This window comes from Erythrobacter sp. BLCC-B19 (assembly GCF_028621955.1).
Classification (GTDB): Bacteria; Pseudomonadota; Alphaproteobacteria; order Sphingomonadales; family Sphingomonadaceae; genus Erythrobacter.
This window is the reverse complement of record NZ_CP117516.1, coordinates 2659107-2881744: the sequence shown is the minus strand read 5'-3', so window position 1 is coordinate 2881744 and position 222638 is coordinate 2659107. Positions and strand designations below refer to the sequence as shown.

Genomic DNA, 222638 nt, shown 5'->3' with positions numbered 1-222638 from the left:
CAGGGGCGGACATCGTGCTCGAACAGGCCAAGGTCTTCGCCACCACCGCCGAAGCGGTCGCCGACTGCGCCCATGTTCACGCCACCACGGTGAGAAAGCGTGGCGTGACCAAGCCGGTGATCGGTGCGGACGAGGCCGGGCGGCAGGTGCACACCATGCCCGGCCGTCACGCGATCATCTTCGGGCCGGAACGCTCCGGGCTGGAGACCGAGGACGTCGCACTCGCCCGCAATATCCTCACCATTCCGATCAACCCTGAGTTCGCCTCGCTTAACCTTGCGCAGGCGGTGATCCTCGTGGCCTATGAATGGTCGCGGATCGGGCGCGAGCTGGGTGAGACAGGTGAGGCGCTGGTGCAGCCGACGCGGGAAGACACCCTCCCCCCCGCCCCGCAGGAAGAGCTCGACGCGATGATCGCGCATTTCGAGCGCTTGCTCGAGGCGCAGGACTTCTTCCGTCCGCCGTCCCGCGCCGAGGCGACGCGGCGCACCTTGCGCGGATTGCTGACCAAACCGGGCTGGAACCACCTTGAGGTGCGCACCATGCGCGGCGTTCTGAGCGCGCTGGAGCGCCGACCGCGCGATTGAAGTCGTTGGTCGAATGGCGTTGGACGGCTGACGATCGCTGGGTAAGGTCGCGCTCCTCCCCCTGTTCCAACCAAGTGAGATTGCTGATGAATGTCCCCCGTCGCTTGACGCTGGCCGTGGCCGGCGCCCTGGTGCTTGCGCCCTTTGCCGCCGCCGCGCAGTCGGAAGCGCAGCCTGAAGAAACCCCGCCTGCAACCGAAGCCGAGGCGCCCAAGCCGCAGAGCGAGGACGACAAGGACACCACTGCCGAGGAAAGCAAGCGGATCTGCAAGTCCGTCCGCGCCGACCCGTCAAGCCGGCGCAAGACGCGGGTGTGCCGCACGATGGAAGAATGGCGCGAAATGAACGTCCCGATGTGATCGGGGCTGCGCGCTGGACCTGGCCTCGGGCGCGTCTCCTGTGGTGCAGGCTTGACGCGCCCGCCAATCCTGCTAAGCGCGCGCCTTCGCAAATGGGCCCTGCACCCCGGTGAAGCAGGCGCCGCATCCGCCCAAGGGCGCGATGGAGCGATGCCGGGTTTGATCGCTGCCCAAAGGGGGCGGCGCAGCACATTGAAGGAAGACTTATGTCGAAGCGCAAGAGCGCCAAGTACAAGCTTGACCGCCGGATGGGCGAGAACATCTGGGGTCGCCCGAATTCCCCGGTGAACAAGCGTTCCTACGGCCCCGGCCAGCACGGTCAGCGCCGCAAGGGCAAGATGAGCGACTATGGCCTGCAGCTGCGCGCCAAGCAGAAGCTCAAGGGCTATTACGGCGACGTGACCGAAAAGCAGTTCAAGCGCACCTATGCCGAAGCTTCGCGCATGAAGGGCGACACCAGCCAGAACCTGATCGGCCTGCTCGAACAGCGTCTGGACATGGTTGTCTACCGCGCCAAGTTCGCGCCGACGATCTTCGCCGCCCGTCAGCTGGTCAGCCACGGCCACATCCACGTCAACGGCCAGAAGTGCAACATTGCCTCGCGCCGTGTGGTGGTGGGCGATGTCATCAGCCTCGGCAGCAAGGCCAAGGAAATGGCGCTGGTGATCGAAGCGCAGGGTCTCGCCGAGCGTGACATCCCCGACTACGTCATGCCCGACGGCACCGACAAGGTGACCTTCACCCGCGTGCCGAAGCTGGACGAAGTGCCCTACCCGGTGACGATGGAACCGAACCTGGTGGTCGAATTCTACTCGCGCTGATCCCTCGGGACGAGCGACACACAAAAAGGGCGGCCTTCGCGGGCCGCCCTTTTTCGTTGATGCTGCATCGTGCGGCGGTCAGTCGCGGATCCGGTCCCACTCGCCGAATTCATAGGCGATCGAGCCTTCGACGAGGCGCTCCCAGATGTCCGCGATCACATCGGCAGGGATGCCGCGGGCCTGGGCCTCGGCGACGGCGGCGGCGATGACGCTGGCCTTGCGCGCCTCGTCACGCACGGCATCGCGCGATGCCTTGATGCGTGCGGCGGCGCGCATATAGCCGAAGCGCTTGGCCAGCAGCGCGACCAGCTCGGCATCAAGCGCATCGACACCTTCGCGCACCTCGACCATGGTCTCGCAGTCTTCAGGCAATTTGGGCATCAGGCGGAACTTCCAAGGTAATCGCGCCGGAACGCGGCGGCAAATTCGGCAAATGTGCCTGCCGCAATGGCAGTCCGCATCCCTCCCATCAAGGCCTGATAGAAGCTGAGATTGTGCTCGGTCACCAGCATCGCGCCCAGCATCTCGCCGGACTTCACCAGATGGTGGATATAGGCGCGGGAATAGGTGGTGCAGACCGGGCACTGGCAGCGATCGTCCAATGGCCCGGTGTCCTCGGCAAAGCGGGCGTTCCTGAGGTTGAGCGGGCCATTCCAGGTGAAGGCCTGACCATTGCGGCCCGAGCGGGTCGGCAGCACGCAATCAAACATATCAATCCCGCGCTCGACCGCGCCGACCAGATCATCGGGCTTGCCCACGCCCATCAGATAGCGCGGACGATCCACCGGGAGCATATCGGGTGCATAATCGAGCACGCCGAACATCGCCTCCTGCCCCTCGCCCACCGCCAGCCCGCCGACGGCATAGCCATCGAAACCCACGTCGATCAGCTTGTCGGCGCTGATCCGGCGCAGGTCTTCGTGGAGCGCGCCCTGCTGGATGCCGAACAGGGCGGCTCGGGCCGCGTGTTCCTCGCCGACATCGAAGCCTTCGCGGCTCCGCCTCGCCCAGCGCATCGAGAGTTCCATGCTGGCGGCGATTTCATCGCGCGGTCGGTCGGCGCGGGGGCATTCGTCGAAGGCCATCACGATGTCGGAGCCGAGCAGGCGCTGGATTTCCATCGAGCGCTCAGGCGTGAGCATGTGCTTGCTACCATCGAGGTGGCTGCGAAACTCGACGCCTTGTTCGGTCAGCTTGCGCAGCTCGCTGAGGCTCATCACCTGATAGCCGCCGGAATCGGTCAGGATCGGTCGCTGCCAGTTCATGAACTTGTGCAGTCCGCCGAGCCGCGCGACGCGCTCTGCGCCGGGGCGCAGCATCAGGTGATAGGTGTTGCCGAGGATGATGTCGGCGCCGGTCTGGCGCACCGCTTCGGGCTTCATCGCCTTGACGGTGGCCGCCGTGCCGACCGGCATGAAGGCGGGCGTGCGGATTTCCCCGCGCTGCATGGCGATGGTGCCGGTGCGGGCCTTGCCATCCGTGGCGTGGAGGGTGAACTGGAAACGAGGGGGCGTCATTGCGCCAGCGCCCCTAGCGGGCCTGCGGCACTCTGTCACGCGTGCAGCAAAAAGGGGCAGGAGACGTGCCTCTTGTCTCCTGCCCCTCAAGATTCAGCTGCTTTGGCCGGGCTTAGAACCCGAACAGCACGCCCACGGTCGCGCGGGTGGAGTCGAAGGCGATGGTGTCAATGCCGGCGCGGAAGCGCACCGGGCTGTCGCCAAGGCCGAATTCGACGCCGGCACCGACGAGGTAGTCACCATCGGTGTCATCGAGGCCCACCACCGGAGTGGTGATGAAACGGCCGAGGTCGAAATCGACTTCCTGATAGCCGCCGCGGACATAGACCTTGCCGGTCTCGCCAACGCGCACACCGGCGCGGGCGGCGATGCCGTATTCGCTGTCGATCGCGCCGTCGCCGATGTTGTAGTTGCCCTCGGCACCGACGAAGAAGGTCTTGCCGACGGGCACATCGACGCCCGCAACGACACCGTAGATGCCGCCATCGTCATTCGGCAGGCCGATGCCCAGATCGTGAATACCTGCGGTCGCGCCGACATAGGTTTCGACCTTGGGATCGTCGTTGGTTTGCGCCTGCGCAGCTGCCGGCAGAGCGATCGCACCCATTGCTGCGAGGGTGGTGAAGGCGATCTTGTTCATCCTGTTTTTCCTTTGCTTATCCCGCCGCTAGGGGGTGCGGCTGGTGGCGAGGAATTAGGAAGCGGCCAATGTCTGCGCAATGAACGAAGGTGATGCTTTTCGTTCATGTCCGGCAAGCAGTGCTTTCGCGCCGACCAAGAGCGCATGGCAATCGACCATGGTCGTCTGCCATCAGGCGCACCGTCACTCGCGCAGGCGCCATCCGGTGCGAAAGATCACCGCAATGATGATCGTGCAGACGGTCAGGAAACCAAGCGTGAGGCCGAGCGAAACGGCAATCGGCACATCGGCCACACCATAGAAGGAATAGCGAAGGCCGCTCACCAGAAAGGCGATCGGGTTGGCGAGCGCCACCGCGTCCCACGGCTGCGGCAGGTCGCGAATCGAATAGAAGGTGCCGCCGAGGAAGGTCAGCGGCGTCAGGATCAGCATCGGGATGATGCCGAGCTTCTCGAACGAATCGGCCCAGATGCCCAGCACAAAGCCGAACAGGGCAAAGCTTGCCGCCACCAGCATGATGTAGACCGCAGCCAGCAGCGGATGCGCGATCTCGTATTCGACAAACAGCCGCGCCGTGCCGAGGATGATGGCGGCAAGGATCAGACCTTTGGTCGCCGCCGCGCCAACAAAGCCCGCCAGCGTCTCGGCCACGCCCACGGGGGCGGAAAGCAGTTCGTAGATCGTGCCGGTGAAGCGCGGCATATAGATGCCGAAGCTGGCGTTGGAGGTGGTCTCGCCGAGCAGCGTCAGCATCAAGAGGCCGGGGATGATGAAGGCGCCGTAGGGCACGCCCCCCACTGGCTCCATTCGCGCTCCGATGACGCTGCCGAACACCACGAAATAGAGCGAGGTCGTCAGCACCGGGGACAGGATCGACTGGAACGCGGTGCGGAAGGCGCGGGCCATTTCGCGCTGGTAGATGGCGTAGGCGCTGCGGAAGGAGAACTGCATCACGCTGCCTCCGCCGTCTGGCTCTGGCCCAGCAGGCCGACGAAAATGTCCTCCAGCGAGCTGTCATGGATGTCGAGGCTGGTGAAGGTGATCCCTTCGCGGGTCAGCGCCTGCGCCAGCTGCGCGACCTGCGCCCGCCCGCCGCCCGCGCCGTTGCCGCCGCGATAGGTGAGCCGCATCCCGCCCTCCCCCAGCTCGACCGGGTAAGCGGCGATGGCAGGCGGCAATGCGGCCAGCGGCGCGGCGAGATCGATCACCGCTTCGGTGGTGCCCAATCGCTCCATCATGGCCCGCTTTTCATCGACCATGCGGATGCGCCCGCCCTGGATGATGCCCACGCGGTCGGCCATTTCCTCGGCCTCCTCGATGTAATGGGTGGTCAGGATGATGGTGACGCCGCGTTCCTTCAGCGCGGCAATCTGCTTCCACATATCCTTGCGCAGCTCCACGTCCACCCCGGCGGTAGGCTCGTCGAGGAACAGGAGTTCAGGATCATGCGCCAGCGCCTTGGCGATCAGCACGCGCCGCTTCATCCCGCCGCTGAGCGCCCGGATCTGGGCATCGCGCTTGTCCCATAGCGAAAGGCTGCGCAGGATCTCCTCGATCCGCGCCGGATCGCGCCGGCGCCCGAACAGCCCTTGCGAATAGGCAACCGCGCGCCACACGGTCTCGAACATATCGGTGGCGAGTTCCTGCGGCACCAGCCCGATCCGCGCGCGTGCCCGGCGCCAGTCGCGCGACAGATCATGCCCGAAGGCCGTGATCGTTCCGCCCGAGGGCCGCACCAGCCCGCACACCGCGCCGATCAGCGTCGTCTTGCCCGCACCGTTCGGCCCGAGCAGCGCGAAAATCTCGCCCCGGTGGATGTCGAGATCGACATGATCGAGCGCGCGCGGGCCGTTCCTGTAGGTCTTGGTCAGGCCGCGGATCGACAAAATGGGTTCATGCATCGCTACCGATTACGGGAGCAGCAGCGAGGAGTCACCATAGGAATAGAAGCGATATTCCTGCGCGATGGCATGGGAATAGGCCGCCATCATCCGCTCGCGGCCCATCAGCGCGCTGACCAGCATCATCAGGGTCGATTTGGGCAGGTGGAAATTGGTCATAAGGCCATCGACCGCCTTGAGCCGGTAGCCCGGCGTGATGAAGATCGCGGTGTCCCCGGCGAAGGGCTGGATGATGCCCTTCTCGTCCACCGCGCTTTCGAGCAGCCGCAGCGAGGTGGTGCCGACCGCGATGATCCGGCCGCCGGCCGCGCGCGCGGCGTTGAGCTGATCGGCGGTCTCTTGTGAGATGCGCCCGAATTCGGCGTGCATCTGGTGGTCGTCGGTGTCGTCCGCCTTGACCGGCAGGAAGGTGCCCGCGCCCACGTGGAGCGTCAGCATCGCACGCCCGATCCCCGCAGCATCCAGGGCGTCGACCAGCCTTGGCGTGAAATGCAGCGAAGCGGTGGGCGCGGCGACCGCACCTTCCTCGCGGGCGAACATGGTCTGGTAGTCTTCAAGATCCTGAGCATCGACCCCGCGCTTCGAGGCAATATAGGGCGGCAGGGGCATGGTGCCCGCGCGGTCGAGCAGGACTTCAACCGGCTCCTCGCCCTCGAAGAAGAGAATCAGCGATCCATCGGCAAGGCGTTCTTCGGCAATGGCGGTAACGCCGCCGCCGAATACGATCTGATCGCCCTCTTTGACCCGTTTGGCGTTGCGGATGAACGCCTGCCAGCGGCGCAGATCGATGCGCTTGTGCAGCGTCGCGCCGATCCTTGCCTCACCGTCGGCGCGGCGGCCTTCGAGCTGAGCGGGGATCACGCGGGTGTCGTTGAACACCAGCACATCGCCCGGATTGAGCAACTGGGGCAGATCGCGCACGCCCCTGTCTTCGAAAGGCGCATCAGTCCCGCGCACAACCAGCATCCGCGCCGCATCGCGCGGGCGCACCGGGCGCAGGGCAATCCGCTCGGGCGGAAGCTCGAAATCGAACAGGTCAACCTTCATGGCGCGCGCCCCTAGCGGCTTGGCGCGGCCAGCGAAAGAGGCTTAGGACTGCGGCGCGCTCAGCATATCGGCAGAGATCGGCGCATCCTGCTTGGGCGCGGGAGGCGGCGGAGGCGGCAGATTGTCGCTCCCCAGCGAAGCCTGAACGATGAAAGTCGGCTCGGCCGGCGGCTCGCCCCGGTTGATCGCATCGACCGCATCCATGTTCTCGATCACCCGGCCGAAATTGGTGTATTTCTTGTCGAGGCTGAAACGCGGGTAGAAGACGATGAAAAACTGGCTGTTGGCGCTGTCCTCGCTCGCCGCGCGCGCCATCGACAACGTGCCGCGGACGTGAGGCATGGGGTTGAATTCAGCCTTGAGGTCGGGAAGCTCGCTGCCACCTTGCCCGGTGCCGGTCGGATCGCCGCCCTGCGCCATGAAGCCCTCGATCACGCGGTGGAACACCACCCCGTTATAAAAGCCGGCGCGGGTCAGGGTCTTGATCCGCTCGACATGGGCGGGCGCCCAGTCTGCGGCCAGCCGGATCTTCACGCGCTGACCGTTCGACAGGTCGAGCACCCAGACATTGTCCGGATCGACCGCGGGATCGAAGTTGATCGGCGGATAGGTGCGCGCCGCCACCGGGGCGGCTTCATCCTCGTCCGGCTTGTCGGCATTGTCGCCGAACGCGACCGGCGGCGTATCGTCCTTCTGCTTCTGCGCAAAGGCAGCCTGCGGCGCGCCCAGCAGGGCGAGCGCGGCAAGGGGGGCGACAAGAGCAGTGGCAAGCTTGACTTTGATCATCGTTCCAATTTCCGGATTGCAGCGCGCGTTTAGCCCTGCCGGTCTGACACTGCAATGAATGAACCGCGCACGGCTGGGGACGCGCGGGCGTCAGTAATCGCCCTTCAGCCCCTGCTCGCGCACCCGCGCGACCACCTCTTCACGCACGGGCGGGCTCACAAAGCGGGCAATGTCACCGCCATAGACGGCAATTTCCTTGACCAGCTTCGAGGCAATCGGCTGGAGCGAGACGTCAGCCATCAGGAACACGGTCTCGATATTGTCGTCGAGCTGCTGGTTCATGCCGGCCATCTGATACTCGTATTCGAAGTCGGCCACCGCGCGCAGGCCGCGGATGATGACGCTGGCGCCCTGTTTCTGCGCGAACTTCACCAGAAGGGCGTTGAAGCCAACCACTTCGACATTGGTGAGGCCCATGCCAGCAACCTCGCGCTCGACCATGCGGAAGCGTTCCTCTGTCGAGAACATCGGGTTCTTGGAAGGGTTGGTGGTCACCCCGATTATGAGGTGATCGACCAGCTTCGATCCGCGCCGGATGATGTCGGCATGGCCCAGCGTGATGGGATCGAAGGTGCCGGGATAGATCCCGATGCGACGTGTCATCTTGTATTCTCTCCCTTGGTCCCGCTCGCCGTGTCAGGCGATCCGCGCCGATGGCGTAACCCACACGCTGCCCTGCCCCCGCAGCTTGTAGACAAACCCCTCGCCCGAACGCATCGCACTGCGCAGGCCCGACACCAGCGGTCCGATACTCACATCGAGGCTGGCCGAATACATCAGCATGAAATCGCCATCGACCACGACTTCCTGCCCTTGCTTGACGGCAACCTCGTCGATTTCGTCGACCGGCACCGGGCTTTCGACGGCGAAGACCCCCGCTCCGGTGATCTTGGGCTGGGCGAGGCCATTGCCTGAAAACAGCCCCTGGATCGAGCTGTGCATATGGGTCGAGAGCGAGATTTCCGCGGCACAGGCATAGAAGGCCTTGTCGTCGAGCAACAACGCATCCTGCGGGCCGTCCATCGTGGCGAGGATGAAGTGGCGGCGCACCGGCTCGCACCAGATCGTTCCCGAGCCGGAGTAGCGCGTGGCATGGGCGCTCTCGCCAGTCGCGGCGGCAGCGGCGGCGCGGGCGAAGAAGCCCTTGTTCGCCTCGTGCTGGATCACATCGACCGTGAGATTGCCATAGGAATATTGCAGCGCCCCCGGCTGGATCAGCACCGCACCATTGTTCAACTCGATTTCGAGCTGATGCACTTCGGTCGGCTCGGCGATGTAATGGAGCTGGCCTTCAACCCCGGTGGGAAGGCCGCGCGCGACCATCTTCTTTTCGACATAGCGATGCACCCGCATCGTCACGCCGCCCCGGCTTTCTTCCTGAATCACTTGTCGGAATGCCATGAAGTCTCTCCCTGTTCGCCGCCGTGAGGCTCAGCGATCGCGTTCGACGATAAAGCGGGCCAGCGCGCGCAGGATTTCGGCTTCCGCGCCATAGGAGGCCAGGTGTCCGATCGCCTGATCGGTCAGGGCGCGGGCCTGTTCGCGCGCGCGCTCGACCCCGAGCAGCGTGACGAAGGTCTGCTTGCCCTGCTCGCTGTCCTTGCGCAGCGCCTTGCCGGCCTTGTCCGTGTCGCCTTCGACATCGAGCAGATCGTCGGCGATCTGGAAGGCAAGGCCGATGTCGCGGGCATAGGCACGCAAATGCGCCCGGCCCTGCGGCGGCAGCTTGCCGAGAATCGCGCCCATCTCGACGCTCGCGGCGAGCAAGGCGCCGGTTTTCAGCTGTTGCAGCCGGGTAATCGCCGGGAGGTCATAGATCACGCCCTCCTCGTCTGCGACCATGTCCATCATCTGCCCCCCGGCCATCCCGCTCATGCCGGAGGCCGTGCCGAGTGTGGCGATCAGTTCGACTCGGGTAAAGGGATCCTCGCTGGTGGCATCGTCGGCGAGGATTTCGAAGGCCAGCGCGTGGAGCGCATCGCCGGCAAGCACCGCGGTCGCCTCGTCGAAGGCCTTGTGCAGCGTCGGCTTGCCATGCCTCAAATCGTCATTGTCCATGCAGGGCAGATCATCGTGGATCAGCGAATAGACATGGATCGCCTCGATTGCCGCCCCGGCGCGCAATGCTGCGTCGCGCGAGACGCCGAACAGCGCGGCGGTGCTGCACACCAGCAGCGGGCGCACCCGCTTACCCCCGCCGATCGCGGCATAGCGCATCGCTTCGACCAAACGGGCGCTGGTGTCGTCGGGGACGGGCAGCAGCGCGTCGAACAGCGAATCGATCTCGGACTGAACGCGCTTGATTGCGTCGCTGAGCACGTTCCCGTGTGCCTCCACCAGCATCGTCTCAAGCCTCCGCGTCGAAGGGGCGGGTGCCGGCCCCACGGCCATCGGCGGCGGTCACGATCCGCTCGATCCGCGCCTGTGCCGCATCGAGCCGCTGCTGGCACGCAGCCCGCAGCGCCTCACCGCGTTCGTAGAGGCTGATAGACTGATCGAGCGGCACATCGCCGCGTTCGAGCTGCTGCACGATCTGTTCGAGCTGTGCGAGCGCCTGTTCAAAGCTCAGTTGCGCGATGTCCTGCCCGGAAGCTGCCGGTGATGAAGTGCCCTCGTCCATGGCTGCGAGCATTGACGGGGCGCGGCGGTGCGGTCAAGGCTGCCGGTGACGGGCGGGACACACCAACACAGGATTATCGCTTTCATGCTGCTCAAGTGGATCATCGCCTATGGCGTTGCGGCTATCTCGTTTCTCGCGCTGGATGCGGTGTGGCTGCGCTGGGCCTCGGTCAATCTCTACAAGCCGGTGATCGGCGAGATCATGGCCAAGGACTTCAACCTGCCGGCGGCGGCGGCGTTCTATCTCATCTACATTGCCGGGATGTGCTGGTTTGCGATCAAGCCCGGCCTTGAAGGCGGCGGTGTGCAGGCAGCGATGCTGAACGGCATTCTGCTGGGCGCGCTGTGCTATGCGACCTTCGACCTCACCTCGCAGGCCGTGATGAAGGTTTGGGCGACCCATATCAGCGTGCTCGACATACTGTGGGGCGCTTTCGTCACCGGCGCGGCGGCATCGGCCGCGACGTGGGCGACCTTGCGCTTCGCGCCTGCAACGCCTGTGTCCTGATATGTTCATCGGCCACTTCGCCCCCGCCTTCGTCGCCGCCGCCGTCAGCCCTGAACGGCCGCGGCTCGCGACGATGTTCGTGGCGGCGCAGCTGGTCGACTGGGGGTTCTTTGCTCTTGCCGCCTTTGGCATCGAACATATGCGGATCGACCCCAAGGCGAGCGTGATGGTGCCGTTCGACCTCTATGATATGCCCTACACCCACAGCCTGCTGGGAACAGCGATCTGGGCCGCGGCGATGCTCGGGATCATTGCTGTGCGCGAGCGCAGCCTGATCACCGGCGCGCTGGCGGGCGTGGTGGTGCTGTCGCACTGGCTGCTCGACTGGCTGGTGCACGTACCCGACCTCACGATCGACGGCACCCCGCCCAAGCTGGGGCTGGGCCTGTGGAACTTCCCCTGGATCGCGGTGCCGCTGGAACTGGGGCTGACGGCAGCCGCCTTTGCCTTCTACCTGCGCCGCACGCGCGGGCCTGCCGGGCCGCCACTGGTGCTGGGAGGGGTGTTGCTGGCGTTCCAGCTGGTCAACTGGCTCGCCCCCCATCCGGACAGCGCCGGGCTGTTCGTCTATCTGCAAGCCCTCATCGCCTTTGCGGTGCTGACGGTGTTGGCGGCATGGGTCGGGGAGAATCGCTGGTTCAGGAAACGCGGCGGCTTGGCCTTGTCGGCGCGGTGATCTAGGGGGCGGCGCAAGGAGTCCCCACGATGACCGCAATCACCCCCGAAATCGTCGAACAGCACGGCCTTTCCCCCGAGGAATACGAACGCGTCCTCCACGCGCTCGGCCGCGAGCCGAACCTTGTGGAGCTCGGCATCTTTTCGGTGATGTGGTCTGAGCATTGCTCCTACAAGTCCTCCCGCCTGCATCTGAAGAAGCTCCCGACCGAGGCGCCCTGGGTGATCTGCGGCCCGGGCGAGAACGCGGGCGTGATCGACATTGGCGATGGGCAGGCGGCGATCTTCAAGATGGAGAGCCACAACCACCCCTCGTATATTGAGCCCTATCAGGGCGCGGCGACGGGCGTGGGCGGCATCCTGCGCGACGTCTTCACCATGGGCGCGCGGCCGATGGCGAACGCCAACGCGCTGCGTTTCGGGCGGCCTGAGCACCCCAAGATGAAGCATCTGGTGCAGGGCGTGGTCGCAGGGATCGGCGGCTACGGCAATTGCGTCGGCGTGCCCACGGTCGCGGGGGAGACGAACTTCCACCCGGCCTATGACGGCAACATCCTCGTCAACGCCATGACCGTGGGCGTGGCCGATCAGGACAAGATCTTCTACTCCGCCGCGACCGGGCTTGGGAACCCGATCGTCTATGTCGGCTCCAAGACCGGGCGAGACGGCATTCACGGCGCGACCATGGCGAGCGCCGATTTCGGCGAGGACGCCGAGGCCAAGCGCCCCACCGTGCAGGTCGGCGATCCCTTCACCGAAAAGCTGCTGATCGAAGCCTGCCTCGAACTGATGGCGACCGATGCGATCGTCGCCATTCAGGACATGGGCGCGGCGGGCCTCACCTCGTCCTCGGTGGAAATGGCGAGCAAGGGCGGCGCTGGCATCCGGCTCGACATGAACAAGGTTCCCTGCCGCGAAACCGGCATGACGCCCTATGAGATGATGCTCTCGGAAAGCCAGGAGCGGATGCTCATGGTGCTGAAGCCCGGCAAGGAAGCCATGGCCGAGGCGATCTTCCGCAAGTGGGAACTGGATTTCGCGGTGATCGGTGAAGTCACCGACACCGGCCACATGGTGCTCGAATTCAATGGCGAAGTGGTGTGCGACATCCCCCTCGCCCCGCTCGCCGACGAGGCTCCGCTCTATGACCGGCCCTATCTCTCGAAGGAGGAATATGCGGCGTGGGCGGGTGTGAAGCCGCTCGGCGAAGTGCCGGCGACCGACGATGTGGCGGGCGATCTGCTTACGCTGATGTCCTCCCCCGACCTCGCCTCGCGCGGGTGGATTGCGCAGCAGTATGATTCGCAGGTCGGCGCCGATACGCTCCAGACCGGCGGGGACGCGGGCGTGGTGCGAGTGCACGGGACCGGCAAGGCGCTCGCGATCACCACCGATTGCACCCCGCGCTATGTCTTCGCCGACCCCTATGAAGGCGGCAAGCAGGCGATTGCCGAGGCATACCGCAATCTTTGCGCCGTGGGTGCGCGGCCGCTGGCGGTGACCAACTGCCTCAACTTCGCCAATCCGCAGCGCCCCGAGATCATGGCGCAGATCGTCCATGCCCTCGACGGGATGGGCGATGCCTGCCGCGCATTGGACTTCCCGATCGTGAGCGGGAACGTCAGCCTCTACAACGAATCCAAGGCGACCGGCGGCGGCTCGGCGATCCTGCCCACCCCGGCGATTGGCGGGGTCGGCATCATCACCGACCTATCGAAGATGATGACCATGCACTTCAAGCAGGCGGGCGATGCGATCTACCTCGTCGGCCCCGAGTTCTGGGCGCGGCCCGATCCGACGCGTTCGCACCTCGGCCAGTCGCTCTGGCTGCGGGTGGTCAAGGGTGTCGAGGGCGGCCGCACCCCGCCGACCGATCTGACGGTGGAACGCAATGCGGGCGAGATCATCCACGAGCTGATCGCCGATGGGCTGGTCAACGCCGTGCATGACCTCAGCGACGGCGGCCTTGCTGTTGCGCTCGCCGAGATGGCGCTCGCCGGGAACATCGGTGCCGAAGTCGAAGCAGCCAATCCGGCCTACACGCCCGCGCAGTGGTGGTTCGGCGAGGATCAGGGCCGCTACCTGATCACCGTCCCCGATGTCGCCGCACTCAATGCCGCGCTCGCTAAGGGCACCCGCAACGACGAGACCGCGCAGATCGGCTTCCAGCGGATCGGCACCGTCGGCGGCGACAGCGTGCTGGGCGTGCCGCTCACCGAGCTGCGCAGCGCCAACCAGCGCTTCTTCCAGGAGTGGATGGAGGGCTGATGGCCTCTTCCGGCTATTCGGGCACGCCGCTCGCGAAGAAGCTCACCTTGCGGGACGGGATGCGGGTTTGGTTTGATGCCATGCCCGAACCCGTGATCGACGAGATCGACGAATACGCGCTCGAGCTCACCTTCGTCGCCGACCCCGCCGAGGGGATCGACGCGGCGCATGTCTTCGTGACCGAGAAGGCCGCGCTGGACGCGCACCTCACTGCCCTGCGGCACCAGATCGCGCCCGATGGTCAGATCTGGGTGAGTTGGCCCAAGAAGGCCTCCAAAGTCCCGACCGACATCACCGAGGATACGATCCGCGCGCTCTGTCTGCCGCTCGGGCTCGTTGACACCAAGGTCTGCGCCATCGACGAGACCTGGTCGGGCCTCAAGCTGGTGATCCGCAAGGAATTGCGCTGAGCCCTCAGGCTGCCTGGGCGCCGCCCAGCGTCAGCTGCTCTCGCGCGGTGCCTTCGCTTTGGAGGATCGCAAGACACTGGCGATAGACCTCGGGCTTGCCGATGCCGAGCCGGGTGCGCGCCGCATCGATATCTTCGCGCATCAGTGCAGCAATATCCTGATGACTGATTTTCGCGGCCGCCCGGCCCAACTTGCGCCCTTCCTTGATCGCGGCGAACAGCGGCGCTTTGGTGCCGCTGACCTTCTTGATCTGCCGCGCGCCGGCATAGGCGATGAACAGGATGCCCGTGTTGTGGTTCTGCTCGTAAGTGAAGCCCAGGAGGCTCGCCTCACCCAGCGCGTCGCGGCCATAGCCGGTCAGCACGTGAAACAGGTCATGCGTGTCGCGCAGCCGGTCGAAATACCACTGGGTCAGATCGCGCGGCAGGCTTTCGGGCGGCGCCCACTTGTGGCTTTCCGCCACCAGCCCTGCCGCCGAAAGCCCCTCGCGCTTCATGAAGGCGATATAGTGCGCCGCGACCGTGTTCGGCCCGCAATCGGCCCAGCGGGCGTGATCATCGAGCATCGCGGGGATGCTGGTGCCCTCTTCGAGGAAGCGCCGACCTTCAGGCGACTGGATGAAGTTCCATGCCTGACGGTGGCTCTTCCTGCCCTTGGTCGCCTCAATGATATGGAACACCTGCTCGGTGTCCTCCTTGTCCTCGACCAGCTTGCCGAAGTGGTGGAGCACCTTGAGCGGGCGGAAGCCCGACACCTTGCGGGTCGGGGCGACAAGCGGAAGATCGGTGACAGGCACGAAGGGGCGCTCCTCAGGCCGCAAGCAGTTCGGGCTCGGCCGGCTTGCTGCTGGCGAGCAGGTCATAGGGGTCGATGCCCTCGGCCTGCCAGATGCGGTGACATTCGCGATACTGGTGCGGCTGCGGGATGCGCAGAGCCGCGCGCACCTCGTCGATCGGGCGTTCGAGCAGCTGGCGGATCGGCTGTTCGATCAGCGGCGGCGCGCCCTTGCCGATCCGGTGCGCCTCGCGCACCGCGCTCATCACCGGAGCCTTGCTGCCCTTGACCATCTTCTTGATGTTGGCCGCACCTGCATAGCCGATCAGCAGGTGTCCCTGACTGGGCGACTGGCCGTGAGTGAACAGCAGCACCGAAGCCTCGCCCAGCGCATCGCGGCCATAGCCGGTGAGGACGTGAAACAGGTCATGCGTGTCGCGCGAACGGTTAATGTACCATTCGACGAGATCGGGAAAGCGCGGGCGTCCGGCGCGGTCGCTTTCAGCCACAAGGCCGGCTGCGCTCAGGCCTTCGGCTTCCATGAAATCGCAATAGGCGTGCGCGAGGCTGCCCTTCGGGGTCTTGCGCAAGGTCGCGTGATCATCGAGGATATCGGGAAGCCAGGCCTCGCTTGCCCGCAGCTGCTCGCCGCGCTCCGACAGGGCAAAGGCCGCGATGCGGGGCAGGAAATCCTTCGAGGGCAGCGATTCGAAGATCTTGAAGACCGCTGCGGTGTCTTCCTTGTCCTTCATCAGCTTCTGGAAGTTGCGCACCGCCCGCATCGGCCGATATTTCGCAGCCGGGCGATCGGGGTGCAGCAGCACAGTCCCGTCAGGTGCGAACATTTCGGTATAGGCGTTACGGACAGTTCGGGTCATGCGAAGGCGCTCCTTGGGAACGTGCTTTAACGCGGCTTGCTTACACCAATGTTAATAGCCGATTCGGTTCGCCAAATGAAACCCTTTTTGCGGCAGGCCGTGCCGCACCAGCGATCAGCCCTCGCGCCAGTCCTCGCGCGGGATGCCCAGCAGGCGCAGCACCGCCGTCAGATCGCCCGCATCCACCCGCCCGTTGGCCGCATCGCGTGCCTTGGGCTTGGCGCGATAGGCAAAGCCGTAGGTCGCGGCCTGGATCATCGGAATGTCGTTCGCCCCATCGCCGGTCGCAAGGCTGCGCGTGCCCTCGCCCAGCCCCGCCAGTTCCTCGTGCAACACCGCAGCCTTGACTGCTGAATCGGTGATCGGCCCCACCAGCCCGCCAGTCAGCTGCCCGCCCTCGACCGCCAGACGGTTGCCCACCACCCGGTGAAACCCGAGCATTTCGGCCACCGGATCGGCAAAGTGATGGAAGCCCCCCGTCACCAGCACCGAGCGTGCCCCCAGAGCATTGAGCGTTGCCACCAGCGTCTTGGCACCCGGCGTGGCGGTGATGCGTTCGGCAAGACAATCGGCAATCGCGCTCTCACCCAGCCCCGCCAGCAGCGCCACACGCTCGCGCAGGGCCGCCTCGAAATCGAGCTCGCCCTGCATCGCGCGTTCGGTGATGTCGGCGATCTGCGCCTTGATCCCGGCATAGTCGGCCAGCTCGTCGATGCATTCCTGCCCGATCATGGTCGAATCCATGTCCGAGACGAACAGACGCGGCACCGTGATCGCCCCGCGCGCCACCAGCATGTCGGCGGGGGCATAGACGGCGTCGATCGCGCCGAGCACCGCCACAGGATCACCCTTGGAAAAGCGCAGTTCGAGAACGCCGTCATCGCTCTTCGGCACACCGGCAGATGCCAGCTCCGCGCCCGCTGCAACCAAAGCGCCGGACAGCGCATCGAGACGCGTTTCATGTGCCTCAGTCTCTGCTATCAGCCGCGCAATGAGCATACCTGTCACTCCTGAAAATCCGCTCGCGCTCATTGCAGGGCCGACCGCCAGCGGCAAGAGCGCCGTGGCGATTGCGCTCGCGCAGCGCATAGAGGCCGATGGCCGGCGCGCCGTCATCATCAACGCCGATAGCGCGCAGGTCTATGCCGATCTGCAAATCCTCTCCGCGCGGCCCACCGAGGAGGAGATGGAGGGGATCGAACACCGCCTGTTCGGCGCATGGGACGGGGCCGAGGCCTGCTCAGCCGCTGCATGGGCCGCCCGCGCCAAGGCCGAGATTGCCGATTGCCACGAACAGGGCGCGGTTCCGATCCTTGTCGGGGGGACGGGGCTGTATCTCAAGGTGCTGCTCGAAGGGATCGCCCCCATCCCCGAAATCGACCCGGCTGTGCGGGCTGCCGTGCGCGCGCTGGAGGAGGCCGACGCCTACAAGCTGCTCCAGATCGAAGACCCGGAACGCGCGGCCATGCTCGATCCCGGTGACAGTCAGCGCATCGCCCGTGCGCTTGAGGTTAAACGCGCGACCGGGGTGACGCTGGGTGATTGGCAGTTGGCCAAGGCGGGCGGGATCGCGGAGGAGGTGACGCTCCACCCGCTGATCATCGAGCCCGAGCGCCAGTGGCTCTATGATCGCTGCGATGTGCGGTTCGAGGCCATGCTCGATGCCGGCGCAATTGCCGAGGTCGAGACCTTGCTGGCGCGCGGTCTCGATCCCGAACTGCCGGTGATGCGGGCGATCGGCGTGCCCGAGATCGCCGCCTGGCTGGCGGGCGAAATCGAGGCGGACGAGGTGATCGCAAGCGGCGCACAGGCGACCCGCAACTACGCCAAGCGCCAGTTCACCTGGTTTCGGCGGCAACCCCCGCCCGAATGGCCCCGCGTCCATCCGGATTGGGAATCCGAAAATATCGACATAGACAGTCAATTTGCATCATTATTGCGCAAATAGGGCTTGACTTATCAGATTATGACCTTTAGCGGCGGTGTCACTCGGCCCGATGCGCACCCCCCTGCGTCGGGCCGGTTTTCTTATTGAAGCGCGCAATCAGATGGAGTTCCCCGTGACCGGTCAGCCGGCCCCCAACCCTTCGGGCAAGCCCCCCTCGGACAATACCCCCGCCATGAGCGGTGCGGCGATCCTCGTTGAAGGGCTGATCGAACAGGGCGTGGAATTCGTGTTCGGCTATCCCGGCGGCGCGGTGCTCCCCATCTATGACGAGCTGTTCGGTGACGAACGCATCCGCCACATCCTTGTCCGCCACGAAGCCGGTGCGGCCCATGCGGCCGAAGGCTATGCCCGCGCCACGGGCAAGCCGGGCGTAGTGCTGGTCACCAGCGGCCCCGGTGCGACCAACGCGATCACCGGGATTGCCGACGCGTGGATGGACTCGATCCCGATGGTGGTGATCACCGGGCAGGTGCCGACCGCGCTGATCGGGACGGACGCGTTTCAGGAAGCCGACACTATTGGCATCACCCGCCACTGCACCAAGCACAATTACCTGGTCAAAGACCCGGCCGATCTCGCCGCGACGATCAGGGAAGCTTTCCTGATCGCCACCACCGGCCGCCCCGGCCCGGTCGTGATCGACATTCCCAAAAACGTGCAGATCGCCGTTCCCTCCGAGCGCCGCGCCGTGGTGCGCGCGGGTGCGCACCGCTATGCGCCGCAAACGGTCGCTCCGGCGGAACAGATCATCGAAGCGGTCGAAATGATCGCGCAGGCCAAGGCGCCGATCTTCTACACCGGCGGCGGCGTTATCAATTCCGGCCCTGAGGCGAGCGCATTGCTGCGCCGGTTTCAGGACCTCACCGGCGCGCCCGTGACCTCGACCCTGATGGGCCTCGGCGCGTTCCCCTCGACCCATCCCGACTGGCTCGGGATGCTGGGGATGCACGGCACCTACGAAGCCAACATGGCGATGAACAAGTGCGACGTGATGGTCTGCATCGGCGCGCGTTTTGACGACCGCGTGACGGGGCGGCTCGACGCGTTCTCGCCGGGGTCGAAAAAGATCCACATCGATATCGACCGCTCCTCGATCAACAAGACCGTGCCCGTCGATCTCGGCATCCTCGGCGATTGCGGGACGGTGCTGTCGCAGCTGATCGAGGCGTGGGGCAGCCGTCAGGCGCAGAACCTCGGCGAATGGAAGGCCCGGATTGCAGGCTGGCGCGCGCGCGAATGTCTCGCCTATCCCGAGCGTTCGACCAAGAACCCCGGCATGATCATGCCGCAAAAGGCGGTCGAGCGGCTGCACGCTCTCACCCATGCGAGAAAGCCGATCATCACCACCGAAGTCGGCCAGCACCAGATGTGGGCGGCGCAGTATTTCGGGTTCGAGGATCCCAACAAGTGGCTCACCTCGGGCGGGCTCGGAACGATGGGCTATGGCCTGCCCGCCGCCATCGGCGCGCAATTGGGCCACCCGGACGCGCTGGTGATCGACATCGCGGGCGAGGCTTCGATCCAGATGAACATCCAGGAACTCGGCACCGCGTCGCAATACCGCCTGCCGGTCAAGATCTTCATCTTGAACAACGAATACATGGGCATGGTCCGCCAGTGGCAGGAACTGACCTATGAAAGCCGCTATTCGAACTCCTATTCGGACAGCCTGCCCGACTTCGTGAAGCTCGCCGAAGCCTATGGCTGGAAGGGCATTCGCATCACCGAGGAGCGCGATCTGGATGATGGCATCATGCGGATGCTCGATCATCCCGGCCCGGTGATCGTCGATTGCCTTGTCGCGCAGGATGCGAACTGCCTGCCGATGATCCCGAGCGGAGCCGCGCACACCGAGATGCTGCTCTATGGCGACAAGGTCGACGGCACGATGGACGACGAAGCCAAGGCGCTGGTCTAAGGACACTCCCATGCCCATGAAAATCGCCGAAGCCGCCTCCGAGCGCCACGTGCTCGCCGTCACCGTCGATAACGAGCCGGGGATTCTCGCCAAGATCACCGGTCTGTTCACGGCGCGCGGCTACAATATCGACAGCCTGACCGTGGCCGACATCACCGAGGACCATGCGGTCAGCCGCATCACCATCGTCACCAATGGCCCGCCGCAGGTGATCGACCAGATCGAAGCGCAGCTCGAGCGGCTGGTGCCGGTCCACAAGGTCACCGACCTCACCACCGCCGGGCCGCATGTCGAGCGCGAGCTGGCGCTGATCAAGGTCACCGGCACCGGCGAAAAGCGGGTCGAGGCGCTGCGCCTTGCGGACATTTTCCGCGCGCGGCCGGTGGATACGACCACCGAAAGCTTCATCTTCGAAATCACCGGCCCGCCCGACAAGGTCGACAGCTTCATCGCCCTGATGCGCGAGCTGGGGCTGGTCGAAGTCGGCCGCACCGGGATCGTGGGCATGATGCGCGGGGCGCAGGGGGCCTAGTTCCAACACTTTACGTCTTCCCGGCGCAGGCCGGGATCCATTTTCACTACCGCCGGGACTGGGTTCCGGCCTTCGCCGGAATGACGAGGAAGATAAAATGAAAGTCTATTACGACGCCGATGCCGATCTCAATCTGATCAAGCCCAAGAAGGTCGCCATCGTCGGCTATGGCTCGCAGGGCCACGCCCACGCCCAGAACCTGCGTGACAGCGGCGTCGCCGAAGTTGCCATCGCGCTGCGCGAAGGTTCGGCGACCGCGAAGAAGGCGGAAGGCGCAGGGTTCAAGGTGCTCTCCAACACCGCGGCCGCGCAGTGGGCCGACATCATCATGATCCTCGCGCCCGACGAGCATCAGGCCGCGATCTGGGAGAACGACCTCAAGGGCCACATGAAGCCGGGCGCCGCGCTCGCCTTCGCGCACGGGCTCAACATCCACTTCGGCCTCATCGAGGCGCCTGCCGATATCGACGTCATCATGATCGCGCCCAAGGGGCCGGGCCACACGGTGCGCAGCGAATATGTGAAGGGCGGCGGCGTGCCCTGCCTGATCGCCGTCCACCAGGACGCGAGCGGCGCGGCGCATGACGTCGCCCTCGCCTATGCCTCTGCCGTGGGCGGCGGGCGTTCGGGCATCATCGAGACCAACTTCCGCGAGGAATGCGAGACCGACCTGTTCGGCGAGCAAGCGGTGCTGTGCGGCGGGATCACCCACCTGATCCAGGCCGGGTTCGAAACGCTGGTCGAGGCCGGTTACGCTCCCGAAATGGCCTATTTCGAGTGTCTCCACGAAACCAAGCTGATCGTCGACCTGCTCTATGAAGGCGGCATCGCCAACATGCGCTACTCGATCTCGAACACCGCCGAATATGGCGACATCACCACCGGCCCGCGCATCATCACCGCCGAAACCAAGGCCGAGATGAAGCGCGTGCTCGCCGACATCCAGTCGGGCCGTTTCGTCAAGAACTTCGTGCTCGACAACCGCGCGGGCCAGCCCGAACTCAAGGCAGCGCGCAAGCAGGCCGCCGCGCACCCGATCGAGCAGACTGGCGAGAAGCTGCGCGCGATGATGCCGTGGATCGCCGCCAACAAGCTGGTCGACAAGGCCAAGAACTAGGCCTGAAAGATTTTCACCGCCCGCCCGATGCGGCGGGCGGTGGAACCTTCGCGGGGCGTCGGGTATTGGTCTTTCAACCCAAGAGGAGACCAACCTGATGAACCGCACCACCCTCGCTGTGGCCGCCGCTGCCATGCTTGCCATCGTGACCGGCGGGATCGCCGCCGCCCCCGCGCTGTTTGCGCAAGGTGCGCCGCAAGTCCCCGGCGCTCAGGACGCATCGCGCGTCACCGCTGGCACCTATGCGCTCGATGCCGGGCATACACTCGTAGACTGGCAGGTGAGCCATTTCGGCTTCAACGACTACATCGGCCTGTTCGGCAATATCACCGGCACGTTGACGATGGATCCGGCCAATATCGAGGCCGCCAGCCTCACCGTGAACGTGCCCATCGCCGACGTCACCGTTGCCAGCGCCGGGCTCAAGGATCACCTGCTGCGCGCCGGGAAGGATGGCGGCGCGCCCGATTTCTTCGGGCCGACGCAGGGCATGGCGACCTTCACCTCAACCAAGGTGGTCAAGACCGGCGCGACCACGGCTGACATCACCGGCACCCTCACCATGAACGGCAAGAGCGCGCCCGTGACCCTCAAGACCGAGTTCATCGGCGCAGGGGTCAACCCGTTCAACAAGAAGGACACGGTGGGCTTCCATGCTCGCACCACCATCGACCGCACCCAGTGGGGTGTCAATTATGGGGTGCCGTTCGTGAGCAAGGACGTAACCCTGACGATCAGCGCGGCGTTCGAGAAGCAGTAGGCCCCATCAAGGTGACGAGCGGGCGCGTGGGTCGCCGCATCCGCCCGTCACCAACTGTTGCAGGCCAGACTGTTAAAGGCCGAACCAGGACGAACCGGTGTAGGTCTTGCCCGCCGGGATCTTGGCCCAATTGGGCGCGGCCTTGGCGATGTGGCTTGCCATGCTCGCCCGCCACTTGGCGCGGATGTCCTGATCATAATTGAGGTAAAGCTTGCCGCCAACCACATCATAGGCGGTCGGATCGCCCGGCGCGAGATAGCCCCGCGCCATCGCCCAGGCGCAATGCCCGCCATATTGCGGGGCATAGGCGGCCGGATTGGCCTTGAAGGCCGCGGCGTTCTCGGCGCTGGCGAAATGCCAGGTTGCCCCCTTCCAGGTCAGCTTGTGGGCCGCGCTGCCCTTCACGGGCTGGCCCTTGCCGCGGAAATAACTGACCGTGTCATAGCCGCCAACGGCCAGCTTCGCGCCTTCGGTGCCGACATAGATCCCGCCCTCGGCCAGCACCGGCGCGGTGATGGCAAGTGGCACAGTAAGGGCGGCGAGCGCGATTGCGAGGTGATTGCGGGTCATGGGAGTGCGTCCTGTCTTGCGGAAGGCGCGTCGGGGTTTTGTCGCACCGTGATGCCCCTTCTTCGCGCGGCTGCTGGCAAAGGTGACAGCAGGCGGGCGCAGGCGGCAAAAAATTGTTCGACTTGATGCACAGGCTGTTTCAAGACCGGCGGCACGATGCGCCTTGCCGATTGCCACAATATCGACGATTTCCGCCGACTGGCGAGGGCGCGCCTGCCCTTCCCCGTGTTCGATTACATCGACGGCGCGGCCGATGACGAATTGACCAAGGCGCGCAACACGGCTGCCTTTGCTGGCGTTGATCTGGTGCCCGATGTGCTTGCCGGGGTCGAGACGATCGACACATCCTGCATGATCCTCGGGCGCAAATCCGCCCTCCCCTTGATGCTCTCGCCCACAGCAGTGCAGCGCGCCTTCCACTGGGAGGGTGAGCGCGCGGTGGCGCGGGCGGCGGAGAAATACGGCCTGTGGTTCGGCATCTCCAGCCTTGCCACGCGCAGCATCGAGGAGATCGCCGCGCTGACCAGCGGGCCAAAGCTGTTCCAGCTCTATGTCCACAAGGACAAGGGGCTGAACGCTCACATGATCGAGCGGTGTCAGGCGGCGAAGTTCGATGCGCTGGCGCTGACGGTCGACACCATCGTGTCGGGCAAGCGCGAGCGGTGCCTGCGTTCGGGCTTCACCACCCCGCCCCGCTTCACCCCGGCGAGTGTGTGGAGCTATGCCACGCGGCCCAGGTGGACGCTCGATTACGTGCTGCGGGAGAAGTTCCGCCTCCCCAATCTCGACACCCATGTCAGCGAAGGCTCAGGCAAGGCGGTGAGTATCGCCCAGTATTTCAACACCATGCTCGACACCGCGATGGACTGGGACACCGCCGCGCGCATCCGGCAGGACTGGGGCGGCACCTTCGTGCTTAAGGGCGTTATGAGCGCGGGCGATGCGCGCCGGGCGGTGGAAATGGGCGCGGATGCGATCATGATTTCCAACCATGGCGGCAGGCAATTGGATGGCAGCCGCGCGCCTTTCGACCAGCTGCTCGAGATCGTCGATGCGGTCGGCGGCCGGATCGAGATCATCTGCGATGGCGGCGTGCGGCGCGGCACCCATGTCCTAAAGGCGCTGTGCAGCGGGGCCACCGCGGCCTCGGGCGGGCGGCTCTATCTCTATGCGCTCGCGTCAGCCGGGCAGGCGGGCGTGGAGCGCGCGCTCGGCATCCTCAAGGACGAGATCGAGCGCGGGATGCGGCTGATGGGCGTGACAAGCGTGAACCAACTGACCGCCGACCGCATCCGCATGCGCTGACATCGCCAGGCTTGTCATAATCGGGTAATGAAAGGCAGGCTTTGCATCTGGCAACCATGCCAGTCCGGGAACCCTGCCGATGATCCGCCGCGCCGTCCTCTCGCTTACCTGTGCCGCTCTTGCGCTTGCCGCGTGCGGGTCGGAGCCCACGCAGCCGGGCAATGATGCCGAGGACTTCGCCGCGCGCATCGGCGCGGGCGCGACCCCTGCACCGGGCGGCGCACCCGCGCCGGGCGCAACCGCCACGCCGCAGATCGCCCAGCCCCTGCCCGGCGCCGCGCCGGGTGCCTTTGCGCGGGGCACGCTCACCGATCCCGCCTCCAAGACCTGCGGCGCGCCCCTGATGGGGCCGTTCATCGGCAAGCTCGCCGATCAGGCCACCCGCGCCGAGATCGCCAAGATGCTGGGGCGCACCGACAACCTGCGCTTTGTCACCTTTGGCAGCACCGCCAACGTCAACCCCGATCCCACCAATCCGCGCCTGTCGATCATGCTCGATGCGCAGAACATCATCCGCGACGCGCGCTGCGGATAAGACGGAGGGCCGCGACATTGCGGCCATTCGCAGCTTGCACCGCGCGCAAGAATCGGCAATGACGCTGGCCATGATCGGAAACGGACTTGCGCTGCTTCGACTTATGCGCCCTTGGGCGTAGGTAGCCGCGCGTCAGACGCCTGCGGCACCGCTCCCAAGGGTAACCGCCGCAAGCCTTACCATCCCGTTTTGACGAGCCTTTCCCATGCCCATGCTCCGTGACCCTTCCGTCAAGTATCGCCCCTTCGGCCAGATCAACCTGCCCGATCGTCAGTGGCCCTCGAAGCTGATCGAGAAAGCCCCGCGTTGGCTCTCGACCGATCTGCGCGACGGCAACCAGTCGATCATCGACCCGATGGACGCGGTGAAGAAGCGCCGTTTCTTCGACCTGCTGGTTGAAGTCGGCCTCAAGGAAATCGAAGTCGGCTTCCCCAGTGCAGGCAGCACCGAGTTCGACTTCATCTCCGGCCTCGTCAAATCCGACGCGATCCCTGATGACGTGATCGTGCAGGTCTTGACGCAAAGCCGCGAGGATCTGATCCGCACCTCCTTCGCCAGCCTCGAAGGCGCGCGGGCGGCGATCGTGCACCTGTACAACGCGGTCAGCCCCGCATGGCGCGACATCGTGTTCCGGATGAGCAAGGACGAGGTGAAGGCCATCGCCGTCGCTGGCGCGAAAGTGATGCGCGACGAGGCGGCGAGGTATCCCGGCACCGACTGGCACTTCCAGTATTCGCCGGAGACCTTCTCCACCGCCGAGGTCGATTTCTCGATCGAGGTCTGCGCCGCGGTGATGGAGGTGCTCGCCCCCACCCCCGATCATCCCATCATCCTCAACCTGCCCGCGACGGTCGAAGCGGCGACGCCCAATATCTACGCAGACCAGATCGAATACTTCGCCCGCCACCTGCCGAACCGCGAGAGCGCTGTTCTGTCCCTGCACACCCACAACGACCGCGGCACGGGTGTTGCGGCGGCGGAACTGGGGCTGATGGCGGGCGCGGACCGCGTCGAGGGCTGCCTGTTCGGCAACGGCGAGCGCACCGGCAATTGCTGTCTGGTGACGATGGCGCTCAATCTCTACACGCAGGGGATCGATCCGAAGCTGGACTTCTCGGATATCGACCGGGTGATCGAGACCGTCACCTATTGCAACGACCTCCCCGTCCACCAGCGCCACCCCTATGGCGGCGAACTGGTCTACACCGCCTTTTCCGGCAGCCATCAGGACGCGATCAAGAAGGGCTTCGAGGCGCGCGAGACGCAGAATGACGAGCTGTGGCGTGTGCCCTATCTGCCGATTGACCCTGCCGATCTCGGGCGCAGCTACGAGGCGGTGATCCGGGTCAATTCGCAGTCCGGCAAGGGCGGCTTTGCCTGGGTGCTGGAGAAGGATCAGGGCCTCAAGCTGCCCAAGAAGATGCAGGCCGATTTCTCGAAGCACGTCCAGCATATGGCGGACGAATTGGGCCGCGAACTCAATGCCGCCGACATCTGGGACGCCTTCCGCAAGGCCTACCACGTCAAGATCCATCCCAAGCACTTCCAGCTGGTGCGCTACGAGGAAAGCCGTGCTGCCGATGGCACGCGCATCTTTGCCGGCACCATCGCGGTCGATGGCGCCGAGCAGAGCGTCTCGGGCCGGGGCAACGGCCTCATCTCCAGCGTGATGGGAACCTTGCGCGAGGCCTTCGGGGTCGAGCTGGAAGTGGTCGACTACACCGAACACGCGCTGGGTGCCGGCACCGATGCGCGTGCGGCGGCCTATCTCGAATGTCGCTCGCCCGATGGCGGCACCATCTGGGGCTGCGGGATCGACGAGGACATCGCCACGGCCTCTGTGCGCGCGGTTCTCAGCGCGGCCAATTCAGCGGTCGCTCGAAAGGCCTGATTGCCCGCCCCCATTTTCCGCGCTGGCACGCGCGGGATGTAATGGTATCACAGGGTCGCGCTCCGGTTGGTGCGCGCGACTCTGGGGGGAGATGCCATGCGTTCGATGATCGTCACGCTTTTGCTGGCAAGCGCCGCGCCGCTTGCAGCGCAGATTGCCACGCCGGAGCGGCCGGTGACCGATCCGGCCAGCGTCGTCTCCCCCGCAAATCCCGAAGCGCGCGCCGTGCCGCTGGAAGACATCGGCAATTCGCGCGGCATCGCCGGGGTGACATGGAGTGCGGATGGCCGCCACATCTTCCTCTCCACCAACCTCACCGGACGCTATAACATCTGGCGCACCGATGCGGACGGAAGCTGGCCGTTGCAGATGACCCAGTCGGACGAGACGCAAACCGGTCTGGCGGCATCGCGCGATGGCAAGTGGCTCTATTTCCGGCAGGATGCAGGCGGCGACGAATACTATGACATCTTCCGCGTCCCCGCCACAGGCGGCGCGGTCGAGCAGGTCACCCGCACGCCAGACATCAGCGAGGCAGCGCTGGTGCCCGGCGACGCGGACGGGCTGATTGCGCTGTCAACCAAGGCCAAGAGCGAGGCGCAGTCCAATCTTGCGGTGCTGGCACCCGACGGCTCGGTCAATGTTCTGACCGCCGAAGCCGATCCCGATTTCGGCTGGTCGCCGCGGGTCTGGGCCAATGGCGGCACGACGATATTTGCCAACCGCGAAAAGATCGACTCGACCATGAGTGAAGTCTGGCGCGTCGATGTCGCCACCGGTGCGGCAACCCGCGTGCTGGGGCAGGAGGGGACAATCTTCGCGGTCGCCGATGTCAGCCCTGATGGCGAATGGATCGCGGTCACCACCGATATGGAAACCGGCCGCTTGCACGCCGGGCTCTATAATCTCGCCAGCAAGCAGTGGCGTTGGCTGAAGCCGATTGTGTGGGATCAATCGGCACTGCGCTTCACGCGCGATGGCAAGTCGCTGCTGGTCGAAAGCAGCGACGACCTGCGTTCCAAGCTCGTGAAGGTCGATCTTGCCAGTGGCACCGAGACCGCGCTCAAGCTGCCGCAGGGCATCAACTTCACCTCGGGCGCCGACCCGCGTTCGCCCGATGGCAAGGCCCTGCTGGTGGTCAACATGGCGGCCAATGTGACGGGCGAACTCAATCGCTACGACCTGGCCACCGACAGCGTGACCCCGATCACCCGGCTGGCGCTGGCAAGCGTCCGGCCCGAAGCGCTCGCCGCCTCGCAGATGGTGACCTACACAAGCTTTGACGGAACCCTGATCAGCGCGCTTGTCACCATGCCTGCCAACCTCAAGCGCGATGGCAGCAACCCTGCGATCGTCATTCCCCACGGCGGCCCCACTGGCAAATCCGACGACTATTTCGACGATGTCGCCGCAGCCCTCGCAAGCCGCGGCTATGTGGTGATCGCCCCGAACTTCCGCGGCTCGACCGGCTACGGCAAGGCGTTCCAGACCGCCAATACCAACGACCTGGGTGGCGGCGACCTCAAGGATGTGATCGCGGCCAAGCATTTCCTGGTGGAAACCGGCTATGTCGACAAAAGCCGCGTCGGCATTTTCGGCGGGTCTTACGGCGGGTTCATGACGCTCATGGCCATCGGCAAGGCGCCCGACGAATTCGCGGCGGGCGTGCAATGGTTCGGCATCATCAACTGGCGCACCATGTACCGCGACATGGACGAGGTGCTGAAGGCCTATCTGCGCAGCCTCATGGGCACGCCCGAGGAAAACCCCGAAGGCTATGATCGTGCCTCCCCCCTCACCTATATCGCCAATGCCAAAGCCCCGCTGCTGACGCTTCAGGGCGAAAACGACATTCGCGTGCCGCGCGGTCAGGCGCAGGAGGTGGAGGACATTCTCAAGGCCAAGGGACGCACCGTCGAAACCGTTTTCTATCCGCTCGAAGGGCACGGGTTCAGAAAGCGCGAGAACCAGCTGGATTCGCTGCGCCGCACGGTTGAGTGGTTCGACCGTCATCTCAAGCCGGCGCCTGCGAAGTAGAGCATTTCCGGGAAGGACGCGCAGCAGATGATCGGCCTCGATCCGACCACCGCGATTGCCGAGCCCAGGCGCAGCCCGCAGGTCAGGGAAGACCTCGGCTGGGCCGACCTGCGCGGGGCGCTCGCGGCCGGTTGGGCTGATTTTCTCGCCATGCCGGGTTTCGGGCTGTTTTTCGGCGGGGTGTATGTTGTGGCGGGCCTCGCGATTGGCTGGGCCACGATCACCGGCGGGAGCCTTACCTGGCTGATCCCCGCGATTGCCGGCTTCCCGCTGGTCGCGCCCTTTGTCGCAGTCGGGCTCTATGAGGCGAGCCGTCGCCGGGCGGCGGGTGAGGCGCTGTCATGGCGTGCGGTGCTGACGGCACTGAAAGGGCACGGGGACGACCAGATCCTGTCGATGGGCGTGATCGTCTTTGTCGCCTTTGCCTTCTGGATGATCGTCGCTCACGCCATTTTCGCGATCTTCGTCGGCGAAAGCGGGATGGGCCGCGATCCGCTCGCCGCGCTGATCACCGCGCCGGGGCTGGCGATGCTGGGCGTCGGGAGCGCGGTCGGCGGCGTCATGGCCTTTGCCTTTTACGCGATGACGGTCATCAGCCTGCCCTTGCTGCTGGAACGCAAGGTCGATTTTTTGACAGCGATCATCACCAGCCTTGCCGTCGTGCGCCGCAACCCGGCGGTGATGATCGGCTGGGCAGCGGTTATCGCAGTTGTGCTGTTTGCCGCATTGCTGCCGGCGTTTCTCGGACTGCTGGTCGCTCTGCCGGTGCTCGGCCATGCGACCTGGCATCTCTATGTGAGAGCCGTCGTCTAGGCCGGGATCTCCTCGCCCTTGAAGTCGAACACGCGGCCCGAATGTTCCGCCCCGAGCCCGGACAAGACCGCCAGCAGGTTCGCTGCCGCCTGATCGGGCGTGGTCAGCTGCCCTTGCGGGAGACCTGACTGGAACGGCTGCGACAAGGCGCTGTCGACCGTCCCCGGATGCAGGCCCACGATCACGCTGTCCGGATGGGTGCGCGCCATCTCCAGCGCGAAGTTGCGGATCAGCATATTGAGCGACGCCTTGCTCGCCCGGTAGGAATGCCACCCGCCGAGGCGGTTGTCGCTGATCGAGCCGACGCGGGCCGAAAGCGCCGCGAAGGTGAACGCCCGCCCGCGCGGCATCAGGGGCAGGATATGCTTGGCGATCAGCGCCGGGCCGATGGTGTTGAGCGCGAAAACCTCGGCCATGCTGCGCGCTTCAAGCCGCTTGTAGCTCCGCTCTGGCCCGGTGCCGTCGGCCAGTGTCAGAACGCCGGTCGCGATGATCACCCACTCCGGCGGATCGTCGTGCATCAGCGTGGCGGCAGTAGCGATGCTGGCTTCCTCGGCAAGATCGAAGGCAAAGGGGCAGATGGCCGCACCCGCCGGCCCTTCGCCGCTGCGTGACCCGGCGTAGATTTTGCGCGTGCCTCCGTCTGCCAAGGCGTCGCACAGCGCCCGCCCGATCCCGCCGCTCGCCCCGAACACCGCCGCTACCTGCGGGCCGTCTTTCGCCATTTTCGCTACTTGTGCCAGTTTAGTCATCGCTTACCCAAGCGCTCAGGCCCCGGCTCGGTTCCGGCAAGTGTGGCGCATTCAACCCCTGTGCGAATCCGCGCAACCAGCGCCCGCTTGCCTCACCCGGCAGAGCCGCTAGATAGGGTGCAAATTGCAACGCGGGATCACGTAATGGCGACCTTCACTCTGCCCAAGAACTCCAAGATCAACAACGCCGGCAAGGTGCACAAGGCCAGTGGGGGCCGGGTCAAGTCGTTCAAGATCTACCGCTACGATCCCGATTCCGGGCAGAACCCGCGCTATGACAAGTTCGAGATCAATCTCGACGAATGCGGGCCGATGGTTCTCGACGCGCTGTTCAAGATCAAGAACGAGATCGACCCCACCCTGACCTTCCGCCGCTCGTGCCGCGAAGGCATCTGCGGGTCTTGCTCGATGAACATGAACGGCAAGAACGGCCTTGCCTGCACCACCGCGATCGAGGACCTCAAGGGCGAGATTCGCATCACCCCGCTGCCGCACATGGACGTGATCAAGGACCTGGTGCCGGACTTCACCCATTTCTACGCCCAGTATGCGAGCATCCGCCCCTGGCTCCAGACCGTCTCGCCCACGCCGAGCGGCAAGGAGCGGCTCCAGTCGCCCGAGCAGCGCGAAAAGCTCGACGGGCTTTACGAGTGCATCCTGTGCGCCTGCTGCTCGACCTCGTGCCCGTCCTATTGGTGGAATTCCGACAAGTTCCTCGGCCCGGCGATCCTGCTGCAGGCCTATCGCTGGCTCGCCGACAGCCGTGACGAGATGACCGGCGAGCGCCTCGACGATCTCGAAGACCCGTTCCGCCTCTACCGCTGCCACACCATCATGAACTGCGCGAACGTCTGCCCCAAGGGTCTCAGCCCGGCCAAGGCGATCGCCGAAACCAAGAAGATGATGGCCGAGCGGGCTATCTGATCCGGTGAGCTTCAAGGACGACGTGTTCGAACACGGGCCTGATCCGGACAATCCCGGCTGGCACCATTGGAACCTCAAGGACGAAACGCTGTTCAACGGCGCGGTGATGGGCAAGCTCATCACCCGCGTCGATCCGGACGGGAAAGCCCGGCTCCGGATGTTCCCCGAGCGGCGCCACCTCAACCTTCAGGGCATCATCCACGGCGCGGTTACGCTCGCGCTGATCGACATTGCCCTGTTCGTCACCATGCACCGGATCGGCACCGGCAATGCCGGCCCTTCGGTGACGCTCGAGCTGTCGAGCCAGTTCGTGGGCGGCGGCGATCCGAACCGGCCGCTTGATGCCGTGACCGAAATCGTGCGCGAGACGGGCAAGCTGGTCTTCATTCGCGGGCTGGTGGTGCAGGACGAGGACGTGGTCGCCAGCTTCTCGGGCATCGTGCGCAAGATGCTGCCACGCGGCTAGCGTGACCGGTCTGCTTGCCCGCTATGACGCCCTGATCGCCCGCGGCGAACTGCGCGCCGATCCCGACCAGCGCGCCGCGGCCGAGCGCCTCGCCCGGCTTCAGGACGAGCTCGAAGCACCGCCGCCCCCCAAACGCTGGTATGCCGCGATCCTCGGCAGCGGCCCGACCCTACCCGACCCGCGCGGGGTTTACCTGTGGGGCGGCGTGGGGCGCGGCAAGTCGATGCTGATGGATCTGTTCGTCGACACCCTCGGCATCCCAAGGAAGCGGCGCGTCCACTTCCACGCCTTCATGCTCGAACTCGACCGCCGCATCACCGCGGCGCGCAAGGCGGAGCGGCAAGACCCCCTGGCGAGTGTTGCGCTGGCGATGGCGCAGGAGGTGCGCTGTCTCGCCTTCGACGAGATGGTCGTCACCAACACCGCCGATGCCGCAATCATGGGCCGTTTCTTCAAGTCGCTGATGGAGGCTGGCACGGTGATCGTCACCACCTCCAACCGCCCACCGCGCGATCTTTACAAGGATGGGCTCAACCGCTCGCTGTTCCTGCCCTTCATCGATCTGGTCGAGGCGCGCATGGATGTGCTGAGTTTGAACGGCCCGGTCGATTACCGCCTTGATCGCATTGGCGGTCTGGCAATGTGGCACGCTCCGTTTGGCGACGCGGCAACGGCCAAGGTGCGCGAGGCGTTTTTCCGCCTCACCGACTTCGAGCCCGAAGACGCCGCCCACGTGCCCTCGGGCGAACTCGATCTGGGTGGCGGGCGCAGTCTCCATGTCCCCAAGAGCCTCAAGGGCGTGGGTGTCTTCAGCTTCAAGAAGCTGTGCGCCGAGAACCGCGGGGCAGCCGATTACCTCGCCATTGCCCGCGCGTTCCATACCGTGATCCTCGTCGGCATCCCGAAGATGGGGCCGGAGAACCGCAACGAGGCGATCCGCTTCACCAAGCTGATCGACGCGCTCTACGAACACCGGGTCAAGCTGTTCGTGACCGCCGCCGCACTGCCGGAGGAGCTCTACCAGACGGGTGACGGCGCCTTCGAGTTCGAACGCACGGTGAGCCGCTTGAACGAAATGCAGAGCGACGCCTATATGGCGCTCGGGCACGGTGCTGAGGGCTAGGCACTCACGCCCAGCTGCCCCAACGACTTCTCCAGCATCAAGAGCTGCCACAGGGTACGCGAATGATCCGCGCGGCCCGCGATATGGGCCTCGGCCAGCCCTGCGATGGCCTTGGGATTGAAGAACCCCGTCTGCGCCAGACTGCCGCTCGCAATGCTCCGCGCAGCGCCCGCCAGCGGCCCCCTCAGCCATTCGGCGATGGGAGTGACGAAGCCCTGCTTGGGCCGGTAGAGAATGTCGTGGGGCAGATAGCGTTCGAGGCTTTTCTTGAGCAGGTGCTTGCCCACGCTGCCCTTGACCCGCATCCGTTCGGGCAGCCGTGCCGCGAACTCCACGAGGCGGTGATCGAGGAGCGGCTCGCGCGCTTCGAGGCTCACCGCCATGCTGGTGCGGTCGACCTTGGTGAGGATATCGCCGGGCATCCAGAAGGTGAGATCAGCATATTGCGCCCGGTCGAGGCCCGAACGCCCCGGCGCGCCGCGCATCAGCGCGATCAGCTCGTCCTCGGCGCGGAAGCCTGCAAGGCTGGCGGCGAAGCTGTCGGAATAAAGCGCCGCCCGCGCGCCCGGCAGCGTGACCGAAAGCCCGCGCGCATAGCCCTCCTCCCCGCTCTCGGCCAATGCCAGCAGGGTCGCCTTGGCGCGCAAGGGGCGCGGCGCCCAATCGGCCTTGGGCCACGCCCGGCCTAATGCGCCGAACAGGGGGGCGCGCAGGCCAGCGGGCAGGACTGAGCGTGCGCGTTCCTCGTGGTGGTGGAATACCTGTCGGCGGTATCCGGCAAAAGCCTCGTCCGCCCCGTCCCCTGACAGCGCCACCGTCACCCGCTCGCGCGCCAATTGGCACACGCGCCATGTCGGCAGCGCCGACGCGTCGGCGAAGGGCTCGTCGAACATCTCGGCGAGCTGGTCGATGGCGGAAAAATCGTCGGTCGCAACGATGCGTTCGGCATGGTCCGCGCCGAACTTGGCCGCGACCTGACGGGCGTAGGAGGTCTCGTCATAGGCTGCGACATCGAAGCCGATCGAGCAGGTTTGCACCGGAGACGCGCTCGCCTCGGCCATCAGCGCGACCACGCCCGAGGAATCGACCCCGCCCGACAGGAACGCCCCCAAGGGAACGTCAGCCACCATCCGCGAACGCACGCCTTCACGCAGCAGGTGGACGAGCTGGGCCGACAGATCGGCCTCGCTCCCGCGTTCGCGCTCGGTGAAGGATATGTCCCACCAGCGCTGCGGGCGGGCTGGCGGCTTGCCCTGTTCCAGCAGCAAGAAGTGCCCGGCGGGCAGTTTTTCGACCCCGGCAAGGATCGAATGACTGTCAGGCACATAGCCCCAGGCCATATAGGCCTCGATCGCCTGGGGGTTGACCCGGCGGCGCAGCAGCGGGTGGGCAAGCAAGCCCTTCAGTTCCGACGCAAAGGCGATGCTGCCATCCGACAGATGGGCAAGGAACAGCGGCTTCACTCCGAAGCGGTCGCGGGCCAGAAACAGCCGCCGGGTGGCCAGATCGAAGATTGCGAAGGCGAACATCCCGTCGAGCCGCGACAGGCAATCCGGCCCCCATTTCTGCCAAGCCGCAAGGATCACCTCGGTGTCGCCGCTCGTGCGGAAGGTGAAGCCAGCCTGCTCCAGCTCGGCGCGCAAGGCGCGGAAGTTGTAGATCTCGCCGTTGAAGACGATCACCGCGCGGCCATCGGGGCTGTGCATCGGCTGCGGCGAACCGGCAAGGTCGATGATCGACAGACGGCGGTGGCCAAGGCCGACGCCGTGATCGGTCCACACCCCTGCCCCATCCGGCCCGCGATGCGCCAGCGCATCACACATTCGCACGACCCGCGCCGGATCAACCGGCTTGGGGTTCTCGGCATGGAAGATCCCGGCAATTCCGCACATCGTCCAAGCGGCCTAGAGCAGCGTGGCCACGGCGGCAATCGCGGCCATGGTGACGATCGCGATCACGGCCCGGCTCGGCGCGGTTGTCAGCGCCTCGGTGCGCGTGAGCCAGTTCCAGCGAGCGATGGTCTCGGGCGGCCAGCCATAATCGTCCGGCTGCCGGTCGAAAAAGCGCCAAGCCGCGCCAAGCATTGCCATGACCACGATAGCAAAGAAGATCCAGCCATAGACGATGTGATCGAAACCGCTCGCCCGCTCGGCTCCGACGAATTGCGCGACGTAGATCGTCGCCCATGCCCGCACGCCGTTGGCAAGGATCGGGACGATCACGCAGGCGGCAAGGAAGGCGATCCGCGCGCGCCTGTGCTGGAACCGGGTGAAGGCGACCAGCACGCCAAGCGTGACCATCGCGATCAGGAACTTCACCCCGGAACACGCCTCGGCCACGATGAACAGCCCGGCGGGGGTGTGAATGTAGATCCCGTCGATCCGAGCCGCCACGCCGCTTGCATGGGTCAGCGCGATGGCGATGTCGGCGGTTATCATCTGCAAGGGCGGGATGATCTCGTCGCCAAAGGGCACGAGGGAGGCCATGCAGGCGAGTGGCAGAGCGAGCAGCACACTCACCCGCACACCGAGAAGTGCAACCACCGCGGCCTGTAGCGCCGCGACGGCCCCCGCCTCGGCAACAAGGTTGATGCCGAGGCGCGTTCCCGCGGTCCATAGCGCGAGCCCTGCCGCCACCAGGCCAAGCCCCGGCCAGAACGGTTGCGGCACCATTGCGGCCAGTTCCTCTTCCTTCAGCGCCACCAGCCAGGCGATGATGAAAGGGACAAGCAAGAGATGGCTGTAAGTGTCGATGTTCCACCACTGGTGCCACATCGCGCCCCACGCTGGCGCGGTAATCGCCAGCAAGGCGGCGGCCGCCAGCGCCAGGGCGCCAAGCGGTGCCTTCCAGGCTGCGGGAAGCCTTGTGCCGGGCATCGGTCCGCCATTGAGAGCGGCAGCTTCAGGCGGCATGGCGCGCTTTCTCGCTGCGCGATTGCGAGGGCTGGCCGATCAATCCGGCAAGCGGGGCCATCATCGCCTCCCAGCCATGATGCTCGAGCACAAAGCGCCGCGCCGCCGCGCCGATCCGGACGGGCGCTTCGGCGTCTTCAAGCAGGCCCGCGATCCGCGCGGCCATGGCCTCAGGTGCAGGCGGGCTCAGCAGCCAATGCGCGCCGTCCTCGGCTGCAATCCCGGTGGCCGCATCAGGGGTGAGCACCACGGGCTTCGCCATCGCCATGGCCTCCAGCACCTTGTTCTGCACCCCGCGCGCAATCAGCAGCGGGGCGAGCACGGCGTCGGCTGCGGCGATGAAGGGACGCACGTCGGGCACCGCACCCCAGACATGGACACCCGGCGTGCCATGATGCGCCATCAGCGCACGGGTCGGGTTGCGCCCCACGACATGGAAGGTCGCATTCGGGTGCTTGGCTCGCAGGAGCGGCATAAGCGCCTCGATCACCCACAGCGCCGCCTGCTCGTTGGGGCGGTAATCCATCTGGCCGGTGAAGGTGAAGTGCGGCCCCGCCCCGCTTGTGAGCGCGGGATGCGGCGCGGATGCGGCGGGGTCGAAAAACCCGGCATCAATGCCATTGCCGATCACCTGCACATGGGCTGCGTCCGGTGAGGTCAGGCGGCTGCGATAGAGTGCAGCCTCGGCCTTGGAGATCAGGATCGTCGCATCGGCCCGCCGGCCAAGCCGTTCCTCTTCCGCCGCCAGCAGCCGCGCCTCGCGGGCGTTGAGCCACACGCGCTCGCCCGCGGCGGCGTAAGATTCGAACTTCGCACTATCCACATCGCACAGGTCGATGACGACGCGGCCGGTGAAGTCCGCCGGCACATACTGCCCCATCTGCCCGGAAAAGACGACGATGGCCTCGATCCCCTCGCGGGCGATTGTCTCGCGCACCCAGGCGGCAAGCCTGCGGCTGTGGAACGCGGTGAGGCTGACCGGCTTGCCTGTCACCATCGCCTCGACCCCCGCCAGCGGCAGGGGCTTGGCGCGCGGCACGATGCAAGAGGAGGCCGCAAGCGCATCGAGCGCGTCGTCCCCGCCGCCATCCTCATTGGCAAAGCAGCCCACATGGACAGGGCCAAGCCGGGCGAGCGCAGCGAGCAGGTGGTGTGAGCGGATGCGGTCGCCCCGGTCGGGCGGAAACGGCACGCGGTGGGCGAGGAACAGGATCCCTGCCATCACGCCAGCCCGCGCGCGATCCACGGCCCCACAAGATTGGCGACCGGAAGCGGCAGCCGTTTCCACAATTCGATCTTGCGGCTGTAGCTCGCGTCGGTGGGATCGATGTTGCGCGGCGGCGCGCCCGGGGCGGTCCAGGCACAATAGGTCAGCGGCTGCGGCTCGAAGCCCCAGTTCTTCTTGAAGGCGAAAGGCCCGCTCCCGGTCTTGGAGCGACCGAAGTCGAAACGGCTCATGCCCTGCTGCCGGGCGTGCAGCATCAGTGCATAATACATTACCTCGTTCGCCCGCGCGCCCCGCGCTGCAAACACGCCCCCGCCCCAGAAGGGCATCACCGCGCCATCGTGATAGAAGCTCAGCACGCTCGCCAGCGGGGTATCGTCCTGCCAGACGGTAAGAATGTCGCTCTTGTCGGGAAAGGCCTCCAGCATCGCGGCAAACAGCGAACGCGGGAACACCGGCGTGCCGAGATTGCGCACGCTGGCGCTGTAACAGGCATAATGCGCGGCGAGGTCTTCCTTGGCTCGCCCCACCGTGACACGGTGGCCAAAACCCAGCCCCTTGCGCACTTCGGCACGGGCCTTGCGCGGAATCGCGAGCAGCTCTGCTTCATCGTCGCTGGCAAGCGCACGTTCGAAGCCGCAATGCTTGTCCGACCACGCCTCCCAGCCTGCGGGAACAGGCCCGCCGCGCAGTTCGATGCCGCCAAATCCGGCGCGGCGCGCGTAATCCTGCGCGCCCTCGGCGAGCGCCTGCATGGCGCTGTCGCTCGCGGCGATGATCCCGCCTGCCACGCCAAATCCGCTGGAAACCAGCGCCTTGCCGAACAGGGCCGAGCGCACTTCGGTGAGCGGCAGCCAGCCTGTCAGCACGCCCATGCGTTCGGCCACCAGCCCGCCAGCGCGCTGGCCGGTGCCGGCTTCGACCGCCTTGAGCCAGGCGGGACTGTGGAACAGGCTCGCGCCCGCTTCGGCGACAAAGCCCGCGATCCGGCGCGCTTCGCCCGGATCACGCCAGTCGGCGACGCGCACCACTTCGCCGGATTTCACCGGCGCATTCATTCCGCCGCCTCGGCCTCGGCCGGTTCGGGCAGCACCAGCGGCTCTGCCCGCGCAGCTTCACGGTGGGCGACCAGATCCATCCGGCCCCAGCGAAAATCATGCACCAGCTCGCGCAGCTTGCCCGCCATCTTGGCAAGGCCCGTATAGTGCCGGAAGCGCGAACGCAGCGGCGCATGGCCGACGCGCGGCTGCTGCGGATCGACCTCCCACGGGTGGAAATAGAACACCGCCGGACGGCCATCGCTGCGGTTGACCTGACGGATCGCCCAGCGCGAAAAGGCATAGGGCAGCACGCGGAAGAACCCGCCCCCGCCCGCCGCCACACGCCGCCCGCCGAGGATCGCGGTCGTCACCGGAATTTCGATCATCGACGACCACGGCAGAGGCCGGAAGGCAAAGCGCGGCGCTTCGGGCCAGCCATAGTGATCGTGCACCACCGGCGCGACGCTGCTCGAATAGACGTAGCCCTGCTCGGCCAGTTCGGCGAAGGCCCAGGGCGTGCGGTGATCGATCGAGAAGCTCGGTGCCCGGTAGCCCTTGACCGCGACCCCGCAGCAATCCTCGATCACCTCGCGCGCCCTGCGAATATCCTCGCCGAACTCCTTGCGCGTGAAGGTGAACACCCGCGCATGGTCATAGCCGTGGCTGGCAATCTCGTGCCCGGCATCGACGATCCGGCGGATCATGTTGGGATGGCGCTGCGCCACCCAGCCCAGCGTGAAGAAGGTCGCGCTGACATCGGCTTCGGCGAACAGATCGATCACGCGGTAGACATTGTCTTCCACGCGGGTCTTGATGCTGTCCCACTCTCCGCGGGCAATGACGTTCTCGAAGGCGCCGACCTGAAACCAGTCCTCGACATCGACCGACAGGCCGTTGACGATGCCATTGTGGAGGTCAGAGCCGGGAAACTCGGGAAAGGGCGCGTTCATGCTCAGGCGGCCCTGCGCGACGGGTCTTCCTCAAGCCACTCGATCAGCATGGTGAGCACGTGGCGGAAGGATTGCTCCTGTTCCTCAAGCCGCGCCTCGATCCGTTCGAGCGCCGAGGCAAGGCGAGCCTCGGCCACCTGCGCCTCCTCGGGATTGAGGGCCTCGCCCTCGCCGGTCCGACGGGCGAGACCTGCGGCCTGCAATTCGCCGATCGCCGCTTCAAGCTCGGCCGTGCGCGCATCGCGCTCGGCGAGCAGCGCGGCGACTTCGGTCGCGGGCAGGCTGCCCTGCGGCGGCGGCACGGCCGCAGGCGCGGCTTCGGGTGCCGCGCGCAGATCGCTGCCACCGCGCGCGCCGCGGTTCTGATCGGCGGCCATCTCGGCAATCACATCGCCCAGCATGGCAAGCGTCAGTTCCTCGCGCTCCTCGATCACGCCGAGCAGCAGCAGGCGGTTCATCACCTGGTTGACCCGGCGCGGGATGCCGTCGGTATGGCGGTAGAGCCCTTCCAGCAGCCCTGCGGCAAAGGCCGGCCGTCCATTCCAACCCACGTGCTGAAGGCGGTGGCGGACATAGGCCTCGACCTCGCTCTCATCGAGCGCTTCAAGATGGTGCGAGGCGATGATGCGCTGGCGCAGCTGCTCGAGATCGGGATGATGTGCCACGGTGCGGCGGAATTCGGGCTGGCCCAGCAGCAGCGATTGCAGCAGCGGATGCGCGCCCAGCTGGAAGTTGGAGAGCATCCGCAGCTCTTCCAGCGCGGTCAGATCGAGGTTCTGGCATTCGTCCACCACCAGCAGGCAGCGGCGACCGGCGCGGGCCTCGTCCTGCAGGAAGCGTTCGATGGCGCCCAGCGCTCCGGCCTTGTCATGCCCTTCGACATGAAGCCCGAAGGCCTGTGCAACGACGTGGACGATCTCGGCCCCGTCGAGCGCCGAAGTGACGACCTGCGCGACGCTCAGGGCATTGGGGTCGATCCGCTCCATCAGATGCGCGACCAGGGTCGACTTGCCTGCACCGACCTCGCCGGTGATGACGATGAAGCCCTCACCCTGCACCAGGCCATAGCCCAGATAGCTCATCGCCTTCTTGTGGCTGGTGCTCTCGAAATAGAACTGCGGATCAGGGGTCAGCTGGAAGGGGCGCCCGGTGAAGCCGTAGAATTGTTCGTACATGAGCCGCGTGTCCCGATCAGAAGTTGTAGCGCAGGCCGACCAGCGCGGTGGCGAAGGCGAAGTCTTCGGCGGTGAATTCGCTGTCGAACCAGTCGACCGCGATCGCCGCCCGGCCGACGAGGCGCTGGGTGATGGCCTGGTTGTAAGCAGCAGAGGCACCCACGGCGGTGACGTCGTTGGTGTTGCCGGCGGCGTCGAACCAGTTGACGTAGGCGTTGGTGGTCAGGCTCGCGTCCTGCCCGATCTGGCGGGTGAGGCCGCCGACCACGTAATAGCTTTCGTCGGTGAGGCCGTTGACCGGGGCGAGCACGGTGCCCGCTGCCGCAATGAAGGTGCGCCGGTCATAGCCCGCGCCCAGCGCCGCGACGGTGCGGCCCATGGTGCGCTGGTACGAAGCGCGCACCCCGCGCCCGCGGAACGCCGCCGACCGGGTCGAGCCGAGCCCGCCGATCAGCGCCTGCCCCTCGGTGCCGGTGACGATCCCGGCAAAGTCGCCGGTCACCGGATTGCGGATCGCCTGGAAATCACTGTCGAGCCCGGCGAGCGCATTGTTGAGCACCCCGCCAAAGCCGCTGACCCCGTCATAGGCCGACACCGCAAAGGCGCTGCGCTGGTTGGGGACATAGGTGAAGGTGCCGTAATAGGTGGTCGAATCGTACCGCCGCCCGACCGCCGCCTGAAGATTGGTGCGCGACGATGGGCGCCACAGCACGCCCACATCCCACAGCAGCCCGTCGACATCGAAGGCGATCCGGCGCGGCGCATTGGGATCGGTGACAAAGCGGCCATCGGCCCCGATCACCGGCACGCCATTGGCATCGCGCACCGCATCGCGGCTGGAAATCTCGACATCCTCGTAACCCGCGCCCGCCACCAGCGCGAGGCTCTGGCTGACCGGCACGGTCACATCGCCGCGCACGTAAAGGTCACGCACGCGCTGATCGAGATTGCCGATGTCTTCCTGAAAGCCGCCTGCGGTGACCGCAAGGCCCACCGGCAGCGGCTCGCCCGGGCGGGTGGCGGCGCGCAGCTGACCCATATAGGTCACGCTGTCATCGAACACGTCGACCGCCTGCCCCTGCTGGGTCACCAGCGCATCATCGGCCTCGAAGCGGTTGTAGCCGACGCGGGCCACACCCTGCACGGCGACATCGCCGACGCGGGTGTTGAGGCTCGGTCCGGCATAGGCGGAATAGATCCGGCTTTCGGCATCCTCGCGCACCAGCGGGTTGGCGGTGGTGCCGCCGCCTGCGTCAATCCGGCTGCGCGAGGCGAGCGCGCCAGCCTCAAGGCTGAGCTTGCCCGGCACCACGCCCAGCGTGCCGCGCGCGACCCCGCTGATGGTGTTGCTGTCGACGCTGTCGTCGCCATAGCCGATATTGCGTTCATAGCGCACCGAGACGGCAGCGCCCGAATTGCGGCCCTGCACGTTGATGTCGACGCCTGCGGCCACCTGCGTGAAGGTGACGACGTCGTTGCCCGGGCTGATCTCGGCGGAGACCACCTGCCCGACTTCGATATAGGGCTGCACCACGCGGTTGGCGCGCTGGCCGGGGACGTCGCCGCCCTGCCCGGCTCCGGCGCCGCCTTGCGCCTGTGCGAAAGCGGGCGCGGCATGGCCCGCCGCAGCCAGCGCCGCCAGCGTCAGTGCCGATGTGAGAATGCGGGGGAGCATCGCTTACCTTCCCTTCGTGCCATAAGTGCCGAAGCGCCGCCCCGAGGGGCTGTAGCGCGCGGCATTCAGCAGCAATTTGATATCCGCGCAGGCCGAGAGCAGCTGCTGTGCGTCTTCCAGCGCAGCGCGGCTCGTCTCGTCGGCACGCACCACCAGCAAGGCCTGCCCGACATGCTGGGCGAGTTCTGCGGCGGGCGATGCGGCGAGCGCGGGGGGCGTGTCGAAAATCACGATCCGGTCAGGCGCGCCCACGGTGAGGCGGTCGAGCACCGCGCCGGTGCGGGCGCTCGCCAGATATTCGGCATCGCGCGAGGTTGCGGTGCCCGCCGGCAGCACGAACAGCCCTTCGATATCGGTGCGGATCACGAGGTTTTCCGGCGCAATCGACGGATCGGCGAGCGCGTCCATCAGGCCTTGCTCGGCCTCGATCCCGAAGCGCTGGGTGACGCTCGGCTTGACCACATCGGCATCGACCAGCAGCACCTCAAGCCCGCGCTCGGCAGCGAGCGCGATCGCGAGGTTGGTGGCGCAATAGGTCTTGCCCTCGCCCGGATGCGGCGAGCAGACCAGGATGCGGCGGGCCAGCGCGCTGGCACCGGCGCGGGCATCGGCCAGAAGCTCGCGCTTGACGATGCGGAACTCTTCGAGAAGCCCGGTCACCGGGTCTTCGGGCACGATCAACCCGCCATCGCGCAGATGTTCGCGGTCGATCCGCGCAAACGGCCCCGCAAAGGCCACCGCGCGCGGTGCCTCTGCGGCAGGCTTGGCCGGTTCGGCGACGGGCTGCGGCGCAGGCGCCTTGGCGAAAGACGGCGCGGCAGGCTGGGGCGCGGCTTGCGGCGCGGCTTGCGGCTGGGGGGCCGGACGGCGCAGCGCCTGTGGCACCGGCGGCACGTCAATCGGCACGGGGGGCAGCTTCAGCCCTTCGCGGCGCGGATCGAGCCCGAAGGCCGCGTCCGCCCGCTCGAACAGCGAGGCGGGCCTTGCGCCATCCCGGTTGATCTTGCTGTTGTCGGTCATCGTGTGTCCCCCCTCACGCAATCGATCCGACCGAGACGACCTCGATCGCGAGCAGGATCACGAACATCGCGCCAAGCCCTGCGCAGGCTCCGGCAAACTGCTTCAGCCGCTTTTTCTCGGCCGCGCGCGCCGCTTCGGAAATGGTCAGCGAGATCGAACCGATCACCGGCAGATCGAAGCTGCGCTCCAGCTTCTGCGGGGTGGCAAAGCTCGACTTCAATTGCCCCATCGCATAGGCTCCCGCCACGCCTGCCCCGAGGCCGACGATCAGCACGCCCAGCAGCAGCAACGGGCGGTTGGGTGCGGCGGGCTTTTGCGGGACGCTCGGCTGCTGGATCACGTCGAAGCGGAACTGGCTCGCCTTGTCCTCGACCTTGCCGCGTGTCTTCAGCGCCTCGCGGTCCTGCAGCAGCTTTTCGTAGTTCTGGCGCAGCACGTCGTAATCGCGGCTGATGCGGTTGGCTTCGGCGGCGACGGTCGGCTCGCTCGCCTGGCTCGCCATCAGCGCGGCGAAGTTGCTCTGGAGCGCGGCGCGGCGGGCTTGCAAGGCTTCGACACTCGCCTGACGCTCGCTCCTGATCGCGATCAGCGAGGCATAGGCGGGGTTGGGCGTGCCGCCCACATCATCGCCCGCGCCTGCGGCCTGACGGGTCAGGATCGCGACCTGCTTGGTGGTGGAGACGACATCGGGGTGGCTGTCGGTGAGGCCGCGGGCGCGCAGTTCGGCGAGCTGAGTCTGCGCCTGGAGCAGCGCCGCGCGCGGGCCCATCGCCGGGCCGCCGCCACCGGGCAGCGTGCGCGGGGTGCTCGCCAGCTGCGAACCGATCGCCGCCAGCCCGCTTTCCGCCGCCGCCAGATCAGCATCGACATTGCGCAGTTCGGTGCGCGCCTGCTGCACCTTGGCCGACAGCGTTTCCGAGCCGCCGACAAGATCGGGATATTGCGCCTCGAACGCCAGACGGCGCTGTTCGGCCTGTTCCAGCTCAAGCTTGCGCTCGTCCAGCTGGCGGTCGAGATCGCCAATCGCGGTGCTGATCCCGGTGCGGTTGCCGATCACGTGCTCCTCGCGCAGGATGTCGAGCAGCTTCTGCACCACATCGCGCGCCAGCACGGCGTTCTCGGCATCGCCCAGATCGCCCTTGCCGATCTCGGCGGTGATTTCGAACAGGTTGTCCTGCTCGCTCGTCACCTTGACCTTCTTTTCCAGCTCGCTGATCGCCGCATCCAGCGCGCCGCGCTCGGTGATGCCTTCGCCAAGGCGCGTGGAGGTGATGACCTTTTCGAGATTCTTCGCGCTCGACAGCGTCTGGCGCACGCGCATGATCTCTTCCTTGCCGTCCCCGGCAATGCCGAGCTGCTTGGAGAGCACATCCTGCACGTCGACATAGACGCGCGCCTTGCTTTCGAAGGTGTTGGGGATCATGCTGACGACCAGCCACCCCAGCACGCACACACCCCACGCGACCGCAATCGCGATCCAGCGCCGGTGCCAGACCGACCAGAGCGCCGCGCGCAATTCGTCGAAGATATCGCTCATGCCCCCGCGCGCCCCTTAGAACCGGCTCTCGGGGATGATGATGGTATCGCCGGGCTTGAGCATGACATTGGCCGAGGCATCGCCCTTGCGGATGAGGTCAGCCAGACGCAGGCGGTATTCGGTCTGCGTGCCGGTCTCGCGGTTGAGCCGGATCAGCTTGGCGCGATTGCCAGCGGCAAATTCGCCAAGGCCGCCCACCGCGATCATCGCGTCCAATGCCGTCATGTTGGCGCGGAACGGCAGCGAGGCGGGCTGCGGCGTCGCGCCGATGATGCGCACCTGCTGGGTGAAGTTGCCTTCCGGCGTGTTGACGATGACCGAGACGATCGGCTGTTCGATATACTTGGACAGCTCGCCGGCGATGTAGGTCTGGAGTTCGGTCGCGGTCTTGCCCACGGCCGGGATGTCCTGCACCAGCGGGATCGTCAGGCGGCCATCGGGGCGCACCCGCACCTTGTCGGCGCTGAGTTCGGGGTTGCGCCAGACGTGAATGGTGATCTCGTCCAATGGCCCGATGGTGTATTCCTCGGACGGTGCGACCGAACCATCGCCATAGCTTGCCGCAGGAAGCTCCTTGCCGCCCCCTGCACAGGCGCCGAGCAAGGCAGCGCCGATCGCCAGGCTTGCGAGATGCTTGAAGGGCAGATGATGGGTCATTGGTGGTCGATCCTTGGCCAGTTCTTGCGGGCGCCGCGTTAACGCGCAGGAGCGACCTGCGACACGGGAGCGCCCGGATATCGGGGCTTGTGTCGCAGGATTTGGTGAACATCTGGTTAGTTATACAGCGCCAAATCCCGCCCTATCCCGGATCGGGACAGCGGCCTGGCAGGGGTTAACGCAGCCGAGCGAGCCGCGTGTCAGACCAGCATTTCAGCCGCTGGCCCATGGCCGAGAAAGGCGCTCGGGCTGGCGCTCGCACCATAGGCGCCGGCACAGAACACCGCGACCAGATCGCCCACCTCGGCGTGCGGCATCATGGCATTGTCGGCGAGCCGATCGAGCGGGGTGCACAGGCAGCCGACGATGTTGACTTCTTCCGTCGGCTCCGCCCCGTAACGTGTTGCAATCGCTGACGGATAGTTGCGACGCACGACCGTGCCGAAATTGCCCGATGCGGCCAGCTGGTGATGCAGCCCGCCATCGGTGACGAGGAAGGTGGTGCCGTGGCTGTCCTTGCGGTCGATCACGCGGCACAGGTACACCCCCGCCTCGCCGACGAGATAGCGGCCCATTTCCATGCACAATTCGGTCTCCGCCAGCGTGGGCGGCAGGTCTGCGACCCGCTCGGCCAGCGCCGCGCCGACCTTGGGGAGATCGACTGGCGTGTCGCCGGGGAAATAGGGTATGCCCAGCCCCCCGCCCATGTTGAGCTTGGGGCAGCCGTGGCCGATTGCCTCGGTCAGCTCCGCCGCCAGAGCGAGGACATTGGCCTGCGCCTCGATGATCGCATCGGCGCTGAGGGTCTGGCTGCCGGTGAAGATGTGCAGGCCGCGCCATTCGGCCCCCTCGCCGATCAGCCGCCGCGCGAGAGCGGGCACCTTGTCGGCATCGACCCCGAACTGCTTGGCCCCGCCGCCCATCTTCATGCCCGATCCGGTCATGACAAAGCTGGGGTTCACCCGGATCGCGATGCGCGGGGGCGTGCCCAGACGTTGCCCGATGGCAAGCGCGCGCACCCCCTCGCCCTCGCTCTCGCAATTGAGCGTCACGCCAGCGGCAATCGCGGCCTCAAGCTCGTCGTCACGCTTGCCCGGCCCGGCAAAGCTGATCCGCCGGGGGTCGATCCCCGCCGCAATGCAGAGCGCCAATTCGCCTGACGAGGCAATGTCGAACCCGTCGACCAGTGGCGCCATGTGCGCGATCACCAGCGGGTGCGGGTTGGCCTTTACGGCATAATTCACCCCCACCCGCGCTGGCAGTGCCGCGCGCAATTGCGCCACCCGCGCATCGAGCAGCGCGCGCGAATAGACGAACAGCGGCGTGCGCCCCGCCTCGGCCACCAGCGCGCTTGCGGTCTTGCCGCCGATGGCAAGCTCGCCGTCCAGCGTCTCGTAACCGGCAGGGATCGGGCCGACGGGCTTCATTCGCCATATTCCTTGTTGAGCTGCGCCTGCAGCGCGGTGCGGTCGATCTTGCCGTTGGGGTTCAGCGGCATCGCTTCGCGCCAGTGAATGTGCTGAGGCTGCATGAAATTGGGAAGATCGCGCTGGAGCCGTTTCGGCAGTTCCTCCGCCCCCGCCGGATCGCCGCGCACCACCAGATGCACCGCCTGCCCGAGACGCGGATGGGGCACGCCCAGCGCCACCGCCTCGGCAGCAAGCCCGGTGGCGAGTGCGGCTTCCTCGATCTCCTGCGGGCTGATGCGGTTGCCCGCGCTCTTGATCATCGCATCGCGCCGCCCGGCGAAATAGAGCAATCCACCCGCCTCGCGCTTGACCCGGTCGCCCGAGTACACCGCCATCCCGCCATAGGTGGACGCAGCGGGTGCGGGCTTGAAGCGCTCCGCCGAGCGTTCCGGGTCTTGCCAATAGCCTTGCGCCACCAGCGGGCCGCAATGCACCAGCTCGCCCTCCTCGCTATCGGCGGCGACTTCGCCCGCGTCGTTCACCACGAGGATCTCGGCAAAGGGGATCGCCTTGCCCATCGAGGTCGGGTGGGTATCGACCAGCGCGGGATCGAGATAGGTCGAACGGAACGCTTCGGTCAGGCCATACATCGGGAACAGCCGCGCCTGCGGGAACAGGCCGCGCAGGGATCGCACCAGATCGACCGTGAGCGCCCCGCCGCTATTGGTCAGCCGCCGTAGCGGCGCGCTGGCCTCGGGCGGCCAGTCGATCTCGGTCAGCTGCACCCACAAGGGCGGCACGGCGGCGAGCGTCGTCACTCCATGCCTGGCGCAGGCCTTGGCGACATCCTTGGGGAACAGGAAATCAAGCGGCACCACGCAGCCGCCCGCATACCAGGTGCTCAGAAGCTGGTTCTGCCCGTAATCGAAGGACAGCGGCAGCACGGCGAGCGTCACGTCGTCCTCGGCAAGTCCAAGGTAATGCGCCACGCTCACCGCGCCGAGCCACATATTGGCATGGCTCAGCATCACCCCCTTGGGGCGGCCGGTCGAACCCGAGGTGTAGAGGATCGCGGCAAGGTCCGCCGGATCAGCCGCAGACGGGCCAAGCTCGCGCCCCGCCGCTTCTGCCGCCGCCAGCGCCTCGCCCTCGCCCAGCGCGGCGCAGCCGGGGGGCAGATCGCCGGGTTCGAGCGAGGCAAGCCGCGAGCCGGTGCCGATCAGCAGCCGCGTGCCGCTGTCAGCCAGAATATGCGCCACCTGCGCGCGTTTCAGCAGCGGATTCACCGGCACATGAACCAGCCCGGCCCGCGCCGCCGCCAGCGGCAGCAGGCAGGTCAGCTCGCCCTTCGCGGCCCAGGTTGCGACCCGCGCACCCTTGTCGGGCACCATCTGCGCCAGCCATCCGGCCAACCGAGCAACACGCAACCTTAACTGATTGTGGTTAAGCGTGCCCTCGCGCAGCACCAGCGCCGGGCTCTCCCCACGCCCCGCCGCCCCGGCCAGTTCGGCCAGGTGATCGAGCGGAAAGGGGAGCGGATCGGGCAGTTGCGGCATAGTCAGGAGCATTCTTTTCCAGTGATCGAAGCGCGGTATCACGATAGCGTTAACGTCTTGCAAGCGCTGACTGCGCCGCAAGCGACCGCGCCCTTTGACCGGGCCGAGTGGTTTGCGCTGCTCGCCGAGACGGGGCTTGTCCCGCTGGTCGCGATGGCGGGCGATGGCGAGGCGACCGCAGCGCTTGCGCTGACCAGCGATCGTGGGCGGATCACCCCCTTACGCAACTGGTACAGCTTCACCTGGCGCGAGCTCGCCCCGCCCGGCCCAGCGGGCGACCGGCTGCTCGAAGCGATCGCGCGGCAATTGAAAAGCCGCGGCTGGCGCGTGACGCTCGAACCGGTGCCGGGCGAGGATGGCTCGGCTGACCGGCTCGCCCGCGCCTTCCGGGCGGCAGGCTGGCAGGTCGCAGTCGAGCCTTGCGATATCAACCACATCCTCCCCGTGCGCGGGCGCAGCTTTGCCGAATATTGGGAGACCCGCCCCGGCCCCTTGCGCACCACGCTGAAGCGCAAGGCGAAGAAGGTCGAGGTCGAGGTGCTCACCCGCTTCGATGCAGACGTCTGGGCTGATTACGAGGCGATCTACGCCGCCAGCTGGAAACCCGCCGAAGATCAGCCCGCCATGCTGCGCGCTTTTGCGCAAAGCGAGGGCGAGGCCGGTCGCTTGCGTCTGGGTGTCGCGCGGGCAGAAGGGCTGGCGGTCGCCGCGCAATGCTGGACGGTCGAGAACGGCATCGCCTACATCCACAAGCTCGCCCATCTCGAAAGCCACAAGCCGCTGTCGGCCGGAACCACGCTGACCGCCGCGCTGTTTGCCCATGTGATCGACGTCGACACAGTCGCCCTCGTCGACTTCGGCACGGGCGACCAAAGCTACAAGGCCGACTGGATGGAGGAGGTGCGCCCCCGGTTCCGGATCGACTGTCTCGATCGTGGACAGCCCAAAGCATGGGCGCCGCTGGCCAAGCGTCTGCTCGCTGGGGCGCGCGCGTGACGCTGTGCGACGCTTGCACCGGGGCACCGGCATGGCTAAGCCCCGCGGCCATCCGCCGTTGACAGGGATTTGGGCGATCCGATGACTTCACTTCCGACCATGCCAGGCGAAGCCGCCGAGGCTGCGCTTGATCAGGAACTCAAGGGCTTGATCGCCGATGTCCTCGGGCTTGACCCGGCGCAGGCGGCCGCCTTCGGCCCTGAATCGGGCCTGTTCGGCCACCTGCCCGAACTGGATTCGATGGCGGTCGCAGGCCTTCTGACCGAAATGGAAGACCGGCTCGGCATCGTGATCGAAGACGATGATGTCGATGGCGAGATGCTCGAGACCTATGGCGGGCTGCTGGCCTTCGCCAAGGCCAAGCTCGCCGACAGTTAAGTCCCCGCGTGGGCATGATCTCGACCTGGACGCCCACCGGCGCGGATGGCGCGGGCCGGGAGGAACTGCTGGTCGCCTTCGATCAGGGGCGCCAGCGGCGGGTGCTGGTGTGTCCGGCGTGGTTCGACGAGGCGAACAAGCTGCGTCGCTTCACGGTCGAGGTGATGCGGCGGCTCGACCGCGCCGGGATCGACAGTTTTTTGCCCGACTTGCCCGGCTGCAATGACAGCCTCACCCCACTGGCGGTGCAGACGCTCGCCGGATGGCAGGCGGGCATGGCAACCGCAGCGCAGCAGTTCGCGGCCACCCATGTTCTGGCGATCCGCGCGGGCGCGCTGGTTACCCCCGACCACCTGCCCGGTTGGCACTATGCCCCGCAATCCGGCCCCAAGCTGCTGCGCGGCATGATCCGTGCGCGCACCATCGCCGCGCGTGAGGCAGGCCGCGAGGAACGCGCCGAAGCGCTGCTGGCGCTGGGCCGGACCGAGGGGCTGACGCTGGGCGGCTGGTCGCTTGGCGCCGGGCTCATCCAGAGCCTTGCCGATGCCGAGCCGCGGCTTTCCGATGGTCAGACCGAGATCGCCCAATCCGCCATCGGCGGCCCGGGCCTGTGGCTGCGCGCAGAACCCGATGACGATTCCGCGCAGGCCGATCGTCTCGCCGCCCTGATTGCCGATTCCATCGCAGGATCAGCGGGATGAGCCGTCTGTCGCTGACCTTCGCTTGCGGCAATCAGACGCTTGCCGGGACGCTCGACACCGCGCCGGGCAGCAGCGGCCTGCTGATCGTGACCGGCGGCAACGAGATCCGCAGCGGTGCCTTTGGCGGGCAGGCGGCGATGGCCGCGCGGATTGCGCAGGCGGGCTTCCCGGTGTTCCGCTTCGATCGCCGCGGAATCGGCGACAGCGAAGGCGAAAATCGCGGTTTTCGTCATTCGGCCAAGGACATCGCCGCCGCGCTCGATGCCTTTCGGGCGATGGTGCCGCAAATGTCGCGGGTGGTGGCTTTCGGCAATTGCGATGCGGCCTCGGCGCTGATGCTGGCAGGCGGCGCGGGGATGGATACGCTGGTGCTGTCCAATCCGTGGACGATCGAACAGGACAGCGCCAGCGGTGCGACCGACGATACCCCGCCCCCCGCAGCGATCCGCGCTCGCTACCTCGAGAAGCTCACAAACCCGCGTGAAGTCATGCGGTTGCTGGGCGGCGGTGTGAACCTGCGCAAGCTTGCGCATGGGATCAGACAGGCGCTCAGCCCGCCCCCGCCACCGTCCAGCCTTGCACAGGACATGGCCGCAGGCCTCGCGGGTTTCGGCGGAGAGGTTGCCATCCTGCTGGCGACGGCTGACCGCACCGCGCAGGTGTTCGAAGGGGCATGGAACAAGGCCGATCCCCGCATCCGCCGCTGCGAGGGCGCGGGCCATGCCTATGTCGAGCCCGAGCACAGCGCGTGGCTTGATGCGCAGCTGCTTGAAATGCTGCGCGCCTAGCGCTCGAACAGGCTCACCAGCTCGACATGGGTCGACCAGCGGAACTGGCCGACCGGCCGCAGCCGCGTCAGCCGGAAGCCCGCCTCGCCCAGCACCGCCGCATCGCGGGCCCAGCTTGAGGGGTTGCAGCTGACATAGACCACCCGGCTGAGGGTACTCCGGGCGATTTCCGCGACTTGCGCCCGCGCTCCGGCCCGCGGCGGATCGAGCACGACCGCGTCGAAACGGTTCAACTCGTCCGGCTGCAAAGGGCTGCGAAACAGATCGCGGTGCAAGGCAAGAACCTGCCCCCCGGCGCGCGCGCCTGCGGTCTTGCAGGCGAGATGCGCCGCACGCTCGGCCTCGACCGCGAGCACCTTGCGAGCACCATCGTCCTTGGCTCTCAACCCGAAGGCAAAAGTGCCAAGGCCCGCAAACAGATCGGCCACGACCCGCGCCTCGCCCAGCCAGGCCCGCGCATCGGCGACCATCTGTTCCTGCGCATCATCGGTTGCCTGAAGGAAAGCGCCCGGCGGCAGGCCGACCGGCACGCCCGACAGCGTCACCGTGACCGGCTCCGGCTCCCACACCGTCTCAGGCGCGTAGCCCTGATCGATCGCAAGCCGGGCAAGCTGATGGTCGCGCGCAAAATCGAGCGCCGCCTCGGTCGGGCCGAGCCCCTCGAGCGGGAAGTGCGACAGCCCCACCTCAACCCCCTGATCGGCGCGCGTGAGGTCGATCCCCACCATCCCCTTGGGGCCGTGGGCGGCGACAAACTGGCGCAGCGGCGCAATCAGCGCGGCAAGATCAGGGTGGAGCACCGGGCACTCGGCCAGATCGACCACCTTGTGCGAACCGCCCTCGCGGTAGCCGAGCACCGCGCCCCGCGCCGTGCGCAGGGCGTGCAGCCCGGCGCGGCGACGGGTGTGCGGGGGCGAAAGGTGGACGGGGAGCAGCTCGTCCGGTTCAAGCCCCTGCCCGCGCGCGGCATTGACCACCCGGTCCCGCACGAAGTCAGAAAGCACCTCATCATCAGCGTGTTGCAGCTGACATCCGCCACAGGTTGCGAAGTGACGACACGGCGGCGTCTGGTGATGCGGGCCGGGCGTGATTACGCCCGCGGCATCCACCTGATCACCGGGCACTGCCCCTGCCACATGGCGGCCCGAGGGGGTCACGCCGTCGCCCTTGGCGGCGAGGCGAATGATGATTTCGGAATTGCTCACCCGCAGGCCGCTAGCGCCTCTGGCACCCTTTGGGCAAGCTGCGTCGGGCTGAACGCCGCCCCTGCGCGCCTTGCGGCCTCTCCATGAAGCCACAGCGCAGCGCAGGCCGCGGTGAAAGGATCGTCTCCGGTCGCCATGCGGCTTGCGGCGATCCCCGCCAGCACGTCCCCGGTTCCGGCCACTGAAAGCCAGCTGGATGCAGGCGGTGCCAGCGCGAGGCGGCCATCGGGCGAAGCCACGCAGCTGTCCGGCCCCTTGGCCAGCACCATCATCCCGCTTGTCCGGGCCAGCGCCAGGGCTCGGGCGCGCCGCCCTTCCGCAATCACGCCAAAGCTGCGGCACAGCGCCGCAAGCTCGCCATCATGCGGGGTGGCAAGGAGTGGCTGACCCTGCCGCAGCATCGCCGGCCCGAGCAGCATCAGGGCGTCGGCATCAACCACCAGCGCCCGGCTGGCCGCAAGCGCAGCCGTCAGCCGCATGGCCGCCGCCGCATCGCGCCCCAGCCCCGGCCCGACCAGCACCGCCGCCATCCGCGGATCGGCGAGCGCCTGTTCGAGCGGCGCGGTATCGCTCACCACATCGGGCGGGGTGCGCGGGTCGGCGGCCTCAGCCAAGAGCCGGACATAGCCTGCCCCTGCCCCCTGCGCCGCGCTCGCCGCCAAGAGGCTCGCGCCGGGCATGGCGCCCGCGACGATCCCGAGCAGCCCGCGGCGATACTTGTGGCTGTCGCGCGCTGGGGCGGGAATGGAGGGTCGCTCCACCAGCTGCGCCGCACCTTCGACCGCCCCGATCCCGATCGGCACACACCGCATCTGCCCCATCAGCGCGCGGCCCGGCAGGCTCCAATGCGCCAGCTTCCACGCCCCCAGCGCAAGCGTCAGATCATAGGCCGGGAGCCGATCATTCAGCAAGGCGCCGCTATCCGTGGCGATCCCCGAGGGCAGATCAACCGCCACGCGGTAACGGTGCCGCGCGGCCAGATCGCGCAGCATCAGCGCGTGTTCGGGGACCAAGGGGCGCGACAGGCCCGATCCGAACAGGCAATCGACGAAGACATCACCCGCAGCGCCACCGCCTGCCGTTGCGACCGGCCCGTTCCAGCGCGCGCGGGCCTCACGCGCGGCATCGGTGGTCGAATCTAGCGGTGCGATGACGCTGACCGCATTGCCCGCCTCTCGCAAAAGCCGTGCGATAACATAGCCATCGCCGCCATTGTTGCCGGGGCCGCACAGCACCGTCACCGCCCGGCCCGCCGCGACCCGGCGCACCCACTCGGCAGCGCCACCAGCGGCAATCTCCATCAATGCGCTGACGCTCACTCCTGCATCGAACAGTGCCTGTTCGGCAGCGCGCATCTGCGCGGCGGTGAGAACCTGCGCGCTTGTCACTGCGGCGGCGGGGCCAGCAGCCTGCGGGGGATGCGATAGCGATCCGCCCCGATGGCAAAGGCAAGCGCGCCCTCATCGTCCGCTTCGATAACCAGCGGATCGGCCCCGTCACGCGGGGTGAGCGTTCCGGTAGCAGGATCGCGCGCCAGGCGACGAAACCCGCCATCGGGGTGGTGGAGGACGATCTCGCCCCCGCCCGCCACCACTTCGAGGGTGCAGACCGGCGAGAACGCAGCCCCCGCGCCCAGCGCACATTCGACCTCGTCGCCGGGAGGCGGCGGGCTCTCCCCGGCCCCGCAGGCCGCCAGCAGAACCGTCAGTCCAAGGGCGTTAAATATCCGCAAAGACATGGGTTTCCGCCTTGGCTCCCGGATGGGTGAGCGCGCCATAGCGGGCCTTGCCAACGACCTGACTGTAACGCCACAGCGCGCCTGACTGGTAATCATTGGTTCGCGGCTGCCACTTGGCGCGGCGGGCGGCCAGCACGTCTTCGGGAACGTCGAGGTCGATCGTGCCCGCCACCGCATCGATCGAAATGATGTCGCCATCCTCGACCAGCGCAATCGGGCCGCCGTCTGCGGCTTCCGGGCCGACATGGCCGATGCAGAAGCCGCGGGTCGCGCCCGAGAAACGCCCGTCGGTGATCAGCGCAACCTTCTCGCCCATGCCTTGCCCGTAGAGCGCGGCGGTGGTCGAGAGCATCTCGCGCATTCCGGGACCGCCCTTCGGGCCTTCGTAGCGGATCACGATCACCGCGCCTTCCTTGATCTGCCGCGCTTCGACCGCGGCAAAGCAATCCTCCTCGCAATCGAACACCTGCGCAGGGCCGGTGAACTGAAGCCGCGCCATCCCGGCGACCTTCACGATGGCCCCGTCGGGCGCAAGGCTGCCCTTGAGGCCAACCACGCCGCCGGTGGGGCTGAGCGGGGTCTTTACGTCGTAGATCACCTTCTGGTCGGGGTTCCAGGTGACCTGATCGATGTTCTCGGCCAAGGTCTTGCCCGTCACGGTCATGCAATCGCCGTGGAGGAGGCCGTTTTCGAGCATCGTCTTCATCAGCATATAGACGCCGCCCGCGTCGTACATATCCTTGGCGACGTAACGCCCGCCGGGTTGCAGATCGGCGATGTAGGGGGTGGTCTTGAAGATCTCCGCGACATCGAACAGGTCGAAGGCGATACCCGCCTCGCTCGCCATCGCAGGCAGGTGCAGCCCCGCATTGGTCGAGCCCCCGGTCGCAGCGACAACACGCGCTGCATTTTCAAAGGCTTCGCGGGTACAAATGTCACGCGGCCTCAAGTTCATCGCGAGCAGTTCCATCACCTGCTTGCCTGCCGCCGTCGCGATTTCGGCGCGGTTCTGATAGGGCGCGGGCACCATGTTGCTGTTGGGCAGGGACAGCCCGATCGCCTCGCCCACGCAGGCCATGGTGTTGGCGGTGTACTGGCCACCGCAGGCGCCATGCCCCGGACAGGCCACCTTTTCGAGCGCGATCAGATCCTTGAGCGGGCAGTTCCCCGCGGCATATTGCCCCACCGCCTCGAACACGTCCTTTACCGTCACATCCTTGCCGTCATAGCTCCCCGGCAGGATCGAGCCGCCATAGACGAAGATCGACGGCACGTTGAGCCGCAGCATCGCCATCATCATGCCCGGCAGGCTCTTGTCGCAGCCCGCGAACCCGACGAGCGCGTCATAGCAGTGCCCGCGCATCGAAAGCTCGATGGAATCGGCAATCACCTCGCGGCTGATCAGCGAGGACTTCATCCCCTGGTGGCCCATCGCGATGCCGTCGGTGACGGTGATGGTGTTGAACCGCCGCGGGGTGCCGCCGCCGGCGATCACGCCCTCGCGGCAGACATCGGCCTGAGCGTTGAGGGTGGTGTTGCAGGGTGCGGAATCATTGCCTGCACTGACCACGCCGACGAAGGGCGCGGCGATCTCTTCCTCGGTCATGCCCATCGCGTAGTAGTAGGAGCGATGCGGCGCGCGCTCCGGGCCGACCGAGACGTGGCGGCTGGGGAGCTTCGACTTGTCAAACTTCTGCGACATAAGATTTCCCGTTGGCGGCAATTTACGACACGCCCTTGCCTTTAGCGAAGCTCCGACGCAACCCTTTGCGCAATTTTTGCCAAGAGCGCGGCCCAGCGGGTGTGATCTTCGGCGGTCTGCGTCAGGTCTTGCCGCAATTCCACGCCGAGATAAGGACGACCCTCGGCTTCGGCATGGCGGTTCATGGTGTAATTGAGATCGCGCCCCGAATAGGGGAGGTTGTCGCCGACATTCAGCCCCTCGGCTTCGAGCAGCGGTATAGCGATGCGCGCGGCGCGATCATCCTGATTGTAGAGCACCCCCACCTGCCACGGCCGCGCGGCCTCGGAAGTCGCCAAGCGCGGGGTGAAGGAGTGGAGCGAAAGGATCAGCGCCGGTGCGGCCTGCCCCAGCCATTGCTCGAGCGCGGTGTGGTAGGGGCGGTGGAAGCGGGCGAGGCGCGCTTCCCTGTCGGCGCCGAAATTACCGGGTATGGGGTGCCCATCGCTCTCCGGCGGTATGAGGCCGGGGGCGCTCTCCTCGCGGTTGAGGTCGCACACGAGGCGGCTGACGGCGGCGATATGGGCGGGGATGGCGTGATCCCTCGCCAGCAATTCGGCTATGGCCTCGGTGCCGATGTCGAGGGCGATGTGCTCGTGGAGCAGGTGTTCGGGGATGCCGAGGGGGATGTCCTCGGGCACATGGTTCGAGGCATGGTCGGCGGTGCAGACGATCCCGCCGGGGGCGGGCACCCCAAGCTGGCGGAAGGCTTCACTCATTTTCCAGAACCCGTTCGTGCTGAGCTTGTCGAAGCACCGCACTGCCTTTGCGAAGGCGCTGGTTTTCAAGGAAGGACGGCCCTTCGACAAGCGCAGGGCGAACGGATGTGGGAGAGATCACCGCAGCCGCCCCGCCATGGTCCACCACTCCTCCGGCATGGCAGCCGCCGCCGCATCGCGGGCCTCGGGCGTGTCATAGAGCGCAAAGCAGGTCGCGCCCGAGCCGGACATTCGGGCGAGCCACGGGTTCGTCGTCTGGAGGGCCGCCAGCACCTCGGCGATTACGGGGCAGAGCGAAATGGCCGGGGCTTCGAGGTCGTTGCGCCCTTCCCGCGCGATCCGGCTGGCGCAGCCTTCAGGCAACGCGCCGCGATCCTCCCTGTCCCACGCCTTGAACACCGGGCCTGTCGCAAGCGGCACTCTCGGATTGACCAGCAGGACGGGGGTTCCGGCGAGGTCATCCTCGACGTCCACCTGCTCGGTGCCGGTGCCGAGGCCGATATGGGTGCGGCTGAGCACGCAGGCGGGCACATCCGCGCCGAGCTTCGCCGCGCGCGCCTGCCAGTCCTCCGGCAGGCCGTGCAATGCCTGGACCATGCGAAACACCGCCCCCGCATCCGCCGACCCACCGCCAAGACCAGCCGCAACGGGGAGGTTCTTCTCCAGCGTCATCGCGAGGCCTCGCGGGCGCGGGAGGGCATTGAGCGCGCGGGCGACGAGGTTGTCGAAGGGATTATCGAGCACCCCAGCAAACTCGCCCAGCGTGGTGACGCTGTCCTGCGCGGCGGGTGTCGCCGTCAGCACATCGCCCGCATCGACGAAGGCGAACAGGGTCTCAAGCTCGTGATACCCGTCCTCCCGCCGCCTGCGGACGTGCAGCGCGAGGTTGATCTTGGCGTATCCAATTTCCGAGGCGGTTTCGCGCATCATCTATCCCGGTCGATCCTTGCGCCGATCCGCCATTCGCCGACATCCCAATCGTGCACAGCCCCGCTCGCCGCCTCGACCGCATACCAGCCGAGCAACACGCTGCCACAGCCTTGCGGATCGCGGCAGTAGGCATTGACGCGCAGGACGTAATGGCCGGGAAACTCGTCACTAACACCGCCGTCGCAGCCTGCCATCTGCTCTGCACGGTAGGTCTTATTGGCGGCCAGCACAGACATCACCCGCTCGCAAGCCTGATCTTCGGAGACCACCGGTTGGTGAGCTTTAGCAGGGGCGCAAACCCCCAGCGCCGTCGCTGCGACCAACGCGACGATGGTCTTTGCGTAAGTGATCGTGGGCAGAACCAATTTTCCGTTCTTCGTCATTGCGAGGCGCCGCAGGCGACGCGGCAATCCATGACCTTCGATCCGCTGATTTGCAGCTGTTCCATGGATTGCTTCCCCCGGATCAAGTCCGGGGTCGCAATGACGAAGAAAACGAGGGCGCATCACATATTCGGATAGTTCGGCCCGCCGCCGCCTTCCGGCGTCACCCAGTTGATGTTCTGGTTGGGGTCCTTGATGTCGCAGGTCTTGCAGTGGACGCAGTTCTGCGAGTTGATCTGGAACTTCGGGCTGCCGTCGGCCTCCTGAAGCCATTCATAGACCCCCGCCGGGCAATAACGCGCCGAGGGGCCGCCGAACACTTCCAGCTCGCTCGCCTTCTGCAAGCCGATGTCGCTCACCTGCAGGTGAACCGGCTGGTCCTCGGCATGGTTGGTGTAGCTGTAGGCGACGTTGGTGAGGCGGTCGAAGGTGATGACGCCGTCGGGCTTGGGGTAGTCGATCTTGGGATACAGGTCAGCGCGGCCGGTGTAGGTGTAGTCCGGCTTGTGCTTCATGCTGATGGGCAGGCCGATCTTCAGGGTGCGCATCCACATGTCGATGCCCGCCAGCGCGGTGCCGATGTCGCCGCCATACTTGGCGACGGCGGGCTGGGCGTTCTGAACGAGCTTCAGTTCGGTCGCGATCCAGCTGGAGCGCACTGCCGCATCGTAATCGGCCAGCTCGGTCTTCTCGTGACCCGCCGCAATCGCCGCCGCGATGCTTTCGGCCGCCAGCATCCCGCTCTTCATCGCGGTGTGGCTGCCCTTGATGCGCGGCACGTTCACAAAGCCCGCCGCGCAGCCGATCAGCGCGCCGCCCGGGAAGGCGAGCTTGGGCACCGACTGCCAGCCGCCCTCGTTGATCGCCCGCGCGCCATAGGACACGCGCTTGCCGCCTTCGAGATATTCGCGGATCGCCGGGTGGTTCTTCCAGCGCTGGAATTCCTGATAGGGCGAGACCCAGGGGTTCTTGTAATCGAGCGCGGTTACGAAGCCGAGCGCGACCTGCCCGTTCGCCTGATGGTAGAGGAAGCCCCCGCCCCAGCTGTCGCTTTCGGTCAGCGGCCAGCCCTGGGTGTGGATCACGCGGCCGGGCTTGTGCTTCTTGGGATCGATGTCCCACAGCTCCTTGATGCCGAGGCCATAGACCTGCGGCTGACAGTTCGCCTCAAGATCGAACATCGCCTTCATGCGCTTGGTCAGATGCCCGCGCGCGCCTTCGGCAAACAGGGTGTACTTGGCGTGGATCTCCATGCCGGGCTGGTAATCGCCCTTGTGGCTGCCATCGGCGGCAACGCCCATGTCCTGCGTGATCACGCCCGCGACCGCGCCGTTTTCATCGATCATCACTTCGGCGGCCGGGAAGCCGGGGAACACCATCACGCCCAGCCCCTCGGCCTGTTCGGCGAGCCAGCGGGTGAGGTTGCCGAGGCTGCCGGTGTAGCAGCCGTGGTTGCTCATCAGCGGCGGCATGATCGCGTGCGGCATCGAGGTCTTGCCGGTCTTGGAGAGCACCCAGTGCCAGTTGTCGGTCACCGGGGTCTCGGCCATGGGGCAGCCCATCTCGCGCCACTCGGGGAAGAGCTCGCTCAGCGCCTTGGGATCGACCACCGCGCCCGAGAGGATATGCGCCCCGATCTCGGAGCCCTTTTCCAGCACGATCACTTCAAGATCGGCCTTGATCTGCTTCAGCTTGATCGCTGCGGAAAGCCCGGCCGGCCCGCCACCGACGATCACGACGTCGCAGGGCATTGATTCACGTTCGCTCATCGAAGCTTTCCTGATCCTTGTTGGGTTTGGCCGCGCGCTCCGCACAGCCTGACGATATGGCTTGCCCGTCCACTTGCTAACCAGCGCGGGGACAGTCAAGACCCGCGTTGGATAGCATGACCCCCTGATGACCCGGCCCGACCTCACCCTTGCGCGTGAATTCGATGCGGCGCTTGCCTGGTGGCAGGCGGCGGGGGTGGACTGCGACTTTGTCGATGACGCTACGGCGTGGTTGGCTGACCCTGACCTTCACGGCGCAGGCGAGGGTGCAGCGGCTGCTCGGCCCGCAGGCCATGCACAGGGCGAGCCGCCGGTGGCAGGGCTCCGGCAGGGCGCAAGGCTGGCCCCGCCCGCCCCTGCCCCGCAGACCCACCGCCGCGATCTGCTCGGCGAATCGCCCCCGTCCGATTGCGCCGCCTTCCACGACTGGTGGCTGAGCGCACCGGCACTGGGCACCACCGGCGCCTTTCCGCGCATCGCTGCGCGCGGGCGCGCAGGCGCCGCGCTGATGGTGCTGGTGCCCCACCCCGAAGCCGATGATCGCGATCAGCTGCTGAGCGGGCCGCAGGGGCGCTTGCTGGGCAACATCCTTGCGGCGATGGGGCTGGATGACAGCGCGACCTATATCGCCTCGGCCCTGCCCTGCCACACGCCGATGGCCGATCTGCCGAGCCTTGCGGCGGGCGGCATGGATGCCGTCACTGCGCATCACATCGGCCTGGTAGCGCCCGCGCGACTGCTGGTATTCGGCACCGGCCTTGCCCCGATGCTGGGCCTCACCGGCGAACAACCTTTACGTGAAATCAACTATATCGGGGGCAATGTCCCCGTGATGTCGTGCGAGACGCTCGACGCCCTGATGGATAGCCCCCGGCTCAAGGCCCGGTTCTGGCGGAGATGGATGGAATGGTCGGCCACAATCTGAGGCGTTTGGGGAAGCGACACGGCGCAGGCCTTGCGGCGATCGTGCTGGCGGCGGTCAGCTTTCCGGGCGCGGCAGCGGCGCAATCGGGCGATCTGGTGGCACGCTGGAACGGCGCGACACCGGCTGACCGGACGGTCGCGCCTGTGCTGTCGGCCGAGGACAAGGCGCTCTATCGCCAGCTGTTTGCCGCGATCGATGCCGAACAGTGGCCGGTGGTCGAAAGCCTGCTCGCCCAGCGCCCCGATGGCGTGCTGACCCAGGCCGCGCGGGCGGAATATTACACCCACGCCAAAAGCCCCAAGGTCTCGCCCGAGCAGATCGCGGCATGGTTCAATGCTGGCACCGATCTGCCGCAGGCCGAACAGCTGGTGCGCATGGGGGCCAAGCGCGGGCTTGCTGCGCTCCCCGCCCTGCCGAGCGAGCAGGGCTTCGCGCGCCAGCCCTACGCCCCCAAGCGCATCCTGCCGCGCGGTGTGAACGACGGCACCATGCCGGGCAGCACCGCCACCGCAATCCTTGCCGCGATTAAGGCCGACAACCCCGCCGAAGCCCACCGCCTCCTCACCGAAGCCGATCCCATGCTCTCCGCCGAAGCGCGCGCCGAATGGCGCCAGCGCGTGGCCTGGAGCTATTACATCGAGAACCAGGATAACGCCGCGCTCGAACTCGCGCGCACCGCCGCCGAAGGCTCGGGCGCGTGGGTGGCCGAAGGCGCGTGGGTCGAGGGGCTCGCCGCATGGCGCATGGGCTATTGCCAGCTGGCGGGCGATGCCTTTGCCCGCACCGCATCGCAGGCCGCCAATGTCGAACTCGCCGCTGCCGGGCATTACTGGGCCAGCCGCGCGCTGGTGCGCTGCCGCGAGCCGGGTCAGGCGCAGCAGCACCTGAGCGCGGCCGCCCAGCTTGACGAGACGCTCTACGGGATGCTCGCGGCTGACCAGCTCGGTGTCGAACTGCCCCAGCACGCGCCGCCCCAGCGTTTGAGCAGCGACGACTGGGCGCAGCTTTCCACGCGCAGCAATGCCAAGGTCGCCGCCGCGCTGATCGAGATCGGCCGCCCGGCGCTGGCCGATGAAGTGCTGCGGCACGAGGCCCGGATCGGCCCGTCCTATCAATATGCCGCGCTTTCCCGGCTGGCGCGCGAGCTGGGCCTGCCCTCGACCCAGCTGTTCATGGCACACAACGCGCCTTACGGCACCAGCAGCGATCCCTCGCTTCGCTTCCCTGTCGCCTATTGGCAGCCGGTGGGCGGCTGGCAGGTCGATCCGGCGCTGGCCTTTGCCCACGCGCTGCAGGAATCGAACTTCCGCGCCGCCGCGGTCAGCCCCGCCAATGCGCGTGGCCTGATGCAGATCATGCCCGGCACCGCGCGCGACCATTCGGGCCGTCTCAGCCTTGGCGCTTCGTATGAGGATCTGAACGACCCGCAGGTCAACCTCGCCTATGGCCAGCGCCACCTCGAAATGCTGCGCGACAGCCCGGCGACCGGCGGCGCGCTGCCCAAGGTGATGGCGGCCTATAATGCCGGGCTCACCCCGGTCGGGCGCTGGAATTCCGAGATCAACGACCAGAACGATCCGCTTTTGTGGATGGAGTCCATCCCCTATTGGGAAACGCGCGGCTATGTCGCGATCGTGATGCGCAATTACTGGATGTATGAACGCGCCGCGGGGGTCACCTCGCCCAGCCGCCGCGCACTGGCGCAAGGACGCTGGCCCGATTTCCCGCAGGCTGCTACCACCCGCTCGGCCCGATTGGAGCCGTAAGCGGGAGAGAGACAAGCGTGGCGATTGACGCAAGCCGGGCCTTCAAGCCGATCAACATTGCCGTTCTGACCGTGTCCGATACGCGCACGCCGGAGACGGACACCTCGGGCGATATTCTGGCAGGCCGTGTGACAGGGGCCGGGCACAATCTCGCCGCGCGGATGATCGTCAAGGATGATGCCGCCTTGCTCGCCGCACAGTTCGAGGCGTGGATCGAGGATCCGGCGGTCGATGCCGTGGTCAGCACCGGCGGCACGGGCCTGACGGGCCGCGATGTCACACCCGAGGCCTTGGCGATGATCGCGGGCGCGCGCGAAATCCCCGGCTTTGGCGAGCTGTTCCGCTGGCTCAGCTTCAAGTCGATCGGCACCAGCACCGTCCAGAGCCGCGCCATGGCGGTGGTCGCGCGCGGCACCTATATCTTTGCGCTCCCCGGATCGAACGGGGCGGTCAAGGACGGGTGGGACGGCATCCTCGCCGAGCAATTGGACAGCCGCAACCGGCCCTGCAACTTTGTGGAACTCATGCCCCGGCTAAGAGAGATCTGATCGCAGAGCCTGTCGGGTTTTAGCGCGCTGGTAACGCGGTTTGCGCAAAATCTGCAGCGCGGCGGGGTTGGCAGACGGGCATTTGTTCCGTAAATGTTCCACGTGGAACATTCGCCAGTCAAAGGGCGCGGTGCGCAATCGGGGCAAGTCCCCACCCGCTTTGGGTTGGCGGAGCGGGAGGTCGATGGCGATTGGCGCGACTATGTCGCAAGCCTTGACGGCCCCCCGGTCCGCTTGCGCACCACCGTGACCGAGGAACGGCCCAAGTCGATCCTCACCTTCAACCAATCGCCCGATGTCCCCTTCGACCGATCGGTCAACGCCTATCGCGGGTGCGAGCATGGCTGCGTCTATTGCTTTGCCCGGCCGACCCACGCCTACCATGATCTGTCGCCGGGGCTGGACTTCGAGACCAAGCTATTCGCCAAGCCCGAGGCGGCAGACTTGCTGCGCAAGACATTGGCGAAGAAGGGTTATTCGCCCAAGCCCATCGCGTTTGGCACCAACACCGATCCCTATCAGCCGATCGAGCGCGACTGGCGGATCACCCGCGCGCTGCTCGAAGTATGCCTCGAGGCGCGTCACCCCGTCACCATCACCACCAAGTCCGACCGGGTGCTGATGGACGCCGACCTGCTCGAAGCCATGGCGCGCGAGAACCTTGTGGCCGTGGCGATTTCGGTGACTACGCTTGATCCGGCGCTCTCCGCCAAGCTTGAACCGCGCTGCGCCGCGCCCGCCAAGCGGTTGGCAGCGCTGGGGAAATTGGTGGAGCTGGGGGTGCCGGTGCATTGCTCGCTCTCCCCCGTCATCCCGGCGATCACCGACGAATTCATGGAGAACATCATCGCCCGCGTGGCGGAATTGGGGGTGAAAAGCGTCGGCTGGATTCCCCTTCGCCTCCCCCACGAAGTCGCCCCGCTGTTTCGCGAATGGCTCGCGGTTCACTACCCCGAACGGGCGGGCAAGGTGATGGGGATCGTGCGCGAAATGCGGGGCGGGCGCGACAATGATCCTAATTTCCACAGCCGCATGAACCCCAAGGGCGTATGGGCCGATCTGATCCGCGCGCGCTTCCGGCTGGCCTGCCGCAAGGCCGGGATCGGCCGCGAGGGTGATCGCCCGCGCTTCACCCTCGATGCCAGCCGGTTCCGCCCGCCACAAAGCGGTGGTCAACTGCAACTTCTTTAAGATAAGGCGGGCACAGGGTCATTGCGAGGAAGGGGAAATTGATGCGTTGGATGGTAATTTTCGCTGCAGGCGCAATGGCGCTCAGCGGCGCTGCAGGCGAGGCGCAATCGAAGCCGATCGAGGTCTTCACCCGCGACGATTTCGAACGTGCGCTCACTGCCATCAATGCCGCCTTCGAAGCCCGCAGCGAAGAACGCAACATCGACATCACCTTCGAAGGCGAGATCCTGGCCGATGGCCTGCTGCTCGCCTGCGAGGACGAAGCAGCCGAGAAAAACTGCTATGGCACATCGATCCTGGCAACCTTCGAAGACCCGCCGGGCGCCAATCGCACCAAGGTGCTCGAAGCGATCAACACCTACAATTACAACGAGAATTTCGGACGCGCCTATATTGATCCCGATGGCGTGATTTCCGTGCGGATCTACATCATCTCGGACGGCGGCATCACGCCCCAGAACTACGAGACGCAGATTGCGCTGTGGACGTCTTCGCTCGACAACTTCTTCGGCTATCTCTACCCGGAAGAGGCAGAAGCCGCGAAGTGACAGCGCGGCAGGCGGGCGTGGCAGTTGCAGGTTCAGCCGAAACTGTCGCCCGCCTCCCCCGGTGCAAACCGCACCAGCCGGCTATCGATCAGCGCGGCGCCTCGGTTGACCACAGCCTTCTGGTAATCGGGATCCTTGATCATCGCGAAGAAGGCGCCCGCATTGGGATATTGCGCGATGAAGCCGTCGTGCCAGCGCTCCCCCGAGGGGCCGGTCACGACCGTCTCGAACCGCCCGCGCCACAGGATCACCCCGCCCAGCCGCTGGAAGATCGGACCGCTGGTCAGGCCATATTCCTGATAGGCGCGCCGCCCGCTCCAGCCCTTGTCCGCGTGCTCGTGGCCCTCCGGATAGGCGGCCAAGTCGCGGTAAAGCAGCAAGTTGAGCATATTGATCGGCTGATCGCGCGGCAGATCCTTGAAGGCCTGAAAGTTCGCCGGCGACGGGTCGATATAGGTCTCGCAGGTCATGTATTGCCCTCCTCCCTGAGATCGCATTGCATATAGACGGTATCGAGCAACCGCCCGAATTTCTTGCCGACATTGCGCATCCGCCCAGCATGAACAAAGCCGCACTTGCCATGGAGCGCGACCGACGCCGGTTCGCCCCCGCCGATGACGGCAAGCATCTGCTGGAACCCCGCCGCGCGCGCAGCCGCGATCAGCGCGGGGAGCAGCGCGCTCCCGACCCCCTGCCCGCGCGCGGTGTGCGCCACATAGATGCTGTCCTCGCAGGTATGGGCATAGGCCGCCCGGTCACGGAAGCGGGCGGCGTAGGCATAGCCTGTCACCACGCCCTCCCGCTCGGCAACGAGGAAGGGAAACCCGCGCGCGGCAAAATCGGCGATCTTTCCGGCCCATTCTCCAGCGCCTGGGGCGGCGGTGTCGAACGTCGCGGTGCCATTGGCGACGTGCCATTCGTAAATCGCAGCAATGGCCTGCGCATCCCCGGAGCGCGCAGGCCGGATCACCGCGTCAGGCAAGCTTGTAGTCCGCGAACCGGTCGCGCAGATCCTTCTTGCTGATCTTGCCGGTGGCGGTGTGCGGGATGTCGTCGACGAATTCGACTGCATCGGGCAGCCACCACTTGGCGATCTGGGGCTTCAGATGATCGATGATGTCGTCCGAGGTCACTTCGGCCCCGGCCTTCTTCACCACGAACAGCACCGGACGCTCGTCCCACTTGGGATGGTAGATGCCGATGCAGGCGGCCTCAGCCACGCCCGGATGGCCGCAGGCGGCGTTCTCAAGCTCAACCGAGCTGATCCACTCCCCGCCCGACTTGATCACGTCCTTGGTGCGATCGGTCAGCTGGAGCGTGCCGTCGGGGTGAATGATCCCGACATCGCCGGTGTCGAACCAGCCATCATTGCCGACCGCATCCTGCTCGGCCTTGAAATAGCGCTTGATGATCCACGGCCCGCGGATCTGGAGTGCGCCGCTGGTCTTGCCATCGCGCGGCAGCTCGGTCGCCATGTCGGAGAGGTCGACGGTGCGCAGCTGCACCCCGAAGATCGGCCGCCCTTGCATCGCGGTCTTCTCGACCTTCTGTTCGAGGGTCAACGTGTCCCAGTCCCAGGTCGGACCGCCGACGGTGCCGATCGGCGAGGTCTCGGTCATCCCCCAGGCGTGCTGGACGCGGGTGCCGTTCCGCAAAAGGCGCTCGATCATGAACTTGGGCGCTGCCGAGCCGCCAATGGTGGCGGCCTTGAGCGGCGGCAGGTCGAGGCCGTTGGCATCGCAATACTGGAAGTGTGCGAGCCACACGGTCGGCACGCCGGCTGAATCGGTCACACCCTCGCGGATCATCAAATCGTGCAGCACCGCCGGGTCATTGACCGCCGAGAACACGAACTTGATCCCCGCCATCGCGCCCGCATAGGGCAGCCCCCAGCTCGCCGCGTGGAACATCGGCACGACCGGGAGCATCACCGAGGCGCTGGAGAAGTTGAACGCAGCCGGTTGCAGCCCTGCCATCGCGTGGAGCACGGTCGAACGGTGTTCATATTGCACGCCCTTGGGATTGCCGGTGGTGCCCGAGGTATAGCAGATCATGCAGGGATCGGTCTCGGCACCGGTGACCCACTCGAAATCGCCGTCCTCGGCGCCGATCCAGTCCTCGAAAGCGGGGGCATGGGCGCCGCTATCGTAACAGATATAGTGTTCGACCGTAGGCCAGCGGCTCTTCATCCGGTCGACGATCGGCTGGAAGGCCGCATCATAGCACAGCACCCGGTCTTCGGCGTGGTTGACGATATATTCGAGCTGGTCGTCGAACAGGCGCGGGTTCACCGTGTGGAGCACCCCGCCCATCCCTGCAACGCCATACCAGCTGACCAGGTGGCGCGAATGGTTCATGGCGAGGCTTGCAACCTTGTCGCCGGGCTTGAGGCCAAGCCGCTGGAGCGCCTGCGCCATCTTGAGCGCATCGGCCCGGATACCCGCCCAATCGGTGCGGGTCTCGCTGCCGTCGGCCCAGCGACTGACGATCTCGCGCCCGCCCGCCTCGCGCGCGGCGTGATCGATCACCGCGGTCACCCGCATCGTCCAGTCCTGCATTGCTCCGAGGCGTGCCATTACTCTCTCCATTCGGGCGCAATCATGTTGCGCATATTGTGTGGGAATCAGCGCGATTGAATGCCCGCAGCCGTTACGCTTGGCAATCGGGCAGCATCACAATCGGAGATGAAATATCAGGCCACCAGCCTGAGATTGCTGCGTCGCTTGAGCGGCACCAGCGCAACGCGCGAAATGCCCGCGACCGAAGCCAGCCGCTCGGCCAATTCGCCGGTCAGCACGAAGTTGCGCCCCAGACGCATATCCACGTCTCCGCCGCCAGCGAGCGTGAGGCGCACAACCACCTCGCCTGAGCCCGTCGGCCGCTCGCCCTGCGCGGCGGCGAGTTCGATCTGGAGTTCGCGCAAGGCCTCGATACTGGCGATATCGGCGGTCAACTCCATCGCCGTCGCGCCGCTGACGGCAGCCAGCGGGCGCGCACCGCGCACGGTGAGACGCGGGGGCTCGTCGGGGTTGGGCGAATCCAGTTCCACCGTCAGCAACAAACACTCGCCCGCCTGCGCCCAGCGTTCGAAATCGGGCACCAGCGCCTCTTCAAAGCAGGCGGCCGAGAACTGGCCCGAGGCATCGGAGAAATCCGCGCGCACGAAGGTGCCGCCCTTGCGGGTGCGGGCCTTGGTGATCCCTTCGACCAGCACCGCCATCACCGCCGTGCCGCGCCCGCCCGCTGGCGCGCCCGCTTCCATCAGGCTCTGATAGGTGCGCGCACCATTGGCACTCGCCGCCTCGCGATATTGCTGCACCGGATGGGCGGAGAAGTAGAAGCCGAAATTCTCGCGCTCCTTCGCCATCTTCTCAGGGCGGCTCCACGGTTCGGTCGGCTGGAGACGCAGGTCTTCTGCTGGCCCCGCATCACCGCCGAACAGCCCGGCCTGCCCGCTGGAGCGTTCCCGGATCGCTGCGTCTGCGACTGCCATCAGCATATCGGCATTGGCGAACAGCAGCGCGCGGTTGGGCTCCAGCCCGTCGAACGCACCGGCGCAGATCAGCCCTTCGAGCTGGCGGCGGTTCATCGTGCCCTGCGGCAGGCGCTCGAACAGATCCTTGAGACTGGTGTAAGGCCCGCCCGCCTTGCGCTCGGCCACAATGGCCTCCATCGCCTTTTCGCCGACATTGCGGATGCCAGCGAGCGCATAGCGCACGGCGTACCCCTCATCGGTCTGCTCGACCGTGAATTCCGCCTCGGAAGCGTTGATGCACGGCGCAAGCACCTGCACGCCGCCCTGTCCGTTGGGGTAGCGGCGAGCATCATCGACGAAGACATTCAGCTTTTCCGACTGGTGCATATCGAAGCACATCGAGGCAGCGTAGAATTCTTCCGGGTAATGCGCCTTCATCCACGCGGTCTGGTAGGCAAGCAGCGCGTAAGCTGCGGCGTGCGACTTGTTGAAGCCGTAGCCTGCAAACTTGTCGATCAAGTCGAACAGTTCATTGGCGCGCTTGGGTTCGATGTCGGAAACCGCCTTGCAGCCTTCGACAAAGCGCCCGCGCTGGGCGTCCATCTCAGCCTGCACCTTCTTGCCCATCGCGCGGCGCAGCAAGTCTGCGTCGCCGAGCGAGTAACCGGCAAGCACCTGAGCGGCCTGCATGACCTGTTCCTGATAGACGAAGATGCCGTAGGTCTCGGCAAGGATGCCTTCGAGCTTGGGGTGCGGATATTCGATCGGCACCTGCCCCGCCTTGCGCTGGCCGAACAGTGGGATGTTGTCCATCGGGCCGGGGCGATAGAGCGAGACGAGCGCGATGATGTCGCCGAAGTTGGTCGGCTTCACCGCCTTGAGTGTGCGGCGCATCCCTTCGGATTCGAGCTGGAACACCCCCACGGTGTTGCCCGCCTGCATGAGATGATACACCTCGGCATCATCGAGCGGCAGCGCGCCCAGATCGATGGAAATGCCGCGCGCTTCAAGCAAGTCGGTGGCCTTGCGCAGCACCGACAGGGTCTTGAGGCCGAGGAAGTCGAACTTCACAAGGCCAGAGCTTTCGACATACTTCATGTCGAACTGCGTCACCGGCATATCGGAACGCGGGTCGCGGTAGAGCGGCACCAGCTGCGCCAGCGGCCTATCACCGATCACCACGCCCGCCGCGTGGGTCGATGAATTGCGCGGCAGGCCTTCCAGCTGCATCGCTAGGTCGACGAGGCGTTTCACCTCCTTGTCGTTGTCATACTCGCGCTTGAAATCGGCCGCACCGTTAAGCGAGCGCGGCAGGGTCCATGGGTCGGTCGGATGGTTGGGCACCATCTTGCACAGCCGATCGACCTGACCGTAGCTCATCTGCAAGATGCGCCCGCAATCGCGCAGCACCGCGCGGGCCTTCAATTTGCCGAAGGTGATGATCTGCGCAACGTGATCGCCGCCGTACTTGCGCTGGACGTAGCGGATGACCTCGCCGCGGCGGGTTTCGCAGAAGTCGATATCGAAGTCGGGCATCGACACGCGTTCCGGGTTGAGGAAGCGTTCGAACAGCAGGCCCAGTTTGATCGGGTCAAGATCGGTGATGGTGAGTGCCCATGCGACCGCCGAGCCCGCGCCCGAGCCGCGCCCCGGCCCTACCGGGATGCCATTGTCCTTGGCCCACTTGATGAAGTCGGCAACGATCAGGAAGTAGCCGGGAAAGCCCATCTTCACGATCACGTCGATCTCGAATTCGAGGCGGTCGAAATAGACGCGGCGCTCGTCTTCGGTGAGATCGGGATAGGCGGCAAGGCGCGCTTCCAGCCCGGCCCGCGAATCCTCCGCCAGCATCCGCGCCTCGCCTGCCAGATCGCCCGCAAGGCTCGGCAGGATCGGCTTGCGGTACGGCGGCGCGAAGGCGCAGCGCTGGGCGATCACAAGCGTGTTGGCGGTCGCCTCGGGGAGATCGGCGAAGGCCTCCTCCATCATGCTCGCCTGCTTGACGAAGGCCTGCGGATTGGAGCGCGGGCGATCATCCGCATCGATCTGGGTGGAGTTGGCGATGCACAACATGGCGTCATGCGCCTTGTGCATATGGGGTTCGGCAAAGTTCGCGGGGTTGGTGGCGACCAGCGGGAGATCGCGGGCATAGGCGAGGTCGATCAGCGCATCCTCAGCCCGCTCGCAGACGGAATCGCCCGCGCGCGCCAGTTCGATATAGAGCCGGCTCGGGAACAGCGCCTGCAAACGGTCGGCAAGCCTTTCGGCGGCGTCCTGCTGCCCCTCCGCCAGCAGCCGCGTCAGCCCGCCCTCGCCCGCTCCGGTGAGCGCGATCAAGCCGTCAGTGCGGCCTTCCAATTCGGCGAGCGTGACGTGCGGATCGCGTTCGAGCGGACGATCAAGATGCGCGGCCGAGACGAGGTGGCACAGGTTGTCATAGCCTGCATTGTCCTGCGCAAACAAAGGCAGGTAGTCGACGAGTGTTCGCGCCTCATCCCGCGCCACGCCCAGCAGCGTGCCGATGATCGGCTGCACCCCTTCGCCCTTGCACGCGGCGGCGAAAGCCATGATCCCGTAAAGGCCATTCCTGTCGCAGATCGCGATCGCCGGAAAGCCGCGCTCCTTCGCCAGCTTGGCGATGTCCTTGGGATCGATCGCCCCTTCGAGCATCGAATAGGACGACAGCACACGCAAGGGAACGAAGGGGGCGAAGGGCATGGAGCGCAATGTAGGAATTTGCGCCGATTCCCGAAAGCGCGCCGCCCGTTAATTCTCCACAGGCGAAGGATAAGTCAGAGCAGCTTCTCGATGTCCTTGGCAATCGCCTCGGGCTTGTCGGTCGGCGCATAGCGTTTCACCACGTTGCCCTTGCGGTCGATCAGGAACTTGGTGAAGTTCCACTTGATCGCGGTGGTGCCCATCAAGCCCTTCTTCTCGGACTTCATCCAATCGAACAGCGGCGAGGCATCGGCGCCGTTGACGTCGATCTTGGCCATCAGCGGGAAGGTGACGCCGAAATTGATCTTGCAGAACTGCTCGATCTCCTCGGCATTGCCCGGCTCCTGCCCGCCGAACTGGTTGCAGGGAAAGCCGAGCACTTCGAAGCCCTTGTCCTTGAAGCGCTGATACAGCGCCTCAAGCCCGTCGTATTGCGGAGTAAACCCGCACTTGCTGGCGGTGTTGACCACCAGCAGCACGGTGCCGAGCTTTGCCGACAGGTCGAGCGGTTCGCCCTTGTTGGTGGTGACGGTGAAATCGGCAATCGTGGTCATGCGAGGCCTTCCTGTTTTGCAAGTGCGAGAATTTCGCTCACCCCGAGTGATTGTCCGCCCGCGACCGCGATCACCAGCCGTGCCCGCTGGGCGCTATCCATCGCCGCAACTTCGGCCACGACATCGCGCAAGGCGCCTGTCTTGAGCTCGGTGAAGTTGTATTGCAGCTCCGAGCCATCGTCATCGCGCTCGTGCAGCGTCGCCTCGGCATCCCAATCAAGTCCGGACATGGCATCCCCCCTCAACGTCCTCGTGCTGGTTCGCACGAGCGCGGCAGCGGATCAACCGTCCATCGCAGCAGGGCCGCAAATGGCCCAGCCGTCAGACCAGGACGCCATCCTTGAGCCGCACGACCCGGTCCATCCTCGCAGCAAGGCGTTCATTGTGGGTCGCCACCAGCGCCGCGCTGCCCTCGCCGCGCACCAGCGCGAGGAATTGTTCGAGCACGGCGTCGGAGGTGTTCTCGTCAAGGTTCCCGGTCGGCTCGTCGGCCAGCACCAGCGTCGGACGGTTGGCGAGCGCGCGGGCGACAGCAACGCGCTGCTGCTCGCCGCCCGAAAGCTGGCTGGGCCGGTGGGTCAGCCGCTCGCCCAGGCCGAGGCTGGCGAGCAAGGCATCGGCGCGTGCTTGCGCGTCCTCACGGCTGGTGCCGAGGATCATCTGCGGCATCACCACATTTTCCCGCGCGTTGAAATCGGGCAGCAGGTGGTGGAACTGGTAGACAAAGCCGAGATGCTCGCGCCTGAGCCGGGTGCGTTCGTCCGATGTCATGCTCTCGGCGCGTTGGCCGGCAATGCTGATCGAGCCTTCGAAGCCCCCCTCCAGCAGACCCACGGCTTGCAACATGGTCGACTTGCCCGATCCCGAAGGCCCGAGCAGCGCCACGATTTCCCCCGGCATGATGTCGAGTTCGACCCCGCGCAGCACTTCGATGCGCGTATCGCCCTGCTGAAAGGCGCGCTTCAGCCCCTTGAGGCTGACGATGGGGGCACCACTATTCATAACGCAGCACCTGCACGGGATCGGTATTGGCCGCCTTCAAGGCCGGGTAGAGCGTCGCAAGGAAGCTCATCCCCAAGGCAAGGGCGACGATCCCTGCCACCTCCCACGGATCAGTGCGCGAGGGCAGTGTGGAGAGGAACCGCACCTCCGGATCCCAGATCTGCTGGCCGGTGGCAAAGGCGATGAAGGCGACAATCGGCTCGCGGAAGAACAGCACCACCGCGCCCAGCACCAGCCCCGATACCGTCCCGATCGCACCCACCGTGGTGCCGGTGGTGACGAAGATCTTGAGCATCGAGCGCCGCGTTGCGCCCATTGTGCGCATGATCGCAATGTCGCGGGTCTTGGCGCGCACCAGCATCACAAGGCTGGAGAGAATGTTGAAGGCCGCGACCAGAACCATGAAAGACAGGGCAAAGAACATCGCCACGCGCTCGACCTGCAAGGCTTCAAACAGCGCCGCGTTCATCGATTTCCAGTCGGCGATCACCGCGCGGCCCGACAGGCGCTCGGCGGCGGGCGCGAGGATTTCGCCGACCTTGTCCGGATCATCGACGGTCACTTCAATCTGCGCCACCGAATCGCCCATCAGCAGCAGGCTCTGCGCCTCGGCGAGCGGGAGCATCACGAATTTCTCGTCGAAGGTGTAGATCCCGACCTCGAAGATCGCGCCGACCTTGTAAGGGAGCTGGCGAATGGTGGTGCCGAATGGCGTGGTGCGCCCGGCCGGGTTGATGATGGTGATGCTGTCGCCCACCCGGATGCCGAGGTTCTGTGCCAGCCGGCTGCCGATGGCGACGCTGCGCAAGCCATCCTCACCGGGCGGAGCATAGAGGCTGGCAATGTCGCCGAGCAGCACCTTGTCGCCGACCGTCTTCAGATCCGTGTCGGTCTGGCCGCGCAGAAAGATCGCCTCGACACTGCCCTTGTAGCTGATCAGCAGCGGCTTTTCGATCATCGGCGAGGCCGCCGTGACGCCCGGGGTCTTCACGAGATCATCCATGACCCCGCGCCACTGCTCGATCCGCCCGTCATAGCCCTGCACCACCGCATGGCCATTCAGCCCGGTGATCTTGTCGAGCAATTCGCCGCGAAAGCCGTTCATCACGCTCATCACGATCACCAGCATCGCGACCGAGAGCATCACCACGCCGACCGAAATCCCGGCGACCAGCGCAATGAACGCCTCGCCCTTGCCCGGCCAGAGGTAGCGCTTGGCGATCATCCATTCGAAGGGGGAAAGCATGAGAGGTGTAAGGCGCCCTGAAACTTAGGTTCCTTGCGCCTGTAAGGCCGCCCGCACGCCCCGGCAATCCCCGCCGCATCAGGCCGCGCCAGCCCCGCTGTCACAGACCGGTCGCCAAAAAGGCGCGCATGGCAACATCGCTTCCCCTTGTAATTGATCCGTCACATCGCCATTGGGGCGTTGCGCCGCAGGGGCCCATTTCACGGAACTGTCTGGTGATGCCGATGACACCGCTCAATGTGACCCACCCCTTCCTCGATGCCGATGGCGACAAGCTGCGCGAGGAATGCGGGATTTTCGGCGTGATCCGCGCCAATGATGCTTCCGCGACCACGGCATTGGGCCTCCACGCCCTCCAGCACCGCGGGCAGGAAGCGGCCGGGATCGTCAGCTATGACGGCAAGGAATTCTACGCCAGCCGCGGGCTTGGCCATGTGGCCGAGAATTTCTCCAGCTCCGATGCCATCGCCGCCCTGCCCGGCCACATGGCAGCAGGTCACGTGCGCTATTCGACCACGGGCGGATCGGGTCTGCGCAACGTCCAGCCGCTTTACGCTGAACTGGCGAGCGGCGGTTTTGCGGTGGCGCATAATGGCAACATCTCGAACGCCATGATGCTGCGCACCGACCTTGTCACCAAGGGGTCAATCTTCCAGTCAACTTCGGACACCGAGGTGATCATCCACCTCGTCGCCACCTCGCGCTATCCCACCATTGCCGACCGGCTGGTGGACGCGCTGCGGCTGGTCGAGGGTGCCTATGCGCTGATCGTGATGACCCCCGAAGGCATGATCGCCTGCCGCGATCCGCTCGGCATCCGCCCGCTGGTGATGGGGCGGATGGGCGATGCGATCCTGTTCGCCTCCGAAACGGTCGCCTTCGACGTGGTCGGCGCGGAAGTGATCCGCGAGATCGAACCGGGCGAGCTGGTGCTGGTCGACTTTGCCGGTGAGATCCGCTCGGTTCGTCCCTTCGGCAACCCAGCCCCGCGCCCCTGCATCTTCGAGCACGTCTATTTCAGCCGCCCTGACTCCGTGTTCGCGGGCCGCTCGGTCTATGAGGCGCGCAAGGCCATCGGCACCCAGCTTGCCATCGAAGCACCGTGCGAGGCTGATCTCGTCGTTCCCGTGCCCGACAGCGGGGTGCCTGCCGCGCTCGGCTTTGCGCAGGCTTCAGGCCTGCCGTTCGAACTCGGCATCATCCGCTCGCATTATGTCGGGCGCACCTTCATCCAACCGGGTGATGGCGCGCGCCATTCGAGCGTCAAGCGCAAGCACAACGCCAACCGCGCGCTGGTTGAAGGCAAGCGCATCGTGCTGATCGACGATTCGATCGTGCGCGGCACCACCAGCCTCAAGATCGTCGAGATGATGCGCGAGGCAGGCGCGCGGGAAGTCCACTTCCGCGTCGCCAGCCCGCCGACGGCCCATTCCTGCTTCTACGGGGTCGACACGCCGGAACGCTCGAAGCTCCTCGCGGCGCGCATGGAGCTGGAGCCGATGCGGGAATTCATCAAGGCCGACAGCCTCGCCTTCATCTCGATCGACGGGCTCTACCGCGCGGTCGGGAAGCAGGGCCGCGACAAGGCCTGCCCGCAGTTCTGCGACGCCTGCTTCACCGGCGAATACCCGACCTCGCTTACCGACCTCGCGCTCGCGGAAGCCAAGACCGCCGAGCTTCCCTTCGCTGATCCCAAGGCTGCCTGACCCATTATGACCGACACCTCCACCGCCAAGCCGCTCGCCGGCCAGACCGCGCTTGTGACCGGTGCCAGCCGCGGGATCGGTGCCGCCACCGCCAAGGCGCTGGCTGCGGCAGGCGCGCACGTCATTCTGGTGGCGCGCAAGGTCAAGGCGCTGGAAGCGATCGAGGATGAGATCCACGCTCTGGGCGGCACCTCGACCATCGCGCCGGTCGATCTGATCGAACCCGACGCCGTCAGCCGCCTCGCCGCTGCGATCGCCGGACGGTGGGACACGCTCGACATCATGGTGCTAGCCGCTGCCTATCTGCCCGAGCTGACCCCGGCCTCGCAGATGGAGCCCAAGCAGTTCAACCAGGCGCTGCTGACCAATGTGGTCGCGACCCAGGCGCTGATCGCAGGGTTCGATCCGCTGCTGCGCCATGCCAAGGCGGGCAAGATCATCGGCCTCACCAGCAGCGTCGGCGCAGCGCCCCGGCCCTATTGGGGGGCATACAGCGCCACCAAGGCGGCCTTCGACAATCTGCTGGCGACCTATGCGGCAGAAGTCGAACGCCTCAGCCCGCTGCGCGTGGCGATCATCGACCCCGGCGCGACCCGCACCGAGATGCGCGCGCGTGCCTATCCGGGCGAAGACCCGCAGACGGTAAAGGCACCCGAAGTCGTCGCCGAGCGGCTCGTGGCGCTGCTGACCGAAGGTTTCCCGGCGCTGCACCGCGAACGGATCGACTGACCGCGTTTCTCGGGCGGTCTCCCTACCCGGCCGTTAACCAATGCTCGAAAGTCGCGCTTAACGAAATCTGGCGCAATGACAGCGGTGAACCATTCCGCCGCGAGACCGCTGACGCCAGCACAGGGTTAATGACTATGCCGTCGAGCTCCGACTCCTATCGCACCGCCGCGCAGGAAGATCGCTGCGGCCCGCGCACGCGCCTCACCATCCCCGCAACGCTGCGCGCCTCGGGCGGACGGGCGTTCCAGAGCGTGGTGCATGACCTGTCGATCTCGGGCTTTTCGGCGGCCTCGATCAACCGGATGCACGAAGGCCAGATGTGCTGGCTGACCCTGCCCGGCCTCGAATCGCTCCGCGCCGAGGTGGTGTGGTGGGACAATTGCGTTGTGGGATGCGCCTTTACCGAGCTGCTCAGCCCGATCGTCCACGACAACATCCTCCAGCGCTACAGCAACACCGGCGTCTATCGCCAGATGGGCTAAGGCCGCCCGGCCTGCGGTCTATTTGACCGCAGCCGCAATTTTCCGGCTGAGATCAAGCATCTGCCCACGCTCCGGGCCACCGCTTGCGGTCGCCCAGTTGCCGATATAGGCGACCACCACCTGCTTGTCGGGGAACAGGGTGATCCCCTGCCCGAAGATGCCCTGCGCGCCATAGGTGCCTTGCGGATAGGTCCACCACTGGTAGCCATAACCGAAGCCGCTGTCGCCGAAATCGACGGCGCTGTCGGTCGCCTCGGCGAACCAGCCATTGGGCACCACGCCCTTGCCGCCCTCGAGCGCGAACTGCCCCATGCGGGCGTAATCGGCGAGACGGATCGAAAGGCAGCATCCGCCGATATTCCCACCGCGCGGATCGACCATCCAGAACAGATCGCCCGCAAACCCGGCCGGATCGACGATCTTGGCCTTGGCATATTCCGCCAGCGGCTTGCCGACGGCGTTCTCGACCAGCAGGCCGATCAGGTTGGTCTCGCCGGTCTTGTAGACCCACTTCTTGCCCGGCTCGGCCTCGCGCGGGAGCGCCTTCATCTGCGCGACGATCGCTTCCGGGCCATACTCGACCACGAAGCGGTTCATCTGGGCGACGTCCGAATTGGGATCGGTGTAGTCCTCGTTCCACTTCACCCCGCTGGTCATGGTCGCGAGCTGGCGCACCGTAACCCCTTCGTAGGCGCTGCCGGCAAGGCCGGGGATATACTTCGTCACCGGATCATCGAGGCTGGCGATATGTCCGTCCTTCACCGCCGCGCCCAGCAAGGTCGAGGTGAAGCTCTTGGCGACCGAGAAGCTCGTCCAGCGATCCTGCGGTCCCATACCGAGGCCATATTCCTCGTGCACCACCTTGCCATCTGCCAGCACCATGACCCCGGCGGTGTCCGTCGCCTTGATCAGTGCGGAGATCTCTGCCCGCAGCGCATCAGGCAGCGGCGCGCCCTGTGGCAGCGCGCGCGGGGTCGCCGCAGCAGCGACTTCGTGACCGGCAAACCACTGTTCCATCGCGCGGAACCGCTCGGCGCGCTGCGCATCGCTCCAGAACAGCACCGCCAGATCGGCCGGATCGCGCGCGGGTGGCTGGGTCATGCGGGCATCCGGAGTGGCCGGGCCATGCTCCTCGGCCTGAGCCCCGGTCGCAACGAGCAGCACAGCCAGCGCGGCACGCGACACCGCAACCCTGAAAACACCCATGATCTCACCCTCTCTCTATTCGCTGAGAGGCTGCATAGGCCTTCGCGGGCGGCACGGGCAAGTCCCCGTCAGCCCGCCTTGATCGTCTTCAGCGCCGCCAGTGCCCGCTCGCGTGCGGCCTTGTGGGGCACGATCTTGCGCGGGTACCCCGCCGGGCGGCGTCCGAATTCTTCGGGGTCGTGGACATAGGGCTCCTCCAGCCCCTTCAATTCCGGCACATAGGTGCGGATATAGCGGGCGGCGTCGAACTTTTCCGACTGGCTGAGCGGCGCCATGATCCGGCTGAACATATTGCTGTCCACCCCTGTCCCGGCGGTCCACTGCCAGTTGGTGGCGTTGGAGGCGTAGTCGGCATCGCACAGCGTATCCCAGAACCACTTTTCGCCCTCGCGCCAGTCGATCAGCAGATGCTTGATGAGGAAACTCGCGGTGATCATCCGCACGCGGTTGTGCATCCAGCCGGTCTGCCACAGCTGGCGCATCCCGGCATCGACGATGGGGTAGCCGGTGCGGCCTTGCTGCCATGCCTTCAGGTCGCGCGCGGCGGCCGGATCGGTCGCGGGATGGCGCCAGGGGAAGCGGTCGAAGTCCTCGCGGTAGTTCTGGGTGGCGTAGGCAGGGAACTGGTAAATCGCGTTCTGCGAATAATCGCGCCAGATCAGCTCGCCTTCGAAGGTTTCCCAGCCTTTGGTTTGGCGATCCTTGAAGCGGTGCCAGATCTGGATCGGCGAAATCTCGCCGAAATGCAGGTGCGGGGAGAGTCTCGAGACCTTGTCGACACTCGGCAGGTTCCGCTTGTCGTCATAGTCGTCGACGTCCGCTTCCCATGCGGCGAGGCGCGCGTGGGCGGCGTTCTCGCCCACCTGCCAGAAGTCGCGCATTCCCCCAGCCCAATCGGGTTTGGTCGGGAGGAGGTTCCATGACGCCAAATCGTCCGAGGCGGGCCAGCTGGCGGGGGCTTCAAGGCGTTCGGGCGCGGGGACTTCGGAGCGCGGCGGAAATTCGGCGCGGACGGCGCGGCTGAAGGGGGTGTAGATCTTGTACTGCCCGCCCGTACCGGTGGTGATGCTGCCCGGCGGCATGAGGTAGTTGCCGTGGTGCAATTGCAGGTCGAGGCTCTTGGCCAGCTTGCGCTCAGCGTTCAGCCACCACGGTTCGTAGTGGCAATTTGCGTGAATGGTGGCCGCGCCGACCTCTGCCGCAAGCTTGTTGAGTTGCGCGACCGCCTCTCCGCGCCGCAGGATCAGCTTGCTGCCCTTGGCCTCAAGGCTCTCGGCAAGGCTCGCCAGCGAATGATGCAGCCACCAGCGCGAGGCACCGCCATAGGCGTGGTGCTTGGGGCTCTCGTCATCGAGGACATAGACCGCGATCACAGGGCCAGCCTTGGCGGCGTGGTAGAGCGCAGGATTATCGGCAAGGCGCAGATCGCGCCGCAGCCATAGGATTTGGGGATGGGGCATTGGGTTCTGATTTTCTCTCGTCATTGCGAGGCGACGCAGTCGCCGTGGCAATCCATGGCCGAACGGTTCGGTCCATGGGTTGCTTCGCTTCGCTCGCAATGACGAATTAGGGGCTGGGAAGTTCCTCGCACCGCACATCCGGGAGCGCGAGGCTGAACCTGTCCCCCACCCGCGGGTCGATAAAGCGCGCATCGCGAAGGATCACCGAGCCGTCCTCGGCGCGCTCTGGTAGGGGAGCCCTTAACCATATGAGAAAGGCATCAAGTTCCGAATTCGTGAGCCGCTCCTGTGACAGGTCAGGGATTCGGCACGGCACCACGCTCAACTTGTTGGGAAATTCCCCGATCTGGTTCGTTGAGCTTTCTAGAGTGAGCCACCACACGCCATTGTCGCGGATCAGGACTTCGCGATCAAAAAAGATGATAGGTCGAGGGTTGGCGATAACGCCCTCGCTTAGTCCCAGCGACTCTTGCGTCTCGCGGACGACATGCTGCGTAATCGCCCAATTGACCCCGATATAGGCCAGCACCGCCACAATCCCTACCCGCGCAGGCCGCGCCCACTTCGCCGCCCCCGCCTTCTCCCGCCGCCGCGAGACCCACACGCTCGCGACCAGCATCGCCCACAGCCACGGGTCGACGATGAACAGCGTATCGCCGTAGAACCATTGCGAGGAGAACGGCTCCAGCAGGCGGATGCCGTAGACGTTGAGCCAGTCGAAGAAGGGGTGGCTGAGACACCCGATGAACGCCATCGCGTAGAGCCAGCCGAAGCGCACCGGCAGCCGCCCCTCGGGCCGGGTGCCGCGCTTGGTCTGCCAGCGGTCGAAGGCCCACAACAGCCCCGCCAGCACCAAAGGCAGCAGCACCAGCGCGGGCGGGCCGTGGGTGATGCCTCTGCGGAAGGCCAGGTGCTCGGTGCCCTCCAGCCAGAAGAAGCACGCCGCGTCCACATCGGGCAGGTTCGCGCCGATGATCAGCGCCGGCATGGCAAGGCCGGTGGTGCGCTTCAGCCCCGCCTGCCCCAGCACCGCGCCGACCAGGCTATGTGTCAGATTGTCCATCGCGTTTCAGGCTAGCGCGGCGCTCGCATTCAAGCGAGTGGAAATCGCCCGCCTGCTCGCCTATCGCACCGCCAAAGACACGGGAGAGAACCACGATGACCGACGCGCCCTATATCCGCCCCGACATGAAGGCCTTCCTCGACATGATGGCGCAGGTGAACGGGCCGAAGATGGCCGACATGACGCTCGAAGAGGCGCGCGATTCCTATGTGAAGATGCACGGCATCGCCGACCGTCCCGCGCGGGCGCTGCCGGTGATCCGCGACCTTGCCTGCCCCGGCCCGAATGGCGACATTCCCCTGCGCCTCTACGACGCGCGCGAGAGCCGCGAGCAGCCCACCCCCGTCATCACCTTCTACCACGGCGGGGGCTTCGTGATTGGCGACCTCGAAACCCACCACGCGCTCTGCACCGAGATTGCCGCGCTGATCGATCTGCCGCTGGTGGCGGTGCATTACGCGCGCGCCCCTGAAGCGCCCTTCCCCGCCGCGATCCTCGATTGCGAGGCGGCGACGCGCTGGGTGGCAGGCAGCCCCGACGAACTGGGCCTGACCGCCTCCGGGATCATCACCATCGGCGATTCGGCGGGCGGCAATGCCACGGTGGTGGTGAGCCAGCTGCTGGGCGCAAACCCGGCCGCTGTCCCCGTCCTCCTGCAAGTGCCGATCTTCCCGCTGGTGGCCGACGCCAATGGTTCGGAGAGCATGGCAGCCTTCAGCGAAGGCTTCCTCCTCACCGCCGACACCATGGCATTCTTCGATGCGGCCTATGGCGCCGACCGCGCAGACCCGCGCGGCTTCCCGATCCTGGGCGATCACAGCAATGCCCCGCCCACAATCGTCGTCACCGCCAGCCTCGATCCGATCCGCGATTCGGGCCGCGCCTATGCCAAGGCGCTGGTCGATGCGGGGCGCGACTGCGTGTTCATCGAAATGCGCGGGGTGACGCACAGCTTCACCAACCTGCGCCAGATGGTGCCGAGCACCCAAGCCGATCTCGAACGCGTGATCGCGGCGATGCGCTTCATGCTGGAGAACCCGGCGTGATCGACCCCGAAAGCCTCCCCTACCGCCCCTGCGCGGGCTTCATGCTGGTGAACGCCGAGGGCAAGGTCTTCGTCGGCCAGCGGATCGACCCTTCCGCGCACGGCTTCTGGCAGATGCCGCAAGGCGGGATCGACAAGGGCGAGGACATTCGCGCCGCCGCCCTGCGCGAGCTGGAGGAGGAAGTGGGCGTTCCCGCCCACATGGTCGACGTGATCGGCCAGACCTCGCGCCCGATCCGTTACGACTTGCCGCCCGAACTGCTCGGGCGGGTATGGAAGGGCAAGTATCGCGGGCAGGAACAATACTGGTTCCTCGGCCGGTTCCTCGGCGCGGATGCCGACATCGACCTCGAAGCCCACGATCCGCCCGAATTCAATGAATGGCGCTGGATCGACCCCGAACAGCTGCCCGAGCTGATCGTGCCCTTCAAACGCGCTGTCTATGAAGAGGTGCTGGCGGAGTTCCGCGACCTGATCTGAACCGTCAGTTCGAAGCCGGCGCGTCCTCGGCCTTGCTTTCGATGGCGAGGCGCGGGGACGGCCCGCGCGCGATGCTCGATTGCAGCGCGACCGTTTCGGGGCAATCATCCCCGCACAGCGATTGCAGCTTGGCGAGGTTCTTCTTCGCCTTTTCGAGCGCGCCCTTTTCCACCAGCGCGGCGCCTTCGCCCGAGATCGCGGCAACATTGCCCGGATCGCGGCTCAACGCTTCGCGGTAATAGCGGATCGCCTTGCCTTGCAGGCCTTGCTGGCGCGCCGCATCGGCGAGGTTGATGAAGATCGGCGTATAGGCCGGATCGACCGCGAGTGCGGCTTCGAACGCGTCGATCGCGGCCTGCGCATCGCCTGCAGCCAGCGCCGCTTGCCCTTGCGCGATCAGCGCCGCTGCCTGCGGATCGGGTGTGCCGACATCGCCCGCGTGCGAGATGCTCGCCGTGATGGCGAGGCACAGGGACAGGGCAGCAGCAGCGGGCGCGAAACGCATGAAAAGCTCCTTCAGTGCATGAGACCGGGAACCGAGAGGCTGGACCATATCATGCGAGGCTATCATGGTGAACGCAAGCAGGCGATGAAAAAACCATCGGTGCCATCGTGGAGCGGATCGAGCCGGATACCCGCGCCGCGCGGACGACCGAGCGGGAGGGTGAGCGGCTCCGCGCGCCAGCCCGGATGGCGGGCCAGGAAGGCGGCAATGCGGTCGGCCCCTTCGGCATCGAGCACCGAACAGGTGACAAAGGCAATGGTGCCGCCAGAGCGCGTCAGCTGCGCGGCCAGATCGAGCACGTGATCCTGCAAGGCGTTGAGCCGCGCGAGTTCTGCCGGATCGAGCCGCCAGCGCCCCTCGGGGCTCCTACGCCATGTCCCGCTGCCTGAACACGGCGCATCGACCAGCACGTGATCGGCCTTGTTCGCCCATGGTTGGAGGGCGCGCATCTCGCGGCCGGGATCGAGCAGCACGGTATGATCCACCGCCGCGCCCGCCCGCGCGGCGCGAGGCGCGAGGTTGCCGAGGCGGCGCTTGTCGGTGTCGGCCGCGACAAGGCTCGCAGCATTGCCCAGACGGGCGGCCAGCGCCAGCGTCTTGCCCCCGCCGCCTGCGCACAGGTCGATGATCGTGTCGCCCGCCGCCACCGGCAGCGCCTCGACGATCAGCTGGCTGCCCAGATCCTGCACTTCGATGAGACCTTGTTCGTAAGCCTCCCATTGTTCGACCGGAGTGCCGGTCGCAAACCGCAGGCCTTGCGCGCTGGCGAGCGGCTCGCCCGCTTCGGGGAGCGCCAGCCCTTCGCGGTCGGCCTTCAGCGCATTGACCCGCACATCGAGCGGCGCGCGGCCCAGCAGCGCGGCGATCTCGCGCCCGCCGAGGCCTGAGGCGCGCAAGGCGGCGGCGAGCCACTTGGGGGCAAGGCCGGAATTGGCGGCTTCCTCGTTCTCCGCGCGGGGTGCGGGGCCATGGGGCGATCCGTCGAACAGCGCGGCCAGCGCTTCGTCCTGTCCCGCCACCGCCAGCATCGCCGCCCGCCCGCTGGCAGGCACCGGCCCGCACAGGCGGATTGCGCGATAGACCAGATCGCGCACCGCCCGCCGATCCTTCGACCCGGCATAGCGGCGCGCGCGGAAGTAGTCGGCGATGATGCGGTCAGCGGGCGCGCCCTTGCTGCGGGCGGACGCGATAATGGTATCGAGCAGCTCGATCGCCGCCTGTATTCTAGCGGCGGGGGTCATATCGAGGCCTCAGCGTGTGGGATAATTGGGCGCTTCGCGGGTGATCGCAACATCGTGGACGTGGCTTTCCGAAAGCCCCGCATTGGTGATCCGCACGAACTGCGCGCGCTCCTGAAGGTCGGTGATGGTGCGCGAGCCGGTGTAGCCCATCGCTGCCTTGATCCCGCCGACCAGCTGGTGGACCACGTCGGCCGCCGGGCCCTTGAACGGCACCTGCCCCTCGATCCCTTCGGGCACCAGCTTCATGGCGGAAACATCCTGCTGGAAATAGCGGTCAGCCGAACCGCGCGCCATCGCGCCGACGCTGCCCATGCCGCGATAGGCCTTGTAGGAGCGGCCCTGATAGAGGAACACCTCGCCCGGGCTTTCGGTGGTGCCCGCGAGCATCGAGCCGATCATCACGGAGGAAGCACCCGCCGCCAACGCCTTGGCGGCATCGCCGCTGGTGCGCAGGCCGCCATCGGCGATCACCGGGACGCCCGACTTCGCCGCCTCGGCAGCGCTCTCCATGATCGCGGTCAGCTGCGGCACGCCCACGCCCGCGACGACGCGGGTGGTGCAGATCGAGCCCGGGCCGATCCCGACCTTGACCGCATCGGCCCCGGCATCGACCAGCGCGCGGGTCGCCTCTGCGGTGGCGACGTTGCCCGCGATCACCTGTACCCGGTTGGAGAGCTTCTTCACCCGGTCCACCGCGCGGGCGACTTCGATGTTGTGGCCATGGGCGGTGTCGATCACGATCACGTCGACCTCGGCATCGACCAGCGCTTCGGTGCGCGCGAAACCCGCATCGCCCACCGTGGTCGCCGCCGCCACGCGCAAGCGGCCGGTGCCGTCCTTGGTGGCGTGGGGGTAATTCACCGCCTTCTCGATATCCTTGACCGTGATGAGGCCGATGCAGTGGAAGGCATCATCCACCACCAAAAGCTTCTCGATCCGGCGGGCGTGGAGCAGGCGGCGCGCTTCTTCCTGACCGGTGCCGAGGGGCACGGTGGCAAGGTTCTCGGTCGTCATCAGCTCGCGCACGGGCTGCGCCGGGTTCTCGGCAAAGCGCACGTCGCGGTTGGTGAGAATGCCGACGAGCTTGCCGCCCGCGTCCACCACCGGAATGCCGCTGATGCGGTTGGCCTGCATCAGCGCCTGCGCCTCGCCCAGCGTCGCATCGGGGCCGATGGTGATGGGGTTGACCACCATCCCGCTCTCGTAGCGCTTGACCGCACGCACCGCGGCGCATTGCGCGTCGATGTCGAGATTGCGGTGGAGCACCCCGATCCCGCCCAGCTGCGCCATGGCAATCGCCATGTCGGCCTCGGTCACGGTGTCCATCGCCGAGGACAGGACGGGGATGTTGAGCCGGATGTCGCGCGTCAGGCGGGTCGAGGTATCAGCCATGCTCGGCAGGACGCTGCTCTCCGCCGGGCGGAGCAAAACGTCATCGAAGGTCAGACCGAGCGGGATATCCATGAGCGCCACTTTCGCATGAGTATGAGAGGTGCATCTCCTCTGGCGGGAGATTCGTGGCGGCCCATGTAACCGCGCTTTGCGACGAACGCTAGGGGCGCGCCGCAGCCGGTGCCGGATAGCGCGCCGGGTCGGCCACCAGCCGGATCAGCGCCTCGTGCAGCAGCAGATCATCCACCGCCCCGCCCAGCTCCAGCAGGGCTGCCTCGTCCGAGGGGCGGTGATAGTGGCTGGCAATGAACGGATCGAGCACGGCGCGGCTGCCATAGGTGCTGGAAATCAGCACCGTGGGCACGCCCGCCTGCAACAGCACCCAGCCATCCTGACGCTGCAGGAAGCTGTCCGCGAGGCTCTGGTCGCCCAGCACCCGCCCGCGTTGCGCCGCAACCTCATCGATCGCCGCATCGAGAGCGGGCGATTGCCCTCGCCCGATCACGCCCAGCGGGCTGCCCGCGGGCGCGACGGCCATCATGTCGAAATTGAACGCCGCCACAAAGCCCGACAGCGGCACGGGGGTGCCTTTGACAAAGGCGCGCGCGCCCAGCAGCCCGGCCTCCTCGGCGCTCGTGGCGAGCACGTAGACATCGCGCGCCAGCGGCGGCCCGGCCTTCAGCCGCCGGGCCAGTTCCAGCATCATCGCGATCCCGCTGGCATTGTCGGCCGCGCCGTTGCAGATCCGGTCGGGGGCTTCGTAGCCGGCGCATTCGCCGAGATGATCCCAATGCCCGAGCAACAGCACGCCGCCCGATCCGGGCACGGTGCCGGGGATCATGCCGATGATGTTCTGGCTGGGAAATTCGCGGCGGTCAGCGCTCGCTTCGAGGGTGATGGCCAGATTGAGTTCAAGCGGGGCGAAATCAGGTTTGGCAGCCTCGGCCTTCCATTGGTCCCAGCGCTTCGCGCCGAGCACGCGGGCGAGCGCTGCATCGGTGATATAGGCCGAGAGATTGTCGCGCTCCTCGCTGGCGAGCTCAAGCCGGCCGCGCTCCTCCCGGCGGCGCACGGCGGCGAGCGCATCGGCATCAGGAAGCACGGTCACCACGGCCGTGGCGCGCTGGGCGAACAGCGCGTCGCGCCGCGCGGCATCGCGGCCCGGATCGGCGAGCATCAGCACCGCTGCCCCGGCCAACGCATCGCCCAGCACCGACCCGTCGCCATTGCCGACGAACACCACCGGCACCCCCGTCCCCGGCCCACCTGCCGCCAGGGCGCGGCGGCGCGGGGTGAAGACGGCGGCCTCGCTGTCGGTCAGCGTCACCGCACTCCGCCCCTGCCCCAGCGTCAGCCGCCCGCTATGCGGCTCGGTCGCGACCAGATCGACCGGCATCCGCCAATAGGATCCGGGATCATTGGTGCCCGAGACCAGCCCGACCTCGCCGAACCGCCGCTCGAGATATTCATAGGTCGCCCGCCCGCCCGGCGTCCCCGGCTTGCGCCCGGCGAATTCATCGCTGGCAAGCACTGTGATGTCGGCCATCAGCCGCGCTGCGATATCGTCATGCGCGGGATCGGGCGCGACCTCCACCGGCGCGCGCGCGCAGGCTGCGAGCAGCAGGCTTGCCAGCCCGATCAGCCACAGCCGGACGCGCAGGGCGGTCATTCGGCCGTCCAGCCTCCGTCGATGGTGTAATTTGCCCCCGTGATCCCGCGCGCCGCATCGCCGCACAGGAACACCGCGAGCGCGGCGACATCATCGGGGCCGATGAACTGCTTGGTCGGCTGCTTGGCGAGGAGGATGTCGTTCATCACCTGCTCGCGCGTCATGCCGCGCGCGGCCATCGTGTCGGGGATCTGGTTTTCGACCAGCGGCGTCCAGACATAGCCCGGCGAGATGCAGTTGGCGGTGATCCCGTGGGTCGCGAGTTCGAGCGCAATGGTCTTCGTAAAACCCGCCAGCCCGTGCTTTGCCGCGACATAGGCGCTCTTGAACGGCGATGCGGCGAGCGAGTGCGCGCTGGCTGTGTTGATGATCCGCCCCCAGCCCTTCGCCTTCATCCCCGGCACGGCTGCCCGCGTGGTATGAAACGCCGCCGACAGGTTGAGACCGATGATCGCGTCCCATTTTTCGGGCGGGAAATCCTCGACCGGGGCGACGTGCTGCATCCCGGCATTGTTGACGAGGATATCGACCGGGCCGACGTCCGCCATCATGGCAGCGATCGCCGCCGGATCCATCAGATTGGCACCGTTGTAGCCAGCGCCAAGTTCCTCGCACAGCTTGGCAATTTCATCCGCATCGCCCAGCCCGTTGAGAATCACCTCGGCGCCTTCAGCCGCCAGCGCGCGCGCCACGGCGAGGCCGATTCCCGAGGTCGATCCGGTGACAAGGGCGCGCTTGTCCTTGAGCATTCGCCGCATCTCCTGCACGTTTGGCCTATTGGTGTTCGCTTTTGCCGTCCAAACTGCGGCTGTCCAGCAAATTGCTTGAGCGAATGTCATTGCGTTCGTTGGGGTGAGGGAGATTTAGCCGATGCGCCTGGGGCCGTTCGATACCTCGAGGATCAATGTCCGCTCCAGCGATGGCGGCGGCGGCGGGGGGATGGGCCGTGCGGGCGGCGTGGGCTGCGGGACTCTGGTGATTGCCCTGATCGGCGCGGTGGTGTTCGGGCTTGATCCTGCGCAGACCATCGGGCTTGTCCAGTCCGTCCAGCAGCAGAGCGCGCCTGCCTCGCAAGGCGGCGACAGCGGGCAGACGCTCAGCGAGCAGCAGATCTGCACCAGCAGCGATTACGCGCAGGAGGCGTGCAACGCGCTCACCAGCCTCGATGAAACCTGGGCAGCTGCCTTTGCGCGCTCGGGCCTCAGGTTCGAACAGCCCGTGCTAGACCTTTATCAGGGCGGACGGGTCGACACCAAGGGCTGCGGCAGCGCGACGTCAGCCGTGGGGCCGTTCTACTGCCCCGCAGACAAGGGCATCTATATCGACACCAGCTTCTACGACCAGCTCGCCCAGATGGCAGGCACCGGCGGCGATTTTGCGCGGCTCTATGTGATCGCGCATGAATATGGCCACCACATCCAGACCATCACCGGCCTTTCGCCCAAGGTGCGCGAGGCCCAGCAGCGCAACCCTGCCGCCGCCAACCGCCTGCAGGTGGCGATGGAATTGCAGGCCGATTGCTATGCCGGAATGTGGGCGGGCCAGAACCGCAATCTGATCGAGCCGGGCGATCTGGAGGAAGGCCTCAAGGCCGCCAGCGCGATCGGCGACGATACCCTGCAGCGCAATGCCGGGCAGCGTGTGAACCCCGAAAGCTTCACCCACGGCACCAGCCGCCAGCGGATGGAAGCATTGAGGCTCGGGCTGGAGAGCACCGATCTTGCCGCCTGCAATGCCTTTTTCGAAGGATAATGACTGACATGAAGTGCCCCCTCCCCCTTGCTGCCCTGCTTGTCCTTGCTGCGGCTCCGGCCCTGCCCGTCCATGCACAGGCCATGCCCGAGCCCGACGCCGAGGAAGTCGCCAAGACCCCGCTGCGCGATCTCAATATCGACGGACGCGACATACCGGAGGTGCTGCAAAAGGCGGTGCTCAATCCCTATGCGACCGAAGGCCTTGGCAAGTGCAACGCCATCGTCGCTGAAATCGCCGCACTCGATATGGAGCTGGGCGCGGATTACGACATCGCCGAGGACGACGGCGGCGACCGCATCAGCGAAGGGCGGATCGGGCAGAGCATCGTCGGCTCGGTGATCCCGTTTCGCGGCATCCTGCGCGAAGTGACGGGCGCGGCCGATAACGACCGCGCCCTGCGCGCTGCCTATACTGCGGGGATGGCAAGACGCGCATTCCTGAAAGGTCTGGGGCTGGGACGCGGCTGCGCCTACCCGGCCCGGCCGAAGGCGGCGAGCCAGTAACGACCCGCCGCCCCCTCCCCCTGTTTGGGCCTCTGGGTCAGCCTTCCTTTTCGCTCCAGCGGGCGATCTGATTGTCGAGCGTGCGCAGGATCATCTTGCGGGTATCCTCGGGGATGTCCTTGTCGCGGGCGATCTCGGCGCGGGCTTCCTCCAGTCCCTTGCGGGCCGAGGCATAGATGCGCGCTTGACAGATGCTGACGATCTGCACGCCGTCCTTGGTGGTGGTCTCCGACACCTCGTCGCTGCCCGGCTTGCATTCGCGCTTGACGATCACGCGCTGGCTCTGGGCGCTGGCGGCGTCAGCGGCAGCGAAGGCTTCGGCCATGATGCGGGGCAAGTCGGCGCGCACCCGTTCGGCTTCGGCGAGGCCTTCCTGAAGCGCTGCGAACATTTCCGCGCGCTCGGCCTTGTCGGCGGATTCGATGCCTTCGAACTTGCGGGCAATCGCTTCGCCATCGGGCGTAGCGCGGAACACCATGCGGATGCGATGCTCCTTGCCATCTGCATCGCGCCACACCTGTTCAGTGACTTCGGTGTTGGTGGAGGTCGTGGTCGTGCCGTCTTCCTTGATGATGACGACAGTCGGCGGCTCAGGCGCTTCTGGCGCGGCCGGCGGCTCCGGAGCCTCCGGCGCGGACGGGGGTGCGGGCGGTTCGGGCGCTTCGGGCGCTTCCACCGGCGCAGGCTCTGCCTCGCTCGCGGCGTAGCTGATCGAGGCGGTCAGCGGCAGGGCCAGCAGGCCAGCGCCGAGCAGCGCGCGGCCCGCCAGACGGCGACGGGGGGAAAGATCGGACATGGCAAGGCTCCTCAGACGGTGAATGATCGATTTCTCGCCCAGCACCGGGCACGCCATCGGCGCGGTGAGAGCGGCGTGGTGGGCACTGCCGGGCGCAGCGGCAAAGCGGGCGATGAGCGCGCCATAGGCGGCCCGTTCATGGGCTGAGCGATGGGCCATCACCCGCGCATCGCAGGCCGCCTCCTGATCGCGCCGCAGCGCCAGCCAGCCATAGCGGGCGAGCGGATTGAACCAGTGCAGCGCGAACAGCGGCTGGACGCAGATATTGACCAGCAGATCCCCGCCCCGATGGTGCGCCAGTTCATGCGCCAGAGCGAGATCGCGCGCGGCCCGATCATGCAGCGCCAGAAAGCCGGGAGGCAGCGCAATCACCGGGTCGAGCACGCCCATTGCCAGGGGGGCATCGGTCGCAGGGGTCTCGATCAGCCGCACGGGCAGGCCAAGGAAGCCCCGCGCCCGTCCCAGCTCGCGCCCCTCGGCCAGCAGCAGATCGCGCAAGGTGAAGTAGGCGGAAAACCGCAGGGCAAGGAACACCGCCGTGCCGACCAGCCAGATCGCCAGCAGACCTTCGATCACGGGAATATCCGACAAAGCGGCGATAAGGTCGAACCCGGCAGAGGGCGCGGTTGCAGCTTCCGCCGAAATGGGCAGCGGCGCGGGCAGCGCGGTGTCAGGCGCCGTTGCTGCCACCTGCCACAGCGCAGGATCGCTCGCAGTCGCAGACGCATCAGCCATTGGCCCTGCATTTGCGAGCGCTGCGGGCGCCGCCTCGGGATTGGGCGCCATCCATGCAGGCAGCGTCACCGGCGGCACGATCAGCCGCAGCAACGGCAGCGCCCACAGGGCATAGGCCGCCTCGGGGCCGAAATGGCGGGACACCGGGCGGCGCAGCACCAGCACGGCAGCGATCAGCACGCCGGTCCAGGCGAGCGTTTCGATCAGCACCGCGCTCATGACCGCAGCGCCTTGAGCAAGGCCTCGATCTCGGCGAGGTCATCATCGTTCAAGGCCTCGGTCTCGGCGAGATGCGCGACCAGCGAGACCGCGCTGCCGCCGAACAGGCGTTCGACCAAACGGCGCGATTCGCCGCCGACATAATCCTCGCGCGCGATCAGCGGGGTGTAGAGGAACCGCCGCCCATCGGGCTCGGCTTCCAGCGCGCCTTTCTGGACAAGGCGCGAGAGCAGGGTCTTGACCGTGGCGAGGCTCCAGCCGCGCGTGGCGCAGACATCCTCGCACACTTCGGCAGCGGTCTGGCGCGGGCGATCCCACAGCACTTCCATCACCGCGTGTTCGGCCTCGGTGATGCGCTCACCGGGGCGCGGGTTCTGGTCTTCGTCGGGCGCGTTCACGAAAGCGTCTCCCTCGCTGCTGATTACACCTGTAGTCATCACGACTACGCCTGTAAACCTTGCGCGCGGCTGAACAGGGCCCGCCACGGCTTGCGCTTCGTTCAAGCGGCGATACACCCGGACGAATGACATGGAAGCGCGCCCTTGCCACCGCCCTCGCCCTGCTGCTTGCCGCGCCGCTGGCCGCGCAGGAGGAATTCTTCCCCGCGACCGAACCGGTGGAATTCGCCCCGGGCCAGAGCGAAGGCGAAGTGGGTGAGCTGATCTTCCGCGGGGGCGTGGCGATTGCGCCCGACAAGGCTCAGATCGGCGGCATCTCCAGCCTCACCTGGCATGACGGCCAGCTTTACGCCGTGACCGATGATGGCCGCCGTGTGGTGATGACCCCCGATGATCAGGGATCGCGGCTGGTCGATGTCTCGTCGATCAGCCTTGCCCCCTTGCGCGATGCCAAAGGCGGCAAGCTCGGCTCGAAGGAGCGCGGCGATGCCGAGGCGATCACCCGGCTTGCCTCGGGCGAATGGCTGGTCGCCTTCGAGCAGGAACACCGCATCTGGCGCTATGCCGACCTTGCCGGGCCTGCGACGGGCGAGGACAGCCGCGCGGCTGCGCTTCTCGCCGGAGCCGCGCCCAATGAGGGGATCGAAACGCTCGCCGCCTATGATGGCGGGCTGCTGGCTTGCGGCGAATGGGCCGACCCTGCGCGCCCCAACTGCCTGCGGATCACCGACAGCGGCGCTGTGTCCTTCGCCCTGGCAGCGCCCGAAGGCATCGCCGAGGCTGGCGGCGTGCCCACCGATGCCGCGTGCCGCAAGGATGGCAGCTGCTTTGTCCTCTTCCGCAGCTATCAGGCCAGCCAGGGCAACCGCGCGGCGATTGTCGCGCTTGCGCCCGATAACAGCGCGGCCACCCTCGCCGTGCTGACCCCGCCGCTCACCCTCGACAATTTCGAAGGGCTGGCGCTGCGCGAGGAGCCGGGCCACACCTTCCTCTACCTCGCCTCGGACGACAATTTCCGCAATTGCGAGACCCGGCCCGGCGCAGGCTGCCAGCGCACGCTGCTGATGAAGTTCGAGCTGAAGCCCCCGCCCGCCGGCCCCGCGCCGCTCACCGCGCAGGACTTCGGCCCGACCCGCTCGGCGCGCCCCGCCGTCCGCCCCTTCCCCGAAGCCGCGTCAGTCAGCGTGGTGCTCGAAACCAGCCTTGGCCCCATCACCATCGCGCTGGAAACCGAACGCGCGCCCATCACCGCGGGCAATTTCCTGCGCTATGTCGATGAAAAGCGGCTGGACGGGACGACCTTTTACCGCGCGATGGATGTCGCGAGCGCCTATTCCCCCTCAGGCGTGCTGCAGGGCGGCGCGCGCGGCGATCCCAAGCGGGTGCGCGCGCCGATCGCGCATGAGCCGACCAACCTCACCGGCCTCTCGCACACCCACGGCGCAGTCGCGATGGCGAGCCTTGGCGCGGGGACAGCGGACGGCGACTTCTTCATCATGATCGAGGATCAGACCGGCCTTGATGCCGACCCCTCGTCCTCCGACCCGACCTGGCGCGATGGCTATGCGGTGTTTGGCCATGTCACGGCGGGCATGGACATCGTCGCTGCCATCCACGCCGCGCCGCGCGATCCCGAACAGGGCGAGGGGCTGATGAAGGGGCAGATGCTGGCCGAGCCGGTGCGGATCATCACCGCGCGGCGGGCTGCGCCAGCGCCCTAGAGCACCAGCTGCGTCTGGATCACCACGGCCACCGCCTTCCCATCGGCAGCGGTGATGGTGGTCTGCCACACCGACATCCGCCGCCCGGTCTTGAGCGGCCTTGCCACGCCCCGCACAAGGCTGCCGACGGGTGCTGCACCCAGGAAATTGGTCTTGCTCTCGATCGTGGTCGTGCCCTTGGCACCGTCGGGCAGGCAGGCGACCGCGCCCACTGCGCCCAGCGCATCGGCAAAGGCCATGATCGCCCCGCCATGCATTATCCCGCCCGCCGTGCACAAATCATCACGCACCGTGATCTCGCCCTCGACCGCATCGGCGCTGGCGGCGGTGATCTGCACACCCATCAGCTTTGAGAACGGCATGGCGTCGGCGGGGTTCATGGAGGCAGTCCTTGTCTATTTCGGCGCGGCGGGCGGCGCCTTGGCCATTATTGCGGCCTCGTCGAAGGCCGGGCGGCCCACCGGCGCGCTCGCCTGGCGCGGCATCGCGGCCTCGATCTGCGGTAGCCAGCTGCGCGCATTCATGCCGATATTGACCTGCGGCAGCGAGGCGAGGAAGCGCGCCTTGGTCTCCCACTCGGCCACCGATCGCCCCGCCGTGCGCGCGGCTTCTTCGAGGCCCACCGGCTGGCGCAGGGCGCGGTTGATGAGCGCGTCGCCAAAGAACGTCCAGTCATTCTCGGCGAGGCAGCCAAAGGAGGTGCGGTTGCTCGCCGCCGCGGTGAGGATCGCGGTGTCGGGGCTGGCGAGGAAGGGCACGAACACGCCCGAATAGCAGGCCGACAGGATCAGCACCCGCCGCTTGATCCCGGCCTCGGCCAGTGCGGCCTTGAGCGTTACCGGCGAAAGAATGCCATAGCCGCTGTCGCCATAGTGATAGGCCAGCCCGATATCGGCCCCGTGGCTGGTGGTGTAGAGCACCAGCACATCCTCAGCGCCGTCCATCAGCGTGCCGATATGGCTGAGCGCCAGCAGCAATGCGGTGATCGAGCCGTGGGGCGCGTCGTCGCGCGTCCCGTCCGGCCCGGCAAGCGTCAGCGTGCGTCCCTCGGCACCGTAGCGCGCGGAAAGCACCTTGGCCGCCTCCCGCGCCTCGCGGGCGAAGACGGGATCGCTGTCGAGAGCGACGGTGACGACATAGGCCTCGGGCACGCCCGGCACATGGCGCGGCAAGGCGGCCAGCGCAGCATCGAGCCGCCGCTGCTGCGCGCGGATCGTCGCCACCGGAACCCCGCGCTGGAGTTCGGGTGAAAGCGCGAAGGACTTGCGCCGGTCGTCCCGGCTCTCCCCGCTGCCGAGATCGGGCCAGGGCGCGACATGGGGCGGCGGCTGGTGGGGATTGGTCGGAGCAGATTGGGCGGCGGACTGGGACAGGGCAGGCGCAGCGAGCAGCGCCGCCAAGGCTCCAGCGATGATCCGGCCCCTGTTCATCAAGACGGCAAGCTGCATTCGCGGCAGCGGCGCGTCAAGCCGCCATTCGCCGCCTGTGATCGCAGGTGATTGGCGGGAGCTGTCGGCCCGCTCCCGCCAGTCACGGTTTGCCGCGCCGCCCCCGCAAGAGGACACCGCCTTGCGCGATCAGAAGCACTCGATCGTGATCGTCCTGACGCAGACGCTGCGCCCGTCGATGACCTCGCATTCGACGGTCACGATCTTGAAGCAGTTGGGCGCAAGCGATTCCTGCGACAGCGACGAGGACAGCTTGCTCAGCGTCGCCTGCACATCATCTGCCGAGGCAGGGCTCCGCTGCTCGCCCGAGGTTTCCGCCGACCCTTCGGCTTCACCGGCCGGCTCTGTCACCCGCATCACGATCTTGGGGCTCGGTTGGCCCGCTTCGGCAGCGGCGGTCTCGGGCGCGGCAGGGCTGGGTTCAGCAGCATCGGGCGCCGGAGCGGCCCCATCGCAAGCGGCCAGCAGGGCGAGCGGCAGTAGCATGAAATATCGCATGATCTTCCCCCAAACGCATGGCAATCCAATGAAATTCCGGATCGCTCTGACAATCAGTATCCTGCCAATTACAAGATACGGGGAGAAGAAATAACGCCCATCGCGCAACAGGACTGTGGCGTTCCACACATCTGCCGCGACTTATAGGCGGCAGCGCGACTGCCTTTGCTTGCGCCATGCTGCGAGGTCTACGGCCATCTTGGCTGGCCGAAAGCCTTTGCCGGTAACAAGTCGCTGGAAATCAGGCCAATTGTCGAAGTGTTGCAGCTGGAGGTGATAGTAATTCACATATTCCGCCAGCGCGAGGAGCGCGGCGATCAGCACGCCCCAGCGATCCCCCGGCCCTGCGCCCGGCCAGGCTATGACGAAGCCTCCGGCAGCCAGACCGAGCGCCGCCAGCGTCAGCACCAGGAGCGGGCGATCCCAGCGGTCGGCGAGGCGCAGCGCCTTGTCCAGCGCTGCCCGCTCACCCTGCAAGGCCCGCAGCTTGCCGCGCCAATAGAGCCCGCCAACGATCAGCAGCCCGATCACCGGAACCAGAGCGGCCATTGACGGCCACCCGAGCGGCGCGCCGAGCCAGGCGCCGAAAATGAAGAACGCCGCCGGAACCAAGGCGGCATTGGCGACCTCGACCTGCCAGTACCAGGTCAGCCGCTTGGTCACCCGTCCACTGTCCGGCATCAGCCCCCGGCCTTGCCCGAGGCTGGCGCGCGCACGAACACGCGGCCGCATTGATAGACCGCATCGCCCTCGCTCCAGTTCTGCAAGGTATCGCCGACCACTGCGAAATTGAGCCAGTTGTCGAGCGTGATGCTCGGATGATCGCCGCCTTCGTAGCGATAGCTGCCCGAAAACGGAAAGCCCTCTACATCCATCCAGTAGGTGCGGTTTGCCTCGAAGGCGATCGATGCCCGGATATCGCGATTTTCGGGCGGACCGCTCTCTTCCTCGCATTCGTCGTGCGAATACTTCCAGTCGCCAATCAGGTTCTCCGGCACCGGATCGCTCCGGCCGGTGTCCAGCCTGACTTTCGCAGCGAGCGCCTCGCCCTCAAGATCGGTGGTTTCGAGGTTGATGGCGTCATCGGGCGGAGAAGGGGCATCCTCCCCCGCCCGATCGGCATCCAGCGAGCACGCCGCCAGCAGGGCCGGTGCAATCACCAGTCCTGCCAGCCGCCAAAGCATCAATAAACGCGCGCCTTGGGCTCGATGTACTTGATGTCGTCGGTCAGCGTATATTCGTGGACCGGACGGTAATCGATGCGGATGTTGCTGCCGCGACCGCCCCAGCCGTCGAACCAGGCGATGGTGTGCTTCATCCACTCCTTGTCGTTGCGCTCGGGGTAGTCCTCGTGTGCGTGGGCGCCGCGGCTTTCCTTGCGGTTGGCGGCGGACGCGATCGTCACGTTGGCCTGCGCCATGAGGTTGTCGAGTTCGAGCGTCTCGATCAGGTCGGAGTTCCAGATCAGCGACTTGTCGGTGACGTGGATGTCCTCCATCCGCTTGTTCTGCTCGGCCAGCTTGGCCACGCCCTCGTCCATCAGCTTCTGGTCGCGGAACACGGCGCAGTGCTTCTGCATCGCCTTCTGCATTTCCGCGCGGATCTGCGCGGTGGGAGAGCCACCCTCGGCATAGCGGAAGTGATCCAGACGGGTCAGCGCAAAGTCGGCGCTGTCGGCCGGCAGTTCGGGCTGCTTGGCATTGGGCGTCAGATTGTCGCGCAGGTGGTGGCCGGTCGCCCGGCCGAACACCACGAGATCGATCAGCGAGTTCGAGCCCAGGCGGTTCGCCCCGTGCACCGACACGCACGCCGCCTCGCCCACGGCATAGAGGCCGGGGATGACGGTGTCCGGATTGCCGTCCGGCCCGAGGGTGACGACCTGCCCGTGATAGTTACACGGAATGCCGCCCATGTTGTAATGCACCGTCGGGGTGACAGGCAGCGGCTGGCGGGTGAGATCGACACCCGCGAAGATCTTGCCGCTCTCGGTGATGCCCGGCAGGCGTTCGGCCAGCACCTTGGGATCGATGTGATCGAGGTGCAGGTAGATGTGATCGCCTTCCGGCCCGACGCCGCGGCCTTCGCGCATTTCCAGCGCCATCGAACGGCTCACCACGTCGCGCGAGGCGAGGTCCTTGGCGCTCGGGGCATAGCGCTCCATGAAGCGTTCGCCTTCGGAGTTGGTGAGATAGCCACCCTCCCCGCGCGCGCCTTCGGTGATCAGCACGCCCGCGCCGTAGATGCCGGTCGGGTGGAACTGCACGAATTCCATGTCCTGCAGCGGCAGGCCGGCCCGCAGCACCATCCCGCCGCCGTCGCCGGTACAGGTGTGGGCCGAGGTGGCGGTGTAGTAGCAGCGGCCATAGCCGCCGGTCGCCAGAACGACCGACTGCGCGCGGAAGCGGTGGATCGTGCCGTCATCAAGGCACATCGCCATCACGCCGACGCAGACCTTTTGGCCGTCACGCTCGGACATGATAAGATCGAGCGCGAAATACTCGATGAAGAAGTCCGCGTCATACTTGAGGCTCTGCTGATAGAGCGCGTGAAGCATGGCGTGGCCGGTGCGGTCAGCCGCGGCGCAGGTGCGCTGCACCGGCGGGCCGGCGCCCATGTTCTGCATATGCCCGCCGAAGGGCCGCTGGTAGATCGTGCCGTCGGCATTGCGGCTGAAGGGCACGCCCGCGTGCTCGAGTTCATAGACCGCCGCAGGCGCCTCGCGCGCGAGATATTCGATCGCGTCCTGATCGCCCAGCCAGTCCGACCCCTTGACGGTGTCATACATGTGCCAGGTCCAGTGGTCGGGGCTGTTGTTGCCGAGCGAAGCGGCGATCCCGCCCTGCGCGGCGACCGTGTGCGAGCGCGTCGGGAAGACCTTGGAGATGTTGGCAGTGCGCAGGCCGGCTTCCGCCGCGCCCATCGTTGCGCGCAGGCCGCTTCCGCCCGCGCCCACCACCACCACGTCATAGGTGTGATCGACGATGGTATAGGCGCCCTTCAGATGCGCGCCGCCCACGTCGTTTGCCGTTCCCTTGGGAGCTGCGGTTGCCATCAGGCGTTACCTCCGAATGCGAGCGCGGCAACGCTGAAAATCCCGAAGGCGCCGCCGCCAATGGTTGCAAGATTAAGCGCAGCGAGTGCTGCGAACTTGGTGCCGGGCTCGTGGAGATAGTCCTCGATCAGCACCTGAAGCCCCAGACGCGCGTGCCAGAACAGGCTGAACACCAGCAGGATCATCGCCGTCGCCGAAACCGGCTGGGAGAGCCACTTGACGACGCTGGCGTGGCCATAATCGCCCAGCAGCGCGAGGCTGACGATCAGCCAGCTCATCAGCACCACATTGCCGATCGCGGTGAAGCGCTGCACCAGCCAGTGATGCGCGCCGTGGTGCGCAGCGCCCAGACCCCGCACGCGGCCGATGGAAGTTCCGTTACCCATGGTATCTCTCCCCTCAGCCGAGCATGATCACGGCCCAGAAGGCCGCGGTGCAGACAATCGCGATCACCGGCGCGGCGATCGACCACATCCGGTTGGTATCAAGCTCGTACCCCGCCCCGATATCGAGCACGAAGTGACGAAGCCCGCTCATCATGTGGGTGAAGAACGCCCAGCTGAGGCCGACCAGAACGATCATGCCGGGCACCGAACCCATCACGCTCTGGAAAGTCGCGTAGGCCTCGGGCCCGCTCGCCAGCGCGCCGAGCCACCACAGCAGCACGGCAAGGCCGACCAGCGCCATGCCGTCGCCGGTCGCGCGGTGGAGGATCGAAACGAGCATATGCGGCCCCCAGCGCCAGATCTGGAGGTGGGGCGATAGCGGTCTTTGGTTCATGGTGATCCCGTCGTGTCCCTGTCTTGTGCCACCCCACTTAGCGCGGCTGTCGCGCGAGGCAAGCCGCGACATGGTGGACACAGCTTGCAAAGTTTTGGATAGCGACTTGCATGGGACACATTCTAGTTACCGGATCAAGCCGCGGAATCGGTAGGGCCGCCCTCGCCGCCCTCGCCGCACGGGGCGCAAAGGTCATCGGCCACGCCTCGCGCCCGCAGGCCAGCACCGCAGGCAGCGTGCCGATCATCGCCGCCGATTTCGGCGATCCGCTGAGCGTGCAGAACCTGTGGGACGAAGCGCTCGACCTCGCAGGGGGGGAAATCGACGTCGTGGTGAACAATGCCGGGCGGTTCGAGGCCAACCGGCTCGACCGATCGGACATCGAATGGCTCGATGCCTGGGAGGACACGCTGCGCGTCAACCTCACTAGCGCGGCGCAATTGTCGCGCTTTGCGGTGCTGCACTGGCAGGAGCGCAAGGTTGCCGGACGGCTCGTTCACGTTGCCAGCCGCGCCGCCTATCGCGGGGACAGCCCGGCGCACTGGCATTACGCGGCGGCCAAGAGCGGAATGGTGGGGATGCACAAGACCATCGCGCGCGCCTATGCCAAGGACGGGATCCTCAGCTTTGCCGTCACCCCCGGCTTTACCGACACCAGCATGGCAGGCGATTACCTCGCCAGCCGCGGCGGGCCGGGGCTGCTCGCCGACATACCGCTGGGGCGGGTGGCGACACCGGAGGAGATCGCGAGCATCATCGCCTTCTGCGCCCTCGATGCGCCGCCGAGCATGACCGGCGCGGTGATCGACGCCAATGGAGCAAGCTTTGTCCGATAGCACCACATGGAAGCTGTCGGCTTTCGCCCCCAAGCCCGTCGTGCAGGCGGCGCTGCTGGCGCATGACGAAATCGACGACTGGGATTACGAACTCGTCATCGCAGGCCGCGAAGTCGCCGAGGACAGGCCCGATGACTGGGTGCTGGAGGGCTGGTATCCGCGAAAGCCGGGCAAGGCCGAGAAAGCCGCGCTCGCCGGGCTGTTCGCGGGGCGCGCGCCCAAGATCACCATCGAGGAACTGCCGCCCGAAGACTGGGTGACCCTCAGCCAGCACAACGCGCCGCCGATCCGTGCCGGGCGGTTCCATGTCCACACGCCCGATTACCCTGCCGCCCCCGATCTCATCGACTTCGTGATCCCTGCCAGTCAGGCCTTCGGCACCGGGCAGCACAAGACCACCGCCGGGTGCCTCGAGATGCTGGGGCACATGAAGGCGAGCGGTGTGGTGGCGAGGAATGTCGCCGATATCGGCACCGGCACGGGGCTGCTCGGCTTTGCCGCGCTCGCGCTGTGGCCGCGCGCGCAGTGCACCCTCACCGATATCGACCCGGTCTGCACCGGCGTGGTGGAGGAGAATGCGCGGCTCAACGCTGTGCCGATGGGCCCGGGCGCGGGCGAGGCGGTGATGATCGTGGCCGACGGGATGGACGATCCGCTGCTTGAGGTGCGCGGGCCATACGATCTGCTGATCGCCAACATCCTCGCCGGCCCACTGGTCAGCCTCGCGCAAGATTTCGGCAAGGCGGTCACGCCCGGCGGCAGCCTGCTGCTGGCCGGTCTGCTGGCGGGCGAGCAGGAGGCTGCGGTCAAGCGCGCGATGCAGCTGGCAGGCTTCCGCATGGCCGCCCGGCTCCAGCGCGGCGACTGGGCCATCCTGTGGCTGCGGCGGCGCAAGGATTGGGGGCGCGTGCGCTAGCTCCATGATCGAGCGGATCGACATCGCAGTGCGGCTGGTCGCCTGCGGGGCGAGCCTGCTGCTGCTGGTGCTGCTGCTCGCAGGCGAGATCCGCCGCGGGCTCAAGCTGCCGCTCGCCGGGCTGCTGGTCGGCTCGATCGGCTACCTGTCCAATTCGACCTCGCAGTTCTTCTATGGCGATCCGACCTCGCTGCCGCTGGGCGATTTCCTGTCGATCTTCACGCCCTACTTCACCTGGCTGTTCGCGCGCCGGGTGCTTGAACGCGATCCTCTGCGCCTGGCGACATGGGGCGCGCTGGCGGTGCTGATCGGGGCATGGCTGGTGGGCTATCTCCTCGCGCCCGAGATGAAGGTGGGCTTCATCGTCATCCACGTCACCGGCCTTGCGCTGGTCGCCGACCTGTTCCGCGTCGCCCTGCTGGAGCGCGAGGACGATCTGGTCGAACAGCGCCGCATGTTTCGCCTGTGGCTGCCGCTGCTGGTGGCGGCGCAGGCGGGGGGCATCCTCGGCTATGAACTGATCACCGGGCGCGGCAGCGCGATGGGGGGCGATCCGGTGGTGCAGCTGGTCAATGCAGTGCTGATCCTTGCGGTGACGCTGTTCGCGGGCAAGACCCTGCTGGCCCCCGAGCCCGAACTGCTGGTCCGCAGCCAGCCCTCGCCCACCGGGGAAGACAGCGAGGCCGAAGGCGAACCCGCAAGGCCGCTGCCCGCCCTGTCACCGAGCGAGGTGGTGCTGAAGCAGAAGCTCGAAGCCTTGATGGCGGCGGGGGTCTATCGCACCCCCGGCCTGTCGATCGCCGGCCTTGCCGAGCGCCTCGGCGCGCCCGAACACCGCCTGCGCGCGCTGATCAACCAGCGGCTGGGCTATCGCAACTTTTCGGCTTTCCTGAACCGCTACCGCATCGCCGAGGCGCGCGCGATTCTCGCCGACCGCGACAAGGTCGATCTGCCGGTGCTGACGGTGGCGATGGACCTCGGCTACAACTCGCTGCCCCCCTTCAACCGCGCCTTCCGCACCGAGACCGGGCAGACCCCCACTGACTACCGCCGCGCCGCCATCGGTCAGAACTGAAAAAGCGCGACGCTTTCCGAAATCCTTCGGTCTTTTTCATACGCGACGAGCCTAGGCCCAAGGCGGCTGGCATGGCATAGTCCTTCGCTGACAAGGGCTTTTCGCACATGACCATTCCCGCCGATCCCGCCACGCTCGAATATGCCACCAACCGGGTGGCGGATCATTTCATGTTCGGCATCTATTTCGATCTCAGCCGCTACCTGATCGCGGCGGGGGTGTTGACGGTGTTGCTGCTGGTCTTCCGGGGCTTTGCCGAAATCCGCCGTATTCAGGTGGGCCGGCGCGCGAACCGCGCCGATTACCAGCGCGAGATCCTGTCATCGATGCGGACGGTGGTGGTCTATGCGGTCGTCACCCTTGCGATTCTTGTGGGGCGCGAGACGGGGGTGATCCTGCTCAAGCTCCAGAATGCGACGGCGTGGACCATCGCCTGGCAGGTCGTGCTGATGGTGCTGGCGCATGACGCATGGTTTTACTGGGCGCACCGGGCGATGCACTCCAAGCGGCTGTTCCGCGCCACCCACCTCCACCACCACAAGTCGCGCACGCCCACGCCGTGGACCGCCTATAGCTTCACCATGACCGAGGCGGTGATCGAGGTCGCCTTCGTGCCGGTGTTCCTGTTTGTCACCAGCCAGCTGGGCATTGCCTATGCCGGCTATGCGATCCTGATCTTCATCTGGCACCAGATGATCCGCAACGTGATGGCGCACGCGGGCAGCGAGCTGTTCCCCGCAGGCTGGGTCGACAATCCGTGGACCGACTGGATCGCGACCACCACGCACCACGACCTGCACCATTCCTCGGGCCACAATTTCGGCTTCTATTTCACCTGGTGGGATCGCTGGATGGGCACTGAGCACCCGCGCTACCGTGAGGCGTTCCGTGAGGTGACGACCCGCCAGCGCGGCGCGCAGCCTGTGGCCGAGCCTGCCGAATAGGCCTAGCCTAGCCTCGCGCGGCGCTGCTCCAGCCACAGGCGTTCAGCGCGCGGCGGGCCGAGGGCGAGCGCCGCATCGAGCGCGGCGGCGGCCTCCTCGGGGCGGCCTGCCTTCGCCAGCAGATCGGCGCGTGCGACGTGCCACGGCCGGGCCAGCGCGAGCCGGTCGGCCGGCAGCGCATCGAGGGCCGCCAGCCCGGCCTCGGCCCCATGAATCTGCGCCAGCGCCAGCGCGCGAGAGAGCGCCACCATCGGCGAAGGGCGCAGCACCAGCAGCACATCATACAGCCGCAACACCGCCGACCAATCGACCACCCCGTCGAAAGCGCGGCGGGTGTGCGTCAGCTGGATCGCCGCCATCACCTGATAGGGCCCAGAACGTCCGATCCGCTGCGCACGCTCCATCAAGCCTTGCGCATATTCGATCCGCGAATAGCTCCAGCGGGTCACATCCTGCTGCGAGAGCGGCACCATCGCGCCCTCCCCGTCCAGCCGCGCCCCCTTGCGCGAGCGGGCGAGCAGCACCAGTGCGGCGAGCCCCAGCGCCTCGGGCTCCTGCGGCAGCAATTCGGCGACCAGCAGCGCAAGGTGCTCAACCTCCGCGCCGAGATCCTCGCCCAGATCCGCCGACAGCTCGCCGCCGGCATCGGCATAAGCGGCGGTAAAGGCGAGTTCCAAGGCCAGCAGCACCGCGCCCAACCGCTCGGGCCACGCCTTGCGCGGCGGGAGTTCGAAGGCGATCCCCGCCTCGCGCACCTTGGTCTTGGCGCGGGTGATGCGCTGGAACATGGTCGGCTCGCTCACCACGAACAGCCGGGCAATCTGTGCCACCGGCAAGCCGCAGATCACCTTCAGGGCGAGCGCCGCGCGCGCCTCGGCGGCGATGGCGGGGTGGCAGCAGATGAACAAGAGCCGCAGCCGCTCGTCCGGGATCGGTTCGGGAAGGTGCAGAATCTCGGCCATATCGGACACCTGTGCAAGCGCCTCGGCTGTGCGCGCTGCGGCATCGGCGCGGCGCAACCCGTCGAGCGCCTGACGCTTGGCGGCGACGAACAGCCACGCGGGCACATCGCGCGGGGGCTCGGGCAGGGCCAGCGCACGCGCGGCAGCGGCGCTGAAGGCATCCTCTGCCGCATCGAGATCGCGCAAGTGCGCGGCAAGCGCGGCCACCACCCGGGGCCGCGCCGCCATGATCGCCAGCGCCAGCTCGCGCGCGGCAAAGGCTGCGGGGTCTTTCACCCCTCCATCGGCCAGACCGGGCGCACCTCGATCCCGCCCTTGGGAACCGGAATGCGCCGCGCCCAGGCAAGCGCCTCGTCGAGACTGGCGACATCGATGATGTAGAACCCGCCCAATTCCTCGTGAGTCTCGGCAAAGGGGCCGTCATGCAGGGTTTCGGCCCCATCGGCCCAGCGGATCGTGGTCGCAGTGGCGGCAGGCTTCAAGCGCTCGCCCGAGAACCAGATATTGGCCGCTGCCAGATCCTCGGCCAGCTTCATGTGCCCGGCCAGCGTCGCTTCCATCAGCGCGGCACCCTCGGGGCCGGCGTAGACGCTCTCGTCCTCGTTGATCATCAGCATGAATTGCATGGGTCGTCTCCTTCCTCGGCCCCGCCGACATGGCGAGGCTCTGATACGCAGACGGGCTTGCCAAGCGGGATTCGACAGGGGACGCGAAATTTATTGTGCGAGGGCGTCTTCCAGCAGGGCCAGCGCGTTGCGGGTGAAGGCGGCCATGTTGGCGATCCGGTCGTCCGAGGCGGTTTCCAGAAGCCGGGTGTGCTCGCCCCCCGGCCCTGCCAGCGCGGCAACGCTGGTGCCCGCAGGCGCGCCGGAAGGGTGGCTGGAACCGCCCACAGATCCGCTCTCGGCCAACCCCCATTGCGCGCCGAAATTGTCCCGTATCGCTCGGGCTTGCAGCAGCGCGTAGTCCGCCGAGGCGCCGCGCATCCCCTTGTAGGCCTCCCGCGGGAGCGCAAACAGCACGTCGCGCGCGCGGAAGGAATAGACCACCCCGCCGCCCACGAAAAAGTCGAGCGCGCCCGGCACGGTCAGCAGGCTGCCGGCAATCAACCCGCCCGTCGCCCCGTCAGCCACCGCCACCTTCTCGCCGCGCGCACGCAGCAAGGCGCCGATGCGAAGGGCTTGCGGATGGAGTTCTTCAAGGATCACGCGCCATTCCCTCAGATCATTCCGCGCGCAACATAGCCGCCCCGCATCGGACTATGCCAGCGCGATCCGCGCGCCAACGCGCCTTTCGAGCGCGCGGCGCTCTTCAGGAGAAAGCGCGGCGACCCATAGGGCGATGGCATCCAGATCAATGGCACGGGCATCATCGGGCACCGCTCCCCCGCTCGCGGCATAATGCGCCACCCACTGGCTGACATAGGTCACACTCTGGCGGGCAGTGTGGGCCATGCGGCAACCGGCCGAGACCAGCGCCGCGTGGAACACCCGGTCGCCGATTGTGGCCAAGGGTGCGGGAACCAGCGCCCAACGCGCAATCACCGGATAGGCGCCGGGCAGCAGAAACAGGCAGTTGGTGTCGATCAGGTCAGGATCATCGGCGAGCGCCACGCCGGTGCCATCGGGCAGTTCGAAGCGGCGCCGGGCGATCACGACATCGACATCGGCGCCAGCGCCCTGCGTCCCCACCGCCGCCAGGCACAGCGCCGCATGGTCGGGATCGATCCGGTTATCGGCATCGAGAAAGCCGATCGCATCATAGCCCTCGCCCGCCGCAAGCAAGGCTCCGATCCCGCGCGCGACATTGCCATAGTCGCCGTGATTGCGGTCGAGCCGCAAGTGCCGCACGGGCGCTGTGTCGAGCCAGTCATGCGGTGCACCATCCGCCACGAGAAGATGATCGCACGCGATGGTCTGCCCCGCGACGCTGGCGATGCAGCGTTCGATCACGGCGCGCGGCTCCTGCCAATAGGGCGTGATGATGGCGATACGCATGGGTCTTGCTCGGCCCCCCAGCCAAGAAGGCCGTGTCATGCCACAGGCACGCGGCGCCGTCAGCCGGTTTGTCGTGCGCCCGCTAACCCAGCGCCTCAGCCACGATCGCCGCCCAGCCTGCCTCGTCGGTCACCTCGATCCCGAGTTCGGCGGCCTTCTTGAGTTTCGAGCCCGCCCCCGGCCCGGCGACCAGCAGATCGGTCTTGGCCGAAACGCTCCCCGCCGCCTTCGCGCCCAGGCGTTCGGCCTGCGCCTTGGCCTCGTCGCGGCTCATGGTTTCAAGCTTGCCGGTGAACACCACGGTCTTGCCCGCGACGCGAGAGGCGACGGTCTTGACCTCATAGCGCGGCGGGGTGACCTGGCTGAGCAGATCGTCCCAGACGGCAACGTTGTGCGGTTCGTGAAAGAAGTCTCGGAACGACTCCACCACCGCATCGCCCACGCCATCAATCGAAATGAAGGCGAGGTATCTGTCATCATCTTTCGGGGGCTTGAGGCGAGCGCCGCCTTCCGCCCGGAACCACTTGTTCAAGTATTCAGCCGCCTCGCGAATTCTCGGAAGCTCGTGAAAATGCTTCATCAGATCGCGCGCCGTGACCTCGCCCACGTGCCGGATACCGAGCGCGAAGAGCAGCCGCGCGGCATCGGGCGTGCGCTTGGCCTCGATCGCGGCGAGAAGATTATCGACCGACTTCTCCTGCCAGCCTTCAAGGCCGAGAATGTTTGCGCGGCGTTCCTTCAGCCGGAAGATATCCGCCGGGCTTTCCAGCCACCCGAGCGCGAAGAACTGCGCGATGGTCTTCTCGCCCAGCCCCTCGATGTCCAAGGCCTTGCGGCTGACGAAATGTTCGAGCCGCTGGGTGCGCTGCGCCGGGCAGATCAGCCCGCCGGTGCAGCGTACATCGACCTCGCCTTCCTCGGCGACCGCTTCCGACCCGCATTCGGGGCAATGATCGGGGAACGCGAAAGCGGGGCGTTCCTCCTCCCGCGTCAGGTTCTCGACCACCTGCGGGATCACATCGCCCGCGCGCTGGATCACCACGCGGTCGCCGACCCTCAGGCCAAGACGCGCAATCTCGTCGCGGTTGTGAAGCGTGACATTGGTCACCGTCACCCCGCCGACCAGCACCGGCGCGAGGCGGCCCACGGGCGTGAGCTTGCCGGTGCGGCCCACCTGAATGTCGATGGCTTCAACCGTCGTTTCCGCGCGTTCAGCCGGGAACTTGTGCGCCAGCGCCCAGCGCGGGGCTTTCGCCACGAAGCCGAGACGCTCCTGCCAGTCGAGCCGGTCGAGCTTGTAGACGACCCCGTCGATATCATAGGCAAGGCCCGGACGCGCGGCACCGATGGCATCGAAGTGCGCGACCAGTTCGTCTGCCCCGCCCTCGATCGTCACGAACAGCGGCGAGACCGGGAAACCCCATTCGCGGAGCTTTGCCACCACCTCGCTCTGCGTTGCTCCCGGCACCGCCGACGCCGCGCCCCAGCCATGCGCCCAGAACCGCAAGGGGCGCTTGGCCGTGACGCTCGCATCCTTCTGACGCAGCGATCCGGCAGCGGCATTGCGCGGGTTGGCAAACAGCTTGCCGCCTACCTCTTGCTGCGCAGCATTGAGTGCAGCAAAGGCCTGTTTTTCCATATAGACTTCGCCGCGCACCTCGAACACTTGCGGCACGCCAGCGGGGAGCTGCTGCGGGATGTCGGGGATATGCGCAACGTTCGCCGTCACGTCCTCGCCCACCTGCCCATCGCCGCGCGTGGCGGCGCGCACCAGCTTGCCGTTCTCGTAGCGGAGCGAGCAGGACAGGCCGTCGATCTTGTCCTCCGCCGTGCAGGCGAGCGGGGCATCGTCGGGTAGGTTGAGGAAGCGCCGCATCCGCGCAAGCCATTCGGCCACCTCCTGCGGAGAGAAGGCATTGTCGAGGCTCATCATCCGAACCTCATGCACCACCTTGCCGAGCGGCGAGGCGGCGATCTGGTGGCCGACCTTGCGCGATGGCGAATCCTCGCGGATCAGGTGCGGGAAGGCCGCCTCCAGCGCGGCATTGCGGCGCACCAGCGCGTCATATTCGGCATCGGTGATCTCGGGACTGTCTTCGGCGTGATAGAGCCGGTCATGGTGCGCGATCTGACGGGCAAGCCGCATCAGTTCATTGGCGGCATCCGCCTCGGACAGTCCTTCGATTCCCATATCGGGAGCTTTTTCAGCGACCGCCGGCAATGTCCAGCAGCGCCGGGCCGATAGCCGCAAAATCCGCCGTGCCGGGCACCAGATGGTTGAAATGCTGATCCTGCGCCACGCGGATCACCTCGACCGCGATGCCCTGCGCGCGCAGGCCGGCAATCAGCGCCGGATCGGGCTCGGGCAGCGCGCCGTCGACCACCAGCAGGCGCCCCACCAGCGGCTTGTTCACCAGCGGATCGAGCATCGCATAGCGTGTCGGCTGCTCGGCGGGTGTGCCGCCCATCATGGCAGCGATCACCGGCTGGCCGCAGACCGCCTGATCAATGCCGACGAAATCGCCAATCCGCAGCGGTCCGTCGAGCGCGACCGCAGCGCGGATCGGCGGCAGATCGGCGCTGATCGCGGTATCGCCCTTGTGCCCGGTCGGCAGCCACATCACCGGCGTCACACCGGCGGAATGGCCCATCACCGTGATCCGCGACAGATCAAGCGGGTAGGATTTGGCCAGCGCCTTCACATGGATCAGCCCTTGCGCCCAGTCGCTGAAGGTATTCGGCCAGCCGCCGTCCGAGCCCAATTCGCGGTAGGAAGGCGACCAGGTCGCCACACCGTTCCTGGCGAGGAAACTCGCCAGCGGGGCAAGGTTGACGGTGCCGCCCATCCCCGCCCAGCACCCGCCGTGATAGAGCACCGCCAGCGGGAACGGCCCCTTGCCCTTGGGCATCCGCAATTCGCCATATTGGCGCTCGGACGCGGTGCCATAGGCGACCTTCAGGGTCGGCGGATCGGCGGGCAGCTGGTTGACCGTGACGGGATCGTAATCGGCGGTGTCGGTAACGGCAAAGCGTGGATCGGGGGCAGCCAAAGCCTCGGCGACCGGTTCCTTTGGCGCGCAGGCGGCCAGCGTCGCGGCCAGAGCCATCAATGAAATGACAGGCTTCATCATCGTCCCTCCCCTTGAGCGGTGGCACCATAACCTGCCATCCCGATGCCGGGCAACCTGATCAGTCCGTGCCCTTGAGCACCGCCAGCATCGCCGCCTCGTTGGCGGTGTAGATCGGATGGCCGGGGGTGATGATGGCGAAGTGGCTTGCGCCTGCGTTCTCGCGCACCGTTACCTCTGCCCCGCGCGCAGCCAGCGCGCCTTGCGTGGCGGCGGAGGGGGCGGGGAGCTTCGCCTGCACGAACAGCAAGGCGGCGAGCTGCGGCGCATGGGCGGCGGGCGAAATTGCGCCGTAGCGCTGCGGCGCGGCAGCGGGCGCATCGCCCATGAACGGCGCGACGGCCGCAAACTGGCACAGCGCGTCGAAGGCAGGCTGCTCCGGCCCGACATCGCCCGGCCCGTCAAGCACGATGGCGGCGCGCGCCCTGGTGGGAGCGCGGGTGCCGACCGGCCCGCCCTCGCCGCTCGCGCTCGCCAGCCACACGGCGGGCAGACCGCCTGCCGAATGGCCCACCAGCGTGACGCGCGCGCGGTCGATGGGATACTTTGCTGCGATCTCGTCGATCAGCCTGGCCGATGCCGCCCAGTCCTCGAACGACCCCGGCCACCCGCCGCCATCGCCCACCTCGCGGTAATCGACATTGAGCGTGGCGATGCCCTGCTCCTGCCACCGCGTGGCGAGCGGGGCCATGTAGGCCTGCGAGGCGATACCGGTCTTCCAGCATCCGCCATGATAGATCACCGCCAGCGGAAACGGGCCGTCTCCTGGGGGCAGCCGCAATTCGGCAAAGCCTCGGGCGTGGTCGGCATAGCGCAGGATCGCGTCCGGCTTGGAGGCGGTGAGATTGGCGTCGGTGCCATAGGTCGCATTATTGGGCTGCACGGGCGGCGGAGCCTCCTCGGTTGCGGAGATGGCCGGGGTGCAGGCGGCGAGCAGGAACAGCGGCAGAAGGCGCATCACACCCCCTCAAGCAACCGGTCCGCCTGCGCGCGGGCCTCCGGCGTTACCTCGGCGCCTGAGAGCATCCGGGCGATTTCCTCCTGCCGTCCGGCATGGTCGAGCAGCACCACGCTGGTCTTCGTCACCGTCCCGGTGCTCGCCTTGGCGATGAAGTAGTGCTGCTGACCACGCGCGGCGACCTGCGGCGAGTGGGTGACTGCCAGCAATTGCCCCTCGTTCGCCGCCAGCCGTGCCAGCCGCTCGCCAATCGCAGAAGCCACCGCCCCGCCCACGCCGCGGTCGATTTCGTCGAAGATGATCGTCGCCGCCCCGCCCTGCTCGGCCAGCGCGACCTTCAATGCGAGGATGAAGCGGGAGAGCTCCCCGCCGCTCGCAATCTTGTTGAGCGGCGCGAAATCCGCGCCGGGGTTGGTGGAGATCAGGAACTCCACCGCGTCCATCCCGCCCGCGCCCCAGCGTTCTTCGGGGAGCAGCGACACGCTGGTGCGGAACCTGGCCGCATCGAGCTTCAGCGGCGCCAGCTCGGCGGCCACCGCCGCATCGAGCCGGCCCGCCCCCGCCACGCGCGCGCCATGGGCCGCTTCGGCGAGTGTCACATAGGACGCGCGCGCTTCCTTTGCCGCCGCCTCCAGCGCATCGAGCTGCGCCTCCCCGCCCTCGATCGCGTCCAGACGCGCGCGCATGGTGCGCATCAATTCGGGCAGGTCATCGACCTCGCAGCGGTGCTTGCGCGCGGCGGCGCGCAGTTCGAACAGCCGGGTTTCGGCACGCTCCAATTCGTGCGGATCATGCACCAGCGCCTCAGCCGCAAGGCGCAGCTTGTCCTCCGCCTCGCTCGCTTCGATCACTGCGCGGTCAAGCGCCGCCAGTGCCTCGGTGAGAAGCGGGTGCTGTTCGGCGATTCGGTCAAGCTTGCGCGCCGCCACGCGGAGCGAGGCGAGCGGCGAATCCGAGCCGTCCCATAGATGCCGCAACGCTTCGAGATCGCCCGACAGCTTCTCGCCCTTCTGCATATCCGCCCGCGTCAGGGCGAGCCGCGCTTCCTCGCCCGCCACCGGATCGAGCGCGGTGAGTTCCGCAAGATGCGCGATCAGCAAATCCTGATCGGCCTTCGCCTGCTCCACCGCATCGCGCGCCTCGGCCAATTGCGCCTCGGTGCGCGCCCATTCGGCATAGGCGCGCTCCAGCCCGGCGACATCGGTGCCCGCATAGCGATCGAGCAAGGCCCGGTGCCCGCGCGGGTTGACGAGGCCGCGGTCATCATGCTGGCCGTGCAGTTCCACCAGCGCCGGGGCAAGTTCGCGCAGCAGCGCAACGCTCACCGGTTGATCGTTGATGAAGGCCTTGGAGCCGCCATCGGCCTTGACCTGCCGCCGGATCAGCAGCGGCTCACCGGGTTCGAGCGCGATCTCGGCCTCATCGAGCGCCGCCGCGATGGCCCGAGGCAGAGACGCGAATTCGAAACTGGCAGCAACGCTCGCCTTGTCCTCGCCTGCGCGCACCAGGCTGGTCTCCGCCCGGTCGCCCAGAATCAGCCCCAGCGCATCGAGCAGGATCGACTTGCCCGCCCCCGTCTCCCCCGTCAGCACACCGAGCCCGCGCGCGAAATCGAGGTCGAGCGCTTCGATAAGGACGATATTGCGGATCGAGAGGCGGGTCAGCATCGGCGGAACAGATAGCGCACACCCGCGCCCGCGTCACGCGGTGTCCTTAGCCAATCCCCAAGCGCAGGATGCGTGCCTCACCGGCGTCCCAATCACGCGCGTCGCCGCCTGCGTTGCCGCCCGCACCATCGATCCGGAACGCGCCAACCAGCGCGCGCAGATCGCTCGATTGCCGCGCAAGATTGCTCGCCGCCGCGCTCGCCTCCTCGACCATCGCGGCGTTGGCCTGGGTGGTGCGGCCGATATCGCTCGCCGCTGCACTCACCTGCTGGAGACTGTCCGCCTGCCCCTGCGAGGCCTCTGCAATCGAGCGCACATAGGTATCGATCGTGCCGACATTGGCGGTGATCGAGCCAAAGGCATCGCCCGTCTTGCCCACCAGCGCGACCCCGCGGCTGACCTGATCGGCGCTCGCCTTGATCAGCGCGGTGATCTCGTTGGCGGCCTCGGCCGAGCGCTGGGCGAGCGCGCGCACCTCGTTGGCGACCACGGCAAAGCCCTTGCCCGCCTCGCCCGCGCGCGCCGCCTCGACCCCGGCGTTCAGGGCGAGCAGATTGGTCTGAAAGGCGATCCCCTCGATCAGGGTGATGATGTTGCCGACCTCCTGCGAGGACTGTTCGACCGAGGCCATCGTGTCCACCGCCTCGCGCACGATCGCATCGCCTTCGATGACTTCGCGCCGCGCCTCGGCGATCAGGCGCTGCACCTCCTTGGCGCTGGCCGCGCTCGATTGCACATTGGCCGCAACCTCGCCCAGCGTGCTGCTGGTCTGATCGACCCGCGCCGCCTGCAATTCGTTGCGCCGCGCCAGATCGCTCGAAGCGCTGTGAATCTCGTCCGCGCCGGTCGAGACGCCTTCGGCAGCGATGGCCACCTGCGACATCACCGCCGCCAACTCGGCAGCCGTGCGGTTGAAGTTTTCGCGCAGCATTTCGTATTCGGGCGCCCAGGGGGTGTCGATCCGGCGGGTGAGGTCGCGCGCGGCAAGATCCTGCAAGCCCCCGGCGAGCGCGGCGACCACCACCTGCTGATCGCGCTCGGCGTTCTGCCGCCCGAGCGCCGCCAGCCGCATGACATCGGCGGCGCTGGCGATCTCTCCGATTTCGTCAGCGACCCCGACCCCGTCGACCGGCACGCCATAATCGCCCCCGGTCATCGTCTTGAAGCTTTCGGACAGGGCATAGAGCCGCAGCACCACCGTGCGCTGCACCGCCCGCATCGTCCAGGCCAGCACCGCAAACGACACCACCGTCAGCACCACCAGCAACCACAGACTGCTTGCCCGTGTGGCGGCATTGCGCGCGGCCAGCACATCTTCGAACTGAAGCCCGATTTTCTCCATCGAAGCCTCAAGCCGGTCGAAACTGGCGTTGAATCCGGGAAACTGTGCTTCTGCCGCACCCCGCCCGCGCGCGGCGGCATCGACCATCTTGCGCGCGGTCGAAAGGTAGAGCTCGACATCGCGGTTGGTCGCCTCAAGCGACGTGCGGATGTCCGGATCGGCGGCGAGTTTCAGGTTGTCGGCCATGATCTTGCGATAGTTGGCGGCATATTCATCGAGGTCGGCGCTCGCCTGCCTGACCGCCGCCGGGTTCTCGCTTGCCGCGCCATAAAGCGATGCGAACACCGTACCGCGCACGGCATCGTGCATCATGTCGCCGACCATGTGGTTGCGCAGCATCGAGACGATCACCTCGCCCTCGGCATCGGTGCGCGCGCGCTGGTAATCGTTCCAGGCGGCAGCGCCGGTCTGGAGCATGATGAGAGCGATGAAGATCGATCCGATCAGGATCGCGCGGCGCTTGATGGTCATGGGTCACAAGTCCTCCGGGCAAGCGGGACGCTCACCACTCGTGCGAAAAGGCGAAAGTTAAGCGCAGGCCGAAAATCACGGCATCGCGCGCCTGCGGGGCATGGCCGGGATTGCGTACATATTGCGCGTCGGCCTGCGCGGTCAGCCACGGGGCAAGCGCGTCGGCATAGGTGATCTCGATGCCGGTTTCCGCGCGGCGCAGGGGGTTGCCGGCATCGGCCTCGTTGAGCCGGAACTTGCGCGAAAGATAGGCCTGGTTAGCGCCGATCGAAAGCTGGCTGTCGGGCCTTGCGGCCAGCACGCGGTTGACGAGGATTCCGGCCTGCCAGCCGCCGCGATAGGGGGTCGTGTTGCCATCGGAAAACCCTGCGCGCACGAACAGCGCGGCCTTGCGCGGGGAATCGGGTTCGGGGCCGATCCGCCCGCCCACCGGCCGTTCGAGCAGCACGTAAGCGCCTTGCGCGCGCTGGCGCAGCGGATCGCCTGCCGCATCGGTGAGGCGCAGGTCGTCCTGCCGGTCGGTGTAGCGCCACAGCCCCAGCGCGACCTTGCCCGCTGGCGTAGCCCACCCCCCCTCGCCGATCAGGAGCGCACCCTGATCCAGCAGCGGCGCCATTCCGCCGACATCGCCCAGCACGCCCGCCTCGGCATTGACCACCGCCAGAGCGGCGTAGGTCTCGTCCGTGGGCGCAATGCGCACCGATGCGGTGAGCGCGGTCGACGGGAAGATCGCCGGGCCATTGGGGCCGGTCGCGGCGAGTTCCGACCCGATCCCGAAAGCAGGTGCGATCAGCAATCCGGCGGCCTCGTTGCTGTAGAATTCGGCATTGAGGTCGATGAACCCGGCGCGCAGCGTCACCGGCGCGGCGCCAAGCTGCTGTTCGAGGTAGAACTGGTAGAGCTTGGCCCGGCCCTGCGGGACTTCGCTGTTGTTGATGCCCTGGAGCGTTCCGGCAAGGTCGTTGGGCCGCTGCCCGGTGCCCGCAATCACCTCTGCCACCAGCGTCCCGCCGCGCCAGCCCGCGGCAGCATCGAGATCGATCGCGGCGGTGAGCGTGGCAAGGTCGACATAGCGCACCCCGGTGGCGGTGCCGCGCGCGACGGCGACGGCATCGAGGATGTATTCGCCCGACAATGTGATCGCCGGATGGCCGCCGGACGCCGGGGCTTCGGGTGCCGGGATTTCGGCGGCGGGTTGAGGCTCCTCGGCGCACAGGGCCGGTGCTGCCGAGAAAGCAGCGGCGAGCGCCACCGCCCGCGCGTGCCTTGGGTTCAACCGCATTGGCATGGGTACCCCACCGATCGGACCGGTCAGGCACCGCGGGCTTGCGGCACCCTTCGTGGGTGCCTGTTTCCCATGCAGATTTGAAGATAATCTGGCCGCTCGCCTCGGGGTGGCTGCGTAGCGGGCGACGTGGTGGCCGGGCGGTCAGCCGGGCGCGGGCCGACGCGGCCAGAGGAACCGGATCAGCTCGCGCTCACCCCATCGGCGTGCTTGCCGACCAGCTTGAAGGCGCGCTCGTACCATTCGCTGCCGGGGTAGTTCGCGCCCAGCACCGCGGCATATTTCACCGCTTCCTGCGGCACGCCCAGGGCCAGGCTGCTCTCGCACAGGCGGTAAAGCGCTTCGGGGGTGTGGCTGGTGGTATCGAACTTCTCGACCACATTGCGGAACCGCATATCGGCGGCAAGCCACAGGCCCATGCGCTGATAGTGGCGGCCGATCTCCATTTCCTTGCCCGCGAGGTGATCGGCGACAAGGTCAAGCTTCAGACGCGCGTCGGCGGCATATTCGGTCTGCGGGAAGCGCCGGTTGACCTCGCGCAGCGCGGTCTGCGCCTGCTCGGTGATCTTCTGGTCGCGGTTCACGTCGCTGATCTGCTCGTAATAGCTCAGTGCGATCAGGTAATAGGCGTAAGGCGCATCCTTGTTGCCCGGGTGGATCGACAGGAACCGCTGCGCGTTCTGGATCGCCTTGTTGTAATCGCGCGCGGTGTAATAGCTGAAGGCGCTCATCAGCTGCGCGCGGCGGGCCCAGGGCGAATAGGGGTGCTGGCGCTCCACCTCGTCGAACAGCGCCGCGGCCTGCAGCGTGTTGCCCTTGTCGAGCCGCCGCTGCGCCTCGGCATAGAGCGATTCGACATCGCGCGCGACATAGGCGACATCCTCGCCCTCCCCGCCGCCGGCACAGGCCGACAGGCCCGCAAGAGTGAAAGCAGCAAGCGCAGCGCGCGCGGCAAGGGTGTGAAGCTTCATCGACATGGGGAGCCGTATAACGAGGGCAGCCCTGAACGCCAAGTGAAGGCTGAGGCCCTATGCCCAAGCATTGGCTTGGGCATGAGAGGCCAAAGCCCGGCCGGCGGGTCGGCGTCAGCCGAACCCGTTCGACGACGCGGCTTTGCCGCGGCGCGCCCGCACCCCACATTTTCCTACTCGCGCAAAATGTGATCCCTTCCCCGCATGACCCGCAAGAAAGACCCCCGCTCCGCCCGCCTCCCCGTCCCCGCCGGAGAGCTTCCCGCCTTCACCCCCGTGCCCCGCCAATGCGCGCGCCACGACGGCTGGACCCCCGAACGCCAGCGCAGCTTTATCGAGGCGCTCGCCGATCTCGGCAGCGTCGAGGCCGCCGCCCGCGCCGTCGACATGAGCAGCGTCGGCGCCTACTACCTGCGCCGCCAGCCCGGCGCCGAGGAGTTCCGCGCCGCCTGGGAAGCCGCGCTCCAGCTCGGCGTCCAGCGGATCGAGGACGTCGCCATGGATCGCGCCCTCAACGGCACCGAGGAGCCGGTCTATTCCTACGGCAAGTTCATCGGCACCCGCATCAAGCGCAACGATTCCCTGCTGATGTTCATCCTGCGCAACCGCGCGCCCGAACGCTTTGCCGCAGGCGGCGCCCCCAAGGGATTGAACGCGGTCAGCCAGATGCAGCTCGACCGGCTCAAGAAGCAGTGGCGCAAGGAGTGGGAGGCCGAACAGCCCAAGGTCTCCACCGCCGAGGTGCGCGCGAGCATCGACCGCAAGATCGAGGAGATCCGCACCCGCATCGCCCGCGACCGCCCCAAGCGCCGCGCCGTCCTCAGCGCCGAAACCCTCGCCGCCTTCGCCCGCTTCGCCGAGCTACGCGACCGCGACCTCGCCGCCGCCGGGGCCGACGAGCGCACGCGCAAGATCGTGGGCGGGAGCCTCGACACCCCGACCACCTACTACGACCCGGTTGAAGTGCCCGCACTTCCCGCGCCCGAGCGCCCCGCCGAACCAAACGGCGACTTTGCCGACGGCCCGCCCGAAGGCTGGCGCGCGAAGAAGCCTGCGCCAGAGCCGAAGACGGTGTGGAGCCTCAAGGACGACTCGTTCGATCCGTGAGGGCGAGGCGCCCAAAGCAGGCGTTTACGCCGCGGAAGCCAAGCTGGAAGACGATACGCCATCACATTTGACAATCTCTCCGAACATCTTATTTTAGAACGATTATTTGCATCATGACGGTAAAGGCCGCACATGTCCCAAGTCCTTGTTGAGCACGCATACGATCTTCATGCCGGCTTGGCGGGCGCGCGGGTCCCCGAGTTTGATCAACTCGAAATGATTGGAATGGCGGCAACGCTTGCGCTACATATCAAGGGCCTCGCACCAATAGACTTTGAGATTTTAAGAAAGGTCTCGGATTACTTCATAGGTATCCCGTCGTTTGCATTGCGACCTGTTCTTGAAATTTTGGAAGAGGCAGGATTTGTATCGATTTTATCTTCTGGCAAAACTATAAAGAGCGTTATTCCGGATATTCCGATTTTCGAAAACGTATATGCGGGCCTTGGAGATTATGCATCGTCTGAACTCAGTTTTAATGAGCAAGAAGTTGCAATTGTAGAGCTCCTATCGCATCTTTCGAAGGCACCCCAAAATAAAGATACGGTTTTCAATTCACTCGGAATGCAGCGCGAGCTCTTTGATCGCACATTAGTGGTGGGTACCAAGTCTGGTATCATATCAAGCCAAAGAGCTAGGGGGCGAGAGATTTTAATTAGCCCCTACCATTTTGTAGATAACTTAGAGGGGCTTGCCGATGCCGCCGCATCAGCAGGCGCGAGCAATCTCCAAAAGCTCTTGGAAAAACTTGGTCGCAATCAAGGTTGGCCAATGTCACTCGCCATTAGCCAAAAGGAAATCGGGGGATTTTCAATTAACCCGACTGAGATTGCGCTCATGACGAAGCTAGCCGCCGAAGGAATGATAAAGCCCCCTACAATCAATTTTGGCCAAAAGTCAGAGTCGTTCCTTTTCACTCCAAGCCCGGGTGGAACACGACTAAATGCATCAAACCGAGAAATCTATGAGCGAGCAATGGCTTTGATTTCAGCCGTCAGGAAGGGCCAGTTGCTACCGGAAAAAATCGCTATTCGGTCACCACTCGCGATCCTTAGGTCATTACGTGACACTGGCTATCTTCGCTCGAACAGCGAAGCAGACAAGCAGTACCAGAACCTAGTCCAGATGCGCGTTGGGACACTCAAGCCAACTGGGTTTGGGCGCTCTGAATTTCATCTCAACGCGACCGAAGAGAACCAGCAAGCGATCGATCTAGCGATTAGAATGCTAGCCACGGGGCAGGTGTCAGGGATGGAGGTTGACCAAGAAGCCAGGATCGCCCTTACGAAGGATGACAGTTATATCCAGTCGCTGATATCTGCGTCAAATTTGAAAACACGGGAAAAACAAATATCAGACCCAGAGGCAGCTGAGGAATTCACGCAACTTATGCTAAAGTTCGACACATGAACAAGGGCGACAAAGATCGATATCTGAAGCAGCTCGCTATCCGCGCATGTTTGGCGGCTGGCCATGTCCCGTGCCCCGAAGTGGTCGTTTATAGCCCATCTGATCTCACGAAGGAGCCGGAGCCACTTACCGATCTTGATGTTGTCGGATTGGAGCCTTTGGATGACGGCGGAATGCGGCGCACCCTTTTTGACTGCAAATCAGGCAAAATGAGTGCGATAAATCGAGCACTTTGGGCTAGCGGTTTGACATCATTTACAGGCATCGAGTCTGCAATCATATTATTGAAGGTACGTCCGCTAGAGAATCACAGATTGGCCGCTTTAAAGATGTGCGTCGATTTGCACAGTGAAGAAACCTTTTCAGATCTCATAGCTCTTTCAAGCCCGGGCTTTAATAAAGATATTTTTTATCAGTCAACGGCAGATAGATGGCAGCAGCAGCAAGAGGCATATACCTCTTGGCCTTGGTCAAAAAATTTGTTTGAGTGCTCACGGCACCTGATACCTATATCGGGTGATCCGGCCAAAACATTTCGCCGACTAATTAGCGAACTCCGTGCTGTTCGGGGGGAAATAGACCCTGCGAAACCCGCTCATCGTGCAATCTTTTTCGATCTCATATGCGGCATGCTCATCTTATGGAGCAGCATAGCAAAGGAGGTACGCCGTATATATCGCTCCGACTCGAAGCCAGAAGAATTTGTTCAGATGCTGCGATATTACATTTGGGGTGGACAAGAGTCCTTTAGCATCAGACAAGAGATCGGCAAAAAATTTGAGTCTGAGAATGCAGATTTACCAGAGTGGGGCCGACTTCAGAAATTTGTTAGCCATGCCTTAGCTGAACCCAAGCATCTTCTGACATCTGCTCTTGTGGCAAGGGAATTAAGTATACGCGAAGTTACGGATCAGCTTCCAGAACTCGACAAAAATATCTCTGAAATTCTTAAGCGAGAGCCGCGAGTCTCACAATTCATCATTAGTTCTTCGGACTATTTAGTCCATAGTTCGCGAGCACCGTTGGATCTCCAAAAAATGATATCTCAATCAATTGGCGAACTTATTTGAGCGCTGATGATAAGCCGCGGCAAAGCCGCGGCCATGACGTCGAAAGGGTTCCGCTGCGCGGCCCCGCCGGCCGGAATGCGGCCTCTCGCTTCTAGCTTGCCGGTCGCTTTGCGACCGTCTGCGCTAGGCGCTGGGCCTTATTCCTCCCCCATCCGCAGCGCGGCAATAAACGCCTCCTGCGGAATGGACACATTCCCATATTCCCGCATCCGCGCCTTCCCCTTCTTCTGCTTCTCCAGCAGCTTCTTCTTCCGGGTAATATCCCCGCCGTAGCACTTCGCCGTCACGTCCTTGCGCAGCGCCGCAATGGTCTCGCGCGCGATTACCTTGCCGCCGATCGCGGCCTGGATCGGGATCTTGAACAGGTGGCGGGGGATGAGATCCTTGAGGCGCTCGCACATCCCGCGGCCGCGTTCTTCGGCGTTGGCGCGGTGGACGATCAGGGACAGGGCGTCGACCGGCTCGTTGTTGACGAGGATGTTCATCTTCACGAGGTCGCCCTCGCGCGTGCCGATCTGTTCGTAGTCGAAGCTGGCGTAGCCGCGCGAGATCGACTTCAGGCGGTCGTAGAAATCGAACACCACTTCGTTGAGCGGCAGTTCATAGGACACCTGCGCGCGGCCGCCCACGTAAGTGAGTTCGGTCTGGATGCCGCGGCGGTCCTGGCACAGTTTGAGGATCGCGCCCAAGTATTCGTCGGGGGTGTAGATCACCGCCTTGATCCACGGCTCCTCGATCGACTCGATCCGGTTGGTGTCGGGCCAGTCGGCGGGGTTGTGGATGTCGATGGTCTTGGCGTCCTCGGTCTTCGAATGGCCGAGGTGGATGCGGTAGACCACGGAAGGGGCGGTGGTGATGAGGTCGAGGTCGTATTCGCGGCTGAGGCGTTCCTGAATGATTTCAAGGTGCAACAGGCCTAGGAAGCCGCAGCGGAAGCCGAAGCCCAGTGCCGCGCTCGACTCCATCTCGAAGGAGAAGCTCGCGTCGTTGAGGCGCAGCTTGGCGATGCTTTCGCGCAGCTTTTCGAAATCGGCGGCGTCGACCGGGAAGAGGCCGCAGAAGACGACCGGCTGGACTTCCTTGTAGCCCGGGAGCGCCTCGGTCGCCCCGCCCTTCACCGTGGTGATGGTGTCGCCGACGCGGGCCTGTTCGACTTCCTTGATCTGCGCGGTGATGAAGCCGATCTCGCCCGGGCCGAGTTCGGCAAGGTCGGTGCGCTTGGGGGTGAAGCAGCCGACGCGGTCGACGAGGTGCTGGGTGCCGCCCTGCATGAACTTGATGTTCAGCCCCTTGGTGAGCTTGCCGTTGATGACGCGCACGAGGATGACGACGCCGAGGTAGGGGTCGTACCACGAGTCCACGAGGCTGGCGGTCAGCGGGGCGTCGATCTGGCCCTTGGGCGCGGGGATGCGTTCGACCACGGCTTCGAGCACTTCCTCGATGCCGATGCCCGATTTGGCGGAGGCGAGGACGGCGTTGGAGGCGTCGAGGCCGATGATGTCCTCGATCTCGGCCTTGACCTTTTCGGGCTCGGCGGCGGGGAGGTCGATCTTGTTGATGACAGGGACGATTTCGTGATCGTGCTCGATCGACTGGTAGACGTTGGCGAGGGTCTGGGCCTCGACGCCTTGGGCTGCGTCGACGACGAGCAGCGCGCCCTCGCACGCAGCGAGGCTGCGGCTGACTTCATAGGCGAAGTCGACGTGGCCGGGGGTGTCCATCAGGTTGAGCTGGTAGGTTTCGCCATTCTTGGCGGTGTAGTTGAGGCGCACGGTCTGCGCCTTGATGGTGATCCCGCGCTCCTTCTCAATGTCCATGTTATCAAGGACTTGCTCGGACATCTCGCGCGCGGAGAGGCCTCCGGTGAACTGGATCAGCCGGTCGGCGAGGGTCGATTTGCCATGGTCGATGTGGGCAATGATCGAAAAATTGCGGATATGGGAGAGGTCAGTCATCGCCGCGCGATGTAGCGCCCGGTCACGGCAATGTCATTCGCCAAAAACGCAACACCTAGGCAGAGGGCGCGGCGTAGCCGAACTTGGGGATCGCCCCGCCCTGATCCATCCCCGCCAGCTTGCCCGGAGCGAGTGCGGCAAGCGGGGTTCCGGCGGCTGCCAGCGCATAGGGCGAGACCCGGTTGCGGGTGCACAGACCGCCCGATCCGTCCTCGATCAGCGACTGCTCGAACTCGAGCCCCTGCACATCGCCATTGGAGCGCGTCACCGTCGCCACCGCGAGCTGGCCGCCGCCAAGGTCGACCACGAATTGCGTGCCCTTGGGCACGTCAGCCAGACCCTGAATCAGCGCGCCCGACTTGGACAGGTTGCGCAGCGTCACCTCATAGGCATAGTCGTCGTGGATCACCTGGATCTTGCGGAAGACGGTGCGGCGCCGGGCGCGGCGGGTGCGGTCGCTGCCGGGATCGATCTTCCATGCCCCGCCCGCCATCTCCTGCGTCACCGCCTCGGCGTCGAGCGGCTCGCTGAAGATCGGGCCTTCGAGAAAGCGCACGCCACATTCGCTCAGCGCCGCCACCAGGCTTGCGCTTTCGATGCCATTGGCAATCGTATCCATCTGCAGCGCGCCCGCCAGCGCCACGATCGCGCGCACCAGTCCGAGCTCGCGGCTGTCGTGACGCTCGGCCTCGGCGACGAGCTTCTCGTCGATCTTGATCGCATCGAAGGGCGCGCGCCGCAGATAGGCGAGCGACGAATAGCCACTGCCAAACTCGTCGAGGGTCAGGCGCACACCAAGTTTGAACAACGCAGCCAGCGTTCGGTCGACGATATTGGTATCGCCAAAGAACACCGCCTCGCTGATTTCCAGTTCCAGCCGGGCAGGAGTGATGCCGGCGCTGTCGATTGCGGCGGCGACCGTTTCGAGGAAGTCGTCGGCCAGAAACAGCGCCACCGGCACATTGACCGCCACCCGCACCGTTTCGGGCCATGCTGCCGCTCGCTCGCACACTGCCGCAATCGCCCAGCGGCCGACATCGGGGAGCGATGCCGAGCCTTCGACGATCTGCGCGAATTCCTCCTCGTCGATGACCCCGCGTTGGGCGTGGTTCCAGCACACATGGGCCTCAAGCGCGCAGACCGATCCGTTCGCGGTTGCCACGATCGGCTCGAAACGCAGGAACAGCTGCTCCTCCCGCAGCGCCGTGCCCAGATCCTGTTCGAGCCGGCGGCGGAAGATCGTCTCGTTCTCAAGCTCGCCCGAGAAGAAGCGATACTGCCCGCGCCCACCATTCTTGGAGGCATAGAGCGCAAGGTCAGCCGCGCGCACGATTTCGTCGCGAGTGACCCCGTCATGCGGCGCGATGGCGATGCCGACCGAGGCGCCGATCACGCAGCGGCCTTCCTCAAGGCTGTAGGGCTGGCGCAGCATCGTGATGATCTTCTGCGCAATCTCGCCCAGAACGCCGCGATCGTCGAGATCGGGGATCATCACCTGGAACTCATCGCCGCCCAGTCGCCCGATCTCGCATTCGCGGTCGATCGCGCGGGTCAGGCGCGTGGCGACCTGCTTGAGCAGCTCGTCGCCTGCGGCATGGCCCAGCGTGTCGTTGACGTGCTTGAAGCGGTCGAGGTCGATCATCATCACCGCGCAGTTGCGACGCGCGGCCTTGAAGGCGGTCAGCGTGGCTTCGATCTGATGCGCCATGCGGTGGCGATTGCTGAGGCCGGTGAGCGAATCGTAACGGGCCAGACGCGCGGTTTCTTCCTCGCGGTAGAACTCCTCGGTGATGTCGGTGCCGGTGCCGCGAAAGCCCGCGAAGCTGCCATCGGCGGCGAACACGGGCTGACCCGAGAGGCGCAGCACCGCACCCTCTGGCTGGCGCACCGCGCGCACGGCCATCCCGACAAAACCCTTGTGCGCGCCGAGCATCAAAGGCAGCGACTTGGCACGCCCTTCACGGTCGGCAGCCGTGAAGATCGAGGTCAAGGGCTGACCGATCAGGGCGTCGAGCGGCACATCGAGCCGTGCAGCAATGGCCGCCGAGAGATAGGTCAGCTGGCCGCTCACATCGCTCGCCCAGAACCACCCCAGCCCCGATTGCTCCAGATCGTCGAGCATGGCCAGCCGTTCGCCATCGGTCATGGCCGAGGCGGCAGGCGGCAGGGCACCGCGCGCGGTACCATTGCTACGTGACGACAAGAGACCCTTCAGGGACATCTGTGGGGCACACCTCTTCAGCCTGAGGCCGCGAGGCAGGACGCCTGCGGCATGGCCTTGCCGCACAAGGCGTAAAGCCCGATGGTTAGTTTTTCGCTAAGAGGCTCGCCAAAGGCTGCATTAACCATGGGGCCGAGGCGCAGCTCGTCACCAGCCGCCCCTGGCCGCCGCCTGCCCGTGCGGGCTTTTGAGCACGGCAAAGCTGCCGTCCGCCCGGCGACGAAGCGGGGCATGAAACTCGATCCCGACCCGGTTCTCGCGCGACCAGCGCACCTGCCCGGTCACCGACTTGTCGGCGGAAAACTCGATCCGCACCGCACTGCCTGCGGGCATATTCCACAAGCCCTCGATCATGGCGCCGCTTTCCGAGATGTTGCGCAGCGTTGCGTTGAGGCGGTTGCCGTTGTGCACCACCACCACCTTGCGAAGCAGGTTCTGGCGCGGGGCGCGGGCGCATTGCGGGCCGTCTGCCTCGGCGACCAGATTGCCCGACACCAGCGCGGTCGCATCCGAGGCGTTCATCGGCTTGAAGTAGATGTAGCCCTGAACGTGGCTGCACCCCAGCAGACGCACCAGTTCCAGCTCGTCGAGTGTCTCCACGCCTTCGGCCGTGGTGTCCATGTGCAGGGCTTCGGCCAGCGACGTGATCGAGGCGATGATCGCGCCGTTGCGGCTGCCTTCTTCGGTGGCGCCCTGCACGAAGCTGCGGTCGATCTTGATCTTGTCGAACGGCGCTTTCTTCAGATAGCCGAGCGAGGAATAGCCGGTGCCGAAATCATCGAGAGCAAGCCGCACGCCAACGCGCTTCAAGGCCTTGAACATCGCATCCGTGCCCGCGTTGTCGTTGAGGAACACGCTTTCGGTGATCTCCAGCTCCAATCGCGAAGGCGCAACCCCGCTATGCGCAAGCGCATTGGCGACAATCGCGGGAAGGTCGGGATTGGCAAATTGCAGGGCCGAGACGTTGACCGCACAGCGGATCGAGCGCGGCCAGCGTGCAAGGTCGGCGCAGGCGGTGCGCAAGGCCCACTGGCCGATGCGGTCGATCAGGCCCGCATCCTCGGCGATGGGCACGAATTTGGCCGGGCTGATCCACCCGCGCTTGGGGTGGTTCCAGCGCATCAGCGCCTCGAAGCCCACGATCTTCTCGTCAGCAGCATAGACCACAGGCTGGTAATAGAGTTCAAGCTCGCCCTTGGTGATCGCCTCGCGCAGATCCTGCTCCAGCTCGGCGCGTTCTTCAGCTGCGGCGTGAAGATCCTCGGCATAGAACCGGTAGACCCCGCGCCCGGCGTCCTTGGCGGCGTAAAGCGCAAGGTCGACATTGCGGATCAATTCGTCGCTCGATGCGCCATGCTCGGGCGCCAGCGCGATCCCGACCGAGGCGCCGATCACCACGCTCTGCCCTTCAAGCGAATAGGGCTGCGAGAGGGCGTTGATGATGTCCTGCGCGATGTGACCCAGTGTGTGGCGATCCTGATGGCCGGGGACGATGACCTGGAATTCATCGCCGCCCAGACGCCCGCAGCGCCCGCTCGCCCCGATCGCCCGTTCGAGCCGCTGGGCGACCTGCTTGAGCAGCGCATCCCCCGCCGGGTGGCCGAGCGTATCGTTGACGTGCTTGAACCGGTCGAGATCGAGCATCAGCACCGCGCAGGCGCGCTCGCGTCCGCTGGGGGCGCTGAGGATCTGTTCGAGCGCCTGGCTCATCTGCACGCGGTTGGCCAGCCCGGTCAGCGAGCAGTAATGGGCCAGGCGCGAGACCTGCTGTTCGCTGCGGCGCTTTTCGGTGAGGTCGGTGCCGTGGCCGCGGAAACCGCAGAAGTTCTTGAAGCTGTCATAGACCGGGCGGCCGGCCAGCGCCCACCAGCGTTCGTCACCGGTGGTCGCCGCGCGCACCTCGACATCGTGAAAGGCCGAGCGCGCTGAAAGGTGGAAGGCCAGCGTGCGTTCGGCATCGGCGGCCCCTTGCGAGGGATCGACGATCTCGCTCAGGGGGCAGCCGATCACCTCGTCGGGCGACTTGCCCAGCACCATCGCGGCCTTGGGGGAGATATAGGTGATGAGCCCGCGCCGGTCGGTCTCCCAGAACCAGCCCTGTCCGGTTTCCTCGAAGCTGCGCAGAATATCCTCAGCCCGCGCCGCCACCCGTTCGCGCGCCTCGCGGGCAAGCCGGCGGCGTTCGGCGGCCTTCCATTCAAGCCGCGCAATCAGCGAGAGCGTGATCGCCGCAGCCAGCAGCGCGGCATAGGTCAGCGTGCCGGGAACCAGCAGCGAAAAGCCCATCCAGCTGGCGATCTTGGAAAAGAACAGCGAGATGATGCGCATATCGAACAGCGCGGCGGCGGCAGCGTTGATGCACACCAGCGTCGCGATGGCCCATTGCCACGGCAGCCCCTCTGCCACCCAGCGCGCCAGAGCCACGCCTGCGCAGGCCATAGGCAGAACAATGCCCACCATCACGACAAAGCCGCGCATGGCGGCGCTGGAACCGGCGCCGCGCTCCAGTCTTGCAAACAGCGTCCCGCAAGCGAACAGCGCCGCTGATGCCAGGGCAGCCCCGCAGGTGATCGGGGTTGGCAGACCCTGAAACACCAGGGCAGACATGGTGAAGGCGAAAAGCAGGAACACCGTCATCCCGCCAGCCTGGCGTGGAAGGAAGAAATTCTGCTCGCTGGCCGGCTCGTCGATAGCCTGTTTCAGCCCGCCGGGCTGGCTGGTGCGCAGTCGCTCGGCTCCCCGCCGCTCGCCCCGCGCGCGTTGATCGTTTTCGCTTTGCTTGGCCAATGCAACAGAACGCAAATCGCGCCGCATCGCAGGACGCGGATCGACACTTGCAAACTTTCGAATTGGGTCCCCAGCCATCCTCCATCCCATGCCCGAAGAGCGCTAAGAAAAGCGTTAATCTGCATCCTTAATTCTTTCAGGGATTGCTCCGGCGCCGTGGCGGGGACGGCTTGCAACTTGGCAACCGAGGCGGCACAACGGGCCGCAAAGATCGCGCGGATCGAAGCACCGGGCCAACCGGATGCGCGCGCGGGAAGCAGGAGAAGGGGATCTCGATGGCACGCAGCGAAGTCAGACTCGAAAACGAAGCCGCCCAGTCGACCAATGCATTGGGGCCGCTGGTGGGCCTTGCGCGCGAGGATTTCGTCAGCGCGGTCGCGCTGCTGCTGCGCGAAACGGCCTCCGATCCGTCGCGGTTCATCCGCCACTCCACCGCGATGGCGCAGGACATGGTCAAGATCATGACCGGCAAAAGCGAGCTGGCCCCCGATCCCAAGGACAAGCGGTTCATGGATCCGGCGTGGCAATACAACCCCTTCTTCCGCGCCGGCGCGCAATATTACCTCGCCGTGCAGAAGGGGATGAAGAACTGGCTGGAGGAGCTCGAACTTGACGAGCTGGAGCGCAACCGCGCGAACTTCATCGCCAACATCATCCTTGATGGCCTTGCCCCGACCAACTCGCTGATCGGCAACCCCACTGCGCAAAAGCAGATCATCAATTCGGGCGGTCTCAGCCTCATCAAGGGGCTGCAGAACGCCTATAACGACCTCGTCCACAACAAGGGCATGGTCAGCCAGGTCGACAAGCGCCCGTTCAAGATCGGCGAGAACATCGCGACCTCGAAGGGCGCCGTGGTTTACCGCGACGAGATCATGGAGGTGCTGCACTATGCGCCGACCACCGAGGAAGTGTATGAAATTCCTCAGCTGACGATCCCGCCGCAGATCAACAAGATGTACATCAACGACCTCTCGCCCGACAAGTCGGTGATCAAATGGCAGGTCGACAACGGCATCCAGACCTTCGTCATTTCGTGGCGCAACCCGTCGAAGGATCAGGGCCACTGGGGCATGGCGGATTACATCGCGGCTTGCGAAAAGGCGCTGGAAGTGGTCGCGGACATTACCGGATCGAAGAAGGTTAACGTCTCGGCCGGGTGTTCGGGCGGGCAGACGGCCTCGGTGCTCGCCTCCAAGCTGGCGGCGACTGGCAACCCGATCCTCGGCACATTGACGCTGATGGTGTGCGTGCTGCACCCCAAGCCGACCGATATCGAAGCCGGATCACTCGTCAGCGAGAACGGCATGGCCCTCGCCCGCCAGCGCGCGATGAAGCAGGGCGTGATCAAGGCCGACGATCTGGCGCGCGGCTTTGCATGGCTGCGACCGAATGACCTGATCTGGAACTACGTCATCAACAACTACCTGCTGGGACAAGACCCACCGGCCTTCGACGTGCTGTTCTGGAACGCGGACGCGACCAACCTGTCCTCCAGCCTGATGGGGGATTTCCTCACCCTGTTCGAAACCCTCGCCTTCACCAAGAAGGGCGAAGTCGAAATGGCCGGGCACAAGGTCGACCTCAGCAAGGTGACCGCCGATCTGTTCATCCTTGGCGGGGTGACCGATCACATTACCCCGTGGAAGGCGACCTATCGTTCGACCCAGCTGTTCGGATCGAAGGACGTGACCTACGTGCTCTCGCAGAGCGGCCACATGCAGGCGATCCTCAACCCGCCGGGCAACCCCAAGGCCAAGTACTTCGTGCAGGCCAAGCCGGGCAAGCTCCCGGCCACCGCCGACGAGTGGCTGCAGGGCACCGAAGAGGTCAAGGGCAGCTGGTGGCCGCTGTGGATGGAGTGGGTGCAGAAGCGCTCGGGCAAGAAAAAGCCGGCGCCCGCCTCGCTCGGCAATGCCACCCACAAACCGACCGACAAGGCGCCGGGACTCTACGTCGTCGAAGAAGTCTGATAAGGCGGCAGCGCGTCTGGGGCTTTCCGGCACCGGGGCAAGGACGCACAAGCTTATGGGCGCGCGCGCTATGGGATCGGTGTGCGCGCCCAACCCGCCTTCCTTCGGGGGGCGCATGAAAGGACGTGAATAGGTGACAAATCCCATGGACGACGCGGTCGTCTCGATGGAGCAAGTGGGCGGCCGGACGCTACGGACTGCGGCCTGGCGGCTCGATATGCCTTCCGACCATCTGCCGGTTCTGTTCTTCAACGGCATCGGCGCGAATATCGAGGCCGTGGCCCCGCTGGCCGCCGCCCTGCCCGAACGCGGCTTTATCATGTTCGATATGCCCGGTGTCGGCGAATCACCCGATCCGCTGGTGCCCTACAACCCCTTCACCATGAGCTGGACGGCGGCCCAGCTGCTCGACAAGTTCGGTCTCGACGAGGTCGATGTCATGGGCGTGTCGTGGGGCGGCGCGATGGCGCAGCACTTTGCGCTCCAGCACCCGGGCCGCACCCGGCGGCTGACCCTGATCGCGACCACGCCGGGGATGCTGATGGTGCCGGGCAACCCGGCAGCCTTCACCAAGATGGCCAATCCGCGCCGCTACATCGACCCTGAATTCATGAACGAACACTTCGCCACGCTCTATGGCGGGGTCGACAAGGATGGGGCCGCGCACCAGAAGGACAGCCACATCGGCCGCCTCAAGCCCCCTTCCCCGCGCGGCTATATGTATCAGCTGATGTGTATGCTCGGCTGGACGAGCCTGCCTGCCCTTCCCTTCATGACCAAGGAAACCCTCATCATGATGGGCGAGGACGACCAGATCGTCCCGCTGATCAATGGCCGGATCCTGAAGGCGATGATCCCCAATTCGCGGCTTCAGACCTTCGAAGGCGGCGGGCACCTGTTCTTGCTGACCCATGCGGACGAAAGCGTGGCCGCTATCCGCGAATTCCTCGATGCGCCGGAGACGGCGAAGGAATCCAAGCGCTCGGCGGCTTGAGGCGACCAGACATGACGCCCGAGGCTGTTGCTGATTACCTGCTGGGAGATCAGATCGCGCTTGATGCGGTTACCCTCGCAGACGTGGCGCAGCAAGCGGGCGCCAACCTGCCCGAGGATTACAAGTCCTTCCTGATGCTCCGCAATGGAGGCTTCACCTCGCCGACCGCGTGCGAGCAGCCACCGCTGGTGACTCGGGACGGCCACGCGATCGAGCAATTCTATTGCGTTACATCGCTGGAACCGGACTGGAGCGAAACCTCCATCCGCAACTACCAGGTGATGACCCTGCGCCAATGGCTGGAAGAGACAGGCGGCGATAACGTGAACGTGCCGCCGTGCTGGATTGTGATTGGCGGCAATTGGGATGGTAACCAGTTCGCTCTCGACCTGTCGGTGCCGGGCGGCGAAGTGGTGTGGCTGGATCACGAATTGCTGCCGAACGAAGACGACAACAGCTTTCCGACCGACGATGGCGTGCAGCGCCTCGGGTTCACATTCAAGCAGTTCATTGAAGCGCTGGAAACTCCCGCGTAGCCGCCCCGGTCGTGAGGCCTATTGGCGGGCTTCTTGTGGCTCTTCGAGCGCAGCCCGGCTGACCCCGCACTGGCCCGGCTTGGGCAAGCGCCCCGCCTCGGCCAGAGCAGCCGCAGCTTCGCGCGGGCGGTCGGTGGCGAGGATGTCGATGCCTTCCTTGCCCAGTTCGGCGTAGCGTTCATCCATTCCATAGCGGTCGATCACCGCATCGATCGACCGCGGCGGGCGACCGAGCGTGCCGAAGATCACTTCGATGTTCTGTTTGTCGAGTTCGCGGTAAAGTTCAGGGCGCGGCAGGCGAGTGCCGGTGAAGGCGACCATGCGATCCTCCGGGATGCCCGCCGCCTTCAGCGCCGCGACATCGCCGGGCGCGTCGACCGAGACCGACAGCAGCATTTCCGGCGCGGCGCGGTGCAGGCTTGCTGCCTGCTCGACCGAATAGGCGATCAGGATGACGCTGCCTGCCATGCCCGCCGCGCGGATTTCGGCGACGACCTTGTCTACATTGGCCGAACGCTTGAAGTCGATCTGCATCACGGTGCGGCCCTTGGCCCAGGCCAGCGCCTCGCTCAGCTTCGGGATCGCATAGGGCGTGACCCAGCCCCAATTGTCCTTGAGTTTCAGAGCGCTCAGCGCCGCCCAATCCTGCGCGGCTGCCTCGCCCGTGCCGGTGGTGGTGCGATCGAGCCGGTCGTCGTGCAGCAGGAACAGCACGCCATCGGTGCTCTGGCCGACATCGACCTCCATGATCGCGGGCGCGGCCATCAGCAGCGCCTCCATGGTGGGGATCGCGTTCTCCGGCAGGCCGGGGGTCGGCCCGCCGCGATGGGCCGACACCAGCGTCTGCCCGGCGTTCTCGAAGCAATCGAGCATTGCTGACAGATCGGTTTCGGGCGCGAGACGCCACGCGCCGCCATCCTGCGCGGCCAGCGGGGTGGCCATCGCCGCCATGCCTGCCAAAGCGAGCTTCAAGACCTTCATGCGACCCATTCTTGCTTACCCTTGCCTTCGGACTGCCATTATCGACGGTGCCCGCCCCCTTGTCGGGCTGCGCCGTTTGCGTCATCCTTGCCCCCATAAGGGAGAGAGAGAATGGCGCAATATGACCTGATCATCCGGGGCGGGACAATCGTCGATGGCACCGGGGCGGCCGCCTATGTCGGCGATGTCGCGGTGAAGGACGGCTTGATCGCGGGCGTGGGCCGGATCACCGGCAGTGCCGCCGAGGAAATCGATGCCACCGGGATGATCGTTGCCCCCGGCTTTGTCGACATTCACACCCATTACGACGGGCAGGCCACCTGGGATCAGGAAATGGCGCCCTCCAGCTGGCACGGGGTCACGACGGTCGTGATGGGCAATTGCGGCGTCGGCTTCGCGCCCGCCAAGCCGGACCGTCACGAATGGCTCATCAGCCTGATGGAAGGGGTGGAGGACATTCCCGGCACCGCGCTCGCGGAGGGGATGACCTGGGACTGGGAGACCTTCCCCGAATATCTCGACGCGCTCGAAAAGCTCCCCCGCACGGTCGATGTCGGCACCCACGTCCCCCACGGCGCGGTGCGCGCCTATGTGCTGGGCGACCGCGAACAACCCGGCGCGGTGCCGACGGAAGCGGACATTGCGGCGATGGCGGCCATCGTGGAGGAAGGCGTGCGGGCCGGCGCGCTGGGCTTCTCGACCTCGCGCACGGTGCTGCACAAGTCGGTGGATGGCGAGCTCGTTCCCGGCACCACCGCGACGCCCGAAGAACTGATCGCGATCGGCCACGCCATGGGCCGCGCGACCGCCGCAGGCGGCCATGCGGTGTTCGAAATGGCAAGCGATTTGAAGCGCGAATGGAACGAGTTCGACTGGATGGGCAAGCTCAGCCGCGAAGCCAAGATCCCTGTCACCTTCGCCGCGCTGCAATCCATCGCCAAGGAATTGTCGCTCGACGAACAGATCGCCCAGATGCGCGCAGAGAATGACAATGGCGCCAACATCGTCGCCCAGATCGCGCTGCGCGGGAACGGGATCGTGATGGCATGGCAGGGCACGGTCCACCCCTTCCGCTTCCGCCCAAGCTGGATGGCGATTGAAGGCCTGCCGTGGGAGGAGCAGCGCGCGAAGCTGCTCGATCCGGCCTTCAAGGCGCAGATGCTCGCCGAGCCCAATGACTACACCGATGCGCCCAAGGACATCGGCGGGGTCGTCATGGCGATCAGCATGGGCTGGACGCTGCAATACGAGATGGACCCCGATTTCGACTACGAACCCGCCGCCGATGCCAGCATCAACGCGCGCGCGGCAGCAGCGGGCGTGGCGCCGCAGGAATATGCCTATGACCTGCTGTGCCGCGACGAGGGCAAGGGCTTCATATACCTGCCGATCCTCAACTATGCGGACGGCAATCTCGATTTCCTCCACCCCCTCCAGCACGCCGACGACACGGTCAATTCGCTGTCGGACGGCGGGGCGCATTGCGGGACGATCTGCGATGCGGCATCGCCGACCTTCATGCTCGAACACTGGGTGAAGTCGCGCCGCCGCGGGGCAACGATCACGCTGGAACAGGCGATCAAGCGCCAGTGCCGCGATACCGCGCGGCTCTACGGGCTTGAGGATCGCGGGGTGATCGCGCCGGGCTATCTCGCCGATCTCAACGTGATCGACTTGGACAAGCTGAAGCTGGGCAAGCCGTGGCTCGCTTTCGATCTGCCTGCGGGCGGCAAGCGGTTGCTGCAGAAGGCGACCGGCTATGTCGCCACGATCAAGAGCGGCACTGTCACCTTCCGCGACGGACAATGGACCGGCCAGACACCGGGCGGGCTGATCCGCGGGCCGCAGCGGGTGGAGCTGGCCGAGGCGGCGGAGTAATCCGCCACCGCTGCGGCAAGCATCCGGTCTAGGGCTCGATCACGATGCCCTTGGCCGGGTCGATCTGGCCTGCGACCATCGTGGTGAACACATCCCGCGCCGCGGCAAGCCCGGCGTGGCGTTCGATGGTGATCGTGCCTTCTGCCGCCTTCAGGAATTCGTGCCAGGCGGCGGCGACCAGCTTGCCGCCCTCCACAGGGCCATGGGCCTTGAAGAAGGCGACCGCGTGGTCGGGAGCGAAGAACAGCTGCGGCTTGGGGCCGGGCAGCGGCGCGTTTGCGCCGAACACCGAACGCGCCTCGATATGGGTCGCGCCCACCAGCACCGATTGCGCCAGCGCATCGCCGAAATGGTGGTGGATGCGCGCCAGCAGCTCGGCATTACCGGCGAAATCGACGCTGACTGACGGCGCCACCGGCACACTGGCGAGGTCATCATAGGCGTAAACCACGTCATAAAGCCCACTGGCCTCGACAAAGGCGACATTGCCCTTGGAGGTCAGGCCGATGCGCTTCACCCCCGGCGAGGTCTGCCGCGCAACGCTTGCCAGCCCCATCGCGGTCTTGGACGAAGCACTGGTGACGACCAGTTGCTGCGCGCCGAACCAGTCCGCGCCGCGCAGGAAATACTCGATCAGGAACCCGGTGCGGAACAGCGGGCCGAAGATCATCCGTTCGGCCTCGCGCGCGGGATCATGTTCCGGATCGGCGGCAAGGCGGGTGTAGCTGTTGTAGACCGGGCTCATCGGCTGGCGATAGTCGGTCGTATCGACGAACCCGCCGGCTGTCACCTTGCCCGGGATCACATCGAGATGGCTTGCCATCGGCAGATAGCCATAGACCCGCTCGCCCACGGCGATCTCGGGGCAGCGGCTTTCGATCACCCGCGCATGGCCCCACATCGGCACGATGCCCATGCCTTCGGGCGCGGGGAAGAAATCCCAGTACTTGAACCCGTCGCCCACCACCGCATAGGTGACGTTGTTGGCGGTGACCGAGAAACTCTCGATCTGGAGCCGCACCGCGCCTTCGGCCAGCGTAGCAAGGGGGACTTCGACCAAAGCAGCGCGAGTCAGCGCGGCCTTTTCGACGTGAATCTGCTGCGCCATCTTTCCCTCATCCCGTCTGCTGGCGACCCGACATTTGCGCGGGCCTGCGGCCTATCCGCCCGAAGCCTTCAGATCGCTACCCAACTTGGTCATGCGATTGCCGAAGTCCTGAAACCGGGGCAGGCACGAAGACTCCAGCGCCTGCACCTCCTGAGGGGAAAGCGCCATGGCGCGCGCGCCCATGACCTCGCCGATCTTGCGGCCGCTCTGCCCTTCATAGAGCCCGATGAACCACGCGGTGGCGATCATCAGGCCGGTGCGTTCGGCCTCATCCTGCGAAACCCCAAGGCGGAACGAGGCCCAGATCGCACAGTCGAGGTTCTGGTCCACGGTCGCCTGCTGGGCGCCTGCGGGGCTGGACAGCAAGAGGGCGGCGGTTGCAGCGGCAAGGATCGGGTTGCGCATCATCATCACACTCGCATCGGCATTAGGACATAGAGAGCGCGGGCCTGATCGTTTTCGCGGATCAGCGTCGGCGCGCCAGCATCGGCGAGGTGGAGTTCCACCGTGTCGCTGTCGATCTGGCCGAGGATATCCTTGAGATAATTGGCGTTGAAACCGATCTCGAGCCCCTCGGCGCGGTATTCGGCGGCCAGTTCCTCAGCCGCCGTGCCATTGTCGGGCGAGGTGACCGAGAGCGTCACGCGGTCGTTATCCAGCCCGATCTTGACCGCGCGGGTCTTCTCGGTGGCGATGGTCGCGACGCGGTCGACGCCCGAGAAGAACAGCTTGGGATCGACCTTCAGCAGCTTGTCATTGGCGGTCGGGATCACGCGGCTGTAATCGGGGAAGGTCCCGTCGATCAGCTTGGAGGTGAGCACCACCCCGCCCTCGCCGCCGAGCGTGAAGCGGATCTTGCTGGCGCTGAGGTCGATCAGGACATTGCTGTCGAGCGCTTCTTCCAGCAGCTTGCGCAGCTCGCCCACGGCCTTCCTCGGCACGATCACGTCGGGCATCCCGGCAGCGCCTTCCGGGCGCGGCAGAGTGAAGCGCGCAAGGCGGTGGCCGTCGGTGGCGGCAGCCTTGAGCAACGGTTCGTCCTCATCGGTGACGTGCAGGAAGATGCCGTTGAGGTAATAGCGCGTCTCTTCGGTCGAGATCGCAAAGCGGGTGCGGTCGATCAGCTCGGCGAGCAGCCGCGCAGGAATTTCGAAGCTGGTCGGCAGGTCGCCTTCGACGATCACCGGGAAGTCATCGCGCGGCAAGGTCGGCAGCTTGAAGTTCGAGCGGCCCGCCTTGACCTCCAGACGGTTGTCGTTGGTGGTCAGGCTGACTTGGCTCCCCTCGGGCAGCTTCCTCGCAATGTCGAACAGCAGGTGTGCCGAGACCGTGATCGCGCCAGGCTGATCCACGGACGATGCGCTCATCGTCTCGACCACCTGAAGGTCGAGGTCGGTCGCCATCACCCGCACGCTGCCACCCACGTCCGCGTCGATCAACACGTTGGAGAGGATCGGAATGGTGTTGCGCCGCTCCACCACGGATTGAACATGGGAAAGGCACCGCAGCAGCGTCGCGCGTTCGATCGTGGCCTTCATCGCTTGTCCCTTATCGGTCCTGTGTCTTGCGCGGGGACGAAAGGAATCGCCCTCAAGCGCCGGAAAGTTCCGGAAACCTTAGCGCAGGCATCGCGGCGGGCAAGTTGGCGACAATGCGCGGGGGCATTGTGCTGGGGATAAGGGGGCAGCGCAAGCTCAGCGAGCAGCCTCGGCGCGCAATTGCGCAAGTTGGACGGCCCCTGACACATAGGCGTGAACCAGCACACCCAGAAGCCGGTCCCCTTCCTCGCCACTTTCGACGTTGATCGAAAGCCCCTCGGGTGGCCCCTGCCGCATCAGATCATAAACGGCTTCGCTGGTCAGGGTGGCATCGCCCCCGGTTTCGGGCTGCACCTGTGCGACGGCTCTTTCGAGCCAGGCGGCGCTAAAGCCGCGATCCGCAAAGCGGCGTCCAGCCTCGTCGCGCATGGCCTTGGCCGTGACCATTGCGCCAGTCCGCCTGCCATTCGTGTCGGGCAGGCCATGCGCAGACACGCAATCGATGGCAATCGCAACAAAGCGGGCGGCGAAATCGGATGGCGGCTGCGCCAAGCCCGCGGCGGCCAGAACAGCATCGACGGCTGGAGCGCCAAGCTCCGCGTCAGCACGTTTCTCGATGCAGATTTCGGCCGGGTGCACAAATCCGAGTTCACCCGCCGATACCGGCCCGGCAAGAGCTGCAAACGCGGCAGGAAGCAGCCCAATCGCCTTGATCACAGCATCGCCATCCCGCCGTTTACGTGGAGGGTTTCGCCCGTCACGTAAGCCGCCTCGCGGCTGGCGAGGAAAGCGACTGCAGCGCCGATTTCCGCGCCCTCGCCCATCCGGCCCATCGGGATGCGGCTGTTGATCGCGGCCTGCTGCTTTTCGTCCAAGGCGGCGGTCATCGCGGTGCGGATGAAGCCGGGGGCAACGCAGTTGGCGGTGATCCCGCGGCTGGCGACTTCCTGCGCGAAGCTCTTGGTCATACCGGTCAGGCCCGCCTTGGCAGCGCAGTAGTTCATCTGGCCCGGATTGCCGGTCGCCCCCACCACCGAGGTGATGTTGATGATCCTGCCGAAGCGCGCCTTCATCATCGGCCGGGCAGCGGCGCGCATCAGACGGAAGCTGGCTTCGAGGTTGATGCGGATCACCTGATCCCATTCCTCGTCCTTCATCCGCATCCCCAGATTGTCACGGGTGATGCCGGCGTTGTTGACGAGGATGTCGACCGTCCCCAGCGTGTCGAGCATCGCCGGGATCAGTTCTTCCACCTGCGTGGCATTGCCGAGGTCACAGGTGATCTCGACATGGCCATCGTGGTCGTGCGGGTAGGCTTCGTTCAATTCATCGCGGAAGGCGCGCAGCTTGGCCGCGTTGGAGCCCGACAGCGCCAACCGCGCGCCCTGGGCGGCGAGCGCGTGCGCAATGCTCGACCCGATCCCGCCCGATGCGCCGGTGACCAGCGCGTTCATGCCCTTCAGTGAAAACATCACGCGATCTCCTTCGCAAAGGCCTCAAGGTCAGCCATGGTGACGAGGCTGGTCACCTGCGCCGCCTTGTCGATCCGGCCCACCATCGGGCCGACCACCTTGCCGCCCAGTTCGACGAAGTGTTCTACCCCATCGGCGCGCATGGCAAGCACGCTTTCGCGCCAGCGCACGCGGCCCGTGACCTGTTCGACCAGCAGAGCGCGCTCCTCTTCGGGATCGGTGACGGGGGCAGCGGTGACGTTGGCATAAAGCGGCAATGCCAGCGCGCCGGGCGGGGTTGCGGCGAGCGCATGGGCCATCTTCTCGGCCGCAGGCGCCATCAGCGACGAATGGAACGGGGCCGAGACATTGAGGATCATGCCGCGCTTGATCCCGTGCTCCTTTGTCAGCGCCACGGCCCGCTCGATCGCGCCGGTGTGGCCCGAGAGCACGACCTGCGAGGGGTCATTGTCGTTGGCGACCTCGCAGACCTCGCCTTGTGCGGCCGCTTCGGCCAGTGCCTTGGCCTGTTCGATGTCGGCCCCTAGCAAGACCGCCATCGTCCCCTCGCCCACCGGCACAGCGGCCTGCATCGCCCAGCCCCGCAGCTTGAGGAGCCGCGCGGTGTTGGGGAGGCTGAAGGCGCCAATCGCGGCGAGCGCAGTGTATTCGCCCAGCGAATGGCCCGCGACGCAGTTGGCGGTTTCGAGCAGCTTCACGCCGAAGTCACGCTCGAGCACCCGAAGGGTGGCGATGGCATTGGCCATGATCGCAGGCTGGGCGTTTTCGGTGAGGGTGAGCCGGTCTTCCGGCCCGTCGCGCATGAGCGCCGTGAGGTTCTGGCGCAGCGCCTCATCCACCTCGCCGAAGACGTCACGCGCCGCTTCGCTTGCCGCGGCAAGCTCCGTTCCCATGCCGACCTTCTGGCTACCCTGCCCCGGAAAAATGAACGCGCGCATTTCAGACCCCATCGCTTTGACGATTTTGGGCCGCGCCGTTACGTCCGTGCGGGCGGGCTGGCAAGGCCGAAGGGCACAACCCTGTTGGCAGACGTGTGCCCGATCAGCGCACGGCCAAGGTATGGCACGCCCATCCGCGCGCACCAGAACTGGGCGATCTCTTCCTCGTTCTGGCCGAATTCGACGTAGTTTTCCGGCACATCGGTGACCGCGCCGAGCCTGAGGCCGGCAATGCGCGGCAGGGTGCCGGCAAGGTGAAAGAACAGCCGGTCGATCGAGTAGAGATGTTCGGCCACTTCCTCGACCATCACCACATGGCCGGTGAGATCGGGCATCATCTGCGTACCACTGAGCATGGCGAGGGTGATGAGATTGAAGGCCACCGCCGGCGTCGTTCCGTCAAGACTGGGTTCCAATCCGCTGGTATCGCCCTCCAGCCAGCGCAGGACGCGGCGGATCGCCTCCTTGCCCCCGTCCGACCGCGCGCTCACCGGCATGTGGCCATGCACGCACTGCCCGATCCCTTCCCGGTACAGCGCGGCGAGCAGATAGCCGCAGTCCGAAAAGCCGATATAGGTCTTGGTTCGCGCGCTCGCGTTCATCCGCGCCACCGCCGCCTCGGCGATGCGGTTGGAGCCGTAACCGCCCTTGGCGAACCACACGACATCGAAAGCGGGATCATTGGCACATTCGAGCAAGGCGGTCAGCCGCCGCAGATCATCGCCGGCAAAGTGCCCGGCCCGCTCGAAGCATTGATCGTGGAAGGTCAGCCGGTGGCCGGGAAACTCGGCGGCCACCAGCGCCTCGCACGCTGCGCGCTGTTCGGGGGTGATCGGGGTCGCAGGGGCGCAGATGGCGATATTCGTCATAAGTCCCAGCCTATGGCGCTTGTCAGGGCGCACGCAAGCCAATAACCAAGCGGGATATGGATATCGGGGTCAAGGCCGGGTCGCTTGCGGGGCGTCCGCTGTTTTTCTGTGGCATCGGCGGGTCCGGTATGCTGCCGCTCGCGCAGATCGCCCACGGCTTGGGCCACCCTGTCGCCGGGTCGGATCGGAGCCGCGATCAGGGGCGCACACCCGAAAAGTTCGCATGGCTGGAACGCAGCGGCTTTGCCCTGTTTCCCCAGGACGGCAGCGGCGTCACCTCGCCCGATCAGGTGCTGATCGCTTCGGCGGCGATCGAAGACACCGTGCCCGAAGTCGCCCGCGCCCGCGATCTGGGGTGCGAGCGCCTGAGCCGCGCCGAGCTGCTCTCGCGCCTGTTCAACACGGCCGATTTCTCGGTTGCGGTGGGCGGCACCTCGGGCAAGTCGACCGTGACCGGGATGATCGCCTGGATCCTGACCGAAGCCGGCCACGATCCAACGGTGATGAATGGTGCGGTGATGAAGAACTTCGTCTCCCCCGCCAATCCCTTCGCCAGCGCCCGGATCGGGTCGCCCGGCCTGTTCGTAAGCGAGGTCGACGAGAGCGACGGCTCGATCGCGCTCTACCGCCCCACCATCGGCGTGCTGCTCAACGTCAGCCTCGATCACAAGAGCATCGAGGAATTGCGGGTGCTGTTCGGCGATTTCGTCGCCCGGTCGGGGACGGCGGTGATCAATCTCGACAGTCCCGAGGCGGGCTATCTGGCGGCCCGTGCGGGGGCGCGGGTAACCTTCGGGATCAAGGCGCGCGATGCCGACATCACGGTCGAACCGGATTCGATCGACATGAGCGAAATGGGGCTGCGCGCAGCGGTGATCGACAACCGCAAGCGCGAGGTCTTCCCGCTGATCCTGCCGATGCCGGGGCTGCACAATCTGTCCAATGCGCTGGCCGCCATCGCAGCGGCGAGCGCGGCAGGGATCGGCGTGGGCCATGCCGCTTACGCGCTGCGCAGTTTCGCAGGATTGGCGCGGCGGTTCGATGTGGTCGGCACATCACCTTCGGGCATCCCGGTGATCGACGATTTCGGGCACAACCCCGAAAAGTGCGCTGCCACCTTGCGCACGCTGAAGGCCGCGCCTGGCCGCGTGATCGCCTTCTTCCAGCCCCACGGCTATGGCCCGCTCCGGCAAATGGGCAAGGAGCTTGCCCAGACCTTCGCACGCGAACTGGGGCCGGATGACATCACCATTTTCTGCGATCCGGTCTATTTCGGCGGGACGGTCGACCGCAGCGAGGGCAGCGAGCGGATTGTCGGCCTCATCAACGCGGCTGGCGGCCGGGCCGAGCATATCCCGGCGCGCGAGGATTGCGGGGCGCGGATCGCCGAACTGGCCCAGCCCGGTGACCGGATCGTGGTGATGGGCGCGCGCGACGATACCCTTACCGAATTCGCCCGCTCGATCCTCGCCCGCCTGCCATGAGCCTCTATGCCCGTGCGGTGCGCCATGGCTGGCGGATGCTGGGCGCGGTGGCGTTCGGCGTGTTGCTGGTGGTGACGGTCGATCAGGTCTGGGGCCATTCGACCCTTGCCTTTGCCGCTGCGATCCTGCTGCTGCTGATCGTCAATGCTCCGATGCTGCGCTTCAACTGCCCGCAATGCGGCAAGAACGCCTATTTCCGCGGGCCTTTTGTGGTGCCCTGGCCCAACCGCATCTGCACGCGCTGCGGGCATGATCTCGACAGCGCCCCTTCGCAAAATCGCTGATGGGCGCAGCGCCTTGCGAGCGGTAGCCTGAGCGCCATATGCACCCGCGCGACTTCTCCCTCGACACCCTACTCGCCAACTGCGCCCAGCGCCATGCGCACCGCCTTGCCACGGTCGACGGCAGCCAGCGCCTGACCTGGGCCGAACTCGATGTGCGCGTCACCAACCTCGCGCGCTGGCTGCTGGCGCGAGGGATCGCGCCGGGCGACCGGATCGCCCTGCTGCTGACGGACGGCGCGCCGTTCCTCACGATCCTGCTCGCTTGCGGGAGGATCGGAGCGATTGCCGTGCTGCTCAACTGGCGGCTCGCGCCTGCCGAACTGGCGTGGATCTGCGGCAATGCCGAGCCCGCGATGACCTTCGTCAACCCCCGCTTCGCCACGCTGCTGGATGGGGCGGAGGCGGGCGAGGTTCACTCGGTGGACGAAGCCCATGCCGCCGACGGCTTCTTCGAGACCACCGCCCTCACCGCCCACGGACAAGTGCCGCACGCCTATGACCTCGGCCTCGGGCTTGCCCCCGATCGCCCGCTCTACATGATGTACACCAGCGGCACGACCGGGCGACCCAAGGGGTGCCTGCAGGCGGGGAGCGCGGTCGCCGCCAGCGCGCTGGGCTTTGCGCAGCATCGACGCTTTACCGCGGACGAAGTGCTGCTCTCGGTCAACCCGCTGTTCCATGTGGTGGGGATGCAGCAGGTCGCCGCGATGCTGGCCTGCGGAGGCACGAGCGTCTTTGCCGGCCGCGATGACGACAATGCCGCGATTCTCGATCTGCTCCACCGCGAAGGCTGCACCACCACCAGCGCCTTTCCCACGATCTGCTTTCCGTGGCAGGCCATGAATCCGGTGCGCGGCGGGCGGATGCCGCTCACCAATTACACCGGCGGCGCGGGCATGGGCCGACCGACAATGTACGAATTCATCGAGCGCGAGTGGGACGCGCGCGTCGTCGGCGGCTACGGCCAGACCGAGATTTGCGGCTTTGCGACCTTCATCGACTATCCCGACATGATCGAAGCCCCGCGCTCGATCGGCTGGACTCTCCCGCACGTGACGATGACCGTGCTTGATCCCGAGGGCCACCACCTGCCTCCCGGCGAAGAGGGCGAGTTGTGCCTGAGGGGCCCATCGGTGATGCTCGGCTACTGGCGCAACCCAGAAGCCTCAGAGGCGGCGCTTGGAGCTGGCTGGCTGCGCACCGGCGACCTTGGCTCGATGGATGATCGCGGGCGCGGCTACCTGTTGGGGCGCGCCAAGGAGCTGATCAAGACCGGTGGCGAGAATGTCTATCCGGCCGAGGTCGACGCGGTCTTTGCCGCCATGCCCGAAGTCGCCGATGCAGGTTGCTGCGGGGTGCCCGACAGGCAATGGGGCGAAGCGGTGAAGGCCTTCGTGGTGCTGAAACCCGGCGCACAGCTGACCCGCGAGGCAATCACGGCCCGCTTCAAGGGCCAGATCGCCGGATACAAGCGCCCGCGCTATATCGAATTCGTCGACAGCCTGCCGCGCGATCCGATCGGCAAGCTGCTGCGGCGCGAGCTTTCGGCCCGGCCCGTGACGCCCGATCAGGCCGCCTGAAAGCGGTTCGTCGCCTGCGCCGGGCGGTCTGACGGACAGCGACAAAACGCATCGCCTGAGCCTTGCAATCCGGTCAAGGATTTGCAATTTCGAGTGGCATGCAGATCGGTCCTCACGCCGGGGGCATGGCTAGGGAAACTGATCGATCATGGCAGGTTACGAGCTTACCCGGGAACGCCGTCTGACGCGCATCAAGCGCAAGGTGCGTCAGTTTTTCGGCCCCTGGGGGGTGTTCATTCAGGGGTTCGTCGAACACCCGGTGATGGTCGGCTCGATCATTCCTTCCTCGCGCTACACCATCCGCAAGATGCTTGCTCCGGTCGATTGGGATCGTTGCAAGCTGTTCGTCGAATATGGGCCGGGCGTGGGCACCTTCTGCCGCCCCGTGCTCGACCGGCTGGCGCGTGATGGCACGCTGATCGTGATCGACACCAACCCGCTGTTCATCGACTATCTCAAGCGCACCATCGGAGACAGCCGCTTCATTGCCGTGCATGGCTCGGCCGAAGATGTGGAAGACATCATCCGCGCCCATGGCCACGACCATGCCGATTACGTGCTCTCCGGCCTGCCCTTCTCGACCTTGCCCGACGGGGTCGGCCCGCGCATCGCGGCAGCCACCGCGCGCGCGGTTCGGCCCGGCGGGGCATTCCTGACCTACCAGTTCAGCAAGGTCGCGCGCGATCTGACGGCGCAATATTTCGACCGGGTTGATGACGGGTTCGAATGGCTCAACGTCCTGCCCTGCGTGCTCGCATGGGGCTGGAAGGCCGAAAACTAGGCCTTCAGCGCGAGCCGCCCAGCCTCTTCTCGCTCATACGCGCGGCGATAGGCAGGCCGCTCGATCAGACGGGCGCGATATTCCTTGAGGCTCTCCGGCACACCGTCATCCAGCCCGACGCTTTGCGCGAGGATCAGCGCATAGCCAACGCAGATGTCGGCGACAGTGAAGCGGTCGGCGCACAGATATTGGCGGGTGGCGAGGCGCTGCTCGACCTTGATCAGCCGCTTGTGGAACCACTTGGCATAGGCGAGACCGGCCTCCTGCAAGCCCTTGTCCTTCTCGAATAGGCAGAAGCGCATATAGACCGTTTGCGGGAAGGTGATCGTCGCATCGGCGTGGTAGGTGAAGTCGCAATATTCGCCGTAGTCCCGCTCCCCCGGTGCAATCGCAAGATCGGTATAGCCGCCGCGCGTGGCGAGGTATTGGGCGATGGCGCAGCTTTCGGTGAGCTGCGTCTCGCCGTCCACCAGCATCGGCACGGTGCCCAGCGGATTGATCGCCATGTATTCAGGCGCAAGGTAGCGCGGGGGGAACGGGAGGATCCTGAGGTCAATGTCGACCCCCGCTTCCTCCGCCGCCCAGGTTGCGCGCAGCCCGCGCGAACGGGCGCAGGTGTAGAGAATTGGTTTGCTCATGGGGCGGAGGCTTAGTGCGCCTTGTCCGCGCCCACACCCAGCACTTTATGCAGGACAAAGGCGATGATGCTGCCGAGGATCAGGCCAAAGATCGCCGACAGCGTGGTCGCCATCAGCCACCCGGCAACCCCGCCTGCCATCTCGTGTACCGCGTGCTCGGCCCCGTGAATCGGGGCGTAGAACCAATCGACGCCCAGCTTGTGCAGGGAATCGACCACGATATGCCCGCCGACCCACAGCATCGCCGCCGTGCCGATGATCGAGAGCGCGGTCAGCAGCTTGGGCACGAAGCGCAGCAGGAACCGCCCGAAGCCTTGCGCGCCCTTGCTGGCCTGCTTGGTGAGGTGCAGGCCGATATCGTCGAGCTTCACGATCAGCCCGACCGCGCCATAGACCGCCACCGTCACCGCGACCGCCACCAGCGCCAGCACCGCGCCGCGCATCACGAGGGTCTCGTCGGCGACTTCGGCAAGCGCGATCGCCATGATCTCGGCCGACAGGATGAAGTCGGTGCGGATCGCTCCGCCCACGCGTTCATTCTCGAAGGCGACGGGGTCGGTGATCTCATCCTCAAGCGTTTCGCCGTGCTTAGCGAAACCGAGCTTTTCCATCACCTTCTCCGCGCCCTCATAGCACAGGAAGGCGCCGCCAACGATCAGGAGATAGGTGATCGCCTGAGGCAGGAATTCCGACAACAGCAACGCCGCTGGGAGCAGGAACAGCAGCTTGTTTTTCAGACTGCCCTTGGTGATCTTCCAGATGATCGGCAATTCGCGCGCAGGGGAAAGCCCGGTGACGTAGCTCGGCGTCACCGCCGCATCGTCGATCACCACCCCCGCGGTCTTGGTGCCCGCGCGGCCCGCGGCCACCGCCACATCGTCGATCGAGGCCGAAGCCGCCTTGGCAATCACCGAAATATCGTCGAGCAGTGCGACCAGTCCTGACGGCACGTGGTTCCCCCTTATGCGAATCGTGCAAGTGAAACCCGGCGACTGCCCGTCCGGTTCCCTGCGGACAAGACTTGCAATTCACCGCCAAAGCTGTAAGGGGCCGCGCTTCGCATGGGATGCGCCCTTGCGGATAGCGAAGAAAGCCGGAGGGGCCCCGTTCATCTGGAACGGATCAGCCAGCGATCGGCAGGAAGTGAAAGGACGCAAGATGGCGCTCTACGAGCACGTCTTTCTTGCGCGTCAGGACCTGAGCCAGGCTCAGGTTGACGCGCTGGCGGCGCAAGCCACCGAAATCGTGGAAGCCGGCAACGGCAAGGTCACCAAGACCGAAACCTGGGGCCTCAAGTCGCTTGCCTACAAGATCGAGCGTAACCGCAAGGCGCACTTCGTGCTGCTCAACATCGACGCCCCCGGCGCGGTCGTTGCAGAGCTCGAGCGCCAGACCCGCATCAACGAAGACGTCATCCGCTACATGACCATCCGCGTGGACGCCCACGAGGAAGGCCCGAGCGTCATGATGCGCAAGAACGAACGCGAGCGTAAGCGCCGCGAAACCCGTGAGGAGCGCGACTGATGGCCCGCCCGTTTTTCCGCCGCCGCAAGTCCTGCCCGTTCGCGGCCAAGGACGCCCCCAAGATCGATTACAAGGACGTGCGCCTGCTGCAGGGCTTCATGTCCGAGCGTGGCAAGATCGTGCCTTCGCGCATCACCGCCGTCTCGGCGAAGAAGCAGCGTGAACTGGCTCAGGCGATCAAGCGCGCGCGCCAGATCGGCCTGCTGCCCTTCATCGTGAAGTAAGAGGAGAAGGACACATGGATATCATTCTCCTTGAGCGCATCGAAAAGCTCGGCGCGATCGGTGACATCGTCACCGTGAAGGACGGCTATGCGCGCAACTTCCTGCTGCCGCAGAAGAAGGCGCTCCGCGCCAACGAAGCCAACAAGAAGGTCTTCGAAGCCAACCGTGAGCGTCTGGTGGCCGAAAACGCCGCCCGCCGCAGCGACGCCGAAGCGCAGGGCCAGAAGGTCGAAGGCGCAGAAGTGGTGCTGATCCGCGCTGCTTCGAACGCCGGCCAGCTCTACGGTTCGGTCAGCGTGCGCGACATCGTCGCCGGGCTTGCCGAACAGGGCCACAGCGTTGACAAGCGCATGGTGATCCTCGGTGCGCCGATCAAGAACATCGGGATGCACAACGTCACCGTTGCCCTGCACCCCGAAGTGCGCGTGACCGTGAAGGCCAACGTTGCCCGTTCGGACGACGAAGCCAAGCTCCAGAGCGAAGGCGTCGACGTGCTCGCCGCGATGTTCGCCGACGAACAGCGCGAAATCGAAGAGCAGGCCGAAGCGACCCGCATCGACACCAGCCTCGAGCCGGGTGAAATCCCCGCCGAGCTGCTCGAAGGCGGCGACGACGCCTAAGCCTTCCGGCCCTCAGGCCACAGACTACAAAAAGGGCGCGAAGATCACCTCGATCTTCGCGCCCTTCTTGTAAACAGCGCCCACTCACGCAAAGGTGCTGCCACACAACGATAACAACAAAGGAGCAGAACAACTGCCATGATCGACATTCCCAGCATCCTCAGCCAGCTGCAGCAGCATTACGACGACGCGGTGCGCACCCTGCGCGACGACGTGATCGCCTTCGGGCGTGACGGCACCGTCCCGCCGGCCCGCAAGCGCGAGGATGGCAGCTATGCCTACCCGCAGGTCATCCTGCGCTACGCCGGCGTCGGCGCCCCGCGCGATCGCAGCCGCGCATTCGGCCGGCTCGAGATGCCCGGTACCTATGCCACCACCATCACCCGCCCCGATCTCTTCGCGCATTACCTGACCGAGCAGCTGACCCTGATCGCCGCCGAATACGAGGTCGATGTCACGGTCGAACGGTCGCGTCAGGAAATCCCCTTCCCCTATGTCCTCGATGGTGAGGCAGGCGCCGCGATGGTCGGCATTTCGCCTCAGGATATCGCCGCGCACTTCCCTTCGACCGATCTTGCGCTGATCGGCGACGAGCTGGCCGACGGGATTGAGCTCGATGGCACCTCGGACATTCCGCTGTCGCTGTTTGATGGTCTGCGCACCGATTACTCGCTCGCGCGGCTGAAGCACTATACCGGCAGCGAGGTCAGCGACTTTCAGGACTTCATCCTGTTTACGAACTATCACCGCTATGTCGATGAATTCGTGAACTGGGGTGCGGCGCAGATCGGCACGGATGGCTATGTCGCGCTGACCGGGGCGGCGGGGCTCGACATCCGCGAGCCGACCACTCACGCGCAGGATCAATTGAACGACACCGCTTGGCGCCGGCACCAGATGCCCGCCTATCACCTGATCCGCGAGGACGGGCGCGGGATCACGCTGGTGAATATCGGCGTCGGCCCCTCCAACGCCAAGACGATCTGCGATCACCTCGCGGTGCTGCGCCCCCACGCCTGGCTAATGATCGGCCACTGCGGCGGGCTTCGTTCGACCCAGAAGATCGGCGACTTCGTGCTGGCCCACGCCTACCTGCGCGACGATCACGTGCTCGATCCCGTGCTCCCGCCCGAAGTGCCGATCCCGCCGATTGCCGAAGTGCAGCAGGCGATGGCCTTCGCGGCCGAAAAGGTCGCGGGTGTGCAGGGCGCGAACCTCAAGCAGCGGATGCGCACCGGCACGGTTGTCACGACCGACGACCGCAACTGGGAGCTGCGCTACTCGTCATCGGCGAAGCGCTTCTCGCAAAGCCGCGCGATCGCCATCGACATGGAGAGCGCCACCATCGCCACGCAGGGCTACCGCTTCCGGGTGCCCTACGGGACGCTGCTGTGCGTCTCGGACAAGCCGCTCCACGGCGAGATCAAGCTGCCCGGGCAGGCCAACAAGTTCTACGAGGAAGCTATCGCCGCCCACCTGCAAATGGGCATCGTCGCCTGCGCCATGCTGCGCGACGAGGGCGACCGCTTGCACAGCCGCAAGCTGCGCGCCTTCAACGAGCCGCCATTCCGGTGAGCCTGTCACGCTCCATCGCGGGCCGGGTCGCCATCGTTACAGGCGCGGCGAGCGGCATGGGCCGGGCGACGGCGCGCCTGTTCGCTAGCGAGGGGGCGCAGGTGGCGGTGGTCGATCTCGACCTTGCCGCCTGCGAGGCGGTCGCGGCGGAATGCGGCGCGGGCGCGCGCGCCTATGCGCTCGATGTGGCGGACGGGGCGGCCATCACGCGCACCGTGGCGCAGATCGCTGCCGATTTTGGCCGCATCGACATTCTGGTCAACAATGCCGGGGTTTCGAGCTTCTGCGCCCTCGATGATCCCGCCTATGAGGACATCTGGTACCGCGCGCTTGCGGTGATGCTGACCGCGCATCAGCGCATGGTGCGCGCCGCCCTGCCCCACCTGCGCCAGAGCGATGCGGCCCGGATCGTCAACATCGCCTCGACCGAGGGCTTGGGCGCAACCCCCGGCGATACGCCCTATGTCGCGGCCAAGAGCGGCGTCGTGGGCCTGACGCGCGGCCTCGCGGTCGATCTCGGCCCCGAAGGCATCACGGTCAATTGCATCTGCCCGGGCCCGATCCGCACCGCGATGACCGATGCTGTCGCCGAGGAGCACAAGGCGATCTTCGCCAAGCGCCGCACCGCCCTGCGACGCTATGGCGAGCCCGAGGAGGTTGCGCATATGACGCTGTCCCTCGTGCTGCCGGCGGCCAGCTACATCACCGGTGTCGCGATCCCGGTCGACGGCGGACTGATGGCGCGCAACGCCTGACGCAGCGGCGGGCTATTGCTCGAAGGACACCGGCGTAAAGCCGTTCTTGAGAGCCATGTCGTCCATCGCGGCATCGCAGGTCCGCTTGTCGCCTTCGCACAGCATCGCCATGCGTGCGGCCGAGGCATTCTCGCCCACCGCATCAACCCAGCGCTTGATCACGGCGGGGTAGGCAGGCGAGCTTTCGGGCGCGAATGACCAGATCGCGCGCGCGGCCTCGTCGGTCAGCACCGTCCAGCCATTGATCGTGCGGGTGTCGATGCCGGGGCGAACCGCAACCGCGGTACGGGCCTCGGCAACGCTGGTATATTCGATCCCCGCCGACAGATCGGCAGGCAGCGGTTCGGGCGTGAAATTAGGGCAAGAGCGCGCCAGCAGGCGCCACACCAGCAACGCCTGCACCGGGCTGTGCTGGGCTGCGATGGCCGCAAAGGTCGCATCGTCGAGGCCGTTTTCCTCAATCCGCATCACCCGGAAATCGCTGGCACCGGGCGCGAGATGGAGAACGGTGTAGCCGCAGAAGCGCTCGGCCTGCGCGAACCGTGCGCTGCTGTCGAACACGGCAAAAATGCCCGGAACCGGAGCGCCGGGCGGATCCTTGGCCCAGGTCAGCTGCAGCACCTTGCGCGACACAAGCGCGCCTCGGGCTATCCTACCCTCTTCACGCTGTTCGCCGAAACGGGCGAGCGGATAGGCCGCGGCAAAGCTGTCGCTCAGCATCGCGTGGGCGGCAGGATAGTCGCCCGCCTCCGTCAGGGCATTGAACCGATCAAAGGCGGCCCTTGCCTGCTGTTCGAGCGTGTCGGAAGGCACCCAACCGGCTTCCGACCCCATCTGGATATTGACCTCGCGCGGGGGTGACTGCGCCAGTAACGGGGGCGACACAAGCAGGCCCAGAGCCAGCACAACTATCCGGATCACCCCAGCGCCCTCCTCCAAGTGCCTGAATTTTAGGGTAAGTGCCGGGCCATGTCGAGCAGGAAGGGCGCTCCTGTTACCCCCTACCCCTTGCCCTTGGTCTTGGTCGCACCGCCTTTTGCGTTGGCGGCGATGAAGTCGATGATCTGGCCGGCGATGTCCTTGCCGGTCGCGCTCTCGATCCCTTCAAGGCCGGGGGAGGAATTGACCTCCATGATGACCGGGCCATGATTGCTGCGCAGCATATCGACCCCGCACACATTCAGCCCCATGCGCTTGGCTGCGCGCACGGCGGTCGAGCGTTCCTCGGGGGTGATCTTGATCACCTGCGCGCTGCCGCCGCGGTGGAGGTTCGAGCGGAACTCGTCCGGCGCGCCGGTGCGCTTCATCGCTGCGACCACCTTGCCGCCCACCACCAGCGCGCGAATGTCGGTGCCGCCGGCTTCCTTGATGAACTCCTGCACCAGAATGTTGACGTTAGCCCCGCGGAAGGCCTCGATCACCGACTTGGCGCTGCTCATCGTCTCGGCCAGAACCACGCCGATGCCCTGCGTGCCTTCGATCAGCTTGATCACCACCGGCGGGCCTTTGACCGCCCTGATGATCTCCTCGGCCGCCTTGGGATCATTGGCATAGGCGGTGAGCGGCAGGCCGAGACCATGCTTAGCGAGGATCTGGAGCGAGCGCAGCTTGTCCCGGCTGCGGCCGATGGCGACGCTTTCATTCAGTGACCAGATCCCGGCCATTTCGAACTGACGCAGGATCGCGAGGCCATAGTTGGTGATCGACGCCCCGATCCGCGGGATCACCGCGTCGTAGGCCGCTATCGGCGCGCCGTTGTAGAACACCTGCGGGCGGTGGCTGGCGATGTGGACGGTGCAGCGCAAGGTGTTGAGGATGTCGAAGGTATGGCCGCGCGCTTCGGCAGCCTCCTTCAGCCGCTGGTGCGAATAGAGGTTGGCGTTGCGCGCCAGCATCGCGATTTTCATGGAATGCCTTTCAAGTCCGGCGTCTGGCCGGCGGGGGTCGGGCGCATAGCTGCATTTCCCGGCGATTGCAGCCACGAATGGCCACTATCCACCACCATGCGCCGCCTGAGCGCGGTGCGCCCGATCAGCATGGGGAATTGCATCTGGGACCGATCCGCCAGGCTGATTTCCGCCCTGAAAGTGAGATTACCGATTCTGAGCGGCGTCTTTATGACAAAGCGCCGCTGCTGATCGCCATTGCTGCTGGTGATGCCGCGCACATCGACATGGATCGCCTCGCAGAAATGCCGTGTCCCGCCCCAGTCGACCGCAAAGCGCACGAAGCGCTCGCCGCCGCGCTGAAAATCCTCCAGCACATGGGCGTGGAGCGATGACGTTCGCGCGCCGGTATCGATCTTGGCCGGGATCCCTTCTAGGCCAAGCTCTGGCAGGCTGACGCGTTCGCGCCAGCCCACCACCTGCAACGCGCGCCCGCCTACCAACCGGCCTTCTCGCCCTTGTTCTGCTCGTCGAGCCACTTCTTGAGCGGGGCGAAATATTCCGCCATCGCCTTGCCACTCATCTGGCGTTCGCCGGTGAAGGCTTCGAGCGCGTCGGGCCAGGGCTTGGACGCCCCCATTTCCAGCATCGCATTGAGCTTCGCGCCGACTTCCTTGTTGCCGTAGAACGAGCAGCGATGCAGCGGCCCTTCCCATCCGGCGGTGTCGCAGGCGGCCTTGTAGAACTGGAACTGGAGCAGCCGCGCAAGGAAGTAGCGGGTGTAGCTGACATTGCCGGGGATGTGATACTTGGCCCCCGCATCGAACCCTTCGGCCGAGCGCGGCGCGGGCGGCACCACGCCCTGATATTCGCGGCGCAGGTCGTTCCACGCCGTGTTGGTCGCGGCTTCCGGGATTGAGCCGTCATAGAGCCCCCAGCGATAGCGATCGAGCAGCAGGCCGAACGGCAGGAAGGCGACCTTGTCCATCGCCTGCCGCAGCAACAGGCCGATATCCTTGTCGGCGCTGGGCACATCCTCGGCCGCCAGCATATCGATCTGCACCAGATATTCGGGCGTGATCGACAGCGCGATCATGTCGCCGATCGCCTCGTGGAAGCCGTCGTTGGCGCCGGTCAGATAGAGGTAATCCTTCTGGTTGTAGGCGCGCTGGTAGTAGTTGTGGCCAAGCTCGTGGTGGATGGTGATGAAGTCATCGGCATTGGGCTTGATGCACATCTTGATGCGCAGATCGTCGACATTGTCGATGTTCCAGGCCGAGGCATGGCACACCACTTCGCGGTCGGCAGGCTTCAGGAACTGGCTGCGTTCATAGAAAGTGGCAGGCAGCGGGGCGAAGCCGAGCGAGGAGAAGAACTGCTCGCCCACCTTGACCATGCCGAGCGCGTCGAGGTTCTTCTTCACGATCAGATCGGTGAGATCATAGCCGATATCGCCCGCGCCCTGGGGGGCGACCAGCGGATAGATATTGCCCCATTCCTGCGCCCACATATTGCCGAGCAGATCGGCGCGGATCGGGCCGGTGCGCGGCTGGACGGCATCGCCATACTTCTCGTTGAGCTTGCGCCGGACATAGGTGTGGAGCGCGATGTAGAGCGGCTTCACTTCCTGCCACATCCGCTCGGTCTCGGCGGCGAACTGTTCGGGGGGCATATCATAGCCCGACCGCCACATCGCGCCGAAATCGGCAAAGCCCAGTTCCTTGGCGCCCTCGTTGGCGAGCGCCGTCATCCGGGTGTAATCTTTGCGCATCGGCGCGCCGACATTGTCGTGCCAGCTGACCCACATTTCCTTGAGTTCGTCAGGCGTGCGCTCGAGATTGCCCATCTCGGCCTCGATGTCGCTGCCGTTGATCGGCTGGCCATTCAAGGTGCCCTTGCCGCGTCCGTAGGCCGATCCGAGACGGGTGGCGATATCGTTCAGCTCTTGCGCTGCCCCTGCGCGGCTAGGCGCGGGCAGGCTGATCGAATTGCGCAGCATATCGAGCTTGCGACGGGTCTCTGCGTCCAGCCCTGCAACGCGGGCATAACGCGCGGCCTCGCCGGCATAGCCAACCTGTTTGACCGTCAGCTCCGCGCCATAGCGGGCCGCAAGCGTATCGGTATCGTGCGTGATGTAGGTCGCATTGATCCACGAGACATGGGCGAACTCGGTGGCAAAGGCGGCCAGATCGGCCTCAACCATGGCGAGCCATGCCTTCGCGCCTTCGGGCGTTTCGGGATAGGTTGCGGCAGACGCGGTCGCAGCCGGTGCGGCAGCCTCTTCGGCGGCAAGCGGAGCAGCAAAGGCGATGGCGAGCGCGGCAGCAGCACAGCGCAGCGCGGTGGCGGCAGGTTTCATAGGTTCAACATTCCCGTCTGTCAGATGACAATGGCGAGCGGTTTGAACCCCTCGGGCGCGGGAATCAAGCGGCGAGGAACTCCGCGATGGCCACGCCCAAATCGGGCTTGGTGACGCTGTTCATGTGAGTGCCCGGCACCGCGACATAGCGCGCCTGCGGCAGCAATGCGGCGAGCTCTTCGGCAGAGCCATTGTCGAAATCCTCGTCGCCGCAAATCACGGCCGTGGGCATGGTGATATCGGCCAGCCGGGCGAGATCGAAATCATCCATCGCATCAAGCAGCAGCCGCGCCGCGACCCGGTCGACCCCTTGCGATTTGAGGAAGGTGCGCGCGGTATAGGCCGGATCGCCGGGCCTGATGGTGTCGAACTCGTCGATCACCCGCTTGAAATGGTCCGCACGGCGCTCCCACCCGGCCAGACCTGCCACACCCATCCCGCAGATCGCCAGACGGCGCGGTTCGAGGATACCGTGGGCGACGGTGTGGATCGCGGTGCGCGCGCCGAGCGAGAATCCGACAAGATCGAATCCGCCCGGCTCCAGCGCCAGATGCTCGGCCAGCGCCGCCACATCCCGCACCAGCACGCCTGTGGGATAGGCGCTGGCCTCGCGCGGAGCCTCGCTTTCGCCGTGCACCCGGAAATCGAGCATGATCGCCCGGAACCCGGCCGCGGCCAGCCGCGCGCCGTGCCCCCACTTGATCCAGTTCATCTGCGCCGAGGAGAACAGCCCGTGCAGCAGGATCACGGGGCGGCCCTCGCCTTCGGTGTGGATCGCAAGGCGGGTGCCGTCAAAACTGGCGAAATGCTCGGTCGTGTGGGTCATGCCCCGCCTGCTAGCGATCTTCGCGGATCGCGGCCAGTCCGCTTGAATATAGTAAGCCCACTTATTATAAGGGCACGCATGAGCATCGAGACAGGCTACCGACTCGCCGACAATTCGCGCCAACTGCGCCGCCTGTTTGACGATCGCGTGCGCGGGATCGGGCTGACCGGCCCGCAAGCTCGGCTGCTGCTGGCGCTCGAACGCCATCCCGATCAGAATCAGGCCTTCTATGCCGAGCGGCTGGAGATCGAGCCGATCACCCTCACCCGTATCGTCGATCGGCTGGAAGATGCAGGCTGGATCGAACGGCAGGCCGACCCGGCTGACCGCCGCGCGCGGATCCTCCACCTCACCGACAAGAGCCGCGGGATCGTCTCCCGGCTGCGGATGAGCGTCGAAGGGCTGACCGAGGATATGCTCGAAGGCTTCGCGCCGGACGAGCGTGCGGTCTTCGCGCAAATGCTGGACCGTATCGCCGCCAATCTCCTTGCCGCCCGCCAGCCGGAGGTCGCCCATGGCTGAAGCCGATCCCGTCCACGCGCCCGATACCGCCGCCGCAACGCCGCTTGCCGCGCCCCCACCGACCCGGCGTCCATGGGGCCGCTGGGCGTTGATGCTGGCGGTGCCGCTGGCGCTGGCCGCCGGCGCTCTCTTCTACTGGCAGAGCCTTCAGGGCCAGGTCTCGACCGACAATGCCTATATCAAACAGGACATGATCGCTGTCAGCGCCGAGGTCGGCGGACGGATCGTCGAGGCGCTGGTGGAGGACGGATCGGAAGTGCAGGCCGGACAATTGCTGTTCCGCATCGATCCTGAACCCTTCAGGCTGCAGATTGCCGAAGCCAATGCCGCCATCGCCGGGGCTCAGGCCAATGTCACCGCGCTCAGCAACGCATCGGAGCTGACCGGGACGGACATCGAGGCAGCCCGCAGCGATGTCGCCTTTGCCGAAGCGCGGTTCGAGCGGGTCAGGGCACTGCGCGACAAGGGCTTTTCGACCAAGGCGGACTATGAGGCAGCCGAGCAGGCTGTGGTGCAGGCGCGCGAGGCCGTCAAGCAGGCGCAAGACCGCCAGAGCGAGGCGCGCGCGCGGCTAGCAACCGGGGCTGCGGTGCCAGGCAAGAACCCGCAGGTCGCCGCCGCCGAGGCGAGCCGCGCGACGGCTGAACTGTCGCTGCGCCGCACCGAAGTGCGCGCGCCCGCCGCCGGACGGATCGCCCAGGCAGACCGGCTTCAGGTCGGCCAGCAAGTCGTGCCCAATCTTCCCGTCCTCACGCTGGTGCGCGCCGGCTCCACCTATGTCGAGGCCAACTTCAAGGAAACCGACCTTGGGGAGATGGCCGTAGGCCAGCGCGCCGAGGTGCGGTTTGACGCCTATCCCGATCTCGTCCTCAAGGGCCGGGTCGCCAGCATCGGGGCGGGCACGGGGGCCGAGTTTTCGGTGCTCCCGGCGCAGAACGCGACCGGCAACTGGGTCAAGGTCACGCAGCGCGTGCCGGTGCGCATTGCGCTTGAGGGCAAAAGCCCGCGCGCCCTGATTGCGGGCCTCTCAAGCGAGGTGACGGTGTTCACCGGAAGCGGCGCGACCAGCAACTGACATGGCCAGCCACGCCGCCCCGCAGGCGGGCGAGGTGCCCGCGCCGCCCTCCCCGCCGCCGGATGTGGCGGAACTGGAGAGCGGCAATTATCCGCTGATGATCGTCGGGGTGATGGCCGCCTCGCTGCTTCAGATCCTCGACACCACCATCGCCAATGTCGCGCTGCCGCACATGCAGTCCTCGCTCGGCGCGACGGTCGATACCATCACCTGGGTGCTGACGAGCTACATCATCGCCTCGGCTGTGGCGCTGCCCCTGACAGGATGGCTGGCCGACCGCATCGGCGCGCGCCTGCTGTTCATCGGCTCGGTCGCCGGGTTCATTCTTGCCTCGATGCTGTGCGGAATCGCGCAGAACCTTGAAGAGATGGTCGCCTTTCGCGCCTTGCAGGGCGTCGCGGGAGCATTCATTGCGCCGCTCTCCCAATCCTTCATGCTCGATGCCACCCGCCCATCGCGCCATCCGCAGATCATGGCGGTGTGGGGTATGGGAATAATGATCGGCCCGATCCTTGGGCCAATCCTTGGTGGCTGGCTGACCGAGACCGCAAACTGGCGCTGGGTGTTCTTCGTCAACCTGCCGGTCGGCATTGCATCGCTGGCGATCCTGATCGCCTACCTGCCCAGGCGTCCCAAGCGCGCGCGCCGGTTCGATCTGGCGGGGTTCCTGCTGCTTGCCGTCGCGCTGGCCGCGTTCCAGTTGATGCTCGATCGCGGCCAGCAGGAAGACTGGCTCGCCTCGGGCGAAATCTGGATCTATCTGTTCCTGATGCTGTCGGCGACGTGGATGGTGGTGATCCACTTCGCCACCGCGCGCGCGCCCATGTTCGACCGCGCGCTGTTTGCAGACCGCAACTTTGCCATCGCGCTCGCCTTCATGATCGTGATCGGGATCGTGATGTTTGCGGTAATGGCGCTGCTGCCGCCAATGCTCCAGAACCTGTTCGGCTACGGCGTGATCGACACCGGCATCGTGCTGATGCCGCGCGGGGTGGGCATTCTGGTCTCGATGCAGGTCTCGGGGCTGCTGATGCGGCGCGGGGTCGATGCAAGGCCGGTGGTAGCGAGCGGCTTTCTGATTTGCGCTTTCTCGCTGTGGCAAATGGCGCATTGGTCGCTCGATGTGGACGAGCTGCACGTGATCGTCAGCGGCTTGCTGCAAGGTCTGGGTATGGGATTGGTCTTCATCCCCTTGCAGGTGAGCGCCTTTGCGACCCTCAGCCCGATGCTCCGCACCGACGGGTCGAGCCTGCTTAATCTGTTCCGCTCGCTGGGGGCATCGGCCGGGATCGCGTGGATGACGGTGCTGCTCGCCCGCAACATTCAGACCAGCCACGAAGACCTCGGGAGCAACATCACGGCCGCGACCGGCAACATCATCGACTTCTCGACCATCGACCGCTTTCAGGCCTTGGGCGATAGCGCGATGACGCTGATCGATGCCGAGGTGAACCGGCACGCGGCGATGATCGCCTATATCGACGATTTCTGGCTGATGATGTGGATCACGCTGGCCGCCGCGCCGCTCGCGCTCCTGATGAAGAAGAACACCCGCCCGGCGGGGCCGGTGGCGCTGTCCGAATAATCAGCGGAAAAAGCACTGCGTTCCGGCGTAGAGCATCTCGACACGATCGGCCTTGACGAACCCGCCGATGGCCTCGCCCAACGCGAACTCCTCGCCCAGCGTGCTGCCTTCGATCCTGGCGAAACCGGGCGCGGCCTCGAGCACGTTGCGCGCCGTGCCGAGCTGAACATCGCCCTTGAGGCGCACCGTGCCACTTGCCGCGCCATCGCCGTCCTGCGGCAGGTGCCAGTTCCAGCCCACGAGACGCCCTTCCTGAAAATGCGCCGTCAGCCCGCCGGCATAATCGGTGAAGGTCACCGGCCCCGCCCCACATTCGGGGTTCTCGCCCGATCGCAGCGCGGCTCCCAAAGCCTTGCCGAGCGCGGCTTCGACTTCCTTCTGTCCGGCAGCAAAGTAGAACGCTTCGGCCCCTGCGGTGAGCCCCTCGCCGCGCAGTTCGACGGCGTTGACAGCGGCAGGCGTCTCGGCGCTGCCTGCTTGCTGCTGCTGACGTTCGGTCGGGCTTGGCACCGCGCCATCGTCACAGGCTGCCAGCGCGAGCGCGCCGCCAAGGGCCATGAGAGCCAGTCGCTTCGTCATTTCTCGTTTCCTTTCCACCACGCGGCCCGGGCCACCAGTGGCAGCATAAGGCCTGCGCCCAGCCCGGCCAGCGCCATATCCTTCTGCGCATCGAACGGGTCGCCCTGTTCGCCATTATAGGCACCGGCTGCCTCCGGCGCGAGGGCAAGTGTCAGGCTCCATTCGAAAATCTCGTAAAGCCCGCCGACCGCCAGCACGAACAGCATCGCAAAGACGAGCGCCATGCGGGCTGACAGCCCCCAATACCGCACCCCCGCCTCCACCATCGGCGCCATTGCCAGCACCCCGAAGGCGAAGTGGACGAGGCGGTCGAAATGGTTACGCTGCGTCTCCAGCATCGGCGCCCAGTCGGCATAGGGCACAAAGCTGTAAGACCAGCGCGCCGCGAACAGGTGCAGCAGCACGAAGGCGGTCATGCAGGCGGCCGAAGCGTTGCTTATCGGCGTGCGGCGCAGCGCAAGCCAAGCGAACGGCAGTGCAAGCGCGACCGGCCCCACCTGAAGCCACGTATTACCGGGGTAGAGCGCGCCCCACGCGCTAAGCGTAATGCCGAGGCCGATGGCCGCGAACATCCAGCGCTGGCGATCGGGGATCGTCATTCGGTCGCGAGCACGAGCCGCCAGCGCCATACTTCGCCCTCGTCGCGGTCGATCGCCACCCCGTCGCGCGCAAAGCCGCATTTCGCCAGCACCCGTGTCGATGGCCCCTCCGACGGCAGGGTGTGGGCGATCAGCGCTGTCGCCCCGTTGTCGCGGGCGATGGCGACAAGCCCGGCGCACACGGCGCTCGCTACCCCGGTGCGCTCGTGGGCGGGGAACGTGAGGTAGCCGAGCTCCGTCACCCCGGCAGCATCAAGGGCAGCGGTAAACCCGCCGAAGCCAACCGGGATATCGCCGCGCCAGCCGATATAGCCGCACCACGGCTCGACCTGCGGCGTGGCGGCGAGCGCCGCCATCTGCTCAGCGAACGCGCCCGTCACCGCCGGATCGAGCAGCTCCGGCTCTCCGGCGACGGGGCGCAGTTCGATCATCACCCCTTCTTGAGGTGGCGGCGGCCAAGCAGTTCGGCGATCTGCACCGCATTCAAGGCGGCACCCTTGCGCAGATTGTCAGACACCACCCAGATGGTGAGGCCGTTCTCGACGGTCGGGTCTTCGCGCACGCGGCTGACGAAGGTCGCGGCATCGCCGACGCATTCGATGGGGGTGATATAGCCGCCATCTTCGCGCTTATCGATCAGCATCACGCCGGGGGCTTCACGCAGAATGTCCATCGCGGCTTCGGCCGACAGCTCGTTCTCGAACTCGATATTCACCGCTTCCGAGTGGCCGACGAACACCGGCACGCGCACGCAGGTCGCGGTCAGCTTGATCTTGGGGTCGAGGATCTTCTTGGTCTCGACCACCATCTTCCACTCTTCCTTGGTCGAACCATCGTCGAGGAAGACGTCGATATGCGGGATCACGTTGAAGGCGATCTGCTTGGTGAACTTGTGGTTCTCGACAGGATCGCCGACGAAAATCGCGCGGCTCTGAGCGAACAGCTCGTCCATGCCTGCCTTCCCTGCGCCAGACGTGCTCTGGTAGGTGCTCACCACCACGCGCTTGATCGTCGCGGCATCGTGCAGCGGCTTGAGCGCGACCACCAGCTGCGCGGTCGAGCAGTTGGGATTGGCGATGATGTTCTTCGCGGTGTAGCCGTCGATCGCATCGGGGTTCACTTCCGGCACGATCAGCGGAACATCCGGGTCCATGCGGTAGAGCGACGAGTTGTCGATCACGATGCAGCCGGCCGCCGCCGCCTTGGGGGCATATTCCTTGGCCGGGCCGCTACCGGCCGCGAACAGCGCAATGTCCCATCCGGCAAAATCGAAATGCTCGATGTTCTTGCACTTGAGCATCTTGCCGGTGTCGCCGAATTCGACCTCGCTTCCCGTCGAACGCGGCGAGGCCACCGCGGCGACCTCGTCGCACGGAAACTCGCGCTCGGCGAGAACCTGCATCATTTCGCGCCCGACATTGCCGGTCGCGCCGACCACTGCCACCCGGTAACCCACTTGCGCATTCTCCTATCATTTCGCACGCGCGAAATAGCGTGCGCTGCCCTCAGCGCAACATCATTCGTCTTTGCGCAGACCTATTCCTACTTGGGCGGCGTGACCCCGTGCGCATTGAGGAAGCGGAAAATGCTGTTCCAGACGTGCGGTCCGATCTTCTCGCCCGACACACGGTGGGTGTAGCCGGGATAGAGCATCATCTCGAAGGGCGTGTTGCTTTCCTGAAGCACGCTGATGAGTTCGCTGGCATTCTCGAATACCACGTTGTCGTCGGCCATGCCGTGGATCAGCAGCATGGGATCGGCGATTTTCGTCGCATCGGGGATGGCACTGGCCTTGGCATAGGCATCCGGCACTTCGCGGGGATCGCCCATATAGCGTTCAGTGTAGTGGGTGTCGTAAAGCTCCCACCGCGTCACCGGCGCGCCGGAGATGCCCGCGGCATAGAGGCCGGGGTCGGCCTCCAGCTGCTTCAGCGTCATGTAGCCGCCGTATGACCAGCCGTAGATCGCGATTTTGTCCGGATCGACATAGTCGAGGCTCTTGAGCCACAGCGCGCCGGCCTTCTGGTCACGCACTTCGGCGCTGCCCATGGCGCGATAGAGCGGCTGTTCGAAATCCACGCCGCGGTTGGCCGAGCCGCGATTGTCGAGCACGAAGTAGATATAGCCCTTGTCGACGATGGATTGGGCGAGCGCGCCGCCCCAGCCCTTGGTCACCATCTGGGGGCCGGGGCCGCCATAGTGGCTGAAGAACACGGGGTAGCGCTTGCCCTTCTCCATTTTGGGCTTGAGCATCATCCAGTGCAGCGGCGTGCCATCCTCGGCAGCGATCGTGCCGTATTCGGGCGTGACATGGGAAGGCAGGAAGGGCGCATAGGGGTGATCGCCCTCGACCCGGTTCTCCTCGATCCACGCCACCTGCTTGCCATCGGGCGTCGCCAGATAGGACTGCGGCGGCTGATTGGGGCTTGAGCGCGAGACGTAAAGCAATCGCCCCGCCCCATCCATGCTCGCGGAATTGGTGAAGGCGGGATCGGTGAGCAATTCATAACCGCCCTCCCCGCCAAGCTTGGCGCGGTAGATCTGCTGGGTGAGCACATCCTTGGTCGCCTGATAGGTGAAGGTGCCCGCCGCCTCGTCCACGCCGACCAGCGCGGTGACCGGTTCAAGGCCGCCGGTGATCCGCAGCCAATTCTGACCGTCAAAGCGGTAGAAATGCCCATAACCGTCCCGCTCCGACCACCACAGCAGGCTGCCGTCCTTGAGGAAGCGATAATTGTCCGAGAGGTTGACCCAGTAATCCGGCCGCGCGGCGGTTTCGGTGAACCAGATCTGCGAAGCGCCCGTCACGGGATCGACCTTGAGCATATCGATCTTCGTCTGCGCGCGGTCTTGCCGCTGGACGTAGATTGCGCTGCCATCCGGCGCCCAGTCGACGCGGGCGACATAGATGTCGAGATTGGCACCGAGGTCGATCTTGACGCTGCCCGACCCGTCGGGGTTCATCACGAACAGTTCGACCACCGCGTTGTCGGTGCCCGCTGCCGGGTAGCGCTGGTCATAGACCTTGGTGCCCTTCGCGCCGATCGCGGCGCGGGTGACGATGCCTACAGAGGCCTCGTCGGTGCGCTGGACGACGATGCGGCTGTCATCGGGCGACCACCAATAGCCTTGCAGCCTGCTCATTTCCTCCTGAGCGACGAACTCCGCCTCGCCCCAGCGGATCGTCTCGGCCTCGCCTGCCGGGGTGATCGGCTTGGCCTCGCCGCCCACCGGGCCGACCCACAAACGCCGGTCGCGCACAAAGCTGACCGATCCGCCCTTGGGCGACAGCTGTGGGTTCAATTCCGTGCCTTCGGTATCGGTCAGCCGGGTGACCGTGCCATCGAGCTTCGCAAGAAACAGGTCGCCATCGAGCGGCACCAACACGCCCGCGCCGTCGCTCGCCCACTGATAGCTGATGATCCCCTTGAGGCTGCCGACCCGCGCGCGTTCACGCTGCATCTTCTCGTCCTCGGACAGCTCGCGGCCCGAGCCGAGCTTCTCCGAATCCACCAGCATCCGCCACTCACGGGTCTCGATGTCGTAACCCCACAGGTCATACCGATCGCGATCCTCCGCGCGGTTGCGCAGCAGGGTGAGATAGCGGCCATCGGGCGAGAGCCGCACCTGCCGGGGCGCTGGGCCATCAAGGCCGGGGGAGGCGAACACCCGTTCGAAGGTCAGCACAGGGGCGGTTTCAGCCATTGTCGGCGCCTCCGCCAAAACGGGCGTTGTCAGACAGGTCGAAAGCGAAAGGGCAACCGCAGCAAGAACCGAACGCATCCAAAGCTCACCTCGTCATTGCGAGCCGCCTAGGGCGGCGCAGCAATCCATGATCCGACCGCCGGTTAATGGATTGCTTCGTCGCTGACGCTCCTCGCAATGACGAGAGGTATTGGCAAGAGGCCCAAAGCAAAAGGGCGGCCCCTTGCCGGAGCCGCCCTTCGTGTTTCGGTGGCTTGGAGAGCCTTACGCCTTGGGCGCGGAGGCCTTGCGCTCGACGATACGCGCGCTCTTGCCGGTGCGGCCGCGCAGGTAATAGAGCTTGGCGCGACGCACCACGCCGCGGCGGACCACGGTGATGCTCTCGACGATCGGCGAGTAGAGCGGGAAGACGCGCTCGACGCCCTCGCCGAAGCTCATCTTGCGCACGGTGAAGTTCGAACCCATGCCGCGGTTCGAGCGGGCGATCACGACGCCTTCATAGGCCTGGATACGCTCGCGGTTGCCTTCCTTCACCTTCACGCCGACGCGGACGGTGTCGCCCGGGCGGAATTCTGGGATGTCCTTGCCGGACTTGGCGATTTCTTCGGCTTCAATCTGCTGGATCAGGTTCACTGGTCCGGTTCCTTCGTTTTTGCCGCGCGCCAGAGGCAGGCTGAACCCGAGCACCCTCATGGCGCTCCCACAAGTCCGGCCTGCGTAACCGTGTGTCTTCTTCGCTCCTTGCCTTGCGCCAAGCAGCGATCTTCGCATGATCCCCCGATCGCAGCACTTCGGGGATCGTGCGCCCTTCCCATTCCTGAGGTCGGGTGTAGTGCGGGTATTCGAGAAGGCCGTTTTCGTACGACTCTTCCGCCCCGCTCAAGGCCGCGCCCATTACGCCGGGAATGAGGCGAATGCAAGCGTCAAGGATGGTGAGAGCCGCCATCTCGCCGCCGGAGAGGACGATGTCGGCGAGGGAGACCTGCTCGATCTCCGGCCGCGCTTCGAACAGGCGTTCATCGAAGCCCTCGAAGCGCCCGCACAGGATGATGACGCCGGGGCCGCTCGCGAGCTCACGGATGCGGGCTTGGGTGATGGGTTTGCCGCGCGGGGTCATGGCGAGAATGGGGCGCCCGGCGGCCGGAGCGCTGTCGAGCGCGCGCGCCAGCACATCGCACTTCAGCACCATACCCGCCCCTCCGCCCGCAGGCGTATCGTCGACCGTGCGGTGCTTGTCGGTGGCGAAGTCGCGGATCTGCACTGTCTCGCAGGCCCACTTGGCATCAGCCAGCGCGCGCCCCGCGATGGAGTGCCCGAGCGGCCCGGGGAACATCTCCGGGTAGAGGGTGAGGATGGTGGCGGCGAAGGTCATTCAGTCGAAGACGGATGGATCGGGTTTTGCTGGCCTGCGCTTAATCATGATCAGCGATACCGCAAGCGCCAGAACTGCCCAAACAGCTCCTCCCAGCACAGCCTCGTTCACCGAATCAGAAAAGGTCTCAACCGCGTTGGGCGGGGCCGCGCCGTTTATCGCTTCATACTTCCCGATTTCTACCAAGCTCTGATAAATCGAGTAGATCACGTAAAGGCCGGGAGGCACGATCACCAAGAAGGCGATGGTCAGCCAGTCTGGAATGCGCGGCAGCAGCCGCCTCGTCGCAAGAAGAATGGTCAACGTGATCGCGAGCGACAGAATGACGACCAAAATCATTGATTGCGCCCCCACGTCACCCCATCCTTCGCCCGCGTATCCACCGTCAGCTCGAACACATCGGGCCGAGAATAATGCCCGTCGGTATCGAGGTTCGCCAGCCCCTCGGCCACCTCGGCCAGATCGAGCTCGGCGAAGAGCGTCTCCTCCCCCGCGCCCGCCTGCGCCAGAACGCGGGTGTCGGGGGCGGCGATCAGGGAACCGCCGCGGTTGAGAATCTCGCCGGGGATGGCTTCGAGCAATTCGCGGGCCACATCTGAACCGCCCACCCGCTCCAAACCCTCGAACAGATCATCCCGCTTCTGCACCAGCCCCGCCGCCAGCACGAAGCACCGCCCCTCCATCGCATAGTGGCGCGAGGCGATCTGGTGGCTTTCGCGCACCGTCGGCCAGGCGGCGATGTGGACGTCCTCGCCGAGGTTGTGCATCGCCGCGCGGGCGAGCGGCATCCAGTGCTCCCAGCAGATCAGCGTGCCGATCCTGCCCCACTCGGCCTGATGCACACCCAAGGTGGAGCCATCGCCGCGCGCCCAGATCAGGCGTTCGCCGTGGGTCGGCACGAGCTTGCGGTGATCGAGCACCGGCGCACCGGGGCGGAAGGTCAGCTGGTTGTTGACGAGGCTCCGCCGCACGCGCTCATGCGCGCCGATCGAGATGATCGCGCCGCTCGCATCGGCGAGTTCCTGCAAGGGCAGCAGCCGCTCGTCATTCGCGACCACCGCCTGTTCCAGCATGATCCGGTGCAGCGCCTTCGACCCGGGGTGATCCCACAGCGCCGCGCCGGGCGCTTCGTCGAGCCACAGGGGATAGCCCCCCAGAAAGGTCTCGCCGAAAGCGACGACCTCCGCGCCATTCTTCACCGCGGCGCGGGCAAGCGCCACGGCCTTGTCGATCCCGCCCTGAAAATCGAGCGGGACAGGCGCGGCTTGCACGACGGCGACAGGAAGTTTCGTCATGGCGTGCGCTTACGCGCGGAAATCAGCCCCCGCAACCGCCACAGCCGCCGCCGCAACCCGATCCGCCGTCGCCATCCCCGCCACTGTCGCTGCTGCTGTCGCCGTCCTTCTTGCGGATCGCGTGCACCGGCTCCCAGGGTGTGCCCACCAGCACGCTCGTCCCGAACAGCGCCACTGCCAGCGCCGCTTCATCCGGACGCGGCGCGCGGGCCACGCGGTCATTCTGCGCGCGCAGCCGCTTTACCGCCTCGATCCCGCTGGCGGTGCGCGGGTCGCTCTTGAAGAAGCGGATCGTGGCCAAGGCAGCCGTCAGCCCGAGCAGAATGACCAGAGCTTGCGTCGGTTCACCCAGCGCATCCCCGGCCCGCTGGCGATAAAGTCCAACCACGAAGAGCAGCGCATAGGGCGCCACCGAAATCCAGCGCAGCCGCGCATAATCCTCAGGCCACAGCATCAGCCCGCTGCGCCGCAACCGCGCGGCGACGCGTTCGGCATGGACGTCGATCATGCGCTGCGCATCGGCAAGGGTGATCGGCGCCGACATGGCGAGCAGGGCTTGCCCCGCCGGGCTCGCCGACAATTGCCGCTCGGCGACTGCCAGATAGCCCTGCGCCCGCAGTTCGATCCCGCCGCGCACGTACAGATCGGCCAGAAGCGATTCGGCGAATCGCTCCCGGCCGCCGGCCAGCAACGCCACACTTTCCAGATCCTGTGATTCCCCGCTCCGCCCGGCATCCCTGAGGTGTGACGGTATCCACCAAGCTGCCACGCTCGCCAGAACCAGCAGAACGCTGTAAAAGATCAGGAAATCGCTGCCCGTCCAGGACGAGAACAGCTGCATCACATCATCCTTCCCGCAAGCCAGCCCACCGCAAAGGCAAGCAGACCCAGCGCCAGCGCGACCCGGCGTGAAACGAAGATACCATCGAAGAGGTTAACGCGAACATTCTTTGGATCGACGGCGAAGCGCCTATGCGCGTCAGGCCAGACGTCGCGCGGCGGCTGCGCGCCGAATGCGACCTCGTAGGCGGCGAGCGTATCGGCATATTGCCGGTAATAACGCTCGCGCTCCATGGCACCCCCGGCGGTCGGGCCGTGGTGCAGATCAGCGCCCAGCACGGCGGGGCAGAAGGTCTGCCAATAGTCGCGGCTGTAGGTGAGGTGGAGGTGCCAGGCCTGATCGACCGCATCGGACGGGGTCACCTCGTGGCCGGCGGTCATCGCGAGATAGCAGAAGCGCTTGTACTCACCGATCACCCGTTCGGCATGGGCGGCGTCCCAGCGGTTTTCGCGGGCGAGGCGAGCGGTGAAGGACAGCGATGCGTCTGCCGGGCCGATGTGGTGATCGGCGATGCGCTGCCAGAGAGCGGCGTCGGCGGGCGAACTCACGCCCTCAATTATCGGCGAAATCGGCGCTGATCACAAGCTGCTTGTCGTCCCAGCCGATCACGGCGGCAGGGATCATCGGAACCATGAAGGTCTTCGGCCCCTTTTCGGGCACCGGATCGAGCGAGATCTCGATGATGTCAGTCGCACCGAAATTCTCGATAGCGAGGACGGTGCCGACGGCTTCACCCGCGTTGGTCACGACGGGCAGGCCGAGCAGGTCGGCATGGTAGAATTCGCCCTCGCCCAACGGCGGCAACGCCTCGCGCGGGACGGTGAGGACGGTGCCGCGCAATTTCTCGGCGTCGGCGCGCGAGGTGCTTTCGGCAAGACGGGCAATGGCCCCGCCCTTCCCGTCCTCGCGGATTTTCACGAGGGTGAGCGCGCCGTCATTGAAACTTTTCTGCTTGGCGAGAGTGGCAATCCCCTCGCCGAACAGCTTCAGACGCACCTCGCCCGCCACCCCGTGCGCGCCGGCAATGGCGGCTAGGGTGACGGGCTTGGTCATAGCAGCTTAGCCTTCGGCCTGCTCTTCAGAGGCGGCTTCTTCGGCAGGCGCTTCTTCAGCGGCAGCTTCTTCCGCAGCCGGGGCAGCGGCAGCGGCCTTGGCTTCTTCTTCAGCAGCGCGCGCAGCTTCTTCGGCCTCGGCGATCTTGGCGGCACGCTCTTCGGCGCGCTCCTTGGCCTTCTCGCCCGGCTCACCCTTCTTGGGGTTGTTGCGGGCCGCACGCTCCTTGATGCCGGCGGCATCGAGGAAGCGGGCCACGCGGTCGGTCGGCTGCGCGCCGACGCCGAGCCAGTAGCGGGCGCGGTCTTCGACGAGCTTCACGCGGTCGGCCGAATCCTTGGCGAGCAGCGGGTTGTAGGTGCCGATCTGCTCGAGATACTTGCCGTCGCGCGGGCTGCGGCTGTTGGCGACGACGATGCGGTAGTAGGGACGCTTCTTGGCACCGCCGCGCGAGAGCCGGATGGAAATCGACATGATGTTACCTTTCGATTGAATATGAACTGTTGAACTGAAATATTTGAACTGAAACTATTTCTTGCGAGGCAATCCGCCGAGCCCTGGCAGGCCGCCCGGCCCGCCCAGTCCCGGAAGGCCCCCGGCACCGCCGCTGGGAAGGCCGCCCATGCCGCCCATCCCTCCGCCAAGACCGCCCATCGGGCCGCCCCCGCCGCCGAACATGGCCGCCAAGCCCTTGAGCCCGCCCATCTTCTTGATCTGCTTCATCGCGCGCGACATTTCCTGGTGCATCTTGAGCACCTTGTTGACTGTCTGCACATCGGTGCCGCTGCCCGCCGCGACGCGCTTCTTGCGCTTGGCGTTCATCAGGTCGGGATTGGCGCGCTCCTTGGCGGTCATGGAGGAGATGATCGCCTCCATGTGGATCAGCACCTTGTCGTCCATGCCGGAGTTGGCCATCGCGGCCTTGGCCTTCTTCATGCCCGGCATCATGCCCGCCAGCATCCCCAGACCGCCCATGTTGCGCATCTGCTTGAGCTGCATGGCCAGATCGTCGAGGTCGAACTTGCCCTTTTCGAGGTTGCGGGCGAGCTTCTCGGCCTCTTCCTCCTTGATCGTCGCGGCGGCGCGTTCGACCAGGCTGACCACGTCGCCCATGCCGAGGATGCGGTCGGCAACGGAACCGGGGCGGAAGGGCTCGATCGCGTCGAGCTTTTCGCCGGTGCCAGAAAACTTGATCGGCTTGCCGGTGACCGCGCGCATCGACAGCGCTGCGCCGCCGCGGGCATCGCCATCCATGCGGGTCAGCACCACGCCGGTGAGCGGCACTTCACCGCTGAAAGACTGCGCGACGTTGACGGCGTCCTGGCCGGTCAGCGAATCGACCACCAGCAGCACTTCGTTGGGGGCCGAAACGCTGGCCACGGCCTTCATCTCGGCCATCAGCGCATCGTCAACGTGGAGGCGGCCCGCGGTGTCGAGCAGCAGCACGTCGAAATTCTGGAGGCGCGCGGCTTCCATCGCGCGCCGCGCAATGTCGACCGGCTGTTGCCCGGCGATAATCGGCAGGGTCGCAACATCGACTTGGCCGCCCAGCACCGCGAGCTGCTCCTGTGCAGCCGGACGGTTGACGTCGAGCGAGGCCATCAGCGCCTTCTTGCCGTGACGTTCGCGGATCAGCTTGGCGAGCTTGGCGGTGGTTGTCGTCTTGCCCGAGCCCTGAAGGCCGACCATCATGATCACGACCGGCGGCTTGGCATCGAGCTTGAGGCCTTCGACCTCCATCCCGCCCAGCGTCTCGACCAGCTCGTCATGGACGATCTTGATGACCATCTGGCCGGGGGTGACCGACTTCAGGACATCCTGACCGACAGCCTTCTCGGTGACGGCATCGATGAAGCGGCGGGCAACCGGAAGTGCAACATCGGCTTCGAGAAGAGCGATGCGCACTTCGCGCATGGCATCGCGCACATCCTGCTCACGCAGCGCGCCGCGACCTTTCAGCTTGTCGAATACGCCTCCCAGACGGTCAGACAGCGTGTCGAACATCGCTCACTTCTCCTGCCGGACACGCAAGCGCCCGGAAAATGCGAAAAACGCCGGCGGACGAAACCTCGTCGGCCAGCGTTGCGAAAAGCACCCCATGGCGGGGTCGGACTTCCCGACTTTGATCAGTTGGTGACTGGTGGAGCCTAGCGGGATCGAACCGCTGACCTCAACACTGCCAGTGTTGCGCTCTCCCAGCTGAGCTAAGGCCCCGAGCCAGTCATCATGCGAAGCAGAGCGTGTGCCCTGCCTGCGGGAGGCGGCCATTAGAAGGGCCGCATCCCGCTTGCAAGCGAAAAAATCAGTTTTCGTCGTCGTCGTCGCCAGTGCCGGTCGACACGCCGAGATCATCGTCGCCGCCAAGGTCGACGTCATTGTCGGGCGAATCGCCGTCCTCGTCGATATCCTCGATGTCTTCGAGATCACCCAGATCATCATCGCCGCCGAGATCCGCGTCAGCGTCGGCATCGACCTTCTTCTCGACTTCCTCGAAGGGAATCGGCTGCTTGGACTTGAGCACCGGCTCCGGCGACCAGGTCTCACCGCATTCGATGCAGGAAACCGGGTCTTCCTTGCCGAGATCGTAGAAACGTGTCCCGCACTTCGGGCAGGTACGCTTGGTACCCCATTCGGGCTTGGCCATCTTTATTCCTCGAAACAGGGCCAGCCCCTTGATGCGGGGCGGGCCAGAAACTGCAAAACACTGGGCGGATTGATCGGAAAAATGGGTTCCGGCAAGCTCTTTATCAAGAGCCTGCACCGCGAGCGCGGCGCGCCTTGCCAGAAGCGCGGGGCGCTGTCAAAGACCGCCGCCTTATGAGCAGCCACACCTTCGCCCCCTCCGGCCCGCTGACGGGCACGATCCGCGTCCCCGGCGACAAGTCGATCAGCCACCGATCGCTGATGTTTGCAGGGCTTGCCGTGGGCCGCAGCCGCATCACCGGGCTGCTGGAAGGCGAGGACGTCCTCGCCACCGCCGCCGCGATGCGCGCCTTCGGAGCGCAGATCGCGCGCGAGGCGGATGGCACCTGGGTGGTGGACGGCGTCGGGGTCGGCAGCCTGCTGGAGCCGAAGGCCGCGCTCGACATGGGCAATTCGGGCACCTCGACGCGACTGCTGATGGGTCTGGTCGCGAGCCATGACATCACCGCGACCTTCGTCGGCGATGCCAGCCTTTCGGGCCGCCCGATGAAGCGCGTGATCGACCCGCTCTCACAGATGGGCGCGAGCTTCGAAGCCTCGGCGGGCGGCACCCTCCCGCTGATGCTGCGCGGGGCGAGTCCGGCCGTGCCGATCACCTATCGCCTGCCCGTCGCCAGCGCGCAGGTGAAGAGCGCAGTGCTGCTCGCGGGCCTCAACACCCCCGGGATCACCCGCGTGATCGAGCCCGTTCCCACCCGCGACCATACCGAGCGGATGCTGACAGGCTTCGGCGCGAAGCTCGAAGTGGGCGAGGAGAACGGCGAGACCGTCATCGCCATCCACGGCGAGGCAGAACTCACCCCCATGGACGTGACCGTCCCCGGCGATCCCTCCTCCGCCGCCTTCTTCATGGTCGCCGCGACGCTGGTGCCGGGGAGCGACCTTACGATCGCAAACGTCGGCCTCAACCCGACCCGCGCCGGGCTGCTCCACGTGCTGCGCCAGATGGGCGCGGACATCGAGGAGGTGAACCCCCGCGAAGTCGGCGGTGAGCCGGTCGCCGACCTGCGCGTGCGCCATGCGCAGCTTTCGGGCGTCGATGTCGACCCGGCCATCGCGCCTGCCATGATCGACGAGTTCCCGGTGCTCTTCGTCGCCGCCGCGCTTGCCAAGGGCACCACCCGCACCACCGGCCTTGAGGAACTGCGCGTCAAGGAGAGCGACCGGCTCGCCGCCATGGCCGCCGCGCTCACCGCAGCGGGCGCGCGCGTGGAAGAACATGAGGACGGCCTCACCGTCCATGGCAGCGGCGGCGATCCACTCCGGGGCACCAGCAACGCGCGCGTCAAATCGCTGCTCGATCACCGCATTGCAATGAGCATGGCGGTTGCCGGTCTCGTCAGCGAGGGCGGCGTCGAGGTCGACGATATCAGCCCGATCAACACCAGTTTCCCGACCTTCATGGGGCTGCTCGATGAGGCGAGCGCGGCGTGAAGAAAAAAGTCGCTGTCTATTCGATCTTCTCTGGGATCGTGACCTGCGGGGTGGTCATCTTTCTTCATGTTACCGAGATTCGGACCATCACTCCGTGGGAGCTTGTCGGAGCATTGCTTTTATCGCCAGTCGCCGGCCTTTTGACTTGGTTCCAGTTCGATTGGGGACCGGCCAAAATGCGCAATATCATCGAGAAGGCTGAACGCGACTGGAACGAGCCATGAACACCCCGCTCGACTGGCCAAGCATCATCGGACTTTGCGGCACCGCCTGCATCATCGGCGCCTATGCCTATCTGACGCTGGCCAAGGCGACCAACCCCTTCCTGCTCCACGGCACCAATCTGCTGGGCGCGGCGCTGCTGACCGTGTCCTTGGTCTATCACACCAATTGGGCGAGCCTGGTGCTCGAATTCTTCTGGGCCTCGATTGCCATCATCGGGCTGGTCAGGGCTTGGCGAGGCCGGGCGGGCCGCGATATGAGCGGGGAATGATCCGGGCGCTTCTCGATCTTGGCCGTTCGCCGCTGGTTCGGCGCTTGATTGCAGGCGCAATACTGGTTTTCGGCGCGCTGATCGCCGCCTTTGCACGACATGACGGCAAGCCGGACGGGTTCACGCTGGCCAGCCACCTCCTCATGGCGATGATGGCGCTGGTGATCCTTCATATCCGCTGGAAACGCCGCGAGCGCGTGGCGATTACGCCTGCCAAAGCACGGGACATTTTTTCATGATCGCCAGAACTCTCGTCGCCGCCGCCCTCGCGCTGGTGCCGCTCACCGCGCAGGCGCAGGACACCGCGCTTCCCACCAACACCGCTGCCGATTGGTCGGTGGCGACTTCCGAACACCGCATCGCGGTCGAGGGCGGCAAGGTGTGGGTGCGCGTCAACGGCGTGATCGGGCAAGGCCAAGCCCCCGTCATCATCATCCACGGCGGCCCCGGCGGCACCCATGTGAACTTCGGCAACCTCCTCAGCCTTGCCGACCAGCGCCCCGTGATCCTTTACGATCAGCTCGACAGCGGGATGTCCGACCGGCCCGAGAACCCCGCCAACTGGCGGACCGAGCGCTTCGTTGCCGAGCTTGAGGCGATCCGCAAGGCACTAGGGGTCGATCGCTGGCACGTGATCGGGCACAGCTGGGGCTCGGCCCTCGCGCTCGAATATGCCGCCGCCTATCCGCAGCACACCGTCTCGGCCGTGCTCAGCGGCACCTTCATTTCGGCCCCGCACTGGATCACCGGAACCAACCTACTGATCCGCGACCTGCCTGACGATGTGGCGGCCACGATCCGCGCCTGCGAAGGCCCGACCCCGCCCGCGCCCGAGGTCTGCGAGCCTGCCACCGCCGCCTTCTACGCCGCCTATAACGGCCGTCCTGACCGCCCCGCCCCCTCGCCCGCAGCCATCGCTTATCGCAAGCGCTATGGCGGCAAGGGGTTCAACGCCACAGTCTATAACGCGATGTGGGGCCCGACCGAATTCCGCGCCTCGGGCAGCCTCGGCACCTATGATGCCACCCACCTGCTCGCCCGCGTCGATGGCACGCGCATTCTGTTCGTCGTTGGCCAGTATGACGAGGCGCGGATCGACGATGTGCAGGATTTCGTCGCCCTCACCCCCGGCGCGGAACTCGCGGTCGTCCCCGGCGGCAGCCACGCCTTCATCGCCGAGCGCGCCGAAGTTGCCGAGGCGATCTATCGCGACTGGATGAACCGCAAGGACGCGAGCGAGACCGGCAAATGATCATCGCCGTCGACGGGCCGACAGCAAGCGGCAAAGGCACCATCGCGAAAGCGCTCGCCGCGCATTTCGGCTTGCCGCATCTCGACACTGGTCTCCTCTACCGCGCGGTCGGGCGACAGGTGATGCTGGCGGGCGGCGACCCTGACGATCCGCACGCGGCGCTGGCCGCCTGCGCCTTTCCGGACAGCCTGCTGGATGACGACACCCTGCGTTCGGAAGAGGTCGGCGGTTATGCGAGCCGCGTGTCGGTCCACCCCGATGTGCGCCACGCGCTCTACCAGCGCCAGCGCGCCTTTGCCTTGCAGGAAGGCGGCGCAGTGCTCGACGGGCGCGATATCGGAACGGTGATCGCGCCCGAAGCGCCGGTGAAACTGTTCGTCACCGCCAGCGTGGCAGAACGCGCGCGCCGCCGCTGGCTGGAGATGACGGGACGCGGGATCAACGTCGCCCTCGCTGCAATCGAACACGACATCGCCGCGCGCGACGCCCGCGACATGGGCCGCAAGGACGCGCCGCTGGTCGCCGCTGCCGATGCGCTGGTGCTCGACACCACCCATTTCAACCGCGACGCCGCTATCGAGGCGGCGATCGAGGCGGTGCTGGCGCGCGCGGGCTGACCCGCCATTTTCCTTGCTTTTCGCAAGGGTCTGGCCTAGGCGCGGCCCCGTTCTGCCCAATCATCACTGGTTGAAGGAACCTTCGCACAGGCATGGGGCCTTGCGGAGAAGTCTGCCTCTTGCCCCGCCAGCCCCGGCAATGGTGCCTGGGAAGCGGTGAAAGACCCCGGAAAAACCGGCGGCCGGTAGCACAACGAAACAGGATCTTACCTGACTATGGCAACGCAAATGCCCTCACGCGCCGATTTCGAGGCGCTCCTCAATGAACAGCTCGGCGGCGCCGGCGAAGACGGCTTTGAAGGCCGCGTCGTCAAGGGCACCGTCACCGCGATCGAAAACGGCTATGCCGTGATCGACGTCGGCCTCAAGAGCGAAGGCCGCATCTCTCTCAAGGAATTCTCTCGCGGCGAAGACGACCACGGCCTGACCGTGGGCGGCGAAGTCGAAGTCTATGTCGACCGCGTCGAAAACGCCGATGGCGAAGCCATGCTCTCGCGTGACCGCGCCCGCCGCGAAGCCGCGTGGGACAAGCTGGAAAGCGAATTTGGCGAAGGCAAGCGCGTCGAAGGCCGCATCTTCGGCCGCGTCAAGGGCGGCTTCACGGTCGACCTCGATGGCGCCGTGGCCTTCCTCCCCGGCTCGCAGGTCGACATCCGCCCGGTGCGCGACGTCACCCCGCTGATGGACGTGCCCCAGCCCTTCCAGATCCTCAAGATGGATCGTCGTCGCGGCAACATCGTCGTCTCGCGCCGTGCCGTCCTCGAAGAAACCCGCGCCGAACAGCGCAGCGAGCTCATCAATGACCTGGTCGAAGGCCAGATCATCGACGGCGTGGTCAAGAACATCACCGATTACGGCGCCTTCGTGGATCTCGGCGGCATCGACGGCCTGCTGCATGTCACCGACATGAGCTACAAGCGCGTCAACCACCCGAGCGAAGTGATCGCCATTGGCGACACCGTGACCGTGCAGATCGTGCGCATCAACGCCGAAACGCAGCGCATCAGCCTCGGCATGAAGCAGCTTGAAAGCGATCCGTGGGATGGCGTCTCGGCCAAGTATCCGGTCGGCATGAAGCTGTCGGGTCAGGTGACCAACATCACCGAATACGGCGCCTTCGTCGAACTGGAGCCGGGCATCGAAGGCCTCGTCCACGTCAGCGAAATGAGCTGGACCAAGAAGAACGTCCACCCGGGCAAGATCGTCTCGACCTCGCAGGAAGTCGATGTGATGGTGCTCGAAGTCGACAGCGACAAGCGCCGCATCAGCCTCGGCCTCAAGCAGGCCCAGCGCAACCCGTGGGACGAGTTCGCCGAGAAGCACCCGGTTGGCTCGGTTGTCGAAGGCGAAGTCAAGAACGCGACCGAATTCGGTCTGTTCGTCGGCCTCGATGGCGACGTCGACGGCATGGTGCACATGTCGGACATCGCCTGGGGCATCTCGGGCGAAGACGCGCTGGCGCTCCACCGCAAGGGCGAGATGGTCAAGGCCGTCGTGCTCGATGTGGACGTCGAGAAGGAGCGCATCAGCCTCGGCATGAAGCAGCTCGAAAAGGGCGCGCCTTCGGCTGAAGCGGCCACGACCGGCTCGAGCTTGCGCAAGAACCAGACCGTCACCGTCACCGTGCTCGAAGTGCGCGACGGCGGGCTGGAAGTGCAGGTTGGCGAAGACGGCGCGACCGGCTTCATCAAGCGCAGCGACCTCGGCCGCGACCGCGACGAACAGCGCCCCGACCGCTTCCAGGTCGGCAGCAAGGTCGACGCGATGGTGATCGGCTTCGACCGTTCGAAGAAGCCGAACTTCTCGATCAAGGCGCGTCAGATCGCCGAAGAGAAGGAAGCTGTCGCACAGTTCGGTTCGTCGGATTCGGGCGCTTCGCTCGGCGACATCCTCGGCGCTGCGCTCAAGAAGGGCGCGGAGTAATTTGAGTGCACCCGCCCCTCGGGGCGGGCGTTACACAACAAGAAAGGCCCGCTTGCTTCGGCAGGCGGGCCTTTTCCTTTGGGGAGCGCGGCTGTAGGGTGGCGCGCATGATCCATGTTCACCAGTTCCCTTGCCTTAGCGACAACTACGGCTACCTCATCCACGACACCGACAGCCACGAAACCGCGGCGATCGACACGCCCGATGGCACGGAATATCTGCGCCAGGCTGATCTCAAGGGATGGCGCATCACCCAGATCTGGAACACCCATTGGCATCCCGATCACGCCGGCGGCAACGAAGCCATCAAGGCGGCGACCGGCTGCACCATCACCGGCCCCGCCGAGATCGAAGGCAAATTCCCGATCGACCGGATCGTGGCGCATGGCGACACGGTGACGCTCGGCGGCGTCGAGGCTGCGGTGATCGACGTCTCGGGCCACACCAACGGCCATATCGCCTTCCACCTGCCCTCGGCCGGGGTCGCCTTTGTCGGCGATTCGGTCTTTGCGCTGGGCTGCGGGCGGATGTTCGAAGGCGAGCCGGGGCAGTTCTGGGCGAGCCTCAGCCGCATCAAGGCCTTGCCGCCGCAGACCCTGCTCTACTGCGCGCACGAATACACCGCGTCGAACGCCAAGTTCGCGCTCCACGCCGATCCCGACAATGCGGCGTTGCAAGCCTATGCCGAGGAAATCGCCGCCAAGCGCGCGAAGGACGAGTGGACGGTGCCGACCACGCTCGAACGCGAGCTGGCAACAAACCCCTTCCTGCGCGCCGATGATCCCGCGATGATGGCCAAGTGGGGCGGCAGCGCCCCGCACGAGACCTTCGCGGCGCTGCGGGCAGCGAAGGACAATTTCTGACCTGATGCAGGCCCTCGTCGTCGAACGCCTGTCGGACGACCTGTCCGGCGTGACACTGGCTGACCTGCCCCCACCCGCCCGCGCTCCGGGCGAGGTGCTGGTGCAGGTGCGCGCGGCCTCGCTCAATTTCCCCGACCTGCTGATGACGCAGGGCGGCTACCAGTTCAAACCGGCAGTGCCCTTCACCAGCGGCCTCGAATTCGCAGGCGAAGTGCTGGAAGCTGACCCGGAGAGCGGCTTTGCTCCTGGCGACAGGGTGATGGGCGGCAACAAGACCGGCGCCTTTGCCGAACTGGCCTGCGTGGCCGCCGACAAGCTCTCGCCCATGCCCAGCGGCATGGACTTCCCCGCCGCCGCCGCGATGGGTGCGGCCTATTCGACCGCCTTCACCGGCCTCGTCGAACTCGGCGGATTGCAGGAGGGCCAGTGGGTGCTGGTGCATGGCGCAAGCGGGGGCGTGGGCCTGGCCGCCTGCGATCTGGCGCGCGCGCTGGGGGCGCGGGTGATTGCCACAACCGGCTCCCCCGCCAAAGCCGAACGGATCGCCGCCCTCGCCCATCCCGAAGCGGTAATCGTGGCCGAAGGCCGCTTCCGCGAGCAGATCGCTGACCTCACCGGCGGCGCATTGTGCGACATCGTGTTCGATCCGGTGGGCGGCGATGTGTTCGACGAATCGACCCGCTGCGTCGCCTTTGGCGGCAAGCTGATGGTGGTCGGCTTCACCTCGGGCCGGATCGCCGACATTGCGACCAACATCCCGCTGATCAAGGGCTTCAGCATTGTCGGCCTGCGCGCCGGCGAATATGCGCGCCGCTTCCCCGAAAGGGGCCGCGCCATTCACGCCGCCATCAACCGGCTGGCGGAAGCAGGGGCGATCAGCCCCGCGATCGACCGCACGCTCCCCCTGTCGCACTGGCGCGAAGGCTTTACCGCGATGGCGAGCCGCGATCTGGTCGGCAAAGTGGTGTTCGTTCCGGGGACCTGACGCAAAAGGGCGGCCCTTTCGGACCGCCCCCTCGTGTTCTTGAGCTGTGCTGCCGCTCAGAGCGAGGCGATAACCTCGTCGGCAAGCTTCTTGTCAGCGGCGCCGTCATGCGCCTTGGCGATCAGCACCTTCGAAGCGGCAGCGGCAGCGGTGACAGCCTTGGCCTTGACCTCGGCAATCGCGGCGCGCTCGGCAGCGGCGATCTTGTCTTCGGCCATCTTCTGACGGCGGGCGACCATCACTTCGCTGTCAGCTTCGGCCTTGGCGAGGATCGCGTCGGCTTCTTCGCGGGCGCCAGCCAGCATCGCTTCAGCGTCCTTTTCGGCCGATGCGATCTTGGCGGCATACTCGGCGCGCAGCGCCTCGGCCTCGGCGCGGAGCAGCTTGGCGTCATCGAGCGCCTTGCGGATTTCGGCGATCTTCGCGTCCAGCCCACCGGTGATCAGACCGGGAACCTTCTTCCAGATGAACACCGCGATGAGCACGGTCATGGCGAGCGCGACCCACTGGTAGGAGTCCATGCCCAGCACGCCCGGTTCGGCGTGGCCTTCAGCCCCACTGGCAAGCAGCGTCAGAATGTCAGCCATGGGCCATCACCTCCTTGACCGCAGCCTCGGCGGCGGCGGGTTCAACCGCAGCACCGGCAACGCGGGCGACGATCTCGCGCGCGGCTTCGGCAGCGACGCCTTCGATTTCGGCCATGGCGCTGGTGCGGGCCGCCGCAATGGCAGCATCGGCCTCGGCAAGCTGGGCGTCGAGGCGGCCCTGCGCCTCGGCCAGCCTGGCTGCGTTGGCAGCCGCCGCCTTGGCCTTGGCCTCGCCGATCAGCCCCTGTGCCGCAGCGCGGTTGGCGTTCTCACGCTTGCGCCAGGCCTCTTCCTGCGCGGTCGCTTCGTCGCGCGCAGCCTGAGCCGCAGCCAGATCGCCTGCAATCTGGTTGTCGCGCAGGTCAACGGTCCCCATCACCTTGGGCACCATGCCAAGGCCAACGATGAGGAAGGTGAGCCCGAAGAACACCAGCAGCCAGAACACCTGGCTCGACCAGAAGTCGGAGATTTGATCGATCTGAGGCATGGGTCGCCCTTGTTTGCGTCGGCGTTATCGTCAGTTCATGCAGGTGAGCCGGGCGGCGATGCGCAGCTGCGCTCGCCGCTCCGGCACGCCGGATCTTAGCGGAAGATCAGCAGAACGGCGATAACGAAGGCGAGCAGGCCGAGAAGTTCGGCAGCCGCGAAGCCGATGAACAGGCGGCCCTGCTGGCCGTCGGCAGCACCGGGGTTACGCAGCGCGCCTTCGAGGAACGAGGCGAACACGTTGCCCACGCCGAGCGCGGCCATGCCAGCGCCGATCGCGGCGAGACCGGCACCGAGGAGAGCAGCAGCAGTTGCGTCCATGATAGTAAACTCCTTGAGAAAAATCTGAGTGTTGTCGAGGGTTGTGAAGAGAGCTTCGCAGCCCTCAGTGAAGGTTTTCCGCGTCGTTGATGTAGAGCGAGGTCAGCAGCGCGAAGACATAGGCCTGGATGCCTGCCACCAGAATCTCGAGCGCGCTGATCGCGACCATCAGCACGAAGCTGGGAATGCCGATCGCAGCGCCCAGCGCCGGGCCAGCCCCGCCGCCGGCGATCACGAAGCTCGCCAGCACCTTCAGCAGCACGTGACCCGCCATCATCGCGACGAACAGTCGCAGCGCGAGGCTGAAGGGGCGCACCATGAAGGACACGAATTCGATGAGGCTGATCGGCAGCGCCAGAAACGCAGGCGTGTTCGACGGCCAGAACAGCGAGAAGAAGTGCAAGCCATGCTTCCAGAAGCCCACGATCAGCACGATCGAGAAGCTCATGATCGCCAGCACGCCGGTAGCGGTGAAGTGGCTGGTGAAGGTGAAGGCGTGCATGTGCGGGATGAGGCCCAGCGGCACGAGACCGAGCAGGTTCCCGAACAGGATGAACATGAACAGCGTGAAGATGTAGGGCACATATTTGCGCCCGGCCTTGCCGATATTCGCTTCGAGCAGATCGTCGATGAAGCCCGTCAGGGTCTCGACCGCCATCTGCCAGCGCCCCGGCACCAGCTCGCGCTTCATGCCGCCCGCGACAAACACCGTCACCAGAATGGCAGTGATAGCCATCCACAGCGCGGAATTGGTGAACGCGATGTTGATTCCGTCAGCCAGCTGCCAATCGGACCCCAGCAGGGGTTCGATGGTGAACTGCTTCATCGGATCGACCTTGCCTTCTTCGGCTGCCACGATCGAACAATCCCCAAAAGTTTTACATCAAACGCGCCCCTGAGGCGGCTGCGTGGGAGGTCTGGCGAGGCCTAGCCTTCACCGTCCTTGCCCTCACCGCCGTCCGCGGGGCGCGTATTCGCGCTCAGAATAATGCTCCTGAAGGCCGATACCGTCCCGAGGAACAGACCGGTCAACAGACCCCAGGGCGCGATGCCGAGCAATGCGTCGATCGCAAAGCCGATCACCAAGCCACCGATGATCCCGCCCAGAAGATTGGCCAAGGCACGGTTGCCGCTGCGATAATTCGCATCGACACCCTTCACCTGCGGCCGGTTGCGTTGCTCTTCGCGCTCGCGTGCGGCCTTGAGCCGCGCTTCGAGCGCGTCGATCCGCGCATCCTCGTGAATGGGTTCTCGGGCGGGTTTCTCGTCGCTCATACCGTGATCCCGAATGAAGTGAGAGCAGGCACGCGCATTGAGGTGCCCGCCGAGGGCGCCGCCCCCTTAGAAGGGGGGCACATACGTGTCAACATCGCGGGGCATGACTTTTGTGCAGGTGCGAAGCTGTTTTGCGCAGCCGCCTCCGCGGCCGCGTCCTCGGCGAGTTTCAGGCCCAGTGGGCGGGCGGTCGCCCTTGCGGCCCCTTAGGGGCCGGTCAGAGCCATACGCCAACATCATGGGGTGTCGCGGTTTCGGTCGCGCAGCGACCGCAAGGCCGACCGGCCGCCCGCAGCGACGCGGCCTTCAGGTCGCGTGAGCGAGGATTTCGCATCGCGGATGCGATGCGGAACACAAATACTCACCGAGGACGTGCCCGCGGAGGCGGGCACGCAAACATTAAGGACAACGCGAGTCCTTGGTCGGTGCGGCGGCGGTGCGGGTTTCCCAGCTGCCATCGGGCGCGCGATACTTTTCGCCCGGCTCGGTGCGGTCGATCAGCGTGCAGCCGGCCGTGAAAGCATAGGCTTCGAGCGTCTGCTTCTTTTCCTTGGCGCGTTCGGCATAGGTCGCGCGGCGCTTGATGTTGATGTCGTCCACCAGCCGCTGCAACGCCGGGGTCGGCGCGCCGACGATGCCAAGATAGCCGTCCGGCTGCTCGCCCACCTGGCCTGCTGCACGCGCGGCGGCATAGGCCGGGTCGCGCTGCTGGGCGACGGCAGGCGCCACCAGCACGCTGATCGCGGCAAGCGCTGCAAACCCGCCAAGTGCTGTCTTGTGCATCATTATGTCTCCTCACGCCGGATCATCAGAAGATGTCCGGGTTGTCCTCAATCGTGTTCGCCGCATCTTCCGCCAGAGCCAACACCACGTCGGCCCTGATGTTGATGTCGAGCTGGATCACGATCGGCTTGTCGGGCGCCTGGATATTGATGCACCCTGCAAGCATCGCGGCCAGCCCCGTCAACGCGGCAAATGCCTTCACCTTCTGCCCCCTCGCCATGCTGCGGCCTGTGTCAGCTTTCGCATTGCGGAGCGCTCGGGTCAATTTCGCTGGAAACATGGCGGAAGGTCGCTTTCTGGAGGTTGAACGCGGAATACAGGTGACAGCAAGCGCATCGCTCAGCGCTGCGACTGAAATGTGGAGACGGGAGCGGACGGCGTGGCCTTCGGCCCACTCTGCCGCGCCGCCTTGAGCCGATCGACCTGCTCGCGCACCTGACTGTCCTCGAACAGGTCAAGCCAGGTGGCAGGATCAGACAGGCCGCGCGCGATCATTGCCAGCTGGCTGAAGCTTTCGGAACGCACATTGATGCGGAACTGGATCGGCAATTTGGCGAGGCGGCGGGTGACGAAATTCTGACTCGTGCCCGCACCCTGCCGGATGCCGTCGAAATTGAAACTGGTGATGATCTCGCCTGCCAGATCGCCATCGAGCGTGACGCTCATCTGGCGGTAATCGAGCGAACGCAGCGCCGCAAAGGCGAAGTTGCCCATCGTGCCGAGGTTTTCGTAGCTGAGTTCGCCCAGATAGGCGACATTCCCCCCGCCGGGCCGCGCGATCAGCAGCCCGCCTTCGATCCGGCCGTTGCCATTGGCATCGAACACGATCGGCACGGTGCCGTCGAACACACCGGTGGCGGAAATGTTCGACAGCTCCATTTCCGCCACAAAGGTTGCCGCATCGAGCCCGGTAATCTCGAACACGTAGCGGCGTTCCTCCGGCTTGCCGAAGTCCATCACCAGCGGGCGCATTTCGAGCTTGCCGCCCATGAAGGGGAAACGTGCATCCTCGAGCGCGAGGAGCGTGCCGTCCTTCAGCTCGAACTGCACTGTCCCCGCCAGCACCTCGACCCCGGGGTTGATGGCAGCGATGGTGAGCCGCTGATCGGGGGCGGTGGTGAGGTTCAGGAGATCGGTGAAGACGACATCGCCCTTGACCCCGCGCACCGGGCCGAAGGCGGCGGCAAAATCGAACCCGTCCGACCCGAAAGTGCCGCTGCTGGTGATGGTCTCGCCGTTCCAGTCGATCCGCCCGTTGCCGCGAATGGTGCCATCGGCAAAGGCGATCACGCCCTTGGCAAGATAGGACAGGTCTTCAGGCTGGAAGCCCTTGTCGAACACCAGACCGGGCACGGCCAGCCGGGCCGAGCCGGTGGCGGCGGCGAGATCATGCGTGATCGTGGCCGTCGCCACCGCGCGGCCTGAGGCGGGATGCGACAGGCGCGCCTCGGCATTGATGCGGCCATCGGCAAGCGTGAGGCTGCTGCCCCGGCCCGACAGCGGCGAAAAGCGCGCCGCACCCTCGGCGGGCCGGTCGGTCAGCGTGAAATCCGCCTCGCCAACCTGCAAGGCGCCGCCCGCATAGGCCCAGCGCCCGGCGATGCTGTCGAGATCGAGCGGCACCGCCGCCAGCCGCGCCGCGCCGCCATCGAAGCTGCCCTCGATCCTGCTGCCGAAGCTGCCGGAGAGATTGGCCGCGCGCAGACGCACCTCGCTGCTGCCCGTGCCGATGGTGGCGGAGAGGCCTTCCACGCTGAACGGCTGGGGATAGCGCAGCACTGCGCCCGCCGCGGTCAGCAGGGCCGGGCTTTCGCCCAGTGTCCCTGCCAGATCGAGCGGCCCGGTGCGCGCGGCAAGGCGCAGGCTGTTGTTCCAGACAAGGATTGGCGCGCCGCCTTCGGGGCACAGATTGAGCTCGCGGGAATCGAGCGACAGGCCCGACAGCGCAAGACGGGCGAACCTGATCGGGGTGCAGCGCGTCCCGACTGCGAGCCCGCGCGTTTCCGACCACGTGCCTTCCAGCGGCATCGTCAATTCACTCACCCCGCCGCCGGGAAGCGCGCCGCTGGCGGTTATCAGCCCGTCAAATGCCATCGCCCCGCCGGGCGTGCCGCGCAGGGTCAGACGCGGGATCGCCATGCGGTCACCCCCGGCCGCGTAGTCCGCCATCGCCATGCGCAGCGCCCAGCCGCCGCCGCGCTGCTGCTCGATCCGGCCATTGATGTCAGGCAGCCCCGCGCCGCCGATGAGGATGCTGCCGCCGAGACCCGAGACGCCCTGTTGACCGATGCTCGCACTGGCCCGTGACAGCGCCAGCACGCGCTCGCCGCTGCGGGACATTATGCCCGCTTCGGGGATCACCAGCGCCAGCGAATCGCCTTTGCGCTTCAGCTGGGCGTCGGCGCGGAAATCAGCGCCGTCGAGCGCGCGCGCCAATCCGCCGCGCGCCTTGGCGATCAGCGGCGCGACAAGCGTGCCCTGCGCCCCGCGCTCGGCCGCGGCGAGGCTGGCGGTCAGGCCCGGTGCGGGCTTGAGCGCGCTTCCCCTGAGCGTGCCTTCCCACTGCCCGCTGGCAAGGTCAGCCGATCCGCGCCAATCGCCCTGTGCGCGCAGCCGCGCGAGCCGCCCCTGCGGCGTTGCGACATCCAGCAAGGTGAGGTCGTGCCCCAGCGCGAGGCGCTCGGGCGTCCAGGTAACCTGCGCCGTGCCCTCCAGTTCAGCACCGGTGTTGGCGGCAAAGGCGGCGCCCGCGCCTGCCAGTGTCAGATCGGCCTCCGCCGCCGAGAAATCGCGCTTCACCGACAGCAAGGTGCCGATATCGACCTTGGCGAGCGTGGCCCCGCCGCAGTCCACTCCTGCCAGCCGCAGCGGCCCGGCGATCCGGGGGGCACCATCGTCACTGGTCAGCTTGCCATAGAGCGTCGCGCTTTGCGTCGCACAGCCCGGCATCCCCAGCCCCGGCGCGCTCGCGGCAAGGGTTCCGGCAAAGCCATCATCCAGCCGCCCTGCCCCGTCGAGTTTGACCCCGATCCGCCCGTAATCGCTTTCCACCAGCGCGCGTGCATCGACCAGCGCCACGTTGAGCGCTGGCAGCGCTGGCGGCCCGGCCGCTCCGGTGAACACCAGCGGATCGAGCGCGCCCAGAGTAAAGGTCCCGCCCCTCGCACTGGCGAAGAGCCGGGCGCCTTCCACCGTGATCTTGCGCACCTCGGGCCCGGCCCATCCGACACCGAGCTCGACCACCATGCGCTTCACTGTCAGGTCGGGGCGTGCCGGATCGCCGATCACCAGATTTTCGACCACCTGCGTGCGCGGCGTGAGGCTGACGATGTCGTACCGCGCCGCGACGCCCTTTTCGGCGAGGTAATCGTCGATCACGTTTTCAGCGATTCGCTCGCGGTTCAGCCATGCCACGCCGCCGCCCAGCACGGCTGCTCCGGCAAGGCCCAGCGCAAGGCGGCCGCGCCAGCGGCGCGGGCTGCTGCCCTGCTGCTTGCCGTCCTGCGGCTCGTCCATATCCTGCGCGTCCGCTTGCGGCATTGTTCCCGACCCTTGCGCGCATCATCGCCCAAAGGCAATGAGCTAGCCAAGCGCAACGCTTTCCCGGAGGTCGCATTGCCGGAAGCTGAAGATAGTTTCGATTTTCTCGATTCCGCGGCGCCCGATTGGGATGCGGGCAAAGCCGCAGGCGACGGGCACCGCGCCCGGCTGCGTGCGCGGCTACTGACCGGTGGAGCCGAGGCGCTGGCCGATTACGAGGTCCTCGAATACCTCCTCTACGCGGCGATCCCGCGCGGCAACACCAAGCCGATCGCCAAGACGCTGCTGGCGCAGTACGGCAGCCTTGCCGGCGTGCTCAACGCCGATCCCAAGGCGCTGCAGCGGGTCAAGGGCGTGGGCGAAAACTCGGCAGCGGCGCTCAAAGCGGTCGCGCTCGCGGCCCGGCGGATGGCGCGGGGCGAGATCATGGGCAAGCCGCTGCTCGGCAGCTGGCAGGCGCTGATCGACTATCTCACGACCGACATGGCCCATCTGACAGTCGAGCGCGTGAGGGTGCTCTATCTCGATACGAAAAACCGCCTGATCGAGGATCATCATGTCGGCGATGGCAGCATCGATGAAGCCGCGATCCACCCGCGCGAAGTGATCCGCCGGGCGATGGATGTCGGGGCGTCGGCGATGATTCTTGTCCATAACCATCCATCGGGCTCGCCTGAACCAAGCCGCGCCGATATCCAGATCACCCAGCGCATCGCCGAGGCCGGACGGCACATGGGCGTGACCGTCCACGATCATGTCATCATCGGACGCGAGGGACACACGAGCCTGCGGGCAAAAGGGCTTATCTGATGAATGCAGGCCACGGCCCGGGGCATCCGGGCGGCACCGGCTACCGGGCGGAAATCGACGGATTGCGCGCGCTGGCTGTGGGCGGCGTGGTCGCACACCATACCGATCTCGGGATCGTGCCGGGCGGGTTCACCGGCGTCGACGTCTTCTTTGTCATTTCGGGTTATCTCATCACCGGGATCATTGCCGGCGAGATGGCGGCGGGCACTTTCAGCCAGTGGCGCTTTCTCGAGCGGCGAATCCGCCGCATCGTTCCGGCGCTCGCCGCGATGCTGTGGGTCACCGCGCTCGCTGGCTGGGCAATCCTGATCCCGGAAGATTTCCTCCCCTTCTCCAAGAGCCTCACCGCCTCGGCGTTGTTCGTCTCGAACATCCTGTTTTCAGGTGATCGGGGATATTTCGATTCGCTCGACGGAATGCTGCCCCTGCTCCACACTTGGACGCTGGGGGTGGAGGAGCAATACTACCTGATCTTTCCGCTGGTGCTGATCGCGTGCCACAAGTGGCGCAAGCAGGCGATGCTGCCGGCGGTCTATGCCCTCGGGCTCGTTAGCTTTGCGCTGGCGCTGCTCCTGAGCGGGCCGTGGCCGGAGGGCGCGTTCTTTCTGCTGCCGACGCGCTTTTGGGAGTTCGCGCTGGGCGCAGGCGCCGCGCTGCTGCCGCTGCGTCCGGCCCCGCGCGGATCGCTGGCCTTTGCCGGGTTGGCGCTGATCGCGGCAGGCTATGCGGTGATCGGCCCCGAGACACCGGCGCCGGGCGCGATGTTCCTGTTGCCGACCATCGGGACGGTGCTGGTGATCCTGTTCGCTGCCCCGACCAATGCCGCCGGGCGCGTGCTGGCGTGGCGGCCCTTCGTGTGGCTCGGGCTTGTCAGCTTCGGAACTTATCTGTGGCACCAGCCGCTACTGGTGCTGGCGCAGTATCTCTGGTTCGGCCCGCTGCCGCTGCTGGCGGTGATCGGACTTGTCGCAGCCTCGATCGGGTTTGGCGCTGCTTCCTATCATCTGATCGAACAGCCGGTGCGCTCCAAGCGCCTGCTGGGATCGCGCAAGGCCTTGCTGCTGGTGTGTGCAGCAGCGCTCGCCGTGCCTTCGGCGGCCGGGGTTGCCGGACATTTTGGCCTGCTGCGCCCCGCGACATGGGCCGAGGCGGAACGGCTTGGCGCCTTGCGGCCCGCTGTGCACGATTTCCCCCAGATCATTCCGCCCAGCGGCCCGATCCCCTTCGTGCTGTTTGGCGACAGCCATGCCGCGCAATATCACGATGCGATGACCGAACGCTTCGGCGCAGGCGCGTTGTTCTCGCTTTCCGCCTGCCTCGCCGTGCCCGGCATCAGCGACATGACGGCCCATGACCCGGCCTATCAGGCGTGCCGCGCCATGCCGGCCCGCCTTGCCGCGCTTGTGCGCGCGCGCCAGATCAAGACCGTGGTCTGGGCGCAGATCTGGGATCGGGATCTATACGCGAATGGCGCCCTGACACCGATCCCGCCTGCCGAGCGCCTGCGCAGTCTGGAACAGGGGATGCTGGCGCTTGCCGACCAGCTGCCGCAGGGCACCCGGATCGTTCTGATCGGCAATGTCCCGACCGCCTGGGCATTGGCCGAAGAACACGGGAAAGGCCCGCTGCGGTGCCTCGCCTACCGCAATATCACCTGCCCGGATGGCGGGCCCGAGGCCAACCGGCAGGGCATCGCGATCAATGCACAGCTGCGCGATCTGGCTGCGCGCGACCCACGGTTTGCCTATGTGGATGCGGCCGCAGTGCTATGCCGGCAAGGGCGCTGCCTCGTGATGCAGGACGGACGCCTCAACTACTGGGACACGCACCATCTCACACTGGCGGGCGCGCGGCGGGTGGTGGCCACCCTGCCGACCCTCCCCCCAAACTTGCCTTGATGCGTCCCCTTCCCTAGGCGCCGCTGCAAACAGCCTTGCCGGAGTCGAACATGGTCCCCCGCTACGCCCGCCCGCAAATGACCGCTCTGTGGGAGCCGGAAGCGAAGTATCGCATCTGGTTCGAGATCGAAGCGCACGCCACGCAGAAGCTCGCCGATCTCGGCGTTGTGCCGCCCTCGGCTGCCAAGGCGCTGTGGGACTGGTGGGCGACCAATCCGGCGATTGATGTCGCCGCGATCGACGCCATCGAAGCCGTGACCAAGCATGATGTGATCGCCTTCCTCGATTGGGTGGCGCGCGAAGTGGGCGAGGAAGCGCGCTTCATGCATCAGGGCATGACCTCCTCGGACGTGCTCGACACGACGCTCTCGGTGCAGCTGGCTCGGGCGAGCGACATTCTGCTTGCCGATCTCGACGCGCTGCTCGCGGCGATCAAGACCCGCGCCGAGGAACACAAATACACGCCGACGATTGGCCGCAGCCACGGCATCCATGCCGAGCCGGTGACCTTCGGCCTGAAGCTCGCCGAAGCCTATGCCGAATTCACCCGTTGCCGCGCGCGGCTGGTCGCTGCGCGGGCCGAGATTGCCACCTGCGCGATCTCGGGCGCGGTCGGGACGTTTGCCAATGTCGATCCTGCGGTCGAGGCTTACGTGGCCGAGCAGCTGGGACTGGAGATCGAACCCGTCTCCACCCAGGTCATCCCGCGTGATCGGCACGCGATGTACTTTGCGACGCTGGGCGTGATCGCCAGTTCGATCGAGCGCCTCGCCGTCGAAATCCGTCACCTGCAACGCACCGAAGTGCTCGAGGCCGAGGAGTATTTCTCCCCCGGCCAGAAGGGCTCTTCGGCGATGCCGCACAAGCGCAACCCGATCCTCACCGAGAACCTCACCGGCCTCGCCCGCGTTGTCCGTGCGGCGGTCACCCCGGCGCTGGAGAACGTGGCGCTGTGGCATGAGCGCGACATCTCGCACTCCTCGGTCGAGCGCTATATCGGCCCGGATGCGACCATCACCCTCGATTTCGCCCTCGCCCGCCTGACAGGCGTGGTCGAGAAGCTGCTGGTCTACCCGGCGCGCATGGAAAAGAACATGAACCGCATGGGCGGCCTCATTCATTCCCAGCGCGTGCTGCTGGCGCTGACGCAGGCAGGCCTCACTCGCGACGAGAGCTACCGGCTGGTGCAGCGCAATGCGATGAAGGTGTGGGAGTCGGATGGCGCGCTGTCGCTGCTCGATCTGCTCAAGGCCGACGCGGACGTTGCTGCCGCGCTGACGCCCGAACAGCTCGAAGAAAAGTTCGACCTTGCCTACCACTTCAAGCACGTCGACACGATTTTCGCGCGGGTTTTTGGCTGATCGCAGCGATGCTGGACACCGGGGCCAAATCCCCTAGGTTCGGCGCTGCAACGGGCCAAGTGGAGAGACACGCATCGTGAAGATCCTTCGCACCATCCTGTGGGTTCTGGCGGCGCTCGGCTTCCTGATTTTCGCCTTCTACAACTGGAACCGGGTCGAGCTGAAGCTGTGGCAGAACCTCGTGCTGGAAACCCCCCTGCCCGCGCTGGTGCTGCTGGTGTTCGCGCTCGGTTTCGTGCCGATGTGGGGGGTGCATCGCAGCGTGTTGTGGCGGCAGAACCGGCGCATCCGCGCGCTGGAGAACTCGCTCAAGAACACCGCCTACACCCGTGAGCGTGACGCGACCCCAGCGGCGGCGCCGACCGTGGACAGCTCTGTGGAAAAACCGGGCACAGCGAGCGGAGAACCAGCGGACATCTTCAGCCCGTCGGACGCGGGCCATGACGGGAGCAGTGGGAAATGAGCAATCCGGTCTACCTTGCGCTGGATGTGCCGCAGCTTGAACCGGCCAAAGCGCTGGTTAGCAAGGTTAAGGCGCATATTGGCGGGGTGAAGCTGGGCCTTGAATTCTTCTGTGCCCACGGCGCGCATGGCGTGCACGAGATCGCGCATCTTGGCCTGCCGATCTTCCTTGACTTGAAGTTCCACGACATCCCCAACACCGTCGCCTCGGCGATGCAGGCGATCCACGTCTATCAGCCGGCGATCGTCACCGTCCACGCCAGCGGCGGGCGTGCGATGATGGAGGATGCCAAGGCCGCTGCGGCCGAGGGGTGCAAGGTGGTGGCGGTAACGATGCTGACCAGCATGGATGCAAGCGACCTCACCGCCACCGGCGTCTATGGCAGCGCCGAGACGCAGGTAATGCGCCTTGCCGAACTCGCCCATGCGGCGGGATTGGACGGGATCGTGTGTTCCGGGCAGGAAGTGGGAATGGTCAGGAAGGCATGGAAGGACGGCTTCTTCGTCGTCCCCGGCCTGCGCCCCGCAGGGAACGGCACCGGCGACCAGAAGCGTGTCGTCACGCCCCGGCAGGCGCGCGACAACGGCGCGAGCGTCCTCGTCATCGGCCGCCCGATCAGCCGCGCGGAAGACCCGGCGGCGGCGGCACGGGCGATCGAGGCGACGCTGTAGGCCTCTTGCGTGGCGGATACGGCGACCCCAAACCTGCCCGCGCGCGATTTCACGGCGACTGCCTCGTTCTATGCCCGGCTGGGGTTTGAGGAGGATTTCCGCAACCACGGCTGGATGATCCTCTCGCGCGGCGATCTGACGCTCGAATTCTTTCCCTATCCCGATCTCGACCCTTTCCAGTCGTCCTTCAGCTGCTGCCTCAGGCTCGATGATCTGGCCGCGATGATGGCGCAGGTGGAAGCCGGCGGCGTGCCCGATGCGCGCCACGGCATCCCGCGCTATCACCCCGCCGCGCCCGATCCGAGCGGGCTGACCATCGCCTATCTGATCGACCCCGACGGCACGCTGCTGCGCCTTATCCAGAACGACTGACCATGACCGAAACCATCGCAATCACGCCCGCCTCCGCCGCAGATGCGCCGGCCCTCAAAGACCTGCTCGAAGCCGCCTATCGCGGCGATTCGGCGCGGCAGGGGTGGAACCATGAGGCCGACATCCTCGACGATGAACGCACCAGCCGCGAGGAACTGGACGCGCTGCTCGCCGATCCGGCGGTGACGATCCTGACCGCGCGGGATGCCGGCACGCTGATCGGCTGCGTCGCGGTGACACGCAAGGATGCGCGCCTCGCCTATCTCGGGATGCTATGCGTCCTGCCGACCCTGCAATCGGCGGGCCTTGGACGGCGGCTGCTCGACGCCGCCGAAGACTGCGCCCGCGCCGAGGGCATTGCCGCGATGGAAATGACCGTGATCGACAGCCGCGCCAGCCTGATCGCGTGGTACGAACGGCGCGGCTATGCCCGCACCGGCGAAACGCGCCCCTTTCCGGTGCCGCGCGATCCGCCGATCACCTTCGTGGTGCTGGAAAAGCCCCTTTAACGCGGCGTCGGCGCGCTCTTGGCGCCTTCGGTCAGCTTGCTTACGTCTTCGGGGCTGAGTTGCAGCAGCGGCGAATTGACCGTCCAGCCAACCACCTCCATCTCCTCGCCCGAACCGTGGAACAGGTACACCTCTTCGGCCACGCCCTTTTCGAAGGTGGTCTTCATCACCACCTGCGTGGTGGTGAGGCCGTTGTTGAACCCGGCGTTGAACCCGACCTGCTCGGTCGATTCGATCTGCCCCAGCCGCGCCTTGATCAGCCCCAGCTGCGCCACCAGCTGGGCGGGCGGCGATGCCTTGCGCCAAGCCGCGCCGACGCTGTCGTAGAGCACCTCGGCATCGCCGCGATTGTAATCGGCCTGAAACTGCTTGATCAGCCCTTTCGCATCCTCGATCTGCGCGCCCGGATTGCACGCGGCCAGCATGAGCGCGCCTGCAAGGCCAAGAAAAATGCGGAAAATCATGTGCGCGCCCCTCTGCTGATCAGCCGCTGAATCTGGCGCGCATTGCAAGCAGGATCAAGCTTTTCGCGCTTCACGCCGTGCCTGTGGCGGCGTAGAGCGCGCGCCATGGCTGGAACGCTCGTCAAGATCTGCGGGTTGAAGACCCCCGAAACCCTCGCCGCCGCCGTGCAGGCGGGGGCGAGCCATGTCGGCTTTGTGCATTTCGCCAAAAGCCCGCGCCACCTTGCCCTCGATGAAGCGGCGGCGCTGCGGCGGCAAGTGCCCGATCACGTCAAGGCGGTGGTGCTGCTGGTGAACCCCGATACGGCGCTGCTGGCCGAGGTCGTGCGCACCGTCGCGCCCGATGTGGTGCAGTTCCACGGCGCGGAAACGCCCGAGACCCTCGCCCGCTTCCGCACCGAAACCGGCATCGAAGCATGGCGCGCGCTGGCGGTGAAGGATGCGGAAAGCCTCTCCGGCGTCGCCGTCTTTAGGGGCGCGGCGGACCGCGTGTTGCTCGATGCCCCCGCGACCGCCCTCCCCGGCGGCAATGGCACGGCCTTCGATTGGCACCTGCTGGCAGGCTGGCACGCCCCGCTCGCCTGGGGTCTGGCGGGCGGGCTCACCCCGGCCAATGTCGCCGATGCCATCCGCCTGACCGGTGCGCCGCTGGTGGACACATCCAGCGGGGTCGAGCGCGGCCCCGGCATCAAGGACGTGGACAAGATCGCCGCCTTCTGCAAAGCGAGCCGCCTATGAACACACCCCTCAACTCCTTCCGCAACCTTCCCGATGACCGCGGCCATTTCGGCCAGTTTGGCGGGCGCTATGTCGCTGAGACGCTGATGCCGCTGGTGCTCGATCTGGAGCGCGAATACAGGAAGGCGCAGAGCGATCCGGCGTTTCAGGCGGAATTCGACGACCTGCTCGAGCACTACGTCGGCCGCCCCTCGCCGCTCTACTTCGCGCCGCGTCTGACCGAGGAACTGGGCGGCGCGCAGGTGTGGTTCAAGCGCGACGAGCTCAATCACACCGGCGCGCACAAGATCAACAATTGTATCGGCCAGATCCTGCTGGCGATCCGCATGGGCAAGACCCGCATCATCGCCGAGACCGGCGCGGGCCAGCACGGCGTGGCGACCGCGACGGTATGCGCGCGCTTCGGCCTGCCTTGCGTGATCTACATGGGCGCCGAGGACGTGAAGCGCCAATCGCCCAACGTGTTCCGCATGAAGCTCTTGGGCGCCAAGGTCATCCCCGTCACCAGCGGCGGTGCAACGCTCAAGGACGCGATGAACGAGGGCCTGCGCGACTGGGTCGCGAACGTCCACGACACCTTCTACATCATCGGCACCGCGGCCGGCCCCCACCCCTATCCCGAGATGGTCCGCAACTTCCAGAGCGTGATCGGCAAGGAAGCCCGCGCCCAGATGCTGGCCCGCACCGGGCGCTTGCCCGACCTGCTGGTGGCGGCGATCGGCGGCGGGTCGAACGCGCTGGGGCTGTTCCATCCCTTCCTCGATGATCCCTCCGTGAAGATGCTCGGCGTCGAAGCGGCAGGCCACGGCCTCGACGGCGACGAGCACGCCGCGAGCCTCCTCGGCGGCTCGCCCGGCGTGCTCCACGGCAACCGCACCTATCTGCTCCAGGACGCCGACGGCCAGATCACCGAGGGCCACTCGATCAGCGCCGGGCTCGACTACCCCGGCATCGGCCCGGAGCACGCGTGGCTCAAGGAAAGCGGCCGCGTCGATTACACCGCCGTCACCGACGAGGAGGCGCTGGACGCCTTCCAGCTGCTCTGCGCGACCGAGGGCATCATCCCCGCGCTCGAACCCTCGCACGCCATCGCGGCAGTGAAGAAGGTCGCGCCGACTATGCCGAAGGACAGCATCATCCTCGCCAACCTGTGCGGGCGGGGGGACAAGGACATCTTCACCGTGGCGGAGCGGCTGGGGGTGGAGCTTTGATCCGCAAGGTGAACTGGAACTATGCCAGTCAGCTCATGACGTTGTGCGTTGCTGTCCCGTTTCTTCTTGTCGTCCTTTGGTTTGATTGGCTTTCGGATGGTTGGTTCATCGCCGCTCTGATTGCAGCCGGGATTGTGTCGCTGCCCCTGTCGTGGACCATCACCGCGCGAATGCAGCGCAAATGGAATAGGAAATGACCCGCCTCACCACCACCTTCGCCGCCCCCCGCCCCGCGCTCGTCTGCTTCATCACCGCAGGCGACGGCGACACCGCGGCCAATCTCGATGCTCTGGTAGAAGCCGGGGCAGATGTGATCGAATTGGGCATGCCCTTCACCGATCCGATGGCCGATGGCCCCGCGATTCAGAGCGCCAATCTGCGTTCCCTCGGCGCAGGCACGACCACGGCGGACGTGCTGCGCTACGCCACCGATTTCCGCGCCCGGCACCCGGACGTGCCGCTGGTGCTGATGGGCTATGCCAACCCGATGGTTCGTCGCGGGCCGGAATGGTTCGCCGAGGCCGCTGCCGCAGCGGGCGTTGACGGGGTGATCTGCGTCGACATTCCGCCCGAGGAAGACGATGCGCTCGGCCCGGCCTTGCGTGCGAAGGGCATCGCTCCGATCCGCCTTGCCACCCCCACCACCGATGCCGCACGCCTGCCGCAGGTGCTCGAGGGATCGGAGGGCTTCCTCTACTACGTCTCGGTCGCCGGGATCACCGGCAAGCAGCAGGCGCAGATCGCCAGCATCGAAGCGAATGTCGCGCGCATCAAGCAATCCACCAACATTCCCGTCGCGGTCGGCTTCGGCGTGCGCACGCCCGAGCAGGCTGCGGAAATCGCCAAGGTGGCTGACGGCGTGGTGGTCGGCTCGGCGCTGGTGGAAATCTGCGGCGAATATGGCACCGAAGCGCCCGCGCAACTCAAGACGCTGACTGCCGCGCTCGCCGAGGCAGTGCACTCAGCCCGCTAGCCCTTCGTCGGTGCGAGGAGCGCAGCGACGACGTAACCCATCGTGGAACGTCGCAGCCTGCTCGACCGTTTGTCCATGGATTGCGTCGCCTGCGGCTCGCAATGACGAAAGAATTCGATTAGGACACCGCCCATGAACTGGTTCACCCGCGTCCGCAATTCGCTCGGCTTCTCGGCCAACACCAAGACCACCACGGAAAAGGATCTGTGGATCAAGTGTCCTTCGTGTCAGGAGATGCTGTTCGTCGCCGAGTATGAGGACAACCTCAGCGTCTGCCCCAAGTGCGAGCATCACGGGCGGATCGGCGCGGATGCGCGGCTTGCGCTTCTGCTCGATCCGGGCTTCGAGGTGCTGCCGCTGCCCAAGGTCACCGAAGACCCGCTGCAGTTCAAGGACACCAAGAAATACACCGACCGCCTCAAGGCCGCGCGCGCCGCGAACCCGCATGAGGATGCCTTCGTGGTCGGCTCGGGCACGATCGACACGCGGCCGGCGGTGGTCGGCGTGCAGGACTTCAGCTTCATGGGCGGCTCGATGGGCATGGCCGTGGGGCAGGCCTTCTGCGAGGGCGCGCAGAAGGCGCTGGACCGGCGCTGCGCCTATGTCGTGGTGACCGCGGCGGGCGGCGCGCGGATGCAGGAGGGGATTCTCTCCCTGATGCAGATGCCCCGCGCGACGGTGATGACGCGGCGACTGAAGCAGGCCGGGCTGCCCTATATCGTGATCCTGTCCGACCCCACCACTGGCGGGGTGACCGCGAGCTACGCCATGCTCGGGGACATCCACATCGCTGAACCCGGCGCGCTGATCGGCTTTGCGGGCCAGCGCGTGATTCAAGACACGATCCGCGAACAGCTGCCCGAAGGCTTCCAGCGCGCAGAATATCTCCACAAGCACGGCATGGTCGACATGGTCGTCCCCCGCCACGAGCTGAAGGCGACGCTGGCGAGCGTGCTCGATTATCTGGCACCCGTGAAGGCGGCGTAAGTCCTCCCCTCCCGCCTGTGGGAGGGGCCGGGGGTGGGCATGAGAGACTTCGGCAAATCCGACGATCCGCGCGTTCAGGCCCAGCTTGACCGCCTCGCCGCGTTAAGCCTCCCCCAAGGTCGGCTTGGGCTGGAGACGATCCGCGCTTTGATGGAGCGGCTCGGCAATCCGCACCGAAGCTTGCCGCCGGTGTTCCATGTGGCAGGGACGAACGGCAAGGGCTCGACCTGCGCCTTCCTGCGCGCGATGCTGGAGGCGCAAGGGTATCGCGTCCACGTGACCACCTCACCCCATCTGGTGCGCTACAATGAACGTATCCGCGTCGCCGGAGAGCTGATCTCCGATGCCATGCTGGCTGAGGTGCTGGCCGAAGTGCTCGATGCGGGCGAGGATCTTGGCCCCAGCTTCTTCGAAGTCACCATCGCCGCCGCCTTCCTTGCCTTCTCGCGCACGCCTGCCGATGCCTGCGTGGTCGAAGTCGGCATGGGTGGGCGGTTTGACGCGACCAATGTGCTGGAGCCCGAGGCGCTCGCGGCCTGCGGGATCGCGGCGCTGGGCCTCGATCACGAACGCTTCCTGCTCGCGCCGGAAGAAGGCGTGCCGACCGAGCCGATGGCGCGGATCGCGTTCGAGAAGGCGGGGATCGCAAAGATGGGCGTGCCGCTGGTGACGCTCTGGTATGAGGACTACATCCATGAGTCCGTTGCCGCTCAGGCCGAACGGGCGGGCGCGCTGCTGCGCGACGAAGGGCGGCACTGGCACTATGACATCGGGGTGGGCGATAGGGTCGGCCTGACCATTGACGGCAAGGCAATGCTGCTTCCGCCGCCGGGGCTCGCGGGCGACCACCAATATGCCAATTGTGCGTTGGCGGCGGCGATGATCCGGTATCAGGATCGGGTCGCTGTCTCGCTCGATGCGCTGAAGCAGGGTGCGCGGTCGGCCCGTTGGCCCGCACGGATGCAGCGCCTGTCCCCCGGCCCACTGACGGGAGCGCGCGAGGTCTGGCTCGACGGCGGGCACAATCCGCAGGCCGGTGCGATGCTGGGTGAGCATTTTGCAGGCCAGCGGCTGCACCTCGTCATCGGAATGATCGAGGGCAAGGACCCCGCTTCACTGATCGGGCCGCTCGGGCACGAGCTCGCCAGCATCACCGCCGTGCCGGTGCCGGGGCATGACTGGCACCCGGCGTCAGCCTTCGGCCCCTCGGCACGCGCGGCGCCCGATGTGCCGAGCGCATTGGCGATGATTCCGAAGGACGGCCTGCCGATCCTCATCGCCGGCTCGCTCTACCTTGCAGGCGAAGTGCTCAGGCTCAACGACGAGCTGCCGGACTAGATCTCCGGCTCGGGCGGGGGCGCATTCACTGCCCGTCCCGACCTTGCCTGCCGCGCCCACTCGATCAGGCACAGCACCACGGCAAACCCGCCGATCCCGGTCGTCAGCAGGAACACATTGTAATAGCCCTGCTCCTCGATCATCTGGCCGAGCGCCGGGCGGCCCAGCGTTCCCACCAGCATGGTCAGCGAGGACAGCAGCGCATATTGCACTGCGCTGTAACCCTTGGCGACCACGCTCGAGAGGTAGGCGACAAAGGCCGCCCCGGCGATGCCGACCGCGATGTTCTCCGCCCCGATCGTCAGCATCAGGCGCGCCATGCGCTCATCTGCGCCGAATTGCCCGGCAAGCCACGTGAAGCCGATGAGGTCGCTTGCCAGCTGCATCCGCGCCCCGCCCACGGCAAGATCGGCATAGAGCAGGTTGGTCAGCGCCGCGATCACCGCGCCCAAGGTCAGCGTGGTCATGCGGCCGATCACCGTCAGCAGCGTGCCCCCCGCCGCCAGGCCCACGATCAGCGCGCCGACGCCAAAGAACTTGGAGGCAATCGCGACCTCGTCCTTGGTGTATTGCAACTCGCCCAGATAGAAGGGGTAGGCAAAGCTCCCCCAGATCGCATCGGTGATGCGGTAGGACAGCACCAGCGCGATCACCAGCACCGCGGCCCACTTAAGCCGCCCGATGATCTCGGCCAGCGGCAGGATCAGCGCGCGGTAGCCGTGGTCGAGCGCGGTATCGAGCGCGCCGTTCGCCGGGGCATCGTGGCTAAGCACATGGCGGCCCGCCTTGCGCATCGCCTCCAGCCAGCCGGCGATGAGGCCGGGGATCACCACGGTCGCGATCACGATCAGCGGGCCCATCTGCGCGACGAAGGCGGTGGAGTCGGGCCGGGTTTCGGGCGTGGCGGTCAAGGACTGGATCATGAAGGTCAGCACCGTGACCAGCGCCCAGCCCCACAGCACGGCGACCGCCCCCAGCGCATAGGCACGCACCCGCGGCGCGATCTGTCCCGCCTGCCGCAGCGTGCCAAGATTGGCGCGCTCGCTCTCCAACGCGGCGGCGCTGCGTTCGGCGTCAGGCGCGAACAACCCGAGGAAGCCGACGGCCAGCAGGATACCCCCCATGCTGGCAAACACGGTCGGCCAGCCCAGCCGCTCGGCCATGAACAGCGCCAGCGCGCCCCCCACCAGCGCAGCGACGCGATAACCCATCTGGAATACGGTCGAGAGGATATCGATGGTCGCCACCTCGTCGGCAACGTCGACACGCCAGGCGTCGATCACGACATCCTGTGTCGCCGAAGCAAAGGCGCCGATCCCGGCGAGCAGCGAAAACAATCCAAGCGAGGACAGCGGATCGAGCAGCGACAGGGTCACCAGAATTGCGCCAAGCAGAAGCTGCGCGGTCACGATCCACTGCTTGCGTTTGCCGAGCCTGCGCAGCCCCGGCAGATCGATCCGGTCGAGCGCCGGCGACCACAGGAACTTGAACGCATAGGCCAGCCCCACCAGCGAGAACACGCCCATCGTCTCGACATCGACCTTGGCGTCGGTCAGCCAGGCGTAGAGCGTGCCCAGCAGCAGCGCATAGGGCAGCCCGCTGGCAAAGCCGAACAGCAGCACATAGCCGGTCTTCGGATGGCGCAGCGCGGCCAGGAGAGACAGCCAGCGCGACAGGCGCGTGGGGCTTTCGAAAGTGGCTTCGGCCATGGACGATCCCGGTCAGGCGGGCGGAGATTTGCTCCGGCCCGGTTTCGTGGCACACTAGCCACGGTTGAGAGGATGAGAAAAGAGCGATGAACGCCGCAACAACAGATATGCCCACTTTGCGCCCTACGCCCGGGCAACTGGCTCTTGCCGAGGCAATCCGCGGGGGCGTTGGCCGGCAGGCGGGCGCAATCCAGACGGTGGCGGCCGCAAACTACACCTGCCCCGATCACTTTGCGCGCGAAAAGGCAGCGTTGTTCGACCGGCTGCCGCAGGTGATCTGCCCTTCTGCCCTGCTGCCTCAGCCCGGCATGGCCGTGCCGCACGATGCCACCGGTCGCCCACTGCTGATCACCCGTGACAATGACGGCACGGCCCACGTCTTCCTCAACGTCTGCCGCCATCGGGGCACCCGGCTGGTGGAAGGGAGCGAGGCAGTCTGCGCCAAGCGTCTGGTGTGCCCCTATCATGCCTGGACCTATCGGCTCGACGGGGGACTGATGGCCCTGCCCCGGCCCGAGACCTTTCCGGGTCTCGACAAGGCGGATTACGGCCTGGTGGAGCTGCCCACGATTGAGGCAGGCGGCCTGATCTGGTTCGCGCCCATCCAAGATGCCGATTTCAGTGCTGCACAAGAATTGGGCAGGGATCTGGATTCCTTCGGATTGCGCGGCTCTCACCTGTTCCGGCGCAAGCTCCACACGGTGAAGGGCAACTGGAAGCTGATCATGGATGCCTTCCTCGAAAGCTACCATGTCACGCGTCTCCACGCCGCGACCATCGGCCCGTTCTTCAAGGACGGGATCACCGCAGGCGATCAGATCGGCCCGCACCAGCGCTCTGCCGTCGGTCGGCTGGAGGAGATGGAGGGCGTCGATCTCACCGACATGGCGAGCCTCAGGCGCGTGGTGACCTTCGCCTATCAGCTCCTGCCGGCAACCATCATCGTCCCCAGCCCGGACTACGTGAACGTGATGGTGCTGATGCCGCAGGCAGCAGATCTGACGCTGGTCGAGGATTTCATGCTCATTCCTGAGGCACCGGCGACCGAGAAAGCGCTGGCGCATTGGGAGAAGAGCTGGAACCTGCTCGACGGGGGCGTGTTTGCGAGCGAGGATTTCCGTGCTGCCGAACTTGGCCAGCAGGGGCTTTCGAGCGGCGCGGTGAGCCACATCACCCTCGGCACGCTGGAAGGCGGGATTGCGCGGTTCGACCAGATCGTCAGCGAAGCCTTGCGGGTGGCGGGCTGAAGGGCGCGCTCAGTGGTCGCATTTCGCAAAGAAATGCGTGTGCATTGCTCGGTCGCATTTCCTGCCGAAATGCTCTAGGCGCGCCGCCATGCCCACCCAGCCCCCCCGTTCCGACACCCGCCCCGAAGGCGACCGCATCGCCAAGCTGCTGGCCCGCGCCGGTATCGCCAGCCGCCGCGAGGTCGAGCGGATGATTGCCGAAGGGCGCGTGGCGATTGATGGCAAGGTGCTGGAGACTCCGGCGACGATCCTGCCCAGCCTGAGGGGCGTGACGGTCGACGGCAAGCCGGTGACCGCGGCCGAACCGACGCGCCTGTTCGCCTTCCACAAGCCCACCGGCCTCATCACCGCCGAGCGCGATCCGGCCGGCCGACCGACGATCTACACCGCGCTGCGCAACGCCCTGCCAAAGGGCGCGGGCCGGGTGATGCCGGTGGGACGGCTTGACCTCAACACCGAAGGCCTGCTGCTGCTGACCAATGATGGCGCGGTGAAGCGCAAGCTGGAACTGCCCGCCAGCGGCATCCCCCGCACCTATCGCGCTCGCGCCTTTGGCGCGGTGTCGCAGGAGCAGCTGGAAGACCTGATCGAAGGGGTCGAGATTGACGGCGTGCGCTATGGCTCGATTGACGCGAATCTTGAGCGATCCTCGGGGCGTAACCTGTGGATCGAGATGACGATCACCGAAGGCAAGAACCGGGAAGTGCGCCGGGTGCTCGAATATCTCGGGCTTCAGGTCAACCGCCTGATCCGGGTCGGCTATGGCCCCTTCAATCTGGGCGACCTGCCGCGCGGGCAGGCGGTGGAACTGAAGGGCAAGCCGGTCGACCGATTCCTCGCCGACCTGGCGAAGGGACCAGGCAAGTGAGGATCATCGCGGGCGAATGGCGCGGGCGAAAGCTTGCCGCGCCCAAGGGGGAAGGAACGCGGCCAACGGCAGACCGCGCGCGCGAAACGCTGTTTGCGATGCTTACCAGCCGGCTCGGCGATTTCGAGGGCTTGCAGGTGGCCGACCTGTTTGCAGGTTCTGGCGCGCTCGGGCTGGAGGCTCTGTCGCGCGGCGCAGCGCATTGCCTGTTTGTTGAGCAGGACCGGGCAGCGGTCGATGTGATCCGCGCCAATATCGCGGTGCTCGGCGCGCAAGCGAAGACGCGGGTCGAGGCCGGATCGGTGATGCAATTGCGCGCCGCTACCCGGCCGCTCGACCTGATCCTTGCCGACCCGCCGTACAAGTCCGGTGCGGGCGACGTGGCGCTCGACCGGATGTTGCGGCTCGGGTGGATCGGCCCTGAGACGTGGATCGCGCTGGAGACGGCGTTCAACGAGGATGTCGCCGTCAAAGGCCTGACGCTGGAAGCAGAACGCCGGGTCGGCAAGGGGAAGCTCAGCCTGTTGAGGCTCGCTGCCGCCGATGCCGGCCCGGGTCCCCCTGCTGGGGAAGCCTGAGGCGCGCTGGCGCTTAGCTCTGCATCGCCTTGACCTTGTCTTCCATCAGCTTCCAGGTGGATTCGCGCTGCGGCTCGGCCATCTTGCTGAGGGTGACCTTGTCGGCGTCCTTCAGGCGCCAGAAGATGTCCTGACGTTCGGTGTCGAGCGACCAGAAATAGGCCTGGGTGTCAGCCGGCCATGCCTTGTAGGCTGCCTGCTTGTCAGCCGGCCAGGTCTCGACCTGCGCGGTCTGCTCAGCCGTCGGCGCCGGAGCCGGGGTCGCAGCCGCCGTTGCTTCGGCAGCCTGCGGAGCGGCCTCGGTGGCAGCATCCACGGGGGTCTCCTGCGCGGGCTGTTCCTGCGCACCAGCCATCGCCGGGGTCAGCGCCAGAGCCATGGCCACACCAGCGAGGCCGAGAGTATTCAGAGACTTGTGCATGGGTATCTCCATCATTGATTGACCCAAGCATGACGAACACAAAGGCATGTCCAGCCGCACAGTCCCCTGCTGACCGGACACCCCAACTATCGGGAGGCGGGCCGGATGAGGCAATCCCTGCGCAGGTCGGACAACCCCGCCGAGGCAACAATCGGTCGGGAAATGTGGCTGAAAAGCGGCGGATTGATTGAGGCGCGTCCGCGGTTTGAGGTGACATGGGTGCGAGGCCGCTTGCCCCTGCTGGAATTGTTCCCTACCTGTTCACATCACACATGAGCCAGAATCTCCCTTCCCCTGCCCCGCAGCGCGATCCCGTGCCTGCCTATGCTGCACGGCTCAACGCGCCGCAGCGCGCGGCTGTGCTCGCCACCGAAGGGCCGGTGCTGATGCTGGCAGGCGCAGGGACGGGCAAGACCGCCGCCTTGACCGCCCGCCTCGCCCATCTGGTCGCAACGGGCCGCGCCTATCCCTCGCAGATCCTGTGCGTCACCTTCACCAACAAGGCCGCGCGCGAAATGCGCGAGCGTGTAGCGCATCATCTCGGCCCGGCAGCAGAAGGCCTGCCCTGGCTCGGCACCTTCCACTCGATCTGCGCCAAGATGCTGCGCCGCCATGCCGAACTCGTCGGCTTGCAACACAACTTCACCATCATCGACACCGACGATCAGCTGCGGGTGCTGAAGGCGCTGATCGCCGAGGCTGAGCTTGACGAGAAGCGCTGGCCCGCGCGGCAGCTGGCCGGCCTGATCGACCGCTGGAAGAATCGCGGACTCAATCCGGCTGATCTCGATGCGGTTGAGAACGAGGCCTATGCCAATGGTCAGGGCACGGCACTTTATGCCCGCTATCAGGAACGGCTCAAGCAGCTGAATGCCTGCGACTTCGGCGACCTCATGCTGCACATGCTGAACATCCTGCGCGGCCATGCGGACATCCTCAGCGATTACCAGCGCCGCTTCCGCTACATCATGGTGGACGAATATCAGGACACCAACGCGGTGCAGTACCTGTGGCTGCGGCTGCTGGCGCAGGGGCACAAGAACATCTGCGTGGTGGGCGATGATGACCAGTCGATCTATTCCTGGCGTGGGGCCGAGGTCGCCAATATCTTGCGGTTCGAAAAAGATTTTCCCGGCGCCGAGGTGATCCGGCTGGAACAGAACTACCGCTCGACCCCGCATATTCTTGGCGCGGCATCGGGGCTGATCCGGGCCAACAGCCAGCGCCACGACAAGACCTTGTGGACCGAAGTGAACGGCGGCGAGAAGGTCAAGGTGATCGGCGTGTGGGACGCGCCCGAGGAAGCGCGCCGGGTGGGCGAGGCGATCGAGCGGCTGGAGCGTGAAGGCGCCGCGCTGAACCAGGTCGCGATCCTCGTGCGCGCGCAGTACCAGACCCGTGAGTTCGAAGACCGCTTCATCCAGATCGGCATCAACTACCGCATCATCGGCGGTTTCCGTTTCTATGAACGCGCCGAGATCCGCGATGCGCTGGCCTATCTGCGCCTGATTGCGCAGCCGCAGGACGATCTCGCGTTCGAACGCATCCACAACCAGCCCAAGCGCGGGCTTGGCGCCAAGGCGCTCGAAGCGATGCACAGCCACGCCCGCCGCACGGGCCTGCCGCTGGCGGCCGCCGCTCTGCAATTGGCCGACAGCGACGAACTGCCCAAGCGCGCCGCGATCACCATCGGCGGGCTGCTCCGCCAGTTTCTCGGCTGGCGCGAGGCGGCCGAGACGCTCTCACCTGCCGACTTGCTGCGGCTGGTGCTGGAGGAATCGGGCTACAACGCCATGCTCGCCGCCGACCGGTCGCCCGAGAGCGCGGGCCGAGCGGAAAACCTCTCCGAACTCGCCCGCGCGATGGAGGAATACCAGACCCTCGGCGACTTCCTCGAACATGTCAGCCTGGTCATGGACAATGACCGGTCGGACAGCGAGGAGGTGGTGACGATCATGACGATCCACGCCGCCAAGGGGCTGGAATTCGACAATGTGTTCTGCGTCGGCTGGGAGGAAGGCGTGTTCCCCTCGCAGCGCGCGATCGACGAAGGGGGGCTTGCCTCACTCGAGGAGGAACGCCGCCTCGCCTATGTCGCGATCACCCGCGCGCGGCGGCATTGCACCATCCTTCACGCCGCCAACCGGCGGATCTATGGCCAGTGGGTCAGCTCGATCCCTTCACGCTTCATCGAGGACTTGCCCGCCGAGCACATCGAGCAGGAAAGCACCCTTTCGGGCGGCGCGTCGCTGTGGCGAGCGAACTGGAGCGAGCAGGAAGACCCCTTTGCCCATGTCGCGCGCGATTATCCCGACAAGGCCCAGATGCGTGGCCCCGGCTGGCAGCGGGCGCTTTCATCGGGCTATGAGACCAAGCCTGCCCGAGTGCGGGAGAACACCCGGTCAGCCGCCAGCTTCGCCGCCCCGGCGCGCTCGGACATCGCCATCGGCGCGATGGTCAGCCACAGCAAGTTCGGCACCGGCTGCGTGATCGATCAGGAGGGCAACAAGCTCACTATTCTGTTCGAGGACGCGGGCGAAAAGCGCGTGCTCGACAGCTTCGTGACAGTGGTCGGGTAGTTACCCGAACCCCACATCCAGAAAGCTCGGACGCGGGCCGTTCCATTCGCCGGCGGGGACGGGTTCGTCGTCCTCGTGATAGCGACGCGGCTTGCGATCATTGCTGGCGGCGACGCGGTCAGGGCGCGGGGCTGACTTTTCGCGGCGCGCGCGTTCCTCGCGCGGCGCGCGCTCTTCGCGGGGGGCGCGTTCTTCGCGGCGTTCGTCACGGGCGCGGCGCGGCTTGCGTTCGGGACGCTCTTCCCGCTCCTCTTCGCGCGGGGTTTCGGCCTTGGCGGCTTCAGCCTTGGCGAGCATTTCCGACAGGTCGACGCGTACGTCTTCCTTGCCGAATACCTTGATCGGCGCGCCGGTCAGCTTCTCGACATTGGCGATCGCCTCGTCATCGCCTTCCGACACGAAAGTGAAGGCCCGCCCCTTGGCGCCTGCGCGGCCCGTGCGGCCGATGCGGTGGACGTAATCGTCCGGGTGCCAGGGCGTATCGAAGTTGAAGACGTGGGAGACGCCCTTGATATCGAGGCCGCGCGCGGCAACGTCTGAGGCGACCAGAATGTTGACCTCGCCGCTCTTGAACCGGTCAAGCTCCTTGATCCGGCTCGACTGGTCCATGTCCCCGTGGATCTCGCTCGACCGGAAGCCGTGGCGATTGAGGCTCTGGTTCAGTTCGCGCACGGTCGTCTTCTTGTTGGCGAAGATGATCGCGTTTTCGACGAGGTCGTTTTCGAGGAACCAGCGCAGCGTCTCGCGCTTGCTGCGCGTCTTGACCGGCACCTTGAAGGCGGTGATGTCCTTGTTGGTGGTCGCTGCGCGCGCCGTTTCGATGCGCTTGGGATTGTTCAAGAACTTCTTGGCCAGCTTCTCGATCGGCGCGGGCATGGTGGCCGAGAACAGCATGGTCTGGCGGCTCTCGGGGAGCTTCGAACAGATGAATTCGATATCGGGGATGAACCCCATGTCGAGCATCCGGTCGGCCTCGTCGATCACCAGCAATTCGCAGCCGTTGAGCATGATCTTGCCGCGCTCGAACAGGTCCATCAGGCGGCCGGGCGTGGCGATCAGCACGTCGACACCGTCGCTCAAGGCTTTGAGCTGGTCGCCCATCTGCACGCCGCCGATCAGCAGCGCCATCTTGAGATCGTGGTTCTTGCCGTATTTCTCGAAATTCTCGGCGACCTGAGCGGCGAGTTCTCGGGTGGGCTCGAGGATCAGCGAGCGCGGCATCAGCGCGCGGCGCCGGCCTGCGGCCATCACGTCGATCATCGGGAGCACGAAGCTTGCCGTCTTGCCGGTGCCGGTCTGGGCGATGCCGATGAGATCCTTCATCATCAGCACGGTCGGGATGGCCTGCGCCTGAATCGCAGTCGGCGTGGTGTAGCCCGCGTCTTCGACGGCTTTGAGCAATTCGGGCGAAAGGCCGAGATCGGCGAAAGTCATGCTTGGTGTGGTGTCCGAGAATAGCGGGCAGAAATGCTGCCGGGATTGCCGGCCCTTACCGCTTGCAGGGATTGCGCCTGTGCGGCGCGGTGCCGGGCCGCCGCGCCTTTCACTCAAACCAACGCAAAAGTCAAGGAATCGCGCGGGTCTCGCAGGCGATCAGCTGCGCACTTCGACCAGCTGGCGCATGGTTTCGACCTCGCAGCGCGCACCGCTGCGCGATTGCAGCTTGTCGCGCTCCACGCACAGCCGCCCGTCCTTGTTCCGCTCGACATAGAAACCCGAGTAGAAGTCACGGGCGCGGCACGACTTTTCAAGGTTGACCGAAATCATCCGGCGATCCCGCAGGAACAGCACCAGCCGGTTGCCGCTGCCCGTCTGCACGCCGGCGATCTGATCGAGGGGCACGCATTTTTCCTTGCCGCGTTCCTCGAACCGGGGGGCCACCTCGCGGCGCGGCAGATCAACCAGCATATTGGGCCGCGTGCCGGGTGCTGCGGGCGCGATGCGCACCACCACACGCTGCTCGATCCGCACCTGCCGGGCCGTCGATGACTGGCGCAGGAAACTCAGGGGCGAAGGCGGGGGCGGCGCCGTGTCCGTGATCGGCGGTTCGGCTTGACACTGCGGCGCGGCAATTGCCGGCGGCGCGCCTTCCTCCGCCAAGCCGAGCCCCTCTGCCACCATCGGCAGCATCAGCGCAAAGGGCGCTGCAAGGGCAATCAGGCTTTCCATGGGCGGAGTGGGGTCTCCTAAAGGCGGGCAGGTGCAAGGCGTGGGGTGCGTCAGCGGACGCTGCACAATGCCGCACCCCTAGCACCGCCAATTGAACCCTGCCTTAATTCCAACCTGCGGGGATGCAAAAGCAGTGGCATATTCATTTCCGACTGTGGCATGAAGGCAACAATGAATCATCCTGCCCCACCCCCCACCGCGCCAGCCAAGGCTGAAGCCTTCCTCGCCGCCGCCGCTGCCCTGCTCGGCCCGCGCGGGCTGACCAGCGATCCGGAACGAATGGATGCCTGGCTGACCGACTGGCGCGGGCGTTACACCGGCCGCGCGCTGGCGCTCGCCTCGCCATCATCAACCGCCGAGGTCGCGGCGCTGGTGAAGCTGTGCGGCGAGCATGGCGTGCCGATCGTGCCGCAAGGCGGCAATAGCGGGATGGCGGGCGGCGCGACTCCCGATGCGAGCGGGTCGGCCATCATCCTCTCGCTCCGTCGGATGGCCGCGATACGTTCGCTCGATGCGGCGGCCGGTCAGGTCGTGTGCGAGGCTGGCGTGGTACTCCAGACGCTGCACGAGGCGGCCGAGGCGGCGCAGATGCGCTTCCCGCTCACGCTCGGCGGCAAGGGGTCAGCCACGATTGGCGGTCTGATTTCGACCAACGCGGGCGGCACGCAGGTCTTGCGCCACGGCACCATGCGCGCGCAGGTGCTTGGGCTGGAGGCGGTGCTCGCCGACGGCAGCGTGCTCGACCTGATGACACCGCTCAAGAAGGACAATCGCGGCTTTGACTTGAAGCAGTTGCTGATCGGATCGGAAGGCACGCTCGGCATCGTCACCGCCGCTTGCCTGAGGCTGCTGCCGGCCACCACCGGGCGCGCGACCGCATGGGTGGGGCTTGGCGGGATCATCGAGGCACGCACGCTGCTGCGGCAGATGGAGCCCGCGATGGGCGATGCGCTGGAGGGGTTCGAGGTCGTGCCCGAGCATTGCCTCGCCGCCGTCCTCGCCCATCAACCCGGAGCACGCCCACCGCTGGACGGACGCCATGCCTGGAATGCGCTGATCGAGTGCGTCTCGCCCACGCAGGACAGCACCGCCCTGCGCGATGCGCTGGAGGCGGCGCTGGCGGCTGCGTTCGAGGATGGTCTGATCGCCGATGCGGTCATCGCGGCCAACGATACCCAGGCCGAGGCCGTCTGGGCCTTGCGCGACGGCATCTCGGCTGCCGAGCGCGCGCTCGGCCCGGCGATGCAGCACGACATCTCGGTGCCGGTCGAGGCCATGCCCGAGTTCATCCTTGCCGCCACGCCGCAGATCGAGGCGGCTTTTCCCGGCACCAGTGTCGCCGCCTTCGGGCATCTGGGCGATGGCAATGTCCACTTCCACGTCCTCGCACCGCAAGGCGCGGTGCGGGGGGTGTGGGAAGAAAGCGAAGGCAAGGCCGTGAGTGCGCAGGTCTATGACCTCGTCACCCAATGGGGCGGGTCGATCAGCGCCGAGCACGGGATCGGACAGATGAAGGTCGATGCCCTCGCGCGGTTGCATGATCCTGCCGCGCTGGCGGTGATGGCTGCGGTCAAACAGGCGCTTGATCCGGCAGGTCTGCTCAATCCGGGGAAACTCCTCCCCCTCACCCCCGGGGCTTGACCCTTCGCCGCTTGCGCCGCCCCCGGCAAAGCCGTAAGGGGCGCGCTTTCGGCGGGGTGATCGCTTCCGCTGAGGGGATCAACCACACACGCATTTTCCGGAGACGACGTCATGGCCAGCGCGCCGCAACCGCAACTTCCCTTGTTCTACAAGGATCTCCTTCCGCTCAACAGCCGCGATCACGCGGGCTGGAAGGCCGGTACGCTCGAAAGCGCTGCCTACCTTGCTGCGACCCATGCCATCCCGCTGACCTCGGACGAATTCGTCGATGCCCAGCGCGACTTCCCGATCGTCTTCACCGCCGGTGAAAACCCGCTGCCGATCGCGCTGTTCGGCCTCAACGAAGGCGTGAACACCTTCGTGGGCGATGACATGAAGATCAACGAGGCGATCTATCTGCCCGCCTACGCCCGCCGCTATCCCTTCATCCTCGCCAAGCTTCAGCCGAACAGCGACGATATGTCGCTCTGTTTCGATCCCTCGGCTGGCCTGCTCGGCAACTTCCCCGAAGGCCTCGCACTGTTCGACGAAGCTGGACAGGCGACCGAATACACGCAGGGCGTGCTGGAGTTCTGCCGCCGCTTTGAAGAAGCCGGCCAGCGCACCAAGCTGTTCATGGACGAACTGGTCAAGCTCGACATCCTGATCGACGGCGAAATCGCCATCACGCGCAACGATATGCCCGACAAGCCCTTCATCTACCGCGGTTTCCGCATGGTGGACGAAAACAAGCTGCGCGAGCTTCCGGCCGAAACGCTGGAAGGCCTGGTCAAGAACGGCATCCTCGCGCTGATCTATGCGCACCTCTATTCGCTCAACCTGATGCGCAACCTGTTCGAACGCCAGACGGCGCAGGGCAAGGTGCCGGTTCCGGGCGAAGCGGCGCCTGCGTTGAACTAAGCGCGTCGTCTCTGAACGAACCCAAGGACGGGCAGGCAGACCAAGAGGTCGCCTGCCCGTTCTGCTATGTGAGCTATTCGGCGGCCTGCCGCAGTCCTTCACCGCCACCTTGCAACGCGGTTTCCGCACCCAGTTCGCGCACCAGTCCGGCCAGCAGCGCTGCAATGGCCGGCAGGCCGGGGCCGGGTTCAATCATCTGCCGGTCAAGATAGGCGCTGCGGCACACCTCGATCTGCATCGCGTGTACCTGCGCCGACGGAGCGCCGTGACGATCAAGCACGTAGCCGCCCGAATAGGGACGGTTGTGCGCTGCAATCGCACCGCGCCCTTCAAGGAAGTTCAGCGCGCGCCCCATCAGCGCTGTGTGACAGGCCGCGCCAAAGCGGTCACCCAGCACGAATGTCGGCGCTTCACCCTCTGCTGCCCGGAGCGGAGGCATCGAATGGAGATCGATCAGCAGCGCCGCGCCCCATTGCGCCCGGATGTCCGCAAGCGCCTGCGCGAGCGCGGTGTGATAGGCTCTGTGGATCCCGTCGATCCGCGCGGCGAGTTCTGCCGGGGCGAGCCGGCCGCGCCAGATTTCCCCCGATCCCGGCAGTCGGCGCGGCACCAGCCCGAGCCCGCTGCGCGCACGGGCATTGCCGCGCTGGCCGGGATCGGCCGCGGCGATGCTATCCGGCCTTCCGCCATCAACCATGTCCCAATCGATGTCGTCTTCGGCCCGGTTGAGATCGAGCAGCGCCCGCGGCGCATGGGCGACCAGCAGAGCGGCCCCGGTTTCGCGCGCCATCGCGATCCCCAGCCGATCGACATGGCGATCTTCCAAGCGCAACTGGGCCAGCGCCGGGTCGCGCATCCGCGCCGTCACTGCGGGGGGATAGGCACGGCCCGCATGGGGCACCGCGATCAGCACAGGCAAGCTCATGCGCGCGGGCGTTGTCAGGGTAAAGGCGGGCGCAGCGCCAAGGCCCGGCACGATGCCGCCGCTCTCCGACGTGCGGACAGCGGGAAATGCGGGACGTGAGGGGCGTGAGGGCGGTACCATCGTCGATGACCTTGCTGACCGCTTTGCGCCCAGCTGTCAAAGCCTGATCGCCCTTCCCGCCGCGACCAATTGCACCAGCCCGGAGGCAACCTGCCGCGCGCACAAAGATTTCTTAAACCCGCTCTGCTATTGCCACGCGCATGACAGCGACACGCACCCCCCGCATCCTCCTCGCCGAAGACGAAGAGGCGATGCGCGCCTATCTCGAACGGGCGTTGACCAACGCCGGCTACGAAGTCAGCGCGGTCGACCGCGGCACCGATGCCGTGCCGCTGCTGGAGACGGGCGACTATGATCTGCTGCTGTCCGACATCGTCATGCCCGAGATGGACGGGATCGAGCTCGCCCAGCGCTGCGCCGAGATTTCCCCGCGCACCAAGGTAATGTTCATCACCGGCTTTGCGGCCGTCAGCCTGCGCGCCAGCCGCGAACAGCCGACCGCCAAGGTGCTTTCCAAGCCGTTCCACCTGCGCGATCTTGTGCTCGAAGTGGAGCGCGTGTTCGAGGAAGCAGAGGCCGCCCGGCTCTAGGCCCGGCCACAAGGTCAAAACTTGGGTTCGAATCGCTTGCACCTTTTGAGGGGCTGCGATAAAGGGCCGCTCCGCCCCAAGGGGCGCACATCCGATGGTGTGGGCGTATAGCTCAGTGGTAGAGCACTATGTTGACATCGTAGGGGTCGCAAGTTCAATCCTTGCTACGCCCACCATCGGCTGAATGCGAAAGCGCCCGCCCCCATGGCGGGCTTTTTTGTGCCCCGCGCCAACCGCGCCACGATCGCAACGGCTGTTGCGTTTCATTCGCAAGCCGCGCGCTTGCAAGCCTGTCCTCCTCTGCTAAAGCCGCGGCGGGATCTTACACAGCTTCCTGTCGATCACACCTAGCCCCGCACCAGACGGGGCAAGAAGGATAGGGCAACACACATGGACAAAATCAAAGTCGCCAATCCCGTCGTCGAACTCGACGGCGACGAGATGACCCGCATCATCTGGCAGTGGATCCGCGAAAGGCTGATCCTGCCCTATCTCGATATCGACCTGAAGTATTACGACCTGTCGATCGAGAACCGCGACGCCACTGACGATCAGGTGACCGTCGATTCCGCCAACGCGATCAAGCAATATGGCGTCGGCGTGAAGTGCGCCACCATCACCCCCGACGAACAGCGCGTCGAGGAATTCAGCCTCAAGAAGATGTGGAAGAGCCCCAACGGCACGATCCGCAACATCCTGGGCGGCGTGGTCTTCCGCGAACCCATCGTGATCGACAACGTGCCGCGCCTGGTGCCGGGCTGGACCGATCCGATCGTGGTCGGCCGCCATGCCTTCGGCGACCAGTACCGCGCCACCGACACCCGTATTCCGGGCCCGGGCAAGCTGCGCCTTGTCTTCGACGGTGAAGACGGCACGAAGATCGACCTCGACGTGTTCGATTTCCCCAGCGCCGGCGTCGCGATGGCGATGTACAACCTTGACGATTCGATCCGCGACTTCGCCCGCGCCTCGTTCAACTACGGCCTCAACCTCGGCTGGCCGGTTTACCTCAGCACCAAGAACACGATCATGAAGGCCTATGACGGGCGCTTCAAGGACCTGTTCCAGGAGGTGTTCGACACCGAGGGCTTTGCCGAACAGTTCAAGGCCAAGGGCATCGTCTACGAACACCGCCTGATCGACGACATGGTCGCCTCGGCGCTCAAGTGGTCGGGCAAGTTTGTCTGGGCTTGCAAGAACTATGATGGTGACGTGCAGTCGGACACCGTCGCGCAGGGCTTCGGCTCGCTCGGCCTGATGACTTCGGTGCTGATGACCCCGGACGGCAAGACCGTCGAGGCCGAAGCCGCCCACGGCACCGTCACCCGCCACTATCGCCAGCACCAGCAGGGCAAGGCGACCTCGACCAACCCGATCGCCTCGATCTTCGCCTGGACGCGCGGCCTGATGTATCGCGGCAAGTTCGACAACACCCCCGATGTCGTGAAGTTTGCCGAGACGCTCGAGCGGGTCTGCATCCAGACCGTCGAGAAGGGCTACATGACCAAGGACCTCGCGCTGCTGATCGGCCCGGGTCAGGCATGGCAGACCACCGAGCAGTTCTTCGAGACCATCGTCCAGAACCTCGAAAAGGAAATGGCCACCTGGGCCTGATCCTGCATCATTGAAACAGAAAGCCGGGCGGCCCCATGGCCTGCCCGGCTTTTTTGTGTCCCCAAGGCGGGTGACAGCCCCGCCCCGGGTCGTTAAGCCGATGGAGTGGCTGGTGAACTGACTCTCTCCCCGTTCCTGTCCGATGCACTGGTGATCCTTGGCTCAGCCGGCATCGTGATTCCCGTCTTCGCGCGGTTCCGCATTACGCCGATCATCGGGTTCATCCTGATCGGCGTGCTGGTCGGCCCCTATGGCCTCGGCTCCCTCGTCGAGCGCGTCCCATGGCTCTACCATTTCACCATCAGCAATCCGGATTCGCTGACGCCCTTTGCCGACTTCGGCATCGTTTTGCTGCTGTTCGCAATCGGGCTGGAGCTGTCGTTCAACCGCCTCTGGGAAATGCGCAAGCTGGTGTTCGGCCTTGGCGCGCTCGAGGTGCTGATCAGCGGCAGCGCATTGGCGCTGTTTGTGGGAATGGCATCGGGGATGAGCTTCACCGCGGCGCTCGCACTGGGCTTCGCACTCGCCTTTTCCTCGACCGCAATGGTGCTGCCGATCTCGGGCACCCGCTCGCCTGTCGGCCGGGCGGCGCTTTCGATGCTGCTGTTCGAGGACATCATGATCGTGCCGATCATCTTCATCCTCGGCGCGCTTGCCCCCAATGCCGCCGATGATGGCTGGTCGGGCATCGTCGCGACATTGTGGCAGGGCGGTCTTGTCATCGCGGTGCTGCTGATTGCCGGCCGCTTTGCCCTCCCCCGCCTGTTCGCGCAGGCCGCCCGAACCAAGAGCCCTGAACTGTTCCTCTCCGCCTCGCTGCTCGTGGTGATCGGCGCAAGCCTCGCCACAGCGCTGGTCGGTCTCTCGCCGATTGTCGGCGCGCTGATCGCAGGTCTGCTGATCGCCGAGACCGAGTATCACACCGACGTCGAAGTCATCATGGAGCCGTTCAAGGGTCTTGCCCTTGGCGTGTTCCTGATCACCGTCGGCATGAGCATCAATCTGGCTGAAATCGGCGCGCAGATCGGGATCATCACGGCTGCCGTGGTCGGCGTGGTGGTGTTCAAGGCGCTGGTCACAGGCTTGCTGCTGCGGCTGATGGGCGCGCGGCGCGGGACGGCGGCAGAAACGGGCCTGCTGATGGCCTCACCGTCTGAGACGACGCTGATCGTGCTCGCCGCCGCGACCAGCGCTCTGGTGCTCGATCAGGAAACCGCGCGCTTCTGGCAAACCGTTACCGCGATCGGCCTTACCATCACCCCGCTGCTGGCCAAGCTGGGCGCGGTTCTGGCACGGCGGGTCGACAGCGCGGGCAACCCTGCCGGTGACGAGGACGAGGCAGAAATTCGCACCATCATCGTCGGTGGGGGCCGCGTCGGGCGGCTGATTGCCGACATGATGCGCACCCATGGCAAGCCCTATGTGATGATCGATTCGAACCCCGATCTGGTCGCCGCCGCCAGGGCTGACGGATACCGCGCGACATTTGGCGATGCGGGCCGCGGCGATACGCTGGCGCGCCTTGGGGTCGAAACCGCGCCTGCCGTCGTGCTGACGATGGACGAACCCGTGCTCGCCCAGCGCCTGGTGGGCAAGCTGCGCCGCGACTACCCCGATCTCCTGATTGTCGCCCGCGCACGCGATCCGGATCATGCCGCCGCAATGTACCGCGCCGGTGCCAGCCATGCCGTGCCCGAGACACTGGAAGCCTCGCTCCAGCTATCGGAAGCCGTACTGGTCGACATCGGCGTGGCAATGGGCCCGGTGATCGCCTCGATCCACGCCAAGCGTGACGAGTTCCGCGAACAGCTGGAGCGCGAGGGCGGGCTCAGCGAAAAGCCGTTGCTCAAGACCAGCAGCTTGCGGGAACGCGAAGCCTGATTTTCACGCGGGGCGAAAGGGCCAAGCCTTCCGGCTTCACCCCGCCAGCACCGCCTTGACCACCGCCAGCGCTTCGGCTGCCTTGCTGCCGTCCGGCCCGCCGCCCTGCGCCATGTCGGGCCGCCCGCCGCCACCCTTGCCGCCGAGCGCCTCGACCCCTGCGCGCACCAGATCGACCGCGCTGAACCGCGCCGTCAGATCATCGGTCACCGCGGCCGCGATGCTCGCCTTGCCATCATTGACCGCGATCACCGCCGCAACACCGCTGCCCATGCGCTGCTTGGCCGCATCAAGCAGGGGGCGCAGTTCCTTGGGATCGAGCCCCTCGAGCACCTGACCGGAGAAGGTCACGCCCGCGACGGTCTCGTCGGCACTGGCCGCGCTGCCAGATCCGCCGCCGCCGAGCGCAAGCGCCTTCTTGGCCTCGGCCAGTTCCTTTTCGAGCCGCTTCCTTTCATCGAGCAGCGCGGCGAGCCTTGCAGGGACTTCCTCGGGAGTGGCGCGGATCACGCTGGCTGCGGACTTCAACGCCTCTTCGCGCGCGACCAGCCACTGGCGCGCGCCCTCGCCGGTCATCGCCTCGATCCGGCGCACGCCCGAGGACACCGCGCTTTCCGAGACGATGCGGAACACGCCGATGTCACCCGTGGCGCGCACATGGGTGCCGCCGCACAGCTCGACCGAATAGTTGCGCCCTTCCTTGCCCGAACGGCCCATGGAAAGCACGCGCACTTCATCGCCATACTTTTCGCCGAACAGCGCCAATGCGCCAGCGGCGACGGCATCGTCGGGTGTCATCAGGCGGGTGCTGACGGCCTCGTTGGCGCGGATTTCGGCGTTCACTTCAGCTTCGATCGCGGCGATATCCTCCGCGGTGAGGGCCACAGGGTGGGAGAAATCGAACCGCAAGCGATCCTCGGCGACCATGCTGCCCTTCTGCGTCACGTGGCCGCCCAGGCGGTTGCGCAGCGCGGCGTGGACGAGGTGGGTGGCCGAATGGTTGGCGCGGATGCGGTCGCGGCGCTCGGCATCGACCTTCAGTTCAACCGTGTCGCCGACCGTGACTTCGCCTGCCTCGATACGCACCTGATGGGCGTGGAGACGCCCCAAAGGCTTCGACGTATCCGTGACTTGCGCGCGCAGGCCGGCAAGGCTGGCGATGGTGCCCGCATCACCTGTCTGGCCGCCGCTTTCGCCATAGAACGGCGTCTGGTTGGTGAGGATCACGACCTCGTCACCTGCCGCAGCGCTGGCGACTTCGGCCCCGCCCTTGACGATGGCGACAACCTTCCCCTCGCCGCTGGTTGAGGCATAGCCGGTGAATTCGGTCGCCCCTTCCCGCTCGGCGATGTCGAACCAGACTTCGCCGGACGCGGCATCACCGCTGCCCTTCCAGGCGGCGCGGGCGGCGGCCTTCTGGCGCGCCATCGCGGCATCGAAGCCGGCCTTGTCGACCCCGATCCCGCGCACGCGCAGGGCATCTTCGGTGAGGTCATAGGGGAAGCCGTAAGTGTCGTAGAGGCGGAAGGCGACTTCGCCATCAAGCTCGCCGCCGCTCGCCAGATCGCCGGTTGCTTCGTCGAGCAATTTCAGACCCTTGTCGAGCGTGCGGCGGAACTGGGTCTCCTCGCGCTCCAGCACTTCGGCGATCAGCGCCTGCCCGCGCTGGAGCTCGGGATAGGCCTGCCCCATCTCGGTCACGAGCGCCGGGACGAGGCGATGCATCAGCGGCTCGGACGCGCCGAGCAGGTGGGCGTGGCGCATGGCGCGGCGCATGATGCGCCGGAGGACGTAGCCTCGACCTTCGTTGGAGGGGAGGACGCCGTCGGCCATCAGGAAGCTGGTCGAACGCAGGTGATCGGCGATGACGCGGTGCGAGGCAGCGGACTCGCCCGCGGCGGCGACGCCGGTGAGGCTTTCGCTTGCGGCGATCAGCGCCTTGAAGGTGTCGGTGTCGTAGTTGTCGTGCACGCCCTGAAGCACGGCGGCGACGCGCTCGATTCCCATGCCGGTGTCGATCGAGGGCTTGGGCAAGTCGCGGCGCGTGCCATCAACCTGCTGTTCGTATTGCATAAACACGAGGTTCCAGATCTCGACAAAGCGATCCCCGTCCTCGTCCGGGCTGCCCGGAGGGCCGCCGAAGATGTGCTCGCCGTGATCGTAGAAGATTTCCGAGCACGGGCCGCAGGGGCCGGTATCGCCCATCGACCAGAAGTTGTCATTGGTCGGGATCCGGATGATCCGGCTGTCCGGCAGACCCGCGATCTTGGCCCAAAGTGCGGCGGCCTCGTCGTCTGTATGATATACGGTGACGGTGAGGCGGTCCTTGGGCAGACCCCATTCCTTGGTCAGCAGCGTCCATGCATGGGTGATCGCCTCTTCCTTGAAGTAGTCGCCAAAGGAAAAATTCCCAAGCATTTCAAAGAATGTATGGTGCCGCGCGGTGTAGCCGACATTGTCGAGGTCATTGTGCTTGCCGCCCGCACGGACGCATTTCTGCGAGGAGGCCGCGCGCGGGGACGCCGGGGTTTCCAGCCCGGTGAACACGTTCTTGAACGGCACCATCCCCGCGTTGACGAACATCAGCGTCGGATCGTTGTAGGGAACGAGCGGTGCGCTCGGCGTGGGCGTGTGCCCGTTCCTACCGAAGTAGTCGAGGAAGGAGCGGCGGATTTCGTTGGTCGACGTCATGGCCGTGCAGTTAGGCAAACCGCAGGGATTTCGCAATGGATCGCGCAATTTCGCGGTTTACGCGGCGACACGCCGCGACAAGGCGTCGCAACAGTTGCGCAAACGCCGACAACAGCGGTGATGAAAGGGGTTCCGGCCGCAAGCACCGCGCAAACCGAAAAGCCGGCGCGCGCTTCCGGGGAGGAGCACACGCCGGCGTTCCGGGTGTCCGGGCGCGGATCTGGCAGCCAGCGCGCGGGACACGCGCTGGCCTCACGCCCGCTTGGGGATCAGTCTTCCGAGTCCGCGTCCGGCCCGGTCATCATTTCCCCGGCAACCTGATCGGTGCGGCTGCGGATCGCAGCTTCCAACCGGTCGCAAACTTCAGGATTGTCCTTGAGGTAGTTCTTGGCGTTTTCACGCCCCTGCCCGATGCGGATCGAATCGTACGAGAACCAGCTCCCCGATTTCTCGACCAGGCCCGCCTTCACCCCAAGGTCGAGGATTTCGCCGATCTTGGAGATGCCTTCGCCATACATGATGTCGAATTCGACCTGCTTGAACGGCGGGGCGACCTTGTTCTTGACCACCTTCACGCGGGTGGTGTTGCCGGTGATCTCGTCGCGTTCCTTGATCTGGCCGGTGCGGCGGATGTCGAGACGCACCGAAGCATAGAACTTGAGCGCATTGCCGCCGGTGGTGGTTTCCGGGTTGCCGTACATCACCCCGATCTTCATGCGCAGCTGGTTGATGAAGATCACCATGCAGCGCGAGCGGCTGATCGAGCCGGTCAGCTTGCGCAGGCTCTGGCTCATCAGGCGCGCCTGAAGGCCGACGTGCGAATCGCCCATCTCGCCTTCGATTTCCGCGCGCGGCACCAGCGCCGCGACCGAATCGACCACCAGCACGTCGATCGCGTTCGAGCGCACCAGCGTATCGGTGATTTCGAGCGCCTGTTCGCCGGTATCGGGCTGCGAGACGATCAGCTCGTCAATGTCGACGCCGAGCTTCTTGGCATAGACCGGATCAAGCGCGTGTTCGGCATCGACGAAAGCCGCGGTGCCGCCCATCTTCTGCGCTTCGGCAATGACGTGCAGCGCGAGCGTGGTCTTGCCCGAGCTTTCCGGGCCATAAACTTCAATCACCCGGCCACGCGGCAGGCCGCCGATGCCAAGGGCAATATCCAGCCCCAGCGATCCGGTCGAAATGGCTTCGACCTGCATCGCTTCCTTCGAGCCCAGCTTCATCGCCGAACCCTTGCCGAATGCACGATCAATCTGCGCGAGCGCGGCTTCGAGAGCCTTCTGACGGTCCACGGCCTTCTTGTCCTCTTCCACCAATTTCAATTGGGTAGCCATCGCACGCGCTCCTTCGCTTGCCTAGGGGCCATGCGGAGTTTTCCGCCGCCCGTGACAGCTATGTATCGCGTTTGTTCTCATGGAACAAGTAGGGAACGAAAATTTTTTCCGCCGCGCCGCCCGCGCGCGTCCTACTCGCCCTGCCCGTCGCGCGCCTTCCAGTCGAAGCTGGTGGTGGCGTTGGCCGGAACACTCACCTCGACCGTCTGCCAGCCGTTCTTCATCTCGACCTTGTGACGCGGGAAGCGGATCTCGTAGTCGCCCGCCCAGCCCAGTTGCAGGCGCACGCGCACGGGGTGCGGGTTGGCGTTGGTCAGCACCGCACGCATCGGTGCCCATTTCGACAGATCCGAGGCGCGTCCGTCACGGGTGTAATTGCCGCAATGGCTGAAGACCTGCGCGCTCGTCGCCAGCCCCAGTTCCACATCCTGCCCGCGCGCGTAGTCGCGCAAGGTGGTTTGCGCTGCGACCTGCGGGCCGCGCGCCGTGGGCTCATAGACCGTCAGCGCGCCCTGGGGGAGCGCGATGCCGAGGCCCTGCTTGTCCTCGTTCTTGGTCACCAGCAGCAGATTGGCGGGGGTGGGATCGTCCAGCTCGGGGTCGATCACATCGTCCGCATCGCACTGCGCCAGATAGAGATAGCGCGCCTTGACTGTGTCCTTGTTGAGGAAGGCGACCTGCTTCATCCCCTTGGCCGATACATCGACCCGGTCTGGCACGCGGAACAGCTTGAGGTCACCCAGGTCTTCCTCGTCGGCGGTGACGACCGAGATGGGCATGGCGGCTTCATAGGACGCCTCGCGCCGCATCGCGGTGACGATGATCGTGTCGTCCATCATCGCCGGCGCATAGGCCATCGGCGGGGGTGGCGGCGCCGGGTAGAGAATTGGCACCGGCGGAGGCGGCACATCCGAGGTGGTGCCGAGCGGGTAGCAGGTGAGATAGAGCCCCTCGGCCACCGGCGGATCGGCGAGGCTCTGATAGTCGCTCTCGACATTCAATTCGCCCGCGACGATCTGGAGCCGGGCCGCATCGAAGTTCTGGCCATTGTCGTTGACCAGCGTGAGCCAGCTCAAGAGGCCCATCTCGAAGGTCTCGCCGCTCTGCTTTTCGGTGAGGTTGGCGACGTAGTTGGCCTGCCAGTCGAAGCCCCAGGCGAGGTAGGTGAGAGTCACGTCATAGGTGCCGCCCTCGGCCGAGCGGGTGTCGACCGAGAACACCGGCTGGGCGGACAATCCGGCGGGCACGCGGTTATAGCTGAGGGTTTCGGGGAGGCCCGAACACCGCACCGCCTCGAACCCCTGCCCGGTCTGGAGCACCAGCCCGCCATCGGCGCGGGTGCGCACCACAGCGCTTTCGCTCACCTGCTGGCCGGTCGCGGGATTGGTGCGGGTGATGGTGACGCGGTTGCCCAATGACCCGTCAACCAGCGCGGCGGGCGAGAGCAGCGCGGCGTTGCGGTTCTTTTCGATCGTGCCGCCGGGCAGGCCCGTGACGATCGCGGAGACGCCGATCATCCCCTCGGCCACGCCTTCGAAGCGGATGGTCGATTCGCCCCTGGGCAGAGTGACGCGCCGGGTCTCGGAGATCATCGCGAGGCCTTGCGGATCGTCACGCTCCAGCGCCTCGTCCGGGTCGCGGTCGGGGTTGCGGTAGATGGTGACGGCAAGATCGGTCGGCGCGGAGGCGTCCACCACCTCGCGCGCCCAGGCAGGCGCTGCGACCACCGCCGCGCCCGCCAGCCAGATTGCGGCCCGCCGCATCGCCCCGCGCCTTAGTAGCGGGTTTCGTAGGTGACGCGGAACACCCGCTCGCCCTCGGCCGGCACGGCGACCTTGTAGCGGCGCGTGTCGTAGTTCAGCTGCTCGCCCTTGATGTCTTCGGACGGGATGCGGAAATCGTCGGCCCACCAGCTGCGATTGAGGCCGGTCTGGGTGAGTTCGACCTCGACCGGCGTCTTCTTGGCGTTGGTGACGGTGTAGCGCATGACGGTGCGGTAATAGGTCTTGGGGCGTTCAAGCGTGATGGTGCGGCTCTGCGCGCCATCGGTGATGCGGAAGCGCTCGGTCTTGACCCATTCGTCGGAGGTGATCGTCTCGCGCTTTTCGACCTCGGCCTTGACCGTGATGTCGAAGGCGTCGCCCGTCACCAGCGAGAGCTCGCTGCCCATCGGGGTGTGGCCGATGCTATTCTCGCCGATGAATTGCGGGGTGCCCTGGCTGTCACGCTGGTAGAAGCGCACCGTGCCCGCGGGGAGCGCGTCGCCGAGCCCCTGATCCTTCGAGGAGGAAAAGGCGATGCGGCTCTGCACGTTCTGGGGCTGCTCGTCGTTCTGCTGCCAGTAGACGCCGCGCGAATAGATCTTCTTCGCGGGCACGGATTGCACGTCGAGGAAGCTCACCTGCTTGGTCTGGGCATTGGCGACCGTGGTGCGGCCGGTGATGGGGTAGAGGTAGAAATCGCCCAGCCGCTCGCGCGAGGCGGCCTCGGTGCCGGCGCGGGTCATGCCGCGCTCGCCAAACCCGCGCGGGCCGCCGCCGCCATTGGGGTTGCCCGCGACCAGCACCGTATCGGCATTGTGGAAGGTGGTGCCGGTGTTGTTGGTCAGCGTCACCCAGCCCTGCATGTCGATGGTGCCGCCCGCCTCGTTATAGAGCGCGACATAATCCGCGCTCCAGCCGAGACCGTCGGTGAGATAGCGCAAGTTGACCGGGCGGGTGCCGGCACGCGTGCTGTCGAGATTGACCGAGAGCGTGGGCCGCGCGCGCAGGCCCGGAGGCACGCGGTCGAAGATCACGCGCACCGGCAGGCCATCGTCGCGCAGCACCTCGATCCGGTCGCCGATCTGGAGCACCGTGCCGCCCGCGACCGAGAGCACCTTGGCCCGCTCGCGCGTTTCGGCGCCGGTCGCCGGGTTGGTGCGCAGCAGCGTCACCATCTGGCCGACCGCCTTCTCCATCAGCTTGCCGGGGGTGAGCAGGTCGTAATCGAAGTTCTGTTCGATGATGGTGGTATCGGCGGCCGCGAAGCTCAATGTTTCGGGCTGGATCTGCGCCGAGACATCGGGAAATTCGACACGGGTCTTGCCCTGCGCGATGGGCAACTGGCGCACGTCCTGCACCAGCGCGAGATCATTGTTGTAGATCGTCAGCGACACATCGCCCTGCGCGGTCGCATCGGGATCGGGCACGCCTTGCGCAATAGCCATGGGCGCGAAAGCCCCCGCGGCCAGAAGCGCCGCCGCCGAAAGCCCGCAAGCGGCCGAAATTGCGCGAAGTGCCATAGCCATGTCCCCTCAAGTCCTCTGGGACACGAGATGAACGATCCGGCGGCTTTATCCAAGGTGAACAGCGCGAATTTCGGGGGAAGTCACGCCCCTTGCGCCGTCTATCCCTGACGCGACCCTTCAAGCGCGCGCGCCTCGCGCAGCACCGCGCCGACCTTGTCGCCGATCGCCGCGACGCTGAAAGGCTTGGCGATGAAGTGCATATCGGGAATGTCGATGTCGCGGCGCAGCTGTTCCTCGGCATAGCCCGACATGAACAACACCGGCAGGCGCGGATGGCGCGCGCGGATCGCGCGAACCATGGCAGGCCCGTCCATCCCCGGCATCACCACGTCGCTGACGACGATGTCGAATTCGGTCGTGCCCTCCTCGATCGCGGCGAGCCCCTCCTCGCCATTGGCGCAGGCCGTGACCGTGTAGCCGGCCCGCGACAAGGCGCGCTCGGCGACGGTGCGGACCATGTCCTCGTCCTCCACCAGCAGCACCTTGCCCCCCGCCGACCAGTCCGAGGAGACCAGTTCGGGCACGGGCCGCTTGCGCGGTGCCTCGCCGCGGTGGACGGGGAAATAGACCGTGAAGCGCGCACCCACCGGATGGCCGGTCTTGTCGGCAATGTTGTCGGCGAAGATGAACCCGCCCGATTGCTTGACGATCCCGTAAGCGGTCGAGAGGCCAAGGCCGGTGCCCTTGCCCTGTTCCTTGGTGGTGAAGAACGGCTCGAACAGCTTGGGCAGCACGTGCGGCGGAATCCCGCCGCCGGTGTCCTGCACGATCAGCACGGTATAGTCCGCCGCCGGCAAGACCTCGGAACCAAGCTGGATCACCTGCTTGGCCTGAAGCGTGCGGGTGTAAAGCGAGATCCGCCCCCGCCCGTCCCCGCGCGACTGGATCGCATCGCGGGCGTTGACGGCGAGGTTCATGATCACCTGTTCCAGCTGCTGCGGATCGGCGCGCACCGGGCCGAGATTGCGGTCATGCTGGACGTAATAGGTGATCTTCTCGCCCAGCAGCCGCTTGATCAGCGGGCTGACCTCGCTGACGACGTCGGGCAGCTGGATGATCTCGGGCCGCAGCGTCTGCTGGCGCGAGAAGGCGAGCAATTGCCGGGTCAGCGCGGCGGCGCGGTTGGAATTGGCGCGGATCTGCTGGATGTCGTCATAATCGCTGTCGCCCGGAATATGGCGCAGCAGCATCAGATCGCAGGTGCCGATGATCGCGGTCAGCACATTGTTGAAATCATGCGCGACCCCGCCCGCGAGCTGGCCGACGGCCTGCATCTTGGTCGCCTGCGCCACCTGCCGCCGCAGCTGATTCTCCTGGCTGGTATCCGCCAGCGAAAGCAGCACCGCCGCCTCGCCCAGCCCCCGCACGCCCGCAAGGCCAAGGCTGACCGGCTCTTCCGGCGAATTGGTCAGCCGCACCGCGACATCGCCGCTGGTCGAAGGCCCGCGCCCGTGGCGGCGCACCGCATCGGACAGCGCGGCCTTGTCCTCGCGCACCACCAGATCGGTCGGGAAGGCGGGCAGCCCCCGCCCCTCGCGCCCGACAGAGCGCAGGAAAGCATCATTGCCGAACAGGAAGCGCCCGTCGCGGTCGGTCATGGCGAGGCCCAGCGGCAATTGCGCCAAGAGCGCGTCAAGCTGCGCCACCCCGGCCTGCGCCGCGCCGTCAAAGCCGCTGCCGATGCCCACGCCCGAATCGATCAGCAGCATCAGCGAGGTCGCCTCGTCCGGCCCGGCGGCGGTGACGCGCTCCTCCGGGTCGACCAGCGGCACATCGACCAATGTCTGCGGTGTGCCGCCCCGCCCTTCGCGGGCGAAGAAGATCCGGTCACGCTCGTCCGAACGCAGGAAGCTGACGAAATCCTGCCCCACCAAAGTCGCGCGTTCATCGCCTGCCGCGCGCTCTGCGAAGCCCGAACTGACCGCGCGGATCACGCCGTCCGCTGTGGTGATCGCGGTCTCGATCCCTGCCCGGCTGAGCATCTTGCCGAACGGCCCTGCCAGATCGAGCGCGCCCAGATCAGCCCCGGCGCGGGCGCGGGCGGTGGGCTTCAGCCGCCAGATCAGGTGATCCTCGCCCCGCCCGGCGCGGGTGGCGGTGACCTGCCAGCTCGTTTCGTCCTCGGCTTCGACCTCGTCCAGCGCCGCCGTGCCATCGCGCCAGGCATGGCGGGCGAGCAGCGTGACAGCCTCAAGCGCCGCACGCCCCATCGGCAGCGCCGGGGGCGCGGCATTGGCACCGAAGCTGTCGAGATAGAAGCGGTTGGCGCAGACCATGCGGTTGGCGCGGTCGGTGATCGCGATGGCCTCGCCCGGACGCTCGATTGCAGCGACGGTGACGCTCCAGTCGGGCGCGGGCGGCGCTTCGCCCAAAGGCGCGATCCGCACCCGGTCAAGCAGCACCACCCCGCCCAGCAGCACGGCCGAAGCCAGCACGAAGGCCAGTGCGACCAGCCCGCTGCCGGTGGCGAAATAGAGCACCCCGGCGCTCCCCACCAGCGCACCGCCCAGCATCGCCAGCAGCTGGGCGGGCGGCGCTTCGGCGGCGACAGGAGGGGAGTGATCGGGGCCGGTGCGGCGGGACAAGAGAAGCGCTCCTCGGGTGAAAGGGTCGGGCGCAAGGCTGCGCGCCGGAAGCGCTTCCCTACTGCGCTCCGAGCCGCTGGTCGAGCCGCGCTTCCATCGCCTTCAACCGTCTGGCGCGTTTGCGGGACACCACAGCGCGCCACACCCAGCCGGACACCAGATAGCCGATCAGCGGCGTTACCACCGACAGCACCAGATAGCCCACCACCGTGGCGCCTGCGACCTGATAGGCGTCCATCAGGAATGCCCAGGTGCCGGTTTCCATCTTGGCACTGGCCGCAGCGGCAGCGCCAGCATCGATCCGCAGCGCGAAATCGCCGATCTTGTAGGCAATCGCCATCCAGAAGGGCAGCGTGAAGGGATTGGTGATGAAGGTCACCAGCGCGGCCAGCGGCACATTGGCGCGGGTCGGCAGGGCGAGGAAGGCGGACAGGAAGATCTGCCCGATGGGAATGATGAAGGCCGCAAACAGCCCCAGCGCCACCCCGCGCGGCACCGAGCGGCGGGTGAAGCGCCACAGCTCGGGCGACAGGAACCGGTGCGCGATCGGGGCGAGATACTTGTTCTGCGCCATCTCCTCGCGCGTCGGGGTGTTCTTGCGGATGATATCCATCGCCCAGGTCTTCGACCGTGCCGAAACACTCGGCCGGGGGCGCGGCGCAGGGCTCATGCGCTGGCGCTCGTCAGTCGCGGGAGGGCGGAAATGTTGCATGATCGGGATCGAAGGCGGAACCGGGGCTGCATGATGAGAGCCCATATGGGTAGCATGGCGGTGGTGACCAGTAGGTGAATCCCTTCCCTCGCGAGAATTTTTCACCCCCGCTCGCGCATGACTCTCGCCTTGTCGCGTTTCCAGTCGCGTTCCTTGATGCTGGCGCGCTTGTCGTGGGTCTGCTTGCCCTTGGCGAGCGCGAGTTCGACCTTCGCCCGGCCGGTGCGGTTGAAATAGATCGACAGCGGCACCAGCGTCATGCCCTTGCGCTCGACCGCCCCGAACAGCTTGTCGATCTCGCGTTCGTGCAGCAGCAGCTTGCGCGGGCGGCGCGGTTCGTGGTTGAGGCGGTTGCCGTGGCTGTATTCGGGGATGTTGGCGTTCACCAGCCACACCTGCCCGTCCTTCACCTCGGCATAGCTTTCGGCAATGCTCGCCTCGCCCGCCCTGAGCGCCTTGACCTCGGTGCCCTGCAAGGCAAGGCCGGCCTCGAAGACGTCTTCGACATAGTAATCGAACCGCGCGCGGCGGTTCTCGGCGACGATCTTGGTCTTGTCGAAGGTGATGGGTTTGGGACGGGCCATGGGGCGCGCGATGTAGGCGCTGGTTCGCCAAAAAGCGAGGGTATTTGCGTTTTCCCGCGCTGGGCTTAGCATCAGCGCCGGGGCTTCAGGGGGATTTGCGCCAATGGAAACGCCGCAGCCGTTCATCATCGCCGGAGAAAGCATCGCCCCCGGCAGCGTCCGCGACGTCGCCTTCCCGGTCACCACCATGGCCACCGGCACCGCCTCCTCGCTGGCCTTGCGTGTGGTGCACGGGGCAAGGCCCGGCCCGGCGGTGTTCGTGAGCGCGGCAATCCACGGCGATGAGATCATCGGCACTGCGATCATCCAGCGGCTGGCACAGGCGCTGCGGGCAGAGGCGCTGGCGGGCACGGTGCTGCTGGTGCCGGTCGCCAATATCTTCGGCTTCATCACCCACAGCCGCTACCTGCCCGACCGGCGCGACCTCAACCGCTCGTTTCCGGGCAGCGCGGGCGGATCGCTCGCCGGGCAGCTGGCGCATATCTTCTACCGCGAAGTGGTGGCGCGCTGCCAGCTCGGGATCGACATCCACTCGGCCGCGATCCACCGCTACAACCTGCCGCAAATCCGCATCGCGGCGGGCAATCGCAAGCTGGTGGAACTGGCGATGGCCTTTGGTGCGCCGGTGATCATCGAGAGCCCCCTGCGCGACGGTTCCTTGCGCGATCTCGCCCAGAAGAAGGGTGTCGATATGCTGCTGATGGAGGCGGGCGAGGCGCTGCGGTTTGATCGGCTGTCGATCGAGACCGGGGTCGAGGGCGTGACGCGCGTTCTTGCCCACATGGGCATGATCGAAGCCGACGACGGTC

219 protein-coding genes and 2 tRNA genes (2 of these 221 cut by a window edge) are annotated in these 222638 nt (G+C 66.0%); 93 read left to right on the top strand and 128 right to left on the bottom strand.

Annotation, left to right across the window (positions count from 1 at the left end; translation table 11 throughout):
* The 3 genes from PS060_RS13510 to rpsD all read left to right on the top strand — a co-directional run.
* A protein-coding gene (locus PS060_RS13510; RefSeq protein ID WP_273983852.1) for an RNA methyltransferase crosses the window boundary here: on the top strand, window positions 1–587 show its 3' portion. Its footprint begins 160 nt before the window's first position; only the last 587 of its 747 coding nucleotides appear in the window; its start codon lies off the left edge, out of view; it ends in the stop codon at window positions 585–587.
* A gap of 116 nt (window positions 588–703) precedes the next feature.
* On the top strand, window positions 704–946 hold the full coding sequence (locus tag PS060_RS13505) for a hypothetical protein (protein WP_273983851.1): 243 nt from the start codon (window positions 704–706) through the stop codon (window positions 944–946).
* A 206-nt stretch (window positions 947–1152) separates the two neighbouring features.
* Complete coding sequence (gene rpsD / locus PS060_RS13500; RefSeq protein WP_273983849.1) at window positions 1153–1767, top strand: 30S ribosomal protein S4; 615 nt, start codon at window positions 1153–1155, stop codon at window positions 1765–1767.
* Window positions 1768–1845: 78 nt separating this feature from the next.
* Here rpsD and PS060_RS13495 read toward each other — a convergent pair whose 3' ends face one another.
* The 11 genes from PS060_RS13495 to PS060_RS13445 all read right to left on the bottom strand — a co-directional run bounded on the left by PS060_RS13495 (window position 1846) and on the right by PS060_RS13445 (window position 10278).
* Window positions 1846–2148: a chorismate mutase gene (locus PS060_RS13495; protein WP_273983847.1), complete on the bottom strand. Its 303-nt coding sequence runs from the start codon at window positions 2146–2148 to the stop codon at window positions 1846–1848.
* On the bottom strand, window positions 2148–3284 hold the full coding sequence (gene tgt / locus PS060_RS13490) for a tRNA guanosine(34) transglycosylase Tgt (protein WP_273983846.1): 1137 nt from the start codon (window positions 3282–3284) through the stop codon (window positions 2148–2150). The genes PS060_RS13495 and tgt overlap by 1 nt, the downstream gene beginning before the upstream one ends.
* A gap of 112 nt (window positions 3285–3396) precedes the next feature.
* On the bottom strand, window positions 3397–3924 hold the full coding sequence (locus PS060_RS13485) for an outer membrane beta-barrel protein (protein WP_273983844.1): 528 nt from the start codon (window positions 3922–3924) through the stop codon (window positions 3397–3399).
* 183 nt (window positions 3925–4107) lie between these two features.
* Entirely contained in the window at window positions 4108–4875 is a 768-nt protein-coding gene (locus tag PS060_RS13480; protein WP_273983842.1) for an ABC transporter permease, read from the bottom strand.
* Window positions 4875–5825, bottom strand: a complete 951-nt coding sequence (locus PS060_RS13475; RefSeq protein ID WP_273983840.1) for an ABC transporter ATP-binding protein — start codon at window positions 5823–5825, stop codon at window positions 4875–4877. Before PS060_RS13475 ends, PS060_RS13480 begins: the two co-directional genes overlap by 1 nt.
* A 9-nt stretch (window positions 5826–5834) precedes the next feature.
* Complete coding sequence (gene queA / locus PS060_RS13470) at window positions 5835–6872, bottom strand: tRNA preQ1(34) S-adenosylmethionine ribosyltransferase-isomerase QueA (RefSeq protein ID WP_273983839.1); 1038 nt, start codon at window positions 6870–6872, stop codon at window positions 5835–5837.
* A gap of 42 nt (window positions 6873–6914) precedes the next feature.
* Window positions 6915–7658 carry a peptidylprolyl isomerase gene (locus tag PS060_RS13465; RefSeq protein ID WP_273983838.1) on the bottom strand — a complete coding sequence of 248 codons (744 nt, stop codon included), beginning with the start codon at window positions 7656–7658 and terminating at the stop codon, window positions 6915–6917.
* Window positions 7659–7748: 90 nt separating this feature from the next.
* Window positions 7749–8261, bottom strand: a complete 513-nt coding sequence (gene coaD, locus PS060_RS13460) for a pantetheine-phosphate adenylyltransferase (RefSeq protein WP_273983837.1) — start codon at window positions 8259–8261, stop codon at window positions 7749–7751.
* A gap of 33 nt (window positions 8262–8294) precedes the next feature.
* On the bottom strand, window positions 8295–9059 hold the full coding sequence (locus PS060_RS13455) for an AIM24 family protein (RefSeq protein ID WP_273983835.1): 765 nt from the start codon (window positions 9057–9059) through the stop codon (window positions 8295–8297).
* Window positions 9060–9089: 30 nt separating this feature from the next.
* A complete protein-coding gene (locus PS060_RS13450) occupies window positions 9090–10001 on the bottom strand; it encodes a polyprenyl synthetase family protein (protein WP_273983834.1) in 912 nt (303 codons plus the stop codon).
* Window positions 10002–10005: 4 nt separating this feature from the next.
* Window positions 10006–10278: an exodeoxyribonuclease VII small subunit gene (locus PS060_RS13445; protein ID WP_273983832.1), complete on the bottom strand. Its 273-nt coding sequence runs from the start codon at window positions 10276–10278 to the stop codon at window positions 10006–10008.
* A gap of 84 nt (window positions 10279–10362) precedes the next feature.
* Between PS060_RS13445 and PS060_RS13440 the strand changes: the two genes are divergently transcribed.
* The 4 genes from PS060_RS13440 to PS060_RS13425 are packed head-to-tail and all read left to right on the top strand — an operon-like array spanning window position 10363 to window position 14138.
* Window positions 10363–10785 (top strand): DUF2177 family protein, encoded by a 423-nt coding sequence (locus PS060_RS13440; RefSeq protein WP_273983830.1) that lies wholly within the window; start codon window positions 10363–10365, stop codon window positions 10783–10785.
* Window position 10786: 1 nt separating this feature from the next.
* Window positions 10787–11461: a hypothetical protein gene (locus PS060_RS13435; RefSeq protein WP_273983829.1), complete on the top strand. Its 675-nt coding sequence runs from the start codon at window positions 10787–10789 to the stop codon at window positions 11459–11461.
* Between the two features lie 29 nt (window positions 11462–11490).
* The gene (purL, locus tag PS060_RS13430) at window positions 11491–13728 is read left to right on the top strand and encodes a phosphoribosylformylglycinamidine synthase subunit PurL (RefSeq protein WP_273983827.1); all 2238 of its coding nucleotides are present in this window, start codon (window positions 11491–11493) and stop codon (window positions 13726–13728) included.
* Window positions 13728–14138: a hypothetical protein gene (locus tag PS060_RS13425; RefSeq protein WP_273983826.1), complete on the top strand. Its 411-nt coding sequence runs from the start codon at window positions 13728–13730 to the stop codon at window positions 14136–14138. Before purL ends, PS060_RS13425 begins: the two co-directional genes overlap by 1 nt.
* Before the next feature lie 4 nt (window positions 14139–14142).
* Here the strand turns inward: PS060_RS13425 and PS060_RS13420 are convergent, their stop codons facing one another.
* The 3 genes from PS060_RS13420 to serB form a co-directional block, all read right to left on the bottom strand.
* Entirely contained in the window at window positions 14143–14934 is a 792-nt protein-coding gene (locus PS060_RS13420; protein WP_273983825.1) for a Coq4 family protein, read from the bottom strand.
* A 13-nt stretch (window positions 14935–14947) separates the two neighbouring features.
* Window positions 14948–15790, bottom strand: coding sequence for a Coq4 family protein (locus PS060_RS13415; protein WP_273983824.1), 843 nt, complete (start codon window positions 15788–15790; stop codon window positions 14948–14950).
* 114 nt (window positions 15791–15904) lie between these two features.
* Window positions 15905–16789, bottom strand: coding sequence for a phosphoserine phosphatase SerB (gene serB / locus PS060_RS13410; protein ID WP_273983822.1), 885 nt, complete (start codon window positions 16787–16789; stop codon window positions 15905–15907).
* On the opposite strand from serB, the gene miaA reads away from it, so the two are divergent.
* The 5 genes from miaA to PS060_RS13385 all read left to right on the top strand — a co-directional run bounded on the left by miaA (window position 16782) and on the right by PS060_RS13385 (window position 22065).
* Window positions 16782–17738 (top strand): tRNA (adenosine(37)-N6)-dimethylallyltransferase MiaA, encoded by a 957-nt coding sequence (miaA, locus tag PS060_RS13405; protein ID WP_273983820.1) that lies wholly within the window; start codon window positions 16782–16784, stop codon window positions 17736–17738. The genes serB and miaA overlap by 8 nt on opposite strands.
* A 172-nt stretch (window positions 17739–17910) precedes the next feature.
* Window positions 17911–19656, top strand: coding sequence for a biosynthetic-type acetolactate synthase large subunit (gene ilvB / locus PS060_RS13400; RefSeq protein WP_273986922.1), 1746 nt, complete (start codon window positions 17911–17913; stop codon window positions 19654–19656).
* A 16-nt stretch (window positions 19657–19672) separates the two neighbouring features.
* Window positions 19673–20188 carry an acetolactate synthase small subunit gene (ilvN, locus tag PS060_RS13395; protein ID WP_104942309.1) on the top strand — a complete coding sequence of 172 codons (516 nt, stop codon included), beginning with the start codon at window positions 19673–19675 and terminating at the stop codon, window positions 20186–20188.
* A gap of 97 nt (window positions 20189–20285) precedes the next feature.
* Entirely contained in the window at window positions 20286–21305 is a 1020-nt protein-coding gene (gene ilvC / locus PS060_RS13390; RefSeq protein WP_066527763.1) for a ketol-acid reductoisomerase, read from the top strand.
* Between the two features lie 97 nt (window positions 21306–21402).
* Window positions 21403–22065, top strand: coding sequence for a YceI family protein (locus tag PS060_RS13385; protein WP_273983819.1), 663 nt, complete (start codon window positions 21403–21405; stop codon window positions 22063–22065).
* Between the two features lie 72 nt (window positions 22066–22137).
* Here PS060_RS13385 and PS060_RS13380 read toward each other — a convergent pair whose 3' ends face one another.
* The gene (locus PS060_RS13380; protein ID WP_273983818.1) at window positions 22138–22635 is read right to left on the bottom strand and encodes a YHS domain-containing (seleno)protein; all 498 of its coding nucleotides are present in this window, start codon (window positions 22633–22635) and stop codon (window positions 22138–22140) included.
* A gap of 156 nt (window positions 22636–22791) precedes the next feature.
* Between PS060_RS13380 and PS060_RS13375 the strand changes: the two genes are divergently transcribed.
* The 5 genes from PS060_RS13375 to PS060_RS13355 all read left to right on the top strand — a co-directional run bounded on the left by PS060_RS13375 (window position 22792) and on the right by PS060_RS13355 (window position 29216).
* Complete coding sequence (locus PS060_RS13375; protein ID WP_273983816.1) at window positions 22792–23940, top strand: alpha-hydroxy acid oxidase; 1149 nt, start codon at window positions 22792–22794, stop codon at window positions 23938–23940.
* Window positions 23941–24019: 79 nt separating this feature from the next.
* The gene (locus tag PS060_RS13370; RefSeq protein ID WP_273983815.1) at window positions 24020–24475 is read left to right on the top strand and encodes a hypothetical protein; all 456 of its coding nucleotides are present in this window, start codon (window positions 24020–24022) and stop codon (window positions 24473–24475) included.
* A gap of 205 nt (window positions 24476–24680) precedes the next feature.
* Complete coding sequence (gene leuA / locus PS060_RS13365) at window positions 24681–26366, top strand: 2-isopropylmalate synthase (RefSeq protein ID WP_273983813.1); 1686 nt, start codon at window positions 24681–24683, stop codon at window positions 26364–26366.
* 96 nt (window positions 26367–26462) lie between these two features.
* Window positions 26463–28403 (top strand): S9 family peptidase, encoded by a 1941-nt coding sequence (locus PS060_RS13360; protein WP_273983812.1) that lies wholly within the window; start codon window positions 26463–26465, stop codon window positions 28401–28403.
* Window positions 28404–28430: 27 nt separating this feature from the next.
* The gene (locus PS060_RS13355) at window positions 28431–29216 is read left to right on the top strand and encodes a DUF2189 domain-containing protein (RefSeq protein ID WP_273983811.1); all 786 of its coding nucleotides are present in this window, start codon (window positions 28431–28433) and stop codon (window positions 29214–29216) included.
* On the opposite strand, the gene PS060_RS13350 is transcribed toward PS060_RS13355, so the two are convergent.
* Complete coding sequence (locus tag PS060_RS13350) at window positions 29213–29941, bottom strand: SDR family NAD(P)-dependent oxidoreductase (protein ID WP_273983809.1); 729 nt, start codon at window positions 29939–29941, stop codon at window positions 29213–29215. The genes PS060_RS13355 and PS060_RS13350 overlap by 4 nt on opposite strands.
* A gap of 171 nt (window positions 29942–30112) precedes the next feature.
* On the opposite strand from PS060_RS13350, the gene PS060_RS13345 reads away from it, so the two are divergent.
* Genes PS060_RS13345 through zapE form a run of 3 tightly spaced genes read left to right on the top strand, consistent with a single transcriptional unit; the run spans window position 30113 to window position 32481 of the window.
* Window positions 30113–30892, top strand: a complete 780-nt coding sequence (locus PS060_RS13345; RefSeq protein ID WP_273983808.1) for a succinate dehydrogenase iron-sulfur subunit — start codon at window positions 30113–30115, stop codon at window positions 30890–30892.
* A 4-nt stretch (window positions 30893–30896) separates the two neighbouring features.
* Complete coding sequence (locus tag PS060_RS13340) at window positions 30897–31358, top strand: PaaI family thioesterase (protein WP_273983807.1); 462 nt, start codon at window positions 30897–30899, stop codon at window positions 31356–31358.
* Window position 31359: 1 nt separating this feature from the next.
* On the top strand, window positions 31360–32481 hold the full coding sequence (gene zapE / locus PS060_RS13335; RefSeq protein ID WP_273983806.1) for a cell division protein ZapE: 1122 nt from the start codon (window positions 31360–31362) through the stop codon (window positions 32479–32481).
* Here the strand turns inward: zapE and PS060_RS13330 are convergent.
* From PS060_RS13330 to PS060_RS13275, 12 genes are all read right to left on the bottom strand, one after another.
* A complete protein-coding gene (locus PS060_RS13330; protein ID WP_273983804.1) occupies window positions 32478–34373 on the bottom strand; it encodes an XrtA/PEP-CTERM system amidotransferase in 1896 nt (631 codons plus the stop codon). The genes zapE and PS060_RS13330 overlap by 4 nt on opposite strands.
* A 12-nt stretch (window positions 34374–34385) precedes the next feature.
* Entirely contained in the window at window positions 34386–35393 is a 1008-nt protein-coding gene (xrtA, locus tag PS060_RS13325; protein WP_273983803.1) for an exosortase A, read from the bottom strand.
* Window positions 35383–36615, bottom strand: a complete 1233-nt coding sequence (locus PS060_RS13320; RefSeq protein ID WP_273983802.1) for a TIGR03087 family PEP-CTERM/XrtA system glycosyltransferase — start codon at window positions 36613–36615, stop codon at window positions 35383–35385. Before PS060_RS13320 ends, xrtA begins: the two co-directional genes overlap by 11 nt.
* The gene (locus tag PS060_RS13315) at window positions 36615–37676 is read right to left on the bottom strand and encodes a FemAB family XrtA/PEP-CTERM system-associated protein (protein WP_273983800.1); all 1062 of its coding nucleotides are present in this window, start codon (window positions 37674–37676) and stop codon (window positions 36615–36617) included. The genes PS060_RS13320 and PS060_RS13315 overlap by 1 nt, the downstream gene beginning before the upstream one ends.
* Complete coding sequence (locus PS060_RS13310) at window positions 37673–38608, bottom strand: XrtA system polysaccharide deacetylase (RefSeq protein WP_273983798.1); 936 nt, start codon at window positions 38606–38608, stop codon at window positions 37673–37675. The genes PS060_RS13315 and PS060_RS13310 overlap by 4 nt, the downstream gene beginning before the upstream one ends.
* Window positions 38609–38610: 2 nt before the next feature.
* Window positions 38611–39783, bottom strand: a complete 1173-nt coding sequence (locus PS060_RS13305) for an XrtA/PEP-CTERM system-associated ATPase (protein WP_273983797.1) — start codon at window positions 39781–39783, stop codon at window positions 38611–38613.
* A gap of 16 nt (window positions 39784–39799) precedes the next feature.
* Window positions 39800–41458 carry a preprotein translocase subunit YajC gene (locus PS060_RS13300; RefSeq protein WP_273983795.1) on the bottom strand — a complete coding sequence of 553 codons (1659 nt, stop codon included), beginning with the start codon at window positions 41456–41458 and terminating at the stop codon, window positions 39800–39802.
* 3 nt (window positions 41459–41461) lie between these two features.
* Complete coding sequence (locus tag PS060_RS13295) at window positions 41462–42478, bottom strand: AAA family ATPase (RefSeq protein ID WP_273983794.1); 1017 nt, start codon at window positions 42476–42478, stop codon at window positions 41462–41464.
* A gap of 13 nt (window positions 42479–42491) precedes the next feature.
* Complete coding sequence (locus tag PS060_RS13290; protein ID WP_273983793.1) at window positions 42492–44015, bottom strand: XrtA system polysaccharide chain length determinant; 1524 nt, start codon at window positions 44013–44015, stop codon at window positions 42492–42494.
* A 15-nt stretch (window positions 44016–44030) separates the two neighbouring features.
* A complete protein-coding gene (locus PS060_RS13285; RefSeq protein ID WP_273983792.1) occupies window positions 44031–44672 on the bottom strand; it encodes an XrtA/PEP-CTERM system exopolysaccharide export protein in 642 nt (213 codons plus the stop codon).
* A gap of 200 nt (window positions 44673–44872) precedes the next feature.
* Entirely contained in the window at window positions 44873–46099 is a 1227-nt protein-coding gene (locus PS060_RS13280; protein ID WP_273983791.1) for a pyridoxal-dependent decarboxylase, exosortase A system-associated, read from the bottom strand.
* On the bottom strand, window positions 46096–47637 hold the full coding sequence (locus PS060_RS13275) for an acyl-CoA ligase (AMP-forming), exosortase A system-associated (protein WP_273986920.1): 1542 nt from the start codon (window positions 47635–47637) through the stop codon (window positions 46096–46098). Before PS060_RS13275 ends, PS060_RS13280 begins: the two co-directional genes overlap by 4 nt.
* 21 nt (window positions 47638–47658) lie before the next feature.
* Between PS060_RS13275 and PS060_RS13270 the strand changes: the two genes are divergently transcribed.
* The 4 genes from PS060_RS13270 (at window position 47659) to PS060_RS13255 (ending at window position 50500) form a co-directional block, all read left to right on the top strand.
* Window positions 47659–48633, top strand: a complete 975-nt coding sequence (locus tag PS060_RS13270; RefSeq protein ID WP_273983789.1) for a GNAT family N-acetyltransferase — start codon at window positions 47659–47661, stop codon at window positions 48631–48633.
* Between the two features lie 81 nt (window positions 48634–48714).
* The gene (locus tag PS060_RS13265; protein ID WP_273983788.1) at window positions 48715–49011 is read left to right on the top strand and encodes an acyl carrier protein; all 297 of its coding nucleotides are present in this window, start codon (window positions 48715–48717) and stop codon (window positions 49009–49011) included.
* Window positions 49012–49025: 14 nt separating this feature from the next.
* A complete protein-coding gene (locus PS060_RS13260) occupies window positions 49026–49712 on the top strand; it encodes a hypothetical protein (RefSeq protein ID WP_273983786.1) in 687 nt (228 codons plus the stop codon).
* Window positions 49709–50500 (top strand): hydrolase 1, exosortase A system-associated, encoded by a 792-nt coding sequence (locus PS060_RS13255; protein ID WP_273983784.1) that lies wholly within the window; start codon window positions 49709–49711, stop codon window positions 50498–50500. Before PS060_RS13260 ends, PS060_RS13255 begins: the two co-directional genes overlap by 4 nt.
* On the opposite strand, the gene PS060_RS13250 is transcribed toward PS060_RS13255, so the two are convergent.
* The 8 genes from PS060_RS13250 to PS060_RS13215 form a co-directional block, all read right to left on the bottom strand.
* On the bottom strand, window positions 50497–51705 hold the full coding sequence (locus PS060_RS13250) for a class I SAM-dependent RNA methyltransferase (RefSeq protein WP_273983783.1): 1209 nt from the start codon (window positions 51703–51705) through the stop codon (window positions 50497–50499). The two genes, PS060_RS13255 and PS060_RS13250, sit on opposite strands and share 4 nt — an antisense overlap.
* The gene (locus PS060_RS13245; protein ID WP_273983782.1) at window positions 51702–53093 is read right to left on the bottom strand and encodes an NAD(P)H-hydrate epimerase; all 1392 of its coding nucleotides are present in this window, start codon (window positions 53091–53093) and stop codon (window positions 51702–51704) included. Before PS060_RS13245 ends, PS060_RS13250 begins: the two co-directional genes overlap by 4 nt.
* Window positions 53090–53443: a hypothetical protein gene (locus tag PS060_RS13240; RefSeq protein ID WP_273983780.1), complete on the bottom strand. Its 354-nt coding sequence runs from the start codon at window positions 53441–53443 to the stop codon at window positions 53090–53092. Before PS060_RS13240 ends, PS060_RS13245 begins: the two co-directional genes overlap by 4 nt.
* Complete coding sequence (ilvD, locus tag PS060_RS13235) at window positions 53424–55145, bottom strand: dihydroxy-acid dehydratase (RefSeq protein WP_273983778.1); 1722 nt, start codon at window positions 55143–55145, stop codon at window positions 53424–53426. The genes PS060_RS13240 and ilvD overlap by 20 nt, the downstream gene beginning before the upstream one ends.
* A 41-nt stretch (window positions 55146–55186) precedes the next feature.
* Window positions 55187–55903 (bottom strand): N-formylglutamate amidohydrolase, encoded by a 717-nt coding sequence (locus tag PS060_RS13230; protein WP_273983777.1) that lies wholly within the window; start codon window positions 55901–55903, stop codon window positions 55187–55189.
* Window positions 55904–56020: 117 nt separating this feature from the next.
* The gene (locus PS060_RS13225; RefSeq protein WP_273986919.1) at window positions 56021–56830 is read right to left on the bottom strand and encodes a 4-(cytidine 5'-diphospho)-2-C-methyl-D-erythritol kinase; all 810 of its coding nucleotides are present in this window, start codon (window positions 56828–56830) and stop codon (window positions 56021–56023) included.
* Window positions 56830–57216, bottom strand: a complete 387-nt coding sequence (locus tag PS060_RS13220) for a hypothetical protein (RefSeq protein ID WP_273983776.1) — start codon at window positions 57214–57216, stop codon at window positions 56830–56832. The genes PS060_RS13225 and PS060_RS13220 overlap by 1 nt, the downstream gene beginning before the upstream one ends.
* Before the next feature lie 122 nt (window positions 57217–57338).
* Entirely contained in the window at window positions 57339–58985 is a 1647-nt protein-coding gene (locus tag PS060_RS13215; RefSeq protein ID WP_273983775.1) for an electron transfer flavoprotein-ubiquinone oxidoreductase, read from the bottom strand.
* 127 nt (window positions 58986–59112) lie between these two features.
* Between PS060_RS13215 and PS060_RS13210 the strand changes: the two genes are divergently transcribed.
* The 5 genes from PS060_RS13210 (at window position 59113) to PS060_RS13190 (ending at window position 63963) form a co-directional block, all read left to right on the top strand.
* A complete protein-coding gene (locus PS060_RS13210) occupies window positions 59113–59910 on the top strand; it encodes a hypothetical protein (protein WP_273983773.1) in 798 nt (265 codons plus the stop codon).
* Window positions 59892–61676: a lytic transglycosylase domain-containing protein gene (locus tag PS060_RS13205; RefSeq protein WP_273983771.1), complete on the top strand. Its 1785-nt coding sequence runs from the start codon at window positions 59892–59894 to the stop codon at window positions 61674–61676. Before PS060_RS13210 ends, PS060_RS13205 begins: the two co-directional genes overlap by 19 nt.
* A gap of 17 nt (window positions 61677–61693) precedes the next feature.
* Window positions 61694–62224: a molybdenum cofactor biosynthesis protein B gene (moaB, locus tag PS060_RS13200; RefSeq protein ID WP_273983769.1), complete on the top strand. Its 531-nt coding sequence runs from the start codon at window positions 61694–61696 to the stop codon at window positions 62222–62224.
* Window positions 62225–62317: 93 nt separating this feature from the next.
* The gene (locus tag PS060_RS13195; protein ID WP_273983768.1) at window positions 62318–63415 is read left to right on the top strand and encodes a PA0069 family radical SAM protein; all 1098 of its coding nucleotides are present in this window, start codon (window positions 62318–62320) and stop codon (window positions 63413–63415) included.
* 41 nt (window positions 63416–63456) lie between these two features.
* Entirely contained in the window at window positions 63457–63963 is a 507-nt protein-coding gene (locus tag PS060_RS13190; RefSeq protein WP_273983766.1) for a YbjN domain-containing protein, read from the top strand.
* A 32-nt stretch (window positions 63964–63995) separates the two neighbouring features.
* On the opposite strand, the gene PS060_RS13185 is transcribed toward PS060_RS13190, so the two are convergent.
* The 8 genes from PS060_RS13185 to PS060_RS13150 form a co-directional block, all read right to left on the bottom strand.
* Window positions 63996–64433 (bottom strand): DUF1330 domain-containing protein, encoded by a 438-nt coding sequence (locus tag PS060_RS13185; RefSeq protein WP_273983765.1) that lies wholly within the window; start codon window positions 64431–64433, stop codon window positions 63996–63998.
* Window positions 64430–64933: a GNAT family N-acetyltransferase gene (locus tag PS060_RS13180; RefSeq protein ID WP_273983764.1), complete on the bottom strand. Its 504-nt coding sequence runs from the start codon at window positions 64931–64933 to the stop codon at window positions 64430–64432. Before PS060_RS13180 ends, PS060_RS13185 begins: the two co-directional genes overlap by 4 nt.
* Window positions 64934–64937: 4 nt before the next feature.
* Complete coding sequence (locus PS060_RS13175; protein ID WP_273983762.1) at window positions 64938–66539, bottom strand: long-chain fatty acid--CoA ligase; 1602 nt, start codon at window positions 66537–66539, stop codon at window positions 64938–64940.
* A gap of 116 nt (window positions 66540–66655) precedes the next feature.
* The gene (gene dnaE / locus PS060_RS13170) at window positions 66656–70156 is read right to left on the bottom strand and encodes a DNA polymerase III subunit alpha (protein WP_273983760.1); all 3501 of its coding nucleotides are present in this window, start codon (window positions 70154–70156) and stop codon (window positions 66656–66658) included.
* Between the two features lie 74 nt (window positions 70157–70230).
* On the bottom strand, window positions 70231–70710 hold the full coding sequence (locus PS060_RS13165; RefSeq protein ID WP_273983759.1) for a glutathione peroxidase: 480 nt from the start codon (window positions 70708–70710) through the stop codon (window positions 70231–70233).
* Complete coding sequence (locus tag PS060_RS13160; RefSeq protein ID WP_273983758.1) at window positions 70707–70940, bottom strand: hypothetical protein; 234 nt, start codon at window positions 70938–70940, stop codon at window positions 70707–70709. Before PS060_RS13160 ends, PS060_RS13165 begins: the two co-directional genes overlap by 4 nt.
* A gap of 91 nt (window positions 70941–71031) precedes the next feature.
* The gene (locus tag PS060_RS13155; RefSeq protein ID WP_273983756.1) at window positions 71032–71712 is read right to left on the bottom strand and encodes an ABC transporter ATP-binding protein; all 681 of its coding nucleotides are present in this window, start codon (window positions 71710–71712) and stop codon (window positions 71032–71034) included.
* Window positions 71705–72958 carry a lipoprotein-releasing ABC transporter permease subunit gene (locus PS060_RS13150; protein WP_273983755.1) on the bottom strand — a complete coding sequence of 418 codons (1254 nt, stop codon included), beginning with the start codon at window positions 72956–72958 and terminating at the stop codon, window positions 71705–71707. The genes PS060_RS13155 and PS060_RS13150 overlap by 8 nt, the downstream gene beginning before the upstream one ends.
* A gap of 218 nt (window positions 72959–73176) precedes the next feature.
* On the opposite strand from PS060_RS13150, the gene purF reads away from it, so the two are divergent.
* The 3 genes from purF to PS060_RS13135 all read left to right on the top strand — a co-directional run bounded on the left by purF (window position 73177) and on the right by PS060_RS13135 (window position 75875).
* Window positions 73177–74664 (top strand): amidophosphoribosyltransferase, encoded by a 1488-nt coding sequence (purF, locus tag PS060_RS13145; protein WP_273983754.1) that lies wholly within the window; start codon window positions 73177–73179, stop codon window positions 74662–74664.
* A 6-nt stretch (window positions 74665–74670) separates the two neighbouring features.
* Window positions 74671–75393: an SDR family NAD(P)-dependent oxidoreductase gene (locus PS060_RS13140; protein WP_273983753.1), complete on the top strand. Its 723-nt coding sequence runs from the start codon at window positions 74671–74673 to the stop codon at window positions 75391–75393.
* 134 nt (window positions 75394–75527) lie between these two features.
* On the top strand, window positions 75528–75875 hold the full coding sequence (locus PS060_RS13135) for a PilZ domain-containing protein (RefSeq protein WP_273983752.1): 348 nt from the start codon (window positions 75528–75530) through the stop codon (window positions 75873–75875).
* An 18-nt stretch (window positions 75876–75893) separates the two neighbouring features.
* Here the strand turns inward: PS060_RS13135 and PS060_RS13130 are convergent, their stop codons facing one another.
* From PS060_RS13130 to PS060_RS13120, 3 genes are all read right to left on the bottom strand, one after another.
* Window positions 75894–77081: a serine hydrolase domain-containing protein gene (locus PS060_RS13130; protein WP_273983751.1), complete on the bottom strand. Its 1188-nt coding sequence runs from the start codon at window positions 77079–77081 to the stop codon at window positions 75894–75896.
* A gap of 68 nt (window positions 77082–77149) precedes the next feature.
* On the bottom strand, window positions 77150–78541 hold the full coding sequence (locus PS060_RS13125) for a cryptochrome/photolyase family protein (protein ID WP_273983750.1): 1392 nt from the start codon (window positions 78539–78541) through the stop codon (window positions 77150–77152).
* A 106-nt stretch (window positions 78542–78647) separates the two neighbouring features.
* The gene (locus tag PS060_RS13120; RefSeq protein WP_273983749.1) at window positions 78648–79604 is read right to left on the bottom strand and encodes a metal-dependent hydrolase; all 957 of its coding nucleotides are present in this window, start codon (window positions 79602–79604) and stop codon (window positions 78648–78650) included.
* A 95-nt stretch (window positions 79605–79699) separates the two neighbouring features.
* Here PS060_RS13120 and PS060_RS13115 point away from each other — a divergent pair, with 95 nt between their 5' ends.
* Window positions 79700–80650, top strand: a complete 951-nt coding sequence (locus PS060_RS13115; RefSeq protein ID WP_273983747.1) for an alpha/beta hydrolase — start codon at window positions 79700–79702, stop codon at window positions 80648–80650.
* Window positions 80647–81129, top strand: a complete 483-nt coding sequence (locus PS060_RS13110) for an RNA pyrophosphohydrolase (RefSeq protein ID WP_273983746.1) — start codon at window positions 80647–80649, stop codon at window positions 81127–81129. The genes PS060_RS13115 and PS060_RS13110 overlap by 4 nt, the downstream gene beginning before the upstream one ends.
* 4 nt (window positions 81130–81133) lie before the next feature.
* Here the strand turns inward: PS060_RS13110 and PS060_RS13105 are convergent, their stop codons facing one another.
* The 5 genes from PS060_RS13105 to PS060_RS13085 all read right to left on the bottom strand — a co-directional run bounded on the left by PS060_RS13105 (window position 81134) and on the right by PS060_RS13085 (window position 86685).
* The gene (locus PS060_RS13105) at window positions 81134–81634 is read right to left on the bottom strand and encodes a tetratricopeptide repeat protein (RefSeq protein WP_273983745.1); all 501 of its coding nucleotides are present in this window, start codon (window positions 81632–81634) and stop codon (window positions 81134–81136) included.
* 62 nt (window positions 81635–81696) lie between these two features.
* A complete protein-coding gene (locus tag PS060_RS13100; protein WP_273983744.1) occupies window positions 81697–82875 on the bottom strand; it encodes an RsmB/NOP family class I SAM-dependent RNA methyltransferase in 1179 nt (392 codons plus the stop codon).
* 9 nt (window positions 82876–82884) lie between these two features.
* Complete coding sequence (guaB, locus tag PS060_RS13095; protein ID WP_273983742.1) at window positions 82885–84339, bottom strand: IMP dehydrogenase; 1455 nt, start codon at window positions 84337–84339, stop codon at window positions 82885–82887.
* A gap of 88 nt (window positions 84340–84427) precedes the next feature.
* On the bottom strand, window positions 84428–85936 hold the full coding sequence (locus tag PS060_RS13090; RefSeq protein WP_273983740.1) for a M20/M25/M40 family metallo-hydrolase: 1509 nt from the start codon (window positions 85934–85936) through the stop codon (window positions 84428–84430).
* Window positions 85933–86685: a 3-hydroxybutyrate dehydrogenase gene (locus PS060_RS13085; protein WP_273983739.1), complete on the bottom strand. Its 753-nt coding sequence runs from the start codon at window positions 86683–86685 to the stop codon at window positions 85933–85935. Before PS060_RS13085 ends, PS060_RS13090 begins: the two co-directional genes overlap by 4 nt.
* A gap of 121 nt (window positions 86686–86806) precedes the next feature.
* Between PS060_RS13085 and ypfJ the strand changes: the two genes are divergently transcribed.
* Both ypfJ and PS060_RS13075 read left to right on the top strand, forming a co-directional pair.
* Window positions 86807–87688, top strand: coding sequence for a KPN_02809 family neutral zinc metallopeptidase (gene ypfJ / locus PS060_RS13080; protein WP_273983737.1), 882 nt, complete (start codon window positions 86807–86809; stop codon window positions 87686–87688).
* Complete coding sequence (locus PS060_RS13075) at window positions 87688–88194, top strand: hypothetical protein (RefSeq protein ID WP_273983736.1); 507 nt, start codon at window positions 87688–87690, stop codon at window positions 88192–88194. Before ypfJ ends, PS060_RS13075 begins: the two co-directional genes overlap by 1 nt.
* Before the next feature lie 37 nt (window positions 88195–88231).
* Here the strand turns inward: PS060_RS13075 and PS060_RS13070 are convergent, their stop codons facing one another.
* Together PS060_RS13070 and PS060_RS13065 are read right to left on the bottom strand one after the other, a co-directional pair.
* Window positions 88232–89944, bottom strand: a complete 1713-nt coding sequence (locus PS060_RS13070; protein ID WP_273983735.1) for a M56 family metallopeptidase — start codon at window positions 89942–89944, stop codon at window positions 88232–88234.
* Window positions 89941–90342 carry a BlaI/MecI/CopY family transcriptional regulator gene (locus PS060_RS13065; RefSeq protein ID WP_273983734.1) on the bottom strand — a complete coding sequence of 134 codons (402 nt, stop codon included), beginning with the start codon at window positions 90340–90342 and terminating at the stop codon, window positions 89941–89943. The genes PS060_RS13070 and PS060_RS13065 overlap by 4 nt, the downstream gene beginning before the upstream one ends.
* Before the next feature lie 125 nt (window positions 90343–90467).
* Between PS060_RS13065 and PS060_RS13060 the strand changes: the two genes are divergently transcribed.
* Window positions 90468–92063 (top strand): esterase-like activity of phytase family protein, encoded by a 1596-nt coding sequence (locus PS060_RS13060; RefSeq protein WP_273983733.1) that lies wholly within the window; start codon window positions 90468–90470, stop codon window positions 92061–92063.
* On the opposite strand, the gene PS060_RS13055 is transcribed toward PS060_RS13060, so the two are convergent.
* The 8 genes from PS060_RS13055 to sdhC form a co-directional block, all read right to left on the bottom strand.
* Complete coding sequence (locus PS060_RS13055; RefSeq protein WP_273983732.1) at window positions 92060–92443, bottom strand: PaaI family thioesterase; 384 nt, start codon at window positions 92441–92443, stop codon at window positions 92060–92062. The two genes, PS060_RS13060 and PS060_RS13055, sit on opposite strands and share 4 nt — an antisense overlap.
* A gap of 15 nt (window positions 92444–92458) precedes the next feature.
* Window positions 92459–93493: a C13 family peptidase gene (locus PS060_RS13050; RefSeq protein WP_273983731.1), complete on the bottom strand. Its 1035-nt coding sequence runs from the start codon at window positions 93491–93493 to the stop codon at window positions 92459–92461.
* 147 nt (window positions 93494–93640) lie between these two features.
* Complete coding sequence (locus PS060_RS13045; protein WP_273983730.1) at window positions 93641–93997, bottom strand: hypothetical protein; 357 nt, start codon at window positions 93995–93997, stop codon at window positions 93641–93643.
* Window positions 93998–94150: 153 nt separating this feature from the next.
* The gene (locus tag PS060_RS13040; RefSeq protein ID WP_273983728.1) at window positions 94151–94741 is read right to left on the bottom strand and encodes a hypothetical protein; all 591 of its coding nucleotides are present in this window, start codon (window positions 94739–94741) and stop codon (window positions 94151–94153) included.
* Window positions 94690–95193 carry a hypothetical protein gene (locus tag PS060_RS13035; RefSeq protein WP_273983727.1) on the bottom strand — a complete coding sequence of 168 codons (504 nt, stop codon included), beginning with the start codon at window positions 95191–95193 and terminating at the stop codon, window positions 94690–94692. Before PS060_RS13035 ends, PS060_RS13040 begins: the two co-directional genes overlap by 52 nt.
* The gene (gene sdhA, locus PS060_RS13030; protein ID WP_273983726.1) at window positions 95193–97061 is read right to left on the bottom strand and encodes a succinate dehydrogenase flavoprotein subunit; all 1869 of its coding nucleotides are present in this window, start codon (window positions 97059–97061) and stop codon (window positions 95193–95195) included. The genes PS060_RS13035 and sdhA overlap by 1 nt, the downstream gene beginning before the upstream one ends.
* Complete coding sequence (gene sdhD / locus PS060_RS13025) at window positions 97061–97447, bottom strand: succinate dehydrogenase, hydrophobic membrane anchor protein (protein ID WP_273983725.1); 387 nt, start codon at window positions 97445–97447, stop codon at window positions 97061–97063. Before sdhD ends, sdhA begins: the two co-directional genes overlap by 1 nt.
* Before the next feature lie 13 nt (window positions 97448–97460).
* Window positions 97461–97841, bottom strand: a complete 381-nt coding sequence (gene sdhC, locus PS060_RS13020; RefSeq protein WP_273983723.1) for a succinate dehydrogenase, cytochrome b556 subunit — start codon at window positions 97839–97841, stop codon at window positions 97461–97463.
* Between the two features lie 110 nt (window positions 97842–97951).
* On the opposite strand from sdhC, the gene PS060_RS13015 reads away from it, so the two are divergent.
* The 4 genes from PS060_RS13015 (at window position 97952) to PS060_RS13000 (ending at window position 101612) form a co-directional block, all read left to right on the top strand.
* A complete protein-coding gene (locus PS060_RS13015; RefSeq protein ID WP_273983721.1) occupies window positions 97952–98677 on the top strand; it encodes an SDR family NAD(P)-dependent oxidoreductase in 726 nt (241 codons plus the stop codon).
* Window positions 98667–99593 carry a 50S ribosomal protein L11 methyltransferase gene (locus tag PS060_RS13010; RefSeq protein WP_443112384.1) on the top strand — a complete coding sequence of 309 codons (927 nt, stop codon included), beginning with the start codon at window positions 98667–98669 and terminating at the stop codon, window positions 99591–99593. The genes PS060_RS13015 and PS060_RS13010 overlap by 11 nt, the downstream gene beginning before the upstream one ends.
* Before the next feature lie 4 nt (window positions 99594–99597).
* Complete coding sequence (locus PS060_RS13005) at window positions 99598–100668, top strand: AraC family transcriptional regulator (RefSeq protein WP_273983717.1); 1071 nt, start codon at window positions 99598–99600, stop codon at window positions 100666–100668.
* Window positions 100669–100775: 107 nt separating this feature from the next.
* Window positions 100776–101612 (top strand): sterol desaturase family protein, encoded by an 837-nt coding sequence (locus PS060_RS13000; RefSeq protein ID WP_273983715.1) that lies wholly within the window; start codon window positions 100776–100778, stop codon window positions 101610–101612.
* A 2-nt stretch (window positions 101613–101614) separates the two neighbouring features.
* On the opposite strand, the gene PS060_RS12995 is transcribed toward PS060_RS13000, so the two are convergent.
* From PS060_RS12995 to PS060_RS12945, 11 genes are all read right to left on the bottom strand, one after another.
* A complete protein-coding gene (locus PS060_RS12995; RefSeq protein ID WP_273983714.1) occupies window positions 101615–102850 on the bottom strand; it encodes an RNA polymerase sigma factor in 1236 nt (411 codons plus the stop codon).
* A complete protein-coding gene (locus tag PS060_RS12990; protein WP_273983712.1) occupies window positions 102847–103200 on the bottom strand; it encodes a YciI family protein in 354 nt (117 codons plus the stop codon). The genes PS060_RS12995 and PS060_RS12990 overlap by 4 nt, the downstream gene beginning before the upstream one ends.
* Window positions 103201–103290: 90 nt before the next feature.
* Window positions 103291–103782, bottom strand: a complete 492-nt coding sequence (locus tag PS060_RS12985; protein WP_273983710.1) for a CinA family protein — start codon at window positions 103780–103782, stop codon at window positions 103291–103293.
* Window positions 103783–103833: 51 nt separating this feature from the next.
* Complete coding sequence (locus tag PS060_RS12980) at window positions 103834–104571, bottom strand: glycosyltransferase family 2 protein (RefSeq protein WP_273983709.1); 738 nt, start codon at window positions 104569–104571, stop codon at window positions 103834–103836.
* An 82-nt stretch (window positions 104572–104653) separates the two neighbouring features.
* The gene (gene ligA / locus PS060_RS12975) at window positions 104654–106762 is read right to left on the bottom strand and encodes an NAD-dependent DNA ligase LigA (protein WP_273983708.1); all 2109 of its coding nucleotides are present in this window, start codon (window positions 106760–106762) and stop codon (window positions 104654–104656) included.
* Window positions 106763–106775: 13 nt separating this feature from the next.
* The gene (locus PS060_RS12970) at window positions 106776–107702 is read right to left on the bottom strand and encodes an alpha/beta hydrolase (RefSeq protein ID WP_273983707.1); all 927 of its coding nucleotides are present in this window, start codon (window positions 107700–107702) and stop codon (window positions 106776–106778) included.
* A 58-nt stretch (window positions 107703–107760) separates the two neighbouring features.
* Window positions 107761–108657: an alpha/beta hydrolase family protein gene (locus PS060_RS12965; protein WP_273983705.1), complete on the bottom strand. Its 897-nt coding sequence runs from the start codon at window positions 108655–108657 to the stop codon at window positions 107761–107763.
* Window positions 108657–110324: a DNA repair protein RecN gene (gene recN / locus PS060_RS12960; RefSeq protein WP_273983704.1), complete on the bottom strand. Its 1668-nt coding sequence runs from the start codon at window positions 110322–110324 to the stop codon at window positions 108657–108659. The genes PS060_RS12965 and recN overlap by 1 nt, the downstream gene beginning before the upstream one ends.
* 46 nt (window positions 110325–110370) lie before the next feature.
* Window positions 110371–112137 carry a methyl-accepting chemotaxis protein gene (locus PS060_RS12955; RefSeq protein WP_273983703.1) on the bottom strand — a complete coding sequence of 589 codons (1767 nt, stop codon included), beginning with the start codon at window positions 112135–112137 and terminating at the stop codon, window positions 110371–110373.
* Between the two features lie 31 nt (window positions 112138–112168).
* Complete coding sequence (locus tag PS060_RS12950) at window positions 112169–113389, bottom strand: carbohydrate porin (RefSeq protein ID WP_273983702.1); 1221 nt, start codon at window positions 113387–113389, stop codon at window positions 112169–112171.
* Window positions 113390–113604: 215 nt separating this feature from the next.
* Complete coding sequence (locus PS060_RS12945) at window positions 113605–114399, bottom strand: outer membrane protein assembly factor BamD (protein ID WP_443112383.1); 795 nt, start codon at window positions 114397–114399, stop codon at window positions 113605–113607.
* A 198-nt stretch (window positions 114400–114597) separates the two neighbouring features.
* On the opposite strand from PS060_RS12945, the gene PS060_RS12940 reads away from it, so the two are divergent.
* From PS060_RS12940 to PS060_RS12930, 3 genes are all read left to right on the top strand, one after another.
* A complete protein-coding gene (locus PS060_RS12940; RefSeq protein WP_273983701.1) occupies window positions 114598–115500 on the top strand; it encodes a hypothetical protein in 903 nt (300 codons plus the stop codon).
* 132 nt (window positions 115501–115632) lie between these two features.
* Window positions 115633–116910 carry a hypothetical protein gene (locus tag PS060_RS12935; RefSeq protein WP_273983700.1) on the top strand — a complete coding sequence of 426 codons (1278 nt, stop codon included), beginning with the start codon at window positions 115633–115635 and terminating at the stop codon, window positions 116908–116910.
* On the top strand, window positions 116907–117980 hold the full coding sequence (locus PS060_RS12930) for a hypothetical protein (RefSeq protein ID WP_273983698.1): 1074 nt from the start codon (window positions 116907–116909) through the stop codon (window positions 117978–117980). The genes PS060_RS12935 and PS060_RS12930 overlap by 4 nt, the downstream gene beginning before the upstream one ends.
* Before the next feature lie 137 nt (window positions 117981–118117).
* On the opposite strand, the gene lepA is transcribed toward PS060_RS12930, so the two are convergent.
* The 3 genes from lepA to PS060_RS12915 all read right to left on the bottom strand — a co-directional run bounded on the left by lepA (window position 118118) and on the right by PS060_RS12915 (window position 124943).
* Entirely contained in the window at window positions 118118–119935 is a 1818-nt protein-coding gene (gene lepA, locus PS060_RS12925; protein WP_273983696.1) for a translation elongation factor 4, read from the bottom strand.
* Window positions 119936–119990: 55 nt separating this feature from the next.
* Entirely contained in the window at window positions 119991–122156 is a 2166-nt protein-coding gene (locus PS060_RS12920; protein ID WP_273983694.1) for a putative bifunctional diguanylate cyclase/phosphodiesterase, read from the bottom strand.
* A gap of 147 nt (window positions 122157–122303) precedes the next feature.
* Window positions 122304–124943, bottom strand: a complete 2640-nt coding sequence (locus tag PS060_RS12915; RefSeq protein WP_273983692.1) for an EAL domain-containing protein — start codon at window positions 124941–124943, stop codon at window positions 122304–122306.
* Between the two features lie 275 nt (window positions 124944–125218).
* On the opposite strand from PS060_RS12915, the gene PS060_RS12910 reads away from it, so the two are divergent.
* From PS060_RS12910 to PS060_RS12900, 3 genes are all read left to right on the top strand, one after another.
* On the top strand, window positions 125219–126916 hold the full coding sequence (locus PS060_RS12910) for a PHA/PHB synthase family protein (protein ID WP_273983691.1): 1698 nt from the start codon (window positions 125219–125221) through the stop codon (window positions 126914–126916).
* Window positions 126917–127049: 133 nt separating this feature from the next.
* Window positions 127050–127910, top strand: a complete 861-nt coding sequence (locus tag PS060_RS12905; protein WP_273983689.1) for an alpha/beta fold hydrolase — start codon at window positions 127050–127052, stop codon at window positions 127908–127910.
* An 11-nt stretch (window positions 127911–127921) separates the two neighbouring features.
* Window positions 127922–128446: an SMI1/KNR4 family protein gene (locus PS060_RS12900; protein ID WP_273983688.1), complete on the top strand. Its 525-nt coding sequence runs from the start codon at window positions 127922–127924 to the stop codon at window positions 128444–128446.
* 18 nt (window positions 128447–128464) lie between these two features.
* On the opposite strand, the gene PS060_RS12895 is transcribed toward PS060_RS12900, so the two are convergent.
* Entirely contained in the window at window positions 128465–129436 is a 972-nt protein-coding gene (locus PS060_RS12895; RefSeq protein ID WP_273983687.1) for a glycerophosphodiester phosphodiesterase family protein, read from the bottom strand.
* 102 nt (window positions 129437–129538) lie between these two features.
* Between PS060_RS12895 and PS060_RS12890 the strand changes: the two genes are divergently transcribed.
* A complete protein-coding gene (locus PS060_RS12890) occupies window positions 129539–131305 on the top strand; it encodes an N-acyl-D-amino-acid deacylase family protein (protein ID WP_273983685.1) in 1767 nt (588 codons plus the stop codon).
* Window positions 131306–131333: 28 nt separating this feature from the next.
* On the opposite strand, the gene PS060_RS12885 is transcribed toward PS060_RS12890, so the two are convergent.
* From PS060_RS12885 to PS060_RS12855, 7 genes are all read right to left on the bottom strand, one after another.
* Window positions 131334–132413: a DUF2855 family protein gene (locus tag PS060_RS12885; RefSeq protein WP_273983683.1), complete on the bottom strand. Its 1080-nt coding sequence runs from the start codon at window positions 132411–132413 to the stop codon at window positions 131334–131336.
* Between the two features lie 51 nt (window positions 132414–132464).
* On the bottom strand, window positions 132465–132824 hold the full coding sequence (locus tag PS060_RS12880; protein WP_273983681.1) for a hypothetical protein: 360 nt from the start codon (window positions 132822–132824) through the stop codon (window positions 132465–132467).
* Window positions 132824–133951, bottom strand: coding sequence for a DNA polymerase III subunit beta (gene dnaN / locus PS060_RS12875; RefSeq protein ID WP_273983680.1), 1128 nt, complete (start codon window positions 133949–133951; stop codon window positions 132824–132826). Before dnaN ends, PS060_RS12880 begins: the two co-directional genes overlap by 1 nt.
* Window positions 133952–134107: 156 nt before the next feature.
* Window positions 134108–134668 (bottom strand): hypothetical protein, encoded by a 561-nt coding sequence (locus PS060_RS12870; RefSeq protein ID WP_273983679.1) that lies wholly within the window; start codon window positions 134666–134668, stop codon window positions 134108–134110.
* On the bottom strand, window positions 134665–135423 hold the full coding sequence (gene fabG / locus PS060_RS12865) for a 3-oxoacyl-[acyl-carrier-protein] reductase (RefSeq protein WP_273983677.1): 759 nt from the start codon (window positions 135421–135423) through the stop codon (window positions 134665–134667). The genes PS060_RS12870 and fabG overlap by 4 nt, the downstream gene beginning before the upstream one ends.
* Window positions 135423–136361, bottom strand: a complete 939-nt coding sequence (locus PS060_RS12860; protein WP_273983675.1) for an ACP S-malonyltransferase — start codon at window positions 136359–136361, stop codon at window positions 135423–135425. Before PS060_RS12860 ends, fabG begins: the two co-directional genes overlap by 1 nt.
* A gap of 38 nt (window positions 136362–136399) precedes the next feature.
* Window positions 136400–137230, bottom strand: a complete 831-nt coding sequence (locus PS060_RS12855) for an LD-carboxypeptidase (protein WP_273983673.1) — start codon at window positions 137228–137230, stop codon at window positions 136400–136402.
* Between the two features lie 56 nt (window positions 137231–137286).
* Between PS060_RS12855 and PS060_RS12850 the strand changes: the two genes are divergently transcribed.
* The 4 genes from PS060_RS12850 to PS060_RS12835 all read left to right on the top strand — a co-directional run bounded on the left by PS060_RS12850 (window position 137287) and on the right by PS060_RS12835 (window position 141359).
* A complete protein-coding gene (locus PS060_RS12850) occupies window positions 137287–138714 on the top strand; it encodes a glutamate ligase domain-containing protein (RefSeq protein WP_273983672.1) in 1428 nt (475 codons plus the stop codon).
* Window positions 138711–138998: a hypothetical protein gene (locus PS060_RS12845; protein ID WP_273983670.1), complete on the top strand. Its 288-nt coding sequence runs from the start codon at window positions 138711–138713 to the stop codon at window positions 138996–138998. The genes PS060_RS12850 and PS060_RS12845 overlap by 4 nt, the downstream gene beginning before the upstream one ends.
* A 38-nt stretch (window positions 138999–139036) precedes the next feature.
* The gene (locus PS060_RS12840; protein WP_273983669.1) at window positions 139037–140578 is read left to right on the top strand and encodes a class I adenylate-forming enzyme family protein; all 1542 of its coding nucleotides are present in this window, start codon (window positions 139037–139039) and stop codon (window positions 140576–140578) included.
* Between the two features lie 148 nt (window positions 140579–140726).
* Entirely contained in the window at window positions 140727–141359 is a 633-nt protein-coding gene (locus PS060_RS12835) for a class I SAM-dependent methyltransferase (protein ID WP_273983667.1), read from the top strand.
* Here PS060_RS12835 and PS060_RS12830 read toward each other — a convergent pair.
* Window positions 141356–141997: a glutathione S-transferase family protein gene (locus tag PS060_RS12830; protein WP_273983665.1), complete on the bottom strand. Its 642-nt coding sequence runs from the start codon at window positions 141995–141997 to the stop codon at window positions 141356–141358. The genes PS060_RS12835 and PS060_RS12830 overlap by 4 nt on opposite strands.
* Before the next feature lie 11 nt (window positions 141998–142008).
* Window positions 142009–142947: a DUF808 domain-containing protein gene (locus PS060_RS12825; protein ID WP_273983663.1), complete on the bottom strand. Its 939-nt coding sequence runs from the start codon at window positions 142945–142947 to the stop codon at window positions 142009–142011.
* 208 nt (window positions 142948–143155) lie between these two features.
* On the opposite strand from PS060_RS12825, the gene rpsF reads away from it, so the two are divergent.
* The 5 genes from rpsF to PS060_RS12800 all read left to right on the top strand — a co-directional run bounded on the left by rpsF (window position 143156) and on the right by PS060_RS12800 (window position 146695).
* Window positions 143156–143521, top strand: coding sequence for a 30S ribosomal protein S6 (gene rpsF, locus PS060_RS12820; RefSeq protein WP_273983662.1), 366 nt, complete (start codon window positions 143156–143158; stop codon window positions 143519–143521).
* Window positions 143521–143745, top strand: a complete 225-nt coding sequence (gene rpsR / locus PS060_RS12815) for a 30S ribosomal protein S18 (protein ID WP_017665523.1) — start codon at window positions 143521–143523, stop codon at window positions 143743–143745. Before rpsF ends, rpsR begins: the two co-directional genes overlap by 1 nt.
* Before the next feature lie 14 nt (window positions 143746–143759).
* Window positions 143760–144365, top strand: coding sequence for a 50S ribosomal protein L9 (rplI, locus tag PS060_RS12810; RefSeq protein ID WP_273983661.1), 606 nt, complete (start codon window positions 143760–143762; stop codon window positions 144363–144365).
* A gap of 138 nt (window positions 144366–144503) precedes the next feature.
* Window positions 144504–145940 carry an AMP nucleosidase gene (locus PS060_RS12805; RefSeq protein ID WP_273983660.1) on the top strand — a complete coding sequence of 479 codons (1437 nt, stop codon included), beginning with the start codon at window positions 144504–144506 and terminating at the stop codon, window positions 145938–145940.
* Window positions 145937–146695, top strand: coding sequence for an SDR family NAD(P)-dependent oxidoreductase (locus PS060_RS12800; protein WP_273983659.1), 759 nt, complete (start codon window positions 145937–145939; stop codon window positions 146693–146695). Before PS060_RS12805 ends, PS060_RS12800 begins: the two co-directional genes overlap by 4 nt.
* A 12-nt stretch (window positions 146696–146707) precedes the next feature.
* On the opposite strand, the gene PS060_RS12795 is transcribed toward PS060_RS12800, so the two are convergent.
* The 5 genes from PS060_RS12795 to PS060_RS12775 form a co-directional block, all read right to left on the bottom strand.
* Window positions 146708–147616: a DUF4019 domain-containing protein gene (locus tag PS060_RS12795; protein WP_273983657.1), complete on the bottom strand. Its 909-nt coding sequence runs from the start codon at window positions 147614–147616 to the stop codon at window positions 146708–146710.
* A gap of 80 nt (window positions 147617–147696) precedes the next feature.
* Window positions 147697–148602: a 30S ribosomal protein S6--L-glutamate ligase gene (rimK, locus tag PS060_RS12790; RefSeq protein WP_273983656.1), complete on the bottom strand. Its 906-nt coding sequence runs from the start codon at window positions 148600–148602 to the stop codon at window positions 147697–147699.
* Window positions 148599–149060 (bottom strand): ATP-dependent zinc protease family protein, encoded by a 462-nt coding sequence (locus tag PS060_RS12785; RefSeq protein ID WP_443112421.1) that lies wholly within the window; start codon window positions 149058–149060, stop codon window positions 148599–148601. Before PS060_RS12785 ends, rimK begins: the two co-directional genes overlap by 4 nt.
* 17 nt (window positions 149061–149077) lie before the next feature.
* On the bottom strand, window positions 149078–150940 hold the full coding sequence (locus tag PS060_RS12780) for a M2 family metallopeptidase (protein WP_273983653.1): 1863 nt from the start codon (window positions 150938–150940) through the stop codon (window positions 149078–149080).
* 64 nt (window positions 150941–151004) lie between these two features.
* Window positions 151005–151766 (bottom strand): alpha/beta fold hydrolase, encoded by a 762-nt coding sequence (locus PS060_RS12775; RefSeq protein ID WP_273983651.1) that lies wholly within the window; start codon window positions 151764–151766, stop codon window positions 151005–151007.
* Window positions 151767–151844: 78 nt separating this feature from the next.
* Here PS060_RS12775 and PS060_RS12770 point away from each other — a divergent pair, with 78 nt between their 5' ends.
* Genes PS060_RS12770 through PS060_RS12760 form a run of 3 tightly spaced genes read left to right on the top strand, consistent with a single transcriptional unit; the run spans window position 151845 to window position 154948 of the window.
* Complete coding sequence (locus PS060_RS12770; protein WP_273983649.1) at window positions 151845–152288, top strand: MarR family winged helix-turn-helix transcriptional regulator; 444 nt, start codon at window positions 151845–151847, stop codon at window positions 152286–152288.
* The gene (locus PS060_RS12765; RefSeq protein ID WP_273983647.1) at window positions 152281–153363 is read left to right on the top strand and encodes an HlyD family secretion protein; all 1083 of its coding nucleotides are present in this window, start codon (window positions 152281–152283) and stop codon (window positions 153361–153363) included. Before PS060_RS12770 ends, PS060_RS12765 begins: the two co-directional genes overlap by 8 nt.
* 1 nt (window position 153364) lies before the next feature.
* Window positions 153365–154948 carry a DHA2 family efflux MFS transporter permease subunit gene (locus tag PS060_RS12760; protein WP_273983646.1) on the top strand — a complete coding sequence of 528 codons (1584 nt, stop codon included), beginning with the start codon at window positions 153365–153367 and terminating at the stop codon, window positions 154946–154948.
* Here the strand turns inward: PS060_RS12760 and PS060_RS12755 are convergent, their stop codons facing one another.
* The 16 genes from PS060_RS12755 to PS060_RS12680 all read right to left on the bottom strand — a co-directional run bounded on the left by PS060_RS12755 (window position 154949) and on the right by PS060_RS12680 (window position 167036).
* Window positions 154949–155527, bottom strand: coding sequence for an aspartate-semialdehyde dehydrogenase (locus tag PS060_RS12755; RefSeq protein ID WP_273983645.1), 579 nt, complete (start codon window positions 155525–155527; stop codon window positions 154949–154951).
* The gene (locus PS060_RS12750; protein ID WP_273983644.1) at window positions 155524–156126 is read right to left on the bottom strand and encodes a DUF2238 domain-containing protein; all 603 of its coding nucleotides are present in this window, start codon (window positions 156124–156126) and stop codon (window positions 155524–155526) included. The genes PS060_RS12755 and PS060_RS12750 overlap by 4 nt, the downstream gene beginning before the upstream one ends.
* The gene (locus tag PS060_RS12745) at window positions 156123–156557 is read right to left on the bottom strand and encodes a GNAT family N-acetyltransferase (RefSeq protein ID WP_273983643.1); all 435 of its coding nucleotides are present in this window, start codon (window positions 156555–156557) and stop codon (window positions 156123–156125) included. Before PS060_RS12745 ends, PS060_RS12750 begins: the two co-directional genes overlap by 4 nt.
* Window positions 156557–157582: an aspartate-semialdehyde dehydrogenase gene (locus PS060_RS12740; protein ID WP_273983642.1), complete on the bottom strand. Its 1026-nt coding sequence runs from the start codon at window positions 157580–157582 to the stop codon at window positions 156557–156559. Before PS060_RS12740 ends, PS060_RS12745 begins: the two co-directional genes overlap by 1 nt.
* An 86-nt stretch (window positions 157583–157668) precedes the next feature.
* Window positions 157669–159909, bottom strand: coding sequence for a S9 family peptidase (locus PS060_RS12735; RefSeq protein WP_273983641.1), 2241 nt, complete (start codon window positions 159907–159909; stop codon window positions 157669–157671).
* Window positions 159910–160095: 186 nt separating this feature from the next.
* Window positions 160096–160464, bottom strand: coding sequence for a 50S ribosomal protein L19 (rplS, locus tag PS060_RS12730; RefSeq protein ID WP_273983640.1), 369 nt, complete (start codon window positions 160462–160464; stop codon window positions 160096–160098).
* On the bottom strand, window positions 160442–161203 hold the full coding sequence (trmD, locus tag PS060_RS12725) for a tRNA (guanosine(37)-N1)-methyltransferase TrmD (RefSeq protein ID WP_273983639.1): 762 nt from the start codon (window positions 161201–161203) through the stop codon (window positions 160442–160444). The genes rplS and trmD overlap by 23 nt, the downstream gene beginning before the upstream one ends.
* Window positions 161204–161542 (bottom strand): hypothetical protein, encoded by a 339-nt coding sequence (locus PS060_RS12720; RefSeq protein WP_273983638.1) that lies wholly within the window; start codon window positions 161540–161542, stop codon window positions 161204–161206.
* On the bottom strand, window positions 161539–162498 hold the full coding sequence (locus PS060_RS12715) for a carbon-nitrogen hydrolase family protein (protein ID WP_273983636.1): 960 nt from the start codon (window positions 162496–162498) through the stop codon (window positions 161539–161541). The genes PS060_RS12720 and PS060_RS12715 overlap by 4 nt, the downstream gene beginning before the upstream one ends.
* Before the next feature lie 22 nt (window positions 162499–162520).
* Window positions 162521–163339, bottom strand: coding sequence for a TIGR04222 domain-containing membrane protein (locus PS060_RS12710; protein WP_273983634.1), 819 nt, complete (start codon window positions 163337–163339; stop codon window positions 162521–162523).
* Window positions 163339–163887: a glycine-rich domain-containing protein gene (locus tag PS060_RS12705; RefSeq protein WP_273983633.1), complete on the bottom strand. Its 549-nt coding sequence runs from the start codon at window positions 163885–163887 to the stop codon at window positions 163339–163341. Before PS060_RS12705 ends, PS060_RS12710 begins: the two co-directional genes overlap by 1 nt.
* Window positions 163888–163891: 4 nt before the next feature.
* Window positions 163892–164392, bottom strand: coding sequence for a ribosome maturation factor RimM (gene rimM, locus PS060_RS12700; RefSeq protein WP_273983632.1), 501 nt, complete (start codon window positions 164390–164392; stop codon window positions 163892–163894).
* Between the two features lie 6 nt (window positions 164393–164398).
* Window positions 164399–164866, bottom strand: a complete 468-nt coding sequence (rpsP, locus tag PS060_RS12695; protein WP_273983631.1) for a 30S ribosomal protein S16 — start codon at window positions 164864–164866, stop codon at window positions 164399–164401.
* A 54-nt stretch (window positions 164867–164920) separates the two neighbouring features.
* Window positions 164921–166396: a signal recognition particle protein gene (gene ffh / locus PS060_RS12690; RefSeq protein ID WP_273983630.1), complete on the bottom strand. Its 1476-nt coding sequence runs from the start codon at window positions 166394–166396 to the stop codon at window positions 164921–164923.
* Between the two features lie 134 nt (window positions 166397–166530).
* A tRNA-Ala gene (locus PS060_RS12685) sits at window positions 166531–166606 on the bottom strand.
* 88 nt (window positions 166607–166694) lie between these two features.
* On the bottom strand, window positions 166695–167036 hold the full coding sequence (locus PS060_RS12680) for a TIGR02300 family protein (protein ID WP_273983628.1): 342 nt from the start codon (window positions 167034–167036) through the stop codon (window positions 166695–166697).
* A 173-nt stretch (window positions 167037–167209) separates the two neighbouring features.
* Here PS060_RS12680 and aroA point away from each other — a divergent pair, with 173 nt between their 5' ends.
* The 9 genes from aroA to PS060_RS12635 all read left to right on the top strand — a co-directional run bounded on the left by aroA (window position 167210) and on the right by PS060_RS12635 (window position 174662).
* Window positions 167210–168529, top strand: coding sequence for a 3-phosphoshikimate 1-carboxyvinyltransferase (gene aroA, locus PS060_RS12675; RefSeq protein WP_273983627.1), 1320 nt, complete (start codon window positions 167210–167212; stop codon window positions 168527–168529).
* Window positions 168526–168753 carry a hypothetical protein gene (locus PS060_RS12670; protein ID WP_273983625.1) on the top strand — a complete coding sequence of 76 codons (228 nt, stop codon included), beginning with the start codon at window positions 168526–168528 and terminating at the stop codon, window positions 168751–168753. The genes aroA and PS060_RS12670 overlap by 4 nt, the downstream gene beginning before the upstream one ends.
* A complete protein-coding gene (locus PS060_RS12665) occupies window positions 168750–169022 on the top strand; it encodes a CBU_0592 family membrane protein (protein WP_273983623.1) in 273 nt (90 codons plus the stop codon). Before PS060_RS12670 ends, PS060_RS12665 begins: the two co-directional genes overlap by 4 nt.
* Entirely contained in the window at window positions 169019–169261 is a 243-nt protein-coding gene (locus PS060_RS12660; RefSeq protein WP_273983622.1) for a hypothetical protein, read from the top strand. The genes PS060_RS12665 and PS060_RS12660 overlap by 4 nt, the downstream gene beginning before the upstream one ends.
* Window positions 169258–170274: a proline iminopeptidase-family hydrolase gene (locus tag PS060_RS12655; RefSeq protein WP_273983621.1), complete on the top strand. Its 1017-nt coding sequence runs from the start codon at window positions 169258–169260 to the stop codon at window positions 170272–170274. The genes PS060_RS12660 and PS060_RS12655 overlap by 4 nt, the downstream gene beginning before the upstream one ends.
* Window positions 170271–170891, top strand: a complete 621-nt coding sequence (locus PS060_RS12650; RefSeq protein ID WP_273983620.1) for a (d)CMP kinase — start codon at window positions 170271–170273, stop codon at window positions 170889–170891. The genes PS060_RS12655 and PS060_RS12650 overlap by 4 nt, the downstream gene beginning before the upstream one ends.
* Before the next feature lie 216 nt (window positions 170892–171107).
* Window positions 171108–172814 (top strand): 30S ribosomal protein S1, encoded by a 1707-nt coding sequence (rpsA, locus tag PS060_RS12645; RefSeq protein WP_273983618.1) that lies wholly within the window; start codon window positions 171108–171110, stop codon window positions 172812–172814.
* A 107-nt stretch (window positions 172815–172921) separates the two neighbouring features.
* Window positions 172922–173677 carry a hydroxyacylglutathione hydrolase gene (gloB, locus tag PS060_RS12640; protein ID WP_273983616.1) on the top strand — a complete coding sequence of 252 codons (756 nt, stop codon included), beginning with the start codon at window positions 172922–172924 and terminating at the stop codon, window positions 173675–173677.
* Between the two features lie 4 nt (window positions 173678–173681).
* Window positions 173682–174662 carry an NADPH:quinone oxidoreductase family protein gene (locus PS060_RS12635; protein WP_273983615.1) on the top strand — a complete coding sequence of 327 codons (981 nt, stop codon included), beginning with the start codon at window positions 173682–173684 and terminating at the stop codon, window positions 174660–174662.
* 56 nt (window positions 174663–174718) lie between these two features.
* On the opposite strand, the gene PS060_RS12630 is transcribed toward PS060_RS12635, so the two are convergent.
* The 8 genes from PS060_RS12630 to PS060_RS12595 form a co-directional block, all read right to left on the bottom strand.
* Window positions 174719–175249: a F0F1 ATP synthase subunit B family protein gene (locus PS060_RS12630; RefSeq protein ID WP_273983612.1), complete on the bottom strand. Its 531-nt coding sequence runs from the start codon at window positions 175247–175249 to the stop codon at window positions 174719–174721.
* Entirely contained in the window at window positions 175242–175736 is a 495-nt protein-coding gene (locus PS060_RS12625) for a F0F1 ATP synthase subunit B family protein (RefSeq protein WP_273983611.1), read from the bottom strand. Before PS060_RS12625 ends, PS060_RS12630 begins: the two co-directional genes overlap by 8 nt.
* Window positions 175737–175831: 95 nt before the next feature.
* Complete coding sequence (locus PS060_RS12620) at window positions 175832–176056, bottom strand: F0F1 ATP synthase subunit C (protein ID WP_086607805.1); 225 nt, start codon at window positions 176054–176056, stop codon at window positions 175832–175834.
* A 64-nt stretch (window positions 176057–176120) separates the two neighbouring features.
* Window positions 176121–176912 carry a F0F1 ATP synthase subunit A gene (locus tag PS060_RS12615; RefSeq protein ID WP_273983610.1) on the bottom strand — a complete coding sequence of 264 codons (792 nt, stop codon included), beginning with the start codon at window positions 176910–176912 and terminating at the stop codon, window positions 176121–176123.
* A 71-nt stretch (window positions 176913–176983) separates the two neighbouring features.
* A complete protein-coding gene (locus PS060_RS12610) occupies window positions 176984–177331 on the bottom strand; it encodes an AtpZ/AtpI family protein (RefSeq protein ID WP_273983609.1) in 348 nt (115 codons plus the stop codon).
* 399 nt (window positions 177332–177730) lie between these two features.
* Window positions 177731–178117 (bottom strand): YdbL family protein, encoded by a 387-nt coding sequence (locus PS060_RS12605; RefSeq protein ID WP_273983607.1) that lies wholly within the window; start codon window positions 178115–178117, stop codon window positions 177731–177733.
* Window positions 178118–178139: 22 nt separating this feature from the next.
* Window positions 178140–178316: a YnbE family lipoprotein gene (locus PS060_RS12600; RefSeq protein WP_273983605.1), complete on the bottom strand. Its 177-nt coding sequence runs from the start codon at window positions 178314–178316 to the stop codon at window positions 178140–178142.
* A 137-nt stretch (window positions 178317–178453) separates the two neighbouring features.
* Complete coding sequence (locus PS060_RS12595) at window positions 178454–181654, bottom strand: intermembrane phospholipid transport protein YdbH family protein (protein ID WP_273983604.1); 3201 nt, start codon at window positions 181652–181654, stop codon at window positions 178454–178456.
* A 75-nt stretch (window positions 181655–181729) separates the two neighbouring features.
* Between PS060_RS12595 and radC the strand changes: the two genes are divergently transcribed.
* From radC to PS060_RS12560, 7 genes are all read left to right on the top strand, one after another.
* Entirely contained in the window at window positions 181730–182464 is a 735-nt protein-coding gene (gene radC, locus PS060_RS12590; protein ID WP_273983603.1) for a RadC family protein, read from the top strand.
* Window positions 182464–184362: an acyltransferase family protein gene (locus PS060_RS12585; RefSeq protein ID WP_273983601.1), complete on the top strand. Its 1899-nt coding sequence runs from the start codon at window positions 182464–182466 to the stop codon at window positions 184360–184362. The genes radC and PS060_RS12585 overlap by 1 nt, the downstream gene beginning before the upstream one ends.
* Window positions 184363–184412: 50 nt before the next feature.
* Window positions 184413–185723 carry an adenylosuccinate lyase gene (gene purB / locus PS060_RS12580; RefSeq protein ID WP_273983599.1) on the top strand — a complete coding sequence of 437 codons (1311 nt, stop codon included), beginning with the start codon at window positions 184413–184415 and terminating at the stop codon, window positions 185721–185723.
* Window positions 185724–185799: 76 nt separating this feature from the next.
* Window positions 185800–186186 carry a LapA family protein gene (locus tag PS060_RS12575; RefSeq protein WP_273983597.1) on the top strand — a complete coding sequence of 129 codons (387 nt, stop codon included), beginning with the start codon at window positions 185800–185802 and terminating at the stop codon, window positions 186184–186186.
* Complete coding sequence (gene pyrF / locus PS060_RS12570) at window positions 186183–186857, top strand: orotidine-5'-phosphate decarboxylase (RefSeq protein ID WP_273983596.1); 675 nt, start codon at window positions 186183–186185, stop codon at window positions 186855–186857. Before PS060_RS12575 ends, pyrF begins: the two co-directional genes overlap by 4 nt.
* Before the next feature lie 9 nt (window positions 186858–186866).
* The gene (locus tag PS060_RS12565; RefSeq protein WP_273983595.1) at window positions 186867–187229 is read left to right on the top strand and encodes a bleomycin resistance protein; all 363 of its coding nucleotides are present in this window, start codon (window positions 186867–186869) and stop codon (window positions 187227–187229) included.
* A gap of 2 nt (window positions 187230–187231) precedes the next feature.
* On the top strand, window positions 187232–187738 hold the full coding sequence (locus PS060_RS12560) for a GNAT family N-acetyltransferase (RefSeq protein WP_273983594.1): 507 nt from the start codon (window positions 187232–187234) through the stop codon (window positions 187736–187738).
* Here PS060_RS12560 and PS060_RS12555 read toward each other — a convergent pair.
* Window positions 187735–188202 (bottom strand): hypothetical protein, encoded by a 468-nt coding sequence (locus tag PS060_RS12555; protein ID WP_273983593.1) that lies wholly within the window; start codon window positions 188200–188202, stop codon window positions 187735–187737. The two genes, PS060_RS12560 and PS060_RS12555, sit on opposite strands and share 4 nt — an antisense overlap.
* A gap of 105 nt (window positions 188203–188307) precedes the next feature.
* Here PS060_RS12555 and PS060_RS12550 point away from each other — a divergent pair, with 105 nt between their 5' ends.
* The 6 genes from PS060_RS12550 (at window position 188308) to PS060_RS12525 (ending at window position 193449) form a co-directional block, all read left to right on the top strand.
* The gene (locus PS060_RS12550; protein WP_273983592.1) at window positions 188308–188940 is read left to right on the top strand and encodes a phosphoribosylanthranilate isomerase; all 633 of its coding nucleotides are present in this window, start codon (window positions 188308–188310) and stop codon (window positions 188938–188940) included.
* Window positions 188937–190151, top strand: a complete 1215-nt coding sequence (gene trpB, locus PS060_RS12545; protein ID WP_273983591.1) for a tryptophan synthase subunit beta — start codon at window positions 188937–188939, stop codon at window positions 190149–190151. The genes PS060_RS12550 and trpB overlap by 4 nt, the downstream gene beginning before the upstream one ends.
* On the top strand, window positions 190148–190348 hold the full coding sequence (locus PS060_RS12540; protein WP_273983589.1) for a hypothetical protein: 201 nt from the start codon (window positions 190148–190150) through the stop codon (window positions 190346–190348). Before trpB ends, PS060_RS12540 begins: the two co-directional genes overlap by 4 nt.
* The gene (trpA, locus tag PS060_RS12535) at window positions 190345–191124 is read left to right on the top strand and encodes a tryptophan synthase subunit alpha (RefSeq protein WP_273983588.1); all 780 of its coding nucleotides are present in this window, start codon (window positions 190345–190347) and stop codon (window positions 191122–191124) included. The genes PS060_RS12540 and trpA overlap by 4 nt, the downstream gene beginning before the upstream one ends.
* Before the next feature lie 132 nt (window positions 191125–191256).
* Window positions 191257–192111 (top strand): acetyl-CoA carboxylase, carboxyltransferase subunit beta, encoded by an 855-nt coding sequence (gene accD, locus PS060_RS12530; protein WP_273983586.1) that lies wholly within the window; start codon window positions 191257–191259, stop codon window positions 192109–192111.
* 39 nt (window positions 192112–192150) lie between these two features.
* Window positions 192151–193449 (top strand): bifunctional folylpolyglutamate synthase/dihydrofolate synthase, encoded by a 1299-nt coding sequence (locus PS060_RS12525; protein WP_273983584.1) that lies wholly within the window; start codon window positions 192151–192153, stop codon window positions 193447–193449.
* Here the strand turns inward: PS060_RS12525 and PS060_RS12520 are convergent.
* Window positions 193446–195158 (bottom strand): AmpG family muropeptide MFS transporter, encoded by a 1713-nt coding sequence (locus PS060_RS12520; protein ID WP_273983583.1) that lies wholly within the window; start codon window positions 195156–195158, stop codon window positions 193446–193448. The genes PS060_RS12525 and PS060_RS12520 overlap by 4 nt on opposite strands.
* 107 nt (window positions 195159–195265) lie before the next feature.
* Here PS060_RS12520 and PS060_RS12515 point away from each other — a divergent pair, with 107 nt between their 5' ends.
* From PS060_RS12515 to rsmD, 3 genes are all read left to right on the top strand, one after another.
* A complete protein-coding gene (locus PS060_RS12515; protein WP_273983582.1) occupies window positions 195266–196405 on the top strand; it encodes an aromatic ring-hydroxylating oxygenase subunit alpha in 1140 nt (379 codons plus the stop codon).
* A gap of 88 nt (window positions 196406–196493) precedes the next feature.
* Window positions 196494–197273 (top strand): pseudouridine synthase, encoded by a 780-nt coding sequence (locus PS060_RS12510; protein WP_273983581.1) that lies wholly within the window; start codon window positions 196494–196496, stop codon window positions 197271–197273.
* Window positions 197270–197851, top strand: a complete 582-nt coding sequence (rsmD, locus tag PS060_RS12505) for a 16S rRNA (guanine(966)-N(2))-methyltransferase RsmD (RefSeq protein WP_273983580.1) — start codon at window positions 197270–197272, stop codon at window positions 197849–197851. The genes PS060_RS12510 and rsmD overlap by 4 nt, the downstream gene beginning before the upstream one ends.
* 13 nt (window positions 197852–197864) lie before the next feature.
* Here rsmD and PS060_RS12500 read toward each other — a convergent pair whose 3' ends face one another.
* Window positions 197865–198272 carry a hypothetical protein gene (locus PS060_RS12500; RefSeq protein ID WP_273983579.1) on the bottom strand — a complete coding sequence of 136 codons (408 nt, stop codon included), beginning with the start codon at window positions 198270–198272 and terminating at the stop codon, window positions 197865–197867.
* Window positions 198273–198544: 272 nt separating this feature from the next.
* Here PS060_RS12500 and PS060_RS12495 point away from each other — a divergent pair, with 272 nt between their 5' ends.
* Complete coding sequence (locus tag PS060_RS12495; RefSeq protein ID WP_273983578.1) at window positions 198545–200851, top strand: ATP-dependent helicase; 2307 nt, start codon at window positions 198545–198547, stop codon at window positions 200849–200851.
* On the opposite strand, the gene PS060_RS12490 is transcribed toward PS060_RS12495, so the two are convergent.
* Together PS060_RS12490 and PS060_RS12485 are read right to left on the bottom strand one after the other, a co-directional pair.
* Window positions 200852–202285: a DEAD/DEAH box helicase gene (locus tag PS060_RS12490; protein WP_273983577.1), complete on the bottom strand. Its 1434-nt coding sequence runs from the start codon at window positions 202283–202285 to the stop codon at window positions 200852–200854. It abuts the gene before it with no gap.
* Window positions 202286–202444: 159 nt separating this feature from the next.
* Window positions 202445–203020 carry a hypothetical protein gene (locus PS060_RS12485; protein WP_273983575.1) on the bottom strand — a complete coding sequence of 192 codons (576 nt, stop codon included), beginning with the start codon at window positions 203018–203020 and terminating at the stop codon, window positions 202445–202447.
* 171 nt (window positions 203021–203191) lie between these two features.
* Here PS060_RS12485 and PS060_RS12480 point away from each other — a divergent pair, with 171 nt between their 5' ends.
* Window positions 203192–204661 carry an FAD-binding oxidoreductase gene (locus PS060_RS12480; protein WP_273983573.1) on the top strand — a complete coding sequence of 490 codons (1470 nt, stop codon included), beginning with the start codon at window positions 203192–203194 and terminating at the stop codon, window positions 204659–204661.
* A gap of 111 nt (window positions 204662–204772) precedes the next feature.
* Window positions 204773–205561, top strand: coding sequence for a SapC family protein (locus PS060_RS12475; protein WP_273983571.1), 789 nt, complete (start codon window positions 204773–204775; stop codon window positions 205559–205561).
* A gap of 73 nt (window positions 205562–205634) precedes the next feature.
* Here the strand turns inward: PS060_RS12475 and PS060_RS12470 are convergent, their stop codons facing one another.
* Window positions 205635–206606 carry an N-formylglutamate amidohydrolase gene (locus tag PS060_RS12470; protein WP_273983570.1) on the bottom strand — a complete coding sequence of 324 codons (972 nt, stop codon included), beginning with the start codon at window positions 206604–206606 and terminating at the stop codon, window positions 205635–205637.
* 140 nt (window positions 206607–206746) lie between these two features.
* Here PS060_RS12470 and cpdR point away from each other — a divergent pair, with 140 nt between their 5' ends.
* From cpdR to PS060_RS12450, 4 genes are all read left to right on the top strand, one after another.
* Window positions 206747–207136, top strand: coding sequence for a cell cycle two-component system response regulator CpdR (gene cpdR / locus PS060_RS12465; RefSeq protein ID WP_273983568.1), 390 nt, complete (start codon window positions 206747–206749; stop codon window positions 207134–207136).
* Between the two features lie 101 nt (window positions 207137–207237).
* Window positions 207238–207312 (top strand) — tRNA-Val (locus tag PS060_RS12460).
* Window positions 207313–207526: 214 nt separating this feature from the next.
* Window positions 207527–208750: an NADP-dependent isocitrate dehydrogenase gene (locus PS060_RS12455; protein ID WP_273983566.1), complete on the top strand. Its 1224-nt coding sequence runs from the start codon at window positions 207527–207529 to the stop codon at window positions 208748–208750.
* A gap of 105 nt (window positions 208751–208855) precedes the next feature.
* Window positions 208856–210631, top strand: coding sequence for a cation:proton antiporter domain-containing protein (locus PS060_RS12450; RefSeq protein ID WP_273983565.1), 1776 nt, complete (start codon window positions 208856–208858; stop codon window positions 210629–210631).
* A gap of 36 nt (window positions 210632–210667) precedes the next feature.
* On the opposite strand, the gene alaS is transcribed toward PS060_RS12450, so the two are convergent.
* The 7 genes from alaS to smpB form a co-directional block, all read right to left on the bottom strand.
* Window positions 210668–213322 (bottom strand): alanine--tRNA ligase, encoded by a 2655-nt coding sequence (alaS, locus tag PS060_RS12445; RefSeq protein ID WP_273983563.1) that lies wholly within the window; start codon window positions 213320–213322, stop codon window positions 210668–210670.
* A gap of 269 nt (window positions 213323–213591) precedes the next feature.
* Entirely contained in the window at window positions 213592–214659 is a 1068-nt protein-coding gene (gene recA, locus PS060_RS12440) for a recombinase RecA (RefSeq protein ID WP_273983561.1), read from the bottom strand.
* A gap of 131 nt (window positions 214660–214790) precedes the next feature.
* The gene (locus PS060_RS12435) at window positions 214791–216422 is read right to left on the bottom strand and encodes a DUF4139 domain-containing protein (protein ID WP_273983560.1); all 1632 of its coding nucleotides are present in this window, start codon (window positions 216420–216422) and stop codon (window positions 214791–214793) included.
* 11 nt (window positions 216423–216433) lie between these two features.
* Window positions 216434–217942 (bottom strand): DUF4139 domain-containing protein, encoded by a 1509-nt coding sequence (locus tag PS060_RS12430; protein ID WP_273983559.1) that lies wholly within the window; start codon window positions 217940–217942, stop codon window positions 216434–216436.
* A 104-nt stretch (window positions 217943–218046) separates the two neighbouring features.
* Window positions 218047–220461 carry a response regulator gene (locus PS060_RS12425; protein ID WP_273986917.1) on the bottom strand — a complete coding sequence of 805 codons (2415 nt, stop codon included), beginning with the start codon at window positions 220459–220461 and terminating at the stop codon, window positions 218047–218049.
* Between the two features lie 130 nt (window positions 220462–220591).
* Window positions 220592–221245, bottom strand: coding sequence for a DUF2062 domain-containing protein (locus PS060_RS12420; protein WP_337960221.1), 654 nt, complete (start codon window positions 221243–221245; stop codon window positions 220592–220594).
* Between the two features lie 101 nt (window positions 221246–221346).
* Window positions 221347–221829, bottom strand: a complete 483-nt coding sequence (gene smpB / locus PS060_RS12415; RefSeq protein ID WP_273983558.1) for an SsrA-binding protein SmpB — start codon at window positions 221827–221829, stop codon at window positions 221347–221349.
* A 103-nt stretch (window positions 221830–221932) separates the two neighbouring features.
* Here smpB and PS060_RS12410 point away from each other — a divergent pair, with 103 nt between their 5' ends.
* A protein-coding gene (locus tag PS060_RS12410) for a succinylglutamate desuccinylase/aspartoacylase family protein (RefSeq protein WP_273983556.1) crosses the window boundary here: on the top strand, window positions 221933–222638 show its 5' portion. 359 nt of this gene lie beyond the right edge of the window; the window shows 706 of its 1065 coding nt (coding positions 1–706); its start codon is at window positions 221933–221935; the stop codon falls past the right edge of the window.

What these genes read in the sequence shown, in the direction of transcription:
- PS060_RS12720 (WP_273983638.1), bottom strand. Translation starts at nt 161,542, where the DNA reads ATGATTTTGGTCGTCATTCTGTCGCTCGCGATCACGTTGACCATTCTT.
- PS060_RS12780 (WP_273983653.1), bottom strand. Translation starts at nt 150,940, where the DNA reads ATGAAACCTGCCGCCACCGCGCTGCGCTGTGCTGCTGCCGCGCTCGCC.
- PS060_RS12650 (WP_273983620.1), top strand. Translation starts at nt 170,271, where the DNA reads ATGATCATCGCCGTCGACGGGCCGACAGCAAGCGGCAAAGGCACCATC.
- gloB (WP_273983616.1), top strand. Translation starts at nt 172,922, where the DNA reads ATGATCCATGTTCACCAGTTCCCTTGCCTTAGCGACAACTACGGCTAC.
- PS060_RS13190 (WP_273983766.1), top strand. Translation starts at nt 63,457, where the DNA reads ATGCGTTGGATGGTAATTTTCGCTGCAGGCGCAATGGCGCTCAGCGGC.
- PS060_RS13375 (WP_273983816.1), top strand. Translation starts at nt 22,792, where the DNA reads ATGCGCCTTGCCGATTGCCACAATATCGACGATTTCCGCCGACTGGCG.
- ypfJ (WP_273983737.1), top strand. Translation starts at nt 86,807, where the DNA reads ATGCGCCTGGGGCCGTTCGATACCTCGAGGATCAATGTCCGCTCCAGC.
- PS060_RS13140 (WP_273983753.1), top strand. Translation starts at nt 74,671, where the DNA reads ATGACCGACACCTCCACCGCCAAGCCGCTCGCCGGCCAGACCGCGCTT.
- sdhC (WP_273983723.1), bottom strand. Translation starts at nt 97,841, where the DNA reads ATGAACCAAAGACCGCTATCGCCCCACCTCCAGATCTGGCGCTGGGGG.
- PS060_RS13160 (WP_273983758.1), bottom strand. Translation starts at nt 70,940, where the DNA reads ATGTCCGGACTTGATTGGGATGCCGAGGCGACGCTGCACGAGCGCGAT.
- PS060_RS13255 (WP_273983784.1), top strand. Translation starts at nt 49,709, where the DNA reads ATGAGCCGTCTGTCGCTGACCTTCGCTTGCGGCAATCAGACGCTTGCC.
- PS060_RS13135 (WP_273983752.1), top strand. Translation starts at nt 75,528, where the DNA reads ATGCCGTCGAGCTCCGACTCCTATCGCACCGCCGCGCAGGAAGATCGC.
- PS060_RS12760 (WP_273983646.1), top strand. Translation starts at nt 153,365, where the DNA reads ATGGCCAGCCACGCCGCCCCGCAGGCGGGCGAGGTGCCCGCGCCGCCC.
- PS060_RS12655 (WP_273983621.1), top strand. Translation starts at nt 169,258, where the DNA reads ATGATCGCCAGAACTCTCGTCGCCGCCGCCCTCGCGCTGGTGCCGCTC.
- PS060_RS13450 (WP_273983834.1), bottom strand. Translation starts at nt 10,001, where the DNA reads ATGCTGGTGGAGGCACACGGGAACGTGCTCAGCGACGCAATCAAGCGC.
- PS060_RS13305 (WP_273983797.1), bottom strand. Translation starts at nt 39,783, where the DNA reads ATGTACGAACAATTCTACGGCTTCACCGGGCGCCCCTTCCAGCTGACC.
- PS060_RS13105 (WP_273983745.1), bottom strand. Translation starts at nt 81,634, where the DNA reads ATGCGTTTCGCGCCCGCTGCTGCTGCCCTGTCCCTGTGCCTCGCCATC.
- rimK (WP_273983656.1), bottom strand. Translation starts at nt 148,602, where the DNA reads ATGAAAATCGCGATGCTGGCGCGCAACGCCAACCTCTATTCGCACCAG.
- PS060_RS13435 (WP_273983829.1), top strand. Translation starts at nt 10,787, where the DNA reads ATGTTCATCGGCCACTTCGCCCCCGCCTTCGTCGCCGCCGCCGTCAGC.
- recA (WP_273983561.1), bottom strand. Translation starts at nt 214,659, where the DNA reads ATGGCTACCCAATTGAAATTGGTGGAAGAGGACAAGAAGGCCGTGGAC.
- PS060_RS13310 (WP_273983798.1), bottom strand. Translation starts at nt 38,608, where the DNA reads ATGAACGCGCCCTTTCCCGAGTTTCCCGGCTCTGACCTCCACAATGGC.
- ilvD (WP_273983778.1), bottom strand. Translation starts at nt 55,145, where the DNA reads ATGTCGCAGAAGTTTGACAAGTCGAAGCTCCCCAGCCGCCACGTCTCG.
- PS060_RS12880 (WP_273983681.1), bottom strand. Translation starts at nt 132,824, where the DNA reads ATGATGATGCGCAACCCGATCCTTGCCGCTGCAACCGCCGCCCTCTTG.
- PS060_RS13230 (WP_273983777.1), bottom strand. Translation starts at nt 55,903, where the DNA reads ATGAGTGAAGCCTTCCGCCAGCTTGGGGTGCCCGCCCCCGGCGGGATC.
- PS060_RS12430 (WP_273983559.1), bottom strand. Translation starts at nt 217,942, where the DNA reads ATGGCACTTCGCGCAATTTCGGCCGCTTGCGGGCTTTCGGCGGCGGCG.
- PS060_RS13055 (WP_273983732.1), bottom strand. Translation starts at nt 92,443, where the DNA reads ATGAACCCCGCCGACGCCATGCCGTTCTCAAAGCTGATGGGTGTGCAG.
- PS060_RS13495 (WP_273983847.1), bottom strand. Translation starts at nt 2,148, where the DNA reads ATGCCCAAATTGCCTGAAGACTGCGAGACCATGGTCGAGGTGCGCGAA.
- PS060_RS12500 (WP_273983579.1), bottom strand. Translation starts at nt 198,272, where the DNA reads ATGCACAAGTCTCTGAATACTCTCGGCCTCGCTGGTGTGGCCATGGCT.
- ilvB (WP_273986922.1), top strand. Translation starts at nt 17,911, where the DNA reads ATGAGCGGTGCGGCGATCCTCGTTGAAGGGCTGATCGAACAGGGCGTG.
- PS060_RS12555 (WP_273983593.1), bottom strand. Translation starts at nt 188,202, where the DNA reads ATGATTTTCCGCATTTTTCTTGGCCTTGCAGGCGCGCTCATGCTGGCC.
- PS060_RS13445 (WP_273983832.1), bottom strand. Translation starts at nt 10,278, where the DNA reads ATGGACGAGGGCACTTCATCACCGGCAGCTTCCGGGCAGGACATCGCG.
- PS060_RS13345 (WP_273983808.1), top strand. Translation starts at nt 30,113, where the DNA reads ATGGCGACCTTCACTCTGCCCAAGAACTCCAAGATCAACAACGCCGGC.
- PS060_RS13130 (WP_273983751.1), bottom strand. Translation starts at nt 77,081, where the DNA reads ATGGGTGTTTTCAGGGTTGCGGTGTCGCGTGCCGCGCTGGCTGTGCTG.
- PS060_RS12510 (WP_273983581.1), top strand. Translation starts at nt 196,494, where the DNA reads ATGCCCACCCAGCCCCCCCGTTCCGACACCCGCCCCGAAGGCGACCGC.
- PS060_RS12970 (WP_273983707.1), bottom strand. Translation starts at nt 107,702, where the DNA reads ATGATGAAGCCTGTCATTTCATTGATGGCTCTGGCCGCGACGCTGGCC.
- PS060_RS13480 (WP_273983842.1), bottom strand. Translation starts at nt 4,875, where the DNA reads ATGCAGTTCTCCTTCCGCAGCGCCTACGCCATCTACCAGCGCGAAATG.
- PS060_RS12940 (WP_273983701.1), top strand. Translation starts at nt 114,598, where the DNA reads ATGACCCGCAAGAAAGACCCCCGCTCCGCCCGCCTCCCCGTCCCCGCC.
- PS060_RS12805 (WP_273983660.1), top strand. Translation starts at nt 144,504, where the DNA reads ATGATCGACATTCCCAGCATCCTCAGCCAGCTGCAGCAGCATTACGAC.
- PS060_RS12930 (WP_273983698.1), top strand. Translation starts at nt 116,907, where the DNA reads ATGAACAAGGGCGACAAAGATCGATATCTGAAGCAGCTCGCTATCCGC.
- PS060_RS12635 (WP_273983615.1), top strand. Translation starts at nt 173,682, where the DNA reads ATGCAGGCCCTCGTCGTCGAACGCCTGTCGGACGACCTGTCCGGCGTG.
- ilvC (WP_066527763.1), top strand. Translation starts at nt 20,286, where the DNA reads ATGAAAGTCTATTACGACGCCGATGCCGATCTCAATCTGATCAAGCCC.
- xrtA (WP_273983803.1), bottom strand. Translation starts at nt 35,393, where the DNA reads ATGCCGCCTGAAGCTGCCGCTCTCAATGGCGGACCGATGCCCGGCACA.
- PS060_RS13015 (WP_273983721.1), top strand. Translation starts at nt 97,952, where the DNA reads ATGGGACACATTCTAGTTACCGGATCAAGCCGCGGAATCGGTAGGGCC.
- PS060_RS13005 (WP_273983717.1), top strand. Translation starts at nt 99,598, where the DNA reads ATGATCGAGCGGATCGACATCGCAGTGCGGCTGGTCGCCTGCGGGGCG.
- PS060_RS12420 (WP_337960221.1), bottom strand. Translation starts at nt 221,245, where the DNA reads ATGCAACATTTCCGCCCTCCCGCGACTGACGAGCGCCAGCGCATGAGC.
- PS060_RS13210 (WP_273983773.1), top strand. Translation starts at nt 59,113, where the DNA reads ATGACCCGGCCCGACCTCACCCTTGCGCGTGAATTCGATGCGGCGCTT.
- PS060_RS13290 (WP_273983793.1), bottom strand. Translation starts at nt 44,015, where the DNA reads ATGAGCGATATCTTCGACGAATTGCGCGCGGCGCTCTGGTCGGTCTGG.
- PS060_RS13070 (WP_273983735.1), bottom strand. Translation starts at nt 89,944, where the DNA reads ATGAGCGCGGTGCTGATCGAAACGCTCGCCTGGACCGGCGTGCTGATC.
- PS060_RS12890 (WP_273983685.1), top strand. Translation starts at nt 129,539, where the DNA reads ATGGCGCAATATGACCTGATCATCCGGGGCGGGACAATCGTCGATGGC.
- PS060_RS12710 (WP_273983634.1), bottom strand. Translation starts at nt 163,339, where the DNA reads ATGCAGCTGTTCTCGTCCTGGACGGGCAGCGATTTCCTGATCTTTTAC.
- PS060_RS13150 (WP_273983755.1), bottom strand. Translation starts at nt 72,958, where the DNA reads ATGCTTTCCCCCTTCGAATGGATGATCGCCAAGCGCTACCTCTGGCCG.
- ilvN (WP_104942309.1), top strand. Translation starts at nt 19,673, where the DNA reads ATGAAAATCGCCGAAGCCGCCTCCGAGCGCCACGTGCTCGCCGTCACC.
- PS060_RS12770 (WP_273983649.1), top strand. Translation starts at nt 151,845, where the DNA reads ATGAGCATCGAGACAGGCTACCGACTCGCCGACAATTCGCGCCAACTG.
- PS060_RS13275 (WP_273986920.1), bottom strand. Translation starts at nt 47,637, where the DNA reads ATGCCGCAACTGCCCGATCCGCTCCCCTTTCCGCTCGATCACCTGGCC.
- PS060_RS12470 (WP_273983570.1), bottom strand. Translation starts at nt 206,606, where the DNA reads ATGGTACCGCCCTCACGCCCCTCACGTCCCGCATTTCCCGCTGTCCGC.
- PS060_RS12745 (WP_273983643.1), bottom strand. Translation starts at nt 156,557, where the DNA reads ATGATCGAACTGCGCCCCGTCGCCGGAGAGCCGGAGCTGCTCGATCCG.
- lepA (WP_273983696.1), bottom strand. Translation starts at nt 119,935, where the DNA reads ATGACTGACCTCTCCCATATCCGCAATTTTTCGATCATTGCCCACATC.
- PS060_RS13295 (WP_273983794.1), bottom strand. Translation starts at nt 42,478, where the DNA reads ATGACCGACAACAGCAAGATCAACCGGGATGGCGCAAGGCCCGCCTCG.
- PS060_RS12630 (WP_273983612.1), bottom strand. Translation starts at nt 175,249, where the DNA reads ATGGCTGACATTCTGACGCTGCTTGCCAGTGGGGCTGAAGGCCACGCC.
- PS060_RS13240 (WP_273983780.1), bottom strand. Translation starts at nt 53,443, where the DNA reads ATGTCTTTGCGGATATTTAACGCCCTTGGACTGACGGTTCTGCTGGCG.
- trpA (WP_273983588.1), top strand. Translation starts at nt 190,345, where the DNA reads ATGACCCGCCTCACCACCACCTTCGCCGCCCCCCGCCCCGCGCTCGTC.
- PS060_RS13260 (WP_273983786.1), top strand. Translation starts at nt 49,026, where the DNA reads ATGATCTCGACCTGGACGCCCACCGGCGCGGATGGCGCGGGCCGGGAG.
- dnaE (WP_273983760.1), bottom strand. Translation starts at nt 70,156, where the DNA reads ATGCCCTTCGCCCCCTTCGTTCCCTTGCGTGTGCTGTCGTCCTATTCG.
- PS060_RS13350 (WP_273983809.1), bottom strand. Translation starts at nt 29,941, where the DNA reads ATGGCGAAAGACGGCCCGCAGGTAGCGGCGGTGTTCGGGGCGAGCGGC.
- PS060_RS13280 (WP_273983791.1), bottom strand. Translation starts at nt 46,099, where the DNA reads ATGAAGCCCGTCGGCCCGATCCCTGCCGGTTACGAGACGCTGGACGGC.
- PS060_RS13425 (WP_273983826.1), top strand. Translation starts at nt 13,728, where the DNA reads ATGGCCTCTTCCGGCTATTCGGGCACGCCGCTCGCGAAGAAGCTCACC.
- PS060_RS13120 (WP_273983749.1), bottom strand. Translation starts at nt 79,604, where the DNA reads ATGGACAATCTGACACATAGCCTGGTCGGCGCGGTGCTGGGGCAGGCG.
- PS060_RS13090 (WP_273983740.1), bottom strand. Translation starts at nt 85,936, where the DNA reads ATGACCGCCCTGCGCGTCCGGCTGTGGCTGATCGGGCTGGCAAGCCTG.
- PS060_RS12765 (WP_273983647.1), top strand. Translation starts at nt 152,281, where the DNA reads ATGGCTGAAGCCGATCCCGTCCACGCGCCCGATACCGCCGCCGCAACG.
- PS060_RS13355 (WP_273983811.1), top strand. Translation starts at nt 28,431, where the DNA reads ATGATCGGCCTCGATCCGACCACCGCGATTGCCGAGCCCAGGCGCAGC.
- PS060_RS12610 (WP_273983609.1), bottom strand. Translation starts at nt 177,331, where the DNA reads ATGAGCGACGAGAAACCCGCCCGAGAACCCATTCACGAGGATGCGCGG.
- rplI (WP_273983661.1), top strand. Translation starts at nt 143,760, where the DNA reads ATGGATATCATTCTCCTTGAGCGCATCGAAAAGCTCGGCGCGATCGGT.
- PS060_RS12900 (WP_273983688.1), top strand. Translation starts at nt 127,922, where the DNA reads ATGACGCCCGAGGCTGTTGCTGATTACCTGCTGGGAGATCAGATCGCG.
- miaA (WP_273983820.1), top strand. Translation starts at nt 16,782, where the DNA reads ATGAGCATACCTGTCACTCCTGAAAATCCGCTCGCGCTCATTGCAGGG.
- PS060_RS12585 (WP_273983601.1), top strand. Translation starts at nt 182,464, where the DNA reads ATGAATGCAGGCCACGGCCCGGGGCATCCGGGCGGCACCGGCTACCGG.
- PS060_RS12955 (WP_273983703.1), bottom strand. Translation starts at nt 112,137, where the DNA reads ATGACCATCAAGCGCCGCGCGATCCTGATCGGATCGATCTTCATCGCT.
- PS060_RS13475 (WP_273983840.1), bottom strand. Translation starts at nt 5,825, where the DNA reads ATGCATGAACCCATTTTGTCGATCCGCGGCCTGACCAAGACCTACAGG.
- alaS (WP_273983563.1), bottom strand. Translation starts at nt 213,322, where the DNA reads ATGACGTCGACCAACGAAATCCGCCGCTCCTTCCTCGACTACTTCGGT.
- PS060_RS12755 (WP_273983645.1), bottom strand. Translation starts at nt 155,527, where the DNA reads ATGACGAAGCGACTGGCTCTCATGGCCCTTGGCGGCGCGCTCGCGCTG.
- PS060_RS13320 (WP_273983802.1), bottom strand. Translation starts at nt 36,615, where the DNA reads ATGGCAGGGATCCTGTTCCTCGCCCACCGCGTGCCGTTTCCGCCCGAC.
- PS060_RS13125 (WP_273983750.1), bottom strand. Translation starts at nt 78,541, where the DNA reads ATGCCCCATCCCCAAATCCTATGGCTGCGGCGCGATCTGCGCCTTGCC.
- PS060_RS12475 (WP_273983571.1), top strand. Translation starts at nt 204,773, where the DNA reads ATGGCCAGCGCGCCGCAACCGCAACTTCCCTTGTTCTACAAGGATCTC.
- PS060_RS13185 (WP_273983765.1), bottom strand. Translation starts at nt 64,433, where the DNA reads ATGACCTGCGAGACCTATATCGACCCGTCGCCGGCGAACTTTCAGGCC.
- purL (WP_273983827.1), top strand. Translation starts at nt 11,491, where the DNA reads ATGACCGCAATCACCCCCGAAATCGTCGAACAGCACGGCCTTTCCCCC.
- cpdR (WP_273983568.1), top strand. Translation starts at nt 206,747, where the DNA reads ATGACAGCGACACGCACCCCCCGCATCCTCCTCGCCGAAGACGAAGAG.
- PS060_RS13050 (WP_273983731.1), bottom strand. Translation starts at nt 93,493, where the DNA reads ATGAACAGGGGCCGGATCATCGCTGGAGCCTTGGCGGCGCTGCTCGCT.
- coaD (WP_273983837.1), bottom strand. Translation starts at nt 8,261, where the DNA reads ATGACACGTCGCATCGGGATCTATCCCGGCACCTTCGATCCCATCACG.
- PS060_RS13285 (WP_273983792.1), bottom strand. Translation starts at nt 44,672, where the DNA reads ATGACCCATCATCTGCCCTTCAAGCATCTCGCAAGCCTGGCGATCGGC.
- PS060_RS13205 (WP_273983771.1), top strand. Translation starts at nt 59,892, where the DNA reads ATGGTCGGCCACAATCTGAGGCGTTTGGGGAAGCGACACGGCGCAGGC.
- fabG (WP_273983677.1), bottom strand. Translation starts at nt 135,423, where the DNA reads ATGTTTTCACTGAAGGGCATGAACGCGCTGGTCACCGGCGCATCGGGC.
- dnaN (WP_273983680.1), bottom strand. Translation starts at nt 133,951, where the DNA reads ATGAAGGCCACGATCGAACGCGCGACGCTGCTGCGGTGCCTTTCCCAT.
- PS060_RS12525 (WP_273983584.1), top strand. Translation starts at nt 192,151, where the DNA reads ATGAGAGACTTCGGCAAATCCGACGATCCGCGCGTTCAGGCCCAGCTT.
- rimM (WP_273983632.1), bottom strand. Translation starts at nt 164,392, where the DNA reads ATGACCAAGCCCGTCACCCTAGCCGCCATTGCCGGCGCGCACGGGGTG.
- sdhA (WP_273983726.1), bottom strand. Translation starts at nt 97,061, where the DNA reads ATGGCAACCGCAGCTCCCAAGGGAACGGCAAACGACGTGGGCGGCGCG.
- PS060_RS12895 (WP_273983687.1), bottom strand. Translation starts at nt 129,436, where the DNA reads ATGGGTCGCATGAAGGTCTTGAAGCTCGCTTTGGCAGGCATGGCGGCG.
- ligA (WP_273983708.1), bottom strand. Translation starts at nt 106,762, where the DNA reads ATGGGAATCGAAGGACTGTCCGAGGCGGATGCCGCCAATGAACTGATG.
- PS060_RS12980 (WP_273983709.1), bottom strand. Translation starts at nt 104,571, where the DNA reads ATGCGTATCGCCATCATCACGCCCTATTGGCAGGAGCCGCGCGCCGTG.
- PS060_RS13035 (WP_273983727.1), bottom strand. Translation starts at nt 95,193, where the DNA reads ATGCTTTGGCGGCTGGCAGGACTGGTGATTGCACCGGCCCTGCTGGCG.
- rpsF (WP_273983662.1), top strand. Translation starts at nt 143,156, where the DNA reads ATGGCGCTCTACGAGCACGTCTTTCTTGCGCGTCAGGACCTGAGCCAG.
- PS060_RS13075 (WP_273983736.1), top strand. Translation starts at nt 87,688, where the DNA reads ATGACTGACATGAAGTGCCCCCTCCCCCTTGCTGCCCTGCTTGTCCTT.
- PS060_RS13000 (WP_273983715.1), top strand. Translation starts at nt 100,776, where the DNA reads ATGACCATTCCCGCCGATCCCGCCACGCTCGAATATGCCACCAACCGG.
- PS060_RS12480 (WP_273983573.1), top strand. Translation starts at nt 203,192, where the DNA reads ATGAATCATCCTGCCCCACCCCCCACCGCGCCAGCCAAGGCTGAAGCC.
- PS060_RS12735 (WP_273983641.1), bottom strand. Translation starts at nt 159,909, where the DNA reads ATGCGTTCGGTTCTTGCTGCGGTTGCCCTTTCGCTTTCGACCTGTCTG.
- PS060_RS13100 (WP_273983744.1), bottom strand. Translation starts at nt 82,875, where the DNA reads ATGACCCCCGCCGCTAGAATACAGGCGGCGATCGAGCTGCTCGATACC.
- PS060_RS12775 (WP_273983651.1), bottom strand. Translation starts at nt 151,766, where the DNA reads ATGACCCACACGACCGAGCATTTCGCCAGTTTTGACGGCACCCGCCTT.
- PS060_RS13165 (WP_273983759.1), bottom strand. Translation starts at nt 70,710, where the DNA reads ATGACCACGATTGCCGATTTCACCGTCACCACCAACAAGGGCGAACCG.
- PS060_RS12485 (WP_273983575.1), bottom strand. Translation starts at nt 203,020, where the DNA reads ATGGAAAGCCTGATTGCCCTTGCAGCGCCCTTTGCGCTGATGCTGCCG.
- PS060_RS12850 (WP_273983672.1), top strand. Translation starts at nt 137,287, where the DNA reads ATGGATATCGGGGTCAAGGCCGGGTCGCTTGCGGGGCGTCCGCTGTTT.
- PS060_RS12515 (WP_273983582.1), top strand. Translation starts at nt 195,266, where the DNA reads ATGCCCACTTTGCGCCCTACGCCCGGGCAACTGGCTCTTGCCGAGGCA.
- PS060_RS12625 (WP_273983611.1), bottom strand. Translation starts at nt 175,736, where the DNA reads ATGCCTCAGATCGATCAAATCTCCGACTTCTGGTCGAGCCAGGTGTTC.
- PS060_RS12520 (WP_273983583.1), bottom strand. Translation starts at nt 195,158, where the DNA reads ATGGCCGAAGCCACTTTCGAAAGCCCCACGCGCCTGTCGCGCTGGCTG.
- PS060_RS12965 (WP_273983705.1), bottom strand. Translation starts at nt 108,657, where the DNA reads ATGCGCCTTCTGCCGCTGTTCCTGCTCGCCGCCTGCACCCCGGCCATC.
- PS060_RS12840 (WP_273983669.1), top strand. Translation starts at nt 139,037, where the DNA reads ATGCACCCGCGCGACTTCTCCCTCGACACCCTACTCGCCAACTGCGCC.
- PS060_RS13455 (WP_273983835.1), bottom strand. Translation starts at nt 9,059, where the DNA reads ATGGCATTCCGACAAGTGATTCAGGAAGAAAGCCGGGGCGGCGTGACG.
- trpB (WP_273983591.1), top strand. Translation starts at nt 188,937, where the DNA reads ATGAACACACCCCTCAACTCCTTCCGCAACCTTCCCGATGACCGCGGC.
- PS060_RS13195 (WP_273983768.1), top strand. Translation starts at nt 62,318, where the DNA reads ATGTTCCACGTGGAACATTCGCCAGTCAAAGGGCGCGGTGCGCAATCG.
- PS060_RS13060 (WP_273983733.1), top strand. Translation starts at nt 90,468, where the DNA reads ATGACATGGAAGCGCGCCCTTGCCACCGCCCTCGCCCTGCTGCTTGCC.
- PS060_RS13360 (WP_273983812.1), top strand. Translation starts at nt 26,463, where the DNA reads ATGCGTTCGATGATCGTCACGCTTTTGCTGGCAAGCGCCGCGCCGCTT.
- PS060_RS12595 (WP_273983604.1), bottom strand. Translation starts at nt 181,654, where the DNA reads ATGCCGCAAGCGGACGCGCAGGATATGGACGAGCCGCAGGACGGCAAG.
- aroA (WP_273983627.1), top strand. Translation starts at nt 167,210, where the DNA reads ATGAGCAGCCACACCTTCGCCCCCTCCGGCCCGCTGACGGGCACGATC.
- PS060_RS13415 (WP_273983824.1), bottom strand. Translation starts at nt 15,790, where the DNA reads ATGACCCGAACTGTCCGTAACGCCTATACCGAAATGTTCGCACCTGAC.
- PS060_RS12715 (WP_273983636.1), bottom strand. Translation starts at nt 162,498, where the DNA reads ATGACGAAACTTCCTGTCGCCGTCGTGCAAGCCGCGCCTGTCCCGCTC.
- PS060_RS12620 (WP_086607805.1), bottom strand. Translation starts at nt 176,056, where the DNA reads ATGGACGCAACTGCTGCTGCTCTCCTCGGTGCCGGTCTCGCCGCGATC.
- PS060_RS12455 (WP_273983566.1), top strand. Translation starts at nt 207,527, where the DNA reads ATGGACAAAATCAAAGTCGCCAATCCCGTCGTCGAACTCGACGGCGAC.
- sdhD (WP_273983725.1), bottom strand. Translation starts at nt 97,447, where the DNA reads ATGGGTAACGGAACTTCCATCGGCCGCGTGCGGGGTCTGGGCGCTGCG.
- PS060_RS12750 (WP_273983644.1), bottom strand. Translation starts at nt 156,126, where the DNA reads ATGACGATCCCCGATCGCCAGCGCTGGATGTTCGCGGCCATCGGCCTC.
- PS060_RS13215 (WP_273983775.1), bottom strand. Translation starts at nt 58,985, where the DNA reads ATGAGCGAACGTGAATCAATGCCCTGCGACGTCGTGATCGTCGGTGGC.
- PS060_RS12935 (WP_273983700.1), top strand. Translation starts at nt 115,633, where the DNA reads ATGTCCCAAGTCCTTGTTGAGCACGCATACGATCTTCATGCCGGCTTG.
- PS060_RS13440 (WP_273983830.1), top strand. Translation starts at nt 10,363, where the DNA reads ATGCTGCTCAAGTGGATCATCGCCTATGGCGTTGCGGCTATCTCGTTT.
- PS060_RS12560 (WP_273983594.1), top strand. Translation starts at nt 187,232, where the DNA reads ATGACCGAAACCATCGCAATCACGCCCGCCTCCGCCGCAGATGCGCCG.
- serB (WP_273983822.1), bottom strand. Translation starts at nt 16,789, where the DNA reads ATGCTCATTGCGCGGCTGATAGCAGAGACTGAGGCACATGAAACGCGT.
- PS060_RS13380 (WP_273983818.1), bottom strand. Translation starts at nt 22,635, where the DNA reads ATGACCCGCAATCACCTCGCAATCGCGCTCGCCGCCCTTACTGTGCCA.
- purF (WP_273983754.1), top strand. Translation starts at nt 73,177, where the DNA reads ATGCCGATGACACCGCTCAATGTGACCCACCCCTTCCTCGATGCCGAT.
- PS060_RS12605 (WP_273983607.1), bottom strand. Translation starts at nt 178,117, where the DNA reads ATGATGCACAAGACAGCACTTGGCGGGTTTGCAGCGCTTGCCGCGATC.
- PS060_RS13370 (WP_273983815.1), top strand. Translation starts at nt 24,020, where the DNA reads ATGATCCGCCGCGCCGTCCTCTCGCTTACCTGTGCCGCTCTTGCGCTT.
- rpsD (WP_273983849.1), top strand. Translation starts at nt 1,153, where the DNA reads ATGTCGAAGCGCAAGAGCGCCAAGTACAAGCTTGACCGCCGGATGGGC.
- PS060_RS12435 (WP_273983560.1), bottom strand. Translation starts at nt 216,422, where the DNA reads ATGCGGCGGGCCGCAATCTGGCTGGCGGGCGCGGCGGTGGTCGCAGCG.
- PS060_RS12680 (WP_273983628.1), bottom strand. Translation starts at nt 167,036, where the DNA reads ATGGCCAAGCCCGAATGGGGTACCAAGCGTACCTGCCCGAAGTGCGGG.
- PS060_RS13085 (WP_273983739.1), bottom strand. Translation starts at nt 86,685, where the DNA reads ATGCTCAAGGACAAGCGCGCCCTTGTCACCGGATCGACCTCGGGAATC.
- PS060_RS13155 (WP_273983756.1), bottom strand. Translation starts at nt 71,712, where the DNA reads ATGAATAGTGGTGCCCCCATCGTCAGCCTCAAGGGGCTGAAGCGCGCC.
- PS060_RS12855 (WP_273983673.1), bottom strand. Translation starts at nt 137,230, where the DNA reads ATGACGAATATCGCCATCTGCGCCCCTGCGACCCCGATCACCCCCGAA.
- PS060_RS13175 (WP_273983762.1), bottom strand. Translation starts at nt 66,539, where the DNA reads ATGGCACGCCTCGGAGCAATGCAGGACTGGACGATGCGGGTGACCGCG.
- PS060_RS13225 (WP_273986919.1), bottom strand. Translation starts at nt 56,830, where the DNA reads ATGCGCGAAACCGCCTCGGAAATTGGATACGCCAAGATCAACCTCGCG.
- ffh (WP_273983630.1), bottom strand. Translation starts at nt 166,396, where the DNA reads ATGTTCGACACGCTGTCTGACCGTCTGGGAGGCGTATTCGACAAGCTG.
- PS060_RS12835 (WP_273983667.1), top strand. Translation starts at nt 140,727, where the DNA reads ATGGCAGGTTACGAGCTTACCCGGGAACGCCGTCTGACGCGCATCAAG.
- PS060_RS13330 (WP_273983804.1), bottom strand. Translation starts at nt 34,373, where the DNA reads ATGTGCGGAATTGCCGGGATCTTCCATGCCGAGAACCCCAAGCCGGTT.
- PS060_RS12990 (WP_273983712.1), bottom strand. Translation starts at nt 103,200, where the DNA reads ATGCAATTCATGCTGATGATCAACGAGGACGAGAGCGTCTACGCCGGC.
- PS060_RS12830 (WP_273983665.1), bottom strand. Translation starts at nt 141,997, where the DNA reads ATGAGCAAACCAATTCTCTACACCTGCGCCCGTTCGCGCGGGCTGCGC.
- tgt (WP_273983846.1), bottom strand. Translation starts at nt 3,284, where the DNA reads ATGACGCCCCCTCGTTTCCAGTTCACCCTCCACGCCACGGATGGCAAG.
- PS060_RS13315 (WP_273983800.1), bottom strand. Translation starts at nt 37,676, where the DNA reads ATGAATGCGCCGGTGAAATCCGGCGAAGTGGTGCGCGTCGCCGACTGG.
- leuA (WP_273983813.1), top strand. Translation starts at nt 24,681, where the DNA reads ATGCCCATGCTCCGTGACCCTTCCGTCAAGTATCGCCCCTTCGGCCAG.
- PS060_RS13265 (WP_273983788.1), top strand. Translation starts at nt 48,715, where the DNA reads ATGACTTCACTTCCGACCATGCCAGGCGAAGCCGCCGAGGCTGCGCTT.
- PS060_RS13385 (WP_273983819.1), top strand. Translation starts at nt 21,403, where the DNA reads ATGAACCGCACCACCCTCGCTGTGGCCGCCGCTGCCATGCTTGCCATC.
- rpsA (WP_273983618.1), top strand. Translation starts at nt 171,108, where the DNA reads ATGGCAACGCAAATGCCCTCACGCGCCGATTTCGAGGCGCTCCTCAAT.
- PS060_RS12860 (WP_273983675.1), bottom strand. Translation starts at nt 136,361, where the DNA reads ATGCGCGCGTTCATTTTTCCGGGGCAGGGTAGCCAGAAGGTCGGCATG.
- PS060_RS12920 (WP_273983694.1), bottom strand. Translation starts at nt 122,156, where the DNA reads ATGTCCCTGAAGGGTCTCTTGTCGTCACGTAGCAATGGTACCGCGCGC.
- queA (WP_273983839.1), bottom strand. Translation starts at nt 6,872, where the DNA reads ATGAAGGTTGACCTGTTCGATTTCGAGCTTCCGCCCGAGCGGATTGCC.
- guaB (WP_273983742.1), bottom strand. Translation starts at nt 84,339, where the DNA reads ATGGATATCCCGCTCGGTCTGACCTTCGATGACGTTTTGCTCCGCCCG.
- trmD (WP_273983639.1), bottom strand. Translation starts at nt 161,203, where the DNA reads ATGACCTTCGCCGCCACCATCCTCACCCTCTACCCGGAGATGTTCCCC.
- accD (WP_273983586.1), top strand. Translation starts at nt 191,257, where the DNA reads ATGAACTGGTTCACCCGCGTCCGCAATTCGCTCGGCTTCTCGGCCAAC.
- PS060_RS12945 (WP_443112383.1), bottom strand. Translation starts at nt 114,399, where the DNA reads ATGTCGATGAAGCTTCACACCCTTGCCGCGCGCGCTGCGCTTGCTGCT.
- purB (WP_273983599.1), top strand. Translation starts at nt 184,413, where the DNA reads ATGGTCCCCCGCTACGCCCGCCCGCAAATGACCGCTCTGTGGGAGCCG.
- PS060_RS12885 (WP_273983683.1), bottom strand. Translation starts at nt 132,413, where the DNA reads ATGGCGCAGCAGATTCACGTCGAAAAGGCCGCGCTGACTCGCGCTGCT.
- PS060_RS12845 (WP_273983670.1), top strand. Translation starts at nt 138,711, where the DNA reads ATGAGCCTCTATGCCCGTGCGGTGCGCCATGGCTGGCGGATGCTGGGC.
- PS060_RS13045 (WP_273983730.1), bottom strand. Translation starts at nt 93,997, where the DNA reads ATGCTACTGCCGCTCGCCCTGCTGGCCGCTTGCGATGGGGCCGCTCCG.
- recN (WP_273983704.1), bottom strand. Translation starts at nt 110,324, where the DNA reads ATGCTGACCCGCCTCTCGATCCGCAATATCGTCCTTATCGAAGCGCTC.
- PS060_RS13465 (WP_273983838.1), bottom strand. Translation starts at nt 7,658, where the DNA reads ATGATCAAAGTCAAGCTTGCCACTGCTCTTGTCGCCCCCCTTGCCGCG.
- PS060_RS13220 (WP_273983776.1), bottom strand. Translation starts at nt 57,216, where the DNA reads ATGACGAAGAACGGAAAATTGGTTCTGCCCACGATCACTTACGCAAAG.
- rpsP (WP_273983631.1), bottom strand. Translation starts at nt 164,866, where the DNA reads ATGTCGATTTCCATCCGGCTCTCGCGCGGCGGTGCCAAGAAGCGTCCC.
- PS060_RS12910 (WP_273983691.1), top strand. Translation starts at nt 125,219, where the DNA reads ATGGCACGCAGCGAAGTCAGACTCGAAAACGAAGCCGCCCAGTCGACC.
- pyrF (WP_273983596.1), top strand. Translation starts at nt 186,183, where the DNA reads ATGAGCAATCCGGTCTACCTTGCGCTGGATGTGCCGCAGCTTGAACCG.
- PS060_RS12495 (WP_273983578.1), top strand. Translation starts at nt 198,545, where the DNA reads ATGAGCCAGAATCTCCCTTCCCCTGCCCCGCAGCGCGATCCCGTGCCT.
- PS060_RS13115 (WP_273983747.1), top strand. Translation starts at nt 79,700, where the DNA reads ATGACCGACGCGCCCTATATCCGCCCCGACATGAAGGCCTTCCTCGAC.
- rpsR (WP_017665523.1), top strand. Translation starts at nt 143,521, where the DNA reads ATGGCCCGCCCGTTTTTCCGCCGCCGCAAGTCCTGCCCGTTCGCGGCC.
- PS060_RS12425 (WP_273986917.1), bottom strand. Translation starts at nt 220,461, where the DNA reads ATGCTGGGCGGTGCGCTGGTGGGGAGCGCCGGGGTGCTCTATTTCGCC.
- PS060_RS12490 (WP_273983577.1), bottom strand. Translation starts at nt 202,285, where the DNA reads ATGACTTTCGCCGATCTCGGCCTTTCGCCCGAATTGCTCAAAGCCGTC.
- PS060_RS13300 (WP_273983795.1), bottom strand. Translation starts at nt 41,458, where the DNA reads ATGCTCCCCCGCATTCTCACATCGGCACTGACGCTGGCGGCGCTGGCT.
- PS060_RS12660 (WP_273983622.1), top strand. Translation starts at nt 169,019, where the DNA reads ATGATCCGGGCGCTTCTCGATCTTGGCCGTTCGCCGCTGGTTCGGCGC.
- PS060_RS13040 (WP_273983728.1), bottom strand. Translation starts at nt 94,741, where the DNA reads ATGCGGCCGCGTGTTCGTGCGCGCGCCAGCCTCGGGCAAGGCCGGGGG.
- PS060_RS12550 (WP_273983592.1), top strand. Translation starts at nt 188,308, where the DNA reads ATGGCTGGAACGCTCGTCAAGATCTGCGGGTTGAAGACCCCCGAAACC.
- PS060_RS12665 (WP_273983623.1), top strand. Translation starts at nt 168,750, where the DNA reads ATGAACACCCCGCTCGACTGGCCAAGCATCATCGGACTTTGCGGCACC.
- smpB (WP_273983558.1), bottom strand. Translation starts at nt 221,829, where the DNA reads ATGGCCCGTCCCAAACCCATCACCTTCGACAAGACCAAGATCGTCGCC.
- PS060_RS13485 (WP_273983844.1), bottom strand. Translation starts at nt 3,924, where the DNA reads ATGAACAAGATCGCCTTCACCACCCTCGCAGCAATGGGTGCGATCGCT.